Here is a 226,604-nt window from a genome sequence, read left to right as displayed (position 1 = left end):
CGGACGCAATCGTTACATGGGTTATCTGATCTCTCTGGGTATCTATTCCTTCAAAGGTGTCAAGGTCGGCCTGGACTGCGCCAATGGTTCCAGCTGGAATATCGCTAAGAGCGTTTTCGATGCCCTGGGTGCTGATACCTATGTCATAAATAACAAACCGAACGGCACGAATATCAACAACAACGCAGGTTCTACCCACATTGAGGGTCTGCAGAAGTTCGTAGTGGAGAAGGGCTTGGATGTTGGCTTTGCCTACGATGGCGACGCTGACCGCTGCCTGTGTGTGGACGAGAAGGGCAATGTTATCACCGGTGACCACATTCTGTACATCTACGGCTGCTACATGAAGGAGCGTGGCAAACTGCTGACCAATACCGTCGTTACCACGGTTATGTCCAATTTTGGCCTGTATAAGGCTTTCGATGAGAAGGGCATCGGCTACGCCAAGACCGCTGTGGGCGACAAGTACGTCTATGAGTACATGGCTAAGAACGGCTGCCGCATTGGCGGCGAGCAGAGTGGTCATATCATCTTCTCCAAATATGCCAGCACCGGTGACGGCATCCTGACCAGTCTGAAGATGATGGAGGTCATGCTGGCGAAGAAGAAGCCTATGAGTGAGCTGGCCGCACCGCTTAAGATCTATCCGCAGGTGCTGGAGAATATCCGTGTAACTGATAAGAAGGCTGCTCAGAATGATCCGGCAGTGCAGGAAGCAGTGTCTAAAGTTGCTGAGGCTCTGGGCGATACCGGCCGTATTCTGGTGCGTGAGTCCGGCACTGAGCCGGTGGTTCGTGTTATGGTGGAAGCACCTGACCACGATACATGCCAGAAGTATGTTGATGAAGTGGTCAACGTGATTTGCGAAAAGGGATATAAGGCGTAAAGTCAATGACGACTCTGGCAATTATCCGGAGTCGTTTTGCGTAAAAGGGAAAGTATAATAGATTAAATAACGGGAGGGATAAACCTATGTGTGGAATCGTTGGTTTTACTGGAAATCGACAGGCAGCACCGATCCTGCTGGATGGTCTGTCAAAACTGGAATATAGAGGATATGACTCAGCCGGACTGGCTGTCCGTGACGGAGAAAATTTGGCACAAGTCGTGAAAGCGAAGGGACGCCTGTCCAATCTGATCGAGAAAACAGATGGCGGCAAGGCATTAAAAGGAACCTGTGGTATTGGCCATACTCGTTGGGCTACCCACGGTGAGCCGAGTCAAACCAATGCGCATCCGCATGTTTCAGGTAATTGCACCCGTTCTGGTTCAGGTACAGTAGAGTCTGAGGTTGTTGGCGTACATAACGGTATCATCGAGAACTATACTGAACTGAAAGAAAAGCTGTTGAAGCATGGCTATACGTTCTATAGTCAGACGGATACTGAAGTAGTCATCAAGCTGGTGGACTATTATTATAAAAAGTATAACCTCGGCCCAATCGATGCCATTGCAAAGACGATGGTTCGTGTTCGTGGCTCCTACGCTCTTGAGCTGATGTTCCGTGATTATCCAGGCGAAATCTGGGTGGCACGTAAGGACAGCCCGATGATCATTGGTGTTGCGGATGGCGAAACCTATGTAGCTTCGGATGTCCCTGCAATTCTGAAATACACTCGCAATGTGTACTACATCGGCAATCTTGAGTTCGCAAGGCTCGTTCCGGGTGAGGCTCACTTCTACGATTTGAACGGTGATGAAATCGAGAAGCAGACGACAGAGATTAAGTGGGACGCAGAGGCGGCGGAAAAGGGCGGCTTTGAGCATTTCATGATGAAAGAGATCCATGAACAGCCGAAAGCTGTCCAAGATACCTTGAACTCTGTCATCAAGGACGGTGCCATCGATCTGTCCAGCGTGGAGATCACTGAGGATGAGATCAAGAACTTCGAGCAGATCTATATTGTTGCCTGCGGTTCCGCATGGCATGTGGGCATGGCTGCTCAGTATGTACTGGAAGATATGGCAGACATCCCGGTGCGTGTGGAACTTGCATCTGAGTTCCGCTATCGTAAAATGCCACTCAATCAGAAGGCACTTGTGATCGTTGTCAGCCAGTCTGGTGAGACGGCAGATACACTGGCTGCACTGCGACTTGCAAAAGAGAAGGGCATTACCACAATGGCAATCGTCAACGTGGTCGGTAGTAGCATTGCCCGCGAAGCAGATAAAGTGCTCTACACCCTTGCAGGCCCGGAAATCTCTGTTGCAACGACTAAGGCATACAGTGCACAATTGGCGGCTATGTATTGTCTGGCGGTTCAGTTTGCGAAGGTTAGAGAAAAAATCACTGAAGAGCAGTACAGCTACTATATTTCTGAACTGTTGACTCTCCCGGAGAAGATGCAGAAAACTTTGGAAGATAAAGAGCGCATCCAGTGGTTCGCAGCAAAGTATGCCAATGCACATGATGTGTTCTTCGTAGGTCGTGGCATTGACTATGCTGTCTGCTTAGAGGGAAGTCTGAAGCTGAAAGAAATCAGCTACATCCACTCTGAGGCATACGCTGCTGGCGAACTGAAGCACGGAACCATTAGTCTGATTGAGCAGGGAACGCTGGTTATCGGCGTGCTGACTCAGAGCGAACTCTATGAAAAGACTATCAGCAATATGTTGGAGTGCAAGAGCCGTGGTGCTTATCTGATGGGGCTGACTACATATGGCAAGTATGAAATCGAAGATCAGGTAAACTTTACGGTCTATGTTCCGAAGGTGGACGAGCACTTTGTTGGTAGTCTGGCAGTGATTCCGTTGCAGCTGCTTGGCTATTATGTATCTGTTGCCAAGGGTCTGGATGTGGATAAGCCGAGAAACCTCGCCAAGAGTGTGACTGTGGAATAAAAGATAGTAAAAGATAGTAAGAGGAAAAAACGATGAACACAACATTACTTATCATGGCTGCTGGTATCGGTAGCCGCTTCGGAACGGGAATTAAGCAGTTGGAGCCGGTGGATGATGCTGGGCATATTATCATGGACTATTCAATCCATGATGCAATTGAGGCTGGATTCAATCATGTAGTATTTATCATCCGCAAGGATATCGAGAAAGAGTTCAAAGAGGTCATCGGTGATCGCATTGCCTCCATTTGCTCTTCTCATAATGTAACTATTGACTACGCTTTCCAGGATATCAACGACATCCCGGGAACTTTGCCGGAAGGCCGGACAAAGCCGTGGGGGACTGGTCAGGCCGTCCTTGCAGCGAAAAATGTGATTGATACTCCGTTCATTGTGATCAATGCAGATGATTACTATGGAAAGGAAGGCTTCAAGGCGGTTCATGAGTATCTGGTGAATGGCGGCAAGTCCTGCATGGCTGGTTTCGTTCTGAAGAACACGCTATCTGATAACGGCGGTGTGACTCGTGGTATCTGCAAGATGGATGAGCAGAATAATCTGACGGAAGTTGTGGAGACCAAGAACATCGTAAAGACTGCAGATGGAGCAGAGGCAGACGGTGTAGCTGTTGATGTGAATTCTCTGGTTTCTATGAACATGTGGGGCCTGACTCCAGATTTTCTGGATGTACTGGAAAAGGGCTTCAGAGAGTTCTTCGAGAAAGAAGTCCTGGGCAATCCTTTGAAAGCCGAGTATCTGATTCCGATCTTTATTGGAGAGTTGCTGAAGAAGGGCAAGATGTCCGTAAAGGTTTTGAAGACTAACGACACCTGGTACGGAATGACCTACCATGAGGATGTTGCAGCAGTAAAGGATAGCTTTAAAAAGATGCTGGAGAATGGCGTGTATAAGGCTGATTTGTTCAGCGATTTGTAAACGACGATGAAAGAAACGATTGATTTACTCGGAAAGATCATCACAAACATCCTGACTGCGCTATATGAGCCGTTTGGCTTTTCGCTTCTTCTTTCCTTTTTGGTTATGTTTTTCTATCTGTATGCGTATGAGCCTACCGCAGCTGGCAAAGGCTGGAAGAACGCCATAGTGACATGGTATCAGATGTTCAAAGAGAGCGTGTTCTTTAGAAAACTATTTTTCTTGGCCTTTGTGACCTCACTTGTTCTGTTCCGAACCCTGTTAAACCGTGATCTGTGGATGAATCCTTTATCCAATATTATGGGCGGTTGGGGAATCTGGGAAACTGTGAACGGTGAGCAAAAGCTGACCACCGAGTGCATCGAGAACGCGATCATGATGGTGCCGTTTAGTTCGGTAGTGATGTGGACATTTGGAGAGAAGATAGGAAACGGCTGGAAGAAGATACTGTGGCAAAGCGGAAAGATAGCGTTCATCTTCTCGATAAGCATTGAGCTGTTGCAATTATTGCTACGGCTAGGAACGTTCCAGCTATCAGACATCTTCTACAACACGGTAGGTGGAGTGCTCGGAGGATTGATGTATTGTGCGGTGATGAAGGCAAGAAAGCGTCTGTAAAACTGGATGAAATTGTGATATAATGGGGCAAATGAGACTGACTGTGTCTCTGGTGGTGCCCTGACTCTAGGGCCATGGAAAACCGTGGCTCTCGCTGCTCTAATAATCACACACCTCTACGCGGTGAGCAGCAGGCAACAATCTAAGGATTGGCTGAGATGTGAAAATCAAAGACATTGAAATTACAAGAATTATTCTTGGTTGAATATGGTGTGTAGGAGAAATTCTATGAAATACTCAGAGCAAACACTTCAAAATTGGACAGCTCCGCTATCTCAAACAGAGGAACAGAGAGCAGAGAATACCATTAAAATGATTAGAAGTGCCATCAATTCTTGCGATGAATTAAAAACGATGGATATTGATATCTTTATACAGGGATCCTATGCAAATAACACTAACGTTCGTTCGGAAAGCGATGTGGATGTTTGTGTTATGCTTAGAGATACATTTCACACAGACTATGCTCAAGGAAAAGGGAGAGAAGATTACGGGTTTAAAGCATCGGATTTTACTTTTCAAGAGTATCGTAACTTGGTGAAAAAAGCTCTCCAAGATAAATTTAGAACAGAGTATGTTTATGACGGAAACAAGTCTCTTAAAATAGATGAAAATACCTATCATGTAAAAGCAGATGTGGTTCCGTCTTTTCAATTAAGAAACTATTATTATGAGAATAGCCTGGATCCCAACAAGTACATAGAGGGTGTTTGGCTTCAAGCTAAGACAGGAGAGATAGTAAAAAACTACCCTAAAAGACATAAGGCAAATGGCATAGTCAAGAATAATAATACGAGTTATCAGTATAAGAAACTTGTTCGTATAATGAAGCATATCAAAAATGAGATGGTTGAGGACAAAAAAACAGATGGTGATAAGATAACATCGTTTTTAGTGGAGTGCCTTGTGTATCATGTGCCTAACAATGTGATAACTGGATATAGCACATGGACTGAAACGGTAAAGCAGGCAATAATATACTTGTATAATGAAATTAAAGATGGTCATCACACGGAATGGTGTGAAGTAAGTGACATGCTCTATCTATTCCGAAATAGAAAATGGACCGATGAAGATGCAAAACAATGGTTGGTTGCCGCTTGGAATTATCTTGGATATGGGGAATAGAGTATGAGCGATTCGGCAAAGAAATTTATGAGTATAAGCGTGTGGATAACGATTGTCTTATTTGTTATTCGCTGCTTAATAGATTCTAGTGGAATTGCTTTAGCAATAAATCAGCGAGAGTATCTTAATTGTAGTTATTCTATTTATGGATATGCCGGAGAAGCTATAGGTGTAACCGCGATTTTTATGGCAGTATTTAATAAATGGCTTTGGAAGAAAAAACCGTTTTATCTATTAACCGGAGAATTACCAGTTTTAGCAAAACATTATAAGGGAACAATTACTTTTGTTTGGGATGGTGTTGAACAAACAAGGAATTCAGAAATTTGGATTGATCAAACGTTTTTAAATGTATCTGTTAAACTTGGCACGAATGAAAGCACCAGTAATTCAATAACTGCGAGCATCGAAAAAGTTAATAGTGAACAGAAACTTATATACACGTATCTAAATACGCCAAGGGCTGAACTCCAAAATCGTAGTGCAATTCATTATGGAACAGCGATGCTTTGTGTAGATGATTCAAAGAAGGTAACTGGTAATTATTATACAAGCCGATTGACAAGAGGTTCTATGATGTTTCAAGCAGTCGAGTAAGGTTGATTATATTGCTAGCACTCCAACACAGTGCTATACTTAAACCATAATAAAAGGAAAGAGGCTATCACAATGCCCAGAACGAAAGGCAGCAAAAACCGTCTCAAAATCAATACCACCAACGACTACGCATCTCAGATCGCGGAGAAGCAGGAATCTATCACTTCCCTGACTGCTGAGATTGCATCCATCACTGCCAACATTGACACTTTAAAGGCTGATCTGAAAGCCAAAAAGACTGCTTTGAAGAAGGCCGAAAAAGAAGTGGCAATGCTAGAAGCGAAGAAGGCAAAGGCAGATGCTAAAGCAGCTGAAGAAGCTAAGAAGACCGAAGCGGAGGCTGTGCTGAAGAAGCTGCTGGCAAGCGGGATGAGTGCAGACGAGATTCTGGAAAAGCTGAAATAAACAAGAACCCAAAAATAAATGCCGTGTGGACAAACTGAATTCCAGAAGTTCACACGGCGTTTTTTGAAGGTTGCTGTATAGTTTGCAACGGAAATAAAAGAAATGGAGTGTGACACAAAATGAACTTATCTAAAATACACCACATTGCCATCATCGTATCTGACTACGAAGCTGCAAAGAATTTTTATGTGAACAAGCTGGGCTTCTCTGTTATCAGGGAAAACTATCGCCCGGAGCGTAAGGACTGGAAACTGGATCTGCGTGTCAATGAATACACAGAGCTGGAGATTTTCGCTGAGGAAAACCCGCCGAAGCGTGTGAACCGCCCGGAGGCCTGTGGGCTGCGTCACCTTGCATTCTGCGTAGACAGTGTGGAGCAGACGGTGAAAGAGTTGAGAGAATTAGGTATAGAATGTGAGGCGATTCGTGTGGATGATTATACTGGTAAGAAGATGACTTTCTTCCATGACCCGGATGGACTGCCGCTGGAACTGCACGAATAATTATGGGAGAGAAAAGAGCATATAAAGCCAGAAAGCCTGGCGGCGGCCGGAAAAAGTTAAAGCCGGAATACGATGCAGGGAAGAATCTGAAAGATCAGATGGATGCGGCTGTGGCGCTCTATGAGGAGGACTGCTCCCTCCAATCCATCGCCGATGTGCTAAACCTAAACCCAATCAAAGTGAGAAAGCTGCTCATCACAGCCGGTGTGTATGAATCAGAAGTGGCGGAGAAGGTACAGGACACGTTTGAGAGGTATCGAAAAACGCAGGACTATAAAACTTCCATTCTCTCAACGGCAACAGTCCTTGGCCTATCCAAAGCCTCCGTCACATCGTACCTGCCTTATGAAAAAGGCGTGTACTTTCCAAACACAGCAGATAAAGAGAAAATCAGCGTAGGAGCAGAGCGGCAGCGGAGATACAGAGCGGTAAGAAAACTGAGAACCGAGCCGACAGAAGAGCATCTGTGGGAGGTGGTTCTTCTTTATGCAGGTGTGCGTTTCAAAACGTACTCAGGTTTACCTTTTACCTATGAAATACGAAAGGGCCGGAATGGGCAATACACTAAGGAACTGTGGATCGATCGCAGAGAGAATAGTAAAAGCCTGGCGTGGAGTTCTGTGCTGCTGGCTCTGGGCAATATTAAAAAGGTAGAAGAAGTAGTTGAACGTCCTAAAGCACTGGGCGATATCCGGGGTGTGACCTATATATACGGAATGTTCTATCGGTTTGGACTGATCGACGTGCCGGATGAAGCAAAAGAAAAGATGAAGAAAGCGTTCAGCAAATCGTCCTGACACGGATGCCGCAGAGGGTGCGGAAAAGAAGCATCACCCAATGTTTGAGTCACTGCGTGAACTCCTGGAGATTATACAAAAAAGCGCCTGCGGAATGAACCACAGGCGGCTGAAATTACATTATAGCTTATTCAAAAAGTCTTCCAGAACACGGTTCCACTTTTCGGGGTACTCATAGAACATCAGGTGACCGCCCATGACGTAGGTGTCGTAACCGGGAAGCTGTGTTTCGACAAAGGGCTTTGCAATGTCCTGCCAGTGTTCAGCAACGAACATCAGGCTGGGCATCGTTGCACCGACATCTTTTGCGATTTCAAGATAGTTGGAGAACACAGCGTCGCAGAACAGTTGACGGCAGATCCAGTATGGTGTGCGGCCGGAAATATCCAGCAGATACTCCAGCTCATCAGGCTCCATCTTATGCTGGATCATGACGCCAGTCGCGTACTCGCTAAAGAACTCACGGCATCCTTCAGAAGAGGTCAGCACCTGCGTGGCAACCTGAGACAGCTCTTCAATCGTGCCCTCAGTCCACCACTTCGGGTCAGGGGAGAGCGGGAGCGGAGACATATCGATAGTCACAACGCCGCGCAGCTTGTCTTTGCCGAACTGCTGCACGTAGCTCCATGTGTCAAGGTTGCCCGTGCTCCAGCCGATCAGGACAATATCTTTGAGACCCAATGCATCAATCAGACCAGCTACATCGCGACCATGAGTCAGGTAGTCGTTGCCATCCACGGTTTTGGCAGAATAGCCTTGGCCGCGAGGATCGATAGCAATGACACGATATTCAGAGGAGAAATACTCCAGTTGGTTCTTGAAAATCTCACCAGAGAAGGTCAGGCCGGGAATGAAGACCAACGGTTTACCTTCGCCTTTTTCCAAGATATGTAACTCCACACCGGGGGCTACAGTGACATACTTGCTTTCAATACGATCTTTTGCCATGAGAAAACCTCCCAACAAAACCTATAAATCGAATTGGCTTGTCTGAATTATATATCTGGAAAAAGAGAAAAGCAATAGCTTGATAGAAACTGCACTGCTGTAATCTACAAAAATTTTCAGTGCATGAATATCAGTAACAGTTACACAATGTTAAAATAGCAATATGTCCACGATGAGCAGGCGCAACACCTGTCTGCCGCAGTATTTTTACTTTATAAGACATCTCTATGGATGACGGTAAGGTTCGATTTTGAACTTTGCCGTTTTTCTTTTTATTTTAAATTATAAATTTTTTCAGAACTGTATTCCAAAACGGCTCTGCGGATTCCTATTAGTGTAGGGGTTTTCAAAATCTTTTGTGAAACGGCTTTCCTCTAGTTTTATGAGTGGAAAATAAACAAAATCTATGTTCTAAAATTAGGTAGTTCAACAAAATTAAAAAAACTGGTTGCCATAAATCCATTTTAGATTGTTATAGGTAGAGGGGAACGTTGGAAAAATGAATTTTCTTTGAACTTTCAAAAGACCCGGTTTAAAAACACCCCTTAAAGTTTGTATAGGGTATAGGAAGTGTTTTCAAAAGTAAGCCAATTCACTACGGTATCACTGATGAAATTCCCCGATTCCTTACAAAGTCACATCGCACCTTGAAAATCGCATGAGCCACCCCAGCAGGATACCTCTGGTACTGAATGTGCATTCTGCGCGTCTTACCGGAAAATACGCCGGAGAAAATCGGGCAGGAACGGGCTGGGACAGAGTGGACGGTAGTTAAGAGCAAGATTCGCCTTTGTATACGAAACCGCTCCTACGGGCGGTTTCTCCACGCGGCATCTTGATGGGGATTGTGCTCCCCATACCCTCACATCGTGCAAAATCACATGATTTTGCCTGTTGGTGACCTGCAGAAGCAGGCCACAGCCGGAGTGCAGATGCACTGCCGGGAAAATCAAATTCTTGATTTTGGAAAGGAGACCCCATGCCACGAACAAAGAGAAAAGTGAAATCTATCGTAAAGACAAAAGTAATCTCCGCACGAGTTACAGAAACAGCATATGAACTTTTACACCGGCAGGCAGAAGATGCCGGAATGACCCTCTCTGAATTTACAGCGCAGATGCTGATGAAAGGCCGCGTGAATACCTCGTATGTGTTCTATGTCCACCCGGACGAAATTGAAGCCATCACACGGGAGTTTGCCGCCATTGGGAACAACCTGAACCAGATCGCAGCGTTCTTCAACAGCGGCGGTATCCAGTCGCGCGCTATGCTCGAAAACATCAACCATGCGATTTCCTGCATTTTTGAAATGCGGGAGCAGGTCGCAGAAATGGCAGGAAAGAACTATGGCAATCTTAAAGCACATCGTAAGTAAGAGTTCCAACTATGGCGCTGCGCTGGAATATCTGATTTTCAAGCATGACGAGATTCGGAAAGCTCCGATCCTTGACCAAAACGGAAATCGTATTATGCGGGATGAGTTTTATCTGGACGGCCTGAACTGTGAACCCTATTCTTTCGATGCGGCCTGCCAGCAGCTGAACCGCGAATATCAGAAGAACAAAAATAAGAATGAAATCAAAAGCCACCATTACATCATCAGCTTTGATCCACGGGACAACACAGAAAATTGTTTGACGGGGAAACGGGCGCAGGAGCTTGGACTGGAATACGCAAAAGTGAATTTTCCGGGGCATCAGGCTTTGGTCTGTACGCACATGGATGGTCACAACGGCAGTGGCAATATTCATGTACATATCGTAATCAACAGTTTGCGAAAACTGGATGTACCTAAGCAGCCCTTTATGGAGCGGCCCATTGACTGCAAGGCAGGGTACAAGCACCATGTGACGAACGAGTACCTGAAACACCTGCAGAAATCACTCATGGATTTGTGCCGCCGCGAATTTCTGCATCAGGTCGATTTACTGTCACCATCCAGAACGGGTGTGACCGAAGCGGAGTATTGGGCACAGCGGCGGCTGGATGAGAAAAAACAGAAAATCGAAACGGAAGGATTTACGCCCAATCCGACAAAGTTTCAAACACAGAAGCAGCTTATCCGGGATGCCGTTGCCGCTGCTCGTGAGAAAGCAATCTCGTATGAAGATTTTCAAGACATCCTGCAGGATGAATACAACATTTTCGTCAAAACCCAACGTGGACGTTACAGCTATCTGCCGCCGGAACGGAACAAGTTTATATCGGAGCGTTCCTTGGGGGACAGTTGCAAAAGAGAATGTCTGGAAGGATTCTTCATTCAGAACGCAGAGAGAAATCTACGGTACAAGGAAGAACCCATACTGATCTTTACGACCAGAACCAGACTGCGGCTCGTTGTGGACCTGCAGGAGAATGTCAAGGTACAGGAAAATCTGGCCTATGCACTAAAGGTCAAAATCAGTAATCTGCAGAAAATGGCTGAAACGCTGGTATGGGTGCAGGAAAACAACATCAACGACCTGACGGAACTGAACAATCTGTGTAAGACAGCACAGGCCAACACGCAGGCAGCGTATGAACGGCTGTCACAGGCGGAGGATGAACTGTATAAAACCAATGAACAGATTCATTATGCGGGGCAGTACCTTTCCACAAAAGAGGTCCAGCAGCAATTTACGAAAGCAATTTTCAAGAAAAAATTCCGCGCAGAGCATTCCAAGGAATTGGATGCCTATGCGGAATCCGTGAAATATTTCCGGGAAGAAAACGATGGAAAGCTGCCATCGCTGAAATCCTTGAAAAAACGGAAAGAAGAACTGACGAACGAAATCGCGGAGAGGAAAAAGGCGTATGCTCCTTTGAAAGAAGAATCCCGGCGTCTGGAAATTGCATCGGATAATGTGTACAGCATCTTCCGAAAAACCAATGAGATGAAATCTGACCTTGCATGGAAACGCGAGTGGGAGGCCAAAGTCCGCGAAAAGGCAAGGCAGGAGCAGGCTCGACAGGAACAGCGCGAGCGTCAACCGAAACGCAAGAAGCGCAGCTATGATATGAGCCTGTAATCAGCAGGGTCTTCCACCCCGCACCCCGGAACCCTGCCGGATGCGTAAGCCCGTGCAGGACTTTCCCATTCGGCAGGGACTTTTGAAAACGATTAGGAGGAAGTTTGAGTAAAGAGTACATCAAGGCACAAACCCCACTACCCGCTTATTTCCCTTATCCGAAATTTCTGCTGCAGATGAGCCTTTCCCATACGGCACGGCTGACCTATGTTCTGCTGCTGGACCGCATGACCCTTTCCCAGAAGAACAGCTGGGTGGATGCACAAGGCCGGGCATATGTGCTCTATCCGCTGGCAAGGTTGGCGGCAGATCTGCAGAGCAGTATTTCCAGTGTCACCCGCGCTCTGCGGGAGCTGGAAGCCGCACGGCTGATCGAACGGCGGTCCAATGGCTTTTCCAAGCCCAATCAGATATTTCTCGGCGTTCCTCAGACTGTGCAGAAATGCGCAATCGGGATGGTCAAAAATGAGCAGCCTGATTGCGCAAAAGTGAGCAATACGATTACGCAAAACTGCACACCTAACCAAATAAATAAGAACGACCTGAGATGGAACAAAATAAATAGAACCAAAGAAGCATATGGGCGGTATCAGAATGTTTTTCTGGAAAATTATTCGGAATTGAAAATCGAAATTGCAGAGTTGGATGTTCTGATTGAAGACCTTTCAGCCTATATGCGGTCTACAGGCAGGAAGTACGCAGACCATGCGGCGACCCTGCGTAGCTGGTCAGCACGGAAGAAAAGACAACAGAAACCGGGAACAGGCATCCCGGACTATACCTACAATGAGGAGGAAAGTTTATGACGGAAACGATTCAAACAGCGATGGATAGGCTTATGACGACCGCTGCAGAACCGCAGGATTACATTGCAGAAGATGGGCTGCTGTACTGCGGCAGCTGCAATACCCCCAAGGAAGCGTTCTTCCCAAACGGAAGAATGCTGTTTGGGCGTGACCGCCATCCGGCTGAATGCCAGTGCCGACAAGAAGCCAGGGAAAAGCAGGAGGAAGAAGAGCGGGCAAGGCTGCATCACGAGAACGTGCGGCGGTTGAAGCTGCAGGGCTTTACCGACTGGGCGATGCAGCACTGGACATTTGAAAACGATCATGGGCAGAACCCACAGATGCATCTGGCGCAGCGGTATGTGGACTATTGGCCGGAAATGCGGGGAAAGTGTGGGGAGACAGGATATTTGAGAAATGCGGGATAAGGCGGGATGAGGGGGGAGACGGCGGGAAAACCCTTGAAATACGCGGGAAACGGCGACTTTCGGCGCGGGACGGAGGCGCGAATTATCAACAATCTTGAGATGAGGATGCGTCGGCGGCGGTCGGCGCTTTTTTCGCGCCCACGAGGCCGCACAACGGCGGCGGCGCGGCGAGGCGCATACATACGCAAAATGCGAAGAAGCCCCGGAAACGCCCGTATAACGGCATTTCTGAGGCTTTTAGATGGCATGAGCCGCTCGGCCCCGTCCCGGAAGTCACAGCAGCAGACCAAGAGGACGAGAGCTTCGCGGCTCATGCTGCTATTGTAGCAGACGCGGCGGCGGATTGCAAGAGGGGCAAGCGTGCTAACGGAGCGTTAGAGCGTGCGAATTTTTGGGAAAACGGGGCTTTTCGGCGCGGATCGGTGGGGATTAGGGCGTGCGCTGGCCGTGCGAGGCGTGCGCGGCGGGGCGGCGAACCGGGCCAAAACAGGCGGCGAGCAATTCTACATTTCGGTCAAAACTGCGAAAAGCTGTAGAATTGCCCTGTTTTCAATGGTTTCGGGCGTTTTGCGAGTGCGGCGCGGGCGTTTTTCAATTCTACAGAAAACAGATTTACAACTAAATCAAAACAGCGCAAAAAATCAAGCGGTTCCACCTTGGGCTTCAGCGTCCTCGGCGGTGCCGCTTTTTGTTGCGGAGCTGCCGTTGTGATACGTCCAGTAAATAGACTCTTTTTTCCGTTCGACGTGCTTTCGATATTTGAGATGAACGAGGTCAAAAATGTCCTCCTGTTGCTCCTCCGGCAAGAGGCGATACATGGCGATCAGATCGGCCTCCTCGTCCTCCAACGGCGAACCGTCGCAGGTCAGACCTTGTTCTTGCTTGAGGTGCTCGAAAGCCGCATTGCGGTCATTCTCCTGTGCAGTCTCCGAACAGCTACGCCCAAAGACGAGATAGTCCAGAGAGATTTGTAGATATTCGGAGACAAGGACGAGCTTGTCGAGGCGGGGGCTCTGTTCACCCCACCGCTTTATAGTACCATTTCCGAGACCACACTCACGCTCGACGCGCTTGAAATTACTGCCCTTTTCCTTTATGGCCTGTTCAATTCTATCAACTAATTCGGACATAAAATGCCTCCCGTCAAAAAGTAGATTTTCAGAGACTTTCCGCTTGACAAGTAGCCAAACGGAGACTATAATAGGGGTGTAACCTGATTTAAGTATAAAGCAAGTAAATCATAGCACACCCCGACCGAAAATGAAATAGCAAATCGGCGAACGGTAGAGTAAAAGCGAGCGGCGAGGGTCTTCCCCCCTTACTTCAATTCATTCCCGGCGTTACAAATTGGGCAAAGCACCACACGGCGGACGCCTCGCCGCCGTATGGGAGTACCGCAAGAGCAGCACCGATGCTTCGAAAGTTTACAAACCGAAGCATAGCGAAAGAAGTCGAGAGAGCTTGCGCGGTTGGAATCGGCAGGTGTTGGCGCACCGCAGATCCTTTTAGAGGAAGTCGTTCTGATTCTCATTTCTCAGCGACCCTCGCCGTTCACTTTTACTCTACCACAAACGCCGAGAAAAGGAAAGGAGGCAGATCATGAGACGCGGCAAGAAGCCCACCCGCAAGCAGAAGATCCGGCTCGGGCAAGCGGGCCTCGCCCCGGAGAACTGGCTGGTCGTGAAGCAGAAAGCAAACGGCGAGCTAATCATTTTGAACAAGTACCACGACACGATCCGCGTCATCCCGCCACTGGCCGGATGAGCTTTGCAGGAAGGAGCAGCAGCATGAAGGAGCAACCGCACATCTGCCCGCTGTGTGGGCGAGCATACGACGAGCCGCCCGCGCTGTCGCGAGTGGACAACCAGACAGACATCTGCCCGAGTTGCGGCATGATGGAGGCACTGGCGGCCATGCCGAGGCGGGAAACGCCACAGGATCGGACGCGGCGGGCCGTGTACGCCACGGGCAACCGCTGGGCGATTGAGAACTTTGAAGCGACCCACCACTAAGCCGAAACGCCCGGAAGGGCGTCACCGGGAACTGCCCCACCCGGTCTGAAGATGGCAGGGCAGAAAGGAATGACGGCAGCATGAGAAAGATCAAGAAGATCAACGGCTTCCTCGTGGTCAAGTTCAACGACCGCGAGAAGCGCGAGTACGAGGGCACGGCCCTCGGAGAGTACGGCGTGATCGACGCGGAGGTCTACACGGGCAATCTGGACATCGACCGGGGCGCGATGGAGTACGACGACGCGGACACGCTGGAGGTGGCCGTGGAGCTGGCACGGGGGCTGGAGTCCGAGGAGGACATCACGGACGAGCCGCCCACCTACACCGCCGCCGTGGAAACGAATGAGAGCTATACCGAGGAGGCGGTGGAGCCCGCCGCCCTGATTGAGGGCTGGACGCGCCGCCTTGCTACGCAGGTCAAGAGCAAGCACTACCCCGACACCGACCCGCGCACCGCCGCGCACGAGCTTTACGGCTTCAAGATGGCGCTGCATCAGATCGGCTTCCTGCCGGAGAGCGAGGTCATCACCGACCCGGACACCTTCGGCGCAGGACGGCTGGACGGCCCCATGCCGCGCAACCCCGAAGAGCTGCTGGCGTTCGTGTGCGACGAACGGTGCAAGAACCGGGCCGGACACACGCAGGAGGAGCTGGACGCCATTTGCGCGAAGTGCCCGCTGGGACAGCTCTACGAGGACGCGGAGGCACAAGACCTGCGCATCCGGGAACGGAGCGAGCGAGCGCTGCGGGAGCACATCGAGGGCGTGAGGCACGCTGAGGACACCGTGACCGCCATGCTTGGCGGGCATGAGGCGCTGGCCTACCTTGCGGCGCTGCGGGACGGACAGATCCTGCAGGAGAACGAGTGCGAGCACTATGCGGCGCAGATCGCCGAGGCGGGCGCAGCGTGGGAGACGGTGCTGGAGGGCGTGAGCTTTGAAGACCTCTCCCGGCTGCGGCACCTGCTGCGGGAGGTGGACGAATACACCAAGTACGGCGGCGAGCTGTTCAACGGCTTCCAGCACGAGACAGAGCGCATCCCGGCGCATCGGCTGGAGGAGCTCCACCAGCTCGGGACGGCGCTTCTCGGCGAGTGCCCGGAGAACGACTGCACGATCTACCGCAACGTGTTCCGCATGGCGGTCGACGTCGACGGGCAGATGGGCAAGCTGACGGGCCACGCGAGGGAGACGATGCAGCGGGAGTATGAGCGGCTGCTCCGGGAGCTGAACCACCTCTACACCATGAACCACGCGGTGAAGAAATACCGGGAGGCGCAGCATGACAGGACTTGAACTGCTCAAGGCCCCGGAGGCCACGGCGGGCGAGATCGCGGACATCATCTCCGCACCGTGCCCGCCCACCATCCCCGCCCACTGCGACGGCGTGAGCTGCTGCGCGTGCTGGCTGGCATGGCTGACGGGCGAGCCGCCCGAAGAGAAAGGGCCGTCCGATGAACAGACGGCCCCGTGCGGAGGGTGCCCCTTACAGGGCAAAAAGCGCGAGCTTATTCAGCTCGGCAGACTTCTCAAAGAGGTCGGGGAATACGTCAACTCCTCTCCTTCTCGTACTTCGCAATCGCGGTAGCTGCAACTACCGCGATCAGCGAGAGAAGGCTCGAGGCGATCTCGGCATCCTCGGAAAACCGCTCCGGGAACCGAGCCTTCACTTCATCGACAACCTCTTTAGAGAATTTCTGCACATCAATCACAGACAACACCCCCTCCCCGGGCAGTGGCCCAGCTCCATTATACACGATCGGGAGGGCAAAGGAAAGGAGCAGCAGAATGTTCAGCACAGAAGACCTCAAGACCGCGATCGGCGCGACCGTCATCGCACGGCGAAACGCGGCGGCGCGGCTGCGGGAGGCGGGCAACCCCCGCGACCCGTTCCGGGCGCTGCCGGGGATGGAGCAGCAATTCTTTGAAGCGGCGCAGAGCGTGCGCAGCTACGACCTCGTTCTCAACTTACTTGAGAGAGAAGTGAGGCGGGAGGCGCGAAAGCGTGCGGGGCGCACGGCGCAAAGCGCGGCGGCGTTCCTCATCACAGCGGGACTCATCATCCTCGCGACGCTGGGCTTCGCGGCGGCGCTGCTGCTGATGCGCTGCCCCGTCCCCGCCGTGAGCGTCACCGCGTTCATAGGCGTGGCGGTCTCGCTGGGCTGGGCGGTCATTCGGAAGTAAGTCTAAGAACGATGGGAAAGGAGGGCAAGCGATGAGAGGCCCGAAGAAACGGCTGACGCCGTTCGGGAAGATGGTGGTGAAGGCGCTGGCTGACCGGGACATGAGTCGGGCGGAGCTGGCGGCCACGGTGGGCACAAGCCCGCAGTATATGAGTTACATCCTGAACGGGACACGCTCCGGCGAGAAGTACCTCCCAGCGATCATCGCCACCCTCGCGCTCGACCCGAAGAAGGCGGAGCGGGCGATCGCGGCATGACGCACGGAAGGGAGGGAACGGAGTGCCGGACGTATTCATCACGCTGGAGGAGGCAGCGGCTTTTGAAAGCGTCAGCTACAAGACTTTGACGCAACGCATCTATCGCAATCCTCAGCAGTACAAAACGAAGTCACAGGCCCGGGAGGGCGGCGGCAAGGATCAGGTGTTGATCTCGACAAGCTCCCTCTCGGCAAAGGCGCGGAAGGCATGGCGAGCCGCGCAGAAGGTGGAAGGGAGTGAGGTCATCATAGACAAGAGAGCACAGGAGGCCGTGCCGTGGTACGTCACCGCCGACCTGAACCAGTACACGGAGGCGAACAAGAAGCGCTTCTATGAGGCGGTAGAGCTGGCGGCGCGGGTGCAGGACTTCATCGACTATGACGGCCCTGACCGCACGGGCTACGCCGAGCGGTACGCGCTGGGGCTGGGAATCAGCCCGCAGAGCCTGTACCGCTACATGAAGAACGTGCTGGAGGCGAACGCATGGGCGCTGAAGCTGGAGAAGGAAGACGGCAAGAGCCGGGACTACTTCCGAGCGCTGGCGCTGTGCCGGAAGCCAAAGGAGACGGGTACGTTCCCGAGCTTGACGGACGAGCAGAAGGCGATCATTGAGAACATCTGGTTCGACAAGCGGTTCGCGGCGAACCTCGGCACGATCGAGATGCTCTATGAACGGTTTGAGCTGGAGGCGGAGCGGCGGGAGTGGGAGGAGTATCCCTCCATCAAGACGGTGGCCCGGTACATCAAGTTCCTCATGGGACAGCGGGGTGCGGAGTCTGCCCGGTTCCTCGCCGCCAATGGGACGCGGGAGTGGAAGAACAAGCGGATGATGAAGGGCAAGCGCGACGCGACGAGCCTTCAAGTCATGGAGTATGTTGTTGGCGACGAGCACACCTTCGACTTTTGGGTGCAGTGGACGGCCCCGAACGGCAAGATCAAGGCCGTGCGCCCGAAGCTGGTTGCGTGGCTGGATATGCGCTCCCGCGCTATCATCGGCGATGTAGCGTGCGTCAACGCCAATTCGCAGACGCTGAAGGAGTCGCTGGTCAAAATGATCTACAGCAATCCGGGCGGCGTTCCCCACATCCTGCACGTCGACAACGGCAAGGATTATACTGCCAAGGCCATGACCGGACAGAACCGCAAGCACCGCAAAATCGACCTTGACTTCGCGTTTGACTCGGAAACGGTCGGCTTCTATCAGAGCATCGGCATCCAAGAGGTCGGACGCTCGCTGCCGTATCAGCCTTGGGACAAACCGATCGAACGCTTCTTCTCCACGGTCTGCTCGAAATTCTCCAAGTGGTTTGAGAGCTACACGGGCACGCTGACAGGCTCGAAGACCTACGCCAAGCGGCAGAAGGACATCGACCAGATGCTGGAGCGCGGGGAGCTGCTGACGATGGAGGAGTTCTTCGAAGTCTGGACGGAGTGGAAGAACACCAAGTATCACACCCGCAAGCATCGCGGCCTGAGCGACGCGGGCGAGAAATGGGTTACGCCGATCGAGATGTTCGAGAACGGCCCACGCTATGAAAAGGCAGCTCCACCCCGAGAGTACGCGGCGATGCTGCTGATGAAGGCGGCGACCGCCCGCGTCACAAACCAAGGCATCAACAAGTTCGGCACACTCTACACGGACACGGAGCTCGCCTACTACGTCAATCAGAAAGTCAACATCAAGTGGGACATCGACGATGTCACCAAGCTCTATGTGTACGACATGGACGGCAAGAAGATCTGTGAGGCGGTGTCCGCCGAGCTGCTCGCCTTCGGCCCGCATTGTTCTCAGGCGGCGCTGGAGAAGCATCTGCGAGATCAGAAACGAAACGAGCGAGAGGTCAGGGAGTATCTGGAGGAGCGAGTCCGCCCTTACGAGCTGCGGCTCGAGGACGGCGCAAGGCCCTCGGATGCAGTGGGCATGATCGACCTGACCATCAAGGCCACGCCGAGCCAGAAGCTGGTCTCCCTGCCCAAGGACAGAATGTTCCGATCGGAACAGGCAAGCAAGGCGAGCCGGAAGAAGGTCACGGACGACACCTTCCTCAACGCCAAAGGCGACAAGGCGCTCTCCCTTTTGAGAGCGATGAACGAATAATAACGGAGGTACATCATGGAAGTTACAGCAGCAGAGCGCACCACAATCTACACCAACATCAGCCCCCTCGCGCAGCGCGTGAACAACTACATCCAGACGCAGCACTCAAGCATCGCGGCGGTCGCCAAGGACATCGGCTACAGCCGCACCACCGTCTCCCGGTATCTCACGGGCAAATATGACAGCAACCCGAACGACCTTGAGAGCAAGCTGACGGACTTCCTCACCCGGCAGACGGGCGAGGCGGTCGACCTGACGACGCCGTTGGCGGAGTCGGAGGGCAAGACGTGGCAGACGCCCGTATTCTTTGAGAGCCGGGACGCGAAGGCCGTGCTCGGTGTATGCCAGAGCTGTCAGGAGTACATTGGCCTCGGCATCGTAGTCGCCCGCAGCGGCTACGGCAAGACCTACGCCCTGCGGCAGTACGCGAAGCTCTCCCGCGTGGCCTACATCGAGTGCGACGACACCATGAGCAGCCGCGACCTTGTGGAGGCGATTGAACGGAGCATCGGGCTCCCAAACGGCTACGGCACGATCTGGCGCAGGGTGAACGGCATCCGGGAGTTCTTCAACACGAACAAGGGATACCTGCTGATCATTGACGAGGCGGACAAGCTGGTGAGCAAGTACACACAGAAGAAAATGGAGATCCTGCGGGCGGTGTTCGATCAGAGCGACGTGGGTCTTGTGATCGCGGGCGAGCCGAAACTGGAGGCGCAGATCAAGACCTACCTCGTGCGTATGGCGAACCGGGTGGACTTCTACGCCTCGCTGCGGGGCCTCTCCCCCTCGGAGGTGGAGGGCTATCTCACGGACTTCCAGATCGAGCCGGAGGCGCTGGTGGAGTTGAAAGCGCGGGCGTGCAATATGCAGACCGGGTGCTTCCGACTGCTCGACCGCACGCTCTCTAACGTCCGACGCATCCTCAAGGAGACGGGCGAGGAGACGGTGACGGTGAAGACCATAGCACAGGCGTCGTCCATGATGATGCTTTGAGGAGGGACAGCGAATATGAGAATAGAACGCATCAGCGGAGCGATCCTCATCCTGCTCTCCGGCGTGCTGCTCCTGATGGCGGCCTATGGCGGGACGCCGGAGGATCGGGACGCGACAGCGATCCTCCTGACGCTGCCGATGGGTCTTGTGGCACTGTTCACCGAGATCCCGGAGCGCGGCAAGCGCACCAAGCGAGACTACCGGGCGTAAAGCCCGCAACATTAACAAATTGAAAGGAGCCGCAAACATGGCAAGGAAACGAGTAGTCGAGGCCCCGAGCCTCCATTCATGGGAGGACGTGAACGACGCCCTCCGTCAGATCGCCGAGGCGCAGATCGCGCTGGGCGAGATCCAGAGCGATATGCAGAAGCAAATCTTAGGGGCACAGAAGGTCGCCGAGGAGCAGAGCAAGCCGCTCAACGACAATGTGGCCAAGTTGGAGCGCGAGATCAAGAGCTTCGTCACCGACCACAGGGACGAGATGGGCAAGACGAAGTCGGTGGTGCTGACGTTCGGCGAGGTAGGCTTCCGGCTCTCCACATCCGTCTCGCTGCCCCGGGCGAAGGAGAAGCTGGAGGAGATCATCCGCCGTCTCAAGTCCCGCCAGATGACGGACTGCATCGTGGTGGAAGAGAAGGTCAGCAAGGAGGCTCTGAAGAAGTACGGCGAGGACACAGTGAACGCCGTGGGCGCAACGTGGAAACAGAGCGACGTGTTCGGCTATGAGGTGAACATCGCCAAGCTGGAGCAGATCAAGGCGGGCAACTGAGGAAGGGGGCTCACGGAATGACAGCAGCAAGGACTGGGCGCAAACAGCCCTCCATCCGCACGCTGTGGGCGATCGCGAAGTCGCCGGAGCTGCACCTCACGGACGAAGACCTGCACGCGGTTGTCTACCGCGAGACAGGCAAGGAGTCCATGAAGATGCTGACGCAGGGCGAGGTCAACACTGTTGCTCGCGTGCTGCAGAACATGAAGGACAGTGTGAGTCGGAGCGTGCGGGACAAGCGCACGGACACGGGCGGCGACATCCGCACCACCGCACAGCGCCGGAAGATCTACGCGCTGTGCGAGGCGCTGGGCTGGAATGACGACCCGCGCCGCATTCAAGGCTTCGTCAAGCGCGTGGCCCATGTCGACCGCATCGAATGGCTGAACATAGCGCAATGCGAGAAGGTCATCGAGGGCCTCAAGGCGATCCTTGCCAGAGAGCAGCGGAAGGGGGCCGGGCGGGATGGATAACGAGAACCAGCGGGAGCTCGATGTCCTGGCCGCGCTGGAAGGCATCCACCGGATGCAAGAGAGCATCCGGGACACGGAGCTGGACATAGTGGTGGAGACCGGGATCATCTTCCTCCGCTTGCACTATCAGCGGCTCCCGCCCGGAGTGGCCCGCCGTCTGACGGAGATCTCGCCCCGGGACGTGGCGGAGGTGTCGGAGGTCATCCGGGAGAATGGCGCGACGCCGGAGCAGCGGCGAAGCCTGGGCGACCGACTGGCGAGCGACGCAGCCGTCGCCCAGGTCATCCGGGCGGCGAATGTCTACCGGGATCGGCTGGGCTACGGCCCGATCGAGTCGGAGGTGGAGGCGTGAGCGGGCGGAAGGCTGGGGCGATGGGGCTCGTCGAGAGGCTCGCCGCCGTCCTGGCCGTGAACGAGATCGTCCGATCCCGGCGCTTCCTGGGAGAGAACACCAGCAAGGAAGACCGCGAGGAGCTGCTCAAGCTCACGACCTCCGAGCTCACCTCGACGGCCCAGGTGCTCGCCTCCGCCGTGCATCTCCGGCAGCAGGTGGAGACGGCGGAGTTCACGCGGGCCCTCATAGAGCAGCAGAAGGCCGCGCAGCAGCCCCCAGGCGGGCCGCTTGCGTGTTAAGGGGGGACGGTATGCCGACGAAGAAGAAACGCCTCACGCAGCGGGAGAAGGCCGAGCGTGCGGCGATCAAGAAGCAGCTCCAAGCGGACGGCGTTCTCCCACCTGATAAGCCCCGGCTCAACCGCAAGAAGTTCGCCCGGGAGGTGTGGAAGGATTTCAGCGAGATGGATGTCTACACCGCAGATTTCTACCTCCGCAAGGCGATCATGGCAACGGTGGGGCCGGAGCTGCACGAAGTGACATCGGAGCAGGTTGGCATCCTGAAGCTGATGAAGCTGGCGGTGGAGACCGATCGGTTCATGCAGCAACTCAAAAAAGAGGGGCGCGAGCAATACAGCATCGGGGAGTATGTCGAGAAGGTCTACAACCCGGTCATGAATTTATAGGAGGATTCACATCATGGCAAAATTGACACCAGACGCGACGAGGACGGAGCATGGCCTCGTCATCAACGAGAAGATCATCCCGTGGGGCGCGGTTTGGCCCAAGGACTCCGGCGCGTACAAGAAGGGCGCACAGTACAAGGCCGACCGTCTGCTCTCGGGCGGCACGGGCAAGGTCAAGGGCGTGACCATCCACAACACCAACGACCTGAAGAACGTGGAGGAGGACGCCGAGCAGTACACCCGTGCGACGTGGCCTAACGGCAACATGAACGACGCCCGCGTCCACTACTACGTCGACGACATCAACGCATGGCAGAACCTGAGAGAGGACGAGGTGGGCTGGCACGCGGGCGATGGCCGGAAGGCCACGGGCGGCAACGAGACGACGCTCTCCATCGAGATCATCATGGACGGCTCGGGCAGCAAGGAAGACCGCAAGGCAGAGGAGAACGGTGTGCTGCTGGCGGCACTGCTGCTGAAGAAGCACGGCTTGAGCGTGAACGAGCTGTACACGCACAACCACTGGATGGGCCACCCGGACTCCATCGTGCAGGGCGCGAGGAAGAACTGCCCGCTGTACATCCTGCCCCATTGGGCGCAGTTCAAACAGAAGGTCGCCGCAAAGCTCACGGAGCTGAACGGCGGCGCGACCACCACGGAGGCGGGCAAGACGGAGATCATGGGCAAGGCCAAGGCGAGCGCACAGCAGATGGCGCTGTTCGCCCGATCCAAGAACGCGGAGCCGCAGCTCCCGGCGTGCTCGCTGGAGCAGTTGGCGCAGTTCTTCCTCGAAGAGGGCGAGGCCGAGGGCGTGCGCGGCGACGTCGCCTTTGCGCAGAGCCTCCACGAGACGGGCTTTTTCAAGTACGGCGGCATCGTGCTCCCCACGCAGAACAACTACGCGGGCATCGGGGCGCTGAACGGCAACGCCAAAGGACAGGCGGCGACCTTCCCCGACCCGCGCACGGGTGTCCGGGCGCAGATCCAGCACCTGAAGGCATACGCCTCCAAGGAGGCGCTCGTGAACGGGTGCGTCGACCCGCGCTTCTCCCTCGTGACACGGGGCTCGGCGCAGTATGTGGAATGGCTGGGCGCAAGCGACAACCCCAACGGCAAGGGCTGGGCCGTACCGGGCAAGGGCTACGGCGGCAAGGTCGTCGCTCTGCTGGGGCAGATCATGGCGTTCGAGGTGCCCCAGCCGTCCGCACCGAGCGAGCCGGAGGAGCAGGAGCCGGAGTTCCCGGCGTATCAGCTGGAGGGGCTTGAAACGCTCACGGAGGCTGACGTCATCAACTCCCCCGAGTTCTGGCGGCAGAAGTTCGGCGAGCAGGTGACGGTCGGCGAGCTGTTCGGCATCTTGGGGAAGCTCTTCACGAAAGCGACCGAGTAAGGATGCGGAGGGCGGGACATGGAAGACCTCGTTAAGGAGCTGACGATCGACATGGTTCCTGACGGCGACAACCGCATCATCGCGGAGACGATCGGCGTCGAGAACTACTACAAGCTGTGCTCGGTCGTCGGCGGCTCGACCATCTACCTCCAGAAGCCGGAGAGTGTCCTTCGCCCTGTCCGAGACGCTCACATCAAAGCGGAGTTCAACGGCTACAACCACCCCGAGCTCGCCCGCAAGTACGGCGTGACGGAGCGGTGGGTGCGGCAGCTCTGCGGCGAGGGGAAGCTGGAGGGACAGATGAGCCTTCTCGACTACGGCGACGAGCCGGAAAACACTACGTTCTAAGACAACGTTTCTAAGAAGCAGTACATATATAAGGTTCCTGAAAGGGACGGTAAAATAAGACTATGAGCATAGCTCATAGTCTTATTTTTATATCCAAAGGAGGACACCAAACATGAGCATGGAGATCATCCAGAGCGCAGCGACCGAGCTGCTGGTCAACGTTGCGCTCGCTGTGCTGGCCCTCGCCGGGGCCTACGCGGTCTACTACATCCGGCTCGGCACATCCAAGCTGAAGGCGCAGACCGCGCAGATCGAGGACGCATCCACCCGCAAGGTGCTGGACGACGCCTTGGAGGACGTTGCGAACCTCGCCACGCTGTCGGTGGGCGCAATGGAGCAGACCACGGCAAAGGCGCTGCGCGAGGCGGTCAAGGGCGGCAAGGCAAAACGCGAGGAGCTGGTCGCGCTGGGCAAACAGGTCTTTGACGAGGTCAAGGCGTCGATCGCGCCGGAGGCGCAGCGGGTCATCACGAAGAACCTCGGCAGCTTCGACGAGTATTTGACGAAGTGCATCGAGGCCGCTGTGCTGGAGATCAAGCAGAACGAGCCGTACATCACCCTCCCGGAGAGTGCGCTCATCGAAGGCGAAGCGGAACGGTAAGGAGGGCGGCACATGGACGTCTCTCAGATCACCGCCCTCATCGGCGCGGCGGCGTCGCTGCTGTGCACCGTCGTCGTCGGGGCGCTCACCTTCTTTATGAAGAAGACGCTCGCCAGTCTTGAAGAGGCGGACAAGCGGAACGCCGAGGACATCAAGACGCTGGACAAGAACCTCAACGACCTGAAGGCAGACCTCCCCCTGATCTATGTGACGCGGGAGGACTACATTCGGGTCATGAACAGGGTCGAGGACAAGCTCGACCAAATCCTCTACGGAGGCAAAGCCAAAGGAAAGGAGGAGTGACCTCATGGCAATCCTTGACGAGCTGACCGAGCAGGAGGTCAGCAAGAACAAAGCAATCCGGGGCTACATCGTCCGAGCCCTCGCAAAAGGCAGTCAGAACGCCTTGCTCGTCCGTCAGATCACAAACGCCCTCGTCGCTGACGGCCTGATCTACTCGCCGGACATTTCAAAGCCGATCGAGTATCTGCAGGAGGCGGGTTATGTGACCTTCACCGACCGATCGGTGAACGCCTACAACGCCTACCGCAAGGACTCCATCATCAAGCTCACCCGCAAGGGCGTCGATCTCGTCGAGGGCACGATCAACGACCCGGGCATCGATGTCTAAGGCGGAGCGACGGAGGACGCGGGTCAGCTCGACGATCGACAAGCTCCCGGACGATATTAAGGGGCAACTCGACGTCCGGCTTGCGGACACCTCCAACACCTATGAAGAACTGGCGGCATGGCTCAAGGCTGAAGGCTACGAGATCAGTAAGTCAGCGATCGGGCGCTATGCGATCCGCACCACACAGGCGGCGCAGCGCGTAGCGCAGACCATCCAGCGCACTCAGGCGATCGCTCAAGCGGTGGAGGCCCACCCCGACCTCGACTACACGAAGGCGGCGTCGATGGTGCTCATGGACGGGCTCATGCAGCGAGTCAGCACCGCTGAGGACGACTTTCAGGAAATGCCGCTGGATAAGGCGGGGCGACTCATCGCAAGCCTCGCCCGGAACGCCACCTACGAAAAGCGCGTCCGGCAGGACATGAAGAAAAAAGCTGAGCTTGCCTTCGAGCAGATGGAGACGGAGCTCATGGCAGCAATCAAGCAGCACCCTGAGCTTGCTGGCGAGCTTCACGACGTGCTGGAGCGTGCAAGAGAGAAGGTGCTGGCAGATGGCGAAGATTGACCTGAACGACTACCTCGAAAAGCTCACAGAGCCGGAAGACCGGGAAACGGTCGCAAACCGTGCGTATCAGCGGGAGCTGTTCGAGCAGTACGTCACAAAGGACGGCAACTTTCCCGAGCAGCGGGCGCAGCTCCTTGAGGACTTCAGGGTCGGAAAGGAACTGACCGGGCCGAAGGGACTGCGCCGGAAGCTCGGAGCCTTCGATCTTGAATACTTCGGGCGGGCCTATCTCGCGCACTACTTCGTCCGCCCGTCGCCCAAGTTCCACGGCGAGCTGGACAGGATATGGCGGGAGGGCGTGCTGAAGGGGATGAACCCGGAGGTGGACGCCAAGCAGATCAGCCGCGCGGATGGGTGCCGCCGTGCGATCGAAGCGCCTCGTGGCCACGCCAAGAGCACGACCTTCACCTTCAAGGACGACCTGCACGCCGCCGTCTACGGCTACAAGCACTACATCATCATCCTCTCTGACAGCTCGGAACAGGCCGAGGGCTTCCTCGTCGACATCAAGACGGAGCTGGAGGAGAACGCTGCCTTGAAGGAAGACTTCGGCGAGCTGGAAGGCAAGGTCTGGAAGTCCTCTGTCATCCTGCTGGCCAACGGCGTCAAGATTGAGGCAATCGGCTCGGGCAAGAAGATCCGTGGTCGACGTCACAAGCAGTGGCGTCCCGACCTTATCGTCTGCGACGATCTGGAGAACGACGAGAACGTCAACACGCCGGAGCAACGCAAGAAGCTCCGCGACTGGTTCTATAAGGCGGTCTCCAAGGCGGGCGACACCTACACCGACATCGTTTACATCGGCACGCTGCTCCACTTCGATGCGCTGCTGGCCAACGTAGCGAAGAACCCGAGCTATAAGTCGGTACGCTATCAAGGCGTCATCAGCTTCGCCACCAACGGCGAGCTGTGGGACGCATGGGAGTCCATCTTCACCGATCTCTCCAACGACAACCGACAGGAGGATGCACTGGAGTTCTTCCAAGCGAACCGCGAGGCGATGCTGGAGGGCACGGCGGTCTTATGGGAGGAGAAGCTCTCCTACTACGACCTCATGGTCATCCGCATCTCCGAGGGTGAGGCGTCCTTCAACAGCGAGATCCAGAATGACCCCATCGACCCGGAGAACTGCACCTTCCAAGAAGAGTGGTTTGACTTTTGGGACGACGAGGGCAAGGCGCAGCCAGACTTCTCCGACCCGAAGTTTCTCTTCGTCGGCGCGAACGACCCGTCGCTGGGCAAGAACAAGAAGTCGGACACCAGCTCCATCATCGCACTGGCGAAGGACACGCAGACGGGCTACCTCTATGTCGTGATCGCGGACATTGCCAAGCGCAAGCCGGATCAGATCATTGAGGACGCCCTCGACGCGAGCCGACGCCTCCAGCGGGAGTACAAGCGGCCCTACTACAAGTTCGGCGTGGAGACGGTGCAGTTCCAGTATTACTTCGCCGAGATCATGCGGCAGCGTGCGGCAGCGGTCGGCGAGTATCTCCCTATCGAGGAGATCAACAGCACGCAGAACAAGGATGCACGCATCCAGTCCCTGCAGCCGTTCGTGAAGAATGGCTACATCAAATTCAGCAAGAAACACAAGACACTGCTAAAGCAGATGACCGAGTACCCGATGGGCAAGAACGACGATGCGCCGGACGGCCTCCAGATGGCGGTCAAGCTGGCGCTTGACGTCAAGATCGGGCGCAGGGTCGACTACAGAAGCGTCATCGCCCGCGCCCTCGACTTCCGGCGCGGAGCCTACTAAGGAGGTGAGGCGCATGATTATCCAAGAGAATACAATCATCCACGGCGACAGCCTCACCGTGCTCCGTCAGATGGAGCCGGAGAGTGTCGACGCAATCATCACAGACCCGCCCTACGGCATCAACTATGTCTCTCAGACGGGGGCGTCCATCAAGAACGACAAGAGCCCCTTCATCTGGTTCCTCTACGACGCCTTCCGCGTACTCAAGTCCGGCGAGGCTGGACGCGGCGGCCTGATCTGCTTCACCCGTTGGGATGTGGAGCAGACCTTCATCGACGCGATGAAGATCGCGGGCTTCAACGTCAAGAGTGAGGTCATTTGGGATAAGGTCTACCACGGCATGGGTGACACCAAGGCAGCGTTTGCACCGTCGCATGAGAACATTGTCTTCGCGGTTAAGGGCAAATACAGTTTCCCCGGTAGCCGCCCAAAAGACCTCGTCACATTCCCGAAGATCAACAGCTCCAAGATGGTGCACCCCACCGAGAAGCCTGTTGGTCTGCTGGCTAATCTCATCTCCTCGGTCACGAAACCGGGCGACCTCATCCTCGACCCGTTCGCCGGAAGCGGCTCCACGCTGGTCGCGGCGAAGAAGACGGGGCGTCGTTTCATTGGCATCGAGCTGGATGACGATTACTTCGTCACGGCCCAGCGGCGCATCGAGGAGGTGCGGGAATGAGCCGACTCAAGCAGCTCGTTACCCGGCTTAGACGCCCGGATATGCGGGAGGTCGCCGTGGCGCAGGTCTCCGACAAGTACAGCGAGTATCCCAGCAATGGCCTGACGCCTGTCAAGCTGGCTGAGATCCTCCGAGAGGCCGACGCGGGCGATGTTCTTCGGCAGATGGAGCTCTTTGAGGAAATGGAGGAGAAAGACCCTCACCTATTCAGTCAGCTCCAGACGCGCAAGAACGCCGTCACGGGCCTTGACTTCGAGGTGATTCCCTTCGGCGACGAACCGCTGGACAAGGAGATCGCCGACTTCATCGAAGAGCAGCTCAACGGCATCGAGAGCTTCGAGGATGTGGAGAATGACCTGCTCGACGCAATCGGCAAGGGCTTCGCCGTATCCGAGATCCTGTGGGGCTATGACGAAGGGCACGTCGTGGTGCAGGACATCAAGACGCGACACCAGAAACGCTTCTTTTGGGACACGCTGGACGATTCGTTCAAGGTGCGAACGAAGGACGTGCCGGAGGGCATCCTGCTCCCGGCGAACAAGTTCATCGTTCACAGGTACAAGGCTCGCAGCGGTCACACCTCTCGGGCTGGCATCCTCCGAGTTGTGGCGTGGATGTACCTCTTCAAGAACTACGACCTGAAGGACTGGGTCAGCTTCGCTGAGATCTACGGTCTGCCGCTCCGGCTGGGCAAGTACGCGCCGGGAGCGAGCGACAGCGACAAGGCGGCGCTCATGCGAGCCCTCATCCAGATTGGCTCCGACGCGGCGGGCATCATCCCGGATGGCACGAGCATCGACTTCATTACCACGGAGAAGACCTCCAGCTCCGACCTCTATGAACGGCTGGCTCGTTACTGCGATGAACAGATCTCCAAGGCGATCCTCGGCCAGACGCTGACTTCCGACTCGGGCGGCGGCAGTTACGCACAGAGCAAGACGCACAACGATGTCCGGCACGATCTCACCGTCGCCGACTGCAAGGCGCTGGCGTCCACCCTCCGGCGCGACCTCATCCGCCCGCTGTGCATCTTCAACTTCGGTGAGGACAAGCGCATCCCCTACATCCGCTTCGACTGCGAAGAGTCCGAGGACTTGACACAGACGGCGACAATCCTCGGCACGCTCATCGAAAAGGTCGGGCTTCGGATACCCACGAGCTTCGTCTATAAGAAGTTCTCCATCCCCGAGCCGGAGGAAGGTGATGAGATTGCAAAGCCCGCCTACGGAGGCGGCATGGGCGGCGTGCTGCCGTTCAAAAGCGATGCGCTACTCTCCCTCAAGGCGGGAGCTGACGCGCCGATCGGCACGCAGCAGCACATTGACAGGCTCGCCGCCGCCGCACTCCACAAGGGCGTGGGCAGCTTCAAGCGCGCGTTCGAGCCGGTTCTCAAAATGATTGAGAACGCAGACAGTCTCGAACAGCTCCGCGAGCTGATGGAGGATGACACAGCCGTCGCCGAACTCTACGCCGCGATGGATGTCTCTGAGGTCGAAGAGCTGCTGCAGAAGGTTATGCTCTACGCCGATCTTGAGGGGCGGGTGGTTGAGGATGGATGAGTTCACCGCACTTTTCAGCCGCAAGGACATGACCTTTGAAGAGGCGGTCGCGTACTTCAAAGAGCGCGTCCCTGTAACCGCCTCGCGGTTCTATCAGATCGCCGCCGAGTACCGCGCCCTCGCCTTTACGGTCAGCGGCTACACGAAGGCGCAGGTGCTCAAGAAGTTCTACGACGAGCTGCTGGCCGCACTGGAGGATGGTAACAGCCTTGCGGAGTTTCGCGAGAATATGAACGACTTCCTCGAAGCAGAGGGCTACGAGGGCATCACGCCTTACCAAGCCGAGAACATCTTCCGCACCAACATCCAGACGGCCTACAATGTGGGCCACTACAAGCGGATGACCGAACCGGGCGTCAAGGCGCTGCGGCCCTACTGGCAGTATGACGCCGTCAACGACTCAAAGACCCGCCCGAGCCACCTTGCGATGGATGGGCGCGTGTTCATGGCGGACGATCCCATTTGGGACACATGGTTCCCGCCCAACGGCTTCAAGTGCCGCTGCACGGTCAAGACGCTCTCCAAGCGCCAGATGGAGCAGCGGGGGCTGACGGTGGAGACCGAAGCACCGAGGGCGGCGCGGCTGGAGGATGGGCGCTTCGTCAACATCCTGCCCGACCCGCAGTTCGATACCAACCCCGCCAAGGTACGCTATCAGCCAGACCTCACAGGCTACCCCGAGCCACTCAAAAAGGCGTACCAAGAGCGCGAAAAGGGGAACACTCCGCCATAAGGCCACAGAGCCCCGCTGTGCGCGTTTTGCTCTCGGCAGGGTAATTTGACAGGTGCGGCAAATAAGGGGCGTGCGCACGCGCTCTAACGCCGTTTCCGGGCGGTTCGCGGCGACACCAAAGGAGGACAGATGCAAATGGATGGTTTTTTGACCCTGAAAGGCGGCAATGTGGAGCTCGTGGGAGCGCCGGAGACGATCTTCGTCCTCCCCATCGGCCACGTTGTCAGCTCGAAGGGCGAGTTTGATGTAGACGATGAGAGTTACAAGGCGATGAAGGCGCAGATCGCCAAGCGCGGCGTGGATCTCGTCGTTGACTACGAGCATCAGACGCTCAAAGGGTGCGAGGCACCCGCAGCCGGATGGGTGAAGGAGCTGAAGCTGGAGGACGGGCAAATCAAGGCCGTCGTCGAGTGGACGCCCCGAGGGGCGCGGTACCTTGAGAACAAGGAGTACCGCTACCTCTCCCCGGTCGTGAATGTCCGCAAGGCGGACAACAAGGCGGTCGGGCTCCACTCGCTGGCACTTACCAACACTCCGGCGATCGAGGGGATGAACCCTATCGTCAATTCAGACAATTTTGAAGGAGGACAACATTCTATGGACATCAAGAAGCTGGCGGAACTGCTCGGTTTGAGCGAGGACGCCACGGAGGAGCAGGTCGTGGAGGCGCTCAAGGTTTGCCTCGCCGAGAACCGCAGCCTCAAGGAAACGGAGAAGCAGCCGCCCGAGAACGTCGTGGCGAACAAGGCGGTCTGCGAGCTGCTGGGTCTGAAGGCGGGCGCTGCCGCCGAGGACGTGACCGCAAAGATCATGGAGCTCAAGAGCGGCACGGTCGACGGCGTCAACCTCGCCGAGGAGCTGAAGGCGCTCAAGCAGCAGAATGCGGAGCGCGAGGCCAACGACGCTGTCACCCTCGCCCTGAAGGCGGGCAAGATCACCCCGGCGCAGAAAGAATGGGCTAAGAGCTACGCCCTGAGCGACCCGAAGGGCTTCGGCTCCTTTGTGGAGAAGGCCCCGCAAATCGTGCCGATGGACAAGATTGAGCTGGACGACGTCAAGGCCCTCAAGAGCGACGCGCTGGACGCCGACACGCTGCTGGTCTGCAAGCAGCTCGGAATCTCGCCCGACGACGTCAAGAAGTACGGTATGAAGGAGGACTAAGATCATGGCAAAACTGACTGATGTGAGAGATACCCCTGAGATCGCCAACGGCGCAAAGGTTATCGCGGTGCCTGTGAAGGGCGGTACCACCATTTATCAGGGTGCACTTGTCGCTCTGGACGCGAGCGGCTACGCAATCCCCGGCAAGAAGGCCGAGAGCCTGACCGCTGTGGGCCGCGCCGAGGAGACGGTGACAAATACGGGCGCAGACGGCGAGTTGGTCATCCGCGTCGCTCGCGGCGTATTCGTCTTTGACAACACCGCTACCGCTGCGAATAAGATCACCGCCGCCCATGTTCTCAAGCCCTGCTACATGGAAGACGACCACACCGTCACGGCGCTCGCCACGGGCGCGTCTGTGGCTGGCACCGTCATCCGCGTGGATGACGAGGGCGTCGCCGTCGAGTGCGGAGGCTACATTCCCGCTGCTGCCGCCGCAGGTGTGGGCGGCTAATCGAGTAAGGAGGTACATCCATTATGATCATCACCCCGCAGGCCCTTAGAGGCATCTATACCGCCTTCAACACGGTCTTTAACAAGGCGTTTGAAGGGCAGCATCCCACCTATGAAAAGGTCGCGACCGTCGTGCCCAGCACCAGCGAATCCGAGACCTACGCATGGCTCGGTGACATCCCCGGCATGAGGGAGTGGATCGGTGAGCGCGAGATCCAGAACCTCTCCGGCTCCGCCTACACCATCAAGAACAAGGACTTCGAGCTGACTGTCGGCGTAGACCGCAACGCGGTCGAGGACGACAAGATCGGCCTCTACAATCCTTCCATTCAGATGCTCGGCGAGTCCGCCGCGCTGCATCCCGACGAGCTGGTCTACGGTCTGCTGGCCAACGGCTTCACCGAGAAGTGCTACGACGGCAAGGCGTTCTTCGCTACCGACCACCCTGTCGGCAAGGACAAGGCAAGCAACAAGGGCACCGCGAAGCTGAGCATGGACGCCTACAAGACGGCGCGTACATCCATGATGAGCCTGAAGAACAGCAAGGGCCGCCCTCTGGCGCTGGTTCCCGATCTGCTGGTCGTGCCGCCCGCACTGGAAGCGGACGCCCGCGACATCCTCGTCGCCGACTTCATCAACGGCACGAAGAACACCATGCAGGGCACGGCGGAGATCCATGTGGAGCCTCGCCTCGCAAGCGACTCCGCTTGGTTCCTGCTCTGCACCAAGCGTCCCGTCAAGCCGCTGATCTACCAGCAGCGCAAGAAGGCGAAGTTCGTCTCCAAGACCAACGAGACCGACGACAACGTCTTCATGAGCAAGAAGTTCATCTACGGCGCAGACTCTCGCGGCAACGCGGGCTTCGGCTTCTGGCAGATGGCCTACGGCTCTGACGGCACCACCACCTAAACCGCCCGGGGCAGAAAGGAGGGCACGGCATGAGCTACAGCACACGCGCTGAAGTACGGGACATGGTCAAGGATGACGCGCTCAACGCGATCATCGGCGACACCTTCATTGAAGACCCCGCCGAGCGTGAAGAGCTGGTCTCCCCGATCATCGATGCGGCGATCGCCGACGCGGACGCAGAGATCGACGGCTACCTCGCCAAGAGGTACGCCGTCCCTCTGGCCCCGGCCCCGAGGGTCATCAACAAGTTCTCCAAGGATATCGCGGTCTACAATCTGTTCTCCCGCATCGGCATCGACGAGGGGACGGATCAGAAGACCTACCTGAACCGCTACAACGCGGCGATCAAGTTCCTCACGCTGGTCGCGGAGGGCACGGTGTCCATCGGCACGGAGACGGAAGACCCGGCGAGCGCAGCGGCGGGTGGTTTTAAGGTCAAGTCCAACAGCCGCCTGTTTACCCGCGAGAAGATGAGGGGGATGTAACGCATGGCCATGTACAGCATACGGCTCGACGGCGACACGCGGGCGATGCTCCGCAGGATCAGGAGCTTCTCGGAGATCGACAAGCAGGGCATCAATGCGGCGCTGGCTGAGGGCGCGCGCGAGTCGACGCTGGAACGGTTCAAGCAGAGCAAAGGCCCGGACGGGCGCAGATGGAAGACCTCCATCCGCGCCGCACAGGAGGGCGGCAAGACGCTCATCCAGTCCGCGCAGCTCCGCAACTCCATCCACGCCAAGTCGGACACCTCCGGCTTCGCGGTCGGCACGAACGTCAAGTATGCGGCGACGCATCAGTTCGGAGAACCGGGCCGCACCATCCGGGCGCGGAAGAAGAAAGCCCTCCGTTTTCAGGTGGGCGGCAAGTGGGTCACGAAGAAGCAAGTCCGCATCACCATCCCGGCCCGTCCCTTCCTCGGTCTCTCAGAGGACGATATGCAGGAGATGAAGGCGACGGTCGAGGAGTTCATCCAGAAGGAGGATTGATCTCTTGCTCTACACGGAAAGCAAGCAATATCTCGTCGACAAGCTGAAAGCGGCGGGCATCAAGTCCAAGCCATTTACCACAGAGAAGGCTCTGGAGAAGAGCCAGGAGTCCCACATCGGCGCGGTCTTGTTCGAACGTGAGACTTTCACCCGAAACGGTTCCAAAAAGAGATACAGAGACGAAGAGGGAACGCTGCACAAAAGGCGGAAGATCATGGAACGGGCGACCACGTTCGGCGTGATCATCGGCGGCTACACCGATGATGAAGTCGAGGAGATATTCGACCGCTTTGTGGCGAGTCTTGACCGTGGCATCTACATCGACGGCAACTTCGTCCCCATTGAGATTGAGGGAGCGGATTGGGTCGACAAGGACGACTCACTCCTGAAAGCACAGGTCGCCGTGCAGGTGATGATCACCTTCAACGGCGGCGTTTACCGCGACACGGGCTTCGCACCTCTGACCGATGTCAGAGTGACGTCCGTGGAGAAGATCACATGAAAGGAGCCTACAGATGGCGACTAAAACACAGAAGCCGGAAGGCGCTGCCGCACCGGAGCTTGTGCCGATCGACAAGCTCCGTGAGCAGCACAAGGTCGGGCGTGCCACCTACGCGGGCGTATGCGCCGCGAATGGCTGGCGGCCCGGTAAGGCGATGACGGAGGACGAGTTCCTCGCCGCCGTCGCCAAGTTCAACAACAGCCCGATGAACGGGCGTAAGAGCAAGGAGGCGAGGAAGTAATGCTTAGAGATGTACGCAGCAACGTCACGGACGGACTGCTCGGCTTCGCCACGGCAACGGGCGACGGTCTGCACATCAAGATCGGCGTCTCCCCCTCTGTCACCGAAAAGCCCATCACCATCCTCGGCAGCATGGGCGCAAGCACCATCAAGTCCAAGCTGGGCCTGTCCCCGCTGGCCGATGCGGTCATGGACGCGGTGCAGGGCGGCGCGGCCCGCGTGTTCTGCATCCCCGTCGCCGCGAGCACCGCTGGCACGATCGGCGAGGTCACGAAGACGGGCGACGGCGGCGGCAGCGTGACCGTGCAGGGCTCGCCCAACAACGCCTACGCGCTCACCGTGCGCTTCACCGCGCAGGGCGGGCTCAACACCGCAGCCTTCGTCTACTCCATCGACGGCGACAACTTCTCGGATGAGATCACCGTCCCCGTCACTGGCAGCTACGAGATCGAGGGCACGGGCCTGACGATCAAGTTCACCGAGGCGAGCTCGCCGGATCAGAAGCCCAGTTCCTTCCTCGTGCGCGACACCTACACCCTCAAGACCACTGCACCGAGCATGACGAACGGCGATGTGCTGGGCGCGATTGAGAAGATCAAGACCTTCAGCGAGGAGTTCGAGTTCGTCCACATAGTCGGCGGGAGCACGGTGGAGCTGTGGGAGGCGGTCAGTGAAGCGCAGAAGGAGCTGATGACGGTCTGCCACAAGCCCTGCTTCTTCCTCATGGAGGCCGCCTATCCCGCCGACGAGGCGGATGGTGACCTGAGCGATTGGGCGCTGCAGATGGAGGCAGACCGTAAGCGGATCAAGAACTCCGACATTCAGGTCTGCGCCGCATGGGGTCGCCTTGTGCGGCTGGACGGCACCACGCAGATTGTCAACCTCGCGGGCCTCGCCTCCGGGCGCTACGCCATGACGAAGGTGAGCGTGTCCATCGGCAAGACCAAGGACGAGGACGCGCTGGGCTTCCCCAAGACGAAGCTGCTGGAGCTGGTTCCCATCGGCTACGACAGCACCGTCATTGAACTGCTGGACGTCGCGGGCTACATGACCTTCCGCGAGTACGACGGCCTTGACGACATCTTTGTCTATCACACGAAGATGATGTGCAAGGACGGCAGCGACTTCCGCTATGCCGAGGATGTGCGTGTGAAGAACAAGATCATCCGCGAGACACGCAAGAAGGCGCTGCAGTTCAAGAACGACGACATCGACCTTGAGGACATTCAGGGCGAGCTGGACGCGCGGGCGAAGTTCATCAGCGTGCCGCTTGACCGCATGGTGGAGGACAAGGAGATCAGCTCCTATGAGACCACCGTGGACGAGAGCTGCTACGATACCTTCCTCGAAGATGAGACCATGAGCGTCATCATCCGCTACCTCTCCAGAGGCTATATCCGCGAGGTCGTTATCGACATCGGGCGCTCGGCTCTGAGCAGCAACTAAGGGAGGAGGACAGGCAATGCTGAAGGTAAACGGAAAAGCCTATGATTGGGGCGACGTGGATCTGAAAATCCCCGGCCTGAACATTCAGGTGCAGGAGATCAGCTATGACGACGAGCTGGAGATAGAGGAAGTCTACGGCTCCGGCTCCAAGCCGCGCGGCTACGGCACAGGCAACTATAAGGCGTCCGGCAAGCTCTCCATGCTCCGCGACGACTACGACGATCTGCTGGCCTACTGCAAGCAGAAGGGCGTTCCCTTCTACAAGATGGAGCTGCCCTCCATCATCGTCTCCTACGCCAACGAGGGCGCACGCACGAAGATCGACGAGCTGAAGAAGGTCAAGTTCTCCAAGCGCAGCAATAAGGCAGCGCAGGGCGACAAGAGCCTCACCGTCGACGTCGACATGATGATCGTCGGCGGCGTGTATCAGGACGGCGTCGCACCCGTCTAAGGACAACATTTTTGAGAATAACAAGGAGGAAGTCACACTATGGAAAGCGCCAACAACCAGACCCCCGCCCGCAGCAGCGAGGAACAGCTCAAGGCCAAGTACGGCGGCAAGCTCTACCGCGTCGGCATCACCGTCCCTGTGGACGATGAGAGCGAGAAAGAGTTCTCCTACTACTTCAAGCGCCCCACCGTCCCCAGCTATGACCGCTACATCAAGACCGCTGCACAGGGCATCACCAAGGCGAGCAAGACGTTCATGCTGGACGCGGTCATCGACGAGGACGCCGAGCGTCTGACGAAGGACATGGAGGAGAACCCCGGCATCGCAATCTCCATCGGCAATAAGCTGACGGAGATCCTCGGCCTGACGGGTACGGCAAATTTGAAGAAGCTCTAAGAGAACGGGTCGCGGAGGTACGGGAGAGCTTCGTGGAGCGCGGGCTCCTTGAGATCTATCGTTTTGTGCCTCCGCCTCTCTTAGAGACCTTTGACCCCGAAACGATTGACGACGTCGACGAGTTCCTCGGATGGGTCGCAAAGGCCCGCTTCATGCAGGAGCTTGAGGAGGGCATCGTCGCCCGGGCGATCGTGCGAGCGTTCCCCGAGTGACGGCCTCCCGTCGCCGATCGTTTTCCGCCTCTATCTCAAACTGGAGGTGAAAGCAGAAAATGAGTTTAGAGTCCGTATTTAAGCTGTCGCTCATTATGAACATGATCGACAACCTCTCCGGGCCGATGGCGGGCGTGGCGTCCAAGGTCGGCGCAAACGTCTCCAAGCTGGACGCCGCAAGCCAGACCTTCGGAAACATGGCAAAGGCGGGTGCGGTGATGCAGGAGACGGGCTCGCAGATCGTAAACGCTGTGCTCGCCCCGGTAGAGGCGACCTTTGAAACGCGGCGTGCGCTGGGCGAGTTGGCCTCGCTGGGTGTCCAAGACCTCAAAGCGGTCGAGAACGCCGCACGCAGCTTCTCTGATCAGTGGGCGGGCACGTCGAAGGCGGACTTCATCAGCGCGGCCTACGACATCAAGAGCGGCATCGCCTCCCTCTCTGATGAGGGCGTCGCAGAGTTCACAAGCCTCGCGGCCCTGACCGCAAAGGCGACGAAGTCCACGGCGGGCGAGATGACCTCGCTGTTTGCCACAGGCTACGGCATTTATAAAGACTACTACAGCGACCTGAGCGACATGGAGTTCGGCGAGATGTTCTCGGCTGGCATCTCCGACGCCGTCCGAGCGTTCAAGACCTCCGGCTCCGGCATGGCACAGGCAATCCAGAACCTCGGCGCATCGGCGACCACGGCGCAGGTGCCGCTGGAAGAGCAGCTCTCCGTCTTGGGTATGCTGCAAGCAACGATGGGCGGCGCGGAAGCGGGCACGAAATACAAAGCCTTCCTCCGCAGCGCCACCAAGGGCGGCGAGGCGCTGGGGCTCAAGTTCACAGACGCCAACAACCAGCTCCTGAGTATGCCGGAGATCCTCGACATCCTGCGGGGCAAGTTCGGCGAGACAATGGACGCCGCCGAAAAGATGGAGCTGCAGAAAGCCTTCGGCGACACCGAGGCCGTAGCGCTCATCGACCTGATGTATAACAAGGTCGGCGACCTGCAGGACAACATCGTCAATATGTACGGCTCGCTCGGAAAGGGCGTGTCGGTCACGGAGCAGATGGCCTCCGCCATTCAGGAGACGGAGCCGGAACGCTTCGAGCGACTCAAGCAGCGCATCCACAACGTCACTGAGAGCATCGGAAACTCCCTGCTCCCCACGGTCAACGACCTGATGAGCAAGGGCGAGGGCGTGCTGACGAAGGTCGGCTCGTGGATCGAGAAGAACCAGGAGCTCGTCAAGGTCATCATGCTCATCGTTCTTGCGGTGGGCGGTTTCCTCGCTGTAGGCGGCACGCTGATCGCCCTGATCTCCGGCGTCGGCCTCGTCGTGACAAAAACGGTCAGCGCGTTCAAGATACTCAAGGGCGGCTTCGCACTGGCGCGAGGGGCGCTCACACCACTCATATCCTCGGTGTGGAGCTTCACGGCGGCGCTGCTGGCCAACCCCGTCACATGGGTCGTCATTGGCATTGTGGCCCTCATTGCGGCGCTGGTGCTACTCTACAACAAGTGTGAGTGGTTCCGCAATGCGGTCAACTCCGTCATCAACTTCTTCAAGGAAACGCTGACGGCGGTGGGCTCGGTCGCGAAGTCGGTGTTTGAGGGCATCGGGAACGTGATCGGCTCCGTCATGGACGCGGCAAAGGCGACCGTGTCCGAGAAGCTGTCCAACATCAAGACGGCCTACGAGGAACACGGCGGCGGCATTTCCGGCGTCGCAGCGGCGGCGATGGAGGCGGTCAAGGGCTGGTACACAGCGGGCTACACCTTCATCGACAACCTCACGGGCGGCAAGCTCTCGGAGATCCGTGGGAAGTTCTCGACGGCCATGAGCAACATCGTCCAAGGCATCTCACAGAAGTTCACCGACGCACGCACCGCCTTCTCCAACGGCCTGAACAACATCAAGAACGCCGTCTCCGGCGCGGTCACGTGGTTCTTCGAGTCCGGCAAACGGATCGTGTCCACCTTTGCAAACGGCATCAAGTCCGCCTTCAGCAGCGCGGTCGAGGCCGTAAAGGGCGGCTTGCAGAAGATCCGCAACCTCCTCCCGTTCTCTGACGCGAAGGAGGGGCCGCTGTCCACGCTGACCCTGTCCGGCCAACGCACCATGACTACCTACGCTCACGGCCTGACGCTTGCGGGCGACGCCCCGGCAGAGGCGATGAACAAGAGCCTCCAGCAGGTGCAGGGCGCTCTTGACCGCAAGCCGGAGAAGAAGGTCGACCTCGGCGGCGGGAAGAAGGACAAGGACGAGAGCAGCGATGAGGGCAGCTCCGGTAAGGGCAAGCAGGTCATCATCCACAAGCTGCTCGTCCCGGTCGACCTCAAGAAGATCAAAGACCTGCAGCAGCTCCTCGCTCTTTTGCAGGAGGTCGAGGACTACGCAGCGGCCAACGAGGACGGCGAACCCGGCGACGACGAGGACGCCGTCCCGGCCCCGGCATAAGGAAGGAGGACGCTATGATCTATGTAGAAGACGAGCTGATCAAGCTCAACGGCGTCGTCCTCCCCGGTCTCGTCAAAAGCATCGAGGTCATTGAGACCGCGAAGGTGGACGAGCAGGAGGTCGAGGGCAGCGCCACCAAGCCGAAACAGGCAACGGGCTACGAGGACGCCAAGGTCAACATCGAGCTGATCATCGACGATACGCCCTCGCAGACCAAGTACCAGCGATACGCAACGCTCCGGGCGATCTTCCGATCGCCCGGGCAGAGCGTGCCGCAGCCCATCCCCATCATCAGCGAGGACACCGCCGCCCACGGCGTGGAGAAGGTCATCTTCAAGAAGCTGTCCCACAAGGGCGAAAACAAGCGCGGGCAGCTCACGGCTACGCTGGAGCTGTGGGAGTACATCCCGCAGACCATCACGGCAAAGTCCGGCTCCAGTTCCGGCTCCGGCAAGTCCGGCGGCGGCGCGGCGAGCAATCTGAAAGCGGACTACAAGAGCTACCTGAGCAACGACCGGGGCGAATCCCCCGCACGAGATGACGCGGACACCACGGCGGCGATGAACAAAGTGACCGCCATGCCGTACTAAGGAGGCCACAGTGGAAACGAAAGAACTGTACTACCCGCAGATCTCGGCACAGGCCGGTTCCTACACCTTCGAGGAAGGCGTGGAGCTTGAGATCTATTCCTCGAAGTCCTCGTATTATGATTGGGCGAAGATCCGCTTCACGAGCCAGTTCCGCCCGAAGCTCTCGCTCAAGAAGAAAGACCCCGCCACCATCCAGCTCGGCTATGACGGCACGCTGGAGGACGTGTTCACAGGCTTCGTCTCCGGCAACTACGACGGCGGGACGTATGCCAACGAGGTCGCGCTGAAGGATGAGATGCTGCTCATGGAGGAGACGATCATCAACGACACCTTCCTCGACACCACGCCGCAGGAGCTGATCTCGTACTTCCTTGCACAGGCGGGCCTGTCCAAGATGAAGCTCTCCAGCAAGACCTACCCGACGCGCAAAATGCTCCCCATTCGGAGGCAGACCGCCGTCCAAGCGATCAACACCGTCAATGCGGCGTGGGGGCTTCGTGTTCCGTTCTTCTTCTCGGGCGGCGTCTTCTATTGGGACGAGAAGCCGGAACAGAAGAAGGTCTACACCTTCGAGCGCGGCGTGAACATCCTAAACCTGCGCCGCGCGGGCGGCGTGTGGGAGCTGGAGACGGTCTCCGCGCCATTCATCAAGCACTCCCACAAAATAAACCTCATCCATCCGCAGGTGAGCGGTGAGGTCGAGGTCTCCAAGGTGGTCAGCAAGACCAACGACTCCGGCTTCATCCGCACCTACATCTATTTCTGACCCCGAAAGGAGGAAACCGACGTGCTCGAAGAAATGGTCGCGTCCGTTATGAAGAAGACGCTGGCGCAGGACTTCCCGCATTTGAAGCTCCCCGCCGCCGTATTCGCCACCATCGACTCGGCGGCAAAGAGCGACGCCTTTGACATTGAGGAACTGATCGTCCACAACGAAGTGACGGGCGAGGTGTTCAAGGCGCACATCACCTCCTACTGGTACGAGTACAAACTCACCGTCATCGACCGCTTCGGCAACCCTGACGCCAACTATCCCGTGCTTCCGGGAATTAAGTCTAAGAAACAGTTCAAGGCCGGGGCGGTCGTGGCCGTCGCGCTTCCCTACGGCGACCTCACCCCGGCGATCATCGGGGAGGTGGAGCTATGACGGGCCTGAACGATACGGACATCCGGCTCAACAGCGAGTGGCAGCTCACACAGGCCACAGACGGCGACGCGCCGCTCTGCTCGGGGCTGGAGTGCCTGTATCAGAACATCGTCCTCGAGGCGCTCACGCAGCCGGGAGATGTCTTCTACGACGCCGAGTTCGGCTGGGGCCTGTACGACTTCATCCAGTCCGAGGACACGGAGCTGACCCGTCTGGAGATCACCCAGCGGGTGCGGCTCAAGCTGCAGAAGCGGGAGGTCATCCTCCCGGAAAGCATTGAGATCAGTATTGCGTTCGAGGATGACGCGGTCGTGCTGCACTGCTCCTTCCGCTTCGCGGAGGAGGACGAGCGGCGCGAGCTGGACGTCATCATCGGCGCGGTGAGCGTGGAGGTGGTATCAGAATGATCGACAAGGAAATACTGGACGCCGTGCTCCCTCTGCCTACGCTGGACGAGCTGAAGGAGCAGAAGGTCGAGGAACTGAAAGACGAGGGCTTCGTCATCAGCAACTTCCATTCGGGCGGCGTGTTCTACACGATGCTCATGATCGTGCTGCGCATCAAGGTCGAGGTCATTGAATTGCTCCGCGCCGTGCTGAACAATATGTTCGTCTCCCACGCGGGTGGCGCGTGGCTCGACCTGAAGATGGCGGACTACTCCAAAAAGCGCAAGAAGGCGCAGAAGACGCAGGGCTTCGTCACCGTCAGACGCACCGACATGACGGGCGAGGCGGTCAAGATCCCCAAGGGCCACGTCTTCAAGAGCATCCTCGACATCAACGGCGAGGAGCTGCGCTTCTTCGTACTGGAGGCGGCGACGCTGCAAAAGGGCGCGTCCTCTGTGGACGTGCTGGTGGAGGCCGAGACAGAGGGCAGCCGCTACAACGTCCCCGCAGGGCAGATCGTGCGCACGCTGACCTACCTCGGCGACGTCACATTCAGCAACGCCGAGGACTGGATCGTGCGGGAAGGTAGCGACACCGAGGACGACGAGAGCGCGAGGGCGCGGACACTCCGCTCGTGGTCGGAGCTGGCGCAGCGGGCGACGGAGGACACCTTCGTTGACGCGGCGGAGTCCGTCCCCGGCGTACTGTTCGCACAGGCCGACTGCAACCACCCGCGCGGGCAGGGCACGGTGGACGTCATCGTAACAGGCACGGCGGGCGAGGCAACGGAGGGACTGCTTGCGGCAGTAAGAGAAGCCGTTGACAAGATCGCTGGCCCGTATGATAATATTCTCGTGAAGTCCTCTGTGACCGTATCGCAGAATATCTCCGTCACAGTCACGACCGACACGGCGGACACGGACGAGGCGGTGGAGAACCGGGTCAAGGCGATCCTCACCGAACTGCTGGCCGTGCGCCGCAGCCGCAAGCTCAACGAGCTGACCCTGTCCGACATCAACCACGCGATCCGCAGCGGCTACAGTGGGGCCACCAACGCGGCGGTCTCCGAGCCGGAGGCGGATGTGAAGCTGGGTAAGGACAAGGTCATCACCCTCGGCGACGTCTCCGTGACGGTCGAAAGGGAGTGAGCGGATGAAGCAGTTTGAAACCTTCGGGGAATATATGTTTGATCTGCTCTTCGCTCCCTTGAAGAAGGGCCGGAAGACGGTCAACCAGCTCCGCATCTTCTTCAAGGTCATGGGGCGCGAGTTCGACGACCTGAAGGCGGCGATCTTCCGCGTGCGCAGCGAGGCGAACGTAGTAAGCTGCTCAGAGGTCATGCTCCCCGTGCATGGGCAAGACCGGGATATGCCGCGACTGGAGGGCGAGGACGCTGAAGCCTATCGGACGCGCCTGTCCATGAAGGGGATCATCTCACAGTGGAGCGGCACGCGGCGCGGCGTTCTCTACGCGCTGACCGCGCTCGGCTACGACCGCAGCCGGATTGAACTGTTCGCCGATCAGGATGCGGAGCGCTGGGCTGAGTTCATCATCTTCCTGAACAGTTCCAAGCCCAGCGGCGTCACAAATCTCTCGGTCATCGACGGGCAAGTCCGCAAGGTCAAGGAGGGCAGCAGTAAGCCCGCCTACGGTATGGAGACCATCGGCGGGCTCATTATTCAATCCCAGCTTCAGACAGGCTTCTCACGCTATCCAAGGTGCGGAGAGATCGTGTGCGGCGTGTGGCCGCATATCGTCAGTGAAGGACATCTCGTGGCCTCGACGGTCATGGCGCAAGGCGGCGCATCGGGCGGCGGCAATCCCTTCCCGAGAGCCGGCACATTTGCAGCCTCCGAGGAGTTCTATCACTTCGGCGCGTACACCATTTATCAGGGCTTCGCCTCGGACATTGAGGTGGGCTCGAAGGCGGCGCAGGGTGCAAAGGTCTACCTGAGATGCTCCACCTCTACGCGCTGCTCTACCAACGCGAAAGGAGGCGCAGCAGAATGAAAACATTGACTTCTATCGGTATCCAGAAGATCGGGCAGCGGTTCGTTGACTCGGTCGATCATGCGGACTACACGCTCAACGGTGTGCCACAGACAGCGGAGCCATTCCGCCGCTTCGTGCAGGGCGCAAGCGCAAGGGTCTACATTTACTTCGACGATACCGTGATCGGTGACGTCGCCGAGGTGCAGCTCGTGGACAAAGACGGCGACATCATCGCGTCAGCGGGCGAACGGGTCTTCACAAAAACACCGGGCAAGGGGCTTTATATAGCCTTCAAATATAATATCTTAGAAGTGGAGGTCGAAAGCAGCAATGAAAGCCTATGAAAAAATCGGGTGGCTCGATCACGTCCAAGACATTGAGACGGGAGAGGTCATTCAGGAAGGAACGCCTGTGAGTCAGGTGAATATGAACCACATGGACGAAGGCATTTTCGCAAACCGTGAAGCGGTCATTCTCCATGAGGCTCAGATTGCCGACGCGCAGAAAGAGATTAAGGTGTTGAAGGATGCGACGCTGAACAACATGGTCAACAATGTCTTTCTCATCAACTTCAACACCGTGACCTCGGTCGCGATCACGTCAGGGATTTATGACTCTGTGGCGCGAAAAATCTATGTATAAGGTCGCTTGCAGCCGCAAGGAAGCAAGCTGCATCATCGGGAGCTTGCTCGTGGAGCTGGCCCCGGTATGCGAGAAGTGCGGCGGGTTGCCGGATGGCGTGCTGAACCTGCAGACGGAGGCGGGGCTGTCCCTCACAGGGGACGCCGACGTCCTCATCACAGGGCACAGCATCATCAGCGGCAAGCCTGTCAGGATCAAACTCACGGACTACGGCTTCGAATATTATGGTGATCACGCCGAGCTTGCCCGCGTTCGGGAAAAGAGGTGTGTGTATCATGGCAGAGCCGTCAGTCCTACAAAAGAAAACTGAGATATTTCTCGAAAGGGATATATACCCCTTGCTGAAAAACTTCCCCGCCTCCGAGAAGTTCTCCTTGTGCCAAGAGATCAAGCAATCCTGCTACAAGCTCATCCGAGCGGCTGTTATGGCCAACAACCTCACGAACGTCAACAGACGGCTCATGTGGCTGGATGAGGCGGACGCAGAGAAGACACTGCTGCTCGTGCTTTTAGGTGTCGCCAAGAACCAGAAGTACATCACGCAGAAGAAACTCTTGGAACTGCAAGGAAAGCTCGAGGAGATCGGGCGCATCATTGGAGGACTGCAAAAGTTCTTCATCAACAACCGAAAATAGACCATCAGAAAAAGTACAGCACCTACTCAGGGTTATCTCTGTCTGGCGTCGAACCGTGCGATTCGCGGGTACAATTCGGCCCGCAACTGGAACAACAACAATGCTACGAACTCCAACCCGAACCTCGGTTTCCGCCCCGCCTTGTAGGTTATTACGTCATCTGCGGCCACGGCTTCAGGTGCGTGTCCTTGTTATACTTCAAGGGAGAGGTAATCCTTCGCCATGTTGTGAAACGGCGTAAAAACAGTGACTGAGCTTCGCCCGCCCTCTCGTATTGGGAGGCGGAGGGAGGTCTACAATGTGGGTAGCAACCCGCGTCATGGGTGCCAAGCCGTTCTAAAAGGAAAGGATGCCACGAATGACGAAATTCCCCATTATGCTCTACAACACGAAGAGCACCAAGAAAGCCCTCGTGCCGCCGATCCCTCCACCCTCCAGCTATGAGGACGCCGTGGGCTGGTCAGCGATCGAGGCGGGCTACAAGACCGCCTTGCGAGGCAGCCGCAAGTTCACGCGGGAGGCCGTGCTCTACGACCTCTATTCCGAGGTGAACAACGTGCGCCTGTGGCGCGATCTCAAGAAAATTGAGAAAACAAGACAGGCGGGCGTTAGTGAGTACACGCCGGGAAAGTATCGGCACAGGATCATCGTGGAGCCGAAGGAGCGCAGTCTTCACATCCCGCCGCTGCGGGACAAGATCGTGCAGCTCGTCATCCATCAGGAGCTGCAGACGATCTTCCGCCCGGTATTCGTCAACCGTTCATTTGCGTGTATGTACGGAAAAGGCCCCATCCGAGCTGCCTTCAACGTACAGCATGACATGAGGGTCGCCCGCATGAAGTGGGGCGACGAGGCGACGGTCATCAAGATCGACGTCCGCAAGTTTTTCTACAGCATCGACCGCAGCGTGCTCAAGCAGATCATCGCGAAGCGGTTCAAGAAGCTCAAGAAGAAGTACCCCGAGAAATACGAGGACTTCCTCCGTTTTTACAGGCTTCTTTGCAAAGTGATCGACAGCTCGCCGGAGGGCGAGAGAGGGATTCCGCTGGGAAATGTGAGTTCTCAGGACTTTGCCAACATCTACCTCAACGAGCTCGATCAATTCTGCATCCGCTTCCTCGGTGCGACGCTCTACACGCGCTACATGGACGATGTCGTCGTCATAGCGCCAAACAAGGAAATCGCCCGGGAGTGGTTAGCAAAGATCAAGGTGTTCCTCCAAGAGAGACTGCACCTTGAGACCAACCAGAAGACCAAGATTTTCTATGTGCGGCAGGGTGTGAACGCCTACGGCTTCAAAATCAAAGCGACGCATCTGCTTCTCCGTACCGAGTCGAAACGACGGGAGAAGCGGCGCATCAAGCGGATGATGGAGAAGCTGCAGGAGGGCACGATCACGAAGGCGGCGATCGTCCAATCGGTCAATTCGTGGCTCGGCTTCGCCCGATGGGCTTGCGCCTACAATCTGGCGAAGAAGATCTTCGCTCCCTACCGCTTCATCAAAACGGAAGGAGAGCTACCTTATGGCGCAATATCTCGGAACCGTCAAGCTCGGCGGATTCTACAACAACGGCGCGGCGCTGGCAAGACCCACAAAGCCGTGGCGTAACGACAGTGAACCATATTCGGGCGCGGGTAGGGGCAATATCCCCTCAATGTCCGGAGGCATTTCAAACTACAGCTTCGGCAATACACCCTCGGACGACGCAAAGAAGCTCCAGTGGGTGAAGATCAAGGATGGTGACAAGACGCTGCTCATCTGTGACCGTGTCATCCTTGTCAATGTCACTTGGAACGACCTGAACAGCGCGGGCTGGATCTTCGGCAAGGAAGTCAACATTGACGGCGCGAAGTACAAGCTCCGCTCCCTGACGGGTGGCACAGGCCCCAGATCGACAAATGACTGGTACTCCGGCGGCACGCCCGCCAACAATGAGTGGGACAGGTTTGTCACCCGCGAGGAGGTCATCACGGGTCTTCCGGCTCCTGTGTCCTCCGATCTCGACGGCAGCCTCAATTCAACCGATCTCAGCAGTGCACATAATCAGCTTTGGAACTGGATGGGCGTCTATACTTGGTGCCAAGAGACGTATTCCTCGAATACGTCGTGCCGTGCGGTTCGCGGGTACAATTCGGCCCGCTACTGGAGCAACGACAATGCTACGTTCTCCAACCCGAACCTCGGTTTCCGCCCCGTCCTTGAAATCCTGAACACTGACCCTCTGATCTCTGACAGTGACAGAGACCTCGGAGATAAGAACAGCAATTTCACGATCACCTACACGGTCGATGACGCCGACTCCGGCGACGTCTTGACGGCGACGGAGTCGCTCGATGGGCAAACGACGAAGTCGTTTGCCCCGACGCGAAATTTGGTAAACACCATCTCTGTCGATGTCGACTCCCTGAGTCTCGGTAAACACACCGTCAAGGTCGTCGTCAGCGATGGACAGGGCGGCACAGCGACCCGGACGTGGACGTTCACCCGCACAAACTCCGCACCGACCATTTCCGGCAGCGACGGCAACCTCGGAGATAAGAACCTCGGCTTCACCTATGCCTACACCATTGACGATGCGGACGGCGACACACTGACCGTCGTGGAGGAACTCAACGACGAGACGATTCGCACGATCAACAATGCGCCCAAGGGCGAGGAGCTGACCGTGACAATCACCTCCGAGAAGCTCTATGCGCTGGGGCTTAATTCGGTCAACACCCTCAAGATCACCGTCACGGACGGCAAGGGCGGTACGGCCTACCGTCGCGTCACCTTCAAACGCACAAACTCCGCACCGACGATCTCCGGGCAGGACAAGGCCCTCGGTCTGAAGAACGGGAGTTTCGCAGAGAATTACACCGTGAGCGACGTTGAGGGCGACAATGTGGTCGTCACCGAGTTCGTGGATGACGTGCAGATCCGCAGCTATCAAGCAACGCTGGGACAGCAGGAAACGATCGAGCTGACCCGAGAGAAGTGGCTCTCGCTTACCAATGGACAACACCAGCTCCGCATCGAGGCGGTCGACGGCAACTTCGCCACCAGCGTCCGTGTATTCTCCTTCAGCAAGAAAGAGACAGTCATCAAGTTCGAGCTGGTCGCGCCGGAGGAGACCGATGCAGCGGCGACTAAGGTGCTCGTGACGCCGACGTGGAAGATCGAGGGCGCGGTCGCCAAGGTGGAGGCGTGCAACAACGGTTTTGACGCCGTTCCCACATGGGAGGACATCACGGCGATGGTGCAGATCAACCGTGTCTACAACTTCACCAACAAGACCAAGACCGCGAGCAAGTGGGGCGTGAATATCCGTTTCACCATCACAAAGAATGAGGGCTTCGAGGGTGAAGTCTCCATCTCGGGTTTCGGAGGTGCGTATGAATAAAGCTATGAAGTATTTGACTCCGAAAAAACCTATCTCCAAGATCGCCCGTGACCGGGCAGAGGAGATGGAAGAACGGAATGTCGACCTCTACGAGGCGATCGCTGGACTCTTTGAAGAGCTGGCTGCGCTGGAACAGTCCAACGCGGAGCTGAAAGCCCGTGTTGAAACGCTTGAAAAAGGAGGTAAGCAGAAATGAAGGTTAAGACCTATATGATCGCCGTCTATGCCGTTCTCGTCAAGAACGGCAAGCGCGAGATCGAGGAGCTTCCCGAAGCCTATATCATTCCTGTTGCTGAGTATTTGGCTACTCAGGAAGAAGCTACCAACGAATGAGATAAGCGGTGAAGCAAAAACCCCGAGGTAAAGGCAGTTTACATCTTTCCCGGGCAACCACAAAGGCTCGTCCCGCAGTACACGCAGACCACCTTGAAGGGGGCCGCGTTTGCTGTGGGACGAGCCTAAGATTTTCTTCTTAGAACGGCGCTATTTTTTCTCAATTATCCTGTCCGAATTTCTCAAAAATCGTGTCGCGCTACAGAAAGAATGTGGGCCTGCTGCTCTGGGGCGGCGTTGGTACAGGCAAAAGTTTCATGGCGGGCTGTATTGCCAATGCCCTGATGGAGCAGGAAGTGGCGGTCTGTATGACGAATTTTGCCCGGATCATGAATGAACTGAACAACGCCTTTGCCGGACGAAATGAAGTTGTGGACAGGCTCTGCGGCTATCCGCTGCTTGTCATTGACGATTTCGGCATGGAGCGCGGTACGGAATATGCGCTGGAGCAGATTTACAACATCATCGACAGCCGTTACCGCAGCAGGAAACCACTGATCGTTACCACGAACCTGACCCTGACGGAGTTGAAGAATCCGCAGGATACCGCTCACGCCCGTATCTATGACCGTCTGCTGGAACTGTGTACCCCGATTGCCTGCACAGGCCCCAGCATGAGAAAGGATATAGGACAGGCAAAATTGAACTTGCTGAAAACACTTCTGGCTTGAATGGGAGGAACGCGATTGCAAGAAAACGGTAGAATGAATTGGCTGGAGCAGATCCACCAGATGAAGAACCGGGACATCCGCACGATTGAGCAGTCTGAACTGCAGGAACTGCAGCAGGATGCAGTGGAACACGGACTGCCGCAGGAGGAAAGGCTGAAAAATCTGCTGGATAAGGTCCGAAATCCTTATTACTATCTGGACAACGGAATTATTGTGAAGCTGAATTTCGCACCGAGAGGGAGCAGCACACTGTCTGAGCGAATTGGAAGGTGTTTTCAATCGGCCAGCTGAAAAGGCAGAGAATATTTCGGCAAGCTGCTGAAAAATCACACAGAAAAGTTTTGCACTTTAATGTGATAAAGCACTGGACAAAGGGTGACAATTCTGGTAAGCTGTTTGTGGGTAAGAAAATAGGAATGTGCCAGCTGAGTAAAGTTTGCTCGGCAGGCTTGTTCTACATAGAAAAATGTGGAGCCTTTCGCTTCTCTGACGAACAGTATTGCCGATTCGTTAAGGAGGTGGAAGGCTTTTGTTATACCCTGATATGAATTTGCAGAAGAGAACACAGCAAAGTACAACCCGATACCGTACAGCCTTGTACTTACGCTTATCTCGTGAGGATGGCGATAAGACAGAGAGCGACAGTATTGCAAACCAGCGCACCCTGCTGGAAGCCTATGCCGCAGACCACCCGGAACTGTGTATTGTGGATGAGTTTGTGGACGATGGTTACTCCGGCTCGAACTTTGAACGGCCTGCGTTCCAAAACCTGTTCAGGGAACTGGAACAAGGGACTATCAACTGCATTCTGGTGAAAGATTTGTCCCGCTTTGGACGGAATTACATTGAAGTGGGACGTTATCTGGAACGCATTTTTCCCGTCATGCGGGTCCGGCTGATTGCAGTGACGGACAACTATGACAGTCAATCTGCGTGGAAGACCAGCGATTCCATCATGGTCCCAATGCGGAACCTGCTCAACGATGCCTACTGCCGGGATATTTCCGTCAAAATCAAGAGCCAGCTTGCGGTCAAGCGGAAACGCGGTGATTTTGTGGGAAGTTTTGCAACCTATGGATACCAGAAAGACCCTGATAATCACACCAAGCTGATTGTAGATGAACTGGCAGCGGAAACGGTGCAGAACATTTTTCGCTGGAAAATCAACGGCGTGAGTAATCAGGGCATCGCAGATCGTTTGAATGCAGAGAAAGTGCCGTCCCCCGCTGCGCGAAAGCTGCAGAGCGGTGCAAAGCTGAGTCTGCATTTCCGCAAGAGCGATGAGCCGCCGTGGTCCGCCAAGGCAGTGGACCGCATCCTGCACAATGAGGTCTATACCGGGAAACTGGTACAGGGAAAGACACGGCGGCTGGATTATCGTTCCAAAAAGAAAATGAATGTGCCGATGCGGGACTGGACAATCGTGGACAATACCCATGAAGCAATCGTTCCAGCAGAACAGTTTGAACTGGTGCAGAGGATTCTGGAAACCGAAACACGCAGGCCGAACGATGCCGAAACGGTGGCCCTGTTTGCAGGCTTTCTCTACTGTGGGGACTGCGGCAGCCGGCTGGTGCGCAGGTCGGCCAGCTATAAAGGAAAGCGGTACATCTATTATCAGTGCTCCGGCAGCAAACAGAACAAAGGCAGTTGCACGAGCCATAATCTGCGGGATGAAAAACTCCATAACATTGTGCGGAATGCGCTCCAGATGCAGATCCAGATCGTGATGGAGGAAGCAGAGTTTGTAGAAAGCATCCGGCAGGCCCAACAGGAACCCTACCGTGTGCGGCGCATCGAACGGCAGATTCGGCAGCTGACTGCAGAAAAGGCCCATACACAGGGCATTAAGGAAAAATTGTATGGGGATTACGCAGAGGAAATCCTCACACGGGAGGATTTCCTGAACTACAACGAACTGTACAGCAAGCGGATAGAAGAGTATGAGCGAAAAATCACCGAACTGGAAGCGGAACAGCAAAATCTACAGACTGCTCCAAACGCTTATCCGTTTCTGGATGTGTACCGTAAGTATCGAAAATTGGAAGAAATCACCCGTCCGATGGTCGTTGAACTGATTGAGAAAATCGAAGTGTATGAGGGCAATCGGGTAGAAATTACGTTCCGATTCCACGATGAAATTGCGGACCTGCTGGAAGAACTGCATCAAAAGCAGATGGGGCAGCGTGAAGTATCAGCTTAAAAGGAGGCTGTGACTTATGGCAAGAGTAAGCAAAAAGGTAAGTGCGGCGCAGCGGGAAGCGGAAAACGCACCGCACCGTATCTGGAAAACCGCAATTTACGCACGACTGTCCGATTTTGATGATGTACTTCGGGATACGGAATCGCTGGAAGTACAGATTTCTTACATCAAAGAGTATATCAACCACCGGGATGATCTGATGCTGCTGGATGTGTTTGCGGACAAGCGGTGCACAGGGATGAACTTTGACCGCCCGGAATTTGAACGGCTGTTGAAAGCACTGCAGGAGCGGAAAGTCAACTGCATTGTGGTAAAGGACTTCTCCCGACTGGGTCGTAATTTCGTGGAAACAGGTCAGTATCTGGAGCAAGTGTTTCCACTGTTTGGCGTAAGATTTATAGCCATCAATGATAATTATGACAGCCTGAACAGACAGAGCCGGGACGGGATGCTGGTGCCGATCAAGAGCATGATCAATGAAATGTACTCGAAAGACCTGTCCAAGAAGATTCAGTCGTGCTTTCGTTCCAAGGAAGCACGAGGAGAAATTTATACGCCTGTTCCGCTCGGTTACAAGAGAAATCAGCAGAATCATTTAATTCTGGACGAGGAAGTCAGCGATGTGGTAGTTCGGATTTTTCTCTGGAAGAAATCCGGCATGAAAGAGCGCGAGATTGCAAAGAAGCTGTCTGCGCAGGGAATCCCAACACCTTTTACACGCCGCTGTCAGCTGGGATACCTGAAAAACACCTTGCGGGTAAAGGACCCAGCATGGCAGACCGTGTTCGTGACAAAGGTGCTGGAAAATCCAATCTACACAGGAACAATGGTCTATAACCGCATCGCCTACGATGAAACGAATCGGAAAATCGGGCAGAATCCACGGGAAAGCTGGCGGATGGTGCCGGACAGCCATCCGGCGATTATCAGCTGGGAATTGTTTGATGAAGTTTCTGCATTACGGGAAGCCGAGCAAGCAGTCAAGGAAGAGCGAAAAAAGTGGTGCAGACAGCGCAGAAAGAACAATCCGAACATTTTCAAAGGCAGAATCTTTTGCAAAAAGTGCGGAGAAAAAATGGTTTGTCATTGGCAAAGTGATGGTACGCTGTATTTTTACTGTGCATCTTGCCATGTTTCCATCTCAGAGAAAGACCTCTGGAACGGCATTAACAAGGAGTTGCACCAGCGGATGGAAGAACACCGTGATTTGCAGAAGCTGGTACGGAAAAGCTCTGGAAAAAGCAAACTCCAATCAAAAGAAATAGCTACAAAACGTGAAATTGAACAGGCGTCAGGCAATATCGTTCGACTGGAATCACAGAAGCGCAGCGGCTACGAGCAGTATGTCCTTGGAAAAATTTCAAAAGAAAAGTTCTTGGAATTGAAGCAGGATGTAGAGAATGAAATTGAGGCATTCAGACAGACAAAAACTGAGAACGAGAAAGAACTGGTCGTTGTTCAAGAAGAATTGCAGCAGAAAAAGCAAAACGCAGGCAACACAGAGGTTCTTTTAACGGCAGATAATCTGCAGCAGTATGTAAAGAAAATTGAAGTGGATCACAAGAAAAATACTTACACGGAATTTGTGTTCTAACGAAAAAGGAGGACAGACAATGAAAGAAAAAATCTATGATGCCCGGACAGGAATGGAATATGTTTTGGTGGGTGATTATTATCTGCCAGCCTTGAAACTGCCACGGACCCGTCCGATTGGCCGCTGGGGGATGCTGCACAAGGCGTACCTGAAACTGCGAAAACCGGCCTATTACCAGAGCTTGCTGCTGAGCGGAAAACTGGATACTATTTTAGCAAATGTGGAAGAGCAGGCAGTGGAACGATATGAGGTTTTGATCGAGCAGCTGAGCCAGCGGGAGGGCGTATCGGAAAAACTGAAAGAAGAAAATCAGATGGAGTGGGTACGCCGTATGAGAAATCTGGAAAATCGTGCAGCAGAAATCGTAAAGGCAGAATTGATCTACACGTTTGAAAGGCGGTGAGCAGCAGATGATCGGAACCTATTACCGGCTTTCTCTTGCGGACGAGGATGTGGGTGCTGATAAGGCTGAGAGCAACAGCATTCAGGGCCAGCGCGGACTGGTAGAGGGGTATATCATGGCCCGCCCCGAACTGGCAACAGAGTCGCGTCAGGAGTACGTGGACGATGGCTACTCCGGCACCTCCACGAGCCGCCCGGCGTTCCAGCGGCTGATTCAGGACGCGCAGGATGGCAAGGTGAAAACGATTATCGTAAAGGACTTTTCCCGGTTCGCCCGTGACTATATTGAAGCAGGCGATTATATGGAGCGCATTTTTCCATTGCTGGGCGTTCGATTCATCTCTGTCAACGATGGGTATGACAGTGGAATGCAGGCCGGGAACGATGTACGCGGACTGGAAGTAGCCATTAAGAACATCATCAACGCATCCTACAGCCGGGATCTTTCTGCCAAAATCGCGGCAGCAGACCATGTGATGCAGAAAAAAGGAATGTATCTCGGAGGATACCGCCCGTTTGGATTCCTGTCGGACCCGAACGACTGTCATAAGTTGATCCTCGACCCGGTAGCCAGTCGATATGTGCGGTTGATTTCTGAACTGGCATTGCAGGGCAACAGAACAGGCACCATCGCAAAAATCCTGAATGAAAAGCAGATCCCGACCCCGGCAGCGTATCATGTGGCGGAAAACCATGTGTACAGTGAGCAGAAAGCATGGGATCTGCAGCGCAGCCATTGGACAAGTGGAACGGTTTACCATGTTCTGAAAAATGAGAAGTATAAGGAAACTTATGTGGGCGCGAAATTCATTATGCCGGTTCCCTGTAAGCATCGGGTGCTACGCGCCCCTTTGGAACAGCAGGTACGTATTGAGGACAGCCATGCCGCCATTGTGACCCCGGAGGAATTTGAACAGGCACAAATGGTCATCATGCTGCAGCATGGAAAACACCAGGCCGGGAACTACACAAAGCACCAGTATCCCTTGAAAGGCAAGGTCTACTGCGGCTACTGCCAGAAACTGATGAAATATCGTGTTCTCAAGAAGCTTGGCCCCTCGTTTAACTGCAGATTCTCAGCCACAGCGGTGGACAATCCCTGCAAGCGAATCCCGATCTCTGAGGAATTGCTGGAAGAGATTGTCCGAAACGCACTGACAGTGCAGATAAAGCAGGCGGAGCATGTACTGGAAATCCTGCACGAACGGGAACGCAAAGCGTTGATTTGCTTTTCCGCACTGGAACGGCAGGAAGAAAAGCTGAGTGCAGAAAAGGCAGAGCTCGTAAAACTTCGTGTTGCACTGTATGAGCAGTATGCCGACGGGAATATGAGTAAGGAAGAGTTCATCCGGCAGAGAGATGCCTACAGAGTGCAGGAAGATGATAAGATGGAGCAGATTCAAAGGCTGCGTACCGAGAAAAATCAAATTTTCCAGCCTGTGAAGAAGGATACGGATAATTTGCAAGCCGTGATGAATACGGTGGGAGAAGCTGGCGATGTGATGCACCTGTCGCAGAATGTGGTGGAAACCTTTATTGACCGCATTGAGGTTTTCAACGATGAGTGCGTGAAAATTCGTTTTACATTTGAAGATGTACTGAAAAGTTACGAAGCAGAGTGAGAAATGATATTTGCGTTTTTGAAAAGTTCATGCTACAATAACTATAGAAGGGAGTGTGGAGGAAATGGTTCTCCAGTACTATGTGGTAGAAAACGAGACCGGGAAACAAATTGAGATTGATATTGAATCGGCAACCAACGAAGACCTGACCTCTACAAAGGAAAAGTGGCAATCTGATTGGACGAGTGAATTTATCCGCGATCCAAAGCTGGAAAAGTATGCGGCGAAAACAGATGCTGGCGAAATTGTAGCATTGGGTGCATATCGAGAAGATGATCACGGAATATCTGTTTTTATTGCTAATATTGAAGCGCATCCTGAGAGTAATCCGACAATTAGCACAGTGCGGAAATACGCAGGCATTGGCCGAATGATGATTGCCTATGGTATTCAATTGTCAATTGATAGTGGGCATGGCGGCATTGTTACCTTTGAAGCAAAAACAGATGAACTGTATGATCACTACATCAAAGATTTTCATGCAGTTCCGATTTTTCAGCCACATTCGGGAGGCCCAAAGCTGCTTATGCTGGCTGATGAAGGCGCACAAGAAATTTTCAGTACCTACTTATCTTAAAGATTGGAGGGTTCAGTATGAAAGATCAAGAACTTGAGCTGCAGGTTGCTCCTATGAGCAATGATACAATGGAATATTTGAATGTTTTATTTGGCGTATGCAAACGCTTTAAAACAGATTATTACCATGCAACACCGAAGCAGCGTGAATTTATTGATGCAGTGGCTACGCACGAGTACCAGCTGATGAAAGCCCATGAGAAAGGACTGAGCCGTGCTTCTGTTCCTCCTTTTATGGGAATGAAGCGGAGTGAACGTAGTAACAATATGCCTGCTTGATAGTAAGAGAATAAGCTAACATAATAACTGCTCGCATAAACCACAGACAGCACCCAAGATGATTCGAGGGTGCGTCTGCGGCTTATGCGGGCCTTTTTATTTTGTGATTTTAGTACGGATGGATGTTAAATTCCAAGGCTGACGAGAGTGGCCTTTAACTCCTTCGCCGTGCGGATAATGATTTCCTGTTCAGTTTCGTTGCAGTCCAATAACAGACGATGCAATTCGGTGTTGGAAGTTGAAACGGAATAGTGAAGACTGTCTATCAACAAATCATCAATGGAAATGCAGAGGGCGTCGGCAATATCGACCAGAGTGGCAACGCTGGGGTGTTCTGTGCCTTTTTCAATTTTGGCCAGAAATTCACGACTGCGATTGATTTTAGAGGCTAAGGCTTCCTGGGTGATATTACCACACTGCATTCTGAAATAACCAATACGTTTTCCCAAAGCAACATAATTGACGGACATAAGTAAATCTTCCTTTCGAATGCCCGCATAAGAGTACTTTTATTATCTGGCCTATGGAAAAACGAATCAAGAAGAACGAAAAGAGCAGCCAACATAGAAGTCAGAATTTTCGTTTTTCACCTCTAGCGGAGATGGCTTCTGAGGCCAAAATGTGACCCAGTAGGTCACATTTTAAGGAACAAGTGACCTGCTGGGTCACAGAAAAATTATCTGACAGGTGTATAATAAAACCATAAAATTGAACAGCACGATAATGTGAGCGAGAACGAAGTGAAAAAGTTACTGACGCTGTACAGCGGGGTTCAGTTAACGGATGTACTTTCATTTGTATAGAGAAAATGATGAAAATGTGGCTCAGAATTTGGCGGGGCCACCCCTAGCGGTCGTGTGTTCTGAGGCAATTTTGTGAAGTGTTACATCACAATTTGCTGCACATGTGAAGTGCCACTTCACAGAAAAAATCATCTGATAAGAGTATAATAAAAGCATGAAATCAAGCTGCGAAAATAAAGTGGGGAAAACGAAATGGAACGGCTGCTGACACTGTATAGCGAAGTTCAGTCAACGGATGTACGGTGGCTGTGGTATCCCTTTATTGCAATCGGGAAAATCACACTTCTGCAGGGTGATCCCGGCGATGGAAAATCTACCATGATGATGAATCTGATTGCGGAACTTTCAACAGGAGGTAAGACCCCGGACGGATGCAAAATTGGTACGCCGCAAAAAGTGATTTATCAGTGCTCAGAGGATGGCGTTTCAGACACGATTAAGCCCCGCTTGGAACGCTGCGGAGCAGACTGCAGGAAGATTGCTTTCATCAACGAAGAAGTTTATAACGGCCTTACATTGGACGATGAGCGCATCCGTCAGGCAATCATTGAATTTCGGCCTCGATTGGTGGTGATCGATCCGATTCAGGCTTATCTTGGCAGCGATTCGGATTTGCAAATTGCAGGCAGAGCGCGGAAACTCATGCGCCGCCTTGGAATGTGGGCTGCTGGTTACGACTGCGCTATCGTTCTGATTGGACACCTCAACAAAAAAGAAGGCTCCAAAGGGCTGTACCGCAGCCTTGGCAGTATTGATGTTGTGGCAGCAGCACGAAGCGTCCTGCAGGTGGAGCGAGATACCGAGAATCCTGATATAAGAATCGTACATCAAATCAAAAACAGTCTTGCGCCTACGGCAGAAGACATCCGCTTTTCCATTTCTGCCGACAAGGGCTTTCGATGGCTGGAATGCAGGCCACAGCTTTTTGAAAAACAACAGCCGGACGTCGAACCTGAATTTGATACAGAGCAACAGAAAGCTGCCTACTGGATCAAGCATTTCCTTGAAAAAGGCGATATGAGTGCAAATGAAATTTATTGCCGTCTGGACAATGAGGGGGTCAGCAAACGAGTGGCGCGGATGGTAAAAACAGAAATGGGAATTCACTGCTACCAGAAAAAGCGAAAATGGTATTGGAGTGTTCAGCCGGAAGAAGGTGTTATGAATGGACCGCAAGTATAAAGTAGGCGGCTATGTGAAACTTGCAAAACTGTGGGAACGCTCTAAGGATGCAGCAGTAGCCTATCACAGTTCCTACTATGCTGAAAAGTTTAGGGATGATGCGGATAAAAGGCTGGTTGGTGTCTATATTGACATCACAGGGAATAAGGAAATTTATAAACGCCCGGAAATGGTGCATCTGCTCAAAGATTGCAAAAAGGGTGCCGTCAATCTGATTTTTTCACAGACAAGGGCCTACCTTGCAGCGAATACCTGTGATTTCTGTTTTCTGCTGAAATATCTGTTTGATTTGCCGATGCGGGTGGACATTGTTACAGATGATGACGACCAGAGAATTGACACGATTCTTGATGTTGAGAATCAGCGTCAGAACTTGAAAGAATTGGCCGAAAAATACACATCAATCCGAAGGAAAGATTATCTTGAGTGGAGAATTCGACTGGAAGATGAAATGACAAAGGCTGAAGAAAAATGAACGTAGAACATATCCCAGCAGAAGATGTGGACATGCTGCCGTGTGGAGCAGACTGGCAGAGTAGGCATTTGGAGTCCGAAAAGAGAAAAGCTGAAATTCGGGACAGAATCCATAAGCAGGCAGAACAGGGCCAGAAAACGGCAAAAGACTACTTTCGTCCGGCGAAACCGACACCGTCGATTTACGACAGTGACCTGAAGCGTGTAGCGGTTTATGCCCGTGTCAGCACCTCTAGCGAAGAACAGATTTCTTCCATTGAAAACCAGACTCTATATTACACCAAAAAGATTGCAGAAACGGAAAACTGGAATTTGCAGGACATTTACAGCGATGAAGGAAAATCCGGCACATCGCTGCGGAAACGTGATGCGTTTAAACGCATGATGCGAGATGCCAAAGACCAGAAGATGGATTTGATTATCTGTGCCAGCATTTCACGTTTTGCTCGGAATTTTTCAGATTGCATGACGCAGATCGCGGCCCTGAAAACCATGCACCCGGCACATCCCATTGGCGTGTACTTTGAAACGGAAAACATCTACACGCTGAATCCAAGCAGTCAATACAGTCTTGACATTCAGGCTCTTTTGGCAGACTGGGAATCGGGCAACAAGAGCCGCCGGATGATCCTTTCGTATGATCAGCGCATTATGACAGGTCAGTACCCGGTGGCTGACCTGATGGGGTATCGGCATACCAAAGATGGACAGTTGGTAATTGAGCCGGAAGAAGCAAAGACGGTGCGGTTTATCTTTCTGGCATTTATTCAAGGGTATAACTACGATCAGATTGCAATGATCCTGACGCAGAAAAAGCGCAGCACCCTGCGCGGCAGGCAGGAGTGGAACGGTGTGATGGTGGCAAACATCATGAAGAATGAACGCCGTTGGGGTGATCTGGAAGCCCGGAAGAGCATCGTGGTGGACTACAAGCTGGGCAAGGTTACAAAGAATAATGGGAATCGCTGCTCTGCCTATGTCCCGGAGCATCACGAAGCGATTGTTTCGCCGGAGATTGCACGGGCTGCACATCTTGTGGCATCCAGCAGCAAAAAGTGCGGTGTGCAGGATATTGTGGTAATCCGGCAGGGAGCATTGAAAGGCTTTGTGGGTATCCATCCGAACTGGAACGGTATCAATGCCGAAAGCATCCGCAGCCTTTGCCTGAGCACCTATCTGCCGGAAGAGGTGGCGAAACTGAACAAGATGGCAGAAATGCGGTCTGGAAAGAAGTTGGATATGGCATTGCCATCTGATTATTTGACGGTATCTGGCATATGTTTTATCAATCAAAGCAGCCCGGTCATGACAATCTCAAAAAATGGAATCCGTTTCAGCAAGGCATGCCACACCCGGCTGGACAACTACGAATATGTGGAACTGCTCTATCATCCGATTCTGCAGGTCGTGATTTTGCGAAAGAGCGATCAGGGCTCTTCAACGGCGATGCACTGGCAAGATGACAATGACGTTCATAGTGCCTTTTCAGCCAGAGCGTTTTCTGGCCTAATTCTTCAAACGTTGAACTGGAAAATGAATTGCCGTTACCAGTGCCGTGGTATCTGCCGGGGTCAGGGAAATGCAAAATTTCTGATTTTTGAATTAGATGAGTCCCGGATTTTGACTGGGAAAAATCAGTATGAACAAGAAAATTGTTCGATGAATCTGAAATGCCGGTTATATCGGAGTAAATGGGTTCAGAGCATTACAGTTAGTGATGTGATGGAATCTGGCCAAGTCGTAGAAAATCCCATGATTGGTGCAATTCCAAGCAGAAATGAAGTTCAACGTGAACTGGATGATCTTTTGATGTCGATGTAGGAGGAACTTATAGAATGGAAGAAAAAAGCAGGGCGCAGGAACTGAGCGTTCGGGAAATCTCCTTGATTCGTGAACTTGCACAGATACGGAAAGAACATAAAAGAGAACTGGAGTACGAAAAGTTCGATGGCTATGAACTTCCGCCGCGCACCCAGTTTTCCATGCTGAATAAACCTGCAGTGAGCATAAAATATGGTGTTATGAAATTTAATATGGCGTGCATTCGGCTTTTTGAAGGAATCAAGTATGTCCTTCCGATTTTGCACCCCAATAAGAAGCGGCTTGCGTTGATTATGTGCCCGGAAGAGGACAGCGCGTCTGTTGAATGGGCACGACAGAACGACGAAAATTGGGTGAATAAGGATATTACATCATTGGAATTTGTGGAAAATATCTTCAGGCTCATGAACTGGAATCGGGAATGCCGTTATAAAGTGCTTGGACGGGTGGCTAATTCAGATCAGGGTCTTTGTATGTTGTTTGATTTGGAAGAAGCAATCATGTTCACCCCGAAGCCACAGGAATATACGGATCCGCTTACTGGTGAAATGAAGAAAAAGCAGATGAAATTCTTCCCGGATGCCTATAAGAACCGTATCGGAAAATCTTATAATGACTATATTGCAGACCATCAGATGAACATGTTTGAAGACTTCATTGGGTATCAGGGCTCTGCGGTATTGGATGAGCCTGTGCAGGAAGAGAATACAGCGCCGAAGCCACCAATGAGACAGAAAAGCGAACCACCGGAAAATACAGTGCTACCCCATTTGCCGGAACAATCTGTGAATATGCAGCAATCGAGTTATGAGTCTGACGGGAGAGGAATGCCGACATGAATTCTGGACGAGTTATGCACCTGCGAGTGACAATTCCGGCGGAAAGCCGGAGAATGAATGTTGGGAAAGATGTTATCCGTATTCTTGGAAGTCCGGCCTATATCTGCGTTTTGCAGAGGAAAGATCGGAAGTCTATTGCAATCACGCCGTGTGCTGCGGAGCATCCCATGTCCTTTAAGGTCCCGGACAGGCTGCTGACCGATGGGCAGTGTCGGATGATGATTAACGGAATACAGTTCATTCAGGTGTTGCTGGAAGCAAATGGTCTGGCGGCAGGAAAAGACCATCAGTTTAAAGGACGGTATGATGCCGAGAAAAATGCAGTTATCATTTCGCTTGAAAAAGATGAACAAAGTGCCCTCTCGCCTCAAAAGTGTACAACTTGACATCACGTCCACTTGGTCGTATAATACGTCCAAATGGACGTGATGAAGGGAACCAATATTATGAGTGGTGGAATTTTAGATAGTTTTCAAACGATAATTCCAACAGCAGCGGCTGTCTTATCGGAAAGACGACAAATGTTAAGGATGACGCAACAAGAGGTTGCTGATCGAGCCAATATAACTTTACGTCAATATCAAAGGCTGGAATCTGGGGAAAGAAATATTTTGACTTCCTCTTTTGGCTTGGCCTGTCGGGTAGTTGAAGCTCTTGATATGGATGTTTCTAAATTCTATCATGGTGACTATTACCTTGAAGAATTGAAAACTATTGAAGGCAAATGATTTGGTGACAGGGGAAAACATCAATTTAAATGACGGCATGATGCCGAAAAAAGAGCAATATAAAAAGAATTATCCCGTGGAAACAGGGAAGATAATGCGTGAAAAGTATGAAAATGGATTGATTCGGAATGAACATGAATTTAAGGAGGTGCTGAATAATGTGCTATTTAGTAGCAAAAGATCGTAATGCACATGGTTGTTTTGCTCTAAAAACGACGCATGGGAAGCATCTGGTGGAATTAAAAAGAGAATTGAACAAAGAGGTTGGATATAAGGGAGTACAGCTTGTAACAATCAGCAGGCCAACAGCGTATGGTGAGTATGCGCCTTACCACTTTGTGGATACAGAACAGGAATTTCAGACTCTTGTGAAGGGCCTTCGTCCATAAAAATGCTGTACGTGGAAGCAGTGTATTTCAGTTCAGGCGATTGGTGTGTGCTGGAATAATACCATCTGTAGTCAGGTTAAGCCCCCGAATTATGAATAAGAAGATAAGCCCTACAAGGCTCAAATTGGTGTAAGAACCGATTGAAAGCCTTGTAGGGCTTTTTTTTTTACAAAAATTTTTGTTCCTTACTTGACAACCGCATAGGGTCAACCAAGAAAACCTACGATAACTAAAGGGTTTTGACGGCTTGAGTTGTCCTTCAAATGTTTTATTTGTTGAAAAACTGCAAGAAGCGGAAAATCCTTGGGGTTATATGTAGGAGGCTTTTGGAAGCTCTGTTTTGACCCACAAAAAGGAGCAGCAAATAAAGATTGAAGGAGAGTTCAAGCCTACGGTGGATTGCCTTTGTGCGACCCGCCGTGGGTTTGTTTGCTTTTGTCCATAAGAAAATAGATATTTGTGTTTTGCAGAGGAAAGATCGGAAGTCTATTGCGATTACTCCGTGCACCGCTGAACATCCCATGTCATTTAAGGTTCCAGACAGGCTGTTGACCGATGGGCAGTGCCGGATGATGATTAACGGAATACAGTTCATTCAGGCGCTACTGGAGGCAAATGGACTAGCCGCAGGAAAGGATCATCAGTTTAAAGGAAGATATGAAGCTGAGAAAAACGCAGTTATCATTTCACTTGAAAACGATGAACGGGAATGTTAGTCAAGGCGGGAAGGATCTTGAATATAGGTGTTGCTCTATTGAAATATTATGCTGAATTGAATTTAAACCAGAGTGGGCAATATGGACAAATCTATGCTGAAAAGTTTACATCTGTCAGCTTGATATGCAAAGTGTTTTATGGTAAGATGAAAGCACAATAGGGGAAGTATACTCTCCTCTTGAATCTGCTGTAAGGAAGTGAATGCCGATGGAAAATCAGCTTGCTCATGCGATAACGCAGACGGAATATGATTCGAGTTATGATAAGGCTGCCAAGAAGCTGCTTGCCAACAAACAGATTCTGGCACAGATTATGAAGAACTGTGTGAATGAGTACAGTGCCTGTTCCGTAGACGAAATTGCAGAGAAGTATATCGAAGGAACGCCGGAAGTGGGCACGGTTGGCGTTCATGTTGATGATACAAACAGACCCCAAAAAACTTCTGACGTAATTGTCGGAAGCAATAATGAGGATTCTACGTTGACGGAAGGAACCGTCAATTATGATGTCCGGTTCGATGCAATTGCACCGGCGTTAGAAGGTTCTACTGCACGGAAAGATGTGATACGTCTTATTATCAATGTGGAAGCGCAGACGGCTTTTAATCCGGGATACCCGTTGACAAAGCGAGCAATCTATTATTGCAGCAGGATGATCTCCGCACAGCATGGTCCGATATTCACGAACTCGGAGTATGGGAAAATCCGAAAAGTGTACTCTATCTGGGTTTGTACACACCCAACCAAGGAGTTCCAAAACACTCTGATTCGTTATTCTATCCGACCAGAGCAGTTGATTGGAAACGCTGTTGAAAAATCGGAAAACTACGATTTAATGAGTGTTGTAACGATTTGTCTGGGAGAACCGGGTACGGAAAACTATACAGGTATTGTGAAATTTATGGATGTGTTGCTCTCTTCTTCCAGAGCAGCTACTGAGAAAAAGAAAATTCTTGAAGAAGAATTTGGCGTTGCAATGAACGAAGAACTGGAAAGGGAGGTGCTTGTTATGTGCAACCTTAGTCAGGGCGTAAAGGCCGAAGGCAGAGAAGAAGGCATCAACATTGGTGAGATGCGGATGCTGGTTAAACAGGTAAGAAAAGGCCGTGTGACGATTGAAGAAGCAGCGGAAGATGCTGGAATGACAGTAGAGGAATTTAAGAAAGTGATGGAAAATACCCCGCTGCAGGCGGTCTAAGATAAAAAGCATATAGAGTAAACTGTAAAGCCCTACAAGGCTCAGATCGGTTCGATACTGACTGAAAACCTTGTAGGGCTTATTTTTTTTTTGCTTTTTTCAAATTTATTTGTGAAAAATGTTGTCCAAGACTTGACATCGGCCGGCATTGATTGGCAGCGCGAGAAATGGCAATCAGGACTTGGTTCTAAGTTTATCCACCAAGGCGAAAAAAATGCTGCGAAATATGCGGACGAGGTCATTGTTCTGAGCAAAGGAGTGCAGGACTATCTTCACAGGTGCCGGATATATGGTGGATTCCAATAAGGAACATCTGGCCTATGAAAAAACGAATCAAGAAGAACGAAAAGAGCAGCCAACATAGAAGTCAGAATTTTCTTTTTTCCCCTTTAGCAGAGATGGCTTCTGAGGCCAAAATGTGACCCAGTAGGTCACATTTTAAGGAACAAGTGACCTGCTGGGTCACAGAAAAATTATCTGATATCCATGAATATGTGGGGGGGTTGACTCCGGATTTTCTGGATGTATTGGAGGAAGGCTTCAAAGAATTCTTTGAAAAAGAAGTGTCGAATAATCCTCTGAAAGCAGAATATTTTCAGGAAGTATAAGGCGAGCAGCTATGCTGGTGTGGAAGCAATTTTTGAGCGGGATCAGCGGAACCAGAAGTTCATATGGGGAATGTATGACCGCATTTGCGGAATGTTCTGCCGGAAAACACGGTAAGGCTGCGGCTTTCGGTCAAAATACACACATTTCCGTGCATCAGCGGCAAATGTTTGTTAAACTATTATCTATCTTGTGACCTTGCAATGTGCACGGTTTTTGTTTATAATAGTAGAGTAACGGGGCAAGATCCCCCGAATGCGAGCGAAACTCTAGTTCAGAAATTAAAACTTGAGAGGAGTTTATTACCATGGGTTTAGGTAAGAAGACGATCGACGATCAGAACTACTGCGGCAAGAAGGTGCTTGTCCGTTGCGATTTCAACGTCCCGATGAAGGACGGCGTGATCACCAACGAGAACCGCATCAACGCAGCTCTGCCCACCATCCAGAAGCTGGTCAACGATGGCGCAAAGGTCATCCTATGCAGCCATCTGGGCAAGCCCAAGAACGGCCCTGAGGCAAAGTTCAGCCTGGCACCCGTTGCTGTGGCTCTGAGCGCAAAGCTGGGCAAGACCGTTGTGTTTGCTGACGACGACAACGTTGTGGGCGAGAACGCAAAGGCTGCTGTTGCTGCCATGAACAACGGCGATGTCGTTCTGCTGCAGAACACCCGTTTCCGCAAGGAAGAGACCAAGAACATGCCTGAGTTCAGCGAAGAGCTGGCTTCTCTGGCTGATGCATATGTTGACGATGCATTCGGCAGCTGCCACCGTGCACACTGCTCCACTGCAGGCGTCACCGACTTCATCAAGGATACCGCTGTCGGCTACCTGATGGAGAAGGAGATCAAGTATCTGGGCAACGCTGTGAACGATCCCGTTCGTCCCTTCACCGCTATTCTGGGCGGCGCAAAGGTCGCAGACAAGCTGAATGTTATCTCCAACCTGCTGGAGAAGGTCGATACCCTGATCATCGGCGGCGGCATGGCTTACACCTTCGTCAAGGCTCAGGGCTACGAGGTCGGCAAGAGCCTGTGCGACGATTCCAAGCTGGATTACTGCAAGGAGATGATGGCCAAGGCTCAGGAGAAGGGCGTGAAGCTGCTGCTGCCCGTTGATGCTGTCTGCATCAAGGACTTCCCCGATCCCATCGACGCTCCTGTTGAGACCACGGTTGTTCCTGTCACCGCGATCCCGGCTGACATGGAAGGCTGCGACATCGGCCCCGAGACCATGAAGCTGTTTGCCGATGCTGTCAAGGCATCCAAGACCGTTGTGTGGAACGGCCCCATGGGCGTGTTCGAGAACCCCACTCTGGCAGCTGGCACTCTGGCAGTTGCCAAGGCTATGGCTGAGAGCGATGCTACCACCGTGATCGGCGGCGGCGACAGCGCAGCAGCTGTGCAGCAGATGGGTCTGGGCGACAAGATGACCCACATCTCCACCGGCGGCGGCGCTTCTCTGGAGTATCTGGAGGGCAAGGAGCTGCCCGGCATCGCAGTTATTCAGAACGCATAATCTGATCCCGGCATCATAATGGGTGCGGCGGCTTTAGCGCCGCCGCATCTTTTTGTTTGTGCAGAGCTTTCTGCACGATAGAAGGTAAATAAAGGAGATAGAGTATCATGGATAAGGCAAAGCGTAAGGCTATCATTGCAGGCAACTGGAAGATGAACAAGACTGCCTCCGAGGCTGCTGTTCTGGTGGATGAGCTGGTCCCCGCCGTGCAGGACGCAGGCTGCGAGGTGGTTATCTGCACCCCGTATACCGATCTGGTCACCGCTGTGGAAAAGACCAAGGGCACCAACATCCATGTGGGTGCTGAGAATGTTCACTTCGAGAAGTCCGGCGCTTTCACCGGCGAGATCAGCGCTGACATGCTGGTAGATCTGGGCGTGGAGTACGTCATTGTGGGCCACTCTGAGCGCCGCCAGTACTTCGCCGAGACCGACCAGACCGTGAACAAGCGCGCTCGGGCTGCTCTGAACGCCGGTCTGAAGGTCATCATCTGCGTGGGCGAGAGCCTGCAGCAGCGCGAAGAGGGCGTGACCGAAGAGCTGGTGCGTATGCAGACCAAGATCGCTCTGCGTGATGTGACCGCTGAGCAGATGGCAAATGTCGTGATCGCTTACGAGCCCATCTGGGCCATCGGCACCGGCAAGACCGCTACCGCCGATCAGGCTGAGGAAGTCTGCGGCCAGATCCGCAAGGTCATCGGCGAGGTGTACGGTGAGGCTGTGGCTGAGGCTACCACTGTCCAGTACGGCGGCAGCATGAACGCCAAGAACTGCGAAGAGCTGCTGAGCAAGAAGGACGTGGACGGCGGCCTGATCGGCGGCGCATCCCTGAAGGCTCCTGACTTTGCAGTCATCGTCAACGCAGCCACCAAGGGCTGATCGACGGTTTAAATCAGCTGTTTCAGCGCCCGGCTGCGCCGCATTTCCAGCGCTGTGCCGGGCGCTGATTTGTTAAATTCAAAGGAGATTCAATTTTATGGCAAAGAAACCTGTTCTTCTGTGCATCATGGATGGCTTCGGCTGGGTGCCGGGCGAGACCTACGGCAACGCCGTGGTGGCCGCCAAGACCCCCCATCTGGATGCTCTGATGGAAAAGTACCCCATGACCACCATCGAGGCTTCCGGCATGGCAGTCGGCCTGCCCGACGGCCAGATGGGCAACTCCGAGGTTGGCCACACCAACATGGGCGCTGGCCGCATCGTGTACCAGCAGCTGACCCTGATCACCAAGTCCATCAAGGACGGTGAGATGCTCAAGAACCCAGTTCTGGTCAAGAACATGAAGGCTGCCATCGATGCCGGCAAGGCCATCCATCTGATGGGTCTGGTGGGCACCGGCGGTGTGCACAGCCACGCAGACCACTGGTTCGGCGTGTTGGAAATGGCAAAACATCTGGGTGCAAAGAACGTTTACCTGCACTGCATCACCGATGGCCGTGATACCGACCCGCACTCTGGCAAGGGCTTCCTGGCCGACCTGCAGGCCAAGCTGGACGAGTTGGGCATCGGCAAGATCGCCAGTGTCTCCGGCCGTTACTACGCCATGGATCGCGATAACAACTGGGATCGTGAAGAGAAGGCATACGCTGCCTTTGTCTACGGCGAGGGCAATCATGCCGCCAACGCTGCCGAGGCCATCGAGGCATCCTATGCAGCAGACAAGACCGATGAGTTCGTTCTGCCCTGCGTCACCTGTGAGGGCGGCCGCGTGCAGGATGGCGACACCGTCATCTTCATGAACTTCCGCCCCGACCGTGCCCGCCAGATGACCCGTATCTTCTGCGACGATGCTTTCACCGGCTTTGAGCGCCGCGGCGGCCGCAAGCAGGTGAACTATGTCTGCATGGCCGAATATGATGCCACCATGCCCAACTGCGAGGTCGCCTATCCGCCTGTGGAGCTGAAGAACGTTCTGGGCCAGTACCTGTCCGAGAATGGCAAGACTCAGCTGCGCATTGCCGAGACCGAGAAGTACGCTCATGTCACCTTCTTCTTCAACGGCGGCGTGGAGGCTCCCTACGAGGGCGAGGACCGCTGCGTGATCCCCAGCCCGAAGGTCGCCACCTATGACCTGAAGCCCGAGATGAGCGCCCCCGAGGTTGCTGCCGAGTGCGTCAAGCGCATCGAGAGCGGCAAGTACGATGTGGTGATCCTGAACTTCGCAAACTGCGATATGGTGGGCCACACCGGCGTGTTCGATGCTGCGGTCAAGGCCGTTGAGGCTGTGGATACCGCTGTGGATCAGGTGGTGTCCGCTGTGCTGAAGGCCGGCGGTTGCGCCTTCATCACCGCCGACCACGGCAACGCCGAGAAGATGATGAACCCGGACGGCACCCCCTTCACCGCACACACCACCAACGTGGTGCCCTTTGTGGCTGTTGGCTGCGGCGATGTGAAGCTGCGCGAGGGCGGCTGCCTGGCAGATATCGCTCCCACCATGCTGCCGTATATCGGTCTGCCCGTGCCTGCTGAAATGACCGGCAAGAGCATCATTGTGGAGTAATTGACCGTTAAAATGGCCGACGCGTTCGCTTTGGCTATGAATAGCGGAATTGTTATTCTTATATTTACAGCTCTGGAAAATCTGCGGATTTTCCAGAGCTGTTTTTTCACGCGAAAAGCCGATAAGATAAATTGCGTTTTTGGGCTTCGACCCCATTCTAAATCAAAAACTTTTCTTTTTTCCCCATCCGTGCTACAATAAAAATGAATTTTTGATTGTAGGAGAAGCGGATGGAAACAACGCATAAACAAATCGTTCTGGGCATCCTTGCCCATGTGGACTCCGGCAAGACCACCCTTTCGGAAGCCATGCTCTACCGCTCCGGCGCGATCCGCAAGCTGGGCCGTGTGGATCACAAGGATGCCTTTCTGGATACCGACACGCTTGAAAAAGCGCGCGGCATCACCATCTTTTCCAAGCAGGCCCTGTTGACGGCGGGCAATACGGATATCACATTGCTGGACACCCCCGGACATGTGGATTTTTCCACCGAGACAGAGCGCACCCTGCAGGTGCTGGACTATGCTGTGCTGGTGGTAAGCGGCACCGACGGTGTGCAGAGCCACACCGAGACGCTCTGGCGGCTGCTGCGGCGCTACCATGTGCCCACCTTTGTGTTCGTGAACAAGATGGATCTGCCCGGCAAGAGCAGGGAAGAGCTGCTCGCCCAGCTGAACCACCGTCTGGGCGAGGGCTTTGTGGCCTTTGATGTGCCGCAGGCCGACCGGGACGAAGCACTGGCCCTGTGTGACGAAAACCTGATGGATCGGATGCTGGATGCCGGGCAGTTGACCGATGCGGACCTCATCCCGGCCGTTGCACGCCGGCATGTGTTCCCGTGCTGGTTCGGTTCGGCGCTGCGGCGTACCGAAAACAATGTACTGGAAAGCGTGGATGCTCTGCTGGACGGCATCGACCGCTATACCCGTCCGGCTCCCGCGCTGGATGCCTTTGGTGCCAAGGTGTTTAAGGTGTCGCAGGATGAGCAGGGCACGCGCCTGACATGGCTGCGCGTGACTGGCGGCGAACTGAAGGTAAAGGCCCAGCTCTCCGGCGAAGCAGATGGTGAGCCGTGGGAGGAAAAGGCAAACCAGCTGCGGCTGTACTCCGGCGTAAAGTATACGCTGGCGGAAGCCATCGGCCCGGGGCAGGTGTGCGCCGTCACCGGCCTGACCAAAGCGCGCCCGGGCGAGGGCCTTGGCGCGGAACGCGACAGCGATGTGCCGGTTCTGGAACCGGTGCTGAGCTATCAGGTGCTGCTGCCGCAGGGGGCTGATGTGCACGCGGCACTGGGCAAGCTGCACCGGCTGGAAGAAGAGGAGCCGCAGCTCCATGTGGTATGGAACGAGACTTTGGGCGAGATCCATGTGCAGCTCATGGGTGAGGTGCAGCTGGAAGTGCTGCGCAGTTTGCTGGCAGAGCGCTTTGGCCTGAACGTGGAGTTCGGCCCCGGCGGCATTCTGTACAAGGAGACCATCACGGAGCCTATGGAGGGCGTGGGCCACTACGAGCCGCTGCGCCATTATGCGGAGGTGCATGTCAAGCTGGAACCCCTGCCCCGCGGCAGCGGGATGCAGTTTGCCGCCGACTGCCGGGAAGAAGTGCTGGACAAGAACTGGCAGCGCCTTGTGCTGACCCATCTGGAAGAAAAGCAGCACCTTGGCGTGCTGACCGGTGCGCCGCTGACGGACGTGAAGATCACCCTCATTGCGGGCCGCGCCCATCTTAAACATACGGAGGGCGGAGATTTCCGGCAGGCCACCTATCGCGCGGTGCGGCAGGGCCTGATGCTGGCCAAAAGCCAGCTGCTGGAGCCATGGTATGCCTTTCGGCTGGAAGTGCCGGTGGAGAACCTTGGCCGTGCCATGACCGATATCCAGCGCATGGAGGGCAGCTTTGACCCGCCAGAAAGCGGGGAAGAGGCTGCTGTGCTCACCGGTTTTGCACCGGTGGCCACCATGCGCAGCTACCCCATGGAGGTGGTGGGCTATACCCGGGGCCGGGGACACCTGACCCTGACGCTGGACGGCTACCGGCCTTGCCACAATGCGGTGGAGATCATTGAAGCTGTGGGCTACGAGCCGGAGCACGACCTTGACAACCCGGCAGATTCGGTGTTCTGTGCCCATGGCACGGGCTTTGTGGTGCCTTGGGATCAGGTGCGCAGCCACATGCATGTGGACAGCGGCTGGGGAAAAAGCAAAAGCCCGGAGCAGGAGACGCAGGCCGTGCCCCAGCGCCGGACAGCGGCTTACCGCGCAACACTGGAAGAGGATGCCGAGCTGCTCAAAATCTTCGAGCGCACCTATGGCCCCATCAAACGGGACCCGCTGGCGGCATTCCGCCCGGTGCAAAAGCGGGAACGCCCGGATTTTGATGCCCAACAGTGGGAAATTCTGCCCGAATATCTGCTGGTGGACGGCTACAATATTATCTTTGCGTGGGATGAGCTGAACGCCCTTGCAAAGGACAGTCTGGAAGCGGCCCGCCACAAGCTGATGGATATTCTGTGCAACTATCAGGGCTACCAGAAGTGCAATCTTATTCTTGTATTCGATGCCTATCGTGTGCCGGGCAGCCCCGGCAGCATTGAGCAGTACCATAACATCCATGTGGTCTACACCAAGGAAGCCGAAACCGCCGATATGTTCATGTAAAAAGTAATAAACAGATCGTTACACTTATTATAACAAGCGGCGGCGCGGTGCGCAAGATGTGCGGCCGGCATCAGTGCAGGCGGTGAAAGGAGTATACGAGCACACACCGACAGCTATGTGAAAAAACAAATGAATGTGCGAACTTCATAATTTTTTAAGATTTATTTTGTGAAAAAGTCATATTGAAAAACGAAAAGATGATTGATATACTAATACCACAATATCCAGTTGGACATGTTACTGGTAATGCAGGCAGGATCTGATGGAATGACGAATACCTTTTCTTTTGGGTGAATTGTAGCCAGATACTATGATTCCGGGAGAAATTGTACACGGGGTCATTCTGTTGGGTCTTTTTTCTTTTGTCCGCTTCGGCCGGGCGGCAGGGAAATGCCACCACACACAAGATAAAGGAGAACAAAATGAAGAACTACAAGCAGACTGCCTCCGACGTGCTGCGTCTGGTTGGCGGCGAGAAGAACGTTGTGCAGGTCGAGCACTGCTCCACCCGCCTGCGCTTCACTCTGGCAGACACCTCCAAGGCGGATGCTGCAGCCCTGAAAAAGACTGCCGGTGTTATGGGTGTTATTTCCAGCGGCCCGCAGTGTCAGGTGGTCATCGGCAACGATGTCATCGAAGTGTACGATGAGCTGCTCAAGCTGGGCACCTTCAACGCAGGTCAGGCTGCAGCTCCCGCTGCCCCCAAGGGCAAAAAAGAGATCGGCGGCATTATTCTGGACTACATGGTCGGCATCTTCCAGCCGCTGGTCCCCGCCATTGCAGGTGCAGGCGTTCTGAAGGCTCTGATGGTGCTGCTGAGCACTCTGGGCCTGATGAGCAGCGGAGATATCGCCTATAAGGTGTTCGTCGGCGTGGCAGATGCAGCTCTGTACTACCTGCCCGTCATGGTCGCCTTCACCACTGCAACCAAGTTCAACTGCAACAAGCTGGTGTCTGTGGCTCTGGCTGCTGCCATGATCCACCCCAGCGTTTCCGCTCTGCTGGCTACCGAGGGTGGTGCTTACTTCCTCGGCATCAAGCTGCAGAACATCGCTTACGGCGGCCAGGTATTCCCGGCCATCCTGACCGTCATTTTCATGTCCTTTATTGAAAAGTGGGCCAACAAATGGTGCCCCAAGGCCATCCGCGTGTTCTTTGTGCCCATGCTGTGCTTTGGCATCGGCTTCCCTGTGGCACTGGTCGTCCTCGGACCTCTGGGCTACAACATCGGTGCCCTGCTGACCACTGTGATCCTGGCTCTGTACAACACGCTGGGCTGGCTGGCCGTTGCTCTGCTGGCTGCCGTGCTGCCCTTTATGATCTCCATGGGCATGCACAAGGCTCTGGTCCCCTACGCAGTTGCTTCTATTTCTGACCCCGGCTTTGAAATGCTGTACATGCCTGCTTCTCTGGCACACAACATTTCCGAGGGCGGTGCCTGCCTGGGCGTTGCACTGAAGACCAAGGACGAGAACCTGCGCGCTACCGCAATTTCCGCTGGCATCTCCGGCCTGTTCGGCATCACCGAGCCTGCTCTGTACGGTGTTACCCTGCAGCACAAGAAGGTCATGATGTCCGTTGTGGCCTCCAGCTTCATCGGCGGTCTGTTCGTTGGCCTGATGAAGGTCAAGGCATTCGTTGCCATGGGCCCCGGTCTGGCTGGCATGGCCATGTTCGTTGACCCGGATAACGGCAAGAACATCCTGTGGGCTGCAGTTGGTCTGGTGATCTCCGTTGTTGTTTCCTTCGCACTGTCCTTCTTCCTGTATAAGGACGAGACCCCCGCAGAGGATGAGACCGCTGCACCCGCTCCCGAGACTGCTGCAGACGCAGCAGCTGCGGATTCCACCATCAGCAGCCCCCTGCAGGGCAAGGCCATTGCTCTGGAAGAGGTCAAGGATGAAGTTTTCTCCCAGAAGATCCTGGGCGACGGCATTGCCGTGGTGCCCGAGAAGGGTGAGCTGTACGCTCCCGCTGACGGCGTGATCGAGTCCGTGTTCGGCACCAAGCACGCCATCTCCATGAAGACCAATGCCGGTGCTGAACTGCTCATGCACATCGGCATGGACACCGTCAAGCGCGATGGCAAGGGCTTTGACCCGCAGGTCAAGGACGGCGAGACTGTCAAGAAGGGCCAGCTGCTGATGAAGTTTGACCTTGACGGAATCAAAGCAGACGGTTATGATGTAACTACCCCCATCGTCGTGACCAACGCCGATGAGTTCACCATCAAGACTGTGGCCGAGGGCGCTGTGGTGCCCGGTGCCGCACTGCTGAAACTGGAGGCAAATAAATGAGTTTCCCCAAAGGCTTTTTCTGGGGCGGCGCTGTTGCCGCGAACCAGGTAGAGGGCGCATGGAACGTGGATGGCAAAGGCCCCAGCGTGGCCGATGTTGCCACCTACAAGCCCAACACCGACGTGAAGGATTACAAGTCCCATGTTGCCATGGACGACGCACACATTGCTGCCGCCATGGCCGACCCGGATGATACCTATTATCCCAAGCGCCGCGGCATCGACTTCTACCATCATTACAAAGAAGACCTGAAGCTGTTTGCCGAGATGGGCTTTACCATGCTGCGCGTTTCCATTGCATGGACCCGCATCTTCCCCACCGGCGAGGAAGCAGAGCCGAACGAAAAGGGCCTGCAGTTCTACAGCGACCTGTTCGCTGAGATGCACAAGAACGGCATCGAGCCGCTGGTCACGCTGAGCCACTACGAAATGCCGCTGGCACTGGCCACCAAGTACAATGGCTGGGTGGATCGCCGCGTAATCGACTGCTTTGCAAAGTTCTGCCATGCGTGCTTTGAGCGCTACAAGGATCAGGTCAAGTACTGGCTCACCTTCAACGAGGTGGACAGCGTGATCCGTCACCCGTTCACCACCGCCGGCATCATCCCCAGCCGCGTGCCCGAGGATAAGATGCTGGAGACCTGCTATCAGGCCCTGCACCACCAGCTGGTGGCCAGCGCTATGGTAGTAAAGGACTGCCACGAGATCATCCCCGGCAGCAAGGTGGGCTGCATGCTGACCAAGCTCACCACCTATGCCCGCACCTGCGCACCCGATGATGAACTGGCTACTCAGGCAAAGAATCTGGAAAATCTGTTCTATGCCGATGTGCATGTCTGGGGCGAGTACCCCCGCCTGATCCTCAAGATGTTCGAGCGCAAGGGCATCCATGTGGAAATGCTGCCCGAGGATGCCGCCACCCTGAAGGCAGGCTGTGTGGACTTTGTTTCCTGCAGCTACTATATGACCATGACCGAGTCTGTGGACCCGAACGCAGAGCGTACCCCCGGCAACACCGTGCTGGGTGTCAAGAACCCGTATCTGCCCTCCACCGACTGGGGCTGGCAGATCGACCCCAAGGGCCTGCGCTACAGCCTGATCGAGCTGTACGACCGTTACCGCAAGCCGCTGATGGTGGTGGAGAACGGCATGGGTGCCAAGGACGTGGTGGAGGCCGACGGCTCCATCCACGACCCCTACCGTGTAGAGTACTTCCGCCAGCACATCAGCGAAATGGGCAAGGCCATCGATGAGGGTGTTGAGATGTGGGGCTACACCACATGGGCACCCATCGACCTGATCTCTGCATCCACCAACCAGATGTCCAAACGCTATGGCTTTATCTATGTGGATCAGGATGATATGGGCAACGGTACTCTGGCCCGCAGCCGTAAGGACAGCTTCTACTGGTACAAGAAGGTCATTGCTTCCAACGGCGAAGATCTGGACTAAGCGGCAGTCTTAAGGTTTCAACGGAAGGAGGAGGGACCGATGCACATTCAGAAGGTGCTGAACAGCAGTGTTGTGCTGGTGCAGGATGACAGCGGCGAGGAATCCATCCTGCTGGGCAAGGGCATCGGCTATGGCCGCAAGGCGGGCGAGCCCATTGAACGGCAGCCCTCAGACCGCGTGTTCCTTCCATTGTCCAACCCGGACGCACAGCCTATGCTGGAGCTGTTTTCCAGCATTCCGGCATCCTATCTGGAACTGACGCAGGACATTGTGGACGACGCAGAGCAGTCGCTGGGAGTCAAACTTTCGGCGCACATCTATCTGCTGCTGACCGATCACCTGCATTTTGCAGTGGAGCGCCAGCAAAAGGGTCTTGTGGTGACCAACCGCATCTTCTGGGAAATCAAGCATTTTTATCCCAAGGAGTACGCGGTGGGCCAGCGCGGCCTGCAGAAGGTAAAGGCAAAGCTTGGCATTGAGCTGCCGGACGAAGAGGCAGGCAACATTGCCTTCCATATCGTCAACGCCCGGCAGGACCCGCAGGCCGGCTACGATGCCATGCGGGCAGCGCAGCTGATCGGTGAGCTGTCCAACATTGTCACCTACAGTATGCACTGCCCGGTGAGCACCGAGAGCATCCACTATGCGCGGTTCGTGAGCCACCTGCAGTATTTTGCCGAACGGTTCTTCTCCGGCAAACTGATGGACAGCGAAGACGACTTTTTGTTCCAGCAGATGCAGCAGAATTATCCGGCAGCGGTGACCTGCGCGGAAAAAATACGCACCTTTGTGCTGCGCAAGTACGGCGTGTTTTTGCCCAACGAGGAAACCGCCTATCTGGCGCTGCATGTGGCGCGGCTGACGAGCGGCAAATAAAATCAGAAAAAGGGGAGAGCTGCCTTGCGGAAGGCGGCTCTCCCTTTGGGTTTTGAAAAAGGGAAGGGGAAAGGAAAAAACAATGGAGATAAGTCTGTTATTGATGCAGCAGATCGCACAGCTGTTCCTCATTCTGATCATGGGCTATGCTGTGGTCAAGGTAGGGCTGCTGAAGGCCAGCGACAGCCGGGTGCTCTCAGTGGTCATGGTGTATCTGGTCACGCCCTGCGTGATCATCAACGCATTCCAGATCGACGATACGCCGGAGATCCGCAAGGGCCTTTTGTACTCCATGGCGATTGCTGCGGCTATCCATGTAGTGCTGCTGGTGCTCAGCGCCCTGTTGAGCCGCCCGCTCAAGCTGGATGCCGTGGAACAGGTGAATGTGATCTACAGCAACGCCGCTGCACTGGTGATCCCGTTGGTCAAGGCTCTGATGGGCGATGCGTATGTCATTTACTCCTGCGCATTCATCATTGTGCAGCTGGTGCTGCTGTGGACCCACGCCAGTTCCCTTTTGCAGGGCAGCAGTGCGCTGGACTGGAAAAAGGTGCTCACCAATATCAACATGATCGCCATTGCAGCCGGTGCACTGCTGTACTGGTTCCGTGTGGTGCTGCCTGCACCGCTGCAGAATACCATGAGCACAGTGGGCAACATGATGGGACCGATGGGCATGCTGCTGGCCGGTATGGCCATTGCAGAAAAGCCGCTGTGGGAGGTGTTCTGCACCCGCCGCAACTATCTGCCCACAGTGCTGCGTCTGGTGGTATGCCCGCTGGTGGTTCTGGTGCTGCTGTGGGTCTGCCATGCATCCAGCTGGGTGGCCGACGGCAAGAACATCCTGATGACGGTCTACCTTGCCGCCATCACCCCTGCCTGTGCTACTGTTACCTCCATGGCTCAGCTCTATGACCGCGATGCGGCGCATTCCAGCGCGCTGTATGTGCTGACCACTCTGCTTTCCATTGTGTCTATGCCGGTAATGATCGGCCTGTTCGATCTGCTGCTGTGATGAGCTGCGCTTATTCCCTCTGCCAAAATACAATAGAAAGGAACCAACCTCAATGAATCAACCCAGAGACAAGGGCCTGAACGGCAACGAAAAGATCGAGCAGGCGGTAGCCGCCCTGCAGCAGGAGCCCACACAGGAACAGCTGGCCCACACCCTTACCGTGATCCGGCGGCGCATAAAGGAGCATGGCCAGCTTGTCGTGGCGGTGGAGCCCAATTTGGGCAGTGAACAGATGCAGCTGCGGGCCATCCGGACGGCCGACGGCGCAAGCTGGTGGTATGCATTCACCAGCTTTGACGAGGAAATGAAGGGGGCCGAGCCGGTGCAGTCCACCTTTCTTGTGGATATGGAAAAGCTGTTTGATGCAGCGCTTGCCGTGCCGGAGATCAGCGGCATCATCCTGAACCCGTGGAACCGCACCATCCAGCTGGATAAGACCCTCATCCGCATTATCAAGGGTGCATGAGTGCGCACCGCAAACCTGCGATACATGGAGGAAACAAAAATGTTCAGACCCATGAGAAGAGCCAGCCGCGCCATCCCGGAAGAAGCTGCAAAGCACCTGCTGCAGCAGTCCCGGCGGGGCGTGCTGGCAGTGAACGGCGACAACGGCTATCCCTTTGCGATCCCGGTAAATTATTACTACGATCAGGAGCACGACAAAATCTACTTCCACGGTGCAAAGTCCGGCCAGAAGGTGGACGCGCTGAAACAGAATGATAAGGTATGCTTTACCGTTTACGGCAACGAACACTTTGAGCCGGGCGACTGGGCACCTTATGTGCAGAGCACCGTGGTGTTTGGCCGCTGCCATCTGATCGACGATGCCGCTGCTACCGAGGCCCGCGTGCGGGAGCTTGGCATGAAGTATTACCCCGGCAAGGAAGAGGTGGAAAAGGAAATTGCGCTGGACATCAAGGCTGTGCAGCTTTACGAGATCACCATTGAACACCTCACCGGCAAACAGATCCAGGAAAAGTAAAAATAAAACAGGGGACTGTTGCAAAATAAAAATGCGATAGCAACTTGCACAAAGAAATAGCACAAAATCAAAAACCCGGAGCCTTTTTTAAGCCGTTTTGGCTGTGAAAAGGTTCCGGGTTTTGTGCATTGTTTTTTCAGAGAGCTATTTTGCAACAGTCCCGTATAGATCAGTTTGCAGGGAAAGGCCCGGCGGTTATCTGTGTTCCGGGCGTTTGGGGGCCGCCTTGGTCAGCATCTGCTGGAACTTGCGGGCTGCCGTGTTCAGCGGGCGGTGATGGTCGTACACAAGGCAGATGGAGCGCTGAGGGATGATCTCCTGCAGATGCAGCTGCACGATCTCACCGCGGGCCAGTGCATCCTGTGCCATGGACTGGGGCAGGAACGCAATGCCCAGCTCACTTTTGACAAGGGTCAGCATCTGGTCGGTGGTGGCAGCCTCGGTATCCGGCTTCAGCACCGCACCGTGATCCAGAAAGAACTGCCGGTAAAAGGCGCGGGTCATGCTTTCGTCGCTCAGGGAGATCAGCGGATAATTGTTCAGCTCCTTCAGCGAAAGGTTCTGGCTGGCAAGGGCAGTAAAGGTCCTGCCGCCCACAAGCACCTCATAAAAGGGCTTCAGCTCCACCATTTTCAGGCCACTTTCCACCTCGGCAGGGGTGGTGATGACGGCAAAATCCACCTCGCCGTTTTTCACGGCCTGCAAAGCCTGCGGCGTGGAGTGGTTGGAGATGCGCAGGCGGATGCCGGGGTAGTCCGTGTGGAAGGCACGCAGCTTTTCTGCAAGGTAGATGTTCAGCGCAGTTTCGGTAGCGCTGATGCTGATCGCACCGTGTTCCAGCGTGGCGCTGGCGCTCAGCTCTTCTTCTGCATCCTGGATCTGCACCGCCGCAGATGCAATGCGGGAGTAAAGCAGTTCACCCTCCGGGGTAAGGGTAACGCCGCGGTTGGAGCGGATGAACAGTACGCAATTCAGCTGGCTTTCCAGCCGGTTCATCGAGTGGGTGATGTTGGGCTGGTTGTTGCCCAGCACCCGCGCGGCTTTGGTGAAATTCTGATATTTCGCGACATAATAAAAGATTTTGTAATATTCCCAGTCCACATACATGGCGGCATGCCCTCTTTCATGTCAATTTCGTATCGTGATCATGTGCAGGATACTTTTTACACATTCTCTGCTTGCTAGTATAATAACACCGCAATCAAAAATTGCAAGAGGGAATTCAAAAGTATAAAGTGGTTTGAACGGAGGCGGTTCTTATGTCTGAGATCAAAAAGGTCGTGCTGGCCTATTCCGGCGGTCTGGATACTTCCATTATCATCCCATGGCTGAAAGAGCATTACAACAACTGCGAGGTCATTGCAGTGTGCGGCAATGTGGGCCAGAAGGGCGAGCTGGAAGGTCTGGAAGAGCGCGCCAAGGCAAGCGGTGCTTCCAAGCTGTACGTAGAAGATCTGACCGATGAATTTGTGGAGGATTACGTCATCCCCACCATGCAGGCCGGGGCCGATTACGAGGGCTATCTGCTGGGCACCAGCTTTGCACGACCCATTCTGGCAAAGCGTGTGGTGGAGATCGCCCGTGCCGAGGGTGCAGATGCCGTGTGCCACGGCAGCACCGGCAAGGGCAACGATCAGGTGCGCTTTGAACTGGCCATCATGCACTTTGCACCGGACCTGAAGATCATCACTCCGTGGCGTGAGTGGGATATCCAGAGCCGTGACGAAGAGATCGACTATGCCGAGGCACATCACATCCCGCTGAAGATCAACCGCGAGACCAACTACTCCAAGGATAAGAACCTGTGGCACCTGAGCCATGAGGGCCTTGACCTTGAGGACCCGGGCAACGAGCCGCAGTACGATAAGCCGGGCTTTTTGGAGCTGGGTGTCAGCCCCAAGACCGCACCGGACAAGTCCGAGTTCGTGGAGCTGGCATTTGAAAAGGGCGTGCCGGTGAGCCTGAACGGCGAAAAGATGAAGCCCGCCGTCCTCATTGCCAAGCTGAATGAGATCGGCGGCCGCAATGGCATCGGCCTGTACGATGTGGTGGAGAACCGTCTGGTGGGCATGAAGAGCCGCGGTGTGTACGAGACGCCCGGCGGTACCATCCTCTATAAGGCTCATGAGGTGCTGGAAACTCTGACTCTGGATAAGCTCACTGCCCACAAAAAGCGCGAGCTGGCCATCACATTTGGTGAGCTGGTCTATGACGGCCAGTGGTTCAGCCCCCTGCGCAAAGCTCTGAGCGCCTTCGTCACCTCCACGCAGGAAAACGTTACCGGTAAGGTGCGTCTGGAGTTGTACAAGGGTAACATGATCAATGCCGGTGTCTGGTCTCCGTATTCCCTCTACCGTGAGGACATTGCAACTTTTGCCGCCGGCGGCGACTACAAGCAGAGTGATGCTACCGGTTTTATCAGCATCTATGGTCTGCCCACCAAGGTACAGGCTATTGTAAATAACGAAAAAGAAGGTAAATAAGAAGTTATGCTTACCGCAGTTACTGGTATCAATTGGGGCGATGAGGGCAAGGGCCGCGTCATCGATCTGTTAGCCGAACATGCCGATGTTGTTGCCCGCTATCAGGGCGGCAACAATGCCGGCCACACCGTTGTAACGGAGCAGGGCAAGTTCATCCTGAACCTGCTGCCCTCCGGCATCCTGCACCCGGATGTTGTCTGTGTGCTGGGTGCGGGCATGGTGATCGACCTCGACCATCTGGCCGGAGAAATGGATGCCATTGAGGAGCGCGGCGTAAAGGTAGGCTCAGAAAACCTGAAACTTTCAGATAAGGCCACCATCTCCATGCCGTGGCACAAGGTGCAGGACGGCTTGGAAGAGGACCGCCTTGCCCAGAAGGGTGCGGCCTTTGGTTCTACCCGCCGCGGCATTGCCTACGCCTACAGCGACAAATACCGCAAAAAGACCCTGCGTCTGGGCGATCTGCTGCATCTGGACGAAAAGCGCGTGCAGGACCGCCTGCACATGATCCTGGAATCCAAGAATCTGGAGCTGGGTGGCTGCTATCATCAGGAACCCATGAGCTACGATGCTCTGCTGGAATGGTGCCGGATGCAGGCCGGACAGTTTGCACCGTATATCTGTGATGTGGGTGCATTTTTGAAGCAGGCTCACGACAGCGGCAAGCGCATCGTGCTGGAAGCCCAGCTGGGTGCCATGCGCGATATCGATTACGGTATCTTCCCGTTCACTTCCAGCTCCAACACGCTGGCAGCCTATGCGCCGCTGGGCGCAGGCATTCCGAACTGCCGTCTTGACCATGTGGTGGGCGTGCTGAAAGCCTACTCCACCTGCGTGGGTGCAGGCCCCTTTGCCGCCGAGAACGCCATGAGCGAGGACTGGAATGAACAGCTGCGCAAGGCAGGCGGCGAGTATGGTGCGGCCACCGGCCGTCCGCGCCGTGTCGGCCCCTTCGACTGTGTGGCCAGCCGCTACGGCCTTACCTGTCAGGGCGCAGACAAGATCGCCCTGACGAAGCTGGATGTGCTCAGCAGCATGAAAGAGATCCCGGTGATCACCGGTTACACATTGGATGGCGTGCAAGTCCCCAGCTTCGACCCGCTGTCCGACCTTGACCGTGTAGAGCCGGTGGTCACTATGCTGCCAGGCTGGAACAAGGATATCTCCGGCTGCAAGAGCTGGGATGAGCTGCCCAAAGAGGCCAAGGCTTACGTGGAATTTCTGGAAAAGCAGCTGGGCCATGAGATCCAGTTCGTCTCTACCGGAGCCGAGCGCGAGAAGTTCGTGCTGAAAGGAGAATGGCTGTGAGACACTTTATTGAGCCCAACAGCTTTTCTCTGGAAGAGCAGCTGGCCCTTCTGGATCTTGCCGACCGGATGGAGGCCGACCCGGCACCCTATGCCCACCTGTGCGATGGGCGCATTCTGGCAACGCTGTTCTACGAGCCTTCCACCCGCACCCGTCTTTCGTTTGAATCGGCCATGCTGCGGCTGGGCGGAAAGACACTGGGCTTTGCAGGGGCACAGCTTTCTTCCGCCAGCAAGGGCGAGACGGTGGAGGACACCGCCCGCGTGGTGAGCAACTACGCCGATGTGATCGCCATGCGCCACCCCAAAGAGGGCGCACCGCTGCGGGCATCCCTTTCTGCACGTGTGCCGGTGATCAATGCAGGCGACGGTGGGCACGCGCATCCCAGCCAGACCATGATCGACCTCATGACGATCCGCCAGCGCAAGGGGCGGCTGGATCATTTGACTATCGGCTTCTGCGGCGACCTCAAGTTTGGCCGCACGGTCCACTCCCTGACCGCTGCGCTGAGCCAGTTTGAGGGCAACCGGTTCGTGTTCATCTCGCCGGAAGATCTGCGCCTGCCGCAGTATGTGAAGAATGAATCGCTGGAGCCGACCCATCAGATCTATAAGGAAACGGCTGACCTTGAAGCCGAGCTGCCGCATCTGGATGTGCTGTACATGACTCGTATCCAGCAAGAGCGCTTTTTCAACGAGGAAGAATACCTGCGCCTGAAAGGCTGCTACCAGCTGGACGAAGCGCTGCTGCAGAAGGCACCGCAGGATATGCCGGTGCTGCATCCGCTGCCCCGCATCGACGAGATCAAAAAGGATGTGGATGACGACCCGCGTGCCGCCTACTTTGATCAAGTGCACAATGGCGTGTATATCCGCATGGCCATCATTTTGGCGTTGCTTGATATCCCTGATCCAGTTACCGGCAAAAAGGTGCTGGAAGCATGATATAAACCTCTTCCCCGAATCCTAAAAAGAAAGCCGGGCAGACTGCAGTCTGCCCGGCTTTCTGATATTACTTTAATCCACCACCGGAATGTTCAGCCCGAATTCCAGCGGGCGGAAGCGGGGGCAGACGTTCTCGGTGATGCAGATGACCGAGGCGGCCAGTCGGCTGCCGATTTCGCAGGACTCGGCCAGCGTTTTGCCGTAGGTCAGGCCGATGGTGGTGCCGGCAAAGAAGGCATCGCCTGCGCCGGTGGTGTCGATCACATCCACCTTCTTGGCAGGCACCACGCCGCACTCGCCGTTGGCGCGGGCATATACGGCACCCTGACCGCCCATGGTGATCACCATACTGGGAATGTTGGCGCTGTGCACATTGGCGGCCAGAACCCTGCACATCTCGTCCGGAGTCAGATGGCCGTAATCATCGGAGTACAGCAGCCCGGCTTCCTGCTGGTTGCACACAAAGCAATCGATCTGCTGCAGGAAATCCCGGCGCTCCATGGCAATACTCATGTTGGAAATGGCCGCAAAAACCTTTTTGTTGTACTTTTTGGCGTAGTGCAGCACCTGTTTTACAGTATCTTTTTCCAGATCCAGCTCCAGCGCAATGGCATCGCAGTCGGCAAAGATCTCGTCGCCCTTTTCCTTTAAAAGGCCGGTGAGGGGAGTGGTGTCCGGCCGCTTGGAAATGGCTGCATGCACATCGCCGTCGTTGTCAAAGATGGCCAGCCAGGTGCCCATGCCGTCCGGCACGCGCTGGATGTACTTGGTGTTCACCTTGTGGTTCTCCAGCTTGTTGATCACATCCTGTCCCATGCCGGTGTCGTCCACCAGACTGACAAAGGTAGGGCGCAGCTCTACATTGGCGATATCCTCCACCACGTTGCGGCTCACTCCGCCGTGTACCTGCTCAATGCGGCCGGCATTGCGCCCGCCCGGAATATAGGCGGAAAGGGGATAGCCTTTGATATCCACAAAAACAGCACCGAGCACAACGATTCCCATAGCAAAAAACCTTTCTGAACAAGAAATATTTACGTCTATTATACCGTATTCTGACACAATGCGCCATCCCTTTTGCGCAAAAACTCCGCAAAGGTCAGGCAAGGGCTGTCTGCGCTGTGCGCACCAGATATTCCATGGCCTGCATCGGGTACTGTCCGGCAGCAGTCTCACCGGTCAGCATCACGCTGGCCGCGCCGTCCAGCACGGCGTTGTAAATATCACTCACCTCGGCACGGGTGGGCACGGCGCGTGTGCACATGCTGTCCAGCATCTGGGTCACTACCATAAAGGGCACGCCTGCAGCCCGGCAGGCGGCGGAAAGCTGCTTCTGGCAGCGGGGCAGCTCCCACAGCGGCATGGCATTGCCAAGGTCTCCGCGGGCGATCACCACCTCATCCACAAGGTGGATGAATTCCGGCAGGGCACGCACACCGGTCATGTTTTCAATTTTGGCAAAGATACGGATATCCGCAGCCCCGGCTTCTTCCAGCGCATGGCGCAGGGCCAGAATATCTGCTTTGCCGCGCACAAAAGGCAGCATCACACCGGTAACACCGCACTGCTTTGCAATTTTCAGGTTCTGCAGATCTTCCTCCGTCAGGGTAGGCGAGGGCACCGCAAGGCCCGGTGCAGCAATGCTTTTGCGGCTCTGCAGGGTGCCGCCGCGCACCACGGTGCACAAAAGGGCTTCCGGCAATGCCTGTGTGACCTGCACCAGAAGCTTGCCGTCGTCCAGCAGAAGCTGCTGCCCGGGCGCAGCCGCCTGTACCAGAGCTGCCGGGCAAGGTACGCCGTCTGCGCCAAGGCGTACAGAGCTGCCCTCAACCAGAGCAACAGGCTCTGCCAGCGTGCCGATGCGCAGTTCCGGCCCCTGCAGGTCGATCAGCAGCTGACGGATGCCGGCTGCGCGGATCATGGCCAGCCAGTCGGTGTGCGCCGCCAGCGGCCCGTGGGAAAGGTTCATGCGAATGCCGGTCATGCCGGCTTCCACCATGTGCTGCAAGATCGCCGGCTGTGCGCAGGCCGGGCCGATGGTACCATAAAAATCCAAGGTTCATTCCCTCGATTCATTTTTTATTTCTAATGTATATTGTAACATGAACTGTCCGGGTTGAAAAGAGCCGGACGCGGGCAGAATAAGGGGATTGAAAAAATGCGGTAGCAGCCTGCGCAGGAAAATTGCGAAGAATCAAAGACCCGGAACCTTTTTGGAGCCGTTTTGGCCCTGAAAAAGTTCCGGGTTTCGTACAATGTTTTTGGAGAGCTGTCTTGCAACAGCTTTTTCGCATGTTCGGATGCTTTTATCGGCAAAGGCCGAGACGCTTTTTGAAGCCCTCCCACAGGCGCACCACCCGCTCACGCGGCAGGAAATACCCGCAAGGACGGCGATTGCTGGGTGCACTGTGTGGCGCGGGTACCGGTACACCTGCCCGAATAACAAAAGAGGCTGCTGCACATCGTTTTAGCCGAAAGTGCAGCAGCCTCTTTTTGTTGTGGGCAATCAGCCCTCCGATGCAAAAAATTCTTTGGTCAGCCTGACCACTGTGCCGGAAAGCAGCAGCAACGCGAGCAGGTTCGGAATGCTCATCAGGCCGTTGAAGGTATCGGCGATGCTCCACAGCAGGCCCAGATCCATCGTTGCGCCCAGAATGGACACAAAGGAGTAGACCAGAAAGAAGGGCTTTGCCACCTTATCGCTGCGGCACAGGAACACCAGGAACCGGGAACCATACAGGCCCCAGCCGATGATGGTGGAAAAAGCAAAGCAGCACAGGGCCACGGCGGTAAAGATGGAAGCCCAGCCGCCGTAGGTGGTGGTAAAGCCGCTGATGGTCAGCTCTGCACCGGCAGCGGTGCCGTAGTTCACGGTGGTGCCGCTGCACAGAATGACCATGGCAGTCAGGGTGCAGATGACGATGGTATCGGCAAACACTTCAAAGATGCCGAACATGCCCTGCTTGACCGGCTTTTTGGTGTCGGCGCAGGCGTGGGCAATGGAGCCGGTGCCAAGGCCGGCCTCGTTGGAGAAAATGCCGCGGGACACACCCTTCTGCATACTGACGAACAGGCTGCCGATGGTGCCGCCGGTGAACGCTGCCGGGTTGAACGCGCCCGCAATGATGGACTCGAACACATAGGGCAGGCGCTCAAAGTTCAGCACCATAACGCCCACGGACAGCACGATGTAGAACAGAGCCATAAAGGGCACCAGCTTTTCGCTCACGCTGCCAATGCGCTTGATGCCGCCCAGCAGCACCATGGCCACCAGCATGGCCACTGCGATGCCAACCACGAGGTTCAGGATAGAAAGCGCACCGCCGCCCACCACGCCGTACTCCAGCAGAGCGGTATCGATAGCGGCAACGATGGTATTTACCTGTGTGGCATTGCCGGTGCCAAACACGGTCAGCACGCCAAACAGGGAATACAGCACAGCAAGAAACTGCCAATGCTTGCTCAGGCCGTTTTTAATGTAGTACATGGGGCCGCCTACCCATTCGCCCGCCTCGCTGCGCTCACGGTAGTGCACCGCCAGCGTGACCTCGGCAAACTTGGTGCACATGCCAAGCAGGGCAGAACACCACATCCAGAACACGGCACCCGGTCCGCCGATGGCGATCGCGCCTGCCACACCGGCAATGTTGCCGGTGCCCACGGTGCCGGCCAGCGCGGTGCACACTGCCTGAAAGGGAGTCATGGCGCCATCGGAAGCGTCTTTTTTGCGGAACATGCGTCCAATGGTGATCTTGATGGCGTAGGGAAATTTGCGGATCTGCAAAAAGCCCGTGCGAACGCTCAGGAGCAGGCCTACGCCGATGATGCACACCATGGCGGGCACGCCCCAGATGAATTGGTTGACCGCCTGATTGACGGCCGTGATCGTCTCGATCATATTTTTCCCACATCCTCTGTTAAATTGCGCTTTTCCAGCCGAAATGCCGGAAAACAAACACCTTATTTTACCGCAGTTTTTGCGTACTGTCAAATAAAATGCACAAAAAAGAGGGAGGATTTTTGGCAAACTCTCCCTCAACTGCTTGAAACTATTTTATTTTACTTGTCCTTCGCCGTCCAGCGCTTTCAAGAAGGCTCAGCACTTTCCAACTGCCTTGCGGTACACCGGGTAAGCCACGATGGCGGACAGCACTTCGGTGATCCAGAATGCATGCCACACGCCGTTGGCACCAAGGAAATGGCACAGCACAGCGGCCAGCGGCATGATGAATACGATGTAGCGGCACAGCGAGATGACCAGCGATTCTGCGCCCTTGCCAAGGCCTTCCAGTGCACCGGAAGAGGTGGTGGATACGGCAGAAACCACAAAGCCCAGACAGATGATGCGCAGGGCAGTCTGGCCGATGGCGACGGTTTCGGGGTTGGAAGTGAACAGCTGCATCAGCGGGCGGGAAGCGAACAGGCAGATGACCGTGCCCGCAGCCATGATGGCAGCACTCATGATGAGGGTGAGTTCGTAGAGCTTTTTCACGCGGGCGTGCTGTTTGGCACCGTAATTGTAGCCAATGAGCGGGCGCATACCCTGCACGATGCCATTGGCGGGCAGATACAGGAAGGTCTGCAGCTTGTAGTAAATGCCCAGCACCACCACGTAGCTCTGGGAAAAGCCCGCCAGCAGGCCGTTCAGGAAGGTAACCAGCAGAGAGGGCAGGGCCAGATTGAGGATGGCCGGCACGCCGATGGCATACAGTTTGCCGTCCAGTGCAGCATCCGGGCGCAGGCAGCTGCGGCGCAGTCGGATAGGCAGCTCAGTACGGACGTAAACGAAAAGGTAAACGCACAGGCTCAGCAGCTGGCCGATGCCGGTGGCAAGGGCCGCACCCGCAATGCCCATGGCAGGCACCGGGCCAAGGCCGAAGATCAGGATGGGGTCCAGAAGGATATTGCACACACAGCCAAAGATCAGCGCCGCCATAGTCACCTTCATGCGGCCCACGGCCTGAAACATCTTTTCAAAGGCCAGTGCCGCCATGTTGATGGTGGCAAACAGGAATACGATGGTGGAGTAGGTGATGCCGGATGCGATCAGGCCTGCGTCGCTGGTGAACCGGCGCAAAAAGCCCGGCATGATGACAATGCTGACAATGGTGATGAGAATGCCGTGCATCAGGCTCAGCGCCATACCGTGGGTGGCGGCAGTCTCGGCCTTTTTGTGGTCGCCCGCGCCAAGGTACAGTGCGATCATGGCATTGATGCCGATACCGAAGCCGATGGCGATGGCGTTGGCAAAATTCTGGATCGGGAACACCAGCGACAACGCAGTCATGGCGTCTTCGCTGATGCGGGCCACGAACAGGCTGTCCACGATGTTGTACAGACTGTTCACCAGCATGGAAATAACATTGGGCAGCGCCATGGATACCAACAGCGGCAGCACCGGTTTTTCTTTCATAAAGGTCTCGTTCATAGTGTTTGCATTGCTCCTGTAGAGAAAAGGAATGAATTACTGCAGCCGCGGAATCGTCAGGGCGAGACTGCTCGAAGATAAAAGCAGACGCAAAAAAGCCACACAATGGCTTTTTTGAAGTCATTGTGTGGCGAAAAGTAGCATACTGCTGTAAAAATCCACACGAATTTTATTAACTGTAGGATAACACGGCTTCCGGCAGATGTCAAGAGGTCAAACAGATAAAGTATGACTTTTATAGACTTGACCATTTTTCACCGGGAGGCTAAAATAAAAATAGATACTTTATAAAATAAGGAGAATCCTGCCATGAAATGGATGATCGCATCCGACCTGCACGGGTCGGCGTTTTATTGCAAAAAAATGATCAAAGCGTTTGAGCGGGAGAGAGCAGACCGGCTGCTTTTGCTGGGGGATCTTTTGTATCACGGCCCCCGCAACGACCTGCCGGAGGGCTATGCCCCGAAGGAGGTCATCCCGCTCCTGAACGGGCTGAAGCCGGCGCTTTTGTGCGTGCGGGGCAACTGTGACGCTGAGGTGGATCAGATGGTGCTGGATTTTCCCATTCTGGCCGACTATGCGGTGCTGCCGGTGGGCAGGCGGCTCGTTTACGCTACCCACGGTCATGTGCACAACCTGAAAAACCTGCCGCCGCTGGCTCCGGGGGATGTCCTGCTGCATGGCCACACCCATATTCCGGCGTGGACAGAGTTCGGCGAAGGCAATCTCTACCTGAACCCCGGTTCTGTGAGCATCCCGAAGGAGGGGAGTGCACATAGCTATATGACACTGGAAGGGGAGACTTTCCTTTGGAAAACGCTGGAAGGCGAAGTGTACCGGGAGCTGGAGCTGTGATGGGGGCAATGGAGCTGGAAGAGAACACGGTTCAGATCCGGGATGATTTCGACCCGGACAAAATTCTGGAAAGCGGCCAGTGCTTTCGCCCCCGGAAGCAGGCGGAGGGCTGGTATCGGTTTGTTTCCGGGAGACAGCTGCTTTACCTCAGACCACTGCGCAGCGGAACCTACACGGTGCGGTGTGAGCCGGGCGCATGGGAAACCTTCTGGCACGGTTACTTCGACCTTGGCCGCAGCTATGCCGCCATGCGCGGAAAGCTGGACAGCCGGGACGACTTTCTGCAGCGTGCCATGGAATATGGCCGGGGCATCCGGGTGCTGCGTCAGGATGAGTGGGAAATGCTGGTCAGCTTCATCATCTCGCAGCGAAAGAGCATCCCGGCTATCCGCAGGGCGGTAGAGCTGCTTTCGGAGCGGTTTGGCGAGCGGCTGGGCAGCGATAGCGAAGGGCCGGTGTATGCGTTCCCGACAGCAGAAGCGCTCTGCTGTGCCGGGGAGCAGGCGCTGCAGGAGTGCGGTCTTGGCTACCGCACCCGCTACGTGCTACATGCGGCGCAGCAGGCGGCAGAGGGCACACTGGACCTGAAGAAGCTGGCTTCCCTGCCCGATGAAGCACTTTTTGCCCGTTTGATGGAACTGGACGGTGTGGGCAAAAAGGTGGCAAACTGCGTGTGTCTGTTCGGCTATGGCCGTGTGGGCCGTGTGCCGGTGGATGTCTGGATCGAACGGCTCATCCGGGACGAGTTTGCCGGGCAGGACCCGTTCCCGCAGTTCGGGCTGGAAGCAGGCATCGTGCAGCAGTACCTGTTCTTTTATAAAAGAAGCGTGGGATAAGAACCGCGGAGCCGCAGGCAGGAGCGTAGGATTATCCGCTAAGCAAAAAAGGCAACGGCTTCCTCTGTTTGAGGAAAACCGCTGCCTTTTGATCATTTTACTGCCTGCTTTAACCGTTCCAGATCTTCTGCATCCGGGTGAGAAAGGGCGTTGTCAAAATTCTCGATCAGCGCATCCAGATTGGGCAGATGGATCGGCTGCTTTTTCATGCCCTCATACCGCTGGCGTACCGAAAGCGGCATCTTGCCCTGACACATATAACGGCCGAAGACCGTGTTGCTCCTGTCCAGTGAACGCTCCACCTTTTTCAGGATCTTGTTGAAATACTCCTCACTGCCGCCAAAGCCGGCGGTGCCAAAAAGGAAGATATTTTTGCCGTGCAGCTGCTTCAAAAAGTCCAAAGTGCTTTCGTCAGCGTTTCCCTTGTCTGTCCAGAAGCCCACATAGAGGTCGTCCGCTTCCATGGCAGCAGGGTCCGGGGTGCCAAAATAGCAGCAGTTTTCCTGTGGCAGACAGGCGTGCAGCGTGTCTGCCAATAATTTTGTGTTGCCTGTTTTACTGCTGAATACGATCGCGTAGCTCATAGTTTCTCCTTTGGTCGGTAACAACAAAAAACACCACACGTTTCCGTGCGGTGCTTTTCCTTCTGGTGGAGAATACCGGGATCGAACCGGTGACCTCTTGCATGCCATGCAAGCGCTCTCCCGAACGGTATCGAAACACACCCCCACACGAAAGTGCGGGGACAGGCTTAATATCTCGTTGATACGTTATATCCACCCAAAAGGTTCACAGTTGCATCCTGCTTCCAGGAATCATGCTCCGCCTACAAGGCAATTTTACCACCCAATTTTCAAGTGTGTCAATGGGTTTTGCTCAGAGAGAAGGTCATTTACGAGAAAAGTTTTTTTCTGACAGCTTACTTAGCGCAATTTTGATTTCACACATCAAAGTTGCGCTTTTTATTTTCCCCAAAAGTATTGACAAGGAGGTTTTCTCAACTATGCCGATATATTATCGCTGTTTTTTATCTGTGAACCAACCGCATGACCCTTGACTACTTCTACGGACAGACTGGAGAGCTTTTCTCCTTCTACCGCATTCCAAAGGCTCTTTTTCAGGAGCAGCGGTTCCAGAGCCTGTCCACAGATGCCAAAACACTCTACGGCATCCTGCTCGATCGCATGAGCCTGTCGGCCAAGAATGGCTGGCTGGACGAGCAAGGTCGGGTGTTCATCATCTTCACGATTGAGGATGTCAAGAGGTCATTGTGTTGCGCAGACAACAAAGCGACGAAGTTGCTACGGGAGCTTGAAGAATTTGGTTTGATTGAACGAAAACGCAGAGGTTTAGGAAGGCCAAGTTTGGTGTATGTGAAAAACTTTTCGGCAGATTCTTCAAAAGCACGATTCCAGAATCGTGAAAATCACGAATCTGGAGGCTTCAAAAGCACAAGTCAAGACCCCGCAAAACCACGATGTAATAAGACTGATAAGAATAATACTGAGATGAATGAGACTTATGAAGAACAGGAAGAAGGCGTGTCCGGTCACAAAGTCCGCGCCGCCGCCCGCGACAAGCTGCAAATCATCAAGGACTATGCACGGAAGGGCAAGTTCGACATTCTGCTGGTGTTCATGTTCGACCGTATCGGTCGTATCGCAGATGAAACTCCCTTTGTTGTGGAATGGTTTGTACGGAACGGCATCCGGGTATGGAGTACCCAAGAGGGTGAGCAGCGTTTCGACAACCACACCGACAAACTGCTGAACTACATCCGCTTCTGGCAGGCAGACGGCGAGAGCGAAAAAACTTCCGTCCGAACCCGCACCAGTCTGCGCCAGCTTGTGGAAGAAGGTCACTTCAAGGGCGGAAATGCGCCTTATGGCTATGACCTTGTACGGAGTGGGCGTATCAACAAGCGCAAACACGAACTCTACGAACTGCACATCAACGAACAGGAAGCTGCCGTAGTGCGGATCGTCTTTGACAAGTATGTGTATGAGGGCTATGGTCCGCAGCACATCGCCACCTATCTGAACAATTCTGGCTATCGTGCAAGGTCTGGTAAATGCTGGCACCCGTCAAGTATTCGGGGGATGGTACAAAACCTGACCTACACCGGCGTTCTCCGTTGTGGGGATGCACGGTCAGAATTGATGCCGGATTTGCAGATTGTCCCGCAGGAACAGTTTGAAAACGCACAGCGCATTCGGAATGAACGTTCTGTACGCTCAACTGCGGAAGCCGAAAATCGCCTTCCTTTGAACATCCATGGGAAGTCGCTGCTTGCCGGCAACGCTTACTGCGGACACTGCGGTGCAAAGCTGGAACTGACCAGCAGCCGTAAATGGCGAAAAATGGCAGATGGTTCGTTAGACGATACGCTGCGTATTCGCTATACCTGTTACGGAAAGCTCCGCAAGCAGACCAACTGCACCGGGCAGACGGGATATACCGTCCACATTCTGGATGAGATCATTGATAAGGCGGTGCGCCAGATTTTTTCCAAAATGAGGGGTATCCCGAAAGAGCAGATCGTTACAAAACGCTACGAAAAAGAAACTACGGAGCGTAAAAACCATCTGCAAGACCTGCAAACGCAGCGAGACAAGGCCGAGAAAGACCTGCTTTCTCTGAAAGCCGAAATTTTAGCCTGCATCAAAGGCGAAAGTGTGTTGCCGAGAGAAACCCTTGCCGAAATGATTACAGAGCAAGAAGAGAAACTCAAGGAACTGGAAGACCTTTGTGAATCTGCCAGTGAGGAACTGGAGAGAACAGCAGAGCTGATGGATAAAGTGTCGAGGCTCTATGATGAGCTGATTTCCTATGCTGACCTGTACGACAGTGCCAACTTTGAAGCGAAGAAGATGGTTGTCAACCAGCTGATCCGCAGGGTAGACGTTTATCGTGGCTATCAGATCAACATCTCGTTTAACTTCGATCTCACTCCTTACATTGAGGGGGAGTGATACGTCCGCCTGCAAAACAGTCGGGCATCGAACAAGCATTTTCAGAAACAACGAAACAGCAAGAATTGGGGGTTGCCGTCCATGTGCCTGCAAAATCAGGCATTTGGATGATTTTCAGTGCGACCTCCAAGAAAGCAAAAAGAAAAGCACCGTACTTCAAACGAAGTACAGTGCTTTTTTGGTGGAGAATAGCGGGATCGAACCGCTGACCTCTTGCATGCCATGCAAGCGCTCTCCCAGCTGAGCTAATCCCCCATAAAATCCAAGAAGCGAACCTCTTGGATGGAGTTTTTTGTTGGGAATTTGATTGTCGCAGGACTATCTGACTGGGGGTGTGTTTTGATACCAACCGGGCTCCCAGCTGAGCTAATCCCCCATAAAATCCAAGAAGCGAACCTCTTGGATGGAGTTTTTTGTTGGGAATTTGATTGTCGCAGGACTATCTGACTGGGGGTGTGTTTTGATACCAACCGGGCTCCCAGCTGAGCTAATCCCCCAGATGTTCGTGCCGTGCCTGACGACGTGATTTATTATATCAGCACATCCGGGAGTTGTCAACTGTTTTTTGAAAAATTCTGCAGCAGTTTGTCTGCCATCGGGAAATTGTTTTTGAATGGGTTATTCTCATTCCATCCCTGCGCCGTTTTCCCACAACCTGCTAAGTTTTTATGCAAACAAAAACCCCGCACAAAACAATTGCTTGTCTTGTGCGGGGTCCCTAGCTCTTTTTATCTGACACAGCAAGCGCTATGTCAAATCAAACCATCTGTCCTATTCAGGAAAGATTAGTTATTAGAGAGTGGGCAGAGTGCCTTTCTTAGTTTCCAGACCGATGGAGCCGCTGCCCAGGGTGTAGATAGCGGACAGGCCGCCCAGGATCTGCATGCCAGCGTTCAGAGCGCCAACAGCAAAGCCCCAGTTGCCGCCGAAGGTGTTGTAGCCCTTGTTGTAAGCCTTATCCAGATTCTTAACAGAGAAGCCGATCACATCGCCGGGAACGTAGTTGCCATCGAACAGCTGGCCCAGAATGGAGCTGGTGTACGCATCCAGGAAAGAGTTGCCAACGATCTTGATCACGTTAGCGGAAACGTTCTGCCAGTTCTCAGTGGTCATGACAGGAGCCAGGACATCAACCAGGCTACCACCAACAACGTAGGTCATCTCGTTTTCTGCAACAGCAGAGAAGTTTGCAGGCATCATCATAATGAATTTCTCCCTTCAAATTTAGAAAGATATTTGCAAGCCATTTGTTTGGCTTACGTCCCTTACTAGGATGGCAATAATATACCACACTTTCCAGAAATGTTCAAGTACTTTTTTGAAAAAAATGTGAAAAATGTGATAGACTGTGAAAATCCGGTCTCAAAATTCTTACAGAAGCCGCTTTTTTGCACACAGCGACATGGTTTTTTGCGGAATTGGAAGATACTGGAATTTGAAAGGGATCGTGTATGAAAACCGTGATCTATCTGGACGAACTGCTGCTGACGAACTTTCTGGCCGCAGCAGCGCTGCTTTTGGGCGCAGGGCTTTTGTGTGCGCGGCAGTGCAGCGGCCTGCGGCTGATGGCGGGCAGTGCGGCAGCGGCAGCAGCTTCGCTGGGCATTCTGCTGCCGGAGCTGCCCGGCCCTGCAGCTTTCCTTTATAAGGTGTTCACCTGCTGTGCTGCTGTAGCTGCGGCTTACGGCGTGCCGGGCCTGCGCAATTTTGTGCAGCTGTGTGTGTGGTATCTGCTGCTGAACCTGCTGCTGTGCGGAGCCGTGCTGCTGCCCGGAGTGCAAAGCGCAAATCTCTGCGTCTATCTGCCGCTGTCTCCGGGCCGGCTGCTGCTGTGCTGCGGTGCAGTGCTTGCCGTGCTGCGCGGCGTACTGTTCTGCTTTGGCCGTGCAGGCACCCGCTGCATTGCCGCTGTGCTGGAGCTGGAAGGTGCAGTCCTCTCCGTACAGGCTTTCTGCGACACTGGCTTCTCAGTGCAGGACCCGCTGACCGGGCAGGCAGTGGTTCTGGTCTATTATCCTGCCGTGCGCAGCGCCCTGCCGCAGGAGCTGCGCACATTCCTGGACCGTTATTTTGCCTGTGGCACGGCACCGCCGCCGGAGCTGCGGGTGCGGCTGGTGCCCTGCACCACCATTGCCGGGCACTGTGTGCTGCCTGCCGTTCCGGCCAAGGCCCTGCGCACCAGCAAAGGCAGTGCAGCGGGCATTCTGGCCGCATTCTGCCGCCCGGAAACGCAGCAGCCATGGACAGCTCTGCTGGGCAGCGAACTGGCCGTACAGCTGGGCATCCGCTGAGAAGCGTTTGATGCGATCGATATCTATAGATGTACAGGAGGGGTATTCATGTTTCATGTTCTGCACCGGTTCTGGCGTTGGCTCCTTGCACGGCTGGGCTATTGCGGCGGCGCACATTTTCTGGCGGGCGCGCCCAGCCTGCCCCCGCCCCTGACCCCGGAACAGGAAAAAGTCCTGCTCTCCCGTATGGCTGCAGGCGATGCCGCTGCCCGGGACGACCTGATCACCCACAACCTGCGGCTGGTGGTGTACCTTGCCAAAAAGTACGAAAGCAGCGGTGTGCCTGCCGAGGACATGATCAGCATTGGCACCATCGGGCTGATCAAGGCGGTGAACACCTTCACGCCGGAGCGCAGCATCAAGCTGGCCACCTACGCCAGCCGCTGCATCGGCAATGAAATTCTGATGTACTTACGCAAAAGCTCCAACCGCCGTCAGGAAGCCAGCATCGACGAACCGCTGAACGTGGATGGCGACGGCAACGAGCTGCTGCTTTCTGATATTCTGGGCAGTGATGAGAACCAGATCAGCCAGCGGCTGGAGCAGGATGCGGAGCGCGCTGTGCTTCGCCGGGCCGTGGACAGCCTGTCCCCGCGGGAACGGCAGATCATGGAGCTGCGCTTTGGTCTGGCGGACGGCATTGAGCGCACCCAGAAGGAGGCCGCCGACGCACTGGGCATCAGCCAAAGCTACATTTCCCGGCTGGAAAAACGGATCATCCATACCTTAAAAGTACAATTGGAAAACGAGTGAGGTGAAAAAACGCGGACTGCCGCCCGCTGGGCTTGACAATCCACGCTGATTTGCGTATAATAAAACTACAAAAGGCGCTGGCCCTGCAAACGGCTAGTTCCTTACCGGATTAGTCAAGAAAAGATGACCGCTCGGATTGGGACTCGAGGCGGTCATTTTTTCTTTTTGTCATCACTGTGAGAAACAGTCCATGTAATTTCAAACGTAACGTAGATTGCTCCGCCGAGAAGCGTGAGCAGAAGCACGACCTGTTCAAACGTCATGGTGCATCCCCCCTTTCCGCCCTTGGGCATCCGGGGAGAACGAGATCTTCAAGAAAAAATCGTCTTTAGCCGGCACCCAAGTACCGGTAAGGACTAGCCGCCTGCGTTTGTGGGCACAGCGCCTGATGGCGGCGTTGCCGCCGCAAATACAGCATATCATAAATCTGCACGAAAAACAATATTTTGCCGCGCTTTCCTGTCAAACGGGAAAGCGCACAGTTTTTTCCACGCATACAATGCCGCTGCGCATCCCATACTCCCGGTGAAGATCAAAACAGACCGGGGGCGTTTGGATGTACAACAAAGTGGAGCTGTGCGGCATGAACACTGCAAAGCTGCCTGTGCTGACCGAAGCCGAAAAGCGGGAACTGCTGGCCCGCGCCCACGCCGGTGATGCAGCAGCCCGGGAACAAATGGTGGAAGGCAACCTGCGGCTGGTGCTCAGCGTGGTGCAGCGGTTCGCCCAGCGCGGCGAAAATCTGGACGACCTGTTTCAGGTGGGGTGCATCGGGCTGATCAAGGCCATCGATCATTTTGACCCCGCCCAGCCGGTGCGCTTTTCCACCTACGGTGTACCCATGATCATTGGCGAGATCCGGCGTTTTCTGCGGGACAACAATGCCCTGCGGGTGAGCCGCAGCCTGCGGGATACCGCCTACCGGGCCATGCAGAGCCGTGAAGCGCTGGAAAAGCAGCTTGGCCGCGAGCCGACCATGGACGAGATCGCGCAGGCGGCGGGCCTTGCCCGGCGCGAAGTGACCGCCGCGCTGGAATCGGTGGTGGAGCCGATCAGTCTGGAAGAGCCGGTGTACACCGATGGCGGCGATGCGATGTATGTGATCGATCAGGTGCGGGACCCGGACGGCGAGGACAGCTGGATCAGCGGGCTGCAGTTCCGGCAGACCGTGGCCGGGCTGACCCCGCGGGAAAAGCGGATCATGGAGCTGCGCTACCTGCAGGGCAAGACCCAGATGGAGGTGGCGCAGGAGATCGGCATCAGTCAGGCACAGGTCAGCCGGTTGGAAAAAGGCGCACTGAGCCAGTTCCGCACCCGGGACTGAACCTAAAAAAGACGGCACAGCTTCCGTTTTGTTCGGAAGTGTGCCGTCTTTTATCTGCGGCTGTATTTGCGCCGGGTGGCCGCACCGCCGCGCAGATGCCGCTCTGCCTTATTGCAGGCCAGAACCGCCCGCACCTGCCGGAACAGCTCCGGCTGCAGCGTCCGCAGCCGCACCGCAACATCCTTGTGCACGGTGGACTTGCTGCACCCGAACACCGCTGCCGCCGCACGCACTGTGGCCCGGTTGGCCGCGATATATTCGCCCAGCTGTACCGCCCTCTGTTCGGGGTCTCCCTTCATATCCAGACTCCTCCCATTGTGAACTTATGGTACAGCCTATGCACAGGCCGGGGCAGATATGTTCCGCCGGGGCTTGACTTTTGCGCCGGACGCGCTATACTTTTGCATGGACATAAAAACAGGGGTGCCGAAAGGCTGAGATCCGCGTTTTGCGGAGTACCCTTTTACCTGACCGGACAATGCCGGCGTGGGAGTTTGCAGAACTGTCCGTTCTTTTACAAACCCCATGCGCCTGCTGGAAAGCGGGCGCATTTTGTTTTTGTGTACTATCGTTCTGAGAAGAGGAATCCCTATGACCAAAACCTATTCCAAAACCCGCATTCTGGTGGAGGGTGCGCTGATGATCGCCCTGTCCACCGTTTTGAGCATGATCCAGATCCCGCTCATGCCCCACGGCGGTTCCATCACCCTGTTCAGCATGGTGCCCATTCTGGTAATGAGCTACCGCCACGGCGCAAAGTGGGGCATCATGACCGCTTTCGTCAACAGCCTGATCCAGCTTGTGCAGGGCCTTGGCAATCTGGCATACTGCCAGACCCTCACGGCACAGGTGGGCTGCGTGCTGCTGGACTACCTTCTGGCCTTCACGGTGCTGGGCTTTGCCTGCCTGATCGCAAAGCCTTTCCGCAACCGCACCGTGGGTGTCGGTGTCAGCGCCTTTGTGGTGTGCCTGCTGCGCTTTTTGTGCAGCTTTCTGTCCGGTTACATCGTCTGGAAGGACTACGACTACGCTTTCAGCTGGATGACCGAGATCGGCTTTCCCGGCATCTCCAACATGAGCGTGGACGGTCTGTGCTGGCTGTACAGCGCCGTGTACAACGCCACCTACATGCTGCCCGAAGCCATTCTGACCACGGTCCTTGTGGTGATCCTGATCCGTGTCGCACCGCAGATCTTCGACCCGCAGAACGCAAGAGCGTAAGTTTTTTCGCAGTCATTTTTCCCGCCGGGAAGGGCATTTCCCCGGCGGGAATTTTTTTTGCAGAAAATCCCAAAAAAGCTGTTGACAATCTGGCAAAGCGCTGGTATAATTACACCTGTCGTCAGGCACGGCACAAACATCTGGGGGATTAGCTCAGCTGGGAGCCCGGTTGGTATCAAAACACACCCCCAGTCAGATAGTCCTGCGACAATCAAATTCCCAACAAAAAACTCCATCCAAGAGGTTCGCTTCTTGGATTTTATGGGGGATTAGCTCAGCTGGGAGCCCAAGCAGTGCGCTCACGCACCCCCACGACTGAACTTCATAAAACGTTTCTTGTTTGAGCATCTCTTTTCCAGAGGTTTCCACTTCTGGAAAATTATGGGGGATTAGCTCAGCTGGGAGAGCGCTTGCATGGCATGCAAGAGGTCACCGGTTCGATCCCGGTATTCTCCACCATTGGCTCAAATAAGAGTTACAAACACCGTTGATTTCAAATCGAAGTCAACGGTGTTTTTGTGTTTGTCAGCAAGCAAGTTCATCGCTATTCTCCAAATACTGTGCAAGATCAAAGTTGAAGTCCACATGGATTTGGTATCCGCGATAAACGTCTACCCTGCGGATAAGCTGGCTGACGATCATCTTTTTTGCTTCAAAGCTGGCACTATCGTACAGGTCTGCATAAGAAATCAATTCTTCGTACAGCTGCGATACGTTTGCCATCAATTCAGCGTTTCGCTCCAGTTCTGCACTGGCTTCTTCACACAGAGTTTCCAACTCCGTGTGCTTCTTTTCCTGTGCTGCAATCATCTCGGCAAGAGTATCTTTCGGAAAAGCACTCTCCCCTTTGATTACAGCCAGAATCTCAGCTTTTAAGGCGAGCAGGTCTTTTTCAGCCTTGTCGCGTTCTGCTTGAAGGGCTTGCAGATGATTCTTGCGTTCCGCAGTTTCCTTCGCATAGCGGCTGATGATAAGCTGCTCTTTTGGGATCAAGTAAAGAAAAATCAATTACTGATGTATCAATTACCGATCCCATTCCTATCCTTTCCCGACCCTCTCCTTTGGAGGACGAGGCGGCACAGCCGCCGGAACGGAAAGGAACGGAAGCGAAATCACAGAGCGCCATAGAGATTTATCGTCAAATCATCATGGACAACATTGAGTACGAACACCTTTGCCAGCACGTCAAGGGCATTGACCGGGAAACGCTGGACGAGATTGTGGACTTGCTGGTGGAAACCGTATGCAGCGCCCGCAAGACCATCCGCATTGCCGGGGACGATTACCCGGCAGAGCTGGTGAAATCCAAGTTTATGAAGCTGGACAGCTCTCACATCGAGTTTGTCTTTGACTGTTTGAGCAAGAACACTTCGGAAATCCGCAACATCAAGAAATACCTGCTGGCTATGCTGTTCAATGCGCCCAGCACGATCAACGGTTACTATGCCGCGCTGGTGGCCCATGACATGAACACCGGCAAAATCTGAAAGGAGGACGGCCCTATGAAACAGGGTGCATTGATTTTCGACGAGCGCAGCGACCGTTACGACATTCGCTTTGATCTGGCGGACTACTACGGCGGCCTGCACTGTGGGGAAACCTTTGATGTGATGGTGGGCGGCAGGTGGAAGCCCACCCGCATTGAGTACGGGGCCAACTGGTATCTGGTTGGCATCCGTGCCGACGATCTTTCCGGCCTGCGGGTGAGGATTTAATCGGGGACAACCGGCGCAAGCGGCTGTCCCTTTTCTGTTTCCTGCGGCGGCTGACGGTGCCACCTTAACCGTCCCGCCGCACTTCTGCGAAAGGAGGGATAGCGATTGCAGGAGGAAGTAACCCAAAAGACAATAGCCTTTTCCATCAAATCGGCCAAGCTGACAATCCAAGTGCTGCAAGCGGCGGCCCGCAAGTTTCTGGAAACCCAAAACAAGGGCAAGACCAAGCTGCACCACGGCCAGCAGAGCCTAAAGCAGCTCAAAAAGCACGGGGCGGCCCTGTCCAATATCGAGATCACCGACGCCAACATTGGACTGTTTAAGCCCTGCGCCAAGAAATACGGCGTGGACTTCACGCTGCGGAAAGACGCCACTACCCAGCCCCCGCACTACATCGTGATTTTCAAGGCCAAGGACGCCGACAACATGGAACAGGCGTTCAAGGAGTTCACGGCCAAGAAGTTGCAGCGGGAGGAACGGCCCTCGATCCGCAAGGACATTGCCGCAAGCAAGGAAAAGGCAGCAGCCCGCAACGCTGACCGGGCCAAGGAAAAATTCAAAGAAAGGGGGCTGTCACGATGAAGCCGGAAATGAAAAAACTGATAATCGCCAATCTGCCCTATCTGCTGTTTGTCTATCTGTTCGGCAAGCTGGGGCAGGCGTACCGGCTGGCGGAGGGCATCGACCTTTCCCAAAAGCTCCTGCACTTTGCGGATGGCTGCGCGGCGGCCTTTGAAAGTGCCGCCCCCAGCTTCCACCCCACTGACCTGCTGATCGGCGTCGCTGGTGCTGCGGCGCTGCGGCTTATGGTGTACTGCAAAGGCAAGAACGCCAAGAAATACCGCAAAGGCGTGGAATATGGCAGCGCCCGATGGGGCGGCCCCAAGGATATAGCCCCCTATATCGACCCCAATTTTGACAACAACATTCTGCTGACACAGACGGAACGGATCACCATGAACAACAGGCCGAAAGACCCCAAAACCGCAAGAAATAAAAATGTTCTGGTGATCGGCGGTTCCGGCTCCGGCAAGACCCGGTTCTTTGTAAAACCAAACCTGATGCAATGTGTGTCCAAGGACTATCCGACCTCATTTGTGATAACCGATCCCAAGGGCAGCTTGATCGGTGAAGTGGGCCAGCTCCTTATCCGCAGCAGCTACCGCGTGAAAGTGCTGAACACCATCAATTTTTCCAAGAGCATGAAATACAACCCGTTTCGGTATCTGCACTCGGAAAAAGACGTGTTGAAGCTTGCTGGGTATCCGTAAAACAGTTTTCGAAAAATGACACGGCAACTGCCTGTCAGGATTGGTTACGGAGTACCCGGCTAGGCCGAGGAAGCATCAAGTCCCATGTCCGCACCGTTAAGGTGTTGGGTATGGGGCTTTTTGCATTTCAGGAACGTATACACCTCTGGAAAGGTGTAACACACTAGACTTTGTACCAAAGTCGTGTGCCAAGGGTGCTGCGCCCCTTTGGAATCCCTGCTTACATCGCCTGTGGGCGATGTAGATTCGCCGCACAGAAAGCTCTCACAAAAGGCACACCCGGCTGTCTGCGGCGAGGAGAAGGCACTTCTGCGGAAGTGTAATAACCCACTATGACACTTTCATCCCTGTGGTCTGCAAAGTGTAGTGGGCTCTCCGAGGGGGAAACGGCTATATAGGGTGCGCTTCGGGCAAATCGCTGCGTACGTGCGTACCAATCTCTCGTACGCACGTACGCAGTAAAACGGCTAAAATCTCCTATATAGGGGTGTTCTTCTGGAAATCAATATGATATACTCAACTTAACCAACCATCAACTAATAGGAGGCGGTAATATTATGGGAAAAACTTTTGTGTGTAGCTTATATTCTTTATAAACAACACGCAGTTCTTCTGCATTTTGGGTAAGAGAGTCAATTTCCTCTTTTGCGATATCTTTGTATGATTCCGCATTTCTTCCCTTTGGCACGAAGACCACGATATCCTCTTTTTCATCATCTTCAGTAAGCATATCAGAAAACCCTTGTAGCATATCTCTGGCATTATGATTTACAAAAATATAATTATCCGTATCGCTTATCCGGCTGCCTATGCAGACCACCGGATTTATAGTGTTGTATTCATTTTCGTAAAGGTCATTCCAAAATTTGCTCTCTTTGGATTCCTCCTCATTTTCTTCAAAAGGAGGTTCAATCTGCATAACTCCAAAATAATAATCATTATAATGATTTTCTAAAAGAGTAGTGTTTGTAAGTAAATTACCTTGAATGCTACTGAGATTTGTAGTTATTGTAAAAATTGTCATAGCAGTAGCAAATACTTTAAGACCGTTCAGAAGATAAAACATACCTTTTTTATCTGAAGCATTGGCAAAGGCTTTTTTTACATCAAAGCGGACAAAAGCAGCATAAGGAATTACGGAAAGAACTGCTCCGGCACAATACACTGCCAAAATGAGATGATCTTCATACGCTCCCGATATAAATTGAGAAACAAGCAACTTTGCTAAGACGAATAATGCAGCATATGAAATCATATCAGCCACTACAGCTTTTAGAGCAATCACAGCAGCATTTTCGCCCAGAGAAGCTCGTACAACTACTTCCTTTTGTCTGCGTATCACCTCAATCATATTAAGTACAATCATCAATATGGCAACCAGGCCCCAAACAATGAACATCATATCAGTTTCGGTTGATTGCCAAAACTCTGGCTGCGATATAGAATATTCTTTTGCCAAATCTTGATATGTGGCAATAATGTCATCATCGTCACCGATATAGCTGACCATTATTTCCTGTCCATTGCCTGTGTTTTTTGCTTCTCTAAAATCTTCAAATTCTATTACGGTGATTCCGCCTATCAAAGCCGTATATGTTTTTTCCTCAATATCCATTGTGCTTTTAAGACTATCCCGAACAACGGTATCATCACCATAAATATAAAGTCTTGTCTGATAATTAGAAACTCTCTGATTAAAAGTCGAAAAAATATGAACACCATGCTTCTCAGCTGTATCTTCTGCATTGGCTAAAAATGAATCCATATCGTCATTAGTAGTTGTGTATCTGGACGATAAATAATAAGCACCATTAAAGTTCCAGAGCATATTTTGATATACTTCAGCTTGCATAACAAAAGCAAAAATAATCGTAATCAACAGCAATATATTTCTTATATGTTTCATTTGAAATTCTTAAACCTCCTTTGAATAGGTAACAGACACACGATTGCCCAAAATACTAATATGGATTTTTCATACAACCACATTCTCTTGTTAGATTCTAATTTTCCGTTTTCTTTATTCGCATAAATTGTACCATAAAACTCGTGAACAATTCTACCGCAACTTTGGACTACATGAGAAAAGTCCGAACAGTTTTCTGCCCGGACTTCCTCGCTCAATCATAAATCAATTCCGCTTTCACAATCTCCTCTGCCTGTGCCTTGCAAGCGTTCATCTGCCGCACCCATTCCATTTGGTTTTTGGCTTTTAGTTGCTCGGTCACGCCGTTTTGCTCTGCCAGTGACCGCACGATCAGCTCCATGCGGTTTCGTGCCGCTTCGTCAATCTCGGCGCAATGCTCAAAGAGCTTGTCGGATAGCACCAGCTCATTGAACAGTATCGGACGGTGCATTTCCAGATACGCCTTGCGAAGTCTGCCGTAGTGTCCGAGGGGCTTGGTCTTGCGGATAACGATGTTCGGGATAAGATAATCGCCGTTCTGTGTATAAGTGATATTCATGCTGTTTGTACTCCTTTCATCGGCTCTCTCTGCGGTAAACTGCTGACAGGGACGAACACTCCCTTTGCAATATCCTCCGCACGAATAGCGGCTTTCTTGGCTTCGATTTCTGCCTTTTTTCTCCCCTTGATTTTGTCCTCGTATCGCTTCTGCGCTCCGCTGGCTTTCCGCTTCAAGTAGTTCTGATGAAGCCTGTCCTTGCGTTCCTCACGCTTGCGGATTTCCTCTAATTCCTCCGGAGTAAGCTCCACTTCTCCAAACGCTGGGGGAACGAAACGCCCGACAAAATTGAAGTAAATCTCGACCTCCTGTGTGGTCTGTATACTGCCTTTGCGGTCACGCTCATGCACAAGGATTTTCTCGATAAACTCGTTGAGCATAGCAATGGTCAGCTTGTCGAAGTTCTCGTACTTGTCAATCAGAGCGATAAAACGGTCAGCGTCCTTTTCGTGCTTCTCATAGCTCTTGACAGCCTTTTCCAGAACAGAGATTTCGGCGGTAAGCTCGGTCTGCTCCTTTTCATATTGAGCGTCCAGAGTGGCGTATCTGCTGTCGGACAGCTTTCCTAAAATGTTGTCCTCGTAGATTTTGCAGAGCAGGACTTCCAGCTCGGAAACTCTCTGCTTTGCTGTGGCAAGGCGTGTCCGCTGTTTCCTGACCTCTGTGGTCTGCTGGCTGGACTGCGCTTCCTGCACCACACGGACAAACTCGGCTCTGTCATGCTTCGCATACTCGGCAATGGATTTCAGCATTTCAGAGACAAGGGACAGTACCACATCTTCATTGATACGGTGCTGGGTCTTGCAGAGCGTTCCGCAAGGAACTTTGGTGTACTGTGAGCAGGTGTATTGAGAAATGCGCTTGCCGTTGTTGGTGCGGTGGACATACATCTTGCCGCCGCAATCGGCGCAATAGAGTAAGCCCGTGAGGGGAGCTGCTTCGCCCCAGCCGTCCGGGTAGCGTCTGACATTCCCACGGATTTTCTGCACAAGGTCAAAGGTCTGCTGGTCAATAATGGCTTCGTGCGTATTCTCAAAAATCGTCCATTCGTCCTCCGGGACATAATGGCTTTTCTTGTCCTTGAAGTGCTTTCGGGTCTTGAAATTGATGGTGTGTCCCAGATATTCACGCTTTTCAAGAATGTTGCAGATGGTGGAAGAACCCCAGCCGTACACATCTTTGAAAGTCTTGTTTTTGTTCACGCCCTCGCCGTGCTGGGCAAGGTAAGCGGACGGAATAAGCACCTTTTCCGATTTCAGTTTGCTGGCGATCTGATACGGACCGTAGCCTTCAATCGTCATGGCAAAGATACGCTTGACCACCTCTGCGGCTTCGGGGTCAACCAACCATTGGTCTCTTGCTTCGTTCCAGAGATAGCCGTAAATGACCGTGCCTGTGAGGTGCTTGCCGGACTTGCCTTTGGACTGGAAAGTGGAACGGATTTTTCGGCTGGTGTCTCTGGCGTAATACTCGTTCATAATGTTGCGGAAAGGGGTAAAATCATCGTCACCTCTGGCACTATCCACGCCGTCATTGATGGCGATAAGTCGCACGCCACGCTGACGCAGGATTTCCATAATCTGACCGACTTTCAGATAGTCACGACCCATGCGGCTCATGTCCTTGATACACAGGTACTCCACATTCCCGGCTTCCACTTCTTTCATCATTGCCAAAAATCCGGGACGATCAAAGCAAGTGCCGCTAATACCATCATCCGTGAAATGGACAATGTTCGTAAAGCCCTGCCGTGCGGCGAACTCCTCCAACATAGCCTTTTGATTGGAAATGGAATTGCTCTCACGCTGTTGGTCATCGTCTTTGCCGAAGTCATCACGGCTCAATCGTTCGTACAGAGCTGTGATTTTCTCGTTTTTTCTCATAACTTGCGCTCCTTTCTTCGGTTTTAGGTTGTGTGTTCTAAGAGACTTCCCAACTGCTTGATTAAGAAGTCTTTTAGAGCATACAACACCGTCAGCCAGAAAGAGAATGCAAAGCCGTATATGTACTATATCATGGCTGTTGTTGCATTCGTAGCAACGGGCATCATGATCTATTTGGGGATGAAGTGAATTGCCCCAACAAGAACTTTGGTGGCGGAACGGTTATTTTTTTGAATGTCATTTTGAATTTTTTCTAAATAAAGGCAAGGAATGCTATGTTACAAATCAAGAACTTATCCAAAAGCTACGGTGCGAAAAAGGCTGTAAGCAACCTTAGTTTTGTCGTGGAAGATGGCGACATAATGGGCTTCATCGGAAAGAATGGAGCTGGCAAAACCACAACATTGAAAGCCTGTTTAGGTATCATCGGCATCGACGAGGGAGAAATCCTTTTGGATGGAACTTCTGTCCTCAAAGAACCGATGGCTTGTAAGCGGAAGATGGCGTATGTGCCAGATAATCCCCAGCTTGACGAGTATATGACTGGATTGCAGTATCTCAACTTTATCTGTGATATTTACGAAGTACCGTCCAAGATGCGGAAACAAAACTTCGAGAAATTGGCCTCAGCTTTTCAGATGGGGCCGCATTTGAATAACTTGATTTCCTCTTACTCCCACGGCATGAAACAGAAACTTGCGCTGATTGCCGCCTTTTCGCACACGCCTAAACTGCTGATATTGGATGAACCTTTCGTTGGATTAGACCCGGAAGCATTTGTGATCCTGAAAGAGCAGATGAAAGAACTCTGTGCAAGTGGAAATTCCGTTCTGTTTTCAAGCCATATTCTTGATGTGGTAGAAAAGGTGTGCAATAAAGTGTCCGTTATTAAGCATGGACAATTACTGTATTCCGGCAGGACGACAGAAATCGTTGGGACAAAGGGTTTGGAAGAAGTATTTATGGAGATGAATGGCGATGAAATTTCTGTTACCCCTACTAAGGAATAATCTTTTGCAGCTATCTCATGCCAATCAGCTTCGATATGCAGATACAAAGAACCGCACAAAAACGATCACTTTGTATATGCTTATAGCCATGATCCTAATGGGATTGCTTGCATACCTGATTTACTCCTTGAAAATCATTTATTCTATTGCGTGGTCGTTGGAGGAAGTAGTGACAGAACTTGTTGTTCCTATGGTTCTGATCTGCGTGATCCTTAATATTGCGATTAGTATTTTTTGGGGAAGTGGTCTGCTCCTTAGTGATACTAATATTGACAGTGTGCTTGCACTTCCAATTCCGCTGCGTACATTGATACTCTCCAAATTGACTGTCCTGTTTATGGTAGAAGTCGCTCTTACTGTGGCGCTGCTGCTTCCTATGATGGTGCTGTTTGGCCTAACCGCAGGTATGGGATTTCCGTTTTATCTAATTGTGCTTGGAATAACAATTCTCTTTCCTGTCATTCCCGGCCTTTTGGGAACAATGTTCGGAACACAGATTTACCGCATCTTGAAAAATTCCTCTGCTCGTATTGCCCGACTAAAGGCAGCGGCGGCTATCCTGATTTTGTTTGCGTTTATGATCTTCATGTTCTGCAAATTCCCAGATATAGCTGCTGGAAATTTTGGGGATGTTATTTCTACCTCGACTTTTACACTTTATGCAGGCCAGTATATTCACCGATTGCTTAACGGGGACTATCTGTTGATAGGCATATACTTCGGTGGGGTATTCCTGATAGGCGTTACTCTGCTCTATGGTCTAATCAAAATATTTCGTAACTGGTATAGCAATGACGCGATACAAGGCTCAAAAAGTCAGCCCGTCGATTGGAACAAACAAACCACGAAACAGCACAGCCCGGTATCTGCTCTTTTAGAAAGAGAGCGCACACGTTATTTTTCGCTTCCAGTATATCTAACCAATACTGCCTGCGGATTGCTTTTTGCTGCGGTCTTTGTTCTGCTGGTTGTTTTAATGTCGGATAAGATCACGCCATACATTTATCAGTTGGCCGAATATTTTCAGGTGCCTTTTGCTGATTATGATGTGCTGTTCATATATGCTTTTTCTATCTTGACAACAATATCCTGCACAACCTATGTCAGCATTTCCATCGAGGGAAAACAGATTGAAATACTGAAATCCTTACCCATTGCGGCAAAGTGCCTCTTTCGAGTAAAGCTGCTACACCATCTCTCAATGTCTGTACCGACCATTTTTGTTTTGAATACCATTATGGCATTGTATTTGCAATGGTCTTTCCCTAAAGCTATGCTGGGGTATGCTTTTCCTTTGCTATGTTCGGTGCTGATCGGAATGATAGGCTACATCTTAAATCTCATTTTCCCAAATTTTGAATGGGAGAATGTCACCCATATTATCAAGCAAAGTCTACCAGCAATTTTGACGGCCTTGATCGGAGTTGTAGTTACCTGTGGAACGGCATATCTGCTGTTGAGATTTTTCCCAAGCGCCTTGTTTATGGGGAGTTGGCTTGCCTGTGCAATTATTCTATTGCTGCTTTTAACAATGGTGGCGTGGGTGGACAAAAAAGGTCAGCACTTATATCAAGAATTATAGAACGCTATTTATTCATTGCAAAAAGGTGCAAAGTAATGATACAGAAATGGATATTGTGTCCAGTCTGCGGCTCTAAAACAAGGGTACGAATACGAGAAGATACAGTTCTTGAAAACTTCCCATTGTACTGTCCCAAATGCAAGCATGAAACATTGATCTCCGCACGACAACTGAATATATCTGTTATCAAAGAGCCAGACGCACAGACGCAGAGCCAATAACACACAAGGTCTGATCCCCTTGTGGTTATCGGCTCCTTTTTTATCTCAATAAGCGACAACAGCCTGCCCCGCCCAACGGGGAAAGAAAAAAACCGTTGCCGGGCAGGTTACTTTCGTGCGCTCACTTTACAAATCCCAGCGGCGGTTTTGAGAAATCAAGGCCGCCGCTTTCCTTTGCCCGGCGCAGGATCGGCGGCCCACGGAGGGAGCCGCCATGCTGATATGTCCTGTTTTTCAAAAGCATAGCTTATTAAAAAAAGCCTGTACCCAACAGGGGTCAGCTCCGGCCAGCAGTATGAACTATACTATGTAAGAAAACATCATAACACTTTCATATTCGCCCGGTGGGTCTACGACCTGCCGGGCGAATTTTGTCGATTCCTGCGGTTTTTCGGTGCGGGCCGAAGCTGCCGCAGCAACATAGACACAGGGGGCGACGCAACCGGCCCCGGCTTCTCATTCTCCCGCAGATCGGGGGTGAGAAGATGAAGTACACTCCTGATGGTTATGGAGAACGCTGCCGGTTTGACGCTTTCTGCAAAACTGTTCTCCGCAACGAGGCCAGAACCCACCTGCGGGATTTGGGCCGCCAGCGGAACCGGGAAACCGAGTTCAGCGCCTTATCGCAGCAAGAAATGGACAAGCTCTGCACAGTGGACGGATACCCAAGCGACAGCTTCCTATTCACGGCCTATGGCTATACCTTGCATATCCGGGACGAACTGGTGGCCGCTGCCTTTGCCAGTCTGCCGGAACAGGAGCAAGGCATTTTGATCCTACATTGCGTGTTGGAACTGGCAGACGGCGAGATCGGCAGTCTTGTGGGAATGTCCCGCAGCGCCGTCCAGCGGCACCGCACCAAGGCCCTGAACGAATTGCGGAAACGATTGGAGGATGAAAGGAGGAAACCGAAATGAAGCAGCCGACTTTCTGTGGGCGGGAGCTGTTGCCCCTGTCTGTGATCGAGGCGGCCCGCGCCGGTGATCCTCTGGCCGTGGAGCGTGTCTTACGGTACTATGAGGGCTACATGGACAAGCTCTGTACCCGGACGCTCTACGATCTGGATGGTACGCCCCATGTGCGGGTGGACGAGTACATGAAGCGCCGATTGCAAAGCAGACTAATCCGGGCCATCCTGAACAGCCCATAAGAAAGCGCCGGACGCGGCGGCCTGCTGGCCCTGCGCCCGGCGTTTTCCTATGGGTTTATTCTACGCATTTCAAAGCCTGTTCCGGCAAGTGTTTGATAAATCATTTTGTCCCCCCACCGACCACCGCCAGAAAGCCTTGATTTTCGTGAGCTTTTTGTACCCTAAATGCGTAGACAGGAGGGGCTTTTCAGCTCTCGTGTTCAGCATATCGTTTGTGACACCTCTACACTCTATAATTCATATTCTGTTCCTTGTATTCTTCGAGTAAATGAAATATAATGGAATAGATTGTCGGAGGTGTGAACATGGATTACATGACGCTCAAAGAGGCAAGCGAAAAATGGGGCGTTTCGTCCCGACAGATAAATTATTACTGCACCGACGGACGCATCCCCGGTGCTGTCAAAATGGCTGGTGTTTGGCTGATCCCCAAAACTGCGGAGAAGCCGATTGATGGTCGGACAAAACAAGGGAGAGAACTACGCTATGAATAAAATTTTGATTATAGATGATGACAGAGAACTGTGTGCTTTGATTAAGCGCAGCGTACAATCGGAAAATATAGAAGCCGATTTTTGTACTGCCGGAAAAGAGGGCTTGCAGAAATTAAAAGAGCAGGAGTATCAGCTTGTGGTGCTGGATGTGATGATGCCCGGTATGGATGGCTTTGAAACGCTGGAAGAAATCCGTAAAGAGAATAGCTTGCCGATTTTGATGTTCACATCCAAAAATGACAGTATTTCTAAAGTGCGGGGCTTACGGGCTGGGGCGGACGATTATCTGACAAAACCGTTTGATATGGATGAACTAATTGCTCGTATTGTTTCCCTCATTCGCCGCTACACTCGTTTTAATCAGCAAGCCGGAACCACACAAAAACTGGATTTTGACGGATTGCAGATTGACCTTGAAAATCGTTCTGTTACGACGGCAAATGGCACTTTTGAACTTCCGCCAAAGGAATTTGATCTGCTCCTATACTGTGCAAAACATCAAGGGAAAATTTTGACCAAACAGCAGATTTATGAGGAAGTATGGGGCGAAGAATATTTCTATGATGATAGCAACATTATGGCGATCATCAGCCGACTTCGTAAAAAGTTGGAAGTCAATCCTTCCAGTCCAAAGTATATCCAGACGGTCAAAGGGATTGGCTACCGCTTTAATAAGGAGGTTTAGCCAGTATGGAGATCATCATTTTCTTTTCCATTTTAATTGCTGTTTTGGCTGTGCTGACTTCCATCATCCTCGTTCGGCGCATAAAAAAGCAAATAGCAGAAATGACCGATGCTCTGATGGATGTAAAAAATGGAAATGGTAATCGGCGCATCTTGTCTGCAACAAATGAACTGGTAGCCCCTCTTGCCTATCAAATCAATGAGATTGTTGTGGCCTATGAAAGCAGACTTTCGACTGTACGGCAGGCAGAAGAAACCAACCGCCAGCTTATGACGAGCCTTTCCCACGATGTTCGGACGCCCCTTACCACTCTGATCGGGTATCTGGATGCTGCACATAAGGGGATTGTCACAGGAAAAGACCGGGATGATTATATCGAAACCGCCCGCCGGAAAGCCCACGATCTGAAAGAATACATTGATGTGCTTTTTGACTGGTTCAAGTTAAATTCCAACGAGTTCGCTTTGGAAATCCAGAGCGTTGAGGTCGCGGAGCTGACAAGAAATATCCTGATTGACTGGATACCTATTTTTGAGGATAAACAGGTTGATTATGATATTGATATTCCTGAACAGCCAGTTCGGGTAAGATTGGATATGGACAGCTATATGAGGATCATCAATAACCTCATTCAAAATGTAATCGCTCACAGCCATGCGGACAAAATCAAAATCGCCCTATCAATGAAGGGAAATAACATGGAACTGCTGCTGGCGGATAATGGCGTGGGAATTGAGAAAGAAGATTTGAAGCACATATTTGAACGGCTTTATAAGTGTGATAAAGGCCGGTCTGAAAAAGGCAGCGGTCTTGGTCTTTCTATTGTCCATCAGCTTGTAGAAAAGATGGGTGGAAGCATAACGGTTGAAAGTTTTCCGGGAAAAGGAACTACATTTATGTTGCATTTTCCTTTGGAGATTTAAGCGGGTTCCCGTCTTTATGGCGGGAACCTTTGTCATTTTGCCGGGTTCAAATTGCATGGTTAATGCAAGGTTGCGGCAAGGTTAATGCAAGGTTGGAGTGATAGAATACTTTACAGAACAGGAGGTTTTGAATATGGATACAAATTATATCATTGAAACAAAAAATCTGACGAAGCAATACGGCTCACAAAAGAGTGTGGCTGACTTAAATATCCATGTGAAGCGCGGGAGAATTTATGGCCTGCTGGGTCGCAACGGAGCCGGAAAAACCACTACCATGAAAATGCTGTTGGGATTAACGAAGCCGACTTCCGGGGAGGTCAAAATCTGGGGGAAATCTTTGCAGGGGAACGAAAAGAAGTTGTTGCCCCGTATCGGCAGCCTAATTGAGTCCCCCGGTTTTTATCCCAATCTGACCGGCACAGAGAACCTGCGTATCTTTGCTACCCTGCGGGGCGTGCCAAACAATCATGCCATCAAAGACGCTCTGGATTTGGTGGGACTGCCCTACAAAGATAAAAAGCTCTTTTCACAGTATTCTCTTGGTATGAAGCAGCGGCTTGCCATCGCCCTTGCTGTTATGCACGATCCGGAACTTTTGATTTTGGATGAGCCGATCAACGGTCTTGATCCTATCGGTATTGCAGAAGTACGCTCCTTCATTCGGGAACTTTGCGACGCAAGAGGAAAAACCATTTTGATTTCCAGTCACATTCTTTCGGAGATTTCCTTGCTGGCTGACGATATTGGAATTATCGACCACGGCGCATTGCTGGAAGAAGAAAGCCTTGCTGAGTTGGAGCAAAAAAGCAGTAAGCATATCCGGTTTACGCTCTCTGATACTGCACAGGCAGCAAGAATTTTGGAACGTACTTTCCATGAAAACCATTTTTCCATACAGGACGACCACAATCTGCGCCTGCACAACCTTGATCTGCCTGTGGGGAAAATTGTAACTGCCTTTGTAGAAAACGGATTGGAGGTATCGGAGGCGCATACCTGTGAAGAAAGTCTTGAAGATTACTTCAAGCGTGTGACAGGGGGCGAAGGAATTGCTTAAACTAATCAAATGCGAATTTTTGAAATTGAAACGGAAGAAATTTATTCCGCTGATTATTTTGGCTGCGTTCCTGTTTCCAATCCCGCTGACTTATCTGATGACAACGCCCTCTATGATGGAGCGATATACGGATCGGGCAGATGCTTTCGATGGACTATTTAACATGGTGTTGGGATATGGTATCCAGTTTTTACTGCCCTGCATTATCGGAGTGATTGCCGCTATTCTGTTTTTTATGGAACGCGACAACGATACATTCAAAAATCTGCGTACAATTCCCGTAACCAGCACGCAAATGGTACTTGCAAAGATTATTGTCCTGTTTCTCTTTGGAATTGTTTTTTGTGTTGCTTCTACCGTTGTAACAATTATCTGCGGATTCGGAACATTGGAAGTTTATGGAATAGGCTATAAGTTGTTTTTAGCGGTTGAAACAGGAATTTTCATTACGGCGGGAACACTCCCGTTGATTGTTCTTGTTGTCTTTTTTAGTAAGACCTATGTTTTTTCCATTTTGCTGTGCGTCTTTTATAGCGTTCTGAACATGAGTGCTACGGCATTGTTTGACACACTGCCTAAAACCATATTATGGCTTCTGCCCACGCCATTGACTACATTTTGGAGTGCGGGAGATATGGCGGCCCATGGTATAAAAATGGACTTGGAGCAAATGACTGGGCTAATTCCTTCAACATTTCAAGTTGTACTCATTCTTGGGGTCATGGCAATCGTTTCGTTCTTACTGATTGACAGACTATATAAGCAAAGGGGGGAATAAACATGGTTCGCATTGTAAAAACAGAATTTTATAAATTGAAAAGGTATCATATCCTTTGGGCGGGCGTTGCGCTCATGCTCCTATCCGTCCTGCTGACCTTGTTTACCTCTATGGCGAATGATGGTTCTGTTTGGGATTTCGCCTATCTTACAGAACAGGTCATCAAAAATAATATGTCCATGATTTTTCCAATGTGTATCAGCCTGATTGCCGGATATATGATTTCTCGTGAGCAGACGGATGACACATTGAAAAATATTCTGACTGTGCCAATCTCTTTTAAGAAACTGCTGATCGGAAAACTGATTGTGTGCGGCGTATTGTCTGTTATTTTTGGGCTGATATGCAGTCTGTTTACAATCATAGCGGAAATAATTGTAGGATTTCCCGGCTTTGAGATTTCCTTGGCACTAAAAGCAACCTTGCAGATTACCGCAGTTAATTTCTTTTTATATCTTGCGGTTCTGCCAATTATCGCTCTTACTTGTCGGAGAGCAGGCAGCTTTTTAGTCGGTGTAATCATTGCTTTTGTTTACGGATACGGAGGGATGTTTGCCGCAGGAAATATGACATTAGCAAACTTCTATCCAATTACCGCAAGTCTTGGAATGGTAGGCTACCGCAGCTATGATGCCGCAGTCAACTGGAATATCGGAACCTGTTCTTGCAGTCTTGTGCTTGCCGTCGTTATTTCTGCCATCTTGATTTTGTGCATGAACGAGCGAGAAGCAACCCAAACAAAGAAAAAGACTAAAAAGGCAGCACCAAAGAAAGGTTGGTGATAATTTTATGAAGAAAATAGTTTTAGCATTAGCACTTATTCTTGTGGGAAGTTTTATGCTGTCTGGCTGTTCAAAAGATGAAATTCTCGATCATTATAATAACATCATTCAGTCGGCTGGGGCCATAGAGCTTACAGGAAAGTTATCTTTGGAGGGAACAAAAGAAAAAGGGATTGATGATTACACGGGAACTTATACGGCTGATTATGAGAATTTTTCAGATACAGAGTATTTGTTCGGAGGAACTTCCATAAAGAGAGAAGCCGGTAAGGAGCTGTCTATTGATTGCACTTTGGAGGTTACGGAAGGTACTGCAAAAGTATTTTGGACTTCTGGATCGGATGAAGCGGTCACTTTGATTGAAACAACCGGAACTTATAGTGACACAATTACACTTCCTGATGGTGGAAATTATATCGGCATTGCGTGTGAGGACTTTACTGGAAACATCGAACTGAATATTGAATAACAATCTGCCGGACGACGGCAAAAAGAAAAAAAGCCGTCGTACAGCAGCCCTTTTGACACGCCTATAAAACCAGCGGCGGCTTTGAGAAATCAAGGCCGCCGCTTTTCTTTGCCCGGCACAGGATCGGCGGCCCACGGAGGAAGCCGCCATGCTGATATGTCCTGTTTTTCAAAAGCATAACTTCTTAAAAAAAGCCTGTACCCAACAGGGGGCAGCTCCGGCCAGCAGTATGAACTATACTATGTAAGGAAACTTCATATCAATTTAATTTTCGCCCGGTGGGTCTACGACCTGCCGGGCGAATTTTGTCGTTTCCTGCGGTTTCATATTTGCTCTGGAAGTTTTTCCAAAAAAAGTCCAAAAAGGAGGCGTTCAGCGGGCAGCAAAGGGTATCGCAGGATTAGTAGTAGCGGAAAGGGAGAGAACCACCCAATCCCCCAACAGAAAGGGGGTGAAAATGATGGAAGCTATCCCCCGCGACTATGGACAAGGCCAGTTCGATGCCTTTTGCAAAAAAGTGTTGAAGAATGAGGCACGGGCTTATCTGCGGAATATGAAGCGTCAAAGAGATCGTGAAACGATGTTCAGCGACCTGCCGCAGCATGAGTTGGACAAGCTCTGCACCGTAGACCGCTATCCCAGCGACAGCTTTGTGTTTAGCTCTCATGGGTACGATTTACATATCGACAACGAGCTTGTGGCCGACGCTTTTGCCAACCTGCCGCAACAGGAACAAAGTATTTTGATCCTGTACTGCGTACTGGATATGGCAGATGGCGAGATCGCCAGCCTCACAGGGATGTCCCGCAGCGCCGTCCAGCGCCACAGGACAAAGACACTGAAAGAGTTGCGTGTAAAATTGATGGCGCTCATGCCGGAAGGAGGTTGACGCGGATGAAAGAACCTGCCTACAAAGGCAAAGAGCCTTTGCCCCTTTCAGTGTATGTGTCCGCCCGTGCAGGCGATCCCCAAGCCGTAGAACGGTTGCTTCGGTACTATGACAATTACATGAATTGTCTGTGTACCCGGACGCTCTATGACGAGGACGGCTATCCTCATTTGTGCGTGGACGAGTACATGAAACGGTGCTTAGAAATCAGGTTGATCCAAGCTATCGTTAAGGTTTAACGATAATCGCCCGGCTGGATGCAGCGGCTTACCCTTTCCCCGCCAGCAAAAGGTCTGTGGCGTCACAGTTCTTTGAAAAATATGCCCGTATATAGCGGCGCATCATAGGGCAAACGGACACATTCTGTCTGTGCCGAGCCGTGCGGCAGGTGCGCCATGAGGCTTTTCCATAGGAAAAAGCGGAGCGATCAAACTGGGCTGTAAAACAAGTGTGGCAACTTGTGGGCGACGACGTACAGGCAGGACAATGATACTCCCGCGTTGAACGCCCTCAAAGCATTGCGCGGCGCACCCATCAGCATGGGCCGGGGTGAGATTCCCGTGGAGCTGTGCCAGCAGCCGTCCGTACTGCCCATTTCGTTTTACACCAATGTAAGCGAAAGGGGGATTACTGTATGAGTACAGTAACAAGTCAGAACCAGACCGCCCCCGTTGTACGTCAGTACGAGATCGGAGGCGTTCGATATATTGTGAAAGCGACCGTCAAAGACGGCGCGAAAGAAACCGCAGTCAAGAAAATCCGTCGGCTGCTCCAAAACGATTTGAGCAAGGCAGCCACTTAAAAATTAAAGATTTTTTCATTTCCTACAAGCAGACGGATGGGACATGATATGGTATAATATACTTGTATCATGCCTCGTTTTCCGGCTGCGGAATAGGAGGAACTTATGAGCAAACAGCCGGAAATGGTGATTGCACGGAACCCCCGTGCGACACGGAATAACGATACTACTTTGAACCTTGACAATCAAATGTACCAACAGCCAGTCACTTCCTTTCAGCGCGTATCCAATGACGCGCCGTTGAGCGAGGAAACCAAGACGGCTATCCAAAACACGGTGCTGCAATTCTATGTCCACAGCCAGCCGCAGGAGGAAGCCGAGGGCATTACCGCCTGCTATGAGCGTCTTTCCCAAGAAGATAAGCTGGACGGCGAGAGCAACAGTATCAGCAATCAGAAGCGGATTTTGGAAAAGTATTGCCGGGATCACGGCTATACCGCCATCCGCCACTACGACGAGGACGACGGATATTCGGGAACCAACTTCAACCGGCCCGGATTCCAGCGGATGCTTGCCGACATCAAGGCGGGCAAGATCAAGCGCGTTGTCGTTAAGGATATGAGCCGGTTCGGGCGTAACTATCTGCAAGTCGGAATGTATACGGAAATGCTGTTTCCAGAGTACGGCGTCCACTTTATTGCCGTCAATGACGGTGTGGACAGTGTGCGCGGGGACAGCGAGTTTACCGCCATCCGCAACGTATTCAATGAAATGTACGCCAAGGACACCAGCAAGAAAATCCGGGCAACGTGGCAATCCAAAGGACGCTCCGGCGAACACCTCACCACTATCCCGCCTTATGGGTACAAGAAAGACCCGGAGAACAAGAAGCGGTGGATCGTGGATGAAGAAGCTGCCGCCGTTGTCCAGAAGATTTTTGCACTGTGCATGGACGGCATGGGGCCGACGCAAATTGCAAAATGGCTCCAAGAAAATAAAGTTCTTTCGCCTGTTGCTTACTGCTACGAAAACGACTTGCCGACAACATCTAAACGGCCAACTGACCCTTATAAATGGGCAACAAAGACGGTAGTGCATATTTTGGAACGCCTTGACTATTTGGGCCATACGGTCAACTTCAAAACTTCTAAGCAATCGTTCAAGAGCAAGAAAGTATTGTGGAATGATCCGGCGGATTGGGTGATCTTTGAGAACACACAGGAACCTATTATTGAGGAAAGCGTGTTTCTGATCGTCCAGAAAATCCGACAAGGCCGCCGCCGTCCCACTAAGATGGGCGACATGGGTATGTTCTCCGGCCTGCTGTTCTGTGCGGATTGCGGCGGAAAGATGTACTTGTGCAGAGCCAATCACTTCAAACCTGAACAGGAATATTACCTTTGCTCAACTTACCGTAAAGACCGCACTTTATGTTCGACCCATTCTATCCGGCGCGTTGTCCTTGAAGAAATCGTGCTGCGAAACCTGCGAGAAGCCATTCAGTATGTGACGCAGTATGAGGACGACTTCGTGCAGCGGGCCGCAGATCAAAGCCTGCGGGAACGGGATAAGGAGCTGGCACAAAAGAAAGACTCTCTGGCGCAATCGCAAAAGCGGATTGCCGAGCTGGATGTTATCATCAAGCGACTGTATGAGGATAACATTTCCGGCAAGCTCTCCGACGAGCGTTTCATCAAACTGTCCCGTGACTATGAGCTGGAACAGACCAACCTTACAAATCTTGTCGAACATCTGCGGCAGGAAGTCAAGGAGCAGGAGAAGCAGAAAGTCAACGTCAGACAGTTCATTGCAGCGGTCAGAAAGTACACCGATATGCAGCAGCTTGACGCTTCCATTCTCCGGGAGTTTGTGGATAAAATTTATGTCTCCGAGGTTTACACGCCGGACGAGAACGAGCCACGCATTAAGGTCAGAGAAATTGAGATCGTCTACAACTTCATTGGTGCATTTGATTTTGAGGAAGCAAGGGATCAATCCCAAGCAGCCCAAAAAGAAAAGAAAACCGGCGTAGCCTAAACTACGCCGATTCTCTCACATAAATGTTTTCTTACGGAACCACGCCTTTGTGTGGTGCCTTTTTTGTTGTTGCCAAACGAGTGAGGGCTTAGCTCACCCAGGGGAGCGCCGTGCATGGACTGCAAGAGGGTCACCGTGATCAGAATTGGCCCGGTATTCTCCACCCAAAAAGCACTGTACTTCGTAGGAAGTATGGTGCTTTTCTTTTTATACAGACGCAGAAAAAGGCGGGAGCTTCCCACAAAAGGGAAAGCCACCGCCTTTGTTGATCATCGGATGAGCCAGCCGTAATCCTGTCTGCAATCTACCACATGATCTGCATAAACCGTATGATCTACGATCTGGAAGATAAGCAGATAGCGTTTTTCAAACAAGATAAATCGGTAAGCATTTTTAGGAATGTATTCGCCTTTGAGCCATGGGCAGCGCTGCGGCATCTGCTCCAGAGATTTTGCAGCCTTTTCAAATTCCACTGTAAGCCGCTCTGCTGCTGCAGGGTTGACCTGTGCCAGAAATGCGGCGTGGGACACCAGCATCTGAGCAGCCCGTGCTGACACGATCACACGGTATTTATTTTGCTGCTCCATGTCCGGCGGCCTCCTTGATCGCACTGCGCATCATGGAAGTGACCTCGTCAATCGAATAGCCCTCGCTTCCACGCATCCGGTCCTCTTCCACGGAAAGCAGCTCTTCGCGGAGCTTCAGCATTTTTTCACGGCGGTTGTAGGTTTCGATGTCCATGACGACCAAGTCACCCTCGCCGTTTTTGGTGAGAAAAATCGGCTCAGCGGTTTCTCTGCACAGATCGGCGATCTCGTTGTAGTTCTGACGAATCGCTGCAGATGGACGGATATTCATAAAAGCACCTCCTGCTCCTGAACGATCTATAATAGTAAAATTCTGATTATATTATATCCATATTGTGCAATGAAGTCAATGCGAACAGCTGTCACTTCGTTCTCCGGTTCGATCCCGGTATTCTCCACCAGATCAGAAAGGCATCACACATTGTGTGGTGCCTTTTTTGTTTTGCATTGCAGCAGGAAAACACAAAAAAATTTCTGCCCACTGCCGCAACCTGCGTGAAACGGGCTGTTTTGTGCGCGAATGGCAGACCACGGAAGGCAGAACTTGTGCTATAATATAAAAAAACAGGGAAGCAGAAGGAACAGGGGGTGCAGCTATGAACCTGCGGACGGCGATCGTAGAAGACAGCAAGCCGGATGCCGAACGGTTGAAACAGCTGCTGAAAAAGGCATTTGAAAATGAGAACATATCCTGCAGCTGTTTTGCCAGCGGAGATGAATTTTTGCGGGCCGGCTGGCGCGAAGGGTATCAGGTGGTGTTTCTGGACATCTGCATGGAGGGCACCAATGGCATTGAGACGGCGCAGCGGCTGCGTGCGGCCGACCCGGACCTGCTGATCGTGTTTGTGACATCCTCGCCGGAGTACGTGTGGGATGCCTTTCCGGTACATCCATTCGATTATCTGCTCAAGCCTTATAAGGAAGAAAAGTTTGAGCAGCTGGCAGGGGAGCTGCGGCGGGTGCTGTGCCGCCAGCAGCCGGAGCTGGAGGTGCGCATTGCCCGGCAGATCGTGCGGCTGCCGCTGACCAAGATCTACTATGCTACGGCACAGAACCATTATGTGCGTGTGGTCACGGATGACGGCGAGTGCCGGGCCACGGCAAATTTTGCACAGGTGCAGGAACAGCTTCAGACTCAGCCGGAATTTCTGGTGTGCAACCGCGGCGTGATCATCAACATGTCCAAGGTGCTGCGGTTTGAGGGCGACTGCATTGAAATGCTGGATGGGACTCATCTGCCGGTGCGGCAGAAGGACAAAAACAGTCTGCTTGCCCAATTTACGCAGTACCAGTTCCGTGGTATGCAGCGGGAATTCTGACCCGGAAAGGAGAGCGCTTGTGAATTTTGCATTGTTTGGACGTTTTTTTCTGGAATTTGCAATGATGTATCCGGCAGAATACCTCTGCCTTGCCTCGCTGCAGGAGCACTTGCGTGCACCGCGTAAAACCTATGCCATCGGTGCGTCGGCGATCACACTGATGGGTCTGGCTGGCGCAGCGGTGTGCTGCATGCTGGACATAGAAACGAACTTCCTGCTCATCCCGCTGCTCATCATCAGCTTCTGGCTGCTGCGCTGGCGCACCGACCGGGAAGTATCGATCAGCCAGACCATGTTTCTGTTCTCCGTGTCGGCAGTGATGATGTCTGTGTGCACCCTGCTTGCCATTGTGCTGAACGCGGAAGCTGAGCTGGACAATGCACAGCCGGTGTTTCTGCCCAGCACCTCGGTCATCTGCCTGACCCTCTCGGTGATACTCAGCGCCATCTTCCGTTTTACGGCAGTGCGCTGGAGCCGGTGGCTGCTGCAGGAGTACCACGGCGAAGCCTTCTGGGAGTCGGCATGGCCGCTGCCGGCACTGTACGCGGCGTTTCTGGTGTTCTGTATGCCGAAGGAGATCGGCGTCATCCTGATGAACCGCATCCGCATCATCGCGGTGCTGGCAGTGAGCATCTCGCTGCTGGGCATCTTTCTGCTGCTGTACGAGATGTACCGCGTGGCAAAGGAGTATGCCCGCAGCTCCCAGCTGGACCGCGAAAACCAGCTGTTGGCCGTGGAGTCCCGCCGCTATATGGAGCTGCGCAGCTATCTGGAACAGACCCGCCACCTGCGGCACGATTTCCGCCAGCACCTGCATGTGATCTCCGGCCTGACCGAGGCCGGGCGGCTGGATGAACTGAAAAGCTACCTGAGCCAGTACGAGAGCGAACTCAGCGATGCCAGACCCACCCTGTGCGTCAACGCTGCGGTGGATGCGCTTGCCGGCCACTACGACTACGAGGCCCGGAAACAGGGCATCCAGATCGAATGGAAGCTGGAACTGCCCAAGCTCCTGCCCCTGCCGGAGGCCGACCTGTGCACCATTCTTGGCAACCTGCTGGAAAATGCGCTCCATGCCAGCCAGAAGCTGCCGCCGGAAGAACGGCAGGTCAAGGTGCTGGCCCGGATGCTCAGCCCGGCCATGATGGGCCTGATGGTGGAGAACCGCTACGATGGCGTGCTGAAAAAGCAGGGCGGCGTTCTGCACTCCACCAAGCATGACGGACAGGGCATCGGCCTTGTTTCCGTCGAAACTGCCGTGCACAGGTATCACGGCAATCTGACGGTGGAAACGAGCGGCAACGTTTTCCGGGCTAATGTGCTGCTGAACCTGTAAAATATTCCTGCCCCAAGGCACCGGCTTTTTTGCACAAGCCGGTGCCTTTTGATTGCACTTTTCCCGGGAGATCATGATACTTATTTACAAAAGAAAAGGCAGGAGGGGAGCATATGGCAGCAGAAAGCAAAACCGGCTGTTTCTTAAACTTTCCTAAAAAATCTTTATCCGGCCCGGCCCTCCCCCGACGGGAGGGCTTTTTGCTGTCCGCACGACGCATACGGTCAAGTTGAAAAATGAATAAAATTTACACATAGAATGAGATGATTTTAGGCTGAATGAGCAAAGAATCGAAAGAAGTCCCATAATCATATTGACATAATGGGTAATAGGGTGTAAACTACGTGCATCGGGTCGAGCAAATCCGAAAATTGAGATCATTCAGGGAGGAAACGGCTATGATGTGTTGTTGCGCAATGTGTTGTTGTACCGCAAACGCTTCCCGGACCGGCCGCCCTGCAGTATGGTATGCCGTGTGAGCATATCTGCATATTCTGTGTGGGAACACGCAGAAGGATCTGTCGCTGACCGCCTGGGAGCTTACTTGAAGAGGGAGCTTCCGGGCGTTTTGTTTTGACCCGCAAATCAGGATACAAGGGAGGAATCCGGCAATGGACTGGAATGCGATCCAGCAATATTTGCCGCTCTACCAGAAGGCCGCTGTACTTACCGTGCGGCTGGGCGTTGCAGGTATCATTTTTGCCATCATCATTGGCCTTGCCTGCGCAGTGATCCAGTATGACAAGGTGCCCGTTCTGCGGCAGATCGTGGGTGTTTACATCCAGCTGTCCCGCAACACACCGCTGCTGGTGCAGCTGTTCTTCATTTATTATGGCCTGCCCAAGGTGGGCATCCGCACCAATGCCGAGATCTGCGGCATTGCCGGTCTGGCGTTTCTGGGCGGCAGCTACATGGCCGAAGCGTTCCGCAGCGGTCTGGAAGCCATTGAGCCCATCCAGACCGAGAGTGCCTACAGCCTTGGCATGAACCGCTGGCAGACCATGCGCTACATCATTCTGCCGCAGGCCATGTCCACCAGTATGCCGGCTTTCATGGCAAATGTGATCTTCCTGCTCAAGGAGACCAGCGTGTTCAGCGCCATCAGCCTGATGGACCTGATGTTCACGGCAAAGGATCTGATCGGCATGTACTCCAAAACCATCGAATGTCTGTTCCTGCTGGTGGTGTTTTACCTTATCATTCTGCTGCCGGTGTCCATTGTGGGCAGCCTGATCGAAAGGAGGCTGCGCTATGCTGGATTTGGGTCTTGATGTCCTGTTCAAGGGCAAAAACATGGCCCGCCTGCTGGGCGGCCTTGGCGTTGCACTCAAAATCAGTGCCGTCTCGGTGATCATCAGCCTGCCGCTGGGTATCCTGCTGGGCGTGCTCATGACCTCCCGCAACCCCGTTATCAAGGCGGTCCTGCGGCTTTATCTGGAGTTCGTCCGCATCATGCCGCAGATGGTGCTGCTGTTCCTCGTTTACTTCGGCACCACCCGTGCCTTTGGGTGGAACCTTTCCGGCGAGACGGCATCCATCATCGTGTTTGTGCTGTGGGGCACCGCAGAAATGAGCGACCTTGTGCGCGGTGCGCTGATCGCCATTCCGAAGCACCAGTATGAGAGCGCCGAGGCCCTTGGCATGAGCCGTGCGCAGACCTACTGGTACATCATCATTCCGCAGACGGTGCGCCGCCTGATCCCGCTGTCCATCAACCTGATCACCCGCATGATCAAGACCACCAGCCTTGTGCTGATGATCGGTGTGGTGGAAGTGATCAAGGTAGCACAGCAGATCATCGAGGCCAACCGCACCGCCAGCCCCAACGCAGCGTTTGGCATTTATCTCACGGTTTTCGTGTTATATTTCTTCGTATGCTGGCCCATCAGTCTGCTGGCATCCTATCTCGAAAAGAAATGGAAGTGACCGTACATGGCAGAACCTATTTTGACTGTTGAACATCTGATCAAGGCCTATGGCGAGACCCCCGTGCTGGATGATATCAGCTTTGCTGTCAAGCCCGGCGAGGTCATCGTGGTGGTCGGCCCTTCGGGCTGCGGCAAAAGCACCCTGCTGCGCTGTCTGAATGGTCTGGAGCCCACCCAGAGCGGCCGGGTGCGGCTGGGCAATGAGACCGTTGCCTACGGCGGTAAAAATCTGACTCAGCTGCGCCAGCGCATCGGCATGGTGTTCCAGAGCTACGAGCTGTTCCCGCACATGACGGTGCTGGACAATGTGCTTCTGGCACCCACTAAGGTGCAGAAGCGCCCCAAAGCGGAAGTGCAGCAGGAGGCCGAAGCTCTGCTGGACCGTGTGGGCCTGCTTGCCAAGAAAAACAGCTACCCGCGGGAGCTTTCCGGCGGCCAGAAGCAGCGCGTTGCCATCGTGCGCGCACTGTGTATGCACCCGGAGATCCTTCTGTTTGACGAAGTGACCGCTGCCCTTGATCCGGAAATGGTGCGCGAGGTGCTGGACGTTATGCTGGATCTTGCCAAGCAGGGCAAGACCATGATCATCGTCACCCACGAAATGCAGTTTGCCCGCGCCATTGCCAACCGCGTCATCTTTCTGGATGGCGGCAAGATCGTGGAAGAAGCTGCACCGGCCGAGTTCTTTGACCGGCCCAAGACCGAGCGCGCGCAACGCTTCCTGCGCACCTTCACGTTTGATGCTGTGAAATGAGTCACAGATCAAGATAAAGGCTGCGGGTGTTCCGCAGCCAAATGGGAAAGATTTTGTAAAGGAGTAATCATTATGAAACAGTCTAAGATCTCTCGTCGTTCCTTCCTGCTGGGTCTGGGTGCAGTTTCCGCTGCCGCTGTTCTGACCGCATGCGGCGGCTCTTCTTCTGCTTCCACTGCAGCATCCGGCAGCGCAGCATCCGGCAGCAGCGTGGTCTACCGCACTCTGGATCAGATCAAGGAGTCCGGCACCATCAACATCGGCGTGTTCTCCGATAAGAACCCGTTCGGCTATGTGGACGAGAACGGCGAATATCAGGGCTATGATGTCTACTTTGCCCGCCGTTTGGGCGAGGATCTGGGCGTAGAGATCAACTTCGTTTCCACCGAGGCTGCAAACCGCATCGAGTACCTGCAGACCGGCAAGGCGGATGTGATCCTGGCAAACTTCACCGTGACCCCGGAGCGTGCAGAGGAAGTGGACTTTGCTCTGCCTTACATGAACGTGGCTCTGGGTGTCATTTCTCCGGACAGCAACGTTATCACCACTCTGGACAATTGGAACGCTGACGACCAGATGATCGTCATTTCCGGCACCACCGCCGAGACCTACCTGACCAAGGAGTACCCCGACATTCCGCTGCAGAAGTACGATTCCTATGCAACGGCCAAGAATGCACTGGAGAACGGCAACGGCGTGGCATGGGCCAACGATAACACCGAGGTCATTGCATTTGCAAAGCAGAACACCGGCTACACGGTCGGCATTCCCTCTCTGGGCAGTCAGGACACCATTGCTCCCGCTGTGAGCCAGGGCAACACCACCGTTCTGGATTGGCTGAACGAGGAGATCAAGGCTCTGGGCGAGGAGAACTTCTTCCACAAGGACTATGAGGAGACTCTGGTGGATACCTACGGCCTTGACTATGAGGATGAGCTGGTCGTTGAGGGCGGCGTGACCGGCGGCGCAGATGCCGCATCCAGCGAAGCTGCTTCTTCGGAAGCCGCATCTTCTGAGGCTGCTGCTTCCGAAGTGGCTTCCAGCGCAGCCGCACAGTAAATAAAAACACCGAGCGGGCAGGAGAGGGCTGAACCTTTCCTGCCCGTTTTTGCATTGCACCATCTGCCGGAACATGCTATACTGGAACAAAACAACTCCTGTCCGAAAAAACCTGAAAAAGAGAGGATGTTCCCAATGAAACGTGCCTATACGAACGGGATCCTGCTGGATGGCACCGAGCAGATGCAGCCGGAAGCGCACAAGATCCTGCTGACCGAGGATGATAAAATCATTGCCATTGTCGATGAGGGCGTGGATCTGGACGGTTATGAGGTGATCGATCTGCACGGAGGCTATCTGTGCCCGGGCCTGATCAACCTGCATGTGCATCTGGCAGGCAACGGCAAGCCCAGCGCAAAGCCGCGGGACAATGCTGCGCTGGTGCGCAAAATTCTGAGCAATGGCCTGACCCGTGCGGTGGCCTACAGGCTGGTATGCAGCTACGCGAAGCTGGAACTGCTGGGTGGCGTGACTACCATCCGCACCGTGGGCGGCATTGCAGATTTTGACACCCGCTGCCGTGATGATGCTGCAGCTGGCAAGCTGCTGGCACCGCGCATCCTTGCTGCCAACGAGGGCATTTCGGTGCCGGGCGGACATATGGCAGGCTCGGTGGCAGTTGCGGCCCATAACAATGCCGAAGCATTGGCTCAGCTCAAAAAGGCCAGCGGACAGAAGGTGGATCTTGTCAAGCTGATGATCACCGGCGGCGTGCTGGATGCCACCGAAAAGGGAACCCCCGGCGAGCTGAAGATGAAGCCGGAAATGGTCAAAGCCGTCTGCGACGAGGCCCACAAGCTGGGCTATACCGTGGCGGCACACACCGAGTCGCCAGAAGGTGTAAAGGTGGCGCTGGAAAACGGTGTGGATTCCATTGAGCACGGAGCAAAGATGGATGATGAGACCATCCGGCTTTACAAGGAGCGGGGAGCCTTTGTGTGCACCACTATCTCCCCGGCGCTGCCCTATGCGCTGTTCGATACAGCGGTTTCCGGCGCTTCGGAAAAGGACCAGTATAACGGCAAGATCGTGTTTGACGGTGTGGTGGAAAGCGCAAAGACCGCCCTTGCTAACGGCATCCCGGTGGCCTTGGGCAACGATGTAGGCTGCCCGTACATCACCCAGTACGATTTCTGGCGGGAGCTGTGCTACTTCCACAAATACTGCGGTGTAAGCAACCAGTTCGCCCTGTACACGGCCACCCTGCGCAATGCTCAGCTGGCCGGAGTAGGAGACGTGACCGGTTCCATTGAGCCAGGCAAGAGCGCAGATTTTATTGTGACAAAGCACAATCCACTGGAAGACCTGCGTGCGCTGCAGCATCTGGAACTGGTGGTCTGCCGCGGCTATGTGATCAAAAAGCCGAATCCCAAGCGGAACAAAACGGTGGATGCCCTGCTGGACCCGTACCTCGAATAATACTGAAAAAGCAAGGAGAGACGATCGGTCTTTCCTTGCTTTTTCGTTCACATGCCTGCCATCACGGCCATGATGCTTTGCCAGCTCTTGTTGCGGGCAGCGGGCACAGTGGTGCGGCGGCGTGCGGGTGCAGAGCCGGAAGAGACCGTATTCATGGCGGTCATCGGCACCGACGGATGGAAGAATACGGCTGTATCACCGGCCAGCCACTGGGCGGCAAGGCGGGCTGCCTGCGGGTCGGCCTGCAGGGTGCGGCGCTCGGCACCGGCCAGATGATCCGCCAGCCAGTAGAGGATGGCACCCAGCGGCAGGCTGGGCAGAACATCCTGACTCCAGTAGGTCCAGCGAGCACCGGCCCCTACAAAACTCTCCACGGTAATAACGGCACCGGTGCGGGCGTTCTGCGGGATGCTGCCCTGATAATTGATACCGGCGCACTGGCGAAGCTCGGCGGTGATGCGCTGGGTGCGGGCCATATCCAGCCGGTCCTCACGGCAGTAGGCGCGGAAATCGGTCTCGTCGATCAGGCCGTCGGCGCTGGAAGGGAAGCGGCCCACCAGCTGCCCATCGGCGTTGTGGCACAGCTGCCAGCCCTTGCGGAACAGCTGGAAGTTCAGGCAGCGGCGACCCATGGTGGAGTAGCACAGAATGGAGGTGCTCTCACCGGGCAGCTGCTTCAGCTCCAGGCAGGCATCGTTGCCGCAGGTGTCCTGCAGCTTTACCGTTAAAAGCAGCTGCGCACCGGGGTGCTGAGCTGACATAGCGTTGTGCATGGCATCAAAATAACGGTTGGCATCCATGATCGGTTCCCTCCTGAAACTATAACACAGCAGTTCGTTGTATAACGGATGGGCACTGCGCCAAACGACCCGGTGCACAGCAGGCGGCTTACGCAGGAATGTTTTATTGACTGAACATAGTATAGCATACTTCGCAACAAAAAACAACTATAAGTTTGCTGAAAAACAAAATATTTCCGCGCATCCTGCAACAGTGACCCGAAACATGGTTGTTGCAAGAGTGAATCAGTTGTGTTCTGTATCAAAAACAGCCCACAGACGGCAAGGCCAAAGCCTCCCATCTGTGGGCTGTTCTGGTAAAATATGGTTCAATCGCCCAGTTCACGGATCTCGTTCTGGATCAGCCGCCCGGCCGCGCGGGCCAGTTGGTCCATGCCGCGGATACGGGCCATGTTTTTGCCGTAGATCTGTGCAGCGGCACCGGCAGAGCTGTCCTCACCCATGAACACAGCCGACACCCGGATGCCCATGCGCTGCAGCGCACGCACCTGCGCGGCAGTGTCAGCCACACCGGCAGCGTCCTCGTAACCGCAGCCCAGCGGGTTTTCTGCACTGGGCGGGATGCGGCGGCTGTCGTTGGGCGAAGCGTCCGTCAGCACGATGAGCAGATGCCGCGGCGCAGGACCGGGCGCATACTGCAAAAGGTCGCCTGCGGCCCGCAGAGCAAGGCCGTCACGGTTCCAGCCGGAAGCAAAATATCGGTTGATGTTTTGCAGGTTTTTGTCTGCAAAGCCTTTGAGCACCCGCAGTACGGTGTAGCCCCGCAGGCTGCTGAAGCTGGACACCCGCACCGGGATCCCGCAGGCCGCAAGGCTCTGGGCCAAAATGGATCCTTGAGCCGCGATCACTTCCTGACAGTGCAGGCGGGAAGCGGATGCGTCCAATAAAAGGTCTACCGTAAAAGAGGGCTGGTTCTCTTCCTCGGCACACAAAAACACCCGGTCATCGTTCAAAAGTGGTGCGCGCCAGATGCGCCCAGCGTTCAGGTTGCCGCTGCGGGCAACACGGGCGTTGGGCTGCTGGTGCACAAGGATGCAGTTGCGGATCTGCTCGGTAAGCCGCAGCACCACACTGCGGTGCAGTTCCCGATTTTTGGCGTAATAAGCGCGGTTGCGGTCGGCCTGCAGCTCAGCCTGTTCAGCCAGATGCTTTGCTTCCGGTGTGGGAGCCTGCTCCGGGCTGGGCACACCGGCACTGAACCACAAATGGCACCCCAGATGGTCGCCCACGCAAAGCTCCTGCTCAGCCTTGCGCAGCCGTTCCGGCGGGTAGAGAGAGCGGCCGAAGCAACTTTCGATGTAGGCTCTGTCCTGCGCGGCATTCTGCTTCAGGGCGATGTGGGCCCGGCGCTTGTCCACCGCCAGCCCGCCGCCCACAGCATCCACGGAGCTTGAGTGTTCCACGGTCACGCGGTCCGTTTTGATCATCTGGGTGGGCATGGCTTTGGTGGCAAGCTTTGCCAGCAGGCCGTCCAGATGCAGATGCAAAGCTGCTCTCTGGTGCACAGTGCCGTCGAACAGGTTGAATTTTGCGTAGATCGATAAAATTTCGGCTTTCAGCTGTTCCGGCTCCGGCACATGCTCCGGGGCCAGCGCGGCGGCAAGGCCGGACTCGTAAGGGGTCATCACCGGGTCGGCACGGCCCAGCACACGCCGCCAGCGTGCAGCCTGCATGGTGTACACCAGCTGATTTTTTGCCATCCACTCCTGACGGGAGAGCTTGTATTGAATCGCAAAAAAGTAATCTGCATGGGCATGGCGCAGCGCTTCCAGCACCGGGCGGCGGGGCAGCTCCAGCCGATAGGCTGCATTTTCCAGATACAGCCATGTCATGTCGTCCAGCATGGTCTGCCGCAGATCACCGTCCCATGCATCAAAGATGCTGCGAATCAGCGCGTCACCGTAATATTTGTGGATGAGGCCCACGACCGTGTTCATGTAAAAATCGGTGGTGCCGTCGGTATAGCGGGCCAGAAACAGCGGCTCAAAGCCATAGGCTCCTGCAGCAGCCCAGACCTGATTGGCCGCACGCCGCTCCTGCGCGGTGTAACTCTGGGCGTCCATCAGCCAAAGAGCTTGGCGGCATCCAGCTTGGCCGGAATGCGCGCTGCGATCACATCACGGATCAGGCCCTGCTCGTAGGAGTCAAAGGCCTTGTTGGTGATGCCCATATCCAGTGCCGCGCCTGCCGGGATGCCGCGCCGGATCAGCCGCAGGGCATCCAGCATACCGCGCAGATCCAGCGCCTTGGTGGAAATTTCCGCACTGTCGCACTTTTTCTGCAGGTCAAGGAACAGCAGTGCAAACTGGCGCACATACTTGGAAGCAAGATCGGGGAACTGCGTCCGCAGCAGCTTTTCCAGATCGTCCTGCGTAATGGTGGGCATCTGGATGACCACGAAACGGGAGGTGAGTGCCTCGTTCAGCTCACGGGTGCCGGCATAACCGTAGTTCATGGTGGCAATAAAGCGGGTCTCCTCCGCCAGCGGGATGCGGTCGTAGCCGGGCACATCGATGGCGCGGCGGAAATCCAGCACCGCGTGCAGCACGGCCAACGCTTCGTTTTTGGCCATGTTGATCTCATCCAGCACACCAAAGCCGCCGCACTGGGCGCAGCGGTATACCGGGCCGGGCCGGAACACCACCTGACCGTCCGCAAAAGTGTCCATGCCAATGAGGGACGCCGCATCCATGTTCACATGGAAGGAGATGTCCCACGCAGGACGGCCAAAGGCGGCGGCAAGGTTCTCGGCCAGCACGTTTTTGCCGGTGGCTTTTCCGCCTGCCAGCAGCAGGTTTTCACCGCAGAGCAGCGCCGCCAGCGCCTGCTCCCACACCTGTTTGCCGTAGTAGGTAAAGGCAGGGGAAGGGATGCGCGGGCGCAGTGCGTCCGGCAGGGCATGGGCAGTGCGGTACTGTTGGACTGCTTCCAGCAGAGCGGGGTCTACCCCTTCCTGCTGCAGAGTTTCAAGGAGATCAGACATTTGTACAAACACCTCGATTTTGCCGGTTGTCTGGCACAAACCGGCTGTTCAGCTTTATCATAGCACAATCGTGGGGATTTGTGTAGGGGGCACGTGGCGAAAAAATAGCAAAGAGAGGCGGCCCCAAACAGGGACCGCCTCTCTTCATGAAGAAAGAAGAAATGGAAAAACGCTTAAGTTGTGCCGGAAAACCGCGCTGGGTCAGGCGTTATCCAGACCCGCCATCTGCTTGACGGCCTTCATGGCGAAGGTCAGGGTGCGGCCCATGGCCACACCAGCCATCAGGCAGGGGTAGTTGTTGGCAAAGAAGCTGCCGGACATATCACCGGTGATATACAGGCCCTCCATGGGCTGGTTGTTGTTGTCCAGCGCCTGACCCTTTTCGTTGATGGCAATGCCCTGCTCGGTGGTCAGCAGAGAGGCACCCAGCCAGCAGCCATAGAAGGGCGCAGTGCGGATGGCACTCAGGCGGTAAGCGGGCTTGCCGAAATCCTCATCGTTCTGCTTGTCGTACAGCTCATTGTAGCGCTCCACGGTAGCAAGGAAGGTGTCCTTGGCAGCACCGGTAAAGCCCATCTTGTCAGCCAGCTCGTCCAGCGTATCGCACTTGAACAATGCACCGGCCTCAATAGCCTCGTCCATCTTACCCTGAATGTACTTCTCGCCGCCGTTGCGGGTCTGGGCAGAGCAGCCGATGGTGTGGAAACGCTTTGCGTCCTCCAGAATGTTGGCATCGCAGATCTGTGCGTAGACGCGGCCCGGCTGGTGGGCGGCAGCGTAGACGATATCGTTGTAGGGGCAGCTCTCGTTGGCAAAGCGCTCGCCGTTGCGGTTCACCTTCAGGAAGGGCTGGGTACCGGGGTTGTACTGGCGGATCTTGCCGGGGAAGGCCTTGCCGCCAAAGGCAGTGTCGCTGTCCACATAGCCGCCATCCACGCCGGGGGCAACAACGCCGCGGTCAAACAGCATGGGAGCGGCTTCCTTGTCCAGATTGGCACCGGCCCACACAGCAGCGCGGATGCCGTAGCCCTTGTCGGCGGGGGAGTAGGAGCAGGCGGTGGTCACGCTGGTGCCCAGCGGGTCCAGCTGCTCCATCATGTAGGGGTTGCCGGGGAAACCGCCGCAGGCCAGCAGCACGCCCTTGTTGGCGTTGTAGCGGATAAAGTGGTCATCTTCGGTGCTCTGGGCGATGATGCCGGTAATGCGGCCCTCGCTGTTCTTTTCCAGCTTGGCCAGACTGGTCTTGAAGTCCACATCGTAGCCCAGCTCCTGAATGTACTGCAGCAGCAGCTCATTACGGGGCAGGCCGGATGCGCTCTCGCTGGCCATGTAGTTGTGCTCCTGCACAGGGTAGAGGTAGTCGGTGTTGTGCTCGGCATTCTCTGCAGGCCATGCAGCCTCGCTGCCGGAGGTGAAATCGCATACCCAGCCGTACTTATCTTCCAGAATGCTGCGCATGAAGTCGTGCATGGCGGCAGACTCGTTGATCCAGGTCTTGACAACGCGCTGATCGCACTTGCCGGAGGCGTAGCGGGAGATCTCGCTCAGCAGTTTTGCCTTATCGGTGGCGGGTTCGCCAGCCTCCTTAGCGGCAGCAGAATCAACAGCGCCGTACCAGTGACGGGTGTCCTGCACGTTGGCGTTCTGCTCGATAACACGGAAGTTCAGGCCGTTGGCAGCAGCATAGGCGGCAGCGAACATACCGCCGTTGCCTGCACCCACAATGAGAATGTCGGTGTCCACGGTCTCAGTGATGGCAGCCTCGTCGATATCAGGCTCTTTGCCCAGCCAGTCGTTTGCGTCGCCTGTGGGCAGCTGCACGCTGGACACCACGGCCTCACCCTTTGCCTGTGCGTAGCAGCTCTTGGCAGCCTTCATCACGGCATCGGAGGTGATGGTAGAGCCGGAAACGCCGTCGATCTCGGCAGAACCGGCAGCCATCAGCTGCTCACGCAGCTCATCGGCAGCGGCAGCGCCGAAAGAAGCGGTCTCGCCGGAGGTGTCCACCACCACGTCGGTAACAGCGCTGTCAGAGAAGGTCATGGTGACCTTGACGGTGGAGGAGATGCCCTCGGCGGTGCCCTCGTAGGTGCCGGGGATGTACTGACCGGCAGCACCGGAGGCAGTGGAGCTGGAGGCGGAATTGCAGGCAGCCAGTGCGCCGGCAGTGACACCGCTCATGGCGGCGGCAGCGGCGATCTTCAGAAAGCCCTTGCGGGAGATCTTGTTCATAGGTACGCTCTCTTTCTCTTTTCTCTTCTTATCGTGCAGCAGGGTAAAAACCACTTTGCTGAATCTTTAACAATTGTAGCGTAGAGTGACGCACTTTACAATTCAATTATGTTATATTATAATTTAGAAAATCCTAATGTAAGAAAGCGAGGACGCGCAAATGAACCAGAGTGCACTGGATGGATTTGTGAAGATCGTAGAGATGGACAGTTTTTCGGCAGCAGCAGAGGCACTGTATCTTTCGCAGTCGGCGCTTTCGCAGCAGATCCGCACGCTGGAAGGGCAACTGCAGTTTGAACTGTTCCAGCATGTACCGCGCCGGGTGATCCTGACCCCGGCAGGCCGGGACTTTTACCCCAAGGCAAAGCAGCTGACGGCCTTGTATCAGGAGGCAGTGCGCCATGCCCGCGCAGTGCAACAGCAGGAAAATCCGCCGGAACGGCATCTGGTCATTGCATGGAGCCATGAGGCGATGCGGATGTTCGGGTACGACCTGTTTTCTCTGACGAACGAGCTGTGTCTGCAATACACGTCTATTATGATGCAGTGCGCCAGTCGCAGCGAGGTCTGGCGCAGCCTGAAAAAAGGGGACGCGGACCTTTCTTTCCAGTTGGAAAGTGCGGAATTTTACGCGCAGGGGTTCACTTTCATCCCGCTGCTTTATGTGCCGGAGCTGTGCATTCCCATCCACCCGCCCGCCGATATGCCGGTGGGCAGGCTGAGTCTGGAGCAGGCGCTGCAATACCGCTGGCTGCCCGTCAAAGAGATGTACCAGACCGTCTACGAGACCAGCCTGCTGCAGGAGGGGCTGGAGCGCGGAGTGAACTTTACGCCGGTGGGCGGCATCCGCAGCGCATCCTATGGGGATCCTGCGCTCAAGATGGTTCCTGCGGTCTATTACCGCAGGCCGGACCTCAGTTTTGTGCGGGTACTGGACTGGGGCAGGGGACACCGGTTCGGCATCGTGCTGGGACAAAAGCGCGAGGACCCGGTGGTAATGGCCTATGTCCGCGCGTTGCAGCAGCTGCTGCCGTCCCTCTCGGAAAAGCTGTTCGGCCTGAAGCTGGAACCGGTGGAGGAATAAAGAAAAAAGAAAACCCTCTCAGGCGCATTCGCGCTAGCTCTCCCGAAGGGAGAGCTCTATTGCAGCTGACCGGTAACTGCTGAAAAGCTCCCCCTCTCGGGGGAGCTGGCATCGCGTAGCGATGACTGAGAGGGTAAACAAATAGCACCTGCTGCCCTCGGAAAGGAAGGCGGCAGGTGCTATTTTTGTGCTTATACTGCGATGGCGGCTGCTTTACTCCACCACGTCCTCGAACTGGCTGTTGTACAGGTCGGCGTAGAAGCCGCCTGCTTCGATCAGCTGGTCGTGGGTGCCCTGCTCCACAATATCGCCATCTCGCATTACAAGGATGAGGTCGGCATCCCGGATGGTGGAAAGACGGTGTGCGATCACAAAGCTGGTGCGGCCCTCCATCAGGCGGTCCATGGCGGTCTGGATGCGCTGCTCGGTACGGGTATCCACGCTGCTGGTGGCCTCGTCCAAAATCAGGATGCGGTTATCTGCCAGAATGGTGCGGGCGATGGTGAGCAGCTGCTTCTGGCCCTGACTCACGTTGGAAGCGTCTTCGTTCAGCTCCATCTGGTAGCCGCCGGGCAGGGTGCGGATGAAGTGGTCAGCGTTGGCAGCCTTGGCGGCGGCGATCACTTCTTCGTCGGTAGCATCCAGTCGGCCATAGCGGATGTTCTCCATGATGGTGCCCTTGAACAGCCATGTGTCCTGCAGCACCATGCCGAAGCCCTCGCGCAGAGCGCTGCGGTCAAAGTCACGCACATCGTGGCCATTCAGGGTGATGGAACCGGAATCCACATCATAGAAGCGCATGAGCAGCTTGACCATGGTAGTTTTGCCCGCGCCGGTAGGGCCGACGATAGCCACCTTCTGGCCGGGCTTGACCTCACAGCTGAAATCGCGGATGACGGTCTTGTCCGGGGTGTAGCCGAAGCGGACATGACTGAATGTCACCTGACCGTTGATGCAGCCGGGGTCGGCCCGGCGGGCCGGGTCTGCCTGCTGATCCTCTTCCGGCTCGTTCAGAAACTCGAACACCCGCTCAGCGGCAGCGGCCATGCTCTGCAGCATGTTGGACACCTGAGAAAGCTGCTGGATGGGCTGGGTGAAGTTCTTGACGTACTGGATGAAGGCCTGAATGTCACCGATGGTAATGGTGCCGTTTGCCGCAAAAATGCTGCCCACGATGGCCACTGCCACGTAGCCCAGATTGCCCACAAAGTTCATAATGGGCATCATCAGGCCGGAGAGGAACTGGCTCTTCCATGCGGATTCGTACAGCTTATCGTTGGCGGCGTTGAAGTCGTTCAGCACCACGGCCTCGCGGTTGAAGGCTTTGACCACGTTGTGGCCGGAGTAGACTTCTTCCACCTGACCGTTCACAACGCCCAGAATGGCCTGCTGTGCCTTGAAGTATTTCTGGCTGAACTTGACCACGATGAGCACCAGCACCAGCGAGACCGGCAGGATCAGCAGGGCGATCAGGGTCATCTTCGGGCTGATGGACAGCATCATGACCAGCACGCCGATCATGGTGGTCACACTGGTGATGAGCTGGGTGATGCTCTGGTTCAGGCTCTGGCCCAGCGTGTCCACATCGTTGGTGATGCGGGACAGCACCTCGCCCACGGTGCGCTTTTCAAAGTAGGCAAGGGGCAGGCGGTTGATCTTTTCGCTGATCTGCTTGCGGAAGTCGTAGCAGACTTTCTGGGAAAGGCCGGTCATGAGCCAGCCCTGAATAAAGCTGAAGGCGCTGCTCAGCAGGTACATGCCCAGCAAAAACAGCAGGATGCGGCCGATATACACAAAGTCGATGCTGCCGGTGCCGCGCAGCTTGGCGATCCAGCCGGTGGCAAGAGCCGTGGTGGCCTTTGCCAGCACCTTGGGACCTGCAATGTTGAAGATGGTAGAAAGAATGGCAAATACAATGGCGGTAACGAGCGAAAGGCGGTAGCGGCCAAGGTTGCGCACAAGCTGCAGCAGGGTGCCCTTGAAGTCCTTGGCGCGTTCGGTCGTCATGCGTCCGGGTCTTGGCATATCACTCACCCTCCTTTTCGGTATTCAGAGATTTGAGGTCCAGCTCCTTCTGGCTCAGCTGGCTGCGGGCGATCTCCTGATACTCCGGGCAGGAAGCCATCAGCTGGGCATGGGTGCCCTTGCCCACCAGGCGGCCTTCGTCCAGCACCAGGATCTGGTTTGCGTGCAGCACAGTGGAGATGCGCTGTGCCACAATGATAACGGTAGCGTTATCGGTCTGGGCTTTCAGTGCACGGCGCAGGGCAACATCGGTCTTAAAGTCGAGGGCAGAAAAGCTGTCGTCGAACAGATAAATTTTGGGGTCCTTGGCAATGGCGCGTGCAATGGAAAGGCGCTGCTTCTGGCCGCCGGACACATTGGAGCCGCCCTGTGCAATGGGGCTTTGGTAGCCCTGCGGTTTTGCGTCGATGAACTCGGTGGCCTGCGCAATGGCAGCGGCCTTTTTCACATCGGCATCGGTGATGTGCTCCCCGCCGAACTTCAGGTTCGAGTCGATGGTGCCGCTGAACAGCACGCCCTTCTGGGGTACATAGCCCAGCAGGTCGTGCAGCTGTGCCTGCGGCATATTGCGCACATCGATGCCGTCCACGGTCACGCTGCCGCCGGTGACATCATAAAAGCGGGGGATGAGGTTGAGCAGGGTGGATTTGCCGCAGCCGGTAGAGCCGATGATGGCGGTGGTCTCGCCGGGCTTTGCGGTAAAGCTGATGTGCTCCAGCGCATCGCTGTCCGCACCCGGGAAGCGGAAGCTCACATCGTGGAACTCTACCTCACCCTGCCAGTTTTCGTGCTCCTGCGCGGGCTTTGCAGCAGCTTCGTCCGGGTCGTTGATGGTGGCCCTGGTGCGGATCACCTCGTCGATGCGCTCCGCAGCCACACCGGCGCGGGGCAGCATGACGGCCACCATGGCCAGCATCAGGAAGGACATGACGATCTGCATGGTGTAGGTGATGAATGCGATCATCTCGCCCACCTGCATGGTGCCGTTGTCCATGGCCTTGCCGCCGAACCAGACGATCAGCAGGCTGGTGCCGTTCATGATGAGGGTCATAAAGGGCATCATGGCAACCATGGCATGGTTGGTGAACAGCTGGGTGCTCATCAGGTCTTTGTTGGCCTTGTCGAAGCGCTCCTCCTCAAACTTTTCACGGCTGAAGGCACGCACCGGCATGATGCCGGTCAGAATCTCGCGGCTGACGAGGTTCAACCGGTCCACCAGCTTCTGCATGATCTTGAACTTGGGCATGGCCACACTCATCAGGAAGAGGATGAGCAGCAGCAGAACGGCCACATCCAGCACGATGATCCAGGAAAGGCCGGTGCTGCTGTTCAGCACATGCAGCACGCCGCCAATGCCCAGAATGGGCGCATAGGCCACCATGCGCAGCAGCATGACGCAGACGAACTGCACCTGCTGGATGTCGTTGGTGGTGCGGGTGATGAGAGATGCGGTGGAAAAATTCTCGATCTCTGCATTGGAGAACCCGATGACGCTGGCAAAGGTCTCACGGCGCAGGTCGCGGCCAATGGCAGCGGACACACGAGAGGCGAGGAAGCCCACCGCAATGGACACAGCCACCATCAGCAAAGTCAGGCCCAGCATCTGGCCGCCTACGCGGTAAAGGTAGCGCATCTGCACATCGTGGGCAATGCCCTGTGCCTCGTATTCCAGCTGCACCAGCAGCATGGACTGGCTTTTGAGGTTCTCCATCAGGGTATCATCCAGACTGGCAAAAGCACCGGCCAGCTGCTGCTGGACAGCTTCGCGGGTGAAGCCGGGCATCTGGCTCATAGCGGCAAACTGGGCGCATACGGTGTCCAGATCTTCGGCAGTGGGGGTGACGGTCTCGCTATCCGTGGTGGTGCTCTCAGAGGATGCCGCCTGCATGTCAGCAAGGCCGGTCATGCCCATGGTGTCCTGCCCGGCGGGGGCGTTCGCTGCCTGCGCGGCGGCCATATACAGCACGATGTCCGGCGTGGTGACGGCATCCTCCAGCGCGGTGCGCTCGTCATCGGTCAGGTCGGTGCGCAGCTTCAGCACGCCGTCGTCCTGAAGATAATACCCGTAGGCGTTCTGGAGCGCATCGGCGTCCTCTTCGCTCATCAAAAGCGTGAGGGCATCCAGCGTGCTCTGGCGTATCGTTTCCGGCAGGGGGCTTTCAATGCCGCCCTGCTGGATGCCGGTGTCCACGATCCTGCTGGTGTAGTCCGGCAGCGAAAGATCGCAGTACGCCTGCACGAACAGCAGCGAGAACACCACAAGACAGACGGCCCAGTGCCGGGCCAGCTGCTTGAAAATTTTCGTCATAGTTCGGTTCTCCCTTCGTTGTTTTTTGCTTCACGGGAAGCGTTTTCCGCAAGAATGGCATCCATCAGTGCGCCGCGCAAAGTATTCATCTGCTGCACCTGCTCCGGTGTCAGCCGGGCCATCACGCAGGCAAAATAATCGCTGAGGGCATCTTCACACCGGGCACAGGCGGCATAGCCCTCCGGCGTGATGCGCACCAGCGTTTTGCGCCGGTCAGCCGGGTCCGCTTCGCGCAGAACAAGGCCGTCCTGTTCCAGCTGGCGCAGGCTGCGGCTGATGGCCGGCAGCGGCTGGTGTGCCTCCCGGGCAAAATCGGAAACATACACCGCTCCGTTCTGCCCGCGGGTACTGATCGTGTGAGCCAGACCCTCCAGCATGGGAAAGTGGCACTTGGGACAGCCCCGCAGAGCCGCCTTCATGCCGGCCCGAGATGCCTTGCTCAGCCGTCCGAAAAAATGGCACAGGCCGTGAAAGCTCGCGGCGGCTTCGGTCTCGTTCAACATTCTATCCCTCCTCATTGCAAAATGCTTAACAGCTGTTAACTATTAACGCCTGACAATAATATTCCTCCGGCACCCAGAATGCAAGGGCAGTTTAGGATAATTTTAAAAAAGTTCACAAAAAGGGGAGAACGGCAGAAAGCCTGAACCGCCCGGCAGCTGCATAAATAGAATAAGAAACGTTTCTGCGGGAGGGGCGGCGGCAGTGGAACAGAACCTGACAAGAATTTTTACACTTTTTGGCGGCTTGGCACTGTTTTTATACGGCATGGATGCGCTCAGCCACAGTCTGGAAACAGCGGCAGGCAGCCGCCTGAAAAGCCTGCTGGCCGCTGTGACCGGCAGCCCGGTGCGGGGCGTGCTGGCGGGGGCTGCGGTCACGGCGGTACTGCAAAGCAGCTCGGCAGTCACGGTGATGGTGCTGGGCTTTGTAAGTGCGGGTCTGCTGACCCTGCGGCAGGCGGTCCCGGTGATCTTTGGCTGCAACATCGGAACCACCATTACCGCACAGCTGCTGGCCTTCCGGCTGGAAGATGTGCGCGGCCTTGTGCTGCTGGCCGGGCTGCTGCTCTGCTTTGCCTGTGCGGGGCGGAAGGGCCGGGCTATTGGCCGGGCGGTGTTCGCCTTTGGCCTGCTGTTCGAGGGCATTGCCGATATGGGCACTGCTATGGAACCGCTGGCGCAAAGCCCGGTGTTCGTGCACTGGCTGGGTCGGGTGCGGCAGCACCCATGGCTGGGGCTGCTGGCGGGGCTTGGCATGACCCTGACAGTGCAGAGCAGCTCGGCTACCATTGCCCTGCTGCAGAACTTTGCAGCCCGCCCCGGGCTGGACGGCAGCAGTCTGTTGGGTCTTGCGGGTGCGCTGCCGGTGCTGCTGGGCGATAACATCGGCACCACCATCACGGCAGTGCTGGCATCCTTGAGCGCAAACCGGGACGCAAAGCGGGTGGCTGCGGCCCATGCAGTGTTCAATCTGACCGGCGCGGCGGTATTCTGCGCCGGTCTGCCGTTGTATGTGCGGCTGACGGCTGCACTTTCGCCCAAAGGGCCGGAGCTTGCCGTGATCGCCCGGCAGATCGCGAATGCGCACACCTTGTTCAATGTGGTGTGCACGCTGGTGTGGCTGCCGCTGACCCCGCTGATGGTGCGGTTTGTGTGCCGCCTTGTGCCGGACCGGGCAGTGCGGTAAGCTTTTACTGGACAAACATACCAATTGCGCATATACTGAAAGGGTTGAAACCTACCGCGGAACAAAAAGGAAACATTGCTATGCGACAGAAAATCGGAAGAGTGTGTATGCTGCTGGGCGCGCTGCTGATCCTTGCGGCAGCAGCCCTGCTGGCCTATAACAAGTGGGATGCATCCCGTGCAGACAAGGCCTCGCAGGAGGTGCTGGGCGAGCTGGAGCAGACCCTGAACGCTGCCATTGAGGAAAAGGCAAAATCGGATACCGTGGCGCTGCAGCCGGAGCTGGACCCCACGCAGGAAATGACCGTGACCGAACTGAACGGCGGGGATTACATCGGCTATCTGTCCATTCCGTCCATCGGGCTGGAACTGCCGGTGATGAGCCAGTGGAGCTATGCGGGTCTGAAAATCGCACCGGGCCGTTACTCCGGTTCCACCTATGCGGATAACATGGTGGTCTGCGCCCACAACTATGCAAAGCATTTCAGCCCCATCAAGTGGCTGACCGAGGGCGCGCAGGTCTATTTTACGGATATGGACGGTATGCGCTGGACCTACGAGGTCTCCTATGTGGAAAACCTGCAGCCCACGCAAATTGAGGAAATGACCGAAAAGACGGAGGAGTCCGATGAATGGGATCTGACCCTCTTTACCTGCACCACCGGCGGCAGCGCCCGGTGCGCTGTGCGGTGCGTGCGGACGGGCTACCCGGCGCTCACAACGGAGACCGCAGAATAAGATGCAAAAAATCCCCTGTGCGCTGGCACAGGGGATTTTTCATATCCGGTATTCAGTGGGCGGTGCCCACCTTCACAGGGGATTACTTGCTCTGAATGTACTCGTCAATGGCCTTTGCAGCAGCCTTGCCTGCGCCCATGGCCTTGATGACGGTGGCTGCGCCGGTCACGGCATCGCCGCCGGCGTACACACCATCGCGGCTGGTCTTGCCGTCGTCGCCGTCGGTAACGATGCAGCCGTGCTTGTTGGTCTCCAGACCCGGGGTGGTGGAGCGGATCAGCGGGTTGGGGCTGGTGCCAAGACTCATAATGACCGTGTCCACATCCAGCTCGAACTCGCTGCCCTTCTTTTCGATGGGGCGGCGGCGGCCGGAAGCATCCGGCTCGCCCAGCTCCATCTCAATGCAGGTGATGGACTTGACAAAGCCCTCGTCGTTGGCGTGGATCTCCACAGGGTTGCACAGGGTCTTGAAGATGATGCCCTCTTCCTCGGCGTGCTCCACCTCTTCCTTACGGGCGGGCAGCTCAGCCATGCCGCGGCGGTAGACGATGTACACGGTCTCGGCACCCAGACGCAGGGCGCTGCGGGCAGCGTCCATAGCCACGTTGCCGCCGCCCACAACGGCGACCTTTTTGCCGGTGCGGATGGGGGTCTTGCTGGTGGGCAGATAAGCCTTCATCAGGTTGGAGCGGGTCAGGAACTCGTTGGCAGAGTAGACGCCCTTCAGGCTCTCGCCGGGGATGCCCATGAAGCGGGGCAGACCGGCACCGGAGCCTACGAACACGGCCTCGTAGCCGTACTCGTCCATCAGCTCGTCGATGGTGAGCACCTTGCCAATGACCATATTGCACTCAAAATCAACGCCCATCTTCTTCAGGCCGTCGATCTCCTGCTGCACGATGGCCTTGGGCAGACGGAACTCAGGGATGCCGTACATCAGCACGCCGCCGGCCACATGCAGGGCCTCGTAAACGGTGACCTTGTAGCCAAGCTTTGCCAGATCGCCTGCGGCGGTCAGGCCGGCAGGGCCTGCGCCGATGATGGCCACCTTGTGGCCGTTCCATTCGGGCACGATGGGGGCGGTGTGCACATTCTCACGGTGCCAGTCGGCAACAAAGCGCTCCAGGCGGCCGATGCCCACCGGCTCGTTCTTGATGCCGCGGGTGCACTTGCCCTCGCACTGACTCTCCTGCGGGCATACACGGCCGCAGACAGCGGGCAGGGAAGAGGAACGGTTAATCACCTGATAAGCGGCTTCAAAGTCGCCCTCGGCCACATGGCCGATGAACTCGGGGATATCGATGCCCACAGGGCAGCCGGTCTGGCAGGGTTTGTTCTTGCAGTGCACGCAGCGCTTTGCTTCGTTCACGGCCATTTCTTCGGTGTAGCCAAGTGCAACTTCCTTAAAGTTCTTGTTGCGCACATTGGGGTCCTGCGTGGGCATGGGGCACTTCTTCGGGTCCATATTGAAAGCCATCTTATTTTACCTCCTGATTGAGCAGATTGCATGCCGCTTCACGGGCGTGTGCCTCAAACGGGCGGTACATGGTGCCGCGGGCCATTGCCTCATCAAAATCCACCAGATCGCCGTCAAAGTCGGGGCCGTCCACGCAGGCGAACTTGGTCTCGCCGCCAACGGTCAGGCGGCAGCCGCCGCACATGCCGGTGCCGTCGATCATGATGGGGTTCATGGAAACGATGCTCTTCAGGCCATGCTTCTGGCAGGTCTTGACCACGAACTTCATCATGATCAGCGGGCCAATGGTGATGACCAGATCGTACTGGTTGCCGGCGGCCACCAGCTCGTCCAGTGCAGCGGTAACAACACCCTTGGTGCCATAGCTGCCATCGTCGGTCATAATGCGCAGCTCGTCGCTGCAGGCTTTGAACTCGTCCTCAAGGATCAGCAGGTCCTTATTGCGGAAGCCCACTACGCTGTGCACCACACAGCCCTGCTCGTGCAGCTCACGGGCAATGGGCAGAGCGATGGCGCAGCCTACGCCGCCGCCCACGACACATACCTTCTTCAGGCCTTCCACCTCGGTGGCGCGGCCCAGCGGGCCTACAAAGTCGTGGACACTCTGGCCCACCTGCAGGCTGTTCAGCTCCATCGTGGTACCGCCCACGATCTGAAAAATGATATCCACAGTGCCCTTTTCGCGGTCGTAACCGGCCACGGTCAGGGGGATGCGCTCGCTGTCCTCAAACGGGCGCACAATGATAAACTGGCCCGGCTTTGCCTTTTTGGCGATCAGCGGGGCTTCAATGACCATCTTCGTCACGGTGGGATTCAGCGCGACTTTTTCAGTGATCTTATACATTGTGTTTGCTCCTTTATGCTGGCTTTTCCTATTTCTGCGCACGAAAACGCGCCTGTATGCCCTCAGCGGCATAACAGACGCAGCTCTTACAGGCGACAAAATGACACTCTCCATTATAATAGTTTACAAAAGGGAAAGCAAATCAATTTTCTTCGTGTATGTCGTGACAAACTTGAATGATGACACAGGTAAAGCCCACAAAAGTGAAGTCTTTTGAATACAAACAGGCGGGTTTCCAACTTTTTTGCAGAAAATGCAAATTTGTGGTTGACAATTTCCGGGCGGTACGGTATAATAATCAGCGTCGCCGGTAAACAGTCCGGCACAAACACATGGAATGTGCGGCCGTAGCTCATCTGGTAGAGCGCCACCTTGCCAAGGTGGAGGTAGCGAGTTCGAGCCTCGTCGGCCGCTCCATTTTGTGGAAGTTTAGCTCAGCTGGGAGAGCATCTGCCTTACAAGCAGAGGGTCAGCGGTTCGAGCCCGTTAACTTCCACCATTTGGCCCGGTAGCTCAGTTGGTTAGAGCACCAGCCTGTCACGCTGGGGGTCGTCGGTTCGAGCCCGATCCGGGTCGCTTCGTCGAAAGTCCTGCAGTTCATCGGGCGGTCTTGCAAGCAAGACTGCCGTGATGAACGCCAGACTTTCTCCTCTTCCCCACAAAACTTTGCTTCGCAAATTTTTGCGGGGGCCCCGCTTGAAATACGAGTGGGAGGGTGCAGGGATAATTGCACCGCTTATGCCTCTGTAGCTCAGTCGGTAGAGCAGGGGACTGAAAATCCCCGTGTCATTGGTTCGATTCCGATCGGAGGCACCAGCTAAGGAAATCCAGCAGGGTTTCCAATATGCGGCCGTAGCTCATCTGGTAGAGCGCCACCTTGCCAAGGTGGAGGTAGCGAGTTCGAGCCTCGTCGGCCGCTCCAATACGAAGCCATCGTTGATGCAGAAATGCAAAAACGATGGCTTTTTTGTTGTTCCCCGTTACGGCTCCTTCCTGTGAAAAAAGAAAAGCCGGAAAATCCGCAGATTTTTCGGCTTTTGCAAATATGAAAATAATGATTCCGCTGATATTGTCGGAGCGCGATCCGTGCGCGGAGACAATTTTAAATCGTTTCTTACAGGATCACATTTTTAATGAGCAGCGAAATGCTGCCGTCGTCGCTGTGCAGAAATTCCACCTCGTTGTCCGAGTTGAGCAGTTCGGTGGGAATCTTCACCTCAATGCCGTTGGCGGTGTGGATGCTGCGGCTCTCCATGCGGCGGATGCGCGCAGGGGTCACGGTCACGGGCTGCTCAGGCGCTTCCAGCACATCACTCTTTTCCACATAATCATCAAAGGGCACGGCGGCAAGGGGATATTCCTCTTCCAACTGCTGACGCACCTGCTGGATGGATACCTGATTGTCGTTGTCTGCGGCCTGATTGGCGATCAGCATCGCGACCTGAGCCTCTACGTGGGGCTGATCTGCGTAGTTTTCCTGCACGGCTTGCACGGCGGCTTCCTGAATGGCCTGCAGTTTTTTCTTTTCCGGCTGGGCGGTGGTGTACTGGAACACTACCGTGGAAAGGTAAAAATCCTTGTGGCCGTCGATGTCGAACTTTTTTTCCAGCAGCTTCATGGAGTAGTCGGTCAGATTGACAAGGGCACCTTCCTCCACCTTGCCGCTCTGGCTGGGCAGGCAGGCCCGCTGCTGGATGATGGAGTTCACCGGGGCACCCTCCACATTCTCGGTGTAGTGGGTGTAGCCGTTTTTGTAGTTCAGCTTCAGGATGCCCAGCCACGGCTCGCCATCGCGGGTAAAATCCACCACGGCAAGGTCTGCCCCCGGAATGGTGGTGTGCGCGTGCATGTAGTCGAACAGAACGCCTGCGATGCGGCAGGAGAGGTCCACAAAATCGTGGTTGTGCTCCAGCTCGTTTTTAAAGGCGGAATCCGGCAGCGGGCGGCACTGGCGGATATCGTCGCTGGCAAGCAGCTTTTCGATGTGGTACTGGAAATAGGCGGTCTTTTCGGCGGTCATTTCCATGCCGCTGCCGCTGAGTACAGGCGCATCCATGGTGGTGTCCAGCACGTGCAGAATGGCCTGATGAATGATGATCTCCATGGGAGTTACCTCGTTTTTATAAGAATCTCTTTGGCATACAGTATAGCACAGCCCGGCCCAAAAGGCGAGAGCACATCTTGTAAACCGCCTGCAGGAATGCTACAATAAGGGCAGAAAACCACGCAGGAAAGGGGGAAAAAAAACATGGAATTCCGTGATAAGCCAATGGAAAACCTCATCCGCCTTCAGGAAAAGGACATCTGCAAAAATGCCCGCGTGCTGCTGCTGGACGGTGAGAGTATCGTGGGCGCCTACAAGACGGTGCGCGATCAGGTGATCTTTACCACCCACCGCATCATCATGGTGGATATGCAGGGCGTTACCGGAACCCGGCAGCAGATCTTTGTGCTGCCGTACCGCAAGGTGCTGCACTTCGGGATCCAGACGGCAGGCTTTGGCGACCCGATGCAGGCATCGCAGCTGACCGTCTGCTTTGCGGACGCACACGAGGCAAAGTTCGGCTTTATCGGCCAGCAGGAACTGTTTGCGGTCGCCAACGCCATCAGCCGGTGCATCCTGTAAATAACTCCTTTAAAACAGCAGGCTCCCCGCCCGAGACCGGACAGGGAGCCTTTTGCTGTATATAAAATAGGAGAATGACAGAATTAGCAGCGGCTTGTTTTGCGCACCAGCTGTTCGTGCATGAATACCATGAGCACCAGCAGTGCCAGCAGGTAAAAAGGGAACAGTGCCGGAGTGATGTTGTTTGCCAGCAGGCCGAACAGCGGCGGCATGGCCAGATTGCCCAAATAGGCGCTTGCCATCTGGATGCCGATGACCGCCTGCGATCTGTCCGCGCCGAAGTGTTCCGGCGTGGAGTGGATGATACTGGGATAGATGGGCGCACAGCCCAGCCCCACCAGAACAAGACCGCTCAGGGCAAGGATCTGCGGCCCGGGCAGCAGCAGAGCCAGCACCCCTGCGGCCAGAATGCACTGACCCATGCGGATCATCTGCGTATCGTTGAATTTCAGGGTCAAAAAGCCGCAGGCGGCGCGCCCGGCAGTGATGCCGATGTAGAACAGGCTGGCAAAGCTGGCGGCAGTGCCGGCGGCAACGCCTTTCGTCAGTGTGAGGTAGCTGCTGGCCCATAGACCGGCCGTGGTCTCCAATGCACAGTAGCAGAAGAAGCACAGCATCACCTCTCTGGCACCCGGCAGACGGAATACCTGTCCAAGGCTCAACGCCTGCGTCGAAGCAGTTTCGGTGTCGGTGCCTGCAGTACGGCTCTGCCATAGCGGCAAACTGAAAAAGAGCACTGCGCTCAGCAGGATCTGGAACAGGGCAATGTACCGGTAGCCGGATGTCCACGGCCCGCCGCCTGCCAGCACCCGGCCCATGACCATGGGGCTGATCATGGTGCCGATGCCCCACATGCAGTGCAGCCAGCTCATGTGGCGGCTTTTATAATGTAAGGCAACATAGTTGTTCAGGGCCGCGTCCACGCTGCCTGCACCCAGCCCATAGGGCACGGCCCACAGGCACAGCATCCAGAACTGTGTGGAGACCGAAAAGCCGAACAGCGCGGCAGCTGTCATGGCCACACTGAGGGCGGTCACTTTTCCGGTGCCCAGCGCACGGGTGAGCCGGTCGCTGTTCAGGCTGGAAACAATGGTGCCAAAGGAGATGATCATGGAGATCAGCCCCGCATAGGACACCGGCACACCGAGCGCCGGATACATGGAGGGCCACGCCGACCCCAGCAGGGAATCCGGCAGGCCCAGACTGATGAACGAGATGTAAATGATCGGAAGCAGAAGCTGTACCATAAATCTTGAGTTCCTCCGGGAAGCGTGTTATACTTGCAATGCATCTTGTACTTTGCTGATGTAATAATATCACACATCGGAGCGGAATATTAGGATAAAAACGCCCGATTGATACAACAAAACCGGCGCGGATGCGGATGTGCACCTTGACGGAAAGGAGATGGCTGATCGTGGCATTTCAGACCAGCTGTGCAGCAGCGGGCGGGCTCAACTGCCTGCCGGATGTTGTGGCGGATGACGAGGGCAGGGAACTGGTGCAGCACGGCAGCGCACTGTTTCCTATTGCCTGCTATGAAGAGGACCTCAAAAGCTACTCGGTAGCATGGCATTGGCATGAAGAGTTTGAATACATCCTTGCCGTAAAAGGCCCGCTGGCGGTGGACGTGAGCAAAGCCCGGCTGGTTTTGCAGACTGGGCAGGGCGTGTTTGTCAATTCCGGAGTGTTCCATGCGGTGGAGCAGGCTGAGACCGGGGATGCCCTGCTGCATTCCGGGGTATTCCATCCGCGCCTGATCGGCGGTATGGATACCATCTTTTGGCAAAAGCTCGTACACCCGCTGCTTCAGCCGGGAGCACCGGCGTTCTTTCTGCTGGACGAGGCAGACGACGGGCAGAAGGCCGTGCTCTGCCATTTGCGGGAAGTCTGGGACGCAGTGGCCCAAGAGGTCTTTGACTATGAGAATCAGGCGCGGTACCATCTTTCGGCGGCGGTGCATCTGCTGGGAATGCAGTGCGAGGGTGGAAAAACAAAGGTCTCTCAGCAGGAGCAGATCGCGGCCCAGCGCATGAAACAGATGCTGCGTTTTGTGGAAGAGCATTATGCTGAGGAACTGAACGTGGAGCGCATTTCCGACTGCGTGGCCCTGAGTGAGAGCGCCTGCCTGCGCAGCTTCCGGCAGCTGCTGGGGATCACACCCATCCAGTATGTCAAGCAGTACCGCATTGAAAAGGCCGCCGAGCTGCTGCTTTCCACCAGCATGAAGATCGGCGAGATCGGTGCCGACTGCGGCTTTTCGGATACCAGCTACTTTACAAAGACCTTCCGGGAGATCAAGCACTGCACGCCCAGAGAGTACCGTCAGAAGTTTGCAGGAAGAGAGCAGTCTCTTTCAAGGCGGGACGGCGGCAGAGCCAGTGCACCGGCTGAAACAGCGTTATAAAAAGGAGAATCGGAAACAATGCAGCGTAGTTTGACCAAAGGCCCCATCACCGGCAGCATTTTGCTGTTTGCTCTGCCGCTGATGCTGGCCTATCTGCTTTCGGCCACGCCGCTGGGCGTTATTGGCATCTGGCTCAGCGTGCCCATCGGCTGGGCGCTGGCAGATGCCATTGGCATTGGATACTATTTAAAAAAGAAGCAGTGACGGCAGGGGGGAGAGAAGATGGTCGACCATATCAGGATCCGCGGCGCGCGGGTGCACAACCTGAAAAACGTGAATGTGGATGTGCCGCTGGGCAAAATCGTGGGTGTGGCGGGTGTGTCCGGTTCGGGCAAGTCCAGCCTTGCGCTGGGCGTGCTTTACGCCGAAGGCTCCCGCCGGTATCTGGACGCACTTTCCACCTATACGCGCCGCCGCATGACGCAGGCGGCAAAGGCATCGGTGGACGAAGTGCTGTATGTTCCGGCTGCACTGGCACTGCATCAGCGGCCCGCTGTGCCGGGCATCCGCAGCACCTTTGGTACCGGCACGGAACTGCTGAACAGTCTGCGCCTGATGTTCTCCCGTCTTTCCAGCTATCCCTGCCCGCAGTGCGGCCACTGGCTGGAACCCAGCCTTGCCGTGGCGGCAGAAAAGCCGCTGCTCTGCCCGCAGTGCGGTGCCAGCGTGCGCGCGCTTTCCGCTGAAGAATTTGCCTTCAACAGTCAGGGTGCCTGCCGCACCTGCAGCGGTACCGGCATGGTGATGACCGTGGACGAGAGCACCCTTGTGCCGGACGATTCTCTTACGATCGACGAAGGTGCCGTGGCCCCGTGGAAGAGCCTGATGTGGTCGCTGATGGTGGATATCTGCCGGGAGATGGGCGTGCGCACCGATGTGCCCTTCCGCGACCTGACCGACCGGGAAAAGGATATCGTTTTCCATGGCCCGGCGGAGAAAAAGCACATTTTTTATCATAACAAAAATTCCAATCAGGCCGGGGAGCTGGATTTTACCTATTTCAATGCCACCTATACCGTGGAGAACGCCCTCTCCAAGGTCAAGGATGAAAAGGGCATGAAGCGGGTGGAAAAGTTCCTGCGGCAAGGCATCTGCCCGGACTGCGGCGGCACCCGGTTGTGTAATGCGGCTCGTACCCCAAAGCTGCGGGGCATCACGCTGGACAAGGCTTGTCAGATGACTCTTGTGCAGCTTACCGATTGGGTGGCGGGTGTGCCGGACGGTCTGCCGGAAGAGATGCGGCCCATGGCCCGCAATATCTGCGAATCCTTCCAGACGGCAGCGGCACGGCTGCTTTCACTGGGCCTTGGCTACCTGACGCTGGACCGCTCCGCTTCCACTCTTTCCACCGGTGAGCGCCAGCGGATGCAGCTGGCCCGTGCGGTGCGCAACCGTACCACCGGTGTGCTCTATGTGCTGGACGAGCCGTCCATCGGCCTGCATCCTTCTAACATTGAAGGCCTGACCGATGTGATGCACGACCTTGTGGCCGACGGCAACTCGGTGGTGCTGGTGGATCACGATACCCAAATTTTAAAGGAAGCTGACTGGCTGATCGAGATGGGGCCGGAAGCCGGTGCAAAGGGTGGACATGTGATCGCGCAGGGCAGCATTCCGAAAATTGAACAGAACGCGGCTTCTCAGATCGGCCCGTTTCTTGCAGGCAGGGCGGGGGTGAACGCCCGGCCTCATGTGCCGGAAAATGAACTGTTTGCACAGGGCCGCATCCATCTGGCAACCTCGGCCATCCATACTGTGAAGCCGCTGGAACTGGAACTGCCTAAGGGGCGGCTGACCGTGGTTACGGGTGTGTCCGGCAGCGGCAAGACCACCCTGATTTTGGAAAGCCTGGTCCCGGCCTTGCAGGCAAAGGTGAACGGCACAGCCCTGCCAGCGCATGTGAAAAGCGTGGAGGCCGAGGAAATCGCGCAGGTGAAGCTGATCGATGCAACGCCCATCGGCATCAATGTGCGCTCCACCGTGGCCACCTATGCCAATGTGCACGATGAGCTGCGCAAGCTGTTTGCCAAAACGCAGGATGCCAAAGACCACGGCTATAAGGCGGGCGATTTCTCCTACAACACCGGTAAGCTGCGGTGCCCCACCTGTGACGGCACCGGCGTCATCAGTTTGGATGTGCAGTTTTTGCCGGATGTAGAAGTGCCCTGCCCGGACTGCGGCGGTTCGCGTTACAGTCGGGAAGCGGCGGCAGTGAAGCTGCCCACGGCGAACGGCGAACCAGCCTCCATGGCCGACCTGATGGACATGGATGTGTCCACTGCATTGGAAGCCTGTGCGGACTGCAAGCTTGTGCGCCAGCGCCTGCAGGTACTGAAAGAATTGGGCCTTGGCTACCTGACCCTTGGCGAGGAGACACCCAGCCTTTCCGGCGGCGAAGCCCAGCGGCTGAAGCTTGCCAGCGAGATGGGCAAGGGGCAGGCAGACAGTGTGTTCGTGTTCGATGAACCCACCATCGGCCTGCATCCGCTGGATGTACAGACCCTGCTGGGCGTGTTCCAGAAGCTGATCGGGAACGGTGCCACCGTGGTGGTCATTGAGCATGATCTGGATGTGATCCGCAATGCGGATTACCTTGTGGATATGGGGCCGGGCGGCGGCGATGCCGGCGGACGCATCGTGGCGGCAGGTACGCCGGAACAGGTAAGACAGAACCCGGAGAGCATCACCGGGCGGTATATCTGATAGAAAAAGCAACGCCCGCCGGGGAGACCCGGCGGGCGTTCTCTGTACGGCGATAAAACTTACCGCTTGATATCGTAGTTCATGTTCATCAGGTTGCGGATAGTGCTCACATCATCGGTGATGTTGGCATCGCCGTGGATGGTGTGCTTGATGGCACTGCTTGCCACCGCAAAGTTGATCATATCCATGGCTCTGTAGTTGTGCAGCATGGCGTAGATCAGGCCGCTGGCAAAGGCATCGCCGCCGCCCACGCGGTCAAGGATATTAAAGGTGAACAGCTTGCTCTCGAAGGTGTGGCCGTCGTACCACATGAAGGCCTTCAGGCTGTTCTCGCTGCCGCTGTGCGCATAACGCACATGGCGGGCAATGCACTTGAGGTTGGGATACCGCTCGATGAAGTGCTGGAAAATCTCGTCCTGCTGCTCATAGCTGGGCTGCAGAGGAACGCCGTCCTTCCAGTCGCCCTTGGAGTGGTCGCTCTCATCCTTCCACAGGTGGTACGGCTCAATGCCAAGCAGCACATCCACATAGGGCAGGCACTCGGTGCAGAAATCGCGGGCTTCTTCCCAGCTCCACAGGGTGGAGCGGAAATTGCCGTCGAAGCTGACGGTCAGGCCCTTGTTTTTGGCGACCTTGAGCATATCCAGAATGAGGGTGCGGCAGTTGGGTGCCAGTGCCGGGGTGATGCCGCTCAGGTGCAGCCAGTCGTAGCCGTCCAGCAAAGCATCCAGATCCACCTGCGAGAAATCGTACTCGGTAATGGCACTGTGCTTGCGGTCATAGATGACCTTGGACGGGCGGATGCCGTAGCCGGTCTCCAGATAATAAGTACCCAGACGGTTGGAAGGAGTCTCGTTCGGCTCGGTCAGGATCATAGGGGTGCAGTGCACGTCGTTGGAACGCAGCCAGCGCACGGCGCTCTTGCCCAGACTGTTGTTGGGCACCACGCTGAAGAAGGTGCTGTCAACACCAAGGTTCGCCAGTGCCAGTGCAATGTTGGCCTCGCTGCCGCCGTAGCTGGCCTCAAAGCCGGATGCCATACGGATCTTCTCGTAGTTCGGCGGGGTCAGGCGCAGCATGATCTCGCCGCAGGTGATGAATTTCTGGCCGGTGGTATCGTTGCCAAGGATCGGGTTGAAATGTTCCATAACGCTCCTCCTGATATTTACAGCTCATCAGAGTTCTGTTAACACATCGTTGTATCCATTATAATCCGGCTCGGATGGGATTGCAAGCATTTCCGCGGGGATGCAAGAGAAAATAATCAGCCTTTTTTGGGAGATTTGACGAATTCATACCCCTGTCAAATCGAAAGAAGGCGTATACTCTTCCTTTGCGCTGCTCTTCTGCTGCATGTAGCCCTGCGCCAGTCCCTTGTCCATGGCATAGTTGACCACCCGGCGGTATTCATAGGTGGTAATGCGCCGTCCGATGCCGTGCTCTGCGGCTTTGTAAAACGGTGTGTACTGGCTCATGACGCTGGGGATGAAGCATCCGGGGTCTGCATCGTTCCACGCGGCCATCTGGTCAAGCACCGCAAAGCTGTCGTCAACATGGCCGGGCAGGGCAAGGTGCCGCAGAATGACCCCCTTTTGCAGGATGCCCTCTGCATTGAACACCGGGTGCCCGGCCTGTGCCATCATGGCTTCAATGGCGGGCTTTGCCTGCGCAAAATAGTCCGGTGCAGAGGAAAGCTCTGCCGAGAGGGCGGAGGAGACGTATTTCAGGTCGGCCAGCCAGATGTCGATGTATCCGCGCCATGCTTCCACGCTTTCCACCGTTTCGTAGCCGCCGGTGTTGCATACGATGGGCAGATGCAGGCCCTTAGCCCGGGCAATATCCAGCGCGGCAATGATCCAGGGCCGCCACTGGCCGGGTGTGACCAGATTGATGTTGTTGGCACCCTGCTCCTGCAGATTCAGGAAAATCTCTGCCAGATGTTCCACGCTGATCTCCTTGCCAAGGCCCTCGGCGCTGATGGGATAGTTCTGGCAGAAGCAGCATTTGAGGGTGCAGCCGGAAAAGAACACCGTGCCGCTGCCCTTTGTGCCGCTGATGCATGGCTCCTCCCAGTAGTGCAGGGCAGCGCGGGCTGCTTTTAAGGTGTCGCCCGCGCCGCAGAAACCGGTGCGCCCGGCAGCACGGTCGGCCCCGCACCGGCGCGGGCAGAGGGTGCAGGAAGAGGGAACGGAGACGAAATCGCTTTTCGGCATAATATCCAAAGTCCTTTGCTGAAAGTTTGTCAGCCCCAGTATACCACTTTTCGCCCCGGACGTGCTATACTATAAGATAAGGAAAAAATAATACATATGGAAAGCAACATCTTTGCAAGGTCCGTGTGGCGGACTGCGGCGGAGAGAACGTTGTGATGGAGGAGACCATGCGCACCGAAACCGATGAGATCCGCGATAATCTCAAGTACCTGACCCTGCTCTCGCGGGATTATCCTTCGCAGGCGGCGGCAGCCAGCGAGATCATCAGCACGCAGGCACTGCTCAAGCTGCCCAAGGGTACCGAGCACTTCATGAGCGACCTGCACGGCGAGAATGAAGCTTTTGTGCATATTCTGAATTCCGCTTCCGGTGTCATTCGCGAAAAAGTAGATCAGGTGCTGGGCGATACCGTGCCGAAGCATACCCGCGCCGAGCTGGCAACGCTGATCTATTACCCAAACGAAAAGCTGCCCCAGCTCAAGGCACGCTGTACCAGCGAGGAAGCGCTGGATCAGTGGTACACCGAAACGCTGCTGAGTCTCATTGATATCTGCCGCCTGGTGTCCTCTAAGCATACCCGCGACCATGTGCGCAGATGCCTGCCTGCCAGCTGCGGCTACATTCTGGACGAGCTGCTCCACGCCCATTTTGAGGATCACGACAAGGATCTGTACTACGGCCAGATCGTAGGCAGCATCATTGAAAATGGCCGCGCCGACCACTTTATCGTGCGGCTGTGCGAGCTGATCAAGCATCTGGCAGTGGACAAGCTGCACATCGTGGGCGACCTGTTCGACCGCGGCCCACGCCCGGATATCATCCTCGATCTGCTCATGCGCCACCACAATGTGGATATCCAGTGGGGCAACCACGATGTAGTATGGATGGGTGCCGCTGCGGGCAGCCCCATCTGCATCTGCACGGTGCTCAAGACCACGCTGGCTTATCATAACCACGGAATGCTGGAGGACTGCTACGGCATCAACCTGCGCCATCTGCAGCGCATGGCCGAGCAGTTCTACGGCAATGATGATCTTTCCATCTGGATGCCTCATACCGATGCGGCCCGCGGCCCCTACACCAGGGGAATGCTGCACCGCTGTGCCGTGATGCACAAGGCCATCAGCATTCTGATGTTCAAGCTGGAGTGCCATGTCATCGACCGCAACCCGGACTTCCAGATGCAGGAGCGAGATTATCTGCGCCGCATCGACTGGGAAAAGCACACGGTAAAGATCGGCGAAAAGGAGTATCCGCTGCGGGATACCTCGTTCCCAACGGTGGACCCCGCCGACCCGGCCGCACTGCACCCGGATGAACAGCTGGTGCTGCGCAAGCTGGTGCAGTCCTTCCGCCAGAGCGAAAAACTGCAGCAGCATGTTGAATTTCTCTATGCAAAGGGCAGCGTGTACCACATTGAGAACGGCAACCTGCTCTACCATGGCGCTGTGCCCATGACCAGCCGCGGCACCTTTGCCATGGAGCGCTTTGAGGGCCGCTACTACTCCGGCCGTGCACTGATGGACTACTGTGATGCCCGCGCCCGCCGGGGCTACTATGCACCGGAAGGCAGCGCTGCCCGCCAGAGCGGACAGGATTTTTTGTGGTATCTGTGGTGCGGCAAGCTTTCGCCGCTGTTTGGCCGCAGTGCCATGACCACATTTGAGCGGCTCTATGTAGAGGACGCTTCCACCCACACCGAGGTGAAGGACCCCTATTATACATGGTATAACGATGAGGCCGTCTGCCGCCGCATTCTGGCCGAGTTTGGCCTGCCCGGTGCCAGCCACATCGTCAACGGCCACGTGCCGGTGCGGGAAAAGAACGGCGAAAGCCCCATCAAGGGCGGCGGACGGCTGGTGGTGATCGACGGCGGTTTCTGCCGTGCCTACCACGAAAAGACCGGCATTGCGGGCTATACGCTGGTGTATTCCAGCCGCACCATGTCCCTGCGCACCCATCAGCCCTTTGAAAGTGCCGAGAAAGCGGTGAAGGATAATCTGGATATCATTTCCCAGAAAAACATTTTGGAAACCGAAAATCATCGCATTCTCGTGGAGGACACCGACGAGGGCGAGGTGCTGCGGGAGCGTGTGCACGACCTCAAGCAGCTGGTGGCTGCCTACCAGCTGGGCTGGATCACTGAGACTCGGTGCGAAGACCACATCTGGTAAAGAAAGCGCAACAGCAATGTATCTGGTTTTTGTAAAATACCTGAAAAAGAAATCAAAATTTTGGAATATCCTGCGCGAAAATGGGCAAAACAGAAAATAATAAAACAACACCAAACGGGACTTTGCTTTTTTGTGAAAGTTGTGTATAATAAGATAGCTGTACGTGTACGGCCTTATGGCCCATGCACATCAGGCAGCTTTTATGGAAAATGCTTTCAGGAACCTTAACAGGCCTGCGGCTGCGGGCCTCCGACAAGGAGATCATAAAATTGGAGAAATTTGTTATTACGGGCGGCAAGCCCCTGCACGGCGAAGTTACCATTTCGGGTGCCAAAAATGCGGCGGTGGGCGTCCTGCCTGCAACCATTCTGGCAGCGGATGTCTGTGTGATCGAGAATCTGCCGGATATCAGTGATGTGGCGGTGAGCCTGAAGATCCTCAGCGTTCTGGGCGCACAGATCAAAATGATCAACCGCAACACCTACGAGATCGACACCACCCATCTGACCGGCACCAACGTCCCGGACGACCTGTCCCGCCAGATGCGCGCCAGCTACTACTTTCTGGGCGCACTGCTGTCCCGTTTTGGCAAGGCTCAGGTGGCCATGCCCGGCGGCTGCAACCTCGGCCCCCGCCCCATTGACCAGCACCTGAAGGTGTTCAGTGCTCTGGGCGCAGAGGACAGCGTGGACTACGGCATGATCACCGTGCGCGCCAAGGAGATGAACGGTGCACACATCTTCTTTGATAAGGTCAGCGTGGGCGCTACCATGAACGGTATGCTCTCCGCTGTAATGGCCAAGGGCCAGACCATTCTGGAAAACTGTGCCAAGGAACCCCATGTGGTGGATCTGGCAAACTTCCTGAATATGTGCGGTGCGAACATCCGCGGCGCAGGCACCGATGTGATCAAGGTGCGCGGCGTGGAAAAGATGCACGGCTGCACCTACAGCATCATCCCGGATCAGATCGAGGCTGGCAGCTACATGGTGGCTGCTGCTGCCACCGGCGGCGATGTTCTGGTGAAGAACGTTACCCCCAAGCATCTGGAACCCATTACCGAAAAGCTGCGCCGTGCAGGCGTGGAGGTGGAAGAATTTGACGATGCTGTGCGTGTGCGCCGCACCGGTGATATTCTGCCGCTGAAGATCAACACTATGCCGCATCCCGGCTTTCCCACCGACATGCAGCCCTTGATGGGCGTGCTGCTGAGCGTGGCCAAGGGCACCAGCACCGTGACCGAGAGCGTGTGGGATAACCGCTTCCGCTATGTGGACGAGCTGCGCAAGATGGGTGCCAACGTGCAGGTGGACGGTCAGGTGGCTGTGTTTGAGGGCGTGGATAAGCTCACCCCTGCACCGCTGCGCGCACTGGATCTGCGTGCAGGCGCTGCCATGGTGGTGGCTGCGCTGATGGCAGACGGCACCAGTGAGATCGAGGAAATCGGCCACATCGAGCGCGGCTACGAGAATATCGTGGAAAAGCTGCGCGGTCTGGGTGCAGACATCAGCAAGGTGGAGCGTATGCCCGCTGCACTGGATCAGGCACTGTAACTTATAAAAAGCAAACAGCCTGCTGCATATGCGGCGGGCTGTTTTTGAGTGTATCAGAGGTTTTTCATGGCAGAATTCATCTCGTTATATTCGGGTTCCTCCGGCAACAGCAGTGTGGTGCGCTGCGGGCAGCGGTATCTCATTGTGGATATGGGCAAGGGCGTGCGCACTACCTCGGCGGCGCTCAAGGCGCTGGGCCTTGCCGCCAGTGACTGCGACGGCATCCTTGTCACCCACGAGCACAGCGACCATGTGAAGGGGCTTTCCACCTTCCTCAAAAAGAACACGCTGCCGGTGTACGGTGCAGCGGCAACGCTGGATTTTCTGGACAGCAACGGCATCGTACCGGCCAGCTGTGAGCTGCACGAGCTGGAAGGCAGGGAAGAGGACGTGGGCGCGTTTGGCGTGCAGAGCTTTCCCACCAGCCACGATGTGCCCTGTGTGGGCTACCGCATCCACACCCCGGACGGCAAGACCATGACCATTGCAACCGACCTTGGCGTGCTCACGCCGCCGGTGCACGAGGCGCTTTCCGGCTGCGACCTTGTGGCACTGGAGAGCAACTACGACCTGCACATGCTGCGCAGCGGGCCATACCCCTATTACTTACGGGCACGCATTGAAAGCACCCGGGGCCACCTTTCCAACGACGAGTGCTCGGCAAAGCTGCTGGAGCTCATTCAGGAAGGGTGCAAAAAGTTTGCGCTGTGCCATCTTTCGCAGGAGAATAACACGCCTGCGCTTGCCCTGCAGACCGTGTTCAACACGCTGGGCGCGGCGGGCGTTGTGCCGGAGAAGGACTGCATCGTGCAGGCACAGCGCCGCAACGAAATGAGTCCGGTATTAGAGTTTTAAATAAAACAAACGGCAATGCAAATGCATTGCCGTTTGTTTTATTCAGCTGCTTTCTGTGTGCGGATGTCATCGCCTGCAAAAAGGCAGGGGACAAAGGCAGAAAGGCGGCTGGAAATTTTTTCGGTATACAGCTTTTCCAGCAGAGCACCGTCAGTGATGTTGGTGGTGACGATGGTGGGCAGCTTTGCACCCAGCCGGTTGTTGAGCAGACTGTACAGGCTGCTGATGAGGAAGGCGGAGTTGAACTCCGAGCCAAGATCATCCAGAATGAGCAGGTCGGCCCCGGCAGCGGTCTGCATCAGCGTTTCCTCCTCGCCTGCCGGGTCTGCACCAAAGTGCAGCCCTTCCAGCTTGGAGAAAAAGTCCGGGCTGGAAACATAGATCACATCGTAGCCCTTTTCCAGCACGATGCCCGCAATGGCAAGGGCCGCATGGGTCTTGCCAAGGCCCGCATTGCCAAACAGCATCAGGCTCTCGCTGTGGTGGTCAAACTCTTCCGCGTAGCTGCGCAGGTCTGCCAGCATATCGGCCATGTAAGGGCGGATGGCGCCGCCCACCTTTTCATCGGCACGGTTCGGGTAATAGCGCAGCTCCATGGTGTCAAAGCTTGCAATGGACAGGCTGGACAGCGCCTCGATCTCCTTGCGGCGCAGCTGCTGCATCACCTTGTGCACGCACTCACAGGTGCGGCCATTCACGCTGCCGGTGTCCTGACATTTGGGGCAGACAAAGCGCGGCTCCAGCGCATCAGCGGGCCGTCCGCTTTGTGCCAGCAGGGCGGTCAGCTTCTGCTTTGCATCGGCAAGGGCGGCGGCAGCCTCGGTGCGGTCCTTGCCCGCAGCACCGGCCAGTGCGCAGCGGATGCCCCGCACCCGCACCTCTTCTTCTGCATGGCGCAGGGCGGGAATGGCGGCTTCGGCTTCGGCGCGGGCATCCTCGGCTCTGGCTCTGGCCATCTGCCGCCGGGCGGCCACGGTGCGCATGGCTTCCTGATACAGTTCGTTTTTGGTACGCATGGCTCCTCCTTATTCCGGCTTCTTTTTCAACGGACGGCGGCGGGCAGCGTTCTTGAGGAAATCGTTGCCGCTGGGGGCTTCGCGGTCTACCCGGAGGTTCCGGCTTGCGCCTGCAGCAGCCACCGGGCTGCGCACATCGTGCACGGTGCGCAGGCCCTTGGCGTTCCATGTTTTGAGGATACTGTTCCAGTACCACAGGTCGCGCTTGGCCCCGGCCTGCACGGCAGCTTCCTGCACCATGGCATCGTCGTAGCCGTAAACCTCGTACCAGCGTGCAATGGCCTTGCGCCCGCCAAGGGTCAGCTCGCTTTCCGGGATGTTCAGAAGGCCGCTGACATACTGCTCGCGGCTCTGGCGCAGTGCCAGCAGTTTGAGGTGGGCATCGGCCTGCTCACCGGTCTCCACGCCCTCGGTGCGCCACACCTTCAGCTCATGCGCTACGGCGGCCATGGTGCTGTGGCCGGTGCTGGCAACATAGGCGGTGCACAGCATCACGGTCTCCGGCGCAAAGCCCTCCTGCATATAAAGGTTGACCAGCTTTTCCATCTCCCTGTGGGTCAGCGGACGGGCAAAGCCGGTCTGTGCGCAGTCGATCAGGCTGGAGATCATGGGGTCGGTGCGGCTGGCCGCAGCGATCTCGGCCCAGGTCATGGGTGCGGGGGCGCTGGGTTCCTCGCCCGGTGCGGCGTTCTCTTCGTACCGCTCCAGCAGGCCAGCGCCTGCCCAGAAGGAGAGGGCGCTCTCGGCGCTGATGCGGCTGCGCAGCTTGAGGTCGGCACAGATCTTGTCCGGGTCGGTGATGCCGGTCGCCAGCACATACAGAGCCACGCGCACATTGTATTCTTCGGCGATGCCCAGTTTGGAAAACACCAGCTGCGGCACTGCAATGGTATCGCCCTTGAGTTCTTTTAAACGATAGATCATGTTTTATTCCTTCGGCTTGTCCGGCTCGGCTTCGGCAGCAGGCGGCTCCCACGGGTCGCTGTCCATCATGCTGGGGCAGTTTTTCCAGCGGTCAGGATCGGCATTGAACGCGTCCTGCAAAAAAGCGGCTGTGGCCTCCCGGCCCTCGTCGGTGAGCGGAAACACCTTCTGCACCCGCAGGGCAGGGTCGGTCTTTTCAATGGTCCAGGGATCCGGCCAGTAGTCCACGGTGAGGATGCTTTCCTCCTTTGCGGCACCCTCGCCGCCGTCCGGGTCCGGCACGGTGCGCTTGCCGGGGATCATCCGGTATCGCAGGCCGTATTCGTTGCCGCTGTAGGAATTTTTGCATTTGAAGTAATGCAGCAGGGGAACAAAGATCATGGCAGAGTCCTTTCGTATTTTGCAGGGAGCGGCTGTAAGCAAAAACGGCAAACCGATATTCCACGGTTTGCCGTTTGTTTTTGGAGCAGGGTACGGGACCCGAACCCGCCGCCTGCTGCTTGGGAAGCAGCCGCTCTACCGGATGAGCTAACCCTGCAAGTTGCTCATTTATTGTAGCAAAGAGGGACGGGATTGTCAAGGGCCGGAGAATGTCAGTTTTTCTGGGCATCGGTCAGGTCCAGCACCGGCGTGAAGGGGTCGAACACAAGGCCGGTGATGCCGTCCGCCACCAGCAGACGCCTGTTCTGGCCCAGCAGCGGCACCACGGCGCAGCCTTCCAGCAGCTGGCGCTCACAATCGGCCAGCAGGGCACAGCGGGCGTTGCCGGTCTGCTGGGCACTCTCGGCCAGACGCTGAGAATAGATGGGGTCGGACCAGCCGGTCAGGCCGCCGCCCTCGGCCGTGAACTGCTGCAGCATCTGGTATACGCTGCCGCCTTCGGCGCGGATGGGAGCCAGCGCAATGGTGTAGCTGCCCGCTGCAAGGCGTTTGTCGAACTCCTCCTGCGGAACCTCTTCCACTGAGAAGAAAAGGGAGCAGTCCTTCTGCCATGCGCCGTTGATCTGCTCGGCCAGTTCGGTCAGGCCGGCTTCCTTCGGCAGCAGGATGGTCACGCCGGAAAAATCCGAGCTGGCCATGCCCTGCCGTGCATTCAGGTACAATGTACGGGGGTCGGTGATGGTGGGCAGCGGGTTCCTGGCAGACTTGCGGTAATCGATGCCGTCCACGGAAAGGCCGGTGGGCACAAGACCCTCGGCAGCGGCGTACAGACCGGAAGAGGGCACATCCACATTCTCCCGGGCGATGCCGGCAAGCGCCTGCCGCAGTTCCTGATCGGCAAACACAGAATCTTCGGCGCTGTTGAACAGCAGTGCCCAGGTGGTGTCGGAGTAATCCACCGACTGCAGCGAGGTATCCTCGCCGGTGTCGTCCAGCGCGGCGGAGCATTTTTCGTCTGCAATGAGCTGGGCGGCGCTCTTGCCGGTGCTGCCGGTGTTCTGCACCAGACGCAGGCTGCCGATCATGGGGGAAGAGACATCCCGGCGCAGGAACAGGCCGCTGGCCGTCCAGTTGTAAAGATAGAAGCTGCCGCTGGAAAGGGTGGTCTTGGCGGTCAGACCGTAGGTGCCGCGGGTGCTCTCAAAAAATGCTTCATCGCAGGGCATGGCACCGGGTAGGGTGAGCTTGGCAAGGAAGTTGTCGTCCTTTTCACTCAGGCGGAACACCAGCGTCAGCGGGCCGGCGGCCGAAACGCCCAGCGTGCTGGCATCGGCTGTGCCAGCCAGCACGGCAGCACTGTTCTCAAGGGCGGCAAACTCCACGGCATAAGGGGAATTTGTCTGCGGCTGGAATATGCGCCGGAATGCAAACACAAAGTCCTCGGCAGTGATGGTGTGATCCGTGGAAGCGCCCTTGACGGCCTTGTAGGTCAGGCCGTCCTTGATCTGGAAGGTGTAGGTCTTGCCATCGGAGGAGATCGTCCAGCTCTCGGACAGATCGGGCACGATCTCGCCATCCGCTTTTTTGCGGACAAGCCCGCTGTAAAGGTTCTCGCAGGCGATCACGTCCGGGGCAGCAGAAGCCACCTGCGGGTCAAGGTTTGCGGGAATGGTATCCACGAACCATGTAAAGCTTGGCGCACTGGAACTGCTGCCGCAGCCGGTGAGCGCAAGCAGGAACGCAGCAGCAAGCACTGCTGCGGTAATACGGAAGAACTGTTTCAAGGGGATGACCTCATTCTATGGTATTTGCGAAAAAAGGCTTCTTGTATACAAAAAGCACTCTACTTCGACAAGTGTAGCAGAAACAGCGGCAAAATACAATTGCAGAATTGTGAATTTACCTTACTTTTTAGGGCAAAAAGGGCGTTTTTCCGTTGCCAATTGCGGCTAAATGGACTATAATGGTACAGCGAAACATCTCTGCACCCGTTTTGAGGTGCGTTCTGAATACGATATTATGGAGGAGGAACTGTTTTTATGCAGAAGGATCAGCAGAAACTGATTGAACTCATCAAAGGCAAAAAAGTGGCCTTCATTGGTGCCGGTGTCAGCCACAAGACCCTGATCAAGGAGTTTGTGGAGCTGGGTGCCCATGTGACCCTGTGCGACCAGAAAAAGAGCGTGGAGGACTTTGGCGATTACGCTGCAACCATCAAGGAGCTGGGCATTGACCTGAGCCTGGGCGAAAACTATCTGGATGGCTTCAAGGGTCAGGATATCATCATGCGCACCCCGGGCTTTGTGGGCTACTTTGAAAAGCCCCTGCAGGATGCCATGGCCGCAGGCACCATGGTCACCAGTGAGGTGGAGTTGTTCTTCGACTTCTGCCCCTGCGAGATCGTAGCCGTGACCGGCTCCGACGGCAAGACCACCACCACTACCCTGATCTCCAAGTTCTACGAGGCCGCAGGCCGTAAGGTGCATCTGGGCGGCAACATCGGCGCAGCTCTGCTGCCCATGCTGCCCGAGGTGGCTCCCGAGGATGTGGCTGTGGTGGAGCTTTCCAGCTTCCAGCTCATCAGCATGCATTCCAGCCCCAACATTGCCGTGGTGACCAATGTCACCCCCAACCATCTGGACCACCACAAGGACATGCAGGAGTACATTGATGCCAAGCGCAACATCCTGCTGTACCAGAAGCAGCCCTGCCGCGCTGTGCTGGGCTATGAGAATGAGATCAGCCGTTCCATGCAGTCCGACTGCAAGGGCAAGCAGGTGTGGTTCACCCGCCTGCACGATACCGACAACGGTGCCTTCCTGCGCAAGGAGGACAACATGCTCTGCATGGCCGAGGATGGCGTTGTGACTCCCTTCCTGGCCCAGAAGGACGTGAAGCTGCGCGGCCTGCACAACATTGAAAACCTGCTGGCTGCTGCCGCTGCCGTGTGGGGCGAGGTGCCCGTGGAAGCCATCCAGAAGGTGGGCAGCACCTTTACCGGTGTGGAGCACCGCATTGAGCCGGTGCGCACGCTGGACGGCGTGCTGTACTACAACGACTCCATCGGCACCAGCCCGACGCGCACCATTGCCGGTCTGCGCAGCTTTAACCAGAAGGTCATTCTGATCGCTGGCGGCTACGACAAGCACATTCCCTATGAGCCGCTGGCACCGGAAGTGGTGGCCCACGTGAAGAACCTTGTGCTGATGGGTGCCACCGGCCCCCGCATCGAAAAGGCTGTGCGCGAGGACCCGAACTTCAACGAAGCAGAGCTGCCCATCCAGCACGCCGACAACATGCAGCACGCTGTGGAGCTGGCCCGTGCCTGCGCAAAGCCCGGTGACATCATCATCCTGTCCCCGGCCAGCGCATCGTTTGACCTGTACCCCAACTTTGAGGTGCGCGGCCGCGAGTTCAAGAAGATCGTCAACGAGCTGAAGTGATCGCGCAGGTCAGCACAAAAGCCCACCGCGCCCGCTTTTTAAATGCCTGCCGGGGGAAATGGGTGCTGGGGGCGACCCTGCCGCTGGATCTTGCCCTTTTTAGCAAAAGCCAGCCGTGGCGATTCTACGCAGGACCTACACTGGCGCTGGAACTCAGCGGCAGTACCGCATGGGCAGCAGGGCACGCAAACCCGGAAGAGCTGGCCAGCTTTCTGGCTTTCTGCGGGTGTGAGAGCATCATTTTAGACGAAAACGAATGCCCACCGCCTGCCGGGTGGTGCAAAGCTGAAACGCTGACTGTATTCGGCCTTGCACCCGGCAAGGCTCTGCCGCTGCCCGCTGCAGACGAGACGCTCTGGGCCGGACTGACCCTTGACAGAGAACCCTCTGCCATGGATGTGGCACGGGCGCTCTACCCGGCGGATACGGCAAAGCAGGAGGACTTTTACTCCGAGCTTTGCACAAAGCGCACCCGCGGCAAAGCTCTTGTGTGGGCGCTGCGGCAGGGAAGTGAAACGATCTGCACGGTAGGGGCCTATGCCCTTGCGAACAGGCAGGCCTACATGGCCTGCGGGCAGACAGCCCAGCCTTTGCGGGGCAAGGGCATCGGCGGGCGGCTCATTGTGCAGATGGCGAACGAGCTTGCCGCCAAGGGGGAGCACCCGGTGTTTCTCTGCAGCCCGGAGCGGGTGCACTTTTATACCCGGCTTGGCTTTGAAAAGCTGGGGGAATATGCAAGATATGAACAAACTCCTTCAGTCAAAACCTGACGGTTTTGCCAGCTCCCTCAATGAGGGAGCCTTTGGCAGGACGGAAAAGCTTTCTGCATAAGTGAAACGTTCTGGTTTCGTCAGGAGCTCCCTCCCTGAGGGAGCTGGCGCACGAAGTGCGGCTGAAGGAGTCATTCCGACAGAAAGCCTGCGCTCTATAAAATCTATAAAATTAAGGAACCATTATAATGTCAATGCTGAACCACTTTTTCAATTACAAACCCGAAGTTCTGGCGCTGGACGAAAAGGCTATGGAGCTGTGCCAGCCCTACTTCCGCCATATGGAGGAGATCCGCGATTTTAACCAGCTCAAAATGCTGAAAGCCTTTGCGGATACCCAGATGTCCTCCACCGATATGCTGGGCACCACCGGCTACGGCCTGTGGGATACCGGCCGCGCAAAGCTGGAGCAGATCTTTGCCGAGGTGATGGGCGCAGAGGACGCCCTCGTGCGCAGCCAGTTCCAGAGCGGCACCCACACGCTGGCTGTGGCGCTGTTCGGCCTGCTGCGGGCAGGGGACACCCTGCTGGCTGCCACCGGCCGTCCCTACGATACGCTGGAAGGCGTGATCGGTCTGGACGGCAAGGGCAAGGGCACCGGCACCCTGATGGATTACGGCATCCGGTACGATGAAGCTCCGCTGAAAGCCGACTTCACCCCGGATTATGACCTGATCGCCCAAAAGGCCCCCGGTGCAAAGGTGTGCCACATCCAGCGCAGCCGCGGCTATCTGCAGCGCAATGCCTTTGATCTGGAAACGATCCGAAAAATTGCGGATACCGCCCGCGCCGCAAACCCGGACATCATTATTTTTGTGGATAACTGCTACGGCGAGTTCACCCAGACGCAGGAACCCTGTCAGATGGGCGCAGACCTTGTGGTGGGCAGCCTGATCAAGAACCCCGGCGGCGGCATCGCTCCCACCGGCGGCTACATTGCGGGCCGCAAAGACCTTGTGGAGCTGTGCGCTTACCGCCTGAATGCGCCCGGTCTCGGCAAGGATCTGGGCTGCACGCTGGAAACGCCCCGTGATATGTATCTGGGCTTCTACTACGCGCCCGGCGTGGTGTGCGAGGCCATCAAGACCGCCATTTACGCCCAGTGTATGCTGGAGCTGCTGGGCAAGAATCCAGTGCCGCGCTACTGCGACGACCACAACGATATCGTCACCTGCTTTGATGCAGGCACTGCGGATGCGCTCATCGGCTTCTGTCAGGGTATTCAGGCTGCAAGTCCCGTGGACAGCTATGCCGCCCCGGAACCTTCTCCGGAGCCGGGCTATACCGACGAGGTGGTCATGGCAAGCGGCAGCTTTACACAGGGCAGCACCATCGAGCTTTCCTGCGACGGCCCGCTGCGTGAGCCGTACACCTGCTACCTGCAGGGCGGTCTGAACTTTGCTGCCAGCCGTGCAGGCGTGCTGCTGGCCATCCAGAAGGCTTATTTTAAGGGCTGAAAAGGGGAGAGCGCATGCCTGTTTTAAGTGACCGTGTGGGTACCTTCACGGATTCTGTTATCCGCCGCATGACCCGCATCAACAATCAGTACGACTCCATCAACCTTTCGCAGGGCTTCCCGGATTTTGACCCGCCGAAGCAGTTGCTGGACGCTCTGGCCGAAACGGCTTACAAAGGCCCGCACCAGTACGCTGTGACCTTTGGCGCGCAAAACTTCCGCGAGGCGCTGGCAAAAAAGACCAGCCCTGCCCTGCACCACGAAGTAGACCCCAACACCGAGATCTGCGTGACCTGCGGCGGCACTGAGGCCATGATGGCCGCCATGATGACCATCTGCAACCCCGGCGACAAGGTGATGATCTTCTCACCGTTCTACGAGAACTACGGTGCCGATGCCATTCTTTCGGGCGCGGAACCCATCTATATCCCGCTGGTGCCGCCCACCTATGAGTTTGACATCAGCCTGATCGAAAAGGGCTTTGCCGAGGGTGCCAAGGCGCTGATCCTGTGCAACCCCTCCAATCCCTGCGGCAAGGTGTTCCGCCGCGACGAGCTGGAAGCCATTGCAAAGCTGGCCATCCAATACGATGCCTTTGTGGTGACGGATGAGGTGTACGAGCATATCATTTATGCGCCGGCAGAGCATATCTGCATGGCAAGCCTGCCCGGCATGTTTGAGCACACCATCACCTGCAACTCGCTCTCCAAGACTTACTCCATCACGGGCTGGCGTCTGGGCTATCTGATCGGACCCGCAGAGGTCATTGAGGGCGCGCGCAAGGTGCACGACTTCCTCACTGTGGGTGCGGCTGCACCCCTGCAGGAGGCCGCTGTGGCCGGTTTGGAGATGCCCGCCAGCTATTACGAAGAGCTGCAGGCCCTTTACACCGAAAAACGCGATCATTTTCTGGCCGGACTGGACCGTGTGGGGCTGAAGCACAATGTTCCGCAGGGCACCTATTTTGTGATGATCGATATTTCCGATTTTCTGGCGCTGCCCCAGTTCAAGGGCTGGACCGACCTGCAGTTCTGTGAGTGGATGATCCGGGAAGTGGGCGTGGCCGCTGTGCCTGGCTCCAGCTTCTTCCGGGAGCCGGTGAACCATCTGATCCGGATGCACTTTGCCCGCGGCACCGATGTGCTGGACGAAGCCGTCCGCCGGCTGGAAAAGCTGCAGGCTTTACTGAAATAAAAGCAAAACAAAAAACAACAGCGCCGCAGGAAGTTTCCTGCGGCGCTGTCTCTTTCCCGATACTCTATACACGATTCATCACACGGCGTGGCGCTGCACGGTGGGCATGGGCTCCACAAGAGCGGGATGCATCCCCTCGCGGTAGTCCAGGTCGCCCTGATCCATACCGCGCAGCAAGACCTCGGCGGTGGCAATGTTGGTGGCAATGGGTACGCTGTGCATATCGCACAGGCGGAGCAGATTCTGCTCGGTGATGCTGGCGGCATCCGCTTTCAGCGGGTCACGGAAGAACAACACCAGATCCACTTCGTCGCACGCAATGCGGGAAGTGATCTGCTGCACACCGCCCAAGCGCCCGGAGAGATAACAGTGCACGGGCAGGCCGGTAGTCTGCGCCAGCATCCGTCCGGTGGTGCCGGTAGCAATGACTGTGTTTTTGGACAAAATGGCGCTGTAAGCAGTGCAGAACTGCAGTGCAAGCTCTTTGCGGGAATCGTGTGCAAGAATGGCGATCGTCATATTGCTCTCTCCTTTGTTCCAAGTATAGTGTTGTGTGTGACGAACAACTTTCTCATTGGAAAGTGAAATGAAGTGAAATCGTTATCAAGTTTTCCAATATAATTTTACCGCATCGAAATAGGGGCTGTCAAGGGGGCTCTTGTACTTTTTACAAAACAAAATGGAGAAAGTAAGACTATATCTTTGTGAGAAGTGCAGAAAACTGGGATACAATCATCCATATCAGTGAGCGAACAGGAAAGGCAGATTGAAAACATAATTCAGCTTTTGTCTTTACTGAAAGAACATTTCATGGGAATAAAACAAAAATACAGGCTGGCGCAAATCGCACCAGCCTGTTTCGGAAAAAACTTTTCAGTTTCGTTTCTAAATTATGAATATTATGGAGAAAACGCTCACTCCCGATTTCCGCACTGGAAAGGTGGGTTCAGCGGGCTTTAGCGGATCTGACCATTGCCGTGGATGATATACTTGTAGCTGCACAGCTCGGCCAGTCCCATGGGGCCGCGGGCGTGGAGTTTCTGGGTGGAAATGCCCATTTCACATCCAAGGCCGAATTCACCGCCATCCGTAAAGCGGGTGGAACAGTTCACATACACGGCGGCGCTGTCCACTGCGGCAGTGAACAGATCGGCATGGGCCTGTGTCTGGGTCAGGATGGCCTCGCTGTGGCCGGTGGAGTGCTCAGCAATATGCTCGATGGCCTCCTCCACGCTGTCCACGACCTTGACCGCGAGGATGTAGTCCAGAAATTCGGTGTCAAAGTCCTTATCTCCGGCAGGGGTGCCGGAGATAATGGCGGCTGCGCGCTTATCCAGCCGCAGATCCACCGGGTGCAGACCCTTTGCAATACGGTCCGGGCCAAGCCGCTGGGCCAGACGGGGCAGGAACTGCCCGGCAATGGAAGAGTGCACAAGGCACACTTCCTCGGCGTTGCACACGCTGGGGCGGCTGGCCTTGGCGTTCTCGATGATGTCCAGAGCTTTGGAAAGGTCGGCAGTGTCGTCTACATAGATATGGCAGATGCCGGTGCCGGTCTGGATACAGGGCACCTTGGCGTTCTGAACGCAGGCACGGATCAGCCCGGCACCGCCGCGCGGGATCAGCAGATCCACATAGCCTACAGCGGTCATCAGAGCGTTGGCAGAAGCGTGGGTGGTGTCCTCGATCAGGCAGACCGCTGTCTCGGGCAGACCGGCCTTTTTCAGGCCCTGCCGCAGGGCTGTGACGATGGCATGAGCACTGCGCCATGCCTCCTTGCCGCAGCGCAGGATGCAGGCGTTGCCGCTTTTGATGGCAAGGGCAGCGGCATCGCTGGTCACGTTGGGACGGCTCTCGTAGATAATGGCGATCACACCCATGGGTACAGCCGTCTTTTCAATGACAAGCCCGTTGGGGCGCTCTACCCGATTCAGCACCCGGCCCACCGGGTCGGGCAGGGCGGCAACCTCGCGGATGCCCTGCGCCATGGCTTCGATGCGCGGAACGGTCAGGGCCAGACGATCCAGCATCACATCGCTGATGTGCCCTTTGGCAGCAGCCATGTCCTCGGCGTTGGCGGCAAGGATGGCAGACTGGTTCTGCGCATCGCATAAAGCGTCCGCCATGCCCAGCAGGGCCGCGTTGCGGGCGGTGTTATCGGCCAGCGCAAGGGCACTTTTGGCGCTGCGGGCGGCTTCCAGAATTTCCTGTGTGGTCATGTGTTCAGTCCTCCTTGCGGGCCGCAAAGCGGGTGCCTGCGGATCTGCCTGCGGCAATGTCGTACAAAAGCTCCGGGTGTGCGCCGTTGGCAATGACCATATCGGCACCGCTGCCCGTTACCATGCGGGCAGCGCGCAGTTTGGTGGCCATGCCGCCGGTGCCAAGGGCCGAACCGGCACCATCGGCCAGAGCCATCACCTCGGGGGTGATCTCCTCCACCAGCGGGATGAGCTTTGCATCCGTGTGGGTGTGGGGATTGGCGGTGTACAGGCCGTCGATGTCACTCAGCAGCACCAACATGTCAGCCTTGGCGCAGCAGGCCACGATGGCCGCCAGCGTGTCGTTGTCGCCAATGGAGGTGATCTCATCGGTGGCAACGGTGTCGTTTTCGTTGATGATGGGCAGGGCACCCAGCTCCAGCAGGCGGGACAGGGTGTTCTGAAAGTTCACGCGGCGTTCGGTGTGCTCCACGTCCACGCCGGTGAGCAGGATCTGCGCCACGGTGTGATTGTAGGCGTTGAACAGCCGGTCGTAGGTGTACATCAGCTCACACTGGCCCACAGCGGCGCAGGCCTGCTTGGTGGTGGTGTCCTTTGGGCGGGTTGGCAGTGAGAGCTTGCCCACGCCCATGCCAATGGCACCGGAGGACACCAGAATGACCTCATGGCCCTCGTTTTTCAGGTCGCTGAGCACCTTGACCAGCTGTTCCGTGTGGCGGATGTTCAGCCGTCCGGTGGCGTATGCCAGAGTAGAAGTGCCTACTTTTACAACGATGCGCATGATATCCTTAACCCTTTCCCATTTCCTTTGTCTTATTGTACGAGGCGATCACGGCATCCATCACCGCACCGCGCAGGCCGTGCTCTTCCAGCACGCGCACGCCCTGAATGGTGCTGCCGCCGGGGCTGCACACAGCATCCTTGAGTTCGCCGGGATGCTTTCCGCTTTCCAGCACCAGCTTTGCGCTGCCCAGAACCATCTGCGCGGCATATTCCTGCGCTTTGGCGCGGGGCAGGCCGCAGGCCACGCCGCCGTCGGCCAGAGCCTCAATAAACTGGTACACCCATGCCGGGCCGCAGCCGGAAACGCAGCTGGCGGCATCGATCAGACTTTCCGGCACGGCATCCAGACGGCCCGCAGGAGCCATGATCCTGAGGAAGGCTTCTTCTTCCTCAGCGGTGACATTGCTGGAACAGTACTGGATCATACCCTCGCCCACCGAAGCCGGGGTGTTGGGCATGATGCGGATCACAGGAAAGTCCTCACCGGCCATCTCCTGAATACGGGCGATCGAAAGGCCCGCTGCCATGCTGCACAGCACAAAACGGCTGGGGCGCTCGTCAAAGGTGAACTTGAGCGGCTGGAGCAGAGCTTCCATCATCTGGGGCTTTACCGCCAGAAAGATCAGGTCGCAGTCACCGGCCACCTCAGCATTGGTGGCTGTTTTGCAGCCCAGTTCTTTGGCCAGTGCCTGTGCCTTGGCCGCAGTGCGGTTTGCCAGAAAAACTTTCTTAGGGTCAACAGCTTTGCAAACGGCACGGGCGATAGCTCCACCCATGTTGCCGCAGCCCAGAAAACCAATGGTATCCATCATAGTTTGTACCCTCCCTCAAAACGGCACTTCAATCACAGCCGTCTGCTCCCATTCTAAGCGCAGAGGAATATAAAATCAAGGGCCTTTTCCGCTTTTTTGCCGGAAGAAGCCGCTTTTGCAGGCATTTCACACCGCCGGAAGGGGTTTGGGGGATGAGAAACGGCTCTTGAAGCGAGAAACTGCCGGAGTGAAAACGCAGGAAGGCATTCTTTGTTTACAAAATGGACAGAATCAATGCTTGCAATCGGAACGACTTTTGCGGTATTATAATGTACGAAGCTGCCAATCGCCGTACGCAGCGGGAAAAATTTCTACGGTTGGGAAAGGAAGGTTTTTGTGTCACAAACAACGAAGCGGGCACTGGAAGCATCGCTGAAAAAGCTGCTGCTGGAAAAGCCCCTCAATAAGATCACGATCAACGATATCACCGAGGACTGCGGCGTGAACCGCATGACCTTTTACTACCACTTCAAGGATATTTACGATCTGGTGGACTGGATCCTGATGGAAGATGCGGCCAAGACGATGGAAGGCCGCCAGAGCTTTGATACATGGACCGAAGCATTTCTGGACATCCTGCACCAGATCCGGGATAACAAAGCACTGGTACTGAACGTATACCGCTCTGTGGGTCGTGAACAGGTGGAGCAGTATCTGTACAAACTTCTGGACTCCATGCTGAAGGAATTTGCGGATCGCGAATGCCGCGACATCACCGTGCAGGACGATGACAAGCAGTTTGTGGTGGATTTTTACAAATATGCGCTGGTGGGCGTGGTGCTGGAATGGATCCGCCGGGATATGAAGACCGAGCCCGCTGTGATGGTAGAACGTATGGGACGGATGCTGCAGGGCGATCTGCGCCGCGCGTTATGCCGCCTTGCCAGCAATAAGATCCATCTGGAACAGGACGGTTGAACCGGAAGAACGACAAAATTTTATCATAATCCGCACCGTGATGGGTTTTCTATCACGGCGCTTTTTCTGTTTATGGAAACTTGTGGGATAGAATGGTAGAGTAATGGCATAGAAATAGAAAAAGAGATTTCCGAAAAATACCGTTTGGAGGAAAAGGATAATGAATACTTCTATTGAGAGCCTGACTCATAAAATGCAGCGTGCTGCCGTTGGTAAAATGGTGGACGTGGTGCTTTCTCATGCCGATAAAGACCGTCAGAAAACCGTGGGACAGCTGGTGGATGTTGCAAAGCAGTTCTATGGCAGTTCGTTCAGCGATGAAGCCTACGAACACGCCAGACAGACCCTGACCGACCCCGACAGCAAGTGGTCCAAGCTCATCAACTGTGTGCTGGATCAGACCGACCCCAACGTGGCCCGCACCATGGCGCTGAATCTGGGCTACGAGGCTTTCTTCCGCGGCACCAAGACCATCCGCGAGAACCGCGTGAAGTATCAGTGCAACATCCCCTGGCTGATCCTGTTCGACCCCACTTCCGCCTGCAATATGCACTGCGTGGGCTGCTGGGCCGGCGAATACGGTCACAAGAATAACCTCAGCTTTGAGGATATGGACAAAATCGTTACCGAGGGCAAGGAGCTGGGCGTGTACCTGTACATGCTGACCGGCGGCGAGCCGCTGGTGCGTAAGGCTGATATCCTGAAGCTGGCCGAGAAGCACAATGATGTGCAGTTTGCCATCTACACCAACTCCACCCTCATCGATGAGCCGTTCTGCAAAGAGGTGGTGCGTCTGGGCAACATTGCCTTCATGCTGTCCATCGAGGGCTCCCCGGAGACCAACGATGCCCGCCGCGGTGAGGGGCACTATGCCGCTGTCATGCATGCTATGGATCTGCTCAAGGAGCACGGCATCGTGTTCGGCACGTCCATCTGCTACACCCGCGATAACATCGAAGCTGTTACCAACGATGAGTTCATGCGTTTCCTGTGCGAGAAGGGTGCACACTTCGGCTTCTACTTCCACTACATGCCCGTTGGCAACGAGGCAGCACCGGAACTGATGCCCACCCCGGAGCAGCGCAAATATATGATCGACCGCATCCGCTATCTGCGCTCGGAAGAGTGCGATATCCCGTTCTACCCGATGGATTTCCAGAACGATGGCGAGTTCGTGGGCGGCTGCATTGCCGGCGGACGCAACTACTTCCACATCAACTCTGCCGGTGACGCAGAGCCGTGCGTGTTCATCCACTACTCCAATGCAAACATCCACGACCAGAGCATTCTGGAAATTCTGCACAGCCCGCTGTTCATGGCTTATCACAACGGCCAGCCCTTCAACAAGAACCATCTGCGTCCCTGCCCGATGCTGGAAAACCCCGAACTGCTGCAGAAGATGGTGCACGAGACCGGTGCCCACAGCACCGACCTGCAGTCGCCGGAGAGCGTGGAGCACCTGTGCGAGAAGTGCAAGAACTATGCGGCCAACTGGCAGCCCACGGCGGACGAGATCTGGTCCCACACCAAGATCCGCGAGAGCCGCTACGAGAACTACAAGGACTGGAAGCCCTCGCAGCCCATTGAAAAGTAACGAAGGCAGACATCATAATGCAAACAAAGCCCAGGCGTTCCATTGAAGTGCGCTCCGTCAGGTAGACAGAGAAATAATATAAGTTTTTGTTCGCCGTTTCCACAAGGAAACGGCGAATTTTTTGTGCAAAAGTGATTGTTCTTTCTTGATATAAAAATACCCCCAGAGTACGCAGAGTTTTTGTTTTACTCTGTCTACTCTAGGGGGAGCATATCACACTCAGAGAGGGTCTTACTGTTTCATGAAAGAGTGGTTTTGAAAATTACCAGAACCAGTAGCGCTTTTTCAGCACAACATATGCAATGCCGATCAGAACCACTACAACACCACCGGCAATGAAGAAGGTCCAGTTGATATTGGCAAATTTCAGGTTCTGGTTGGTCAGCAGATAACGGCCTGCAGTATCGGCAGTGATGATGCCGTCGGTGTAGCTGTTCAGGTACTGCCACTTGTTGGAGACGGCGTTGTACAGATACAGGCGGGTATAGGTGCTCACATCCAGATCGATGCGCACCGAGCAGGGAAGAGCCTTGCCTTTGTCCAGCTCAAACTCGATGCCCTGATCGGACTCAGTCAGGGTGAGCATGGTGTCCAGCTCACTGGTGGTGCTCTTGACACCGCTGCCTGCAATCTGCATGGTGTAGCCATCGCCCACCACGCACAGGGTCTTGCCGGTGGTGCGCAGCGCATTGAGGATATCACCGGTCACGGTAGGCACCTCAGCCTGTGTGAAAACGATCTCGTTGTCCTCACTGTCCTGAATGGCCTGCACAACGGGATCGATCTCGATAGGAGCATCGTTATCCGATTCGGTGGAGCTGCTGTCCGAAGAATTATCGGAAGAAGATGCAGCCGAACGGTTGACGATGACCGTGACCATGGCGGATGCAGTGCCGTTGGAAACGGTAATGGAAGTAGCGCCGGTGCCCACAGCCGTGATCACGCCGCTGGGGCTGACCGTGGCAATGTTGCTGTTGGCGGACTTATAGGTGAACTTCTGGGAAGCGGAAGAAGGCTTGACACTGGCGGTCAGGGTGCGGGTGGCACCGGGCTTGAGCACAACGTAGGAAGGATTCACCGTGACGACCTGACCGCTGTTGGAAGAACCAGTGCTGGCGGTGCCGGTGCTGGAGTTGGGAATACTCATGACCGTGACATTGGTGGTAGCAGTCACCGAACCGCAGGTAGCGGTAATGGTGGCGGTGCCGGGGGCAATGCCGGTAACACGGCCGAAATTGTTCACCGTGGCGACCTTCTCATTGGAAGAGGTCAGGGCGACGGTGGCATAGTTGGAAGCCGAAGTAGGCCGCACCTGCAGCTGTGCCGAGACCGAGTTGCCAACATAGATGGTGTTGGAGGAAAGGGAAAGGTCCATCTCGGTAACGATCATGGAAGAATCCATGGAGACAACGATGGTGTAGGCACAGATCTGGTTGCCTGCGGCAGCGGTGATGCGGGTGGTGCCTACGCCCACAGCCTGCACGACACCGGAGTTGCTCACAGTCAGAATGGAAGTATCGTCCGAGATAAAGACAACCGAGTCGGTAGAGTTGCGCGGACGCACCACAGGAGACAGCTGCTGAGAGGAACCCAGCAGCATGTTGGCGGTATAGCTGCCGGCCTCAATGCTTTCGGCAGGCACGTCCTGATCCCACGGCATGGCAACGCCGCTCAGGGCAAGGCCGGAGACAGGGCTTGCTGCGGCCGCAGACACAGCTGTGCCGCAGGCCAGCAGGCAGAGCGCTGCCGCACAGACGGCCAGTTTTTTTGCGGTTGATTTCATAGTAAGTGTACCTCTTTGGGTGATATAACGGCGGCTGGCAGTCAGCACAGCTCCGGTTTAGCGGAACAGAACGCCCAGGGCTTCCATTGCGTACTCGAAATAGGTGACCTGATCGTACTCCACGCGGGCAGTAACGCTCATGCCGTTGGAAAGATCCACCTTGTCGCCGCTGCGGCTCACCACATAAGTGGCATCGGGCTTAATGGTCATCTTATAGTAGGAAGCGTTGGAGCTGGCCGTCACGTCACTGTCAATGGCCGTTACAGTGCCGGTCAGGGTGCCATAGGAATACTCCGAAAGGCCGGTAATGGCGATCTTGCACGGGTCACCCACATGAAGCAGCGGGCGGTCATTCACGGTGACCATGGCAACGATCTCCAGATCGTCGTTCTCGCTGGCAACAGTGGCCAGCGGGGAGCCTGCGCTCAGCACCATGCCCTCTTTGTAAGGAGTATCCATGTGGATCACACCGGAGGTGGGGGCGTAGATGTAGTAATCGTTGGCACCGGTGTTCAAGGCATCGAGCTGAGCCTGAACGTTGTCCACGTTGCTCTGTGCGCTGGTAATGCTCTGGGAGATGGACTGCATGGTGGAGTAGTACAGAGCTTCTACTTCGCTCTGGCTCTGCTCCATCATGGTCTTGATCTGAGCATCGGAGTAACCGGCAGCCTGATAGGCCGTGGCATCAAAGGTCTTCTGAGAGACCTGGCTCTTGTAGGTCTCGTACTGATAGTAGTAGGGCTGATCTTCGGGGTTTGTCTCGCTGAAGTAGTTGGTATCATCCTGCACGCACTGCAGCAGCTTGTTGTACTGGTCCAGCTGGGTCTGGTAGATCTTGAGCTGGCTTTCCAGGTTATCCTGCTGCATGTCGATATCCGTGCTCTTGATGTGGGCCACGAGGTCGCCCTCGTTCACATAGCTGCCCTCCGAAATATACATCTCGGTAATGGAGCCGGAATAACTGGACATGATATAGGTTTTATTGCTGGCCTGCACGGTGCCTGCGTTCTGGCTGACATAAATGCGGTTGGTATGGGTGCTCCACACCACCAGAAACAGCATGAAGATGCCCACCAGAATGACAAAAGCGTAGCCATAAGGTGGCAGCTTTTTTTCCATCATGATGCGGCGGTCCTGCAGATCCGAAAGGTTCTGAACTTTAATCGTCATAATTACTTGGTCTCCATAAAGACATCGACCACGGCATCATCCTCATCCTGATTGACATAGATGGTATAGGAGGTGCCGGTCAGTTTCTGCTCATTCTCAAAAGCGTGGACCTGCAGCTTGTAGGAAGCCAGCTGGCTTTCGGGCATGGGGCCGGTGTAGTGGGCATACAGGCAGTTCTTCACGCGCAGAACAGCATCCATATGGTAGTCCTGCTCCATCTGGCCGATGAACTGGGTAGCCTGCTGCATCATGTACAGGTGCATCTGACGGTCCTCACCAACCACCATGGCCTGCACAATGGGGCCAATGGGCTGTGCGTTGTTGCTCTTGATAAAGTTGTGCATCTGGGTCAGCACCACGGGCAGACTGGCCATCTCTTCCGGATGGATCTCACGGGAGAGCACATTGGTGAGCTTCAGGGTCTTGTTCTCGGCTACTTTGATCTCTTTCATGTTGAATACCTCGGTTCCTTTTCAGATTTACCTCAGAAGAGGCAGTAATAGGCAATCGAGAAAGGGGAGAAAACCGCTGCAGAGAGCAGCTTCCTCTCCGCTCCCGATCGCCTACTACTTATAAAAGTAATAGGGATCTTGCAAATAAAATGTGCCCGGAGGCATTTTGCCTCCGGGCACACCATAGTGAGGCATAGTTACCTGAGCAGGCGGGGCCTGTTCGGGATAACACCATCTACTTCTACTAAACAGAAAGTCTTTCTAGCTCTTTTTTATCTGACACAGCAAAACTATGTCAAATCAAGCTATCCATCATGAATGACTCCCTTTCATATGTAACCGGGTATGCACCCGGCTGCAAACACATCAATAGGTGATCGACTCACCGTCGTCATCCTCTTCCACCACGGCCTGCATGACAGACTGCTTGGGCTCTGCCTTTTTGCTGCGGTAGATACCCTGCTGCATGTTCCACAGCTCGTAGTACTTGCCTTCCTTGGCAAGCAGCTCATCGTGCGTGCCGCGTTCCACGATCTTGCCGTGGTCCATCACAAGGATCAGATCACAGTCACGAACGGTGGACAGGCGGTGAGCTACGATCAGCATGGAACGATCTGCAAGCTGATCGTAGATCATGTTGAAGATCAGATTTTCCGTAGCAAAGTCCAGATTACTGGTGGATTCATCCAGAATGTAGAGGTTGGAATCTTTCAGGAAAGCGCGTGCCAGCGCAATGCGCTGTTTTTCACCGCCGGACAGACCGTTGCCTGCTTCTTCCAGATAGGTGTTATACTGCAGGGGCAGATGACGGATAAAGTCGTGAGCATCTGCCTTCTTGGCAGCTTCCTTGACTTCGTCCATCGTAGCGTCCATACGGGAAACGCGGATGTTATCATAAATGGTCTTGCTGAACAGCTCAACGTTCTGCGGCACATAAGAAATTGCGCGGCGGACAGAGTCATTGGTGTATTCAGCCAGATTCACACCGTTCAAGTCAATCTCGCCATCTTCCGGCTCATAATACTTAAGCAGAAGCTTGGTGATCGTGGATTTGCCGCTGCCGCTGCTGCCCACCAGCGCGACCTTTTTACCGGCCGGAATGGTAAAGCTGATGTGATCCAGTGCAGGAGCACGGTTGCCATAACGGAAAGTGACATCCTTGAACTCGATATCGCCCTCCACCTTGTCCAGATCGGTGCGGTCTTCGTCGCCGACCGTCTCGGAGGGATAATCCATGATCTCGCCCAGACGCTTCATGGAAATGCTGGCCTCCTGAATCTGCATCTGCAGACCGATCAGGTTGCTCAGCGGGGAAGTAAAGTAAGAGGACAGCGTGCTGAAGGCCATGAATCCGCCCAGTGTCATCTCCCCCTTCAGAACCTGACTGATACCCACATAGGTGGTCAGCATGCTGAAACCGGTGGAAATGAAGGAGGAAATCAGGCCCTGCGTGGTGCTGATCTTGCTGGAGCGCAGGCTGATCTTCAGGCTCTTGATGTACTCACGCTCGAGGTTCTCCATTTCGGTATCCTCGTTGGCGTTGCACTTGACCGTCTCAATGCCGCGCAGGCTTTCGATCATCTGGCTGTTCAGTGCAGCAGACTGCACCATGGTCTCTTCGTTGATCTTTTTGTAAGGCTGCTTGTAGATCAGCACCAGCAGAATGCTGACCAGAGCCATGAACAGCGAGATCGAGAAGAGCATCGCATTCATGCGGAACAGGATGATACCGGTGATAATGGCCATCGAGATATCCATGATCAGGCTCAGCGCAATGCTGGTAAAGATGGATTTGATGGTGTTTGCATCCGAATAACGGGTGGTGATATCACCAGTCTTGCGGGTGGCAAAGAACTTCATGGGCAGACGGAAGATATGCCCGAAGTAACCCAGCATCAGCGGAATATCGATCTTGATGGATAGGTGGATCAGAACCCACTGCCGGACAAAGCCCACCAGCGTATTGGTGATGCTGACCATGCTGAACACAAGGATCAGCGTGACCAGCAGATTGTCTAGGCCATATGGCAAGACCTCGTCCATCAGGATCTTGTTGAACATGGAGGAGGCAATGCCCAGGATCGTAACGATCAGAGAACTCAGGATCGCATAGGCAAAGAGCTTTTTCTGGGGCAGCAACAGGTCAACGTAACGCTTGAACATGCCGCCCTTTTCGATCTTACCGCCCTTGAACTCCGAGGTGGGGTTCATCAGCAGCAGAACACCGGTAAAGTTCTTGTAGAACTCATCCAGAGAGATCTTTTTCAGCTCGCTGCCGGGGTCGCCGATCACGACATAATCCTTGCACTTGTGTTTTTTGCCGTTCTTCTCATCTTCCTTGGCGGCTTCGGCTTCTTTCAGCATGTGCCGACGACGCTCACCGTCATCTTTGATGGTGGTCTTTTTAAAGACAACCACAAAGTGGGCCAGACCCTGATCGGTGATGACCTGCGCAATGCAGGGCAGCGAGAAATCGCTGAGGAAATTTTCACGGTCTACGCGAACCGCTGCAGTGGTGAAACCCAACTCATTAGCGGCTTTCTGCAAACCAACAAGGTTCGTGCCTTTCAGGTCGGTACCCATCATATCGCGCAGGCGGGTGATGGTAACTTCCTTTTTGTAATGGAGGCACACCATTGCGAGGCAGGCAGCCGCACAGTCAGTAGTGTCGTGCTGCCGGACATAGGTATAACGCATAGATGCTTCCTTTGATCATATACAAATTTATTCAAACAGCGGCAGGCGTTTTGAAGAAGCGGCCTGCCGCAGATCTGACAACGTGAAAAGAGCCGGAGCCTGAAACAACAGCACAGAGACCGGTGCTTTGTCCTGTCCTGCGGAGAACCATGACAAAACACCGGTCGGCTGCTATCAAAAGAAGGGAGCACCTACCCTTTGATCTGTGTGCCGGACTTTGGAAAAACAGATACAAATTCCCAAAGCTTATAAGCAGTATACCACAATGTGACATCTTCTTCAAGTAGTCAAATTTTAAGAAATCATTATGCTTGATGCTTTTTTCGCATGGATGCTGTGTTTTTGGGACAGAGAAGCCCAAAAAACAGAGGAGAAACACGACTGCATGGCTGTACAGAAAAAGGGTGTAGTATGGGACAAACAAAAAAGGCAATGTTCTGTGGAACATTGCCTTTTCTTCTGGCGCCTCTTGCCTGACTCGAACAGGCGACACCCTGATTAACAGTCAGGTGCTCTAACCGACTGAGCTAAAGAGGCAGATCACATTTGTGACTGCGAAAGATATTATACCGCATAAGAATGCCTTTTGCAAGCCTTTTTTTAAAAAATAAATCATTTTTGGCAAAATAAAACCGTCCTGCAGTGTTTTGAAACGCTGCAGGACGGTAAAGTACATATTATAAAAGAAGGAAAGGCTTATTTCAGCTTGCTCTTGGCCTTCATGCGCTGCTCGTGGTTCAGGATCTGCTTGCGGATGCGCAGATTTTCAGGAGTGACCTCCAGCAGCTCGTCCTGTGCCAAGAATTCCAGGCAGCCTTCCAGGCTGAGCTTGCTAATGGGGATCAGGCGCAGAGCATCATCGGAGCCGGATGCACGGGTGTTGGTCAGGTGCTTGGTCTTGCAGACGTTGACATCCACGTCCTCGCCGGAAGCGGTGTAGCCAATGACCATGCCCTCGTAGACCTTTTCACCAGCGCCCACCAGAAGGGTGCCACGCTGCTGAGCATTGAACAGACCGTAGGTGACAGCCTCGCCGGTCTCAAAGCTGACCAGAGAACCGGTGGAGCGGTTGGCAATCATGCCAGCCCAGACATCGTAACCGTCGAAGATCTGGTTGATGATGCCTTCGCCGTGGGTATCGGTCAGGAACTGGTTGCGGTAGCCGAACAGGCCGCGGCTGGGCATACGGAACTCCAGACGCACGCGGTCGGTGCCCAGAGATTCCATCTGCTGCAGGATAGCCTTGCGCTGGCCCAGACCGGTCATGACAGCGCCCTGATACTGGGTGGGCACATCGATGACGACATGCTCCATAGGCTCATAGGTCTTGCCGTCGATGACCTTGGTCAGAACGTGCGGGGGAGAGACCTGCAGCTCATAACCTTCACGGCGCATGGTCTCGATCAGGATGGACAGGTGCATCTCACCACGGCCCATAACGCGGAAGGAATCGGTGGTGGCGGAATCCTCCACCTTCAAAGCGACATCCTTCAGCAGCTCCTTCTGCAAACGGTCACGGATCTGGCGGCTGGTGACGTACTTGCCCTCGCGGCCGGCCAGCGGGCTGTCGTTGACGGAGAAGGTCATTTCAACGGTAGGATCGTTGATCTTCACGAAGGGCAGCGGCTCTACATTGGAGGGGCTGCACAGGGTATTGCCGATGGTCACGTCGGGCAGGCCGGAGAATGCCACGATATCGCCGGCGGTGATGTTATCGCACGGCTGACGGCCATTGGCCTGGAAGTCGTACAGCTTGGTCAGACGGCCGCGCATCTTCAGATCCTGATTGTGCCAGTCACAGACGACAACTTCCTCGCCCACCTTGGCAACGCCGTTCTGGATGCGGCCAATGCCGATGCGGCCCACAAAGTCGTTGTAGTCCACAGAGGACACCAGCATCTGGAAGGGAGCCTCGGGGTCGCCCTCAGGCGGCTTGATAGTGCTCAGCAGAGTATCGAACAGAGGGATCAGGTCGGTGCCGGGCACATCGGGGTCCAGACTTGCGGTGCCATCACGGCCGCAGCAGAACAGCATGGGGCAGTCCAGCTGCTCATCGGTAGCGCCCAGATCCATCAGCAGGTACAGAACTTCGTCGATGACTTCCTTGATGCGGGCATCGGGGCGGTCGATCTTGTTGATGGCCACCACCAGACTCAGGTTCTGCTGCAGAGCCTTCTGCAGCACAAAACGGGTCTGGGGCATGCAGCCCTCGGCAGCGTCCACCAGCAGCAGAACGCCGTTGACCATCTTCAGCACGCGCTCCACCTCGCCGCCAAAGTCGGCATGGCCCGGAGTATCGACAATATTGATCTTGACACCCTTGTAGGTGCAGGAGCAGTTCTTGGCCAAAATGGTAATGCCACGCTCACGCTCGATATCGCCGCTGTCCATGACGCGCTCAGCCACGACCTGATTATCGCGGAATGCGCCGCTCTGACGCAGCATTGCGTCCACCAGGGTGGTCTTGCCGTGGTCAACGTGAGCGATAATGGCAACGTTGCGCAAATCGTTACGAACCATAAAATTCAACCTCTCTATTATTAAAACTCATAAAATACGAACGAACGTCATACAAGTTTAAGTTTATAACAGAAAGGGGTGGTTTGTCAAGATTGTATAAAAAATTTTTCAACCTTTCGGCAAAATGCCTGAGAAAAGCCATGCGATTTGTGCGGCGTGTACCTTTAGAATATGCTATACTAAGGGTACAGAAGAAATAAAGCCGGAGGTGTTTTTATGAAGATCACATTTCTGGGCGCGAACCATGAGGTCACCGGCAGCTGCACTTTGATCGAAGCGGCTGGGCAGCGCTTTTTGATCGACTGCGGCATGGAGCAGGGCAAGGACGTATACGAGAACCAGCCCATCCCGGTGGCACCCGGCGAGATCGACTGGGTGCTGGCCACCCATGCACACATCGACCATACCGGTATGCTGCCGCTGCTGGTGCGCAACGGCTTCCGCGGCAAGATCTATGCCACGAACCCCACGGTGGAGCTGTGCGGCATCATGCTGCGGGACTCGGCCCATATTCAGGAATTTGAAGCGGAGTGGAAAAACCGCAAGGGCCAGCGCTCCGGCGCAGAACCGGTGGAACCGATGTATACTGTGCAGGATGCTGAAGCAGCCATGAAGCTGTTTGTGGGCAAGGCCTATGAGCAGCGCTTCCAGCTTGCACCGGGCATTGAAGCCCGCTTTGTGGATGTGGGCCATCTGCTTGGCTCGGCCAGCATAGAGCTTTGGATCACCGAGGGTGAGACCACGACCAAGCTGGTATTCTCCGGTGATATCGGCAATCTGGATCAGCCCATCATCAAGGATCCTGCTTACATCAAAGAGGCGGACTACGCCTTTATGGAATCTACCTACGGCGACCGCAGCCACGGCCCGAAGCCGGACTATGTGAGCGAACTGACGAAGATCCTGCAGCGCACCTTTGACCGGGGCGGCAATGTGGTCATTCCCAGCTTTGCGGTGGGCCGCACGCAGGAGATGCTCTACTTTATCCGTGAGATCAAGGAAAAGGGCCTTGTGAAGGGACACGGCAACTTCCCGGTGTACATTGACAGCCCGCTCGCCATCGAGGCGACCCGCATCTTTAAAGATACCGACCCGGACTGCTTTGATGCGGACACCCGCGCTCTGCTGGAAAAAGGCATTGATCCGATCACCTTCCCGGGGCTGCGCGTCACGGTGACCAGTGATGAATCCCGCATGATCAATGCAGACCGCGTGCCAAAGGTCATCCTCTCGGCCAGCGGTATGTGCGAGGCAGGCCGCATCCGCCACCACCTCAAGCACAATCTGTGGCGGCCGGAGTGCACCATTCTGTTCGTGGGCTATCAGGCGGTGGGCACGCTGGGCCGCACCCTGCTGGAAGGTGCCACGACGGTAAAACTGTTCGGTGAACCTATTGAGGTGCAGGCAGAACTGTGCCAGCTCACCGGCATGTCCGGCCATGCGGACAGAGAAGGTCTGCTGCGGTGGGTGAACTCCTTTGAGCAGAAACCAAAGCGTGTGTTCGTGATGCACGGCGAAGATGAGACCGAGGACCACTTTGTGCAGACCTTGACGGAACAGGGCTTCACTGCCTGCGCACCCTACAACGGCGCACAGTGGGCCATCGGAGCCGAGGGAGCCGTATGCCTGCAGGAGGGCATGCGCGTCCGCATTGAGCACAAGGCCAATGAAGGCCAGAGCCGTGCGGCCAGTGTGTTCCAGCGGCTGGTCAGCGCCGGCAAGCGCCTGCTGCGGGTCATCGAGCACAACGAGGGCGGCGCAAACAAAGACCTTGCCAAGTTTGCCGACCAGATCAATGCCCTGTGCGATAAGTGGGACCGATAAAGCAAAACAAAAGCACCGTGACCCAAAAGGCCACGGCGCTTTTTTGTATGGAGCGGGCAATGGGAATCGAACTAATAAACCACGTTCTAACGCTGTAAAACGTCAGATTTTATCCTCTTGCCAGCGCTATTTTTATCGTGAATCGTGTATCATTCTGTGCACTATACAAGAATGTTGGAAGCAACTGTGTGTTAAAAAGTGTGTTACAAATCAGCCGTTTTCCAGCAGCTTGAGGAAAGCAGCATTGACGGCCTGGGCGGTGTTTTCCGCGTCCCCGGTGAGAGCGTGGGAGTACTGGCCGAGGGTGTCCATGTTCTGGCTGTGGCCTACCAGCTCTTTGATTTCGCCCTCTGGCAGCGTCTTGACCACGCTGACAAAGGTGTGCCGCAGCTCATACACTGATATTCTGTCAATGCCGTTCGCCTTGCAATAGGCCTGCCAGCGCTTCCAGTAATACAGTTCGCTGCTGATTTCAAACACGCTTTCCCGTGTCCCTGTCACTGCCCGCTGCTGTTCCAGCACGGCACGGGCAAGGCCAGACAGCACGAAAGACCGGATTGCATTCTGGTTTTTGCCTTGTGTTTCCTCACCGTGGATGTTGATAGATCGGCGCACATTCACCGTGTTGCCCTGCACGTCTGCCCAGCGCAGCCCCAACAGCTCCCCGGGCCGCAAGCCTGTAAGCGTCTGGAAGCGGTAGGCATGTATAAAGTCATCATGCACCCGTTTGCCCCTGTAAAGCGTTGTATCAATGCTGAACAGCTTTACCAGATCGGCAGGCTGCAACACGCTCTTGCCCTTATAACGGGCGCTGGCGGGTATCTGTACATCCTCCGGCAGGAACGTGGAGAGCTTTGCTTTGCGGCAGTATTTGCAGAATGCCCGGAGATCGCTGGCAATCAGCTGCAAGGTTTTGCGGCTCTTCCCGGCGGCAGCGGCCTTGTTGATGATGGTTTGCAAGTCCCGGTCTGTAAGGGTGTTGACCTTCTTTTTGCCGATGATCGGCAGCACCCAGGTGCGCCACCGGCTTTCTACGGGCTTCCAGTTGCCTGTGCTGGTGGTAAGTTTGAGATCATCTATCCATAGCTGATAGACGTTCTCGACCCGTCCGGCCTTGACTGCAATATCATTTTCCAGCCAAGCATCAGCCTTTGCATTGGCTTCCCGCTGCCCTGTCCTGCCCTGCGTGGAGCTGTAAAACTGCTTGCGCACGCCGTCTTTCTGCACGGCTATGCGCCAGCGCTGGTATTTTTCTTCCCATTGCGCGGTGTTCGTTCTCTTGTTCATCTGGCTGCACCCCCCTTTCTATGTCAATGATTGCCCGTCAGTGGGTGTCCTCATTTTTGAGGAGACCCCTTGACAGCCGATTTTTCGGCCACCACCCGCCGCCTGCTGTGCTCTGTGCAGCGGGCTTTATTTTTTTGCATCAGGGGAACCGCCAAACCGTGTTAAATATTTCATATCTACAGGAGCAATAGGAGCATTTGGATTGAAAAATTTATCATTACTTACTAGCATATCGCCGTATTCAAGAAAGTTTTTTACTCCCTCATCGGTTAAGCAATCAATAATTGTATCGGCTCTACTTTTTGGACTTGCTAGATCCTCTAAAACTTCATTATATGCTATTAAATCATCTATTGGGCACCCAAGTGCATCCGCTATTTTTTTCAATGTTAATGTTTTAGGGGTTCGCTTGTCAGATTCATATTGTGCATAAGTGGCGCGCTTGACACCCATTTTTTCGGCAACTTGTTCTTGTGTAAGCCCGGCACTCTTTCGCTTTTTTTGCATAAGCTGACCAAAAGTTATCATTATATCACCTACCCAATTTATTTTACCATGTGGAAGAAGTGTTTACAATGTTTACGCAAACAAAAAGAAAAATGTTTACTATTGACATCACACAAAAAGTATGCTATGATTTATATGCAGTCAAACGTAAACAAAAAACCGGCTGTAAGGAGATGAACATAGTGCGATTCAATAAGCAAAAAGCGAAATGTGCACTCATCTGCACCGGCAAGACGCAGATTCAGCTTGCACAGGAAATGACGCTTTCCCGTCCGTGCCTTAGTAAAGCAATGAACGGCGGTAGCGTCAACGCCAACACGGCAAAGCGCATTGCTGCCGCGCTGGGCGTACCGCTGGAAGAACTGGTAGAAAGTGAGGGATGAACGATGTACCGCAAATTTCACAAACTGCGTGTGCGCTTCGCGGAGTGCGAGCTGACGCAGGCTGAAGCCGCCCGGCGGGCAGGCATCCCGCCCAGCACCCTGACAGCGCGAATGACGGGCAGGCTGCCTTTTACCGCGCGGGATATTTCCGGCCTGTGCAAGGCTCTGGACATCCCTACAAGCGAAATTGGCTTGTATTTTTTTGAGGACGAGCCAAAACCGAAGGCCGGGTGATCTGCTATCCGTACCTTGATTTTGATACCAAGACCCAGCGTTTTACTGTTGCCACCTGTGGCAATGGAAGGGGGTGAACACATGAACGACATCAACCGCACCGGCTACATTGCCGCTATTACCAAGCTGCTGGAAAAGGCTGATCTGCGCAAACTGCGCCTGATCTGGGTCTATGTGGAGCGCATGACCCGCACCAACTAAGCCGACCCGGCCTAAACTGGCCGTGTTCATAATAATTTTTGTTTCGCCAGTAGTGGCGAAGAAAGGACGAAACCATGAACGAAATGAAGCATTTTTTCAACACCACCAGCGTTGACACCATCGGCGAGTGCCTGAACGGCGAGAAGCTGCTGAATGCATCCCGCAATGAGAAGGGCAACACCCTGTTGACCTTTGAAAGTGCCTACGAGGGCTACTCCGACCTGCTGACCATTACCCCGGACGGCTCTGTGATCGGCACGTTCATCTGTGACGAAGAACAGCAGCCCCAGACCGTCAACGATACCCAGTGCGCTGCCAATGAGATCGTTAAGATGGACGATCTTATCCGCTATGAGAACAGTGCAGAGTTTCACCGTGCATACGCCGACTTCTTGGACGCAGCGGAACTGCTGGCAGTTGATGGGCAGGCGGTGGTTACTCTGGCAGAGCTGGCACGGAAGTGTGCAGACGCGGCGCAGCTGAATGCCTATCGTTTGGCTACGCGTTACCCTGTGATGGTGCGTGCAGCACTGGGACTGCCCGACATCAACTATACGCCCGGCTTTAACCCGGACGTTGATCTTGACACCGATTCTATTTCTTCGATGCTGCCCAACTACTTCGGCCTGCTGAAGCCGCTGCATGAAGAAGATGGGTGCGACCCTAGCGAGGGCGTTGTTCTGCTGTTCCATGACAAGCCTAACGCCAAAGAACCCAGCGCAGAGCTGAAGATTGTTCCGATGGTGAACGCTGAAGGCGTGCCGGTTCTGTCTGTCAGGGTGAGCGACCTGCCCCAGCAGTAAGCCCAAGACCGCCGACAAACAGAAAGCCGCCTTTCCCTGCGCCAACAGGGACGGGCGGCAAATGGCGGGACAACGCATTGCAGTAATGTTTCCCGCCCTCATTTTAGCAGAAAGAAGAGGGATTTTCAATGTTTGGTTACACCGCTTATCAATTTTCTTGTGTCGCCCCTGTGGCGCTGATGTTCTTCGTGGGTGCCGCTGTGATGTGGTTCAGCGGCATCCGGTAAGGGGGTGTGCAACATGACGAGAGAAGAATCTTTAGAAGCCCTGTGCGTGGCTTTTGAGAAGCTGGACGAGGACGAACAGCGAGGGATGATCCGGCTTATTGAGCAGATGAAGCGTGCCCATACTTTTGGTCTGGACGTCCGTTTTGACGAGCACACTTTCACTTTCTTTATCGCAGATGCAGTGACCAACACCGTTGTTGCCCCGCCGCCGATGAATATTCCCACCGTGGAAGCATGGCTGGACGACTACGAGAAAGAAGAAGCCAAAGAATGACATTGTAAGGTGATATTCTTGCGGTTAAGTCCGTTTTATGGTACAATAGCAGCGTGATACGAACGCTCTTTTAGACCATTACAATGCGTAAAATTTAACGGTGATGCGTGGAGTACGGAGCACCACCCCCACCCCTGAGAGCGTGTGACGGCCCAGCAAGCCGCTGTGCGCTCTTTTTATTTGCCGGAGGTCATTCGATACCATGAAGAAAAGGCTCAAGAAATGCCCTGTCTGTGGGGCTGTGATGTACCAGTTTGCACCGGGAATCCGCTGTCTTGACTGCGAGATGAAGCAAGCCCAGGATGAACGGGAGCGGAACCGCGTAAAAACTCTGGCATGGGCTGCATATCATCTGGAACACGGCGAACGGCTGTCACTGGGCGAAGTGGCCGCTATGGCTGACGCTATGGGCATGAGCTACGGCGCATACAGTTTACAGTTGTCCCAGCAGAAACACAATGTAGCAACAAATTGACATTTCATAGCATTATATTTGCATTTTACAACGCAATGTGGTATACTGAGCATAGCAGGCGGCTTATAGCGCCGTCCGGCTCCTGACTGCTCTTTGCTGCACGGTCTGGCTGTGGGTGTGCCATGACCCACGATCAGAGCGCCCAGCATTGCAGGAGCGGACATACCCCTTGCACCGGGCTTTTCCTTTCCCCGGTGCACCATGCGCGGCATAAGGTTTGCCGCCTGCTGCTTTTTACGTCTACTCATACGGAAAATGAGGTGCTATCAATGGAGAATCCCACCACTACCCCAAGCGCCGCCCAGCAGCCCGAAAATAACGGCTCTGAGCGGATGTTTACCCAATCCGAACTAAATACCATCGTTGCAGATCGGCTTGCCCGTGAGCGCTCCAAGAGTGCCGAGCGCGTGGGCGACCTTGACGCACGAGAAAAAGACCTGAAAGCCCGCGAGGAAGCGTTGGAAGCCAAGAGCCAGCGCTTCAACCAGTGGGAAGCCCGGGAAGCCTGCAAGCAGTATCTGACTGATAACCATATCAGCACGGCGCTGCTGGATAAGCTGGACACCAGCGACCCGGAAGCGTTCAAGACTGCTGTAAAGGCGGTGCAGAGCGTCACCGGCAACGGGTACACCGTCACCACCACGACCACCGGCGCAAAGGTGGACACCCCGCCGATGTGGCTTTCTCAGGGCAAAGACAAAGACGCTGAGTTAAAGCGGGCTTTCGGTCTGAACAACTGAAAGAGGATCTATAAATGGCTATTGAGTTAGCAACCCAGTTCCAGGCATATACAGACGAACAGTTTTACTCCGAGAGCAAGACCAGCCTTGTAACCAACAAGGATTTCAGCTTTGACGGTGCAAAGACCATCAAGCTGTATAAGGTCAAAACCACCGATATGGAGGACTTCAACCGCAACGGCCCCATTCTGGACGGCAACAAGTCCCAGTATGGCACGATCAGCACCCTGCAGGCCACCACCGAGACATTCACGATCAACAAAGATCGTTCTTTCACGTTCGAGGTGGACAAGATGGACACGGACGAAACCAAGATGCAGGTTGCAGCCGCCAGCGCTCTGGCACGGCAGCAGCGTGAGAAGGTGTTCCCGGAGATCGACTCCTATGTTTACAGCGTGATGGCAGCAAATGCAGGCATTAAGCCGGAAGCCGCAGCCCTGACCGCTGAAAACATCTATACCGAGATCATCACGGCAAATGCCCAGATGGATGATGCAGAAGTGCCCGCATCTGACCGCGTGCTTATTCTGACCCCCACCGCCTACACGCTCCTGAAGCAGTCCAAGGCCACCTTTGACAATCAGGACATTGGTGCAGAACTGCGCAAGAAGGGCGTTATCGCCCAGCTGGACGGCCTGAACGTGGTCAAGATCGCGTCTAACCGCCTGCCCGAGAAGTTCGGCTTCATGATCGCGCATCCCGTGGCTACCGTGGCCCCGGTCAAGCTGGCAGAGTACAAGATTCACCTTGACCCGCCTTTCCTGTCCGGCAGTCTGGTAGAGGGCCGTATTTACTACGACGCGTTTGTTCTGGAAAACAAGGCAAAGGCTATCTATTATCAGGCAATCGCCTGATATGGCATCATCTGGGCGCATGGGGCAACCTGTGCGCCCTTTTTGTATCGAGGTGAGTATATTTGAAGATCAAACTTTCAACTCCCGCAGAGGTACGCCGCACGCTGTCCAAGATCGCAAATATGCTGCTGAATAACCAGATCGACCCGCAGCGGGCAACAGCTATCACAAATTGCTGCAACAGCGTTCTAAACTGCATCCGCATTGACGAACAGCAGAAGAAGCTGGCAGAGCTGGAAAAGCTGCTGGACGAGGTGGAAGCGAATGGAGCTTGACCGACTGGAAAAGCGCATCCGGGCGCTACAGGCCCGGAAAGCGGCCAGAGCTGCCACGTTTGAGCGCGTGCAGGGCATCGACCCCACCGAGCACGAAGCGGCTGTATACCACGCTATCCACGCGGATATAGCAGCCGATGCACACACCTACTACAATCTTCCCGGTGGGCGTGGCTCCTGCAAATCGTCCTTTGTGTCGTTGGAGATCGTGGACGGCATCCAGAAAGACCCCACCGGCACCGGCTCTGCTGTGGTGTTCAGGCGGTGGGGCAGCACCTTGAGGGAATCCGTGTTTGCACAAATCCAATGGGCTATTGACGCACTGGGCGTGTCTGACCTGTGGAGCTGCACCGTGTCCCCTATGCGCTGCACCTACCTTCCCACCGGCGCGCAGATCATCTTCCGAGGGCTGGACGATAACAGCAAGATCAAGTCTATCAAGCCTGCAAAGGGCTTTTTCCGGTGGGTGTGGTTCGAGGAATTTTCCGAGCTGCCCGGAGAAAACTTTGTCCGCAGCGTGATGCAGTCCGTGGGCCGTGGCGGTAAGCCTGTGGTGTTCCGCAGCTTCAACCCGCCTGTGTCCCTGAATAACTGGGCAAATAAGTTTATCCAGCAGCCCAATGAGGAAGCATTGACCCTGCACACGGATTACACCCAGGTGCCGCCTGAATGGCTGGGAGAGGTGTTTCTGAACGAAGCCCAGCGCATCCAGAGCCTAAACCCGAAGGTGTACGAGCATGAGTATTTGGGCATTCCCACCGGCAGCGGCGGCGAGGTTTTCACCACGCTGGAAGTGCGAGAGATCGCGGACGAAGAGCTTGCAATGCAGTGTTACCGCTATGTGGGCTGTGATTTTGGCTTTGCGTCTGACCCTGCTGCCGTTGTGGCGCTGTACTATGACCGCAGCACCGAAACCATCTATTTTGCGGATGAGATTTACAAGCGCGGCCTGTCAAATGAAGCCCTTGCCGCCGAGATCCGGGCACACGGCCTTGACCATGTGGGAGAACCCCGGAAGAACCCCATCACAGGCGCAGAAACGGCCCCGGAACAGGTTATTTATTGCGACTGCGCCGAACCCAAGAGCATCATGGACTTGCGTACATACGGCTTGCAGGCGCGTCCCTGCACCAAGCACCCCGGCTGTGTAAACTACCGCATCAAGTGGCTGCAAAAGCGGACGCTTGTAGTTGACCCCCGGCGCACGCCCAACATCTACCGTGAGTTCTCGCAATACGAGTATGACACGGACAAGGACGGCAATTTTCTGCCCAGTGTGCCAGATAGGGACAATCACACCATAGACAGCGTTGCATACAGCCTTGACCGTCTTATTTTCAACAAGAACGAAGGAGCGTAAAACCATGCTGGAAATGCATCTGACCTGCCCGAACTGCAAAAAGACCTTTGTTGTCTATGACTGGCAGCTGTGGAGAGACAGCGAGGAAAACGAGAGCTTTCAATGCCCCTGCTGCCATACTGCCCCGGATGAAGAAGCCTGTTATCGGCTGAAGGATGGCTTTTTGGAGCTGTGCGACGTTGACCGGCATTGGAACCACGACAAAGAGAGCGCACCGCTGCCGCCTGAAAAACAGAGCTGGCATATCGAGGTAAAGCCGGGTTGATAACACACTAAAAATCAGAAGTGTGTTAAATAGTGTGTTATAGCAAAAGAAAAGAGCCTAGATTTCAACGAATCTAGGCTCTTTTTGATGGAGCGGGCAATGGGAATCGAACCCACCTCCTCAGCTTGGAAGGCTGATATACTAGCCGATGTACGATGCCCGCATTTACGAACGATATTATAGCATGTTCCGGCACAAATGTCCAGCCCAATTTTTGTATGTTCCTTAAAGCACCGGAAAAGAATGCCGGAACGGCCTTGCTTTTCCATACGGCTCTGCTACAATAGAAAAGAACGGAGGGAGAGAGGATGGAGCCGGAAGCAGAGATCATTCGTACGCAGCTGTTTGCCCTGCGGGATGAAACATACCGCACCTTTCACAGTGCGTTGATGCCCACCGTGCCGCCGGAAACGGTGATCGGCGTGCGCGTTCCGGCTCTGCGCAAGTTGGCAAAACAGCTCGCAGGCACAGCGCAGGCAGAAGTGTTTTTACAGGCCCTGCCGCATGGATACTACGAAGAGAACAACCTCCACGCGTTTCTGATCGAACTTATCCGGGACTACGACAGGGCGCTGGCTGAAACGGAAGCGTTCCTGCCCTACATCAACAACTGGGCCACCTGTGACTGCTTCTGCCCCAAAGTGTTTGCAAAGCACAAGAAGGAACTGCTGGTGCCCATTCGCCGCTGGCTGGATTCGGGCGAGGTGTACACCGTGCGCTATGGCATGGAGATGCTGATGCGCTATTATCTGGATGATGCATTCCGGCCGGAATATCTGGAATGGGTGGCCGATGTGCGCAGCACGGAATACTATATCAATATGATGCGGGCATGGTATTTTGCCACGGCACTGGCAAAGCAGCCGGATGCCGCGCTGCCGTGGCTCACAGAAAAGCGGCTGGATTTGTGGACCCACAACAAAGCCATCCAGAAAGCGGTGGAAAGCCGCCGCATTCCGCCCGGAATGAAGCAGCTGCTGCGCGGTCTGCGCAGCCGTTCATAAAAGCTTCCGGATTTCCGCGCAGATTTCCTGTTTACTTTATGAATGTTTTATTGTAAAATAAGCTATAGTAAAAAATGTCAGGGTATGCCTATGCCCTGACGGAAGATAAAAACAGGTGGTGTTTGGATTATGGCATTGAAATATCAGCGTATCCTTCTGAAGATCAGCGGCGAAGCACTGGGCGGCGAAAAGGGCATGGGTTTTGATGAACCCACCATGGACGCGATCTGCGGCGGCGTGAAGAAAGCACACGATCTCGGCGTGCAGATCGGCATTGTTGTGGGCGGCGGCAACTTCTGGCGCGGCCGTTCCAGCGGCAAGATGGAGCGCACACTGGCCGATAAGATCGGTATGCTGGCAACCGTGATGAACGCACTGGCTGTCTCCGACAAGCTGGAACAGCTGGGTGTGCCCACTGAGGTGTTCACCTCCATCACCATGCCGCAGGTGGCACAGCCCTTTACCCGCAAGGATGCTCTGCGCGCCATGGATGAGGGCAAGATCGCCGTGTTCGGCGGCGGCACCGGCAACCCGTTCTTCTCCACGGATACGGCAACCGCTCTGCGCGCTGTGGAAGTGAGCGCCGATGTGATGTTCAAGGCTACTATGGTGGATGGCGTTTACGATAAGGATCCCCACAAGTACGCCGACGCAAAGAAGTATGACACCCTCACCTTTACCAAGGTGCTGGAAGACCAGCTGGCTGTTATGGATGGCACTGCTGCCACTCTGTGCCGCGACAACAAGCTGCCCATCCTCGTGTTCGATCTGGCCGACCCGGACAACATTGCCCGTGCCGTGCAGGGCGAGAATGTGGGCACACTGGTTTACGAGGGCTGAAACGCCTGCAGCCGACATACATTATAGGGCAGACGCATTGCAGCGCAGCCCCAAGATAAAAAGGAACAGGAGACTACCGCAATGAGCAGCAACACCAAGGTTTACGAAGACAAGATGAAGAGTTCGGTCGAACATCTGGGCCGCGAACTGGGCGCTGTGCGCGCAGGCCGCGCAAATCCCGCTGTGCTGGATAAGGTCAGCGTGGATTATTATGGTGCCCCCACTCCCATCCAGCAGGTGGCATCCGTGGCTGTGGCCGAAGCACGCACCCTGACCATTACCCCGTGGGACCGTACTCTGCTGCGCCCCATCAGCAAGGCCATCATGGCCAGCGATGTGGGCATCACTCCCATTGATGACGGCTCTACCATCCGCCTGAACTTCCCGGCTCCCACCGAGGAGCGCCGCAAGCAGCTGGCAAAGGAAGTTTCCAAGCTGGGCGAGGAGGCTAAGGTGGCAGTGCGCAACATCCGCCGCGAGGCTATGGATAAGGCCAAGGCCATGAAGAAGGCCGGCGAGCTGACCGAGGACAGCCAGAAGACTATGGAAGAGGATGTCCAGAAGCTGACCGACAAGTATATCAAGAACATCGATGCTGCGGTGGAAGAAAAGCAGAAGGAGATCATGTCTGTCTGATCTGCGCAGATGCAATAAACTGGAGGTGCCGTGCGCTGAAGAAGAGTGCGCGGCACTTTTGTTGAAGGCGGCGTTGCTGCCGGGAGGAAACAATGGCGCATCCGAAAGAATTTGCCGAGGGCCTTTCCATCGGCATCATCATGGACGGTAACGGCCGCTGGGCAAAGAACCGCGGCCTGCCCCGCACTGCCGGGCACAAAAGAGGCGCAGAGGTGTTCAGCGATATCGCAGATTACTGCGATGAGCTGGGCGTTTCGTCGGTGTACTTCTATGCGTTTTCCACCGAGAACTGGAAGCGTCCGCTGGAAGAGGTCAACGCCATCATGCGGCTGTTCGGCGAATATCTGCTGAAGGGCTTTGACTACAAGAACCGCAATATCCGCATCAAGTTCATGGGCGACCGCACGGTGCTGGATGAAAAGCTGCAGCAGCTGATGAACAAGCTGGAAGCAGATTCTTCGGTCAAGACCGGCATGACCCTGAACATTGCCATCAACTACGGCGGCCGCCCGGAGATCGTGCGGGCGGCGCAGCAACTGGCGGCAAAGGCGGCGGCAGGGGAGATAAAGCCCGAAGAGATCACGGAACAGCTGCTCAGCGATGCCATGTATACCGCTGGCCAGAAGGACCCGGATTTTATCCTGCGCCCCAGCGGAGAAAAGCGGCTGTCCAACTTCATGCTCTGGCAGGCAGCTTACTCGGAGCTGGTAGAAATGGACGTTCTGTGGCCGGATTTCACCCGCAGCGATCTGGACGCTGCTATTGAGGAGTTCAATCATCGTTCCCGCCGGTTTGGCGGACTGTAAAACCCAAGACCTCCTGCACACGGTGCAGGGACCGGACGGCCCGGCGGCTTTGCCGGAGCCAAACTTAATCCAGAGGGGTGCGGCACCGACCGGTGAAAAGGAGATCCAATCTATGAAAACACGTGTTATTACTGCGATCGTGGGCATCATCGTACTGATCGGCGTGATGTTCACCTTCAACACTCTGATCTTTAATCTGGTCATCGCGGCCATTACGCTGATCGCCGTTCACGAGATCTACAGTGCCCTCGGCTTTGAAAAGAAGGACTGGCTGATGTATGCGGTTCTGGTGCCGTATACACTGCTGGTCATGACGAGCAACTATCAGGTCATGCGGCGTCTGGTGATGCCGATGTCCTTTCTGCTGGTCACCTTTTATGCCATCTATCTGGTGGTGCGCAATGGTACCATCAGCTATCAGAAGGCCAGCGGTCTGCTGATGTTCTCCGGTATCGTGATCTTCTGCTTCTATTCCTTTATCCGGCTCAAGGAGCTGCTGCCGGTGGAGCAGTACGGCTACGATGCGGTGTTCTTTATCTTGCTCATCCTCTGCTTTGCCTGGGGCGGCGATACCTGTGCCTACTTTGCAGGCCGTGCCTTTGGCAAGCACAAGCTCTGCCCGGTGGTTAGCCCCAAAAAGACCGTGGAAGGTGCCATTGGCGGTGTTCTGGGCACCATGGTGTTTGGTGTGATCATCACACTGGTGTACTCAGTGGCGGCAAACCGGATGGAAGCCTTCACCCGCACCAATATCGGCGTTTCCATGTACGTGATCATTGCGCTGCTGGGCTGCGTGGCGGCGGTGCTTGGCATTTATGGCGATCTGTTTGCCAGCGTGGTCAAGCGCCAGTGCGGCATCAAGGATTACGGCACCATCTTCCCGGGGCACGGCGGCATTCTGGACCGCTTTGACAGTGTGATGTTCATTGCGCCCTTTGTGACCATGGTCATTACGGCGGTGTTCTACTATTAAAAGGGGGAACGTGTGATGTCGAAAAAAATCACTCTGCTGGGTTCTACCGGTTCCATCGGCACCCAGAGTCTGGATGTGATCCGTGCACAGGGCTATGAGGTGTTCGGTCTTTCTGCCCACAGCCATGTAGACAAGATCCTGCAGCAGATCGAAGAGTTTCATCCGCGCTATGTCTGCATGACCGACCCGGATGCGGCCCGCAGGCTGGATGCGGAGCTTTCCGGTCGTGTAGATGCGCCCCGGCTGCTGGTAGGGCCAGAAGGGCTCAAGCAGCTGGCCGCACTGGACGGCACCGATGTGGTGCTGAACAGCGTGGTGGGCATTGCAGGCCTTGGTGCCAGCCTGTGCGCGATCGAAAGCGGGCATGATCTGGCCCTTGCCAACAAGGAGAGTCTTGTCACCGGCGGCCATCTGGTCACACAGGCCGTGGCAAAGCATGGTGTAAAGCTGCTGCCGGTGGACAGTGAACATTCGGCCATCTTCCAGTGCCTGCAGGATAAGGAGAGTGCCCCCAGCCTGACCAAGATCCTGCTCACGGCATCCGGCGGCCCCTTCTTCGGGATGAAGACCGAGGAGCTGCGCGGTAAGACCAAGGCGGATGCCCTCAAGCACCCCAACTGGAACATGGGCGCAAAGATCACCATTGACTCTGCCACCCTGATGAACAAGGGTCTGGAGCTGATCGAGGCAGTGTGGCTGTTCGGCCTGCCGCCGGAGAAGATCCAGATCGTTGTCCAGCGCCAGAGCATCGTGCATTCGGCGGTGCAGTTCAGCGATAATTCGGTCATTGCTCAGCTGGGTGTGCCGGATATGCGCATTCCCATCCAGTATGCGCTCACCTACCCAAAGCGCGTACCCGGCGTTGTGCCGGAGCTGGACTTTGCTGCACTCAAGGTGCTCACCTTCGATGTGGCAGACGACGAGACCTTCCGCTGCCTTGCCGCCTGCAAAAAGGCCATCAAAAAGGGCGGTCTCGGCCCATGTGCTGCCAACGGTGCCAATGAGGAAGCTGTCAAGCTCTTCCTTGAGGACAAAATTGGCTTCCTCGATATTGGCCGTCTGGTGGAAGCAGTCGTGGACAGCGACAGCTTTGGCGGCGAGTATACCCTCAGCGATGTGTACGAGTGCGACCGCATGGCACGGGAATTTGTAAGAGCGCACTTATAAAAACCCTCTCAGCCTCACTGCGTTCGGCAGCTCTCCCGAAGGGAGAGCTTTCAAAAAGCGTAAGGCCAGATGTGCAAAAGCTCCCCCTTCGGGGGAGCTGGCAGGGCGGCAGCCCTGACTGAGAGGGGTTCCGACTTTTCAGCTTTAGGAGACGCAATGTCAATTTTTATCACCCTGATCGCCGCATTGATCGTGTTCAGCGCCGTGATCGCCATTCATGAATTCGGACACTTTACCGTGGCAAAGCTCTGCGGCATTCAGGTCAACGAGTTTTCCATCGGCATGGGGCCGGCTTTGTGGAAGAAAATTTACAAGGGCACCCAGTACAGCCTGCGTGCATTGCCGGTAGGCGGCTATGTGGCGCTGGAGGGCGAGGAAAGCCCCGAGAGCCAGCAGGCCGAGGCGGCCCGCGACGAACGGGAAGCAGAGGACGAAAACCCTGTCCCGCCGGAGCAGCGCACCGGTATCCCTTTGAACGAGGCACCGGTATGGCAGCGTGTGCTTGTGATGGTGGCAGGTGCCTTCATGAATTTTGTGCTGGGCTTTGTGGTGCTGGTCATTCTTGTGGCAGCACAGGAGGGAGCCATCACCAGCAAGACCATCTATTCCATTGAGAACGATGCCCTCTGCGGCCAGACCGGCCTGCAGGCGGGGGACGAGATCGTTGCCGTGAACGGCAGGCGCTGCTTTGTGGCCAACGACATCCTTTATGAGCTGGTGCGCACCGAAGCCTATCGCGCCCGGTTCACCGTGAAGCGGGACGGCCAAAAGGTGGAACTGCCGGACGTGCAGTTCGACACTTGGCAGGACGAGGACGGCCAGACCCATATGACCCTTGGCTTTACGGTGTACGGCATCAAAAAAACACCGCTCAATGTGTTAAAAGAAGCATGGAACAGTACCCTGTACTACGGACGCATCGCGTTTATCTCGCTGGCAGACCTTGTGCGCGGACGTGAGAGCATCAACAATCTGTCCGGCCCGGTGGGTATCGTGACAGCGATCGGTCAGGCGGCAAGCTACGGCTGGCAGGATCTGCTGGAGCTGCTGGCCCTCATCACCATCAATCTGGGCGTGTTCAATCTGCTGCCCTTCCCGGCACTGGATGGCGGCAAGGTGGTATTTTTGATCATTGAGGGCGTTACCGGCCATGCAGTGCCGGAAAAGCTGCAGGGTACACTGACCATTGCGGCCTTTGCACTGCTGTTTGGCCTGATGCTCTTTGCAACCTATAATGATATCATCCGGCTTGTGACCGGTGTAATGTAAGCAAAAACAGAAAGGGAAGCTTTATGCGGCAGTTAAAACGGGAAGTGAAAATCGGCAATGTGACCATCGGCGGCAAGAATCCTGTTGCGGTGCAGACGATGCTCAACGTGCCGGTGGAGGATATTGAGGGCAATGTGGCGCAGGCAAAGCGGTGCGAAGCTGCTGGCTGTCAGATCCTGCGCGTGACCTGCCCCAGCCCGGCGGATGCAAAGTGCATCGAAGCCGTCAAGAATGCGGTGAACATCCCCATTGTGGCAGACATCCATTTTGACTATAAGGCGGCTCTGGCCTGCGCAGATGTAGGCGTGGATAAGATCCGCATCAACCCCGGCAACATCGGCGACGATGACCGGGTGAAGGCTGTGGTGGATGCCTGTCAGCGCAAGGACATTCCCATCCGCATCGGCGTGAATGGCGGCAGTCTGGAAAAGCACATCCTTGCAAAATACGGTGCCCCCACGCCGGAGGCCATGGTGGAGAGTGCACTGTACCATGTGCGCCTGCTGGAAAAATTCGATTTCAACAACATCGTCATTTCCATCAAGAACTCCAATGTGCCCCGCATGATGGAGGCCTACCGCCAGCTCAGCGCTGTCACGGATTACCCGCTCCATGTGGGTGTTACCGAGGCGGGTACCTACCAGATGGGTCTGCTGAAAAGCGGCATGGGCATCGGCGGAATGCTGCTGGAAGGCATTGGCGATACCATCCGCGTCTCGCTGGCCGCAGAGCCGGAAAAGGAAGTGGAAGCGGGCTACAACATCCTGCGCGCCGTGGGCTTCCCGGTAGCAGGCCCGGAGGTCATCACCTGCCCCACCTGCGGCCGTACCCAGTATCCCTGCACCGAGATCGCCAATGAGGTGGAAAAGCGGCTGCAGGGCTGCAAAAAATCCATCAAGGTGGCCGTGATGGGCTGCGTGGTCAACGGCCCCGGTGAAGCCCGCGAAGCAGACATCGGCATTGCCGGCGGCAAGGGCGAGGCGGTGCTGTTCATCCACGGCAAGCCCATCAAAAAGCTGACCGGAGACAACATCCTGGATCAGTTCATGGATGAGATCTATAAACTGTAATTTGGCTTTTTTCACAGCTGCCACACCTGCAAAAAAAACGGGTGCGGCAGTTTGTGCTGTATAAAAAGGAGTACCATTTGTGACACCACTCGTATCCAACCTGTGGCCGCAGTTCATGGTGGACCCGGCATTTGCGGCCTGCTTCGGGCAGGTCATTGTGGAGCATGCGCAGATGCTGCGGCAGGAACGGCAGGTCATCTTTACCCTGCGCAGCGGTGCGCCGCTGGACAAAAATCTCTGTGCCCGGCTGCTGGCATCCCTGCAGCCGGATTATGAGGGCTTTGAGCTGCGCATCCAGAACCTGTTTGGCTATGCCATGCTGGACGAAGCGGCCCTGCGCGATCTGATGGAAGAGATGAAGCGGGACGGCGTGCCCATCAACGGCTTTCTGGACCGGTGCAAGATCAACATCATCGGACAGAAGATCACCATCGGCGTATGCCATGGCACCAAGTTTTTGCAGGAGATGCACTTTGAAAAGCTGCTGGCAGAGCGCGTTGCGGCCCACACCGGGGTAACGCCGCAGGTAACGCTGCAAAGCGCTGTAAGCGAAGCCGAGCAGCACCAGATGGAAGAAAAGCTGGAGCGCAAGATCGCGCCACCGGTGGTCAAGTTTGAGAAAAAGAACACAGCACCGTCCATCAAGGTGGATGGTCTGGACCTGACCGATAAGCCCGTCACCATTTTCCACGGCAAGATGTTCACCCCCAAGAACCTCACCCCGCTGAAAGACCTTGGCGGCGAGGGCGGCAAGTGCACGATCTGGGGCGATGTGTTCTTCTCGGAGGTCAAGGGCAACTTCCGCAAAATTTATACCGTATCCATCACCGATTATCAGGGCTCCATCAACCTGAAGATCCGCGCGCAGGAAGGTGAGGACTGCTCCAAGTGGGAGAGCCTTGGCAAAGGCACCACCCTCATTGTGCGCGGCGACTGCTCCTACGACAAGTACGAACACGATTATATCGTCTACCCCTACGATGTGCTCATCGTGGAGCGCAAAAAGCGGGAGGATACCGCGCCGGTCAAGCGTGTGGAGCTGCATCTGCACACCAAGCTTTCCAGCATGGACGGCTTCTGTGACCCCGGCGGCATCGTCAAGCTGGCCCACCGCATGGGACATCCGGCCGTTGCCATCACTGACCACGGTGTGTGTCAGGGTTACCCGGAAGCCATGCTGGCAGCGGACGATATCCATAAATCAGACCCGGACTTCAAGCTGATCTACGGCTGTGAAGCCTACTTTGTGGACGACATGATCCCCTGTGTATACGGTGTGAAGGATCAGCCGCTGGACGGGGAGTTCTGCGTGTTTGATACCGAGACCACAGGCCTTGACCCCGGCGTGGAGTATATGACCGAGATCGGTGCCGTCATCGTGAAAAACGGCGAAGTGGTGGAGGAATTTGATACCTTTGTCAAGCCCGGCAAGCCCATCACCCCCAAGATCACCGAGCTGACCGGCATCACCAACGAAATGGTGGCGGATGCTCCCGGCGAAAAGGAAGCACTGGAAGCCTTCCTCAAATTTGCGGGAGACCGCATCCTTGTGGGCCACAACGTCCACGCCTTTGATATGCGTTTCCTGCGCGCCGCCGCCAAGCGCAGCGGCATCAAGCTGGAGCCGACCTATATCGACACCCTGACCATGGCGCAGGCCATGTACCCCGGCCTGCACAACTACAAGCAGGGCACCATCAACAAGCATCTGGAGCTGCCTGCCTACGAGGCCCACCGTGCCTGTGAGGATTCTGCCGCGCTGGGCCGCATCTTCGGGGTCATGCTGAACGACTTGAAAGAAAAACAGGTAGCAAAGGTCAGTGAGATCAACACCGGCCTTGGCGGCAACCGCGAGGTGCTGAAAAAGAAGTATTACCACCTCATCATTCTGGTCAAGAACCAAATGGGCCTGAAAAATCTGTACAAGATCGTCAGCGAAGCCCATGTGAACTACTTTTTCAAAAAGCCCCGGGTGCCTCGGAGTCTTTTGAACAAATACCGGGACGGCCTGCTGCTCACTTCCGCCTGCGAAGCCGGCGAGCTGTACCGGGCCATCGTGGATGGCACCAGCTATGAAGAACTGAAAAAGATCGCGTCCTACTACGATATTCTTGAGATCCAGCCGCTGGGCAACAACGCCTACATGGTGCGGGACGGCAAGGTGGACAGCGAAGAGGACATCAAAAACTTCAACCGCACGGTCATCAAGCTGGGCGAAGATCTGCACAAGCCGGTCATTGCCACCGGCGACGTGCACTTTACCGAGCCGGAGGATGCGGCTTACCGCGCTGTGCTGCAGGCGGGCAACGGCTTTAAAGATGCCGACAACCAGCCGCCGCTGTTCTTCCGCACCACGCAGGATATGCTGGCGCAGTTCTACTATCTGCCCAAGGAAAAAGCCTACGAGGTAGTGGTGAAGAACCCCCGCAAGATCGCGGCGATGATCGACAACAATGTTCGTGCCATCCCGCGCGGCACCTACCCGCCCAGCATCGAGGGTGCAGAGCAGCAGCTGCGCGATGCTACGTGGGAACACGCCAAGCGCGATTACGGTGACCCGCTGCCCGAAATTGTGGAAAAGCGGCTGCAGAAGGAGCTGGACTCCATCTGCGGCCATGGCTACGCCGTGCTGTACGTCATTGCGGTCAAACTGGTGGCCTATTCCAACGCGGGCGGCTATCAGGTGGGCAGCCGTGGTTCGGTCGGCTCATCGGCCGTGGCCCACTTCTCCGGCATCTCGGAGGTGAACAGCCTGCCGCCCCACTATCGCTGCCCCAAGTGCAAGCACAGCGAGTTCATCACCGACGGCAGCGTGGACGACGGCTTTGACCTGCCGGATAAAAACTGCCCCAACTGCGGCACCCGGATGCTGGTGGATGGCCACGATATTCCCTTCGAGACCTTCCTCGGCTTCTACGGCGATAAAGAGCCGGATATCGACCTGAACTTTTCCGGCGAATATCAGTCCAATGTGCACCGCTATACCGAGGAGCTGTTCGGCAAAGCCAACGTGTTCAAGGCGGGCACCGTGTCCGGTATTCAGGACAAGACCGCCTACGGCTATGTCAAAAAATATCTGGATGAGCGCGGCCGCACGGTGAACCATGCGGAGGAGAACCGCCTGACTCTGGGCTGCACCGGCGTCAAGCGCACCACGGGTCAGCACCCCGGCGGCATGGTCGTTGTGCCGGACACCTACGAGATCTACGATTTCTGTCCTATCCAGCACCCGGCGGACGATGTGGCAGGCGGCCTGCTGACCACCCACTTCGAGTTCAAGTACCTGCACGATACCCTGCTCAAGCTGGACGAACTGGGCCACGATATGCCCACCTTCTACAAGTATTTTGAGGAGTACACCGGAATCCCCATCGACAGCATCCCCATGAACGACCCCAAGGTGTACAGCCTGCTGACCAGCCCGGAAGCGCTGGGCGTGACCCCGGAACAGATCGACAGCCAGACCGGCACCTTCGGAATCCCGGAAATGGGTACCAACTTCGTGCGCGGTATGCTGGTGGAGGCACGGCCCAAGAACTTCTCTGAACTGATCCAGATCTCGGGCCTGTCCCACGGCACTGATGTGTGGACCGGCAACGCGGACGAGCTGATCCGCAGCGGCACCTGCACCATTGCGGAGGTCATTGGCTGCCGTGACAGCATCATGCTGTACCTGTTGCGCAAGGGTCTGGAACCCAAGATGGCCTTTGATATCATGGAGGCTGTGCGTAAGGGCAAGGTGGCCAAGGGCGGTTTCAAGGATGGCTGGGAGGAAGCCATGCGGGAGCACGAGGTGCCGGACTGGTACATTGAGAGCTGCCGCAAGATCAAGTATATGTTCCCCAAGGCCCATGCCGTGGCCTACCTGATGTCGGCCATTCGTCTGATGTGGTTCAAGATCTACCGTCCACCGGAGTTTTATGCGGTATACTTTACCGTACGCGGCGACGACATCGACTATGAGGCCGCTGTGGGCGGTGCGGCAGTGGCCCGCGCCCACATGGAAGAAGTCAAGCGCCGCCTGAAGGAAGAGAAGAACGCCAAGGACGAAGATGTGCTGGTCAGCCTGCAGCTCGTCAACGAGATGCTGGTGCGCGGCTACGAGTTTTTGCCCATTGAGCTGGGCAAGAGCCGCGGCTCCAAGTATGTGGTGGAGGACGGCAAGGTACGTCTGCCTTTCTCTTCGCTGAAGGGTCTTGGCGGTGCTGCCGCCGATGCACTGGAAAAGGTGACCATCCACGGCGAAGAATATATCTCGGTGGAAGAGTTGCAGCAGGCTTCCGGTGTCGGCAGCAGCATTCTGGACCGTTTGCGTCAGGTGGGCGCTCTGGGCGACCTGCCGGAGAGCAGTCAGGTAAGCTTCTTCTGAGGATTCTGAAAGCAAAAGTGCCTGCACGGCTTTAGCTGTGCAGGCACTTTTGCTTTAAAAAAGCACCCGCGGCAAAAATCGCAGGTGCTTAAAAATTCAGCAGAACGGGGGAGTGTTTACTCCACGCTGATCATATAATAGTAAACGGGCTGGCCGCCGCGGATGTGGCTGACCTCAACGTGGTTCGGGCACTTTGCCTTTACGATCTCGGTCACTTTCTCGGCATCCTCATCGCTCACGTCGCAGCCGGAAATGATGGTGACGAAGCTGGAATCCTTCTTGCACATGCCGCGTGCCAGACGGTAGGTAGCTTTGGTGATATCGTTGGAGGTGGAAACGATCTTGCCGTTCTCCAGAGCCATGATCTCACCCTTCCTGATGCGCTTGCCGTCGTACTCACTGTCGCGGGCAGCATAGGTGATCAGACCGGTGGACACCTTGTCGGCAGCAGCCATCATGTTGATGGTGTTGGTCTCGGCGTTCACGGAGGGATCAAAGTTCAGCATGGCGGTAATGCCCATGGGCACGGTGCGGGTGGGCAGAACGACCACCTGACGGTCGGCCAGCTTCTGGGCCTGCTCAGCAGCCATGATGATGTTTTTGTTGTTGGGCAGCACGAACACGGTCTTTGCGGGCACGCTCTGGATGGCGGCGAGGATATCCTCGGTGGCTGGGTTCATGGTCTGACCACCGGAGACCACTGCGTCTGCAGCCAGATCGGTGAACACGGCCTTCAGGCCTTCACCGGCGGCAACGGCAACAAAGCCATAGTCACGGCTGGGGTCCACAGCAGCGTAGACGAACTCGCTGGACTGAGAAGGGGCCTTCTCAGCAGAAGCCTGCTTTTCCAGGCTCTTGCCCTGCTTCTGACGGGCCAGGAACTGCTCGTGCATGTTCTCGATCTTGAAGTTGGTCAGGTAGCCATACTTGATGGCTTCGCTCAGGATCTTACCGGGGTCAGCGGTGTGCACATGCAGGTTGATCACATCGTCGTCCTCGATACACACCACGCTGTCGCCGTTGGATTCTGCAAAGGCACGCATCTTTGCGGCGCTTGCACCCTCATACTTGTTGATCAGGAACTGGGTGCAGTAGCCGTTCTTGATGTCCTCCACCTTCATCAGGTCGTCGGTGAACACGCCCTTGCCGGCGTTCTCGGTGGAGAGCTTTGCCTTGTTGGGAGCAGCCTCGCCGCCTGCCACGATGCCTTCGCCATGGAACACCTTGCCCATGCCCTCAAAGATAATCATGATGCCCTGACCGCCGGCATCCACAACGCCGGCCTTCTTCAGAACAGGCAGCAGGTTGGGGGTGTCCTCCAGAGCCTTCTGGCCGGCGGTCATCACCACATCCCACAGAGCGGGCACATCCTCGGCACCGCAGGCAGCAGCTTCCTCAGAGGCAATGCGTGCAACCGTGAGGATGGTGCCCTCGGTGGGCTTCATAACGGCCTTATAAGCGCCCTCGACACCCTTCTTCAGAGCCTCGACAATGTCGGCAGCGGTGGCTTCCTTCTTGCCTTCCAGCGCCTTGGAGAAGCCGCGGAACAGCAGGCTGGTGATAACACCGGAGTTGCCGCGTGCACCGCGCAGCATGGCGGAAGCAGCGGTCTTGGAAGCCTCACCCACGGTGCAGCTGTCGTCCAATGCTTCCAGCTCGCGCACAGAAGCACCCACGGTCATGCCCATGTTGGTGCCAGTGTCGCCATCAGGAACAGGGAAAACGTTCAGCTCGTCCACGCGGGAGCGCTGATTGTTGATGTTGTTGGCGCCAGAGATAATGGCGTCACGCAAAATCTTACCAGAAATCATTCTTTTTTACTCCTTGTACTTGCCGGAAAAGCCCGGCGCATTCGGATGAACCAACAAAAATCAGGCGATCACATCGTCTACCGAAACCACAACGCGGGCAACCTTCAGGCCGGTAGCCTGCTCCACCTCGTCCTTGACGCGGTGAGAGATGCTGCGTGCGGCGGTAGAAATGTTCAGGCCATAGCTCACTGCAATGTGCAGTTCGATCACCAGACGACCATCCTCCTGCGTGACACGGACACCCTTTTCCGGGTAATCAGAACCGTGCACCATGCTTCTGACGGCATCGGTCATATCACGGGGTGCCATTGCGGCAACACCGTAACACTGTTTGGCTGCTTCACCTACCAGAGTAGCAAAATACCCGGACGTAAAGCTGACATCCCCCAGAGGGAAACGGGAAGTGATCATAGTCGCTCTGCTCCTTTATGTTATTTTCATAAAACACATTCAAGGTCTGGTGCGCAGCGGCGGACAGATACACATACTGCGCCGAGAAACACCCACATTATTATACAACTTTGGGGCGCGCTTGTACAGCGCAAAATGCTGGTATATCAACTTTTTGCGCAGGTTTCTGCATTGGCGGCATGGTTCGGGCGGCTTCGCACCGGGAAGGTGATAGCATAACGGACGCTGGTTGCTTTTTATCAAAACCGAAAGTATGACGAAAGAAAGCAAACAATCTGTTAAAAAAATATAAAAGGTGGGTGATAACTCTTTATTCGACTATGAAAAAGTGCTAAAATAGAAACAAGGATAGGGACTGCGGCGCAGGGTCCCGCTTGTGCGGATGAACTGCGTTATTTTTTGCGCACGGCGCGTGGAACAATGTTTAGGAGCTGTTGTCATGAATATTCTGTTTTTCCTTTCACCCAAGCAGGATCTGATGTATGTTTACGACGATTTCACCCTTCGGCAGACGCTGGAAAAGTGGGAGAATAACCGCTACGCGTCCATTCCGGTGCTCAACCGGCAGGGAAAATATGTGGGCACCCTGACCGAGGGCGACATTCTCTGGGGGCTGAAAAAGTTCCATGGTCTGGATCTGGAAGCGGCTGAGGATGTCCCCATTTCGGCCTTCCCGCACAAGCGCGACTACAAGGCTGTCACCGTGACCACCAGCATGGATCAGCTGATCGAAGCGGCCATGAACCAGAACTTTGTGCCGGTTGTGGATGACCGCGGCATCTTCATTGGCATCGTGCGCAGGCAGGCGATCATCCGTTACTGCTATGAGAAGGCCCGCACAGAGCAGCAGGCCCATGAGCAGCGCATCCCGGAATATGCCGCTGTGCATTGAACGATATAAATAGGTGGCCAGCCGCCCGGTTCCGCATCTGAAGCCGGGCGGCTTTTTGTCTGCAAAATGCGTTGAAAATCCGATTTATAGTACCTGCTGTGTGCGATAATACAGCCATGGAACAAAAACGTTCTGAAAAGCTGCAAAAAACGAGATACAGGAGGGAACACGGATGAAAGATTTTGAACTGCGTTATGTCGGAAGCCATGTGGAAGTATACACCGGCAGCGGGGTGTTCCTGTTTTCGGCCGATACGGTGCGGGAAGCAATGGAAGAACTGGCAGAGTAAGCGACCGCAAACAGGCAGGGACTTCAGCGCAAATGTAAAATTGATGTAAAATAATTGAAAAGGAAAGAGCACGAATTCATTAAGAGACGGAAAAATGTGTAGAAAAAGTGATTTTCTTGTAAAATAAACCTTGTTGTGACAGGATAAAAAATGATATAATAGATTCAAGCGCGGTCATTGTGCGCCGTTCTGCGCAGCAGAGCGGCAGGCCGCAGCATCTGCCGGATCAAGCAGGCCCGATGTGCGGGCAGGGCAGATGTACAAGGATCAAAAGGAAGATCATTTTTAGGAGTATCGTTATGGATATCACACACATTACCTCTCTGTTGGGTGGAATTGCGCTGTTTCTGTACGGCATGTCCATTATGGGCGCTGGTCTGGAAAAACTGGCCGGCGGCAAAATGCAGGGCGTGCTGCAAAAGCTGACCTCCTCAACGCTCAAGGGCGTTATTTTTGGCACCCTCATCACGGGTGTCATCCAGTCCTCGGCCGGCACGGTCGTTATTTGTGTCGGTCTGGTAAACTCCGGCATCATGACCCTTACGCAGTCGGTAGGTGTCATTATGGGTGCAAACATTGGTACCACTGTTACCGGCCAGCTGATCCGCATGGCGGATATCTCCGGTGACAGTCTCTGGCTGACACTGATCCAGCCCAAGACCTTTGCGCCCGTGGTGGCATTTATTGGCTGCATTTTTTATGTGTTCCTGCGCAGCGCTAAAAGGAAGAACATCGGCCAGATCATGCTGGGCTTCGGCATCCTGTTTACCGGCATGAGCCTGATGGACACCGGTGTGGCTCCTCTGCGTGAGAGCGCCGTGTTCCAGAATCTGTTCGTTACCATGACGAATCCCGTTCTGGGCATTCTGGTGGGCGTGGTGGTCACGGTGATCATCCAGTCCTCCTCGGCATCGGTGGGTATCCTGCAGGCACTGTCCAGCACGGGTCTGGTCACCTTCAGCTCTGCCATCCCCATTATTCTGGGCGCACACATCGGCACGGCCTTTACGCCGCTGCTCACCATTGGCGGCTCCTCCAAGGACGGCAAGCGCGCTGCACTGATCCATCTGTACTTCAACATCATTGGCAGCGTGATCCTGCTGGCGCTGGTGTATGCGGTGCAGTTTACCGTTGGAATCCCCATGTGGAACGACGTGATGAACAAGAGCACCATCGCAAACATCCACACCCTTTCCAGCGTGTGCGCCATGCTGCTGTTCCTGCCGTGCAGCGGCGTGCTGTCCAAGCTGGCACTGCTCACTGTGCCGGACAGCGCCGAGGAAGCACAGGAGCTGAGCATGCCGGTGCTGGATGAACGTCTGTTCAAAAGCCCGGCTGTGGCCTTGCAGCAGGCTAAGAGCGCTGTGATCAAGATGTCCCGCCGTGCTGCCCGCAATGTGAATCTGGCTGCACCGCTGCTGCTGAAGATGGACGAGGATACCGTCAGCGCCATCCGGGTGCGTGAAAACCTGATCGACCGCATGGAGGTGGCAATCTCCAACTATCTGATCAAGATGACCGATCAGGAGCTGGGCGACGATGAGAGCCACACTGTGACCGAACTGCTGAATTTTGTTACCGAGTTCGAGCGCATCGGCGACTATGCGGTGAACATTATGGAAAAGGCAGAAGAACTGCAGGAAAAGGAAGCGTCCTTCAGTGAAAGCGCCACCAAGGAGCTGCAGCTGCTGGAGAATGCGCTGAACCGCATCCTGAATCTGACCAACGATGCCTTTGAAAACAGCGATATGCGTCTGGCGGCTCAGGTGGAACCGCTGGAGGAAGTGATCGATGTGATGGCAGAGCGCCTGCGCGACCAGCACATCCTGCGCTTGAAGGACGGCGTGTGCTCCATTGATACGGGTGTCGTGTTCCTGGATGTGCTGAACAATGCAGAGCGCATCTCGGATCACTGCTCCAACGTTGCTGCCCGCCTGATCGGCATGGATGCCGGCGAGGACTACGACTCCCACACCCTCAAGAGCATCATGCACCACAACCCCACCAAGGACTACATGCTGGAATACGAGGAGTGCCGCAAGACCTACCTTGCTCCGCTGGAAGAAATGGAAGCCTGAAACTAAGAAAAACCTCCGGGACGCTTTTCCCGGAGGTTTTTTGCGTTAAAAATCAGGCACTTTTGGGCAAAGAGACAATGACCCAGCGGTGCGGCCCGTGAAAGCCGTCCACCTTGGCGGCTTTGCTGCAGGTGCCGGGGCTGGGCGGGCCGAGGTGGATACCGCGGTCCAGCTGCTTGCCGCAAAGACGGCACTGGTAATGGAGGGTGATCTGTTCTGACATGAGGACGCACTTCCTTTTATGATCGCTGCAGGCGGTTAAGAAACTTTACATCTATTATCATTATATAATTTTTACATTGGGATGTCAATAAAAATAATCAGCAAAAGTAGATAAAAATTGAGCATTCTGCACTCAATCGCCCAGATCTTCCAGCAGCAGGTCCAGTTCCCGTTCGCTGTACACGGTCACACCGCGCTTGATGCGCACGGCATCGTTCTCCGGCAGAAGATTGGTGTAGATGCCGGTGACGGTGACAAGCACATCCGGCTGGCCATTGGTGCCGCAGCGGTAAACGGCCACGCGCCCGCCTTTGTCGCACAGGCGGTAGCTTTGGGCAGCAAGCTCCGGCATGGCCTGTGCGGCAAGGTCTGCTGCGGAGGAAGGCGGTGCTTCGCTGCCGGGGTCGGGCACCGGAAGGCTGAGCTTGGGCAGGGCCATCCAGAACAGGCTGAACACGATGGTGAATACGCACAGCCCGTAGAACAGGCAGGTGCACAGTTTGCGCATGGAGAAACACGCTCCTTTCCGGCTGAAGTATGCCCCAAAACAGGGGGGCGCAGTCAATTTTCACACGGGAATGCTGTACTTTGTCCGGCAGATTGTGTTATACTACAGATGATTAGACCTATCAGGGCCGAAGATTGGTTCTTGCCCGCGTTCTGTGCACGTGCTATAATATGGTATTGCGTGCAGTTCTGTGCGCTTTGATGGAAAAGTACCAGCGCATGGCGCTGAAAAAGCAGCCTGAATGTTAGGAGGCGATTTCTATCTCCGATATGAGAAAGATCAACCGTGCCGGTGAGGGGCATTCCCCGGCACCGGCGGGGCGGAAGGTAAATGTGAGCAACAGCCGCCGGGAGTCCCAGCCGGAACCCAAACACGGCCGGGAACCCAAAGAACCAAAGGAACCCCGTGAAAAGGGCAGACATCCCATTCTGCGCTTCATTGGCCGAACCATTGCTACACTGATTTGTCTGGGCATCATGGCAGGCAGTCTGGTGGCAGTGGGTGCTGTGTATTACGTGGTGCAGGCTACCGCCAACGACGGCGACCTGCTGGATCTGGACAACATTGAGCTGAGCCAGTCCAGTGTGGTGATGGCTACCGACCCGGACACCGGTGCACAGGTGGAGTATGCCACGCTGCGCTCTTCCAACAGCCACCGCGTGTGGGCGGATCTGGAGCAGATCCCCACGAACCTGCAGTATGCGTTCATCTGCACCGAGGATAAGGACTTTTACAACGAGCCCGGCGTCAACTTCAAGCGCACCATCGGCGCAATGGTCAACGAATACCTGCTGCCCATCTACAGCTCCAAGCAGGGTGCATCCACGCTGGAGCAGCAGCTGATCAAGAACCTGACCGACGACAAGAGCGCCAGCGGCATTGAAGGTGCACTGCGCAAGCTGCGCGAGATCTACCGCGCCCTCTGTCTGAGCCGCAGCTATTCCAAGGAGACCATTCTGGAAGCGTACCTGAACACCATCAGCTTTACCGGCACCATTCAGGGCGTGCAGACTGCGGCCAACGAATACTTTAATAAGGATGTCAGCCAGCTGACCCTGTGGGAGTGTGCGACCATTGCGTCCATCACCAAAAACCCCACCAACTATAACCCCTACACCAACCCCGAAAACCTGATCAACCGCCGTAACTTCCTCATGTACAACATGTGGCAGCAGGGTGTGATCAGCGAAGAGGACTACCGCAACGCAGCGGCCCAGCCGCTGGTACTGGCCGAGGAAGAGGATACTAAGAAGAATTCTTCCGTTACCTCTTACTTTACCGATGCACTGTTCACCGAGCTGGTGCAGGACATCATGGACAAGGAAAACATTTCGGAATCCGAGGCACAGAAGCTGCTGTACACCGGCGGCTTTACCGTTGAGTCGACTGTGAACACCAAGGTGCAGTCCGCCATGGAAAACCTGATGCTCAACACGGACGATGCCTACTTCCCGGCCGGCTGGCATGAGGAAGAGGTGACCTCTATCTCGGACGACGATGTACAGGTGATGAACGAGGACGGTACGCCCAAGACCCGCACCGGCGACGACGGTACCGTTTACTATTACCGCAATGTGCGTACTCAGGCAGCCATGGTCACGCTGGACTATGACGGCAATGTGATCGCCATTGTGGGTGGTCTGGGCGAAAAGAACAAGAGCCTCTCGCTGAACCGTGCCTACAGTGTCACTCGTCAGACGGGTTCTACCATCAAGCCTATCGGTGCGTATGCACTGGGTGTAGAGTATGGTCTGGTGAACTGGTCCACCATGCTCAACAACTCGCCCTTGTATCAGAAGCAGGATATGGTGATCCGCGATGAGGATTACTGCCGCAAGAACGGCCTGATGGGCCTTTCCGACAAGCAGCTGCGCGCTTATCCCAACGCATGGCGCAGCTGGCCCCGCAACTATGGCGGCAACTACGGCGACAACAGTGATGTGCCGCTGTGGAACGGTCTGGCCCGCTCGCTGAACACCATTGCGGTGCGTGTGGGTGATCTGGTGGGCGCAAGCAACATCTTCAATTTTGTGTACAACACCCTGCAGCTGAACACGCTGGACCCGGTAAACGATGTGGGTCTGGCGCAGATGGTCATGGGCAGTCAGACTCATGGCGTTACGCCCACGGCGCTGGCAGCTGCGTTCCAGATCTTCTACGATGGCCAGTACACCACCCCGCACCTGTATACCCGCGTGCTGGACCGTGACGGCAATATCTATCTGGAGAACAACTCCACCAGCTATCAGGCCCTGACCCCGGATACCGCTTATGTGATGAACCGCCTGCTGAAGAACGTTCTGTACTCCAGCGTGGGCACCGCCGGCGGCCGCTACCCCAACTCCAACGGCATGGAAGCCTTTGGCAAGACCGGTACCGCCAGCGACGAAAAGGATCTGTGGTTCGTGGGCGGCACGCCGTACTACGTTACCGCCGTGTGGTGGGGCTACGATGCACCCTATGATATGACCAAGACGCTGGGTAAGCAGCAGGCCAAGACCCGTACCTGTGTTATGGCGTGGAAGGCCCTGATGGAACAGGTGCAGGCAAACCTGCCGTATAAGGCATTCCCGACCTCTGCCGGTGTGGTGGAGCGCCGCTACTGCACCCAGAGCGGCCTGCTGGCAGGCGGCTCCTGCCCCAGCACCGCCGTGGGCTACTACCGCGCCGATGATCTGCCTGGTACCTGCAACTACTCCCATGCAGCAGCTCCTGCAGCGGCTGCACCTGCGGAGACTGCGGCACCGGAGCAGGCTGTCATTCCTGCGGATACAGGTAATCAGGATACAGACTGATCTGTAGCCATATGAAGGACAAAAGGCGTACTATCGGCACCGGCGCGGAGTGAATCCGGCAAGGAAATACCGCGCTTGCCGCAGCAAAACTGGATAATCTGACAAAAACGCATCCGACCTCTTGCATTGCAGGGGGCCGGATGCTATTATATTCACTGCAAGAACACTTGTGTTTGTGAGGTGAACAAGTTGGAACGCCGCTTTTATCTGGTAGATGCGCAGGTGCTGCCTGAGGTTTTTCTCAAGGTGGTGCGTGCCAAGGAACTTCTGGCCAGCGGGGAGGCACGCAGCATTTCCGCAGCCACCCGCGCAGTCGATCTTTCGCGCAGCGCTTTTTATAAGTATAAGGATTGCATTTTTGACTCCGAGAATGGCCGTGAGGTGATCACCGTCATGGCTACTCTGCGGGACGAGACCGGTGCACTGCAGAGCCTGCTGGCCGGCATCAGCGCCGCAGGTGCAAGCATTGTGACCATCAACCAGTCCACACCGGAAAACGGTGCCGCACTGGTGGCAGTCACCATCCGCACCGATACCATGCAGATGACCCCCGAAGAGCTGACCGAAAAACTTTCGCGTCAGCGTATGGTGGTAGGTGTGCACTGCGGGTACAATCTGTAAGCAGTCTTCAGAAAACGAGGGAGAACAACAATGGCTAAAATTGCAATTCTGGGCTTTGGCACGGTGGGCAGCGGCGTGTACGAGGTACTGTGCCGCAACGCTGCGGGTGTCTCCCGCCGTGCAGGTGAGCCGGTGGAGGTCAAGTACATCCTTGACCCGAAGGATTTTTCAAACCATCCGGATGCACACCTGTTTATAAAGAACTTCGATACCATTCTGGAAGACCCGGAGATCAAGGTGGTGGTGGAGACCATCGGCGGCACCCGCTTTGCGTATCCGTATGTAAAGGCCTGCCTTGAGAGCGGCCGCAGCGTATGCACTTCCAACAAGGAGATGGTGGCCACCTACGGCGCAGAGCTGCTGGGCCTTGCCAAAGAGCACGGCTGTGCCTTCCTGTTCGAGGCTTCTGTGGGCGGCGGTACGCCCATCATTACCCCGATGCACCAGTGTCTGGCGGCAAACGTCATCACCGAGGTGGAGGGCATCGTGAATGGCACCACCAACTTCATGCTCACCAAGATGGTGCGCGAAAATCTGGGCTTTGACGATGCGCTGAAGATCGCGCAAGAGCTGGGCTACGCCGAGACGAAGGACCCCAGCGACGATGTGGACGGCCGTGATGCCTGCCGCAAGATCGCCATTCTGTCCTCGCTGGTGTGCGGCCATCAGATCTACCCCCAGAACATTCCTACCCGCGGCATCCGTGCCATTACCACGGCAGATGTGGAAGCGGCGGAAAAGCTGGGCTGTGTGATCAAGCTGATCGCATGGATGAAGCGCGGCAAGGACGGCAGCGTGGCTGCCGGTGTGGAGCCGTGTCTGGTGCCCAAGGCAAACCAGCTGGCCAGCGTGGACGATGTGTTCAATGCAGTGCTGGTCAAGGGCGATATGCTGGGCGACGTGGTGTTCTACGGCAAGGGCGCAGGCAAGCTGCCCACCGCCAGCGCCGTGGTGGCCGACGTTGTGGATGCCCTGAAGCATGGCTCCAAGGTGCACGACAGCCTGTTCTGGCAGCCTGCTGAGCCGGTGGAGGGAATGCTCACCGACCCGGCTCCTGCTGCATATTATGTGCGTGTAGCAGGCATTGCTCCGGCGGTGGTGGAAGCCATCTACGGCTATGGCAGGGTGGTGGACGAACGCTACGAAGGCTGCGCTTACTTTGTGGAGCGAGCCGACGAAAAGGCACTGGCCGAAGCAGCCCGCAAGGTGGAAGCCGTGGGCGGCAGCGTGAAGCTGGTGCTTAAGCGTCTGCCGGAAGAAAACTGATAACGGAATAAGGAAAGGTGCGGCGGCTATGAAGATCAAGGTTTCTGTCCCGGCCACCAGTGCAAACATCGGCTCCGGCTTTGATGCGCTGGGTCTGGCGGTGACGCTGTATAATACGGTCACCTTTGAAGAGAGCGAAGTGCTGGATATCTCGTCTGCGGACGGTACCCGCATCCCGCGCGGTGAATCGAACCTCGTGTACCGTTCGGCAAAGGGGCTGTTTGAGAAGGTGGGCAAGCAGATCCCGCCCCTCAAGATCACCCAGACGAATCCCATCCCCATGGCGCGCGGCCTTGGTTCTTCTTCGGCCTGCATCATCGCGGGTCTGCTGGGTGCCAACCGGATGCTGGGCGATGTGCTCAACACGCAGGAGCTGCTCACGCTGGCCACCTCCATTGAGGGCCACCCGGATAACGTGGCCCCGGCTCTGCTGGGCGGTCTGACCAGCAGCGTGTTTGAGGAGGGCAAGGTGTACTCGGTCAAGCGCAATGTGGATGAAACGCTGTGCTTTGCCGCCATCGTGCCGGACTACAAGCTGCTGACGGAAGCCGCTCGTGCGGCCCTGCCCAAAGAGGTCTCCCACAAGGACGCAGTATATAACCTTTCGCGTGCTGCGCTGGTGCCCGCCGCCTTCTGCGAGGGCAGACATGACCTGCTGGCCATTGCCACCGAGGATAAGCTGCACCAGCCCTACCGTATGCCGCTGATGCCCGGCTCCAAGGAAGTGTTCGATATGGCACGCCTGTGCGGGGCAAAGGCTGTTTACGTTTCCGGTGCGGGCAGCACCGTGATGGCCGTAGCGGAAAAGGCGGAGGCCGAAAAGTTCTATTCCAAGCTGGAAAAGGGTCTGGAGCTGCTGGAAGGTCTGGACGGATGTGAAGCATTTACATTGCTGCGTTTGGATGCCGATAACACCGGCGCAACGGTGGAATGATAAATGGGTAAGGGAAGTGCAAGGCGCTGCTGACCGCTTCCGCCCGGTGTACCCCCTTTTGACAAAGGGACAAAAAGAGGAGAGTGACAAGATATGGCGTTGATCGTACAGAAGTTCGGCGGTTCTTCGGTGAAGGACCGTGACCGTATCTTCAACGTGGCACGCATTGTGGCAAACACCCACAACGCGGGCAATGACGTAGTAGTGGTGGTGTCCGCTCAGGGCGATACCACCGATGACCTGATCGCCAAGGCTGGGGAGATCACCCACAACCCTTCGGCCCGTGAAATGGATATGCTGCTGGCTAGCGGCGAGCAGATCAGCATTTCGCTGCTGGCCATGGCACTGAATGAGCTGGGCTGCCATGCCATCAGCCTGACCGGCTGGCAGGCTGGCTTCCGCACCGACCGCGCCTATACCAAGGCGCGCATCACCCGCTTGGAGACAGAGCGCATCTCTTCTGAGCTGGAGCGCAACCGTGTGGTCGTTGTGGCGGGCTTTCAGGGCCTGAACAAGATGGACGACATCACCACTCTGGGCCGCGGCGGCTCCGACACCAGCGCTGTTGCCATTGCAGCAGCCCTGCACGCAGACCGCTGCCAGATCTTTACCGATGTGGAAGGCGTTTACACGGCCGACCCGCGCAAGGTGCGCAACACCCGCAAGCTGGATGAGATCACCTTTGACGAGATGCTGGAGCTGGCATCTCTGGGCGCACAGGTGCTGAACAACCGCAGCGTGGAGCTGGCCAAAAAGTATAATGTGGAGCTGGAGGTGCTCTCCAGCCTGAATCCCGTGCCCGGTACGGTGGTCAAGGAGGTTACAAAAGACATGGAAGGTATGCTGATCAAGGGTGTCGCAAAAGACACTGATGTTGCTGTTATCACGATTCTGAACGTTCCCGATGAGCCGGGCATGAGCTTCAAGATCTTCGGTCTGCTGGCCCAGAAGAACATCAACGTGGACATCATCCTGCAGTCCACCGGCCGTGACGGCAAGAAGGATATCAGCTTTACCTGCTCTGAGGGCGAAGCCGATCTGGCCATGCGCGTGCTGAAGGAGAGCGCACACTTCAACGATGTGAGCGTAGACACCACCTGCGCCAAGGTCTCCATTGTGGGTGCCGGTATGCAGAGCCACAGCGGCGTTGCTTCCAAGATGTTTGAGGCACTGTCCAACAACAACATCAACATCAAGATGATCTCCACCAGCGAGATCAAGATCTCCTGCATCATCAACCGCGACGATGCCGACAAGGCTGTTTCTGCGATCCACGATATGCTGTTTGACTGATCTGTAAAAAATGAATTTTGTGCGCTGTACAGTTTCTTTTGGAGCCGTACGGCGCTCTTTTTGTTAACGGCCTCGCCCTCTCAGTCGCTTACGCGACAGCTCTCCCAAAGGGCGAGCCTCTGGCGAAGAGAAAAACTTTCTGGTTCTGCCAAGGCCTCTCACTTTGGGAGAGGTGGACGCGAACAGCGTGAGCGGACGGAGAGGGCAAGGCCGCTGACGAGGACGGTCATACTTATTTTACACTTCCGGCGTTTACACAAAATGCAAAGGGGTGTATAATATACACTGTATCTGTGCGGCGCAGTGCGCTGCAAATTCTGCAAAAGGAGCTGCAACGCACCATGGAACCGACTGATAGAAATGCTGCAAAGCCCCGCCTGACCCGCGCTCAGTGGAAGCGCCGCAAGCGGCTGCGTCTGGCCCGCAACTGGGCCGTTCTCATTCTCGTCTGCGCCGCCATTGTGGCGCTTATGACCAAAGGCATCCTCTGGCTGCTGCCAAAGGTGAACGCCATGCTTGAAGGGCCGCAGAGCTTTGATGCGGCCAGCTACGATGGCACCGGCTATAGCTTTGATGCTGACGATGAGCGTTTTGTGCTGGTGAACACCAATCTGCCTTTTGCCGAGGAACCCTCTCCGGCCCTTGCCGATGCCGATGAAGCCAGCGGTATCCAACTGGAAGCCGAAGCAGCTGCAGCCTACCAGAAAATGGCTGCGGCTGCGGCCGAGGACGGCGTTGCACTGGTGCTGACGGCAGGCTATCAGGACGCAGATGCCCGCAGCGCGGCCTATGAGACGCAGAAGCAGCAGTATCTGGAAAAGGGCAAAACCGAGGAAGAAGCCGCCAGCCTTGCGGCAGATATCCAGCCGCCTGCGGAATGCAACGATCACGGCACCGGCTATGCGGCGGATATCCTCAGTACGGACTACCCGACCCGTGATACCGGCTTTGATACGACCCGCGCCTACGAGTGGCTCACCGCCTACGCCGCCGAATACGGCTTTATCCTGCGCTATCCGCAGGACAGGCAGGCTGCTACCGGCGTGGTGTTTGAGCCGTGGCACTGGCGGTATGTGGGCGTTGAAAATGCCCTTGCCATCCGTGCCAGCGGCCTGAGTCTGGAAGAATTTCTTGCCTTGCAGAAGGCATCATAAAAATAAAAGCTCCCTGTGAAAGCAGGGCGGAGGAACAAATTGGAACGTACTCTCATTGCGCCGGGCGTGCATCTTTCCTGTGACCCGGCGGAAAAATTCAACCGCTGCCGCATCAGCGTCCACTTTGCCTTTCCGGCAAAGCGGGAAACGGCCACAGCACATGCGCTGCTGCCGCTGGTGCTGGAGCGCGGCTATGCCGACTGTCCGGATATGACCCGCCTGACCAAAAAGCTGGCCAAGCTCTACGGTGCAGACCTCACAGTGGATGCCCGGCCCATGGGCTGCAGCCACAACCTGTGTGTTAGTGTTACCGGCATCAAGGATCAGTTTGCGCTGGAAGGGGAGACCCTTACAAGGGAATATGCATCCATTGCACTGGGTGCGGCCTTTCACCCGTATTTTGTGGGCGGCACTTTTGATCCGGAAGCCGTGGGCATTGAAAAGCAGATGCTGAAAAAGGCGCTGGAAGATGAAATCAACGATAAGCGCCTTTACTGCCTGCATCAGGCCAACCGGGAATTCTTTGGCGACAGCCCGGCGGGTGTGCGGCAGGAGGGCTATCTGGAAGAGGTGGAAGGTCTGACACCGGAACAGCTTACCACAGCCTATTACGAGATGCTGCGCACCGCCAACATTGAACTGCTTGTGCTGGGCTGCACGGCAGAGCAGACCGCTGCGGTAAAGGATGCACTGCTGGCAGAGCTTGCGGCAATTGACCGCGCACCGCTGCCGCTGGCGGAAAACATTGCCATGCCCCGCCGGGAGCCGGTGCACAAAACCGAAACCTATGATATGGTGCAGGCGAAGCTCTGTATGCTGTTCACGCTGGGCGAACCCATGCGCACCGAACAGCTGGCTGCTGTGCGCCTTGCCATGGCGCTGTACGGCGGCAGTGTGACCAGCCGCCTGTTCCTGAATGTGCGCGAGCGTGACCATCTGTGCTACTACTGCTCGTCCTCGTTCCAGAGCTTTACCGGAAGCATGGCTGTGAACAGCGGCGTGGAGCACGCCGACGCAGCCCGGGCAGAGCAGGCCATCTTGAAGGAACTGGCCGACCTGTGCGATGGCCCCATCACCGACGATGAATTTGAGGACTGCCGTCGGGGTCTGCTGAGCGGGATGCAGGGGGTAGAGGATACCTTGGGCGGCATCGAGACATGGTATTACATTGAAGTGCTGCGCGGCGGCGACCCGGCCAAGGTGCAGACACCCGCCGAAGCCCGCGCCGCTCTGCAGGCCGTGACCAAGGACGACGTGCGCGCCATCCTGCGCAAACTGACCCTCTCGGTCAGCTATCTGCTCACAAAGGAGGTGGCCGCTCATGCCGCAGAATAACCAGACCCTGCTGGAAAAGACCGTGGCTGACCAGTGGCAGACCCTGCCCTCCGGACTGACCGTTATCGTGCGGCCCATGCCGGGTTATTCCAGCACCCATGTCATTTTTGCTACCCGCTTTGGCTCCATTGACCGGGATTTCCGGCTGGACGGCAAAGAGGTGCATCTGCCTGCAGGCGTGGCACACTTCCTCGAGCACAAGATGTTTGAAGATCAGGACGGCGATGCCTTTGCAAAGTATGCCAAGACCGGTGCCAATGCCAACGCATTTACCAGCTTTGACCGCACCTGCTACCTGTTCACTGCGACCCAGCAGCTGGACGAAAGCTTGGATGTGCTGCTGGGCATGGTGACTCATCCGTACTTTACCGAGCAGACCATCGCCAAGGAGCAGGGCATCATCGGGCAGGAGATCAAAATGTACGATGACAGCCCGGACTGGCGGCTCATCACCGGCCTGTTCGAGTGCTTGTACCACGAGCATCCCATCCGCAGCGATATCGCGGGCACGGTGGAGAGCATTGCTGAGATCACGCCGGAGATGCTTTACGACAGCTGCAAAGCCTTCTATGCACCGGGCAATATGGTGCTGGCGGCTGCCGGCAACACTACCATGGAGCAGATCCTGGCTGCCTGTGAGCGCCACGGCCTGATGAGACCGCGCAGCACCGAAAGGGTGCAGCGGCTGTGGAAGCCGGAACCCATGACGCTGGCGGCAGCCCATAAGACCCTGAAAATGCCGGTGTCCAAGCCCTGCTTCGGCGTGGGCTTCAAGGAGAAGCCGTTGCCCCCGAACGATCTGCGCACTGAAGCGCTGTATGATCTGGTCCTGAGCTGCATCACAGGCGGCATGTCGCCGCTGTACCGCCGCCTGTACGACGGGGGCCTTGTGAACCCCGGCTTTGGCGGGGAAGTGCTGCGGGTGGACGGCTGCTGCTGCATCCTGTTCACCGGCGAGAGCGATGCCCCCGATGCCGTGAAGCAGATGCTTCTGGACGAGATCGCCCGCATCCGCTCAGAAGGCGTGGACCGGGAGATCTTTACCCTGTGCAAGAACGAAAAGTACGGCCAGCTGATCGAAAATCTGGAAAATGTGGAGGACTCGGCCAGCCAGATGGCAGACTTTGCCCTCTCCGGCCAGACGGTGGCGCAGCAGATCACCATGCTGGCAGGGCTGACTGCCGAGGATGCGGACGCTGCGCTGCAGCACATCCTCAGCACCGACCGCATGGCTGTGATGGATATTTTGCCAGATGGCACTGCGCCGCTGGCCGAGAACGAGGAGGAAGCAGAATGACAAATCTGGTGCAGTTCCCGGGGCTGGGCCTGAGCTTTGAGATCAACCGCGTGGCCCTTTCCATTGGCGGGTTCAATATTTACTGGTATGGCGTGTGCATTGCCTTTGGCATCTGTCTGGCGCTGGTATTTGCGTTCCGCCACAGCATCGAGTTCGGCGTGGACCCGGACAGCATGGTGGACGTGATCTTGATCGGCATCGTGCTGGGCATTGTCAGCGCCCGCGCTTACTATGTGGCCATGGCACCCTTTAAATACGAAAGCATCTGGGAGATGATCGCCATTCGGGATGGCGGCCTTGCCATCTACGGTGGCATCATCGGCGGCTTTCTGTTCGGCGGCTTGGCCTGCAAACGGCGGGGCGTGCCGGTGCTGCCCATGTTCGACCTGACCGCTATGGGTTTTCTGCTGGGACAGGGCTGCGGCCGCTGGGGCAACTTCTTCAATCAGGAGGCCTTTGGTTGCAACACCACCCTGCCGTGGGGCATGTTCAGCGAAACGACCCGCGCTTACCTGATGGGCAGCACAGTCACGGCCCAGAGCGGCGTGACCATTGACCCGAATCTGCCGGTGCATCCCACCTTCCTGTACGAAAGCATCTGGTGCTTCGTGGGCTTTCTCCTGCTGTTCCGTTACATTAAAAAGCGCAAGTTCAACGGTGACATTGCCCTGCGGTATATGATCTGGTACGGCGCGGGCCGCTTCTGGATCGAAGCCCTGCGCACCGACAGTCTGATGTTGGTGCCCTCCATTGGTCTGCGGGTATCCCAGCTGGTGGCAGGTATCGCTGTGGTAGTCGGTGTGGCTGCGGAAATTTACTTCACCCACAAGTTCAAGGACAAGCCCCTGATGGTAAAGCTGGCAATGACGGCGGACAACAAAGCCGCAATCAATAAGCTGAGCAAAGAAAAAACTGTTATCGGTCTGATGACGGATACAGATACTGAACTGCTGGCCTCCAGCCCGCGCAAGCTCTTCGTGGAGCGCACCGAAGCGTATAATGCCGAAGTAAAACGCACCATCGCGGAAAGCGGGAAGACGGAAAAATAAAAAATCCTTCGGAAAGAGGAAAATTCCTCTTGCATTTCCATCGTTTTTTTGCTATAATATTCTAGCCGCATGGTGTGGGCGCCTGAAATGGCCCAGTGTAAGGGCCTGCCTTTACGACCAGCGAGTACAACGAAAAGGAATGAACAAAATGTACGCAATCATTGTTACCGGCGGTAAGCAGTACCGCGTGGAGCAGGGCGACATCGTCTACATCGAAAAGCTGGACGTTGAGGCCGACTCCGAAGTGAAGTTTGATCAGGTTCTCGCTATTGGCGAGGAGGGTTCTGTGAAGGTTGGCGCTCCCGTTGTTGAGGGTGCTACCGTTACTGCCAAGGTCATCAAGAATGGCAAGGGCAAGAAGCTGAACATCATCACCTATCGCGCAAAGAAGCACAGTGCTCGCCGTATGGGCCATCGTCAGCCCTTCACCAAGGTTGAGATCACTGCGATCAACGGCTAAGGAGGTAAATTACAATGGCACATAAAAAGGGCGTAGGCAGCACCAAGAACGGCCGCGATTCCGCAGCACAGCGTCTGGGCACCAAGCGTGCAGACGGTCAGTTCGTTCTGGCCGGCAACATCCTGGTTCGTCAGCGTGGCACCCACATCATGCCGGGTGAGAACGTTGGCAAGGGCAGCGATGACACCCTGTTTGCTCTGGTGGACGGTACCGTCCGTTTCGAGCGCGTGGGTAAAGACGGCAAGAAGTGCAGCGTCAAGCAGTAACTTCTTTCGGATAACTGCAAAACGTAGAGAGCCGGACCCTCGTGGCCCGGCTCTTTTTGATGAAGAATTCTCTTTTTGACTGTCTGGCAGAAACTCCCCCAGTCGCCTGTGGCGACAGCCCCCTCGGGGAGGGGGCCTTAAAGCCTCCCTCCTTGAGGGAGGTGGCATCGTGCAGCGATGCCGGAAGGAGTTCCCGACAAGGGAAGGGGAATAAACGAACATATAAAACTAAGGAGGGGCTGTATGGCAGCACAAACCAACTTTATCGACATCGCCACGATATGGCTCCACGCGGGCAAGGGCGGCGACGGTGCGGTGAGCTTTCACCGTGAAAAATTCGTGGCCGCTGGCGGCCCGGACGGCGGCGACGGCGGCCGCGGCGGCGATATCATCTTTGTGGTGGACGATCACCTGACCACCCTGATGGATTTCCGCTATAAGCGCAAGTATGTGGCCCCGGAGGGTGGCAAGGGCGGTGCAAGCCTGTGCCACGGCAAAAACGCGGAGAACCTTGTCATCAAGGTGCCGCTGGGCACCGTCATCAAGGACGCCGAGAGCGGCCTTGTCATTGCGGACCTGTCCGACCACACCCCAGTCACCATTGCAAAGGGTGGCCGCGGCGGCTACGGCAATGCGCATTTTGCCACTCCCACCCGACAGATCCCCAAGTTTGCAAAGCCCGGTATGCCCGGCGAAGACATTCAGGTGACGCTGGAGCTGAAGCTGATCGCCGATGTGGGTCTGATCGGCTTCCCCAATGTGGGTAAGTCCACCCTCATTTCCACCATCAGCGCAGCCAAGCCTAAGATCGCAAACTACCACTTCACCACGCTGGTGCCCACGCTGGGCGTTGTATCCGTGGCAGAGGGCGCAAGCTTTGTCTGCGCTGACATCCCCGGCCTGATCGAGGGTGCCAGCGAGGGCATCGGTCTGGGACATGACTTCCTGCGCCATGTGGAGCGTTGCCGCCTGCTGCTGCATGTGGTGGATGTTTCTGGCAGCGAGTGCCGTGAACCCATTGAGGATTTTGAAAAGATCAACGAGGAACTGGCAAAGTTCAGCCCTGTGCTGGCTGAGCGCCCGCAGATCGTCATTGGCAACAAGTGCGATCTGGCCACCGAGGAGCAGATCGAAGCTTTCCGCAAGTATGTGGAGGGCAAGGGCTTGACCTTTGTGCCCATCTCTGCCGCTACGATGCAGGGCGTGAAGGAACTGCCGGGCCTCGTGTATAACCGCCTGAAGGATATCCCGCCGGTGCCGGTGTTTGCTCCCGAGTACAAGAAGCCCGAACCCAAGGCCAACGACCGTGCGTTTGAGATCAAGCGCATGGAAGCCCATGTGTGGAGCGTGGAAGCCCCGTGGCTGGAATACATTCTGGCCGGCAGCAATGTGGACGACTACGAAAGCCTGCAGTTCTTCCAGCGTCAGCTGGGCGAGAGCGGCATTCTGGACGCTCTGGTGGCAAAGGGCGTGCAGGAGAACGACACCATTCTCATTGGCGATTACCAGTTCGATTATATCTTCTAAAGAAGAACCCTCTCCGTCAACGCTGCCGCGCTGCCACCTCTCCCGAAGGGCGAGGTTTCACGCATCTAAAAAGTACGTGCAATAAAAGCTCCCCCTTTCGGGGGAGCTGGCGAGCGGATGCGAGTCTGAGAGGGTTGGAGAATATTTATGAACGAACCTGAAAAGATCGACCCGCGGGAGCTTAGCCCCTTGGCGCTGGCCTTTGTGGGCGACAGCGTGCTGGAACTGCTGGTGCGACAGCGTCTGGTGGAGCATCACCGCCTGTCTGCCGGAAAGCTCAACGCAGAAAAGGTCAAATACGTCTCGGCCCGGGCACAGTTCCGGGAGGAACAGCTGCTGGAGCCGCTGTTCACTGAGGACGAACTGGCCGTGTTCAAGCGGGGCCGCAACGCCAGCAAGGCCAGCGTGGCAAAGCACGCTTCCCCGGAGGAATACCGTGCTTCCACCGGCTTCGAGTGCCTGCTGGGCTGGCTGTATCTGAACGGTCAGCTGGGCCGTGTGCACGAGCTGTTTGAAACACTGTGGCAGCAGTTCGACCCCAACGAGACCTGAGAAGTTGCTTTCATAATCATTGCACACCGCCTGAACGGTCTTTTTGCTGCCATACTGCGTTGCTCTTCCTTGCAATCCATCAGGATTGCTGCGGAAAACCGCCTTGTCTGGCGGCAAAAAGCCGCGCCCATTCGGCGCACCCTGACTATAAAAACAACTTCTGACGCGAAAGCCCGCTGCTTTCCGCACTGGAAAACAGTGCCGGAGGGCAGCGGGCTTTGCGATTTGAGAAAGATCAGAGGTTCGCGCCCGTGGTCCATCAGGCGCGAAGGGCAGCGTCAGCGGCTGTTTTTGGCGTTGCTGGAACGGCTGCTCGTGGAGTTCTTGGCGCTCTCATCGTCGGCACCCTTGGTGTACTGGTTGGGGTGCTTGTGCTCGTTGGTGGCGCTGTTGGTGGTCTGGTTGGACGTGCGGTTCGAGGTCTGATTCTTGCAGTTATTGCTGCGGTTTTCGGTTGCCATAGTGAATGATCTCCTTTCGGTTTTCCGTGCGGGGCGGTGTGCCCCTCACAAGACCTAGTTTGGCCGCGGACGGCGGCTTTATACATCCCACAGGAGGAATGCAGAATGCCCATGGAATATTTTGAACAGCGGGAGCGCGCTCTGCTGGGAGACCGGTTCGATGTCCTGTATGCAGCCCCGCAGGAAACGGCGGAGCGCGGCGTAACGGTGTCGGCCCTGCGCAGCTCACCGGAGCAGTTTGCCGCAAAAGCCGATTTCCCACTGGAAGCATCGCCCTTTTGCAAGGCGGCATTCGTGGTGCATCAGCCGGATGATTTGAAATTCCGGCCCGGGCGGCATCCGTACCACCATGCGGGCGTGTTCTACTCGCAGGAGCCGTCTGCGTCCTCGGCGGCACCCCTGCTGGGCGTGCAGCCCGGGATGCGTGTGCTGGACATGTGCGCCGCGCCCGGCGGCAAAAGCAGCCAGCTGGCGGCGGCGCTGCAGGGCCGGGGTGTGCTGGTGAGCAACGAATACGTTGCAGCTCGTGCGGATATCCTGAAAAGCAATCTGGAACGCATGGGCGTGCCCAATGCGGTGGTGCTGAACGAAGCACCTGCCCGCATTGCGGATGCGCTGCCGGAATTTTTTGACCGGGTGCTGGTGGACGCGCCCTGTTCCGGCGAGGGAATGTTCCGCAAGGAGCCGGTGGCCCGTCAGCAGCACTGTGAAGCGCTGGTGAAGCAGTGTGCTGAGCTGGGTGCAGAAATTCTGGACTGTGCAGCCGCTGTGCTGGCCCCGGGCGGGCAGCTGGTGTATTCCACCTGCACCTTTGCACCCGAGGAGGACGAGGGACAGGTGGCGGCGTTCCTGCAGCGCCACCCGGAGTTCACCCTTGCGGATGCGCTTGGCAATGTGGACTACACCTTTGGCAGTGAGGGCGAAGCCAACCGCACCGGCGGCCTGCCG

General features: G+C 55.4%; 225 protein-coding genes, 10 tRNA genes, 6 pseudogenes and 1 riboswitch (2 of these 242 running past the window's edge). Of the genes and pseudogenes, 186 read left to right on the top strand and 55 right to left on the bottom strand.

Annotated elements, in window-relative coordinates:
* The 9 genes from glmM to ACGHUK_RS09275 all read left to right on the top strand — a co-directional run.
* A protein-coding gene (glmM, locus tag ACGHUK_RS09315) for a phosphoglucosamine mutase (RefSeq protein WP_390574150.1) crosses the window boundary here: on the top strand, positions 1-886 show its 3' portion. 500 nt of this gene lie to the left of the window's left edge; only the last 886 of its 1,386 coding nucleotides appear in the window; its start codon lies beyond the left edge, outside the window; it ends in the stop codon at positions 884-886.
* A gap of 86 nt (positions 887-972) precedes the next feature.
* A complete protein-coding gene (gene glmS, locus ACGHUK_RS09310; protein WP_390574148.1) occupies positions 973-2,841 on the top strand; it encodes a glutamine--fructose-6-phosphate transaminase (isomerizing) in 1,869 nt (622 codons plus the stop codon).
* A 32-nt stretch (positions 2,842-2,873) separates the two neighbouring features.
* A complete protein-coding gene (locus ACGHUK_RS09305; RefSeq protein ID WP_390574146.1) occupies positions 2,874-3,776 on the top strand; it encodes a sugar phosphate nucleotidyltransferase in 903 nt (300 codons plus the stop codon).
* Between the two features lie 6 nt (positions 3,777-3,782).
* A complete protein-coding gene (locus tag ACGHUK_RS09300; RefSeq protein ID WP_390574144.1) occupies positions 3,783-4,394 on the top strand; it encodes a VanZ family protein in 612 nt (203 codons plus the stop codon).
* Between the two features lie 228 nt (positions 4,395-4,622).
* The gene (locus tag ACGHUK_RS09295) at positions 4,623-5,522 is read left to right on the top strand and encodes a nucleotidyltransferase (protein WP_390574142.1); all 900 of its coding nucleotides are present in this window, start codon (positions 4,623-4,625) and stop codon (positions 5,520-5,522) included.
* Between the two features lie 3 nt (positions 5,523-5,525).
* Positions 5,526-6,119, top strand: a complete 594-nt coding sequence (locus tag ACGHUK_RS09290; protein WP_390574140.1) for a hypothetical protein — start codon at positions 5,526-5,528, stop codon at positions 6,117-6,119.
* 72 nt (positions 6,120-6,191) lie between these two features.
* Complete coding sequence (locus tag ACGHUK_RS09285) at positions 6,192-6,524, top strand: hypothetical protein (protein WP_390574138.1); 333 nt, start codon at positions 6,192-6,194, stop codon at positions 6,522-6,524.
* 119 nt (positions 6,525-6,643) lie between these two features.
* Positions 6,644-7,027 (top strand): VOC family protein, encoded by a 384-nt coding sequence (locus ACGHUK_RS09280; RefSeq protein ID WP_390574137.1) that lies wholly within the window; start codon positions 6,644-6,646, stop codon positions 7,025-7,027.
* A 2-nt stretch (positions 7,028-7,029) separates the two neighbouring features.
* Positions 7,030-7,824 carry a hypothetical protein gene (locus ACGHUK_RS09275; protein WP_390574135.1) on the top strand — a complete coding sequence of 265 codons (795 nt, stop codon included), beginning with the start codon at positions 7,030-7,032 and terminating at the stop codon, positions 7,822-7,824.
* A gap of 120 nt (positions 7,825-7,944) precedes the next feature.
* Here ACGHUK_RS09275 and ACGHUK_RS09270 read toward each other — a convergent pair whose 3' ends face one another.
* On the bottom strand, positions 7,945-8,772 hold the full coding sequence (locus ACGHUK_RS09270) for an alpha/beta fold hydrolase (RefSeq protein WP_390574134.1): 828 nt from the start codon (positions 8,770-8,772) through the stop codon (positions 7,945-7,947).
* Positions 8,773-9,751: 979 nt separating this feature from the next.
* Between ACGHUK_RS09270 and ACGHUK_RS09265 the strand changes: the two genes are divergently transcribed.
* The 4 genes from ACGHUK_RS09265 (at position 9,752) to ACGHUK_RS09250 (ending at position 12,993) form a co-directional block, all read left to right on the top strand.
* Positions 9,752-10,147, top strand: coding sequence for a plasmid mobilization protein (locus tag ACGHUK_RS09265; RefSeq protein ID WP_390574133.1), 396 nt, complete (start codon positions 9,752-9,754; stop codon positions 10,145-10,147).
* The gene (locus ACGHUK_RS09260; protein WP_390574132.1) at positions 10,119-11,780 is read left to right on the top strand and encodes a relaxase/mobilization nuclease domain-containing protein; all 1,662 of its coding nucleotides are present in this window, start codon (positions 10,119-10,121) and stop codon (positions 11,778-11,780) included. Before ACGHUK_RS09265 ends, ACGHUK_RS09260 begins: the two co-directional genes overlap by 29 nt.
* A 104-nt stretch (positions 11,781-11,884) precedes the next feature.
* Positions 11,885-12,586, top strand: a complete 702-nt coding sequence (locus tag ACGHUK_RS09255; RefSeq protein WP_390574130.1) for a replication initiator protein A — start codon at positions 11,885-11,887, stop codon at positions 12,584-12,586.
* The gene (locus ACGHUK_RS09250) at positions 12,583-12,993 is read left to right on the top strand and encodes a hypothetical protein (RefSeq protein WP_390574129.1); all 411 of its coding nucleotides are present in this window, start codon (positions 12,583-12,585) and stop codon (positions 12,991-12,993) included. Before ACGHUK_RS09255 ends, ACGHUK_RS09250 begins: the two co-directional genes overlap by 4 nt.
* A 641-nt stretch (positions 12,994-13,634) precedes the next feature.
* On the opposite strand, the gene ACGHUK_RS09245 is transcribed toward ACGHUK_RS09250, so the two are convergent.
* Entirely contained in the window at positions 13,635-14,123 is a 489-nt protein-coding gene (locus ACGHUK_RS09245) for a helix-turn-helix transcriptional regulator (RefSeq protein ID WP_187016057.1), read from the bottom strand.
* Between the two features lie 469 nt (positions 14,124-14,592).
* On the opposite strand from ACGHUK_RS09245, the gene ACGHUK_RS09240 reads away from it, so the two are divergent.
* From ACGHUK_RS09240 to ACGHUK_RS09230, 3 genes are all read left to right on the top strand, one after another.
* Positions 14,593-14,757 (top strand): DUF6906 family protein, encoded by a 165-nt coding sequence (locus ACGHUK_RS09240; RefSeq protein WP_166444379.1) that lies wholly within the window; start codon positions 14,593-14,595, stop codon positions 14,755-14,757.
* Positions 14,758-14,780: 23 nt separating this feature from the next.
* Positions 14,781-15,005 (top strand): hypothetical protein, encoded by a 225-nt coding sequence (locus tag ACGHUK_RS09235; protein WP_390574127.1) that lies wholly within the window; start codon positions 14,781-14,783, stop codon positions 15,003-15,005.
* A 332-nt stretch (positions 15,006-15,337) separates the two neighbouring features.
* A complete protein-coding gene (locus ACGHUK_RS09230; protein WP_390574125.1) occupies positions 15,338-16,300 on the top strand; it encodes a hypothetical protein in 963 nt (320 codons plus the stop codon).
* Between the two features lie 254 nt (positions 16,301-16,554).
* Here ACGHUK_RS09230 and ACGHUK_RS09225 read toward each other — a convergent pair whose 3' ends face one another.
* A complete protein-coding gene (locus ACGHUK_RS09225; RefSeq protein WP_390574123.1) occupies positions 16,555-16,803 on the bottom strand; it encodes a hypothetical protein in 249 nt (82 codons plus the stop codon).
* On the opposite strand from ACGHUK_RS09225, the gene ACGHUK_RS09220 reads away from it, so the two are divergent.
* From ACGHUK_RS09220 to ACGHUK_RS08955, 54 genes and pseudogenes are all read left to right on the top strand, one after another.
* On the top strand, positions 16,793-17,188 hold the full coding sequence (locus tag ACGHUK_RS09220; RefSeq protein ID WP_390574122.1) for a hypothetical protein: 396 nt from the start codon (positions 16,793-16,795) through the stop codon (positions 17,186-17,188). The genes ACGHUK_RS09225 and ACGHUK_RS09220 overlap by 11 nt on opposite strands.
* A gap of 31 nt (positions 17,189-17,219) precedes the next feature.
* On the top strand, positions 17,220-17,444 hold the full coding sequence (locus tag ACGHUK_RS09215; RefSeq protein WP_227145871.1) for a helix-turn-helix transcriptional regulator: 225 nt from the start codon (positions 17,220-17,222) through the stop codon (positions 17,442-17,444).
* 22 nt (positions 17,445-17,466) lie between these two features.
* Positions 17,467-19,542 (top strand): Mu transposase C-terminal domain-containing protein, encoded by a 2,076-nt coding sequence (locus ACGHUK_RS09210; protein ID WP_187016064.1) that lies wholly within the window; start codon positions 17,467-17,469, stop codon positions 19,540-19,542.
* 15 nt (positions 19,543-19,557) lie between these two features.
* Positions 19,558-20,538 (top strand): AAA family ATPase, encoded by a 981-nt coding sequence (locus tag ACGHUK_RS09205; protein ID WP_187016065.1) that lies wholly within the window; start codon positions 19,558-19,560, stop codon positions 20,536-20,538.
* A 15-nt stretch (positions 20,539-20,553) separates the two neighbouring features.
* Positions 20,554-20,748 (top strand): hypothetical protein, encoded by a 195-nt coding sequence (locus tag ACGHUK_RS09200; RefSeq protein ID WP_097772100.1) that lies wholly within the window; start codon positions 20,554-20,556, stop codon positions 20,746-20,748.
* Positions 20,749-20,785: 37 nt separating this feature from the next.
* Complete coding sequence (locus tag ACGHUK_RS09195; RefSeq protein ID WP_005936248.1) at positions 20,786-21,307, top strand: host-nuclease inhibitor Gam family protein; 522 nt, start codon at positions 20,786-20,788, stop codon at positions 21,305-21,307.
* 17 nt (positions 21,308-21,324) lie between these two features.
* Positions 21,325-21,780 carry a regulatory protein GemA gene (locus ACGHUK_RS09190; protein WP_390574121.1) on the top strand — a complete coding sequence of 152 codons (456 nt, stop codon included), beginning with the start codon at positions 21,325-21,327 and terminating at the stop codon, positions 21,778-21,780.
* A complete protein-coding gene (locus ACGHUK_RS09185) occupies positions 21,773-22,132 on the top strand; it encodes a translation initiation factor IF-2 (protein WP_390574120.1) in 360 nt (119 codons plus the stop codon). Before ACGHUK_RS09190 ends, ACGHUK_RS09185 begins: the two co-directional genes overlap by 8 nt.
* A 20-nt stretch (positions 22,133-22,152) precedes the next feature.
* Positions 22,153-22,413 carry a hypothetical protein gene (locus ACGHUK_RS09180; RefSeq protein WP_390574118.1) on the top strand — a complete coding sequence of 87 codons (261 nt, stop codon included), beginning with the start codon at positions 22,153-22,155 and terminating at the stop codon, positions 22,411-22,413.
* An 11-nt stretch (positions 22,414-22,424) separates the two neighbouring features.
* Positions 22,425-22,799: an addiction module toxin RelE gene (locus ACGHUK_RS09175; protein WP_390574117.1), complete on the top strand. Its 375-nt coding sequence runs from the start codon at positions 22,425-22,427 to the stop codon at positions 22,797-22,799.
* A gap of 13 nt (positions 22,800-22,812) precedes the next feature.
* On the top strand, positions 22,813-24,189 hold the full coding sequence (locus tag ACGHUK_RS09170; protein ID WP_390574115.1) for an N-acetylmuramoyl-L-alanine amidase: 1,377 nt from the start codon (positions 22,813-22,815) through the stop codon (positions 24,187-24,189).
* An 18-nt stretch (positions 24,190-24,207) separates the two neighbouring features.
* On the top strand, positions 24,208-24,537 hold the full coding sequence (locus ACGHUK_RS09165) for a Mor transcription activator family protein (RefSeq protein WP_005936263.1): 330 nt from the start codon (positions 24,208-24,210) through the stop codon (positions 24,535-24,537).
* Between the two features lie 112 nt (positions 24,538-24,649).
* The gene (locus ACGHUK_RS09160; protein WP_390574114.1) at positions 24,650-25,138 is read left to right on the top strand and encodes a hypothetical protein; all 489 of its coding nucleotides are present in this window, start codon (positions 24,650-24,652) and stop codon (positions 25,136-25,138) included.
* 12 nt (positions 25,139-25,150) lie between these two features.
* Positions 25,151-25,441 (top strand): membrane protein, encoded by a 291-nt coding sequence (locus ACGHUK_RS09155; protein WP_005936268.1) that lies wholly within the window; start codon positions 25,151-25,153, stop codon positions 25,439-25,441.
* Between the two features lie 4 nt (positions 25,442-25,445).
* Entirely contained in the window at positions 25,446-25,769 is a 324-nt protein-coding gene (locus ACGHUK_RS09150; RefSeq protein WP_005936271.1) for a hypothetical protein, read from the top strand.
* Positions 25,762-26,334 carry a DUF3486 family protein gene (locus ACGHUK_RS09145; RefSeq protein WP_055188831.1) on the top strand — a complete coding sequence of 191 codons (573 nt, stop codon included), beginning with the start codon at positions 25,762-25,764 and terminating at the stop codon, positions 26,332-26,334. The genes ACGHUK_RS09150 and ACGHUK_RS09145 overlap by 8 nt, the downstream gene beginning before the upstream one ends.
* Positions 26,321-28,096 carry a phage terminase large subunit gene (terL, locus tag ACGHUK_RS09140; protein WP_390574112.1) on the top strand — a complete coding sequence of 592 codons (1,776 nt, stop codon included), beginning with the start codon at positions 26,321-26,323 and terminating at the stop codon, positions 28,094-28,096. Before ACGHUK_RS09145 ends, terL begins: the two co-directional genes overlap by 14 nt.
* Before the next feature lie 13 nt (positions 28,097-28,109).
* Positions 28,110-28,775: a DNA methyltransferase gene (locus ACGHUK_RS09135; protein WP_055188827.1), complete on the top strand. Its 666-nt coding sequence runs from the start codon at positions 28,110-28,112 to the stop codon at positions 28,773-28,775.
* The gene (locus tag ACGHUK_RS09130) at positions 28,772-30,334 is read left to right on the top strand and encodes a DUF935 domain-containing protein (protein WP_238078131.1); all 1,563 of its coding nucleotides are present in this window, start codon (positions 28,772-28,774) and stop codon (positions 30,332-30,334) included. Before ACGHUK_RS09135 ends, ACGHUK_RS09130 begins: the two co-directional genes overlap by 4 nt.
* On the top strand, positions 30,327-31,067 hold the full coding sequence (locus ACGHUK_RS09125) for a phage minor head protein (RefSeq protein WP_187016087.1): 741 nt from the start codon (positions 30,327-30,329) through the stop codon (positions 31,065-31,067). Before ACGHUK_RS09130 ends, ACGHUK_RS09125 begins: the two co-directional genes overlap by 8 nt.
* 135 nt (positions 31,068-31,202) lie before the next feature.
* Positions 31,203-32,228, top strand: a complete 1,026-nt coding sequence (locus tag ACGHUK_RS09120; protein WP_390574110.1) for a phage protease — start codon at positions 31,203-31,205, stop codon at positions 32,226-32,228.
* A 4-nt stretch (positions 32,229-32,232) separates the two neighbouring features.
* Positions 32,233-32,682 carry a hypothetical protein gene (locus tag ACGHUK_RS09115; RefSeq protein WP_187016073.1) on the top strand — a complete coding sequence of 150 codons (450 nt, stop codon included), beginning with the start codon at positions 32,233-32,235 and terminating at the stop codon, positions 32,680-32,682.
* A gap of 23 nt (positions 32,683-32,705) precedes the next feature.
* Positions 32,706-33,590, top strand: a complete 885-nt coding sequence (locus tag ACGHUK_RS09110; RefSeq protein ID WP_005936290.1) for a Mu-like prophage major head subunit gpT family protein — start codon at positions 32,706-32,708, stop codon at positions 33,588-33,590.
* 29 nt (positions 33,591-33,619) lie between these two features.
* Positions 33,620-34,075, top strand: a complete 456-nt coding sequence (locus ACGHUK_RS09105) for a gp436 family protein (protein WP_055188818.1) — start codon at positions 33,620-33,622, stop codon at positions 34,073-34,075.
* A gap of 45 nt (positions 34,076-34,120) precedes the next feature.
* Complete coding sequence (locus tag ACGHUK_RS09100; RefSeq protein ID WP_390574107.1) at positions 34,121-34,576, top strand: phage virion morphogenesis protein; 456 nt, start codon at positions 34,121-34,123, stop codon at positions 34,574-34,576.
* Positions 34,577-34,580: 4 nt separating this feature from the next.
* Positions 34,581-35,078, top strand: a complete 498-nt coding sequence (locus tag ACGHUK_RS09095) for an SON protein (protein WP_390574106.1) — start codon at positions 34,581-34,583, stop codon at positions 35,076-35,078.
* A gap of 13 nt (positions 35,079-35,091) precedes the next feature.
* Complete coding sequence (locus ACGHUK_RS09090) at positions 35,092-35,319, top strand: hypothetical protein (protein ID WP_005936300.1); 228 nt, start codon at positions 35,092-35,094, stop codon at positions 35,317-35,319.
* On the top strand, positions 35,319-36,764 hold the full coding sequence (locus ACGHUK_RS09085; RefSeq protein ID WP_390574104.1) for a DUF2586 domain-containing protein: 1,446 nt from the start codon (positions 35,319-35,321) through the stop codon (positions 36,762-36,764). The genes ACGHUK_RS09090 and ACGHUK_RS09085 overlap by 1 nt, the downstream gene beginning before the upstream one ends.
* Before the next feature lie 16 nt (positions 36,765-36,780).
* Entirely contained in the window at positions 36,781-37,215 is a 435-nt protein-coding gene (locus ACGHUK_RS09080) for a hypothetical protein (protein WP_227145891.1), read from the top strand.
* 39 nt (positions 37,216-37,254) lie between these two features.
* Positions 37,255-37,611, top strand: coding sequence for a hypothetical protein (locus ACGHUK_RS09075; RefSeq protein ID WP_390574102.1), 357 nt, complete (start codon positions 37,255-37,257; stop codon positions 37,609-37,611).
* A 32-nt stretch (positions 37,612-37,643) separates the two neighbouring features.
* On the top strand, positions 37,644-37,823 hold the full coding sequence (locus tag ACGHUK_RS09070) for a hypothetical protein (protein ID WP_390574100.1): 180 nt from the start codon (positions 37,644-37,646) through the stop codon (positions 37,821-37,823).
* A gap of 95 nt (positions 37,824-37,918) precedes the next feature.
* A complete protein-coding gene (locus ACGHUK_RS09065) occupies positions 37,919-40,270 on the top strand; it encodes a phage tail tape measure protein (RefSeq protein WP_390574099.1) in 2,352 nt (783 codons plus the stop codon).
* Between the two features lie 14 nt (positions 40,271-40,284).
* The gene (locus tag ACGHUK_RS09060) at positions 40,285-40,860 is read left to right on the top strand and encodes a transcriptional regulator (RefSeq protein ID WP_390574097.1); all 576 of its coding nucleotides are present in this window, start codon (positions 40,285-40,287) and stop codon (positions 40,858-40,860) included.
* Positions 40,861-40,870: 10 nt separating this feature from the next.
* The gene (locus ACGHUK_RS09055) at positions 40,871-41,626 is read left to right on the top strand and encodes a serine/arginine repetitive matrix protein 2 (protein ID WP_390574096.1); all 756 of its coding nucleotides are present in this window, start codon (positions 40,871-40,873) and stop codon (positions 41,624-41,626) included.
* Positions 41,627-41,647: 21 nt separating this feature from the next.
* Positions 41,648-42,007, top strand: coding sequence for a carbamoyl-phosphate synthase subunit L (locus ACGHUK_RS09050; protein ID WP_390574094.1), 360 nt, complete (start codon positions 41,648-41,650; stop codon positions 42,005-42,007).
* Positions 42,004-42,414: a hypothetical protein gene (locus tag ACGHUK_RS09045; protein ID WP_005936329.1), complete on the top strand. Its 411-nt coding sequence runs from the start codon at positions 42,004-42,006 to the stop codon at positions 42,412-42,414. Before ACGHUK_RS09050 ends, ACGHUK_RS09045 begins: the two co-directional genes overlap by 4 nt.
* A complete protein-coding gene (locus tag ACGHUK_RS09040) occupies positions 42,411-43,541 on the top strand; it encodes a baseplate J/gp47 family protein (RefSeq protein WP_390574092.1) in 1,131 nt (376 codons plus the stop codon). Before ACGHUK_RS09045 ends, ACGHUK_RS09040 begins: the two co-directional genes overlap by 4 nt.
* A gap of 4 nt (positions 43,542-43,545) precedes the next feature.
* A complete protein-coding gene (locus ACGHUK_RS09035; RefSeq protein WP_390574091.1) occupies positions 43,546-44,403 on the top strand; it encodes a serine/arginine repetitive matrix protein 2 in 858 nt (285 codons plus the stop codon).
* Complete coding sequence (locus tag ACGHUK_RS09030) at positions 44,400-44,729, top strand: hypothetical protein (protein WP_005936339.1); 330 nt, start codon at positions 44,400-44,402, stop codon at positions 44,727-44,729. The genes ACGHUK_RS09035 and ACGHUK_RS09030 overlap by 4 nt, the downstream gene beginning before the upstream one ends.
* Entirely contained in the window at positions 44,716-45,027 is a 312-nt protein-coding gene (locus ACGHUK_RS09025; RefSeq protein WP_390574089.1) for an inorganic polyphosphate kinase, read from the top strand. Before ACGHUK_RS09030 ends, ACGHUK_RS09025 begins: the two co-directional genes overlap by 14 nt.
* Positions 45,020-45,337 carry a hypothetical protein gene (locus ACGHUK_RS09020; protein WP_005936344.1) on the top strand — a complete coding sequence of 106 codons (318 nt, stop codon included), beginning with the start codon at positions 45,020-45,022 and terminating at the stop codon, positions 45,335-45,337. The genes ACGHUK_RS09025 and ACGHUK_RS09020 overlap by 8 nt, the downstream gene beginning before the upstream one ends.
* Entirely contained in the window at positions 45,303-45,662 is a 360-nt protein-coding gene (locus ACGHUK_RS09015) for a four helix bundle protein (protein ID WP_005936347.1), read from the top strand. Before ACGHUK_RS09020 ends, ACGHUK_RS09015 begins: the two co-directional genes overlap by 35 nt.
* A gap of 358 nt (positions 45,663-46,020) precedes the next feature.
* Entirely contained in the window at positions 46,021-47,271 is a 1,251-nt protein-coding gene (locus ACGHUK_RS09010) for a reverse transcriptase/maturase family protein (RefSeq protein ID WP_390574087.1), read from the top strand.
* Positions 47,186-49,045 (top strand): hypothetical protein, encoded by a 1,860-nt coding sequence (locus tag ACGHUK_RS09005; protein ID WP_390574086.1) that lies wholly within the window; start codon positions 47,186-47,188, stop codon positions 49,043-49,045. The genes ACGHUK_RS09010 and ACGHUK_RS09005 overlap by 86 nt, the downstream gene beginning before the upstream one ends.
* Positions 49,038-49,241, top strand: coding sequence for a transcription factor (locus ACGHUK_RS09000; protein ID WP_390574084.1), 204 nt, complete (start codon positions 49,038-49,040; stop codon positions 49,239-49,241). The genes ACGHUK_RS09005 and ACGHUK_RS09000 overlap by 8 nt, the downstream gene beginning before the upstream one ends.
* Positions 49,238-49,378: a CD1375 family protein gene (locus tag ACGHUK_RS08995; protein ID WP_005936359.1), complete on the top strand. Its 141-nt coding sequence runs from the start codon at positions 49,238-49,240 to the stop codon at positions 49,376-49,378. Before ACGHUK_RS09000 ends, ACGHUK_RS08995 begins: the two co-directional genes overlap by 4 nt.
* Before the next feature lie 206 nt (positions 49,379-49,584).
* Positions 49,585-50,049: pseudogene (locus ACGHUK_RS08990) on the top strand (ATP-binding protein); the annotation flags it as partial.
* Positions 50,050-50,082: 33 nt separating this feature from the next.
* Complete coding sequence (locus ACGHUK_RS08985; RefSeq protein ID WP_390574083.1) at positions 50,083-50,340, top strand: DUF6870 family protein; 258 nt, start codon at positions 50,083-50,085, stop codon at positions 50,338-50,340.
* 304 nt (positions 50,341-50,644) lie between these two features.
* On the top strand, positions 50,645-52,252 hold the full coding sequence (locus ACGHUK_RS08980; protein ID WP_390574081.1) for a recombinase family protein: 1,608 nt from the start codon (positions 50,645-50,647) through the stop codon (positions 52,250-52,252).
* Between the two features lie 16 nt (positions 52,253-52,268).
* The gene (locus ACGHUK_RS08975) at positions 52,269-53,846 is read left to right on the top strand and encodes a recombinase family protein (RefSeq protein WP_390574079.1); all 1,578 of its coding nucleotides are present in this window, start codon (positions 52,269-52,271) and stop codon (positions 53,844-53,846) included.
* A gap of 19 nt (positions 53,847-53,865) precedes the next feature.
* Positions 53,866-54,249, top strand: a complete 384-nt coding sequence (locus ACGHUK_RS08970; protein WP_390574077.1) for a TnpV protein — start codon at positions 53,866-53,868, stop codon at positions 54,247-54,249.
* Positions 54,250-54,256: 7 nt separating this feature from the next.
* Positions 54,257-55,870, top strand: coding sequence for a recombinase family protein (locus ACGHUK_RS08965; RefSeq protein WP_390574075.1), 1,614 nt, complete (start codon positions 54,257-54,259; stop codon positions 55,868-55,870).
* Positions 55,871-55,925: 55 nt separating this feature from the next.
* The gene (locus ACGHUK_RS08960) at positions 55,926-56,447 is read left to right on the top strand and encodes a hypothetical protein (protein WP_274235868.1); all 522 of its coding nucleotides are present in this window, start codon (positions 55,926-55,928) and stop codon (positions 56,445-56,447) included.
* 17 nt (positions 56,448-56,464) lie between these two features.
* A complete protein-coding gene (locus ACGHUK_RS08955; RefSeq protein ID WP_097777541.1) occupies positions 56,465-56,725 on the top strand; it encodes a hypothetical protein in 261 nt (86 codons plus the stop codon).
* Between the two features lie 125 nt (positions 56,726-56,850).
* Here ACGHUK_RS08955 and ACGHUK_RS08950 read toward each other — a convergent pair whose 3' ends face one another.
* On the bottom strand, positions 56,851-57,195 hold the full coding sequence (locus tag ACGHUK_RS08950) for a helix-turn-helix domain-containing protein (protein ID WP_390574073.1): 345 nt from the start codon (positions 57,193-57,195) through the stop codon (positions 56,851-56,853).
* Positions 57,196-57,720: 525 nt separating this feature from the next.
* Here ACGHUK_RS08950 and ACGHUK_RS08945 point away from each other — a divergent pair.
* From ACGHUK_RS08945 to ACGHUK_RS08855, 19 genes are all read left to right on the top strand, one after another.
* Positions 57,721-58,710, top strand: a complete 990-nt coding sequence (locus ACGHUK_RS08945; RefSeq protein ID WP_390574071.1) for an AAA family ATPase — start codon at positions 57,721-57,723, stop codon at positions 58,708-58,710.
* Complete coding sequence (locus tag ACGHUK_RS08940; RefSeq protein ID WP_249233192.1) at positions 58,694-59,185, top strand: hypothetical protein; 492 nt, start codon at positions 58,694-58,696, stop codon at positions 59,183-59,185. The genes ACGHUK_RS08945 and ACGHUK_RS08940 overlap by 17 nt, the downstream gene beginning before the upstream one ends.
* Positions 59,182-61,005, top strand: coding sequence for a recombinase family protein (locus tag ACGHUK_RS08935; RefSeq protein WP_390574070.1), 1,824 nt, complete (start codon positions 59,182-59,184; stop codon positions 61,003-61,005). Before ACGHUK_RS08940 ends, ACGHUK_RS08935 begins: the two co-directional genes overlap by 4 nt.
* A 14-nt stretch (positions 61,006-61,019) precedes the next feature.
* The gene (locus ACGHUK_RS08930; RefSeq protein ID WP_390574068.1) at positions 61,020-61,844 is read left to right on the top strand and encodes a hypothetical protein; all 825 of its coding nucleotides are present in this window, start codon (positions 61,020-61,022) and stop codon (positions 61,842-61,844) included.
* Positions 61,841-62,230, top strand: a complete 390-nt coding sequence (locus ACGHUK_RS08925; protein ID WP_390574067.1) for a hypothetical protein — start codon at positions 61,841-61,843, stop codon at positions 62,228-62,230. Before ACGHUK_RS08930 ends, ACGHUK_RS08925 begins: the two co-directional genes overlap by 4 nt.
* Positions 62,231-62,290: 60 nt before the next feature.
* Complete coding sequence (locus tag ACGHUK_RS08920) at positions 62,291-62,572, top strand: helix-turn-helix domain-containing protein (RefSeq protein WP_165852569.1); 282 nt, start codon at positions 62,291-62,293, stop codon at positions 62,570-62,572.
* Between the two features lie 158 nt (positions 62,573-62,730).
* A complete protein-coding gene (locus ACGHUK_RS08915) occupies positions 62,731-62,961 on the top strand; it encodes a DUF6718 family protein (protein WP_207675968.1) in 231 nt (76 codons plus the stop codon).
* A 371-nt stretch (positions 62,962-63,332) separates the two neighbouring features.
* Complete coding sequence (locus ACGHUK_RS08910) at positions 63,333-63,677, top strand: hypothetical protein (protein ID WP_390574064.1); 345 nt, start codon at positions 63,333-63,335, stop codon at positions 63,675-63,677.
* A gap of 208 nt (positions 63,678-63,885) precedes the next feature.
* Complete coding sequence (locus ACGHUK_RS08905; RefSeq protein WP_294647593.1) at positions 63,886-64,875, top strand: hypothetical protein; 990 nt, start codon at positions 63,886-63,888, stop codon at positions 64,873-64,875.
* 913 nt (positions 64,876-65,788) lie between these two features.
* Positions 65,789-66,997 carry a phosphoglycerate kinase gene (locus tag ACGHUK_RS08900; RefSeq protein ID WP_005945608.1) on the top strand — a complete coding sequence of 403 codons (1,209 nt, stop codon included), beginning with the start codon at positions 65,789-65,791 and terminating at the stop codon, positions 66,995-66,997.
* A 107-nt stretch (positions 66,998-67,104) separates the two neighbouring features.
* Complete coding sequence (tpiA, locus tag ACGHUK_RS08895) at positions 67,105-67,875, top strand: triose-phosphate isomerase (RefSeq protein WP_390574063.1); 771 nt, start codon at positions 67,105-67,107, stop codon at positions 67,873-67,875.
* Positions 67,876-67,972: 97 nt separating this feature from the next.
* Positions 67,973-69,499, top strand: coding sequence for a 2,3-bisphosphoglycerate-independent phosphoglycerate mutase (gene gpmI / locus ACGHUK_RS08890; protein WP_005945614.1), 1,527 nt, complete (start codon positions 67,973-67,975; stop codon positions 69,497-69,499).
* A 230-nt stretch (positions 69,500-69,729) separates the two neighbouring features.
* The gene (locus ACGHUK_RS08885; RefSeq protein ID WP_390574061.1) at positions 69,730-72,156 is read left to right on the top strand and encodes an NYN domain-containing protein; all 2,427 of its coding nucleotides are present in this window, start codon (positions 69,730-69,732) and stop codon (positions 72,154-72,156) included.
* Between the two features lie 422 nt (positions 72,157-72,578).
* Complete coding sequence (locus ACGHUK_RS08880; RefSeq protein WP_390574059.1) at positions 72,579-74,453, top strand: beta-glucoside-specific PTS transporter subunit IIABC; 1,875 nt, start codon at positions 72,579-72,581, stop codon at positions 74,451-74,453.
* The gene (locus ACGHUK_RS08875) at positions 74,450-75,904 is read left to right on the top strand and encodes a glycoside hydrolase family 1 protein (protein WP_005945633.1); all 1,455 of its coding nucleotides are present in this window, start codon (positions 74,450-74,452) and stop codon (positions 75,902-75,904) included. Before ACGHUK_RS08880 ends, ACGHUK_RS08875 begins: the two co-directional genes overlap by 4 nt.
* Before the next feature lie 39 nt (positions 75,905-75,943).
* Positions 75,944-76,780 (top strand): PRD domain-containing protein, encoded by an 837-nt coding sequence (locus ACGHUK_RS08870; protein ID WP_005945634.1) that lies wholly within the window; start codon positions 75,944-75,946, stop codon positions 76,778-76,780.
* Positions 76,781-76,862: 82 nt separating this feature from the next.
* Positions 76,863-77,795 carry an AEC family transporter gene (locus ACGHUK_RS08865; protein WP_154260362.1) on the top strand — a complete coding sequence of 311 codons (933 nt, stop codon included), beginning with the start codon at positions 76,863-76,865 and terminating at the stop codon, positions 77,793-77,795.
* 52 nt (positions 77,796-77,847) lie between these two features.
* On the top strand, positions 77,848-78,261 hold the full coding sequence (locus ACGHUK_RS08860) for an SseB family protein (protein ID WP_097775308.1): 414 nt from the start codon (positions 77,848-77,850) through the stop codon (positions 78,259-78,261).
* A 39-nt stretch (positions 78,262-78,300) separates the two neighbouring features.
* A complete protein-coding gene (locus ACGHUK_RS08855) occupies positions 78,301-78,777 on the top strand; it encodes a pyridoxamine 5'-phosphate oxidase family protein (RefSeq protein WP_044954198.1) in 477 nt (158 codons plus the stop codon).
* A 195-nt stretch (positions 78,778-78,972) separates the two neighbouring features.
* Here ACGHUK_RS08855 and ACGHUK_RS08850 read toward each other — a convergent pair whose 3' ends face one another.
* Entirely contained in the window at positions 78,973-79,884 is a 912-nt protein-coding gene (locus ACGHUK_RS08850; protein ID WP_371287662.1) for a LysR family transcriptional regulator, read from the bottom strand.
* Positions 79,885-80,036: 152 nt separating this feature from the next.
* Here ACGHUK_RS08850 and ACGHUK_RS08845 point away from each other — a divergent pair, with 152 nt between their 5' ends.
* The 3 genes from ACGHUK_RS08845 to pyrB are packed head-to-tail and all read left to right on the top strand — an operon-like array spanning position 80,037 to position 83,512.
* Positions 80,037-81,260: an argininosuccinate synthase gene (locus tag ACGHUK_RS08845; protein ID WP_097775311.1), complete on the top strand. Its 1,224-nt coding sequence runs from the start codon at positions 80,037-80,039 to the stop codon at positions 81,258-81,260.
* 6 nt (positions 81,261-81,266) lie between these two features.
* A complete protein-coding gene (locus tag ACGHUK_RS08840) occupies positions 81,267-82,568 on the top strand; it encodes an adenylosuccinate synthase (RefSeq protein WP_294647607.1) in 1,302 nt (433 codons plus the stop codon).
* Positions 82,565-83,512: an aspartate carbamoyltransferase gene (gene pyrB, locus ACGHUK_RS08835; RefSeq protein ID WP_044954226.1), complete on the top strand. Its 948-nt coding sequence runs from the start codon at positions 82,565-82,567 to the stop codon at positions 83,510-83,512. Before ACGHUK_RS08840 ends, pyrB begins: the two co-directional genes overlap by 4 nt.
* 72 nt (positions 83,513-83,584) lie before the next feature.
* Here pyrB and ACGHUK_RS08830 read toward each other — a convergent pair whose 3' ends face one another.
* The 4 genes from ACGHUK_RS08830 to ACGHUK_RS08815 form a co-directional block, all read right to left on the bottom strand.
* Positions 83,585-84,517: a carbohydrate kinase family protein gene (locus tag ACGHUK_RS08830; RefSeq protein WP_390574056.1), complete on the bottom strand. Its 933-nt coding sequence runs from the start codon at positions 84,515-84,517 to the stop codon at positions 83,585-83,587.
* A gap of 94 nt (positions 84,518-84,611) precedes the next feature.
* A complete protein-coding gene (locus tag ACGHUK_RS08825; protein ID WP_390574054.1) occupies positions 84,612-85,568 on the bottom strand; it encodes a pyruvate kinase in 957 nt (318 codons plus the stop codon).
* Between the two features lie 450 nt (positions 85,569-86,018).
* Positions 86,019-87,410 (bottom strand): alanine/glycine:cation symporter family protein, encoded by a 1,392-nt coding sequence (locus ACGHUK_RS08820; RefSeq protein ID WP_390574052.1) that lies wholly within the window; start codon positions 87,408-87,410, stop codon positions 86,019-86,021.
* A 198-nt stretch (positions 87,411-87,608) separates the two neighbouring features.
* Positions 87,609-88,940, bottom strand: a complete 1,332-nt coding sequence (locus ACGHUK_RS08815) for an MATE family efflux transporter (RefSeq protein WP_097775315.1) — start codon at positions 88,938-88,940, stop codon at positions 87,609-87,611.
* A gap of 309 nt (positions 88,941-89,249) precedes the next feature.
* Between ACGHUK_RS08815 and yfcE the strand changes: the two genes are divergently transcribed.
* Entirely contained in the window at positions 89,250-89,795 is a 546-nt protein-coding gene (yfcE, locus tag ACGHUK_RS08810; protein WP_005945659.1) for a phosphodiesterase, read from the top strand.
* The gene (locus ACGHUK_RS08805; RefSeq protein WP_390574050.1) at positions 89,795-90,631 is read left to right on the top strand and encodes a DNA-3-methyladenine glycosylase family protein; all 837 of its coding nucleotides are present in this window, start codon (positions 89,795-89,797) and stop codon (positions 90,629-90,631) included. The genes yfcE and ACGHUK_RS08805 overlap by 1 nt, the downstream gene beginning before the upstream one ends.
* Positions 90,632-90,723: 92 nt before the next feature.
* Here the strand turns inward: ACGHUK_RS08805 and bilS are convergent, their stop codons facing one another.
* Positions 90,724-91,215 carry a flavodoxin family protein BilS gene (bilS, locus tag ACGHUK_RS08800; protein ID WP_005945663.1) on the bottom strand — a complete coding sequence of 164 codons (492 nt, stop codon included), beginning with the start codon at positions 91,213-91,215 and terminating at the stop codon, positions 90,724-90,726.
* Between the two features lie 462 nt (positions 91,216-91,677).
* Between bilS and ACGHUK_RS08795 the strand changes: the two are divergent.
* Positions 91,678-92,430, top strand: a pseudogene (locus ACGHUK_RS08795) (replication initiator protein A); the annotation flags it as partial.
* A 48-nt stretch (positions 92,431-92,478) separates the two neighbouring features.
* The gene (locus ACGHUK_RS08790) at positions 92,479-93,603 is read left to right on the top strand and encodes a recombinase family protein (protein WP_390575799.1); all 1,125 of its coding nucleotides are present in this window, start codon (positions 92,479-92,481) and stop codon (positions 93,601-93,603) included.
* Positions 93,604-93,782: 179 nt separating this feature from the next.
* On the opposite strand, the gene ACGHUK_RS08785 is transcribed toward ACGHUK_RS08790, so the two are convergent.
* Both ACGHUK_RS08785 and ACGHUK_RS08780 read right to left on the bottom strand, forming a co-directional pair.
* A tRNA-Ala gene (locus tag ACGHUK_RS08785) sits at positions 93,783-93,858 on the bottom strand.
* Positions 93,859-94,395: 537 nt separating this feature from the next.
* A complete protein-coding gene (locus ACGHUK_RS08780) occupies positions 94,396-94,806 on the bottom strand; it encodes a hypothetical protein (RefSeq protein WP_390509258.1) in 411 nt (136 codons plus the stop codon).
* Between the two features lie 248 nt (positions 94,807-95,054).
* Here ACGHUK_RS08780 and ACGHUK_RS08775 point away from each other — a divergent pair, with 248 nt between their 5' ends.
* From ACGHUK_RS08775 to sigG, 3 genes are all read left to right on the top strand, one after another.
* Entirely contained in the window at positions 95,055-95,894 is an 840-nt protein-coding gene (locus tag ACGHUK_RS08775) for a sigma-E processing peptidase SpoIIGA (RefSeq protein ID WP_097781664.1), read from the top strand.
* A 48-nt stretch (positions 95,895-95,942) separates the two neighbouring features.
* Positions 95,943-96,647 (top strand): sigma-70 family RNA polymerase sigma factor, encoded by a 705-nt coding sequence (locus tag ACGHUK_RS08770; protein ID WP_005945695.1) that lies wholly within the window; start codon positions 95,943-95,945, stop codon positions 96,645-96,647.
* 556 nt (positions 96,648-97,203) lie between these two features.
* On the top strand, positions 97,204-97,971 hold the full coding sequence (sigG, locus tag ACGHUK_RS08765; RefSeq protein WP_154260378.1) for an RNA polymerase sporulation sigma factor SigG: 768 nt from the start codon (positions 97,204-97,206) through the stop codon (positions 97,969-97,971).
* Between the two features lie 50 nt (positions 97,972-98,021).
* On the opposite strand, the gene ACGHUK_RS08760 is transcribed toward sigG, so the two are convergent.
* The gene (locus ACGHUK_RS08760; RefSeq protein WP_005945675.1) at positions 98,022-98,270 is read right to left on the bottom strand and encodes a sporulation transcriptional regulator SpoIIID; all 249 of its coding nucleotides are present in this window, start codon (positions 98,268-98,270) and stop codon (positions 98,022-98,024) included.
* Between the two features lie 110 nt (positions 98,271-98,380).
* Positions 98,381-98,480, top strand: a riboswitch (TPP riboswitch).
* Between the two features lie 82 nt (positions 98,481-98,562).
* Here ACGHUK_RS08760 and ACGHUK_RS08755 point away from each other — a divergent pair.
* A complete protein-coding gene (locus ACGHUK_RS08755) occupies positions 98,563-99,192 on the top strand; it encodes an energy-coupled thiamine transporter ThiT (protein ID WP_005945665.1) in 630 nt (209 codons plus the stop codon).
* A gap of 383 nt (positions 99,193-99,575) precedes the next feature.
* Positions 99,576-99,651 (top strand) — tRNA-Ala (locus tag ACGHUK_RS08750).
* A gap of 66 nt (positions 99,652-99,717) precedes the next feature.
* Here ACGHUK_RS08750 and ACGHUK_RS08745 read toward each other — a convergent pair.
* Positions 99,718-100,200, bottom strand: coding sequence for a hypothetical protein (locus tag ACGHUK_RS08745; protein ID WP_390574048.1), 483 nt, complete (start codon positions 100,198-100,200; stop codon positions 99,718-99,720).
* Here ACGHUK_RS08745 and ACGHUK_RS08740 point away from each other — a divergent pair.
* The 4 genes and pseudogenes from ACGHUK_RS08740 to ACGHUK_RS08725 all read left to right on the top strand — a co-directional run.
* Positions 100,182-100,679 (top strand): annotated as a pseudogene (locus tag ACGHUK_RS08740) (DUF6017 domain-containing protein); the annotation flags it as partial. The gene ACGHUK_RS08745 and the pseudogene ACGHUK_RS08740 sit on opposite strands and share 19 nt — an antisense overlap.
* Positions 100,680-100,694: 15 nt before the next feature.
* Positions 100,695-100,907 carry a DUF5348 domain-containing protein gene (locus tag ACGHUK_RS08735; RefSeq protein ID WP_002574007.1) on the top strand — a complete coding sequence of 71 codons (213 nt, stop codon included), beginning with the start codon at positions 100,695-100,697 and terminating at the stop codon, positions 100,905-100,907.
* A 105-nt stretch (positions 100,908-101,012) separates the two neighbouring features.
* Positions 101,013-101,489, top strand: a complete 477-nt coding sequence (locus ACGHUK_RS08730) for a PcfB family protein (protein WP_069988615.1) — start codon at positions 101,013-101,015, stop codon at positions 101,487-101,489.
* Positions 101,486-102,163 (top strand): annotated as a pseudogene (locus ACGHUK_RS08725) (type IV secretory system conjugative DNA transfer family protein); the annotation flags it as partial. The gene ACGHUK_RS08730 and the pseudogene ACGHUK_RS08725, both read left to right, overlap by 4 nt.
* 598 nt (positions 102,164-102,761) lie before the next feature.
* Here ACGHUK_RS08725 and ACGHUK_RS08720 read toward each other — a convergent pair.
* The 3 genes and pseudogenes from ACGHUK_RS08720 to ACGHUK_RS08710 all read right to left on the bottom strand — a co-directional run.
* Positions 102,762-104,084, bottom strand: a pseudogene (locus tag ACGHUK_RS08720) (hypothetical protein); the annotation flags it as partial.
* A gap of 214 nt (positions 104,085-104,298) precedes the next feature.
* A complete protein-coding gene (locus tag ACGHUK_RS08715; protein ID WP_004845299.1) occupies positions 104,299-104,643 on the bottom strand; it encodes a TnpV protein in 345 nt (114 codons plus the stop codon).
* Positions 104,640-106,526: a recombinase family protein gene (locus tag ACGHUK_RS08710; protein WP_330371220.1), complete on the bottom strand. Its 1,887-nt coding sequence runs from the start codon at positions 106,524-106,526 to the stop codon at positions 104,640-104,642. The genes ACGHUK_RS08715 and ACGHUK_RS08710 overlap by 4 nt, the downstream gene beginning before the upstream one ends.
* 57 nt (positions 106,527-106,583) lie before the next feature.
* Between ACGHUK_RS08710 and ACGHUK_RS08705 the strand changes: the two genes are divergently transcribed.
* The 17 genes from ACGHUK_RS08705 to ACGHUK_RS08625 all read left to right on the top strand — a co-directional run bounded on the left by ACGHUK_RS08705 (position 106,584) and on the right by ACGHUK_RS08625 (position 119,348).
* On the top strand, positions 106,584-106,715 hold the full coding sequence (locus tag ACGHUK_RS08705; protein ID WP_390574045.1) for a hypothetical protein: 132 nt from the start codon (positions 106,584-106,586) through the stop codon (positions 106,713-106,715).
* Positions 106,716-106,801: 86 nt separating this feature from the next.
* A complete protein-coding gene (locus ACGHUK_RS08700) occupies positions 106,802-107,536 on the top strand; it encodes an ABC transporter ATP-binding protein (RefSeq protein ID WP_071431968.1) in 735 nt (244 codons plus the stop codon).
* Entirely contained in the window at positions 107,505-109,118 is a 1,614-nt protein-coding gene (locus ACGHUK_RS08695) for a hypothetical protein (protein WP_015528514.1), read from the top strand. Before ACGHUK_RS08700 ends, ACGHUK_RS08695 begins: the two co-directional genes overlap by 32 nt.
* A 35-nt stretch (positions 109,119-109,153) precedes the next feature.
* Complete coding sequence (locus ACGHUK_RS08690) at positions 109,154-109,339, top strand: cysteine-rich KTR domain-containing protein (protein ID WP_076944477.1); 186 nt, start codon at positions 109,154-109,156, stop codon at positions 109,337-109,339.
* Between the two features lie 485 nt (positions 109,340-109,824).
* Positions 109,825-110,256, top strand: coding sequence for an RNA polymerase sigma factor (locus ACGHUK_RS08685; RefSeq protein WP_390574042.1), 432 nt, complete (start codon positions 109,825-109,827; stop codon positions 110,254-110,256).
* The gene (locus ACGHUK_RS08680) at positions 110,253-110,489 is read left to right on the top strand and encodes a helix-turn-helix domain-containing protein (RefSeq protein WP_071431962.1); all 237 of its coding nucleotides are present in this window, start codon (positions 110,253-110,255) and stop codon (positions 110,487-110,489) included. The genes ACGHUK_RS08685 and ACGHUK_RS08680 overlap by 4 nt, the downstream gene beginning before the upstream one ends.
* 305 nt (positions 110,490-110,794) lie before the next feature.
* Positions 110,795-110,983: a helix-turn-helix domain-containing protein gene (locus tag ACGHUK_RS08675; RefSeq protein ID WP_071431960.1), complete on the top strand. Its 189-nt coding sequence runs from the start codon at positions 110,795-110,797 to the stop codon at positions 110,981-110,983.
* Positions 110,976-111,668 (top strand): response regulator transcription factor, encoded by a 693-nt coding sequence (locus ACGHUK_RS08670; RefSeq protein WP_195256522.1) that lies wholly within the window; start codon positions 110,976-110,978, stop codon positions 111,666-111,668. Before ACGHUK_RS08675 ends, ACGHUK_RS08670 begins: the two co-directional genes overlap by 8 nt.
* Positions 111,669-111,673: 5 nt before the next feature.
* Entirely contained in the window at positions 111,674-112,591 is a 918-nt protein-coding gene (locus ACGHUK_RS08665; protein ID WP_071431956.1) for a sensor histidine kinase KdpD, read from the top strand.
* 133 nt (positions 112,592-112,724) lie between these two features.
* Positions 112,725-113,651 (top strand): ABC transporter ATP-binding protein, encoded by a 927-nt coding sequence (locus ACGHUK_RS08660; RefSeq protein WP_071431954.1) that lies wholly within the window; start codon positions 112,725-112,727, stop codon positions 113,649-113,651.
* Positions 113,644-114,429: an ABC transporter permease gene (locus ACGHUK_RS08655; RefSeq protein WP_390574039.1), complete on the top strand. Its 786-nt coding sequence runs from the start codon at positions 113,644-113,646 to the stop codon at positions 114,427-114,429. Before ACGHUK_RS08660 ends, ACGHUK_RS08655 begins: the two co-directional genes overlap by 8 nt.
* 2 nt (positions 114,430-114,431) lie before the next feature.
* On the top strand, positions 114,432-115,211 hold the full coding sequence (locus tag ACGHUK_RS08650) for an ABC transporter permease (protein WP_071431950.1): 780 nt from the start codon (positions 114,432-114,434) through the stop codon (positions 115,209-115,211).
* Positions 115,212-115,218: 7 nt separating this feature from the next.
* Entirely contained in the window at positions 115,219-115,680 is a 462-nt protein-coding gene (locus ACGHUK_RS08645) for a hypothetical protein (protein WP_071431948.1), read from the top strand.
* 460 nt (positions 115,681-116,140) lie between these two features.
* The gene (locus ACGHUK_RS08640) at positions 116,141-116,569 is read left to right on the top strand and encodes a sigma-70 family RNA polymerase sigma factor (RefSeq protein WP_165450577.1); all 429 of its coding nucleotides are present in this window, start codon (positions 116,141-116,143) and stop codon (positions 116,567-116,569) included.
* A gap of 5 nt (positions 116,570-116,574) precedes the next feature.
* A complete protein-coding gene (locus tag ACGHUK_RS08635; RefSeq protein ID WP_069988586.1) occupies positions 116,575-116,808 on the top strand; it encodes a helix-turn-helix domain-containing protein in 234 nt (77 codons plus the stop codon).
* Positions 116,809-117,203: 395 nt separating this feature from the next.
* Positions 117,204-117,371 carry a transposon-encoded TnpW family protein gene (locus ACGHUK_RS08630; RefSeq protein ID WP_083256431.1) on the top strand — a complete coding sequence of 56 codons (168 nt, stop codon included), beginning with the start codon at positions 117,204-117,206 and terminating at the stop codon, positions 117,369-117,371.
* Positions 117,372-117,476: 105 nt separating this feature from the next.
* Complete coding sequence (locus tag ACGHUK_RS08625; protein WP_390574036.1) at positions 117,477-119,348, top strand: recombinase family protein; 1,872 nt, start codon at positions 117,477-117,479, stop codon at positions 119,346-119,348.
* Between the two features lie 269 nt (positions 119,349-119,617).
* On the opposite strand, the gene ACGHUK_RS08620 is transcribed toward ACGHUK_RS08625, so the two are convergent.
* Together ACGHUK_RS08620 and ACGHUK_RS08615 are read right to left on the bottom strand one after the other, a co-directional pair.
* The gene (locus ACGHUK_RS08620; RefSeq protein ID WP_338428253.1) at positions 119,618-119,935 is read right to left on the bottom strand and encodes a type II toxin-antitoxin system RelE/ParE family toxin; all 318 of its coding nucleotides are present in this window, start codon (positions 119,933-119,935) and stop codon (positions 119,618-119,620) included.
* On the bottom strand, positions 119,919-120,206 hold the full coding sequence (locus ACGHUK_RS08615) for a type II toxin-antitoxin system Phd/YefM family antitoxin (protein WP_097775323.1): 288 nt from the start codon (positions 120,204-120,206) through the stop codon (positions 119,919-119,921). Before ACGHUK_RS08615 ends, ACGHUK_RS08620 begins: the two co-directional genes overlap by 17 nt.
* 325 nt (positions 120,207-120,531) lie before the next feature.
* On the opposite strand from ACGHUK_RS08615, the gene ACGHUK_RS08610 reads away from it, so the two are divergent.
* The 7 genes from ACGHUK_RS08610 to ACGHUK_RS08580 all read left to right on the top strand — a co-directional run bounded on the left by ACGHUK_RS08610 (position 120,532) and on the right by ACGHUK_RS08580 (position 127,750).
* Positions 120,532-121,254, top strand: coding sequence for a LytTR family DNA-binding domain-containing protein (locus ACGHUK_RS08610; RefSeq protein ID WP_338428254.1), 723 nt, complete (start codon positions 120,532-120,534; stop codon positions 121,252-121,254).
* Between the two features lie 19 nt (positions 121,255-121,273).
* Entirely contained in the window at positions 121,274-122,590 is a 1,317-nt protein-coding gene (locus ACGHUK_RS08605) for a sensor histidine kinase (protein WP_294648679.1), read from the top strand.
* A 611-nt stretch (positions 122,591-123,201) separates the two neighbouring features.
* Positions 123,202-123,861 (top strand): amino acid ABC transporter permease, encoded by a 660-nt coding sequence (locus ACGHUK_RS08600; RefSeq protein ID WP_005945726.1) that lies wholly within the window; start codon positions 123,202-123,204, stop codon positions 123,859-123,861.
* A complete protein-coding gene (locus ACGHUK_RS08595; RefSeq protein WP_005945729.1) occupies positions 123,842-124,516 on the top strand; it encodes an amino acid ABC transporter permease in 675 nt (224 codons plus the stop codon). The genes ACGHUK_RS08600 and ACGHUK_RS08595 overlap by 20 nt, the downstream gene beginning before the upstream one ends.
* 6 nt (positions 124,517-124,522) lie before the next feature.
* Positions 124,523-125,272 (top strand): amino acid ABC transporter ATP-binding protein, encoded by a 750-nt coding sequence (locus ACGHUK_RS08590; RefSeq protein WP_005945732.1) that lies wholly within the window; start codon positions 124,523-124,525, stop codon positions 125,270-125,272.
* Positions 125,273-125,344: 72 nt separating this feature from the next.
* On the top strand, positions 125,345-126,331 hold the full coding sequence (locus tag ACGHUK_RS08585) for a substrate-binding domain-containing protein (protein WP_154260449.1): 987 nt from the start codon (positions 125,345-125,347) through the stop codon (positions 126,329-126,331).
* Between the two features lie 135 nt (positions 126,332-126,466).
* Positions 126,467-127,750, top strand: a complete 1,284-nt coding sequence (locus ACGHUK_RS08580; protein WP_390574033.1) for an amidohydrolase family protein — start codon at positions 126,467-126,469, stop codon at positions 127,748-127,750.
* A 47-nt stretch (positions 127,751-127,797) separates the two neighbouring features.
* Here the strand turns inward: ACGHUK_RS08580 and ACGHUK_RS08575 are convergent, their stop codons facing one another.
* From ACGHUK_RS08575 to ACGHUK_RS08560, 4 genes are all read right to left on the bottom strand, one after another.
* Complete coding sequence (locus tag ACGHUK_RS08575) at positions 127,798-128,550, bottom strand: hypothetical protein (protein WP_097777578.1); 753 nt, start codon at positions 128,548-128,550, stop codon at positions 127,798-127,800.
* A 308-nt stretch (positions 128,551-128,858) separates the two neighbouring features.
* A complete protein-coding gene (locus ACGHUK_RS08570) occupies positions 128,859-130,613 on the bottom strand; it encodes a hypothetical protein (protein ID WP_390574031.1) in 1,755 nt (584 codons plus the stop codon).
* Positions 130,613-131,533 carry an AAA family ATPase gene (locus ACGHUK_RS08565; protein ID WP_005945749.1) on the bottom strand — a complete coding sequence of 307 codons (921 nt, stop codon included), beginning with the start codon at positions 131,531-131,533 and terminating at the stop codon, positions 130,613-130,615. The genes ACGHUK_RS08570 and ACGHUK_RS08565 overlap by 1 nt, the downstream gene beginning before the upstream one ends.
* 201 nt (positions 131,534-131,734) lie before the next feature.
* Entirely contained in the window at positions 131,735-133,765 is a 2,031-nt protein-coding gene (locus ACGHUK_RS08560; RefSeq protein WP_223389608.1) for an FAD-binding protein, read from the bottom strand.
* 160 nt (positions 133,766-133,925) lie between these two features.
* Here ACGHUK_RS08560 and ACGHUK_RS08555 point away from each other — a divergent pair, with 160 nt between their 5' ends.
* Positions 133,926-134,849 carry a LysR family transcriptional regulator gene (locus ACGHUK_RS08555; RefSeq protein ID WP_223389616.1) on the top strand — a complete coding sequence of 308 codons (924 nt, stop codon included), beginning with the start codon at positions 133,926-133,928 and terminating at the stop codon, positions 134,847-134,849.
* Between the two features lie 213 nt (positions 134,850-135,062).
* On the opposite strand, the gene ACGHUK_RS08550 is transcribed toward ACGHUK_RS08555, so the two are convergent.
* The 3 genes from ACGHUK_RS08550 to ACGHUK_RS08540 are packed head-to-tail and all read right to left on the bottom strand — an operon-like array spanning position 135,063 to position 139,685.
* Positions 135,063-136,874 carry an ABC transporter ATP-binding protein gene (locus tag ACGHUK_RS08550; RefSeq protein ID WP_223389618.1) on the bottom strand — a complete coding sequence of 604 codons (1,812 nt, stop codon included), beginning with the start codon at positions 136,872-136,874 and terminating at the stop codon, positions 135,063-135,065.
* Between the two features lies 1 nt (position 136,875).
* Positions 136,876-139,182: an ABC transporter ATP-binding protein gene (locus ACGHUK_RS08545; RefSeq protein ID WP_390574030.1), complete on the bottom strand. Its 2,307-nt coding sequence runs from the start codon at positions 139,180-139,182 to the stop codon at positions 136,876-136,878.
* Positions 139,179-139,685, bottom strand: a complete 507-nt coding sequence (locus ACGHUK_RS08540; RefSeq protein ID WP_242702969.1) for a MarR family winged helix-turn-helix transcriptional regulator — start codon at positions 139,683-139,685, stop codon at positions 139,179-139,181. The genes ACGHUK_RS08545 and ACGHUK_RS08540 overlap by 4 nt, the downstream gene beginning before the upstream one ends.
* A gap of 202 nt (positions 139,686-139,887) precedes the next feature.
* Between ACGHUK_RS08540 and ACGHUK_RS08535 the strand changes: the two genes are divergently transcribed.
* A complete protein-coding gene (locus ACGHUK_RS08535) occupies positions 139,888-140,871 on the top strand; it encodes a Na/Pi cotransporter family protein (protein ID WP_390574028.1) in 984 nt (327 codons plus the stop codon).
* Positions 140,872-140,951: 80 nt separating this feature from the next.
* Positions 140,952-141,608, top strand: coding sequence for a sortase (locus ACGHUK_RS08530; RefSeq protein ID WP_390574027.1), 657 nt, complete (start codon positions 140,952-140,954; stop codon positions 141,606-141,608).
* Between the two features lie 82 nt (positions 141,609-141,690).
* On the opposite strand, the gene gltA is transcribed toward ACGHUK_RS08530, so the two are convergent.
* Together gltA and ACGHUK_RS08520 are read right to left on the bottom strand one after the other, a co-directional pair.
* Positions 141,691-143,085 carry an NADPH-dependent glutamate synthase gene (gltA, locus tag ACGHUK_RS08525; RefSeq protein WP_005945766.1) on the bottom strand — a complete coding sequence of 465 codons (1,395 nt, stop codon included), beginning with the start codon at positions 143,083-143,085 and terminating at the stop codon, positions 141,691-141,693.
* 1 nt (position 143,086) lies between these two features.
* Positions 143,087-143,929 (bottom strand): sulfide/dihydroorotate dehydrogenase-like FAD/NAD-binding protein, encoded by an 843-nt coding sequence (locus ACGHUK_RS08520; protein ID WP_044954207.1) that lies wholly within the window; start codon positions 143,927-143,929, stop codon positions 143,087-143,089.
* 341 nt (positions 143,930-144,270) lie between these two features.
* Between ACGHUK_RS08520 and ACGHUK_RS08515 the strand changes: the two genes are divergently transcribed.
* The 5 genes from ACGHUK_RS08515 to ACGHUK_RS08495 all read left to right on the top strand — a co-directional run bounded on the left by ACGHUK_RS08515 (position 144,271) and on the right by ACGHUK_RS08495 (position 144,851).
* Positions 144,271-144,346: transfer RNA gene (locus ACGHUK_RS08515), tRNA-Gly, on the top strand.
* 6 nt (positions 144,347-144,352) lie between these two features.
* Positions 144,353-144,428: transfer RNA gene (locus ACGHUK_RS08510), tRNA-Val, on the top strand.
* 3 nt (positions 144,429-144,431) lie between these two features.
* Positions 144,432-144,505 (top strand) — tRNA-Asp (locus tag ACGHUK_RS08505).
* A 164-nt stretch (positions 144,506-144,669) separates the two neighbouring features.
* Positions 144,670-144,745 (top strand) — tRNA-Phe (locus tag ACGHUK_RS08500).
* Between the two features lie 30 nt (positions 144,746-144,775).
* Positions 144,776-144,851 (top strand) — tRNA-Gly (locus tag ACGHUK_RS08495).
* 192 nt (positions 144,852-145,043) lie between these two features.
* Here ACGHUK_RS08495 and ACGHUK_RS08490 read toward each other — a convergent pair.
* Positions 145,044-146,033 carry a nucleoid-associated protein gene (locus ACGHUK_RS08490; protein ID WP_005945773.1) on the bottom strand — a complete coding sequence of 330 codons (990 nt, stop codon included), beginning with the start codon at positions 146,031-146,033 and terminating at the stop codon, positions 145,044-145,046.
* A gap of 144 nt (positions 146,034-146,177) precedes the next feature.
* On the opposite strand from ACGHUK_RS08490, the gene ACGHUK_RS08485 reads away from it, so the two are divergent.
* On the top strand, positions 146,178-146,555 hold the full coding sequence (locus tag ACGHUK_RS08485) for a PH domain-containing protein (protein ID WP_390574025.1): 378 nt from the start codon (positions 146,178-146,180) through the stop codon (positions 146,553-146,555).
* Between the two features lie 83 nt (positions 146,556-146,638).
* Here the strand turns inward: ACGHUK_RS08485 and ACGHUK_RS08480 are convergent, their stop codons facing one another.
* Positions 146,639-147,802 (bottom strand): MFS transporter, encoded by a 1,164-nt coding sequence (locus ACGHUK_RS08480; RefSeq protein ID WP_337679817.1) that lies wholly within the window; start codon positions 147,800-147,802, stop codon positions 146,639-146,641.
* Positions 147,803-147,972: 170 nt separating this feature from the next.
* On the opposite strand from ACGHUK_RS08480, the gene ACGHUK_RS08475 reads away from it, so the two are divergent.
* The 3 genes from ACGHUK_RS08475 to ACGHUK_RS08465 are packed head-to-tail and all read left to right on the top strand — an operon-like array spanning position 147,973 to position 151,665.
* Complete coding sequence (locus ACGHUK_RS08475) at positions 147,973-148,962, top strand: AraC family transcriptional regulator (RefSeq protein ID WP_242961888.1); 990 nt, start codon at positions 147,973-147,975, stop codon at positions 148,960-148,962.
* A gap of 18 nt (positions 148,963-148,980) precedes the next feature.
* Positions 148,981-149,166, top strand: a complete 186-nt coding sequence (locus tag ACGHUK_RS08470; RefSeq protein WP_243139048.1) for a hypothetical protein — start codon at positions 148,981-148,983, stop codon at positions 149,164-149,166.
* 18 nt (positions 149,167-149,184) lie between these two features.
* Positions 149,185-151,665, top strand: coding sequence for an excinuclease ABC subunit UvrA (locus ACGHUK_RS08465; protein ID WP_390574023.1), 2,481 nt, complete (start codon positions 149,185-149,187; stop codon positions 151,663-151,665).
* A 59-nt stretch (positions 151,666-151,724) separates the two neighbouring features.
* Here the strand turns inward: ACGHUK_RS08465 and ACGHUK_RS08460 are convergent, their stop codons facing one another.
* Both ACGHUK_RS08460 and ACGHUK_RS08455 read right to left on the bottom strand, forming a co-directional pair.
* Positions 151,725-152,813, bottom strand: coding sequence for a sugar kinase (locus ACGHUK_RS08460; protein WP_005945787.1), 1,089 nt, complete (start codon positions 152,811-152,813; stop codon positions 151,725-151,727).
* A 144-nt stretch (positions 152,814-152,957) separates the two neighbouring features.
* A complete protein-coding gene (locus ACGHUK_RS08455) occupies positions 152,958-153,878 on the bottom strand; it encodes a radical SAM protein (RefSeq protein ID WP_390574021.1) in 921 nt (306 codons plus the stop codon).
* 155 nt (positions 153,879-154,033) lie between these two features.
* On the opposite strand from ACGHUK_RS08455, the gene ACGHUK_RS08450 reads away from it, so the two are divergent.
* The 3 genes from ACGHUK_RS08450 (at position 154,034) to ACGHUK_RS08440 (ending at position 158,460) form a co-directional block, all read left to right on the top strand.
* Positions 154,034-156,052: a fructose-1,6-bisphosphatase gene (locus ACGHUK_RS08450; protein WP_390574020.1), complete on the top strand. Its 2,019-nt coding sequence runs from the start codon at positions 154,034-154,036 to the stop codon at positions 156,050-156,052.
* Between the two features lie 269 nt (positions 156,053-156,321).
* Positions 156,322-157,605, top strand: coding sequence for a UDP-N-acetylglucosamine 1-carboxyvinyltransferase (locus ACGHUK_RS08445; protein WP_196218898.1), 1,284 nt, complete (start codon positions 156,322-156,324; stop codon positions 157,603-157,605).
* A gap of 66 nt (positions 157,606-157,671) precedes the next feature.
* On the top strand, positions 157,672-158,460 hold the full coding sequence (locus ACGHUK_RS08440; protein WP_118526059.1) for an MBL fold metallo-hydrolase: 789 nt from the start codon (positions 157,672-157,674) through the stop codon (positions 158,458-158,460).
* A 38-nt stretch (positions 158,461-158,498) separates the two neighbouring features.
* On the opposite strand, the gene ACGHUK_RS08435 is transcribed toward ACGHUK_RS08440, so the two are convergent.
* The 5 genes from ACGHUK_RS08435 to ACGHUK_RS08415 all read right to left on the bottom strand — a co-directional run bounded on the left by ACGHUK_RS08435 (position 158,499) and on the right by ACGHUK_RS08415 (position 162,565).
* Positions 158,499-159,476, bottom strand: coding sequence for an ATP-binding protein (locus tag ACGHUK_RS08435; protein WP_097781685.1), 978 nt, complete (start codon positions 159,474-159,476; stop codon positions 158,499-158,501).
* Positions 159,477-159,485: 9 nt separating this feature from the next.
* On the bottom strand, positions 159,486-160,400 hold the full coding sequence (locus ACGHUK_RS08430) for a DnaD domain-containing protein (protein WP_390574018.1): 915 nt from the start codon (positions 160,398-160,400) through the stop codon (positions 159,486-159,488).
* 3 nt (positions 160,401-160,403) lie between these two features.
* Positions 160,404-160,781 carry a hypothetical protein gene (locus tag ACGHUK_RS08425; protein WP_097775348.1) on the bottom strand — a complete coding sequence of 126 codons (378 nt, stop codon included), beginning with the start codon at positions 160,779-160,781 and terminating at the stop codon, positions 160,404-160,406.
* A gap of 81 nt (positions 160,782-160,862) precedes the next feature.
* Positions 160,863-160,938, bottom strand: a tRNA-Gly gene (locus ACGHUK_RS08420).
* A 55-nt stretch (positions 160,939-160,993) separates the two neighbouring features.
* Entirely contained in the window at positions 160,994-162,565 is a 1,572-nt protein-coding gene (locus ACGHUK_RS08415) for a peptide ABC transporter substrate-binding protein (protein WP_390574016.1), read from the bottom strand.
* Positions 162,566-162,820: 255 nt separating this feature from the next.
* Here ACGHUK_RS08415 and murD point away from each other — a divergent pair, with 255 nt between their 5' ends.
* From murD to ACGHUK_RS08395, 4 genes are all read left to right on the top strand, one after another.
* The gene (murD, locus tag ACGHUK_RS08410; protein ID WP_005945808.1) at positions 162,821-164,224 is read left to right on the top strand and encodes a UDP-N-acetylmuramoyl-L-alanine--D-glutamate ligase; all 1,404 of its coding nucleotides are present in this window, start codon (positions 162,821-162,823) and stop codon (positions 164,222-164,224) included.
* A complete protein-coding gene (locus tag ACGHUK_RS08405) occupies positions 164,221-164,994 on the top strand; it encodes a GNAT family N-acetyltransferase (RefSeq protein WP_371292781.1) in 774 nt (257 codons plus the stop codon). The genes murD and ACGHUK_RS08405 overlap by 4 nt, the downstream gene beginning before the upstream one ends.
* Positions 164,995-165,188: 194 nt before the next feature.
* Positions 165,189-166,451 (top strand): aminotransferase class I/II-fold pyridoxal phosphate-dependent enzyme, encoded by a 1,263-nt coding sequence (locus tag ACGHUK_RS08400; RefSeq protein ID WP_390575796.1) that lies wholly within the window; start codon positions 165,189-165,191, stop codon positions 166,449-166,451.
* A 14-nt stretch (positions 166,452-166,465) separates the two neighbouring features.
* Entirely contained in the window at positions 166,466-167,644 is a 1,179-nt protein-coding gene (locus tag ACGHUK_RS08395; RefSeq protein WP_097781690.1) for a pyridoxal phosphate-dependent aminotransferase, read from the top strand.
* A 78-nt stretch (positions 167,645-167,722) separates the two neighbouring features.
* On the opposite strand, the gene ACGHUK_RS08390 is transcribed toward ACGHUK_RS08395, so the two are convergent.
* The 4 genes from ACGHUK_RS08390 to proC all read right to left on the bottom strand — a co-directional run bounded on the left by ACGHUK_RS08390 (position 167,723) and on the right by proC (position 171,458).
* A complete protein-coding gene (locus tag ACGHUK_RS08390) occupies positions 167,723-168,163 on the bottom strand; it encodes a methylglyoxal synthase (protein ID WP_005945815.1) in 441 nt (146 codons plus the stop codon).
* A gap of 437 nt (positions 168,164-168,600) precedes the next feature.
* Entirely contained in the window at positions 168,601-169,863 is a 1,263-nt protein-coding gene (locus ACGHUK_RS08385) for a glutamate-5-semialdehyde dehydrogenase (RefSeq protein ID WP_390574015.1), read from the bottom strand.
* A 4-nt stretch (positions 169,864-169,867) separates the two neighbouring features.
* Entirely contained in the window at positions 169,868-170,644 is a 777-nt protein-coding gene (gene proB, locus ACGHUK_RS08380; protein ID WP_097775355.1) for a glutamate 5-kinase, read from the bottom strand.
* 7 nt (positions 170,645-170,651) lie between these two features.
* Complete coding sequence (gene proC, locus ACGHUK_RS08375) at positions 170,652-171,458, bottom strand: pyrroline-5-carboxylate reductase (RefSeq protein WP_005945823.1); 807 nt, start codon at positions 171,456-171,458, stop codon at positions 170,652-170,654.
* Between the two features lie 336 nt (positions 171,459-171,794).
* Here proC and ACGHUK_RS08370 point away from each other — a divergent pair, with 336 nt between their 5' ends.
* Both ACGHUK_RS08370 and ACGHUK_RS08365 read left to right on the top strand, forming a co-directional pair.
* Entirely contained in the window at positions 171,795-172,376 is a 582-nt protein-coding gene (locus ACGHUK_RS08370; RefSeq protein WP_097777606.1) for a TetR-like C-terminal domain-containing protein, read from the top strand.
* 160 nt (positions 172,377-172,536) lie between these two features.
* Positions 172,537-173,970, top strand: coding sequence for a radical SAM protein (locus ACGHUK_RS08365; protein WP_390574014.1), 1,434 nt, complete (start codon positions 172,537-172,539; stop codon positions 173,968-173,970).
* Positions 173,971-174,232: 262 nt separating this feature from the next.
* Here ACGHUK_RS08365 and ACGHUK_RS08360 read toward each other — a convergent pair whose 3' ends face one another.
* The 6 genes from ACGHUK_RS08360 to typA all read right to left on the bottom strand — a co-directional run bounded on the left by ACGHUK_RS08360 (position 174,233) and on the right by typA (position 182,592).
* Complete coding sequence (locus ACGHUK_RS08360; protein ID WP_390574011.1) at positions 174,233-175,753, bottom strand: Ig domain-containing protein; 1,521 nt, start codon at positions 175,751-175,753, stop codon at positions 174,233-174,235.
* A gap of 57 nt (positions 175,754-175,810) precedes the next feature.
* Positions 175,811-176,923 (bottom strand): HlyD family secretion protein, encoded by a 1,113-nt coding sequence (locus tag ACGHUK_RS08355; protein WP_005945848.1) that lies wholly within the window; start codon positions 176,921-176,923, stop codon positions 175,811-175,813.
* 2 nt (positions 176,924-176,925) lie between these two features.
* On the bottom strand, positions 176,926-177,375 hold the full coding sequence (locus ACGHUK_RS08350; RefSeq protein WP_005945849.1) for a hypothetical protein: 450 nt from the start codon (positions 177,373-177,375) through the stop codon (positions 176,926-176,928).
* Positions 177,376-177,741: 366 nt separating this feature from the next.
* Positions 177,742-180,072 carry a peptidase domain-containing ABC transporter gene (locus ACGHUK_RS08345; protein ID WP_005945852.1) on the bottom strand — a complete coding sequence of 777 codons (2,331 nt, stop codon included), beginning with the start codon at positions 180,070-180,072 and terminating at the stop codon, positions 177,742-177,744.
* A 460-nt stretch (positions 180,073-180,532) separates the two neighbouring features.
* A tRNA-Asn gene (locus ACGHUK_RS08340) sits at positions 180,533-180,609 on the bottom strand.
* 159 nt (positions 180,610-180,768) lie between these two features.
* A complete protein-coding gene (gene typA / locus ACGHUK_RS08335; protein WP_005945857.1) occupies positions 180,769-182,592 on the bottom strand; it encodes a translational GTPase TypA in 1,824 nt (607 codons plus the stop codon).
* Positions 182,593-182,808: 216 nt separating this feature from the next.
* Here typA and ACGHUK_RS08330 point away from each other — a divergent pair, with 216 nt between their 5' ends.
* Complete coding sequence (locus ACGHUK_RS08330; protein WP_097775360.1) at positions 182,809-184,416, top strand: MBL fold metallo-hydrolase RNA specificity domain-containing protein; 1,608 nt, start codon at positions 182,809-182,811, stop codon at positions 184,414-184,416.
* A 210-nt stretch (positions 184,417-184,626) separates the two neighbouring features.
* On the opposite strand, the gene ACGHUK_RS08325 is transcribed toward ACGHUK_RS08330, so the two are convergent.
* Together ACGHUK_RS08325 and ACGHUK_RS08320 are read right to left on the bottom strand one after the other, a co-directional pair.
* Positions 184,627-185,703 carry a tyrosine-type recombinase/integrase gene (locus ACGHUK_RS08325; RefSeq protein ID WP_390574009.1) on the bottom strand — a complete coding sequence of 359 codons (1,077 nt, stop codon included), beginning with the start codon at positions 185,701-185,703 and terminating at the stop codon, positions 184,627-184,629.
* Positions 185,704-185,829: 126 nt separating this feature from the next.
* Complete coding sequence (locus ACGHUK_RS08320; RefSeq protein WP_390574008.1) at positions 185,830-186,231, bottom strand: helix-turn-helix domain-containing protein; 402 nt, start codon at positions 186,229-186,231, stop codon at positions 185,830-185,832.
* A gap of 47 nt (positions 186,232-186,278) precedes the next feature.
* Here ACGHUK_RS08320 and ACGHUK_RS08315 point away from each other — a divergent pair, with 47 nt between their 5' ends.
* From ACGHUK_RS08315 to ACGHUK_RS08270, 10 genes are all read left to right on the top strand, one after another.
* Positions 186,279-186,593, top strand: a complete 315-nt coding sequence (locus tag ACGHUK_RS08315) for a helix-turn-helix domain-containing protein (RefSeq protein ID WP_390574007.1) — start codon at positions 186,279-186,281, stop codon at positions 186,591-186,593.
* 3 nt (positions 186,594-186,596) lie between these two features.
* Positions 186,597-186,827, top strand: a complete 231-nt coding sequence (locus tag ACGHUK_RS08310) for a helix-turn-helix domain-containing protein (RefSeq protein WP_390574006.1) — start codon at positions 186,597-186,599, stop codon at positions 186,825-186,827.
* Positions 186,828-187,102: 275 nt separating this feature from the next.
* Positions 187,103-187,831 (top strand): hypothetical protein, encoded by a 729-nt coding sequence (locus tag ACGHUK_RS08305; RefSeq protein WP_390574005.1) that lies wholly within the window; start codon positions 187,103-187,105, stop codon positions 187,829-187,831.
* 240 nt (positions 187,832-188,071) lie between these two features.
* A complete protein-coding gene (locus tag ACGHUK_RS08300) occupies positions 188,072-188,332 on the top strand; it encodes a hypothetical protein (protein WP_390574003.1) in 261 nt (86 codons plus the stop codon).
* A gap of 202 nt (positions 188,333-188,534) precedes the next feature.
* Complete coding sequence (locus tag ACGHUK_RS08295) at positions 188,535-188,807, top strand: hypothetical protein (RefSeq protein WP_390574002.1); 273 nt, start codon at positions 188,535-188,537, stop codon at positions 188,805-188,807.
* Positions 188,808-189,076: 269 nt separating this feature from the next.
* A complete protein-coding gene (locus ACGHUK_RS08290) occupies positions 189,077-189,547 on the top strand; it encodes a DUF4355 domain-containing protein (RefSeq protein ID WP_390574001.1) in 471 nt (156 codons plus the stop codon).
* 14 nt (positions 189,548-189,561) lie between these two features.
* Positions 189,562-190,401, top strand: coding sequence for a hypothetical protein (locus ACGHUK_RS08285; RefSeq protein WP_390574000.1), 840 nt, complete (start codon positions 189,562-189,564; stop codon positions 190,399-190,401).
* A gap of 62 nt (positions 190,402-190,463) precedes the next feature.
* Positions 190,464-190,676 carry a hypothetical protein gene (locus ACGHUK_RS08280; RefSeq protein ID WP_154259682.1) on the top strand — a complete coding sequence of 71 codons (213 nt, stop codon included), beginning with the start codon at positions 190,464-190,466 and terminating at the stop codon, positions 190,674-190,676.
* Entirely contained in the window at positions 190,666-192,036 is a 1,371-nt protein-coding gene (locus ACGHUK_RS08275; protein WP_390573999.1) for a PBSX family phage terminase large subunit, read from the top strand. Before ACGHUK_RS08280 ends, ACGHUK_RS08275 begins: the two co-directional genes overlap by 11 nt.
* A 4-nt stretch (positions 192,037-192,040) precedes the next feature.
* Positions 192,041-192,301 (top strand): hypothetical protein, encoded by a 261-nt coding sequence (locus tag ACGHUK_RS08270; protein WP_390573997.1) that lies wholly within the window; start codon positions 192,041-192,043, stop codon positions 192,299-192,301.
* Positions 192,302-192,389: 88 nt separating this feature from the next.
* On the opposite strand, the gene ACGHUK_RS08265 is transcribed toward ACGHUK_RS08270, so the two are convergent.
* Positions 192,390-192,464: transfer RNA gene (locus tag ACGHUK_RS08265), tRNA-Gly, on the bottom strand.
* Between the two features lie 145 nt (positions 192,465-192,609).
* Here ACGHUK_RS08265 and ACGHUK_RS08260 point away from each other — a divergent pair.
* From ACGHUK_RS08260 to ACGHUK_RS08220, 9 genes and pseudogenes are all read left to right on the top strand, one after another.
* Complete coding sequence (locus ACGHUK_RS08260) at positions 192,610-193,305, top strand: DNA alkylation repair protein (protein WP_390573995.1); 696 nt, start codon at positions 192,610-192,612, stop codon at positions 193,303-193,305.
* Positions 193,306-193,434: 129 nt separating this feature from the next.
* A complete protein-coding gene (gene pyrH / locus ACGHUK_RS08255; RefSeq protein WP_005945864.1) occupies positions 193,435-194,145 on the top strand; it encodes a UMP kinase in 711 nt (236 codons plus the stop codon).
* A gap of 81 nt (positions 194,146-194,226) precedes the next feature.
* Positions 194,227-194,781 carry a ribosome recycling factor gene (gene frr / locus ACGHUK_RS08250; protein WP_005945866.1) on the top strand — a complete coding sequence of 185 codons (555 nt, stop codon included), beginning with the start codon at positions 194,227-194,229 and terminating at the stop codon, positions 194,779-194,781.
* 92 nt (positions 194,782-194,873) lie between these two features.
* A complete protein-coding gene (gene uppS, locus ACGHUK_RS08245) occupies positions 194,874-195,587 on the top strand; it encodes a polyprenyl diphosphate synthase (RefSeq protein WP_097775362.1) in 714 nt (237 codons plus the stop codon).
* Positions 195,588-195,699: 112 nt separating this feature from the next.
* Positions 195,700-196,560: a phosphatidate cytidylyltransferase gene (locus tag ACGHUK_RS08240; RefSeq protein WP_097781696.1), complete on the top strand. Its 861-nt coding sequence runs from the start codon at positions 195,700-195,702 to the stop codon at positions 196,558-196,560.
* 15 nt (positions 196,561-196,575) lie between these two features.
* The gene (gene dxr, locus ACGHUK_RS08235) at positions 196,576-197,727 is read left to right on the top strand and encodes a 1-deoxy-D-xylulose-5-phosphate reductoisomerase (protein WP_154260494.1); all 1,152 of its coding nucleotides are present in this window, start codon (positions 196,576-196,578) and stop codon (positions 197,725-197,727) included.
* Positions 197,728-197,883: 156 nt separating this feature from the next.
* Positions 197,884-198,996: an RIP metalloprotease gene (locus tag ACGHUK_RS08230; RefSeq protein ID WP_154260496.1), complete on the top strand. Its 1,113-nt coding sequence runs from the start codon at positions 197,884-197,886 to the stop codon at positions 198,994-198,996.
* Positions 198,997-199,004: 8 nt separating this feature from the next.
* A pseudogene (gene ispG, locus ACGHUK_RS08225) lies at positions 199,005-200,066 on the top strand (flavodoxin-dependent (E)-4-hydroxy-3-methylbut-2-enyl-diphosphate synthase); the annotation flags it as partial.
* Positions 200,067-200,181: 115 nt separating this feature from the next.
* The gene (locus ACGHUK_RS08220; RefSeq protein ID WP_390575793.1) at positions 200,182-204,435 is read left to right on the top strand and encodes a PolC-type DNA polymerase III; all 4,254 of its coding nucleotides are present in this window, start codon (positions 200,182-200,184) and stop codon (positions 204,433-204,435) included.
* A gap of 116 nt (positions 204,436-204,551) precedes the next feature.
* On the opposite strand, the gene ACGHUK_RS08215 is transcribed toward ACGHUK_RS08220, so the two are convergent.
* A complete protein-coding gene (locus ACGHUK_RS08215; protein WP_207698984.1) occupies positions 204,552-206,246 on the bottom strand; it encodes a DAK2 domain-containing protein in 1,695 nt (564 codons plus the stop codon).
* A gap of 60 nt (positions 206,247-206,306) precedes the next feature.
* The gene (locus ACGHUK_RS08210; protein ID WP_005945874.1) at positions 206,307-206,657 is read right to left on the bottom strand and encodes an Asp23/Gls24 family envelope stress response protein; all 351 of its coding nucleotides are present in this window, start codon (positions 206,655-206,657) and stop codon (positions 206,307-206,309) included.
* A 439-nt stretch (positions 206,658-207,096) separates the two neighbouring features.
* Between ACGHUK_RS08210 and ACGHUK_RS08205 the strand changes: the two genes are divergently transcribed.
* A complete protein-coding gene (locus tag ACGHUK_RS08205) occupies positions 207,097-207,549 on the top strand; it encodes a CBS domain-containing protein (RefSeq protein ID WP_097775366.1) in 453 nt (150 codons plus the stop codon).
* Between the two features lie 588 nt (positions 207,550-208,137).
* The gene (locus ACGHUK_RS08200; protein WP_223389697.1) at positions 208,138-209,916 is read left to right on the top strand and encodes a Na/Pi cotransporter family protein; all 1,779 of its coding nucleotides are present in this window, start codon (positions 208,138-208,140) and stop codon (positions 209,914-209,916) included.
* A 52-nt stretch (positions 209,917-209,968) separates the two neighbouring features.
* Here ACGHUK_RS08200 and ACGHUK_RS08195 read toward each other — a convergent pair whose 3' ends face one another.
* Complete coding sequence (locus tag ACGHUK_RS08195; protein ID WP_154255643.1) at positions 209,969-210,139, bottom strand: hypothetical protein; 171 nt, start codon at positions 210,137-210,139, stop codon at positions 209,969-209,971.
* Between the two features lie 132 nt (positions 210,140-210,271).
* The gene (locus ACGHUK_RS08190; protein ID WP_120080248.1) at positions 210,272-210,646 is read right to left on the bottom strand and encodes a hypothetical protein; all 375 of its coding nucleotides are present in this window, start codon (positions 210,644-210,646) and stop codon (positions 210,272-210,274) included.
* A 269-nt stretch (positions 210,647-210,915) separates the two neighbouring features.
* On the opposite strand from ACGHUK_RS08190, the gene ACGHUK_RS08185 reads away from it, so the two are divergent.
* The 13 genes from ACGHUK_RS08185 (at position 210,916) to ACGHUK_RS08125 (ending at position 225,195) form a co-directional block, all read left to right on the top strand.
* A complete protein-coding gene (locus ACGHUK_RS08185) occupies positions 210,916-213,441 on the top strand; it encodes a transglycosylase domain-containing protein (protein ID WP_390573994.1) in 2,526 nt (841 codons plus the stop codon).
* A gap of 180 nt (positions 213,442-213,621) precedes the next feature.
* Positions 213,622-214,062 carry an ACT domain-containing protein gene (locus tag ACGHUK_RS08180; RefSeq protein WP_005945891.1) on the top strand — a complete coding sequence of 147 codons (441 nt, stop codon included), beginning with the start codon at positions 213,622-213,624 and terminating at the stop codon, positions 214,060-214,062.
* A 30-nt stretch (positions 214,063-214,092) separates the two neighbouring features.
* The gene (locus ACGHUK_RS08175) at positions 214,093-215,328 is read left to right on the top strand and encodes a homoserine dehydrogenase (RefSeq protein ID WP_005945893.1); all 1,236 of its coding nucleotides are present in this window, start codon (positions 214,093-214,095) and stop codon (positions 215,326-215,328) included.
* Positions 215,329-215,356: 28 nt separating this feature from the next.
* A complete protein-coding gene (gene thrB, locus ACGHUK_RS08170) occupies positions 215,357-216,262 on the top strand; it encodes a homoserine kinase (RefSeq protein WP_097781703.1) in 906 nt (301 codons plus the stop codon).
* Positions 216,263-216,355: 93 nt separating this feature from the next.
* On the top strand, positions 216,356-217,555 hold the full coding sequence (locus ACGHUK_RS08165) for an aspartate kinase (RefSeq protein ID WP_005945897.1): 1,200 nt from the start codon (positions 216,356-216,358) through the stop codon (positions 217,553-217,555).
* Between the two features lie 341 nt (positions 217,556-217,896).
* Positions 217,897-218,709, top strand: a complete 813-nt coding sequence (locus ACGHUK_RS08160; RefSeq protein ID WP_390573991.1) for a D-alanyl-D-alanine carboxypeptidase family protein — start codon at positions 217,897-217,899, stop codon at positions 218,707-218,709.
* Positions 218,710-218,748: 39 nt separating this feature from the next.
* Positions 218,749-220,044 carry a pitrilysin family protein gene (locus tag ACGHUK_RS08155; protein ID WP_243111942.1) on the top strand — a complete coding sequence of 432 codons (1,296 nt, stop codon included), beginning with the start codon at positions 218,749-218,751 and terminating at the stop codon, positions 220,042-220,044.
* Positions 220,031-221,341, top strand: coding sequence for an EF-P 5-aminopentanol modification-associated protein YfmH (gene yfmH / locus ACGHUK_RS08150; protein ID WP_390573990.1), 1,311 nt, complete (start codon positions 220,031-220,033; stop codon positions 221,339-221,341). Before ACGHUK_RS08155 ends, yfmH begins: the two co-directional genes overlap by 14 nt.
* The gene (lgt, locus tag ACGHUK_RS08145; protein WP_390573989.1) at positions 221,338-222,390 is read left to right on the top strand and encodes a prolipoprotein diacylglyceryl transferase; all 1,053 of its coding nucleotides are present in this window, start codon (positions 221,338-221,340) and stop codon (positions 222,388-222,390) included. The genes yfmH and lgt overlap by 4 nt, the downstream gene beginning before the upstream one ends.
* Before the next feature lie 148 nt (positions 222,391-222,538).
* A complete protein-coding gene (rplU, locus tag ACGHUK_RS08140) occupies positions 222,539-222,850 on the top strand; it encodes a 50S ribosomal protein L21 (RefSeq protein WP_044954216.1) in 312 nt (103 codons plus the stop codon).
* Between the two features lie 14 nt (positions 222,851-222,864).
* The gene (gene rpmA / locus ACGHUK_RS08135; RefSeq protein ID WP_005945908.1) at positions 222,865-223,116 is read left to right on the top strand and encodes a 50S ribosomal protein L27; all 252 of its coding nucleotides are present in this window, start codon (positions 222,865-222,867) and stop codon (positions 223,114-223,116) included.
* Between the two features lie 243 nt (positions 223,117-223,359).
* Positions 223,360-224,643 (top strand): GTPase ObgE, encoded by a 1,284-nt coding sequence (gene obgE / locus ACGHUK_RS08130; protein WP_097777632.1) that lies wholly within the window; start codon positions 223,360-223,362, stop codon positions 224,641-224,643.
* Positions 224,644-224,790: 147 nt separating this feature from the next.
* A complete protein-coding gene (locus ACGHUK_RS08125) occupies positions 224,791-225,195 on the top strand; it encodes a Mini-ribonuclease 3 (protein ID WP_097775375.1) in 405 nt (134 codons plus the stop codon).
* Between the two features lie 278 nt (positions 225,196-225,473).
* Here ACGHUK_RS08125 and ACGHUK_RS08120 read toward each other — a convergent pair whose 3' ends face one another.
* Positions 225,474-225,656, bottom strand: a complete 183-nt coding sequence (locus tag ACGHUK_RS08120; RefSeq protein ID WP_097775376.1) for a hypothetical protein — start codon at positions 225,654-225,656, stop codon at positions 225,474-225,476.
* Positions 225,657-225,761: 105 nt separating this feature from the next.
* On the opposite strand from ACGHUK_RS08120, the gene ACGHUK_RS08115 reads away from it, so the two are divergent.
* A protein-coding gene (locus ACGHUK_RS08115; protein ID WP_390573988.1) for an RsmB/NOP family class I SAM-dependent RNA methyltransferase crosses the window boundary here: on the top strand, positions 225,762-226,604 show its 5' portion. 705 nt of this gene lie beyond the right edge of the window; the window shows 843 of its 1,548 coding nt (coding positions 1-843); the start codon lies at positions 225,762-225,764; its stop codon lies off the right edge, out of view.

The organism is Faecalibacterium sp. i25-0019-C1 (assembly GCF_042854225.1).
In the GTDB taxonomy this organism is placed as follows: domain Bacteria; phylum Bacillota; class Clostridia; order Oscillospirales; family Ruminococcaceae; genus Faecalibacterium; species Faecalibacterium taiwanense.
Note: the sequence above shows the minus strand (reverse complement) of the source record. Positions and strands in the feature narration are given on the sequence as shown.

Bases quoted from the DNA above. Each gene is read 5' to 3' on its own strand.
- ACGHUK_RS08540 (WP_242702969.1), bottom strand. From the start codon at position 139,685: ATGTTGAACGAGACCGAAGCCGCCGCGAGCTTTCACGGCCTGTGCCAT.
- ACGHUK_RS09180 (WP_390574118.1), top strand. From the start codon at position 22,153: ATGGGGCTCGTCGAGAGGCTCGCCGCCGTCCTGGCCGTGAACGAGATC.
- ACGHUK_RS08315 (WP_390574007.1), top strand. From the start codon at position 186,279: ATGTTTACGCAAACAAAAAGAAAAATGTTTACTATTGACATCACACAA.
- ACGHUK_RS09145 (WP_055188831.1), top strand. From the start codon at position 25,762: ATGTCTAAGGCGGAGCGACGGAGGACGCGGGTCAGCTCGACGATCGAC.
- ACGHUK_RS08190 (WP_120080248.1), bottom strand. From the start codon at position 210,646: ATGCGCAAACTGTGCACCTGCCTGTTCTACGGGCTGTGCGTATTCACC.
- ACGHUK_RS08995 (WP_005936359.1), top strand. From the start codon at position 49,238: ATGAAGGTTAAGACCTATATGATCGCCGTCTATGCCGTTCTCGTCAAG.
- rplU (WP_044954216.1), top strand. From the start codon at position 222,539: ATGTACGCAATCATTGTTACCGGCGGTAAGCAGTACCGCGTGGAGCAG.
- ACGHUK_RS08955 (WP_097777541.1), top strand. From the start codon at position 56,465: ATGAAAGATCAAGAACTTGAGCTGCAGGTTGCTCCTATGAGCAATGAT.
- ACGHUK_RS08400 (WP_390575796.1), top strand. From the start codon at position 165,189: ATGCTGAACCACTTTTTCAATTACAAACCCGAAGTTCTGGCGCTGGAC.
- ACGHUK_RS08645 (WP_071431948.1), top strand. From the start codon at position 115,219: ATGAAGAAAATAGTTTTAGCATTAGCACTTATTCTTGTGGGAAGTTTT.
- ACGHUK_RS08360 (WP_390574011.1), bottom strand. From the start codon at position 175,753: ATGAAATCAACCGCAAAAAAACTGGCCGTCTGTGCGGCAGCGCTCTGC.
- ACGHUK_RS08215 (WP_207698984.1), bottom strand. From the start codon at position 206,246: ATGATTTCTGGTAAGATTTTGCGTGACGCCATTATCTCTGGCGCCAAC.
- ACGHUK_RS09025 (WP_390574089.1), top strand. From the start codon at position 44,716: ATGAAAGCCTATGAAAAAATCGGGTGGCTCGATCACGTCCAAGACATT.
- ACGHUK_RS08685 (WP_390574042.1), top strand. From the start codon at position 109,825: ATGAAGTACACTCCTGATGGTTATGGAGAACGCTGCCGGTTTGACGCT.
- ACGHUK_RS08175 (WP_005945893.1), top strand. From the start codon at position 214,093: ATGGCTAAAATTGCAATTCTGGGCTTTGGCACGGTGGGCAGCGGCGTG.
- ACGHUK_RS08425 (WP_097775348.1), bottom strand. From the start codon at position 160,781: ATGATCTTTGTTCCCCTGCTGCATTACTTCAAATGCAAAAATTCCTAC.
- ACGHUK_RS09200 (WP_097772100.1), top strand. From the start codon at position 20,554: ATGAGAATAGAACGCATCAGCGGAGCGATCCTCATCCTGCTCTCCGGC.
- ACGHUK_RS09160 (WP_390574114.1), top strand. From the start codon at position 24,650: ATGAGCATGGAGATCATCCAGAGCGCAGCGACCGAGCTGCTGGTCAAC.
- ACGHUK_RS08905 (WP_294647593.1), top strand. From the start codon at position 63,886: ATGGAAAATCAGCTTGCTCATGCGATAACGCAGACGGAATATGATTCG.
- ACGHUK_RS08600 (WP_005945726.1), top strand. From the start codon at position 123,202: ATGGACTGGAATGCGATCCAGCAATATTTGCCGCTCTACCAGAAGGCC.
- ACGHUK_RS08775 (WP_097781664.1), top strand. From the start codon at position 95,055: ATGAAAACCGTGATCTATCTGGACGAACTGCTGCTGACGAACTTTCTG.
- ACGHUK_RS08780 (WP_390509258.1), bottom strand. From the start codon at position 94,806: ATGATGATGCCTGCAAACTTCTCTGCTGTTGCAGAAAACGAGATGACC.
- ACGHUK_RS08390 (WP_005945815.1), bottom strand. From the start codon at position 168,163: ATGACGATCGCCATTCTTGCACACGATTCCCGCAAAGAGCTTGCACTG.
- pyrH (WP_005945864.1), top strand. From the start codon at position 193,435: ATGGCATTGAAATATCAGCGTATCCTTCTGAAGATCAGCGGCGAAGCA.
- ACGHUK_RS08675 (WP_071431960.1), top strand. From the start codon at position 110,795: ATGGATTACATGACGCTCAAAGAGGCAAGCGAAAAATGGGGCGTTTCG.
- ACGHUK_RS08595 (WP_005945729.1), top strand. From the start codon at position 123,842: ATGCTGGATTTGGGTCTTGATGTCCTGTTCAAGGGCAAAAACATGGCC.
- ACGHUK_RS08185 (WP_390573994.1), top strand. From the start codon at position 210,916: ATGAGAAAGATCAACCGTGCCGGTGAGGGGCATTCCCCGGCACCGGCG.
- tpiA (WP_390574063.1), top strand. From the start codon at position 67,105: ATGGATAAGGCAAAGCGTAAGGCTATCATTGCAGGCAACTGGAAGATG.
- ACGHUK_RS08870 (WP_005945634.1), top strand. From the start codon at position 75,944: ATGCACATTCAGAAGGTGCTGAACAGCAGTGTTGTGCTGGTGCAGGAT.
- bilS (WP_005945663.1), bottom strand. From the start codon at position 91,215: ATGAGCTACGCGATCGTATTCAGCAGTAAAACAGGCAACACAAAATTA.
- ACGHUK_RS08755 (WP_005945665.1), top strand. From the start codon at position 98,563: ATGACCAAAACCTATTCCAAAACCCGCATTCTGGTGGAGGGTGCGCTG.
- ACGHUK_RS08195 (WP_154255643.1), bottom strand. From the start codon at position 210,139: ATGTCAGAACAGATCACCCTCCATTACCAGTGCCGTCTTTGCGGCAAG.
- ACGHUK_RS08260 (WP_390573995.1), top strand. From the start codon at position 192,610: ATGGAGCCGGAAGCAGAGATCATTCGTACGCAGCTGTTTGCCCTGCGG.
- ACGHUK_RS08435 (WP_097781685.1), bottom strand. From the start codon at position 159,476: ATGCGTACCAAAAACGAACTGTATCAGGAAGCCATGCGCACCGTGGCC.
- ACGHUK_RS09010 (WP_390574087.1), top strand. From the start codon at position 46,021: ATGACGAAATTCCCCATTATGCTCTACAACACGAAGAGCACCAAGAAA.
- ACGHUK_RS08670 (WP_195256522.1), top strand. From the start codon at position 110,976: ATGAATAAAATTTTGATTATAGATGATGACAGAGAACTGTGTGCTTTG.
- ACGHUK_RS09020 (WP_005936344.1), top strand. From the start codon at position 45,020: ATGTATAAGGTCGCTTGCAGCCGCAAGGAAGCAAGCTGCATCATCGGG.
- ACGHUK_RS08930 (WP_390574068.1), top strand. From the start codon at position 61,020: ATGGAAGAAAAAAGCAGGGCGCAGGAACTGAGCGTTCGGGAAATCTCC.
- ACGHUK_RS09240 (WP_166444379.1), top strand. From the start codon at position 14,593: ATGAGACGCGGCAAGAAGCCCACCCGCAAGCAGAAGATCCGGCTCGGG.
- ACGHUK_RS08680 (WP_071431962.1), top strand. From the start codon at position 110,253: ATGAAGCAGCCGACTTTCTGTGGGCGGGAGCTGTTGCCCCTGTCTGTG.
- ACGHUK_RS09135 (WP_055188827.1), top strand. From the start codon at position 28,110: ATGATTATCCAAGAGAATACAATCATCCACGGCGACAGCCTCACCGTG.
- ACGHUK_RS09215 (WP_227145871.1), top strand. From the start codon at position 17,220: ATGAGAGGCCCGAAGAAACGGCTGACGCCGTTCGGGAAGATGGTGGTG.
- ACGHUK_RS08460 (WP_005945787.1), bottom strand. From the start codon at position 152,813: ATGGAACATTTCAACCCGATCCTTGGCAACGATACCACCGGCCAGAAA.
- ACGHUK_RS09075 (WP_390574102.1), top strand. From the start codon at position 37,255: ATGGAAAGCGCCAACAACCAGACCCCCGCCCGCAGCAGCGAGGAACAG.
- ACGHUK_RS08885 (WP_390574061.1), top strand. From the start codon at position 69,730: ATGGAAACAACGCATAAACAAATCGTTCTGGGCATCCTTGCCCATGTG.
- ACGHUK_RS08875 (WP_005945633.1), top strand. From the start codon at position 74,450: ATGAGTTTCCCCAAAGGCTTTTTCTGGGGCGGCGCTGTTGCCGCGAAC.
- ACGHUK_RS08840 (WP_294647607.1), top strand. From the start codon at position 81,267: ATGCTTACCGCAGTTACTGGTATCAATTGGGGCGATGAGGGCAAGGGC.
- ACGHUK_RS09295 (WP_390574142.1), top strand. From the start codon at position 4,623: ATGAAATACTCAGAGCAAACACTTCAAAATTGGACAGCTCCGCTATCT.
- gpmI (WP_005945614.1), top strand. From the start codon at position 67,973: ATGGCAAAGAAACCTGTTCTTCTGTGCATCATGGATGGCTTCGGCTGG.
- ACGHUK_RS08560 (WP_223389608.1), bottom strand. From the start codon at position 133,765: ATGAACAAGATCTCCCGCAAGGGCTTTCTGAAGATCGCCGCTGCCGCC.
- ACGHUK_RS08815 (WP_097775315.1), bottom strand. From the start codon at position 88,940: ATGAACGAGACCTTTATGAAAGAAAAACCGGTGCTGCCGCTGTTGGTA.
- ACGHUK_RS08900 (WP_005945608.1), top strand. From the start codon at position 65,789: ATGGGTTTAGGTAAGAAGACGATCGACGATCAGAACTACTGCGGCAAG.
- sigG (WP_154260378.1), top strand. From the start codon at position 97,204: ATGTACAACAAAGTGGAGCTGTGCGGCATGAACACTGCAAAGCTGCCT.
- dxr (WP_154260494.1), top strand. From the start codon at position 196,576: ATGTCGAAAAAAATCACTCTGCTGGGTTCTACCGGTTCCATCGGCACC.
- ACGHUK_RS08760 (WP_005945675.1), bottom strand. From the start codon at position 98,270: ATGAAGGGAGACCCCGAACAGAGGGCGGTACAGCTGGGCGAATATATC.
- ACGHUK_RS09270 (WP_390574134.1), bottom strand. From the start codon at position 8,772: ATGGCAAAAGATCGTATTGAAAGCAAGTATGTCACTGTAGCCCCCGGT.
- ACGHUK_RS09110 (WP_005936290.1), top strand. From the start codon at position 32,706: ATGATCATCACCCCGCAGGCCCTTAGAGGCATCTATACCGCCTTCAAC.
- ACGHUK_RS09000 (WP_390574084.1), top strand. From the start codon at position 49,038: ATGAATAAAGCTATGAAGTATTTGACTCCGAAAAAACCTATCTCCAAG.
- ACGHUK_RS09150 (WP_005936271.1), top strand. From the start codon at position 25,446: ATGGCAATCCTTGACGAGCTGACCGAGCAGGAGGTCAGCAAGAACAAA.
- frr (WP_005945866.1), top strand. From the start codon at position 194,227: ATGAGCAGCAACACCAAGGTTTACGAAGACAAGATGAAGAGTTCGGTC.
- ACGHUK_RS08915 (WP_207675968.1), top strand. From the start codon at position 62,731: ATGTGCTATTTAGTAGCAAAAGATCGTAATGCACATGGTTGTTTTGCT.
- proC (WP_005945823.1), bottom strand. From the start codon at position 171,458: ATGATGGATACCATTGGTTTTCTGGGCTGCGGCAACATGGGTGGAGCT.
- ACGHUK_RS08550 (WP_223389618.1), bottom strand. From the start codon at position 136,874: ATGCCAAGACCCGGACGCATGACGACCGAACGCGCCAAGGACTTCAAG.
- ACGHUK_RS09130 (WP_238078131.1), top strand. From the start codon at position 28,772: ATGAGCCGACTCAAGCAGCTCGTTACCCGGCTTAGACGCCCGGATATG.
- ACGHUK_RS09285 (WP_390574138.1), top strand. From the start codon at position 6,192: ATGCCCAGAACGAAAGGCAGCAAAAACCGTCTCAAAATCAATACCACC.
- ACGHUK_RS08850 (WP_371287662.1), bottom strand. From the start codon at position 79,884: ATGTATGTGGACTGGGAATATTACAAAATCTTTTATTATGTCGCGAAA.
- ACGHUK_RS08640 (WP_165450577.1), top strand. From the start codon at position 116,141: ATGGAAGCTATCCCCCGCGACTATGGACAAGGCCAGTTCGATGCCTTT.
- ACGHUK_RS08950 (WP_390574073.1), bottom strand. From the start codon at position 57,195: ATGTCCGTCAATTATGTTGCTTTGGGAAAACGTATTGGTTATTTCAGA.
- ACGHUK_RS08700 (WP_071431968.1), top strand. From the start codon at position 106,802: ATGTTACAAATCAAGAACTTATCCAAAAGCTACGGTGCGAAAAAGGCT.
- ACGHUK_RS09125 (WP_187016087.1), top strand. From the start codon at position 30,327: ATGGATGAGTTCACCGCACTTTTCAGCCGCAAGGACATGACCTTTGAA.
- gltA (WP_005945766.1), bottom strand. From the start codon at position 143,085: ATGGCTTTCAATATGGACCCGAAGAAGTGCCCCATGCCCACGCAGGAC.
- ACGHUK_RS08300 (WP_390574003.1), top strand. From the start codon at position 188,072: ATGACGAGAGAAGAATCTTTAGAAGCCCTGTGCGTGGCTTTTGAGAAG.
- terL (WP_390574112.1), top strand. From the start codon at position 26,321: ATGGCGAAGATTGACCTGAACGACTACCTCGAAAAGCTCACAGAGCCG.
- ACGHUK_RS09090 (WP_005936300.1), top strand. From the start codon at position 35,092: ATGGCGACTAAAACACAGAAGCCGGAAGGCGCTGCCGCACCGGAGCTT.
- ACGHUK_RS08565 (WP_005945749.1), bottom strand. From the start codon at position 131,533: ATGTCTGATCTCCTTGAAACTCTGCAGCAGGAAGGGGTAGACCCCGCT.
- ACGHUK_RS09100 (WP_390574107.1), top strand. From the start codon at position 34,121: ATGCTCCGCAGGATCAGGAGCTTCTCGGAGATCGACAAGCAGGGCATC.
- ACGHUK_RS08805 (WP_390574050.1), top strand. From the start codon at position 89,795: ATGGGGGCAATGGAGCTGGAAGAGAACACGGTTCAGATCCGGGATGAT.
- ACGHUK_RS08290 (WP_390574001.1), top strand. From the start codon at position 189,077: ATGGAGAATCCCACCACTACCCCAAGCGCCGCCCAGCAGCCCGAAAAT.
- ACGHUK_RS09250 (WP_390574129.1), top strand. From the start codon at position 12,583: ATGACGGAAACGATTCAAACAGCGATGGATAGGCTTATGACGACCGCT.
- ACGHUK_RS08630 (WP_083256431.1), top strand. From the start codon at position 117,204: ATGAGTACAGTAACAAGTCAGAACCAGACCGCCCCCGTTGTACGTCAG.
- ACGHUK_RS08925 (WP_390574067.1), top strand. From the start codon at position 61,841: ATGAATTCTGGACGAGTTATGCACCTGCGAGTGACAATTCCGGCGGAA.
- ACGHUK_RS08325 (WP_390574009.1), bottom strand. From the start codon at position 185,703: ATGAACAAGAGAACGAACACCGCGCAATGGGAAGAAAAATACCAGCGC.
- ACGHUK_RS08945 (WP_390574071.1), top strand. From the start codon at position 57,721: ATGGAACGGCTGCTGACACTGTATAGCGAAGTTCAGTCAACGGATGTA.
- ACGHUK_RS08555 (WP_223389616.1), top strand. From the start codon at position 133,926: ATGAACCAGAGTGCACTGGATGGATTTGTGAAGATCGTAGAGATGGAC.
- ACGHUK_RS08385 (WP_390574015.1), bottom strand. From the start codon at position 169,863: ATGACCACACAGGAAATTCTGGAAGCCGCCCGCAGCGCCAAAAGTGCC.
- ACGHUK_RS09120 (WP_390574110.1), top strand. From the start codon at position 31,203: ATGGATGGTTTTTTGACCCTGAAAGGCGGCAATGTGGAGCTCGTGGGA.
- ACGHUK_RS08220 (WP_390575793.1), top strand. From the start codon at position 200,182: ATGGTGGACCCGGCATTTGCGGCCTGCTTCGGGCAGGTCATTGTGGAG.
- ACGHUK_RS08965 (WP_390574075.1), top strand. From the start codon at position 54,257: ATGATCGGAACCTATTACCGGCTTTCTCTTGCGGACGAGGATGTGGGT.
- ACGHUK_RS08430 (WP_390574018.1), bottom strand. From the start codon at position 160,400: ATGATCTATCGTTTAAAAGAACTCAAGGGCGATACCATTGCAGTGCCG.
- ACGHUK_RS08710 (WP_330371220.1), bottom strand. From the start codon at position 106,526: ATGAGAAAAAACGAGAAAATCACAGCTCTGTACGAACGATTGAGCCGT.
- ACGHUK_RS08230 (WP_154260496.1), top strand. From the start codon at position 197,884: ATGTCAATTTTTATCACCCTGATCGCCGCATTGATCGTGTTCAGCGCC.
- ACGHUK_RS08440 (WP_118526059.1), top strand. From the start codon at position 157,672: ATGGCAGAATTCATCTCGTTATATTCGGGTTCCTCCGGCAACAGCAGT.
- ACGHUK_RS08455 (WP_390574021.1), bottom strand. From the start codon at position 153,878: ATGCCGAAAAGCGATTTCGTCTCCGTTCCCTCTTCCTGCACCCTCTGC.
- ACGHUK_RS09175 (WP_390574117.1), top strand. From the start codon at position 22,425: ATGCCGACGAAGAAGAAACGCCTCACGCAGCGGGAGAAGGCCGAGCGT.
- ACGHUK_RS09185 (WP_390574120.1), top strand. From the start codon at position 21,773: ATGGATAACGAGAACCAGCGGGAGCTCGATGTCCTGGCCGCGCTGGAA.
- ACGHUK_RS08530 (WP_390574027.1), top strand. From the start codon at position 140,952: ATGCGACAGAAAATCGGAAGAGTGTGTATGCTGCTGGGCGCGCTGCTG.
- ACGHUK_RS08320 (WP_390574008.1), bottom strand. From the start codon at position 186,231: ATGATAACTTTTGGTCAGCTTATGCAAAAAAAGCGAAAGAGTGCCGGG.
- ACGHUK_RS08210 (WP_005945874.1), bottom strand. From the start codon at position 206,657: ATGATCACTTCCCGTTTCCCTCTGGGGGATGTCAGCTTTACGTCCGGG.
- ACGHUK_RS08275 (WP_390573999.1), top strand. From the start codon at position 190,666: ATGGAGCTTGACCGACTGGAAAAGCGCATCCGGGCGCTACAGGCCCGG.
- ACGHUK_RS08470 (WP_243139048.1), top strand. From the start codon at position 148,981: ATGCAGCGTAGTTTGACCAAAGGCCCCATCACCGGCAGCATTTTGCTG.
- ACGHUK_RS09085 (WP_390574104.1), top strand. From the start codon at position 35,319: ATGCTTAGAGATGTACGCAGCAACGTCACGGACGGACTGCTCGGCTTC.
- ACGHUK_RS08865 (WP_154260362.1), top strand. From the start codon at position 76,863: ATGGAGATAAGTCTGTTATTGATGCAGCAGATCGCACAGCTGTTCCTC.
- ACGHUK_RS08690 (WP_076944477.1), top strand. From the start codon at position 109,154: ATGATACAGAAATGGATATTGTGTCCAGTCTGCGGCTCTAAAACAAGG.
- ACGHUK_RS08575 (WP_097777578.1), bottom strand. From the start codon at position 128,550: ATGGATGCCAACCGTTATTTTGATGCCATGCACAACGCTATGTCAGCT.
- ACGHUK_RS08365 (WP_390574014.1), top strand. From the start codon at position 172,537: ATGAATACTTCTATTGAGAGCCTGACTCATAAAATGCAGCGTGCTGCC.
- ACGHUK_RS09220 (WP_390574122.1), top strand. From the start codon at position 16,793: ATGTTCAGCACAGAAGACCTCAAGACCGCGATCGGCGCGACCGTCATC.
- ACGHUK_RS09190 (WP_390574121.1), top strand. From the start codon at position 21,325: ATGACAGCAGCAAGGACTGGGCGCAAACAGCCCTCCATCCGCACGCTG.
- ACGHUK_RS09005 (WP_390574086.1), top strand. From the start codon at position 47,186: ATGGCGCAATATCTCGGAACCGTCAAGCTCGGCGGATTCTACAACAAC.
- obgE (WP_097777632.1), top strand. From the start codon at position 223,360: ATGGCAGCACAAACCAACTTTATCGACATCGCCACGATATGGCTCCAC.
- ACGHUK_RS09275 (WP_390574135.1), top strand. From the start codon at position 7,030: ATGGGAGAGAAAAGAGCATATAAAGCCAGAAAGCCTGGCGGCGGCCGG.
- ACGHUK_RS09045 (WP_005936329.1), top strand. From the start codon at position 42,004: ATGACGGGCCTGAACGATACGGACATCCGGCTCAACAGCGAGTGGCAG.
- ACGHUK_RS09205 (WP_187016065.1), top strand. From the start codon at position 19,558: ATGGAAGTTACAGCAGCAGAGCGCACCACAATCTACACCAACATCAGC.
- typA (WP_005945857.1), bottom strand. From the start codon at position 182,592: ATGGTTCGTAACGATTTGCGCAACGTTGCCATTATCGCTCACGTTGAC.
- ACGHUK_RS08935 (WP_390574070.1), top strand. From the start codon at position 59,182: ATGAACGTAGAACATATCCCAGCAGAAGATGTGGACATGCTGCCGTGT.
- ACGHUK_RS09260 (WP_390574132.1), top strand. From the start codon at position 10,119: ATGGCAATCTTAAAGCACATCGTAAGTAAGAGTTCCAACTATGGCGCT.
- ACGHUK_RS09165 (WP_005936263.1), top strand. From the start codon at position 24,208: ATGGAAGACCTCGTTAAGGAGCTGACGATCGACATGGTTCCTGACGGC.
- ACGHUK_RS08310 (WP_390574006.1), top strand. From the start codon at position 186,597: ATGTACCGCAAATTTCACAAACTGCGTGTGCGCTTCGCGGAGTGCGAG.
- ACGHUK_RS09030 (WP_005936339.1), top strand. From the start codon at position 44,400: ATGAAAACATTGACTTCTATCGGTATCCAGAAGATCGGGCAGCGGTTC.
- ACGHUK_RS09195 (WP_005936248.1), top strand. From the start codon at position 20,786: ATGGCAAGGAAACGAGTAGTCGAGGCCCCGAGCCTCCATTCATGGGAG.
- ACGHUK_RS08770 (WP_005945695.1), top strand. From the start codon at position 95,943: ATGTTTCATGTTCTGCACCGGTTCTGGCGTTGGCTCCTTGCACGGCTG.
- ACGHUK_RS08395 (WP_097781690.1), top strand. From the start codon at position 166,466: ATGCCTGTTTTAAGTGACCGTGTGGGTACCTTCACGGATTCTGTTATC.
- ACGHUK_RS08125 (WP_097775375.1), top strand. From the start codon at position 224,791: ATGAACGAACCTGAAAAGATCGACCCGCGGGAGCTTAGCCCCTTGGCG.
- ACGHUK_RS09065 (WP_390574099.1), top strand. From the start codon at position 37,919: ATGAACATGATCGACAACCTCTCCGGGCCGATGGCGGGCGTGGCGTCC.
- ACGHUK_RS08570 (WP_390574031.1), bottom strand. From the start codon at position 130,613: ATGGACGCCCAGAGTTACACCGCGCAGGAGCGGCGTGCGGCCAATCAG.
- ACGHUK_RS08205 (WP_097775366.1), top strand. From the start codon at position 207,097: ATGAATATTCTGTTTTTCCTTTCACCCAAGCAGGATCTGATGTATGTT.
- ACGHUK_RS09245 (WP_187016057.1), bottom strand. From the start codon at position 14,123: ATGTCCGAATTAGTTGATAGAATTGAACAGGCCATAAAGGAAAAGGGC.
- ACGHUK_RS09115 (WP_187016073.1), top strand. From the start codon at position 32,233: ATGGCAAAACTGACTGATGTGAGAGATACCCCTGAGATCGCCAACGGC.
- proB (WP_097775355.1), bottom strand. From the start codon at position 170,644: ATGCGCATCGTTGTAAAAGTAGGCACTTCTACTCTGGCATACGCCACC.
- ACGHUK_RS09155 (WP_005936268.1), top strand. From the start codon at position 25,151: ATGGACGTCTCTCAGATCACCGCCCTCATCGGCGCGGCGGCGTCGCTG.
- ACGHUK_RS08845 (WP_097775311.1), top strand. From the start codon at position 80,037: ATGTCTGAGATCAAAAAGGTCGTGCTGGCCTATTCCGGCGGTCTGGAT.
- ACGHUK_RS08880 (WP_390574059.1), top strand. From the start codon at position 72,579: ATGAAGAACTACAAGCAGACTGCCTCCGACGTGCTGCGTCTGGTTGGC.
- ACGHUK_RS09170 (WP_390574115.1), top strand. From the start codon at position 22,813: ATGGCAAAATTGACACCAGACGCGACGAGGACGGAGCATGGCCTCGTC.
- murD (WP_005945808.1), top strand. From the start codon at position 162,821: ATGCAGAAGGATCAGCAGAAACTGATTGAACTCATCAAAGGCAAAAAA.
- ACGHUK_RS08860 (WP_097775308.1), top strand. From the start codon at position 77,848: ATGAATCAACCCAGAGACAAGGGCCTGAACGGCAACGAAAAGATCGAG.
- ACGHUK_RS08920 (WP_165852569.1), top strand. From the start codon at position 62,291: ATGAGTGGTGGAATTTTAGATAGTTTTCAAACGATAATTCCAACAGCA.
- ACGHUK_RS08940 (WP_249233192.1), top strand. From the start codon at position 58,694: ATGGACCGCAAGTATAAAGTAGGCGGCTATGTGAAACTTGCAAAACTG.
- ACGHUK_RS09040 (WP_390574092.1), top strand. From the start codon at position 42,411: ATGATCGACAAGGAAATACTGGACGCCGTGCTCCCTCTGCCTACGCTG.
- ACGHUK_RS09305 (WP_390574146.1), top strand. From the start codon at position 2,874: ATGAACACAACATTACTTATCATGGCTGCTGGTATCGGTAGCCGCTTC.
- ACGHUK_RS08450 (WP_390574020.1), top strand. From the start codon at position 154,034: ATGGAGGAGACCATGCGCACCGAAACCGATGAGATCCGCGATAATCTC.
- ACGHUK_RS08715 (WP_004845299.1), bottom strand. From the start codon at position 104,643: ATGAATATCACTTATACACAGAACGGCGATTATCTTATCCCGAACATC.
- ACGHUK_RS09235 (WP_390574127.1), top strand. From the start codon at position 14,781: ATGAAGGAGCAACCGCACATCTGCCCGCTGTGTGGGCGAGCATACGAC.
- ACGHUK_RS08490 (WP_005945773.1), bottom strand. From the start codon at position 146,033: ATGGAGATCATCATTCATCAGGCCATTCTGCACGTGCTGGACACCACC.
- ACGHUK_RS08625 (WP_390574036.1), top strand. From the start codon at position 117,477: ATGAGCAAACAGCCGGAAATGGTGATTGCACGGAACCCCCGTGCGACA.
- ACGHUK_RS08660 (WP_071431954.1), top strand. From the start codon at position 112,725: ATGGATACAAATTATATCATTGAAACAAAAAATCTGACGAAGCAATAC.
- ACGHUK_RS08520 (WP_044954207.1), bottom strand. From the start codon at position 143,929: ATGTATAAGATCACTGAAAAAGTCGCGCTGAATCCCACCGTGACGAAG.
- ACGHUK_RS08545 (WP_390574030.1), bottom strand. From the start codon at position 139,182: ATGACGAAAATTTTCAAGCAGCTGGCCCGGCACTGGGCCGTCTGTCTT.
- ACGHUK_RS08830 (WP_390574056.1), bottom strand. From the start codon at position 84,517: ATGGGAATCGTTGTGCTCGGTGCTGTTTTTGTGGATATCAAAGGCTAT.
- ACGHUK_RS08695 (WP_015528514.1), top strand. From the start codon at position 107,505: ATGAAATTTCTGTTACCCCTACTAAGGAATAATCTTTTGCAGCTATCT.
- ACGHUK_RS08240 (WP_097781696.1), top strand. From the start codon at position 195,700: ATGAAAACACGTGTTATTACTGCGATCGTGGGCATCATCGTACTGATC.
- ACGHUK_RS08160 (WP_390573991.1), top strand. From the start codon at position 217,897: ATGGAACCGACTGATAGAAATGCTGCAAAGCCCCGCCTGACCCGCGCT.
- ACGHUK_RS08615 (WP_097775323.1), bottom strand. From the start codon at position 120,206: ATGAATATCCGTCCATCTGCAGCGATTCGTCAGAACTACAACGAGATC.
- ACGHUK_RS08355 (WP_005945848.1), bottom strand. From the start codon at position 176,923: ATGACGATTAAAGTTCAGAACCTTTCGGATCTGCAGGACCGCCGCATC.
- ACGHUK_RS08465 (WP_390574023.1), top strand. From the start codon at position 149,185: ATGGTCGACCATATCAGGATCCGCGGCGCGCGGGTGCACAACCTGAAA.
- ACGHUK_RS08650 (WP_071431950.1), top strand. From the start codon at position 114,432: ATGGTTCGCATTGTAAAAACAGAATTTTATAAATTGAAAAGGTATCAT.
- ACGHUK_RS09060 (WP_390574097.1), top strand. From the start codon at position 40,285: ATGATCTATGTAGAAGACGAGCTGATCAAGCTCAACGGCGTCGTCCTC.
- ACGHUK_RS08350 (WP_005945849.1), bottom strand. From the start codon at position 177,375: ATGAAAGAGATCAAAGTAGCCGAGAACAAGACCCTGAAGCTCACCAAT.
- ACGHUK_RS09265 (WP_390574133.1), top strand. From the start codon at position 9,752: ATGCCACGAACAAAGAGAAAAGTGAAATCTATCGTAAAGACAAAAGTA.
- ACGHUK_RS08165 (WP_005945897.1), top strand. From the start codon at position 216,356: ATGGCGTTGATCGTACAGAAGTTCGGCGGTTCTTCGGTGAAGGACCGT.
- ACGHUK_RS09280 (WP_390574137.1), top strand. From the start codon at position 6,644: ATGAACTTATCTAAAATACACCACATTGCCATCATCGTATCTGACTAC.
- rpmA (WP_005945908.1), top strand. From the start codon at position 222,865: ATGGCACATAAAAAGGGCGTAGGCAGCACCAAGAACGGCCGCGATTCC.
- ACGHUK_RS08345 (WP_005945852.1), bottom strand. From the start codon at position 180,072: ATGCGTTATACCTATGTCCGGCAGCACGACACTACTGACTGTGCGGCT.
- ACGHUK_RS08120 (WP_097775376.1), bottom strand. From the start codon at position 225,656: ATGGCAACCGAAAACCGCAGCAATAACTGCAAGAATCAGACCTCGAAC.
- lgt (WP_390573989.1), top strand. From the start codon at position 221,338: ATGACAAATCTGGTGCAGTTCCCGGGGCTGGGCCTGAGCTTTGAGATC.
- ACGHUK_RS08610 (WP_338428254.1), top strand. From the start codon at position 120,532: ATGAACCTGCGGACGGCGATCGTAGAAGACAGCAAGCCGGATGCCGAA.
- ACGHUK_RS08580 (WP_390574033.1), top strand. From the start codon at position 126,467: ATGAAACGTGCCTATACGAACGGGATCCTGCTGGATGGCACCGAGCAG.
- ACGHUK_RS08480 (WP_337679817.1), bottom strand. From the start codon at position 147,802: ATGGTACAGCTTCTGCTTCCGATCATTTACATCTCGTTCATCAGTCTG.
- ACGHUK_RS08635 (WP_069988586.1), top strand. From the start codon at position 116,575: ATGAAAGAACCTGCCTACAAAGGCAAAGAGCCTTTGCCCCTTTCAGTG.
- ACGHUK_RS09080 (WP_227145891.1), top strand. From the start codon at position 36,781: ATGCTGAAGGTAAACGGAAAAGCCTATGATTGGGGCGACGTGGATCTG.
- ACGHUK_RS08985 (WP_390574083.1), top strand. From the start codon at position 50,083: ATGAATTGGCTGGAGCAGATCCACCAGATGAAGAACCGGGACATCCGC.
- ACGHUK_RS08820 (WP_390574052.1), bottom strand. From the start codon at position 87,410: ATGATCGAGACGATCACGGCCGTCAATCAGGCGGTCAACCAATTCATC.
- ACGHUK_RS08295 (WP_390574002.1), top strand. From the start codon at position 188,535: ATGAAGAAAAGGCTCAAGAAATGCCCTGTCTGTGGGGCTGTGATGTAC.
- yfcE (WP_005945659.1), top strand. From the start codon at position 89,250: ATGAAATGGATGATCGCATCCGACCTGCACGGGTCGGCGTTTTATTGC.
- ACGHUK_RS08975 (WP_390574079.1), top strand. From the start codon at position 52,269: ATGGCAAGAGTAAGCAAAAAGGTAAGTGCGGCGCAGCGGGAAGCGGAA.
- ACGHUK_RS08285 (WP_390574000.1), top strand. From the start codon at position 189,562: ATGGCTATTGAGTTAGCAACCCAGTTCCAGGCATATACAGACGAACAG.
- ACGHUK_RS08330 (WP_097775360.1), top strand. From the start codon at position 182,809: ATGAAGATCACATTTCTGGGCGCGAACCATGAGGTCACCGGCAGCTGC.
- ACGHUK_RS08200 (WP_223389697.1), top strand. From the start codon at position 208,138: ATGGATATCACACACATTACCTCTCTGTTGGGTGGAATTGCGCTGTTT.
- ACGHUK_RS08270 (WP_390573997.1), top strand. From the start codon at position 192,041: ATGCTGGAAATGCATCTGACCTGCCCGAACTGCAAAAAGACCTTTGTT.
- ACGHUK_RS09015 (WP_005936347.1), top strand. From the start codon at position 45,303: ATGGCAGAGCCGTCAGTCCTACAAAAGAAAACTGAGATATTTCTCGAA.
- ACGHUK_RS08855 (WP_044954198.1), top strand. From the start codon at position 78,301: ATGTTCAGACCCATGAGAAGAGCCAGCCGCGCCATCCCGGAAGAAGCT.
- ACGHUK_RS08585 (WP_154260449.1), top strand. From the start codon at position 125,345: ATGAAACAGTCTAAGATCTCTCGTCGTTCCTTCCTGCTGGGTCTGGGT.
- ACGHUK_RS08735 (WP_002574007.1), top strand. From the start codon at position 100,695: ATGAAACAGGGTGCATTGATTTTCGACGAGCGCAGCGACCGTTACGAC.
- ACGHUK_RS08665 (WP_071431956.1), top strand. From the start codon at position 111,674: ATGGAGATCATCATTTTCTTTTCCATTTTAATTGCTGTTTTGGCTGTG.
- uppS (WP_097775362.1), top strand. From the start codon at position 194,874: ATGGCGCATCCGAAAGAATTTGCCGAGGGCCTTTCCATCGGCATCATC.
- ACGHUK_RS08305 (WP_390574005.1), top strand. From the start codon at position 187,103: ATGAACGAAATGAAGCATTTTTTCAACACCACCAGCGTTGACACCATC.
- yfmH (WP_390573990.1), top strand. From the start codon at position 220,031: ATGCCGCAGAATAACCAGACCCTGCTGGAAAAGACCGTGGCTGACCAG.
- ACGHUK_RS09105 (WP_055188818.1), top strand. From the start codon at position 33,620: ATGAGCTACAGCACACGCGCTGAAGTACGGGACATGGTCAAGGATGAC.
- ACGHUK_RS09290 (WP_390574140.1), top strand. From the start codon at position 5,526: ATGAGCGATTCGGCAAAGAAATTTATGAGTATAAGCGTGTGGATAACG.
- glmS (WP_390574148.1), top strand. From the start codon at position 973: ATGTGTGGAATCGTTGGTTTTACTGGAAATCGACAGGCAGCACCGATC.
- ACGHUK_RS08590 (WP_005945732.1), top strand. From the start codon at position 124,523: ATGGCAGAACCTATTTTGACTGTTGAACATCTGATCAAGGCCTATGGC.
- ACGHUK_RS08485 (WP_390574025.1), top strand. From the start codon at position 146,178: ATGGAATTCCGTGATAAGCCAATGGAAAACCTCATCCGCCTTCAGGAA.
- ACGHUK_RS08620 (WP_338428253.1), bottom strand. From the start codon at position 119,935: ATGGAGCAGCAAAATAAATACCGTGTGATCGTGTCAGCACGGGCTGCT.
- ACGHUK_RS09035 (WP_390574091.1), top strand. From the start codon at position 43,546: ATGAAGCAGTTTGAAACCTTCGGGGAATATATGTTTGATCTGCTCTTC.
- ACGHUK_RS09300 (WP_390574144.1), top strand. From the start codon at position 3,783: ATGAAAGAAACGATTGATTTACTCGGAAAGATCATCACAAACATCCTG.
- ACGHUK_RS08970 (WP_390574077.1), top strand. From the start codon at position 53,866: ATGAAAGAAAAAATCTATGATGCCCGGACAGGAATGGAATATGTTTTG.
- thrB (WP_097781703.1), top strand. From the start codon at position 215,357: ATGAAGATCAAGGTTTCTGTCCCGGCCACCAGTGCAAACATCGGCTCC.